Origin of the sequence: Streptomyces prunicolor, assembly GCF_045162825.1 — a bacterium.
Classification (GTDB): domain Bacteria; phylum Actinomycetota; class Actinomycetes; order Streptomycetales; family Streptomycetaceae; genus Streptomyces; species Streptomyces prunicolor.
Genome location: NZ_CP108676.1, coordinates 1895851 through 2126536 on the forward strand (window position 1 = coordinate 1895851; position 230686 = coordinate 2126536).

At 69.8% G+C, this 230686-nt stretch carries 208 protein-coding genes, 7 tRNA genes and 2 pseudogenes (2 of these 217 running past the window's edge); 72 read left to right on the forward strand and 145 right to left on the reverse strand.

Annotation, left to right across the window (positions count from 1 at the left end):
- Positions 1-85, reverse strand: partial view of a ribulose-phosphate 3-epimerase gene (gene rpe / locus OG588_RS08450; protein WP_393049284.1) — the 5' portion only. It extends 602 nt beyond the left edge of the window; the window shows 85 of its 687 coding nt (coding positions 1-85); its start codon is at positions 83-85; its stop codon lies off the left edge, out of view.
- A gap of 313 nt (positions 86-398) precedes the next feature.
- On the opposite strand from rpe, the gene OG588_RS08455 reads away from it, so the two are divergent.
- The 6 genes from OG588_RS08455 to OG588_RS08480 all read left to right on the forward strand — a co-directional run bounded on the left by OG588_RS08455 (position 399) and on the right by OG588_RS08480 (position 7270).
- Entirely contained in the window at positions 399-1565 is a 1167-nt protein-coding gene (locus tag OG588_RS08455; protein WP_405946746.1) for an aspartate aminotransferase family protein, read from the forward strand.
- Between the two features lie 59 nt (positions 1566-1624).
- On the forward strand, positions 1625-2758 hold the full coding sequence (locus OG588_RS08460; RefSeq protein ID WP_405946747.1) for an SDR family oxidoreductase: 1134 nt from the start codon (positions 1625-1627) through the stop codon (positions 2756-2758).
- A 96-nt stretch (positions 2759-2854) separates the two neighbouring features.
- Positions 2855-4027 (forward strand): acyl-CoA dehydrogenase, encoded by a 1173-nt coding sequence (locus OG588_RS08465; RefSeq protein ID WP_405946748.1) that lies wholly within the window; start codon positions 2855-2857, stop codon positions 4025-4027.
- Positions 4028-4091: 64 nt separating this feature from the next.
- The gene (locus OG588_RS08470; protein ID WP_405946749.1) at positions 4092-4607 is read left to right on the forward strand and encodes a type II toxin-antitoxin system RatA family toxin; all 516 of its coding nucleotides are present in this window, start codon (positions 4092-4094) and stop codon (positions 4605-4607) included.
- A gap of 97 nt (positions 4608-4704) precedes the next feature.
- Positions 4705-5946, forward strand: a complete 1242-nt coding sequence (locus OG588_RS08475) for a cytochrome P450 (RefSeq protein ID WP_405946750.1) — start codon at positions 4705-4707, stop codon at positions 5944-5946.
- A 151-nt stretch (positions 5947-6097) separates the two neighbouring features.
- Positions 6098-7270 (forward strand): lactate 2-monooxygenase, encoded by a 1173-nt coding sequence (locus tag OG588_RS08480; protein ID WP_405946751.1) that lies wholly within the window; start codon positions 6098-6100, stop codon positions 7268-7270.
- An 8-nt stretch (positions 7271-7278) separates the two neighbouring features.
- On the opposite strand, the gene OG588_RS08485 is transcribed toward OG588_RS08480, so the two are convergent.
- Both OG588_RS08485 and fmt read right to left on the reverse strand, forming a co-directional pair.
- Positions 7279-8697, reverse strand: a complete 1419-nt coding sequence (locus OG588_RS08485) for a transcription antitermination factor NusB (RefSeq protein WP_366097406.1) — start codon at positions 8695-8697, stop codon at positions 7279-7281.
- Positions 8698-8772: 75 nt separating this feature from the next.
- A complete protein-coding gene (gene fmt / locus OG588_RS08490; protein WP_405946752.1) occupies positions 8773-9714 on the reverse strand; it encodes a methionyl-tRNA formyltransferase in 942 nt (313 codons plus the stop codon).
- A 285-nt stretch (positions 9715-9999) separates the two neighbouring features.
- Between fmt and OG588_RS08495 the strand changes: the two genes are divergently transcribed.
- Positions 10000-10569 carry a hypothetical protein gene (locus tag OG588_RS08495; protein ID WP_405946753.1) on the forward strand — a complete coding sequence of 190 codons (570 nt, stop codon included), beginning with the start codon at positions 10000-10002 and terminating at the stop codon, positions 10567-10569.
- Positions 10570-11026: 457 nt separating this feature from the next.
- Here the strand turns inward: OG588_RS08495 and OG588_RS08500 are convergent, their stop codons facing one another.
- Both OG588_RS08500 and OG588_RS08505 read right to left on the reverse strand, forming a co-directional pair.
- The gene (locus OG588_RS08500; protein WP_405946754.1) at positions 11027-13180 is read right to left on the reverse strand and encodes a primosomal protein N'; all 2154 of its coding nucleotides are present in this window, start codon (positions 13178-13180) and stop codon (positions 11027-11029) included.
- A 61-nt stretch (positions 13181-13241) separates the two neighbouring features.
- The gene (locus OG588_RS08505; protein WP_405946755.1) at positions 13242-13772 is read right to left on the reverse strand and encodes a TetR/AcrR family transcriptional regulator; all 531 of its coding nucleotides are present in this window, start codon (positions 13770-13772) and stop codon (positions 13242-13244) included.
- An 80-nt stretch (positions 13773-13852) separates the two neighbouring features.
- On the opposite strand from OG588_RS08505, the gene OG588_RS08510 reads away from it, so the two are divergent.
- Both OG588_RS08510 and OG588_RS08515 read left to right on the forward strand, forming a co-directional pair.
- The gene (locus OG588_RS08510) at positions 13853-14767 is read left to right on the forward strand and encodes an ABC transporter ATP-binding protein (RefSeq protein ID WP_405946756.1); all 915 of its coding nucleotides are present in this window, start codon (positions 13853-13855) and stop codon (positions 14765-14767) included.
- The gene (locus OG588_RS08515) at positions 14757-15509 is read left to right on the forward strand and encodes an ABC transporter permease (protein ID WP_405946757.1); all 753 of its coding nucleotides are present in this window, start codon (positions 14757-14759) and stop codon (positions 15507-15509) included. Before OG588_RS08510 ends, OG588_RS08515 begins: the two co-directional genes overlap by 11 nt.
- Positions 15510-15597: 88 nt before the next feature.
- Here OG588_RS08515 and metK read toward each other — a convergent pair whose 3' ends face one another.
- The 13 genes from metK to pyrR form a co-directional block, all read right to left on the reverse strand.
- A complete protein-coding gene (gene metK, locus OG588_RS08520; protein WP_266870119.1) occupies positions 15598-16806 on the reverse strand; it encodes a methionine adenosyltransferase in 1209 nt (402 codons plus the stop codon).
- A gap of 250 nt (positions 16807-17056) precedes the next feature.
- Positions 17057-18259, reverse strand: a complete 1203-nt coding sequence (gene coaBC / locus OG588_RS08525) for a bifunctional phosphopantothenoylcysteine decarboxylase/phosphopantothenate--cysteine ligase CoaBC (RefSeq protein WP_405946758.1) — start codon at positions 18257-18259, stop codon at positions 17057-17059.
- Positions 18260-18371: 112 nt separating this feature from the next.
- Positions 18372-18644 (reverse strand): DNA-directed RNA polymerase subunit omega, encoded by a 273-nt coding sequence (rpoZ, locus tag OG588_RS08530; protein ID WP_019059732.1) that lies wholly within the window; start codon positions 18642-18644, stop codon positions 18372-18374.
- Between the two features lie 40 nt (positions 18645-18684).
- Complete coding sequence (gmk, locus tag OG588_RS08535) at positions 18685-19278, reverse strand: guanylate kinase (RefSeq protein WP_366097417.1); 594 nt, start codon at positions 19276-19278, stop codon at positions 18685-18687.
- Positions 19279-19337: 59 nt separating this feature from the next.
- Positions 19338-19661 carry an integration host factor gene (locus OG588_RS08540; protein ID WP_019059734.1) on the reverse strand — a complete coding sequence of 108 codons (324 nt, stop codon included), beginning with the start codon at positions 19659-19661 and terminating at the stop codon, positions 19338-19340.
- Between the two features lie 321 nt (positions 19662-19982).
- Positions 19983-20828 (reverse strand): orotidine-5'-phosphate decarboxylase, encoded by an 846-nt coding sequence (gene pyrF / locus OG588_RS08545; RefSeq protein ID WP_405946759.1) that lies wholly within the window; start codon positions 20826-20828, stop codon positions 19983-19985.
- Positions 20825-21934: a quinone-dependent dihydroorotate dehydrogenase gene (locus OG588_RS08550; RefSeq protein WP_405946760.1), complete on the reverse strand. Its 1110-nt coding sequence runs from the start codon at positions 21932-21934 to the stop codon at positions 20825-20827. The genes pyrF and OG588_RS08550 overlap by 4 nt, the downstream gene beginning before the upstream one ends.
- 54 nt (positions 21935-21988) lie before the next feature.
- On the reverse strand, positions 21989-25297 hold the full coding sequence (gene carB, locus OG588_RS08555) for a carbamoyl-phosphate synthase large subunit (RefSeq protein WP_405946761.1): 3309 nt from the start codon (positions 25295-25297) through the stop codon (positions 21989-21991).
- Positions 25290-26432: a glutamine-hydrolyzing carbamoyl-phosphate synthase small subunit gene (gene carA, locus OG588_RS08560; RefSeq protein ID WP_405946762.1), complete on the reverse strand. Its 1143-nt coding sequence runs from the start codon at positions 26430-26432 to the stop codon at positions 25290-25292. The genes carB and carA overlap by 8 nt, the downstream gene beginning before the upstream one ends.
- Positions 26429-27022 carry a hypothetical protein gene (locus OG588_RS08565; protein ID WP_405946763.1) on the reverse strand — a complete coding sequence of 198 codons (594 nt, stop codon included), beginning with the start codon at positions 27020-27022 and terminating at the stop codon, positions 26429-26431. The genes carA and OG588_RS08565 overlap by 4 nt, the downstream gene beginning before the upstream one ends.
- Positions 27019-28305, reverse strand: coding sequence for a dihydroorotase (locus tag OG588_RS08570; RefSeq protein WP_405946764.1), 1287 nt, complete (start codon positions 28303-28305; stop codon positions 27019-27021). Before OG588_RS08570 ends, OG588_RS08565 begins: the two co-directional genes overlap by 4 nt.
- Positions 28306-28310: 5 nt before the next feature.
- A complete protein-coding gene (locus tag OG588_RS08575) occupies positions 28311-29288 on the reverse strand; it encodes an aspartate carbamoyltransferase catalytic subunit (RefSeq protein ID WP_405946765.1) in 978 nt (325 codons plus the stop codon).
- A gap of 85 nt (positions 29289-29373) precedes the next feature.
- Positions 29374-29937 (reverse strand): bifunctional pyr operon transcriptional regulator/uracil phosphoribosyltransferase PyrR, encoded by a 564-nt coding sequence (gene pyrR, locus OG588_RS08580; protein ID WP_352180427.1) that lies wholly within the window; start codon positions 29935-29937, stop codon positions 29374-29376.
- 252 nt (positions 29938-30189) lie between these two features.
- Here pyrR and bldD point away from each other — a divergent pair, with 252 nt between their 5' ends.
- Positions 30190-30690 (forward strand): transcriptional regulator BldD, encoded by a 501-nt coding sequence (bldD, locus tag OG588_RS08585; RefSeq protein WP_019059743.1) that lies wholly within the window; start codon positions 30190-30192, stop codon positions 30688-30690.
- Between the two features lie 201 nt (positions 30691-30891).
- Here the strand turns inward: bldD and nusB are convergent, their stop codons facing one another.
- The 7 genes from nusB to aroC form a co-directional block, all read right to left on the reverse strand.
- Positions 30892-31326: a transcription antitermination factor NusB gene (gene nusB, locus OG588_RS08590; RefSeq protein WP_405946766.1), complete on the reverse strand. Its 435-nt coding sequence runs from the start codon at positions 31324-31326 to the stop codon at positions 30892-30894.
- Between the two features lie 2 nt (positions 31327-31328).
- On the reverse strand, positions 31329-31895 hold the full coding sequence (efp, locus tag OG588_RS08595; protein WP_317882246.1) for an elongation factor P: 567 nt from the start codon (positions 31893-31895) through the stop codon (positions 31329-31331).
- 61 nt (positions 31896-31956) lie between these two features.
- Positions 31957-33063, reverse strand: a complete 1107-nt coding sequence (locus tag OG588_RS08600) for an aminopeptidase P family protein (RefSeq protein WP_405946767.1) — start codon at positions 33061-33063, stop codon at positions 31957-31959.
- Positions 33064-33230: 167 nt separating this feature from the next.
- Positions 33231-34067 (reverse strand): Pro-rich N-terminal domain-containing protein, encoded by an 837-nt coding sequence (locus OG588_RS08605; RefSeq protein ID WP_026150843.1) that lies wholly within the window; start codon positions 34065-34067, stop codon positions 33231-33233.
- 165 nt (positions 34068-34232) lie between these two features.
- Positions 34233-35324, reverse strand: a complete 1092-nt coding sequence (aroB, locus tag OG588_RS08610) for a 3-dehydroquinate synthase (RefSeq protein ID WP_266766953.1) — start codon at positions 35322-35324, stop codon at positions 34233-34235.
- Positions 35321-35839, reverse strand: coding sequence for a shikimate kinase (locus tag OG588_RS08615; protein WP_019059750.1), 519 nt, complete (start codon positions 35837-35839; stop codon positions 35321-35323). The genes aroB and OG588_RS08615 overlap by 4 nt, the downstream gene beginning before the upstream one ends.
- Positions 35836-37020: a chorismate synthase gene (aroC, locus tag OG588_RS08620; RefSeq protein WP_405946768.1), complete on the reverse strand. Its 1185-nt coding sequence runs from the start codon at positions 37018-37020 to the stop codon at positions 35836-35838. Before aroC ends, OG588_RS08615 begins: the two co-directional genes overlap by 4 nt.
- 307 nt (positions 37021-37327) lie before the next feature.
- Here aroC and OG588_RS08625 point away from each other — a divergent pair, with 307 nt between their 5' ends.
- Positions 37328-37780, forward strand: a complete 453-nt coding sequence (locus OG588_RS08625) for a hypothetical protein (protein WP_405946769.1) — start codon at positions 37328-37330, stop codon at positions 37778-37780.
- Between the two features lie 54 nt (positions 37781-37834).
- Here OG588_RS08625 and OG588_RS08630 read toward each other — a convergent pair whose 3' ends face one another.
- From OG588_RS08630 to OG588_RS08655, 6 genes are all read right to left on the reverse strand, one after another.
- Positions 37835-38677 carry a shikimate dehydrogenase gene (locus OG588_RS08630; protein ID WP_405946770.1) on the reverse strand — a complete coding sequence of 281 codons (843 nt, stop codon included), beginning with the start codon at positions 38675-38677 and terminating at the stop codon, positions 37835-37837.
- Positions 38658-40415: an endolytic transglycosylase MltG gene (gene mltG, locus OG588_RS08635; RefSeq protein ID WP_405953074.1), complete on the reverse strand. Its 1758-nt coding sequence runs from the start codon at positions 40413-40415 to the stop codon at positions 38658-38660. Before mltG ends, OG588_RS08630 begins: the two co-directional genes overlap by 20 nt.
- A gap of 122 nt (positions 40416-40537) precedes the next feature.
- Positions 40538-41002 (reverse strand): Holliday junction resolvase RuvX, encoded by a 465-nt coding sequence (gene ruvX / locus OG588_RS08640; RefSeq protein ID WP_019059754.1) that lies wholly within the window; start codon positions 41000-41002, stop codon positions 40538-40540.
- Between the two features lie 15 nt (positions 41003-41017).
- A complete protein-coding gene (gene alaS, locus OG588_RS08645) occupies positions 41018-43690 on the reverse strand; it encodes an alanine--tRNA ligase (RefSeq protein ID WP_405946771.1) in 2673 nt (890 codons plus the stop codon).
- Positions 43690-44049, reverse strand: coding sequence for a hypothetical protein (locus tag OG588_RS08650; RefSeq protein ID WP_405946772.1), 360 nt, complete (start codon positions 44047-44049; stop codon positions 43690-43692). Before OG588_RS08650 ends, alaS begins: the two co-directional genes overlap by 1 nt.
- Positions 44050-44056: 7 nt before the next feature.
- On the reverse strand, positions 44057-44503 hold the full coding sequence (locus OG588_RS08655) for a DUF948 domain-containing protein (protein WP_063744453.1): 447 nt from the start codon (positions 44501-44503) through the stop codon (positions 44057-44059).
- A 218-nt stretch (positions 44504-44721) separates the two neighbouring features.
- Between OG588_RS08655 and OG588_RS08660 the strand changes: the two genes are divergently transcribed.
- Positions 44722-46893: an ATP-binding protein gene (locus OG588_RS08660; RefSeq protein WP_405946773.1), complete on the forward strand. Its 2172-nt coding sequence runs from the start codon at positions 44722-44724 to the stop codon at positions 46891-46893.
- 31 nt (positions 46894-46924) lie between these two features.
- Here OG588_RS08660 and rpsD read toward each other — a convergent pair whose 3' ends face one another.
- The 3 genes from rpsD to OG588_RS08675 all read right to left on the reverse strand — a co-directional run bounded on the left by rpsD (position 46925) and on the right by OG588_RS08675 (position 49895).
- Complete coding sequence (gene rpsD, locus OG588_RS08665; RefSeq protein ID WP_365308108.1) at positions 46925-47539, reverse strand: 30S ribosomal protein S4; 615 nt, start codon at positions 47537-47539, stop codon at positions 46925-46927.
- Positions 47540-47835: 296 nt separating this feature from the next.
- Positions 47836-49191 (reverse strand): replication-associated recombination protein A, encoded by a 1356-nt coding sequence (locus OG588_RS08670; protein ID WP_405946774.1) that lies wholly within the window; start codon positions 49189-49191, stop codon positions 47836-47838.
- 47 nt (positions 49192-49238) lie between these two features.
- A complete protein-coding gene (locus OG588_RS08675; protein ID WP_405946775.1) occupies positions 49239-49895 on the reverse strand; it encodes a vitamin K epoxide reductase family protein in 657 nt (218 codons plus the stop codon).
- A gap of 142 nt (positions 49896-50037) precedes the next feature.
- On the opposite strand from OG588_RS08675, the gene OG588_RS08680 reads away from it, so the two are divergent.
- From OG588_RS08680 to OG588_RS08695, 4 genes are read left to right on the forward strand one after another with little or no spacing between them, the layout of a single operon-like run.
- A complete protein-coding gene (locus OG588_RS08680) occupies positions 50038-50904 on the forward strand; it encodes an ABC transporter ATP-binding protein (protein WP_405946776.1) in 867 nt (288 codons plus the stop codon).
- Positions 50901-51752, forward strand: a complete 852-nt coding sequence (locus OG588_RS08685; RefSeq protein WP_365308104.1) for an ABC transporter permease — start codon at positions 50901-50903, stop codon at positions 51750-51752. Before OG588_RS08680 ends, OG588_RS08685 begins: the two co-directional genes overlap by 4 nt.
- Positions 51749-52963 (forward strand): sensor histidine kinase, encoded by a 1215-nt coding sequence (locus OG588_RS08690; RefSeq protein WP_405946777.1) that lies wholly within the window; start codon positions 51749-51751, stop codon positions 52961-52963. The genes OG588_RS08685 and OG588_RS08690 overlap by 4 nt, the downstream gene beginning before the upstream one ends.
- Complete coding sequence (locus tag OG588_RS08695) at positions 52960-53583, forward strand: response regulator transcription factor (RefSeq protein WP_317773010.1); 624 nt, start codon at positions 52960-52962, stop codon at positions 53581-53583. The genes OG588_RS08690 and OG588_RS08695 overlap by 4 nt, the downstream gene beginning before the upstream one ends.
- A 223-nt stretch (positions 53584-53806) precedes the next feature.
- Here OG588_RS08695 and hisS read toward each other — a convergent pair whose 3' ends face one another.
- Both hisS and OG588_RS08705 read right to left on the reverse strand, forming a co-directional pair.
- Positions 53807-55069, reverse strand: a complete 1263-nt coding sequence (gene hisS, locus OG588_RS08700) for a histidine--tRNA ligase (protein WP_405946778.1) — start codon at positions 55067-55069, stop codon at positions 53807-53809.
- A gap of 12 nt (positions 55070-55081) precedes the next feature.
- Complete coding sequence (locus OG588_RS08705) at positions 55082-55789, reverse strand: MBL fold metallo-hydrolase (RefSeq protein WP_405946779.1); 708 nt, start codon at positions 55787-55789, stop codon at positions 55082-55084.
- A gap of 179 nt (positions 55790-55968) precedes the next feature.
- Between OG588_RS08705 and OG588_RS08710 the strand changes: the two genes are divergently transcribed.
- On the forward strand, positions 55969-56817 hold the full coding sequence (locus OG588_RS08710; protein WP_405946780.1) for a peptidylprolyl isomerase: 849 nt from the start codon (positions 55969-55971) through the stop codon (positions 56815-56817).
- A gap of 135 nt (positions 56818-56952) precedes the next feature.
- On the forward strand, positions 56953-58182 hold the full coding sequence (locus OG588_RS08715) for a DUF349 domain-containing protein (protein WP_365987586.1): 1230 nt from the start codon (positions 56953-56955) through the stop codon (positions 58180-58182).
- Between the two features lie 75 nt (positions 58183-58257).
- Here OG588_RS08715 and OG588_RS08720 read toward each other — a convergent pair whose 3' ends face one another.
- The 15 genes from OG588_RS08720 to pgsA all read right to left on the reverse strand — a co-directional run bounded on the left by OG588_RS08720 (position 58258) and on the right by pgsA (position 73875).
- Positions 58258-60816: a RelA/SpoT family protein gene (locus tag OG588_RS08720; RefSeq protein ID WP_405946781.1), complete on the reverse strand. Its 2559-nt coding sequence runs from the start codon at positions 60814-60816 to the stop codon at positions 58258-58260.
- A 299-nt stretch (positions 60817-61115) separates the two neighbouring features.
- On the reverse strand, positions 61116-61664 hold the full coding sequence (locus OG588_RS08725) for an adenine phosphoribosyltransferase (RefSeq protein WP_405946782.1): 549 nt from the start codon (positions 61662-61664) through the stop codon (positions 61116-61118).
- Positions 61661-62785: a protein translocase subunit SecF gene (gene secF, locus OG588_RS08730; RefSeq protein WP_405946783.1), complete on the reverse strand. Its 1125-nt coding sequence runs from the start codon at positions 62783-62785 to the stop codon at positions 61661-61663. The genes OG588_RS08725 and secF overlap by 4 nt, the downstream gene beginning before the upstream one ends.
- A gap of 1 nt (position 62786) precedes the next feature.
- A complete protein-coding gene (secD, locus tag OG588_RS08735) occupies positions 62787-64568 on the reverse strand; it encodes a protein translocase subunit SecD (RefSeq protein WP_405946784.1) in 1782 nt (593 codons plus the stop codon).
- A gap of 141 nt (positions 64569-64709) precedes the next feature.
- Positions 64710-65216, reverse strand: coding sequence for a preprotein translocase subunit YajC (gene yajC / locus OG588_RS08740; protein ID WP_405946785.1), 507 nt, complete (start codon positions 65214-65216; stop codon positions 64710-64712).
- 165 nt (positions 65217-65381) lie between these two features.
- Positions 65382-66452 carry a Holliday junction branch migration DNA helicase RuvB gene (ruvB, locus tag OG588_RS08745; RefSeq protein ID WP_366097445.1) on the reverse strand — a complete coding sequence of 357 codons (1071 nt, stop codon included), beginning with the start codon at positions 66450-66452 and terminating at the stop codon, positions 65382-65384.
- 9 nt (positions 66453-66461) lie between these two features.
- Positions 66462-67070 carry a Holliday junction branch migration protein RuvA gene (gene ruvA / locus OG588_RS08750; RefSeq protein WP_019059777.1) on the reverse strand — a complete coding sequence of 203 codons (609 nt, stop codon included), beginning with the start codon at positions 67068-67070 and terminating at the stop codon, positions 66462-66464.
- Positions 67067-67678: a crossover junction endodeoxyribonuclease RuvC gene (ruvC, locus tag OG588_RS08755; protein ID WP_366495512.1), complete on the reverse strand. Its 612-nt coding sequence runs from the start codon at positions 67676-67678 to the stop codon at positions 67067-67069. The genes ruvA and ruvC overlap by 4 nt, the downstream gene beginning before the upstream one ends.
- 203 nt (positions 67679-67881) lie before the next feature.
- Entirely contained in the window at positions 67882-68634 is a 753-nt protein-coding gene (locus OG588_RS08760; RefSeq protein WP_405946786.1) for a YebC/PmpR family DNA-binding transcriptional regulator, read from the reverse strand.
- A gap of 51 nt (positions 68635-68685) precedes the next feature.
- Positions 68686-69291: a pyridoxal 5'-phosphate synthase glutaminase subunit PdxT gene (pdxT, locus tag OG588_RS08765; RefSeq protein WP_405946787.1), complete on the reverse strand. Its 606-nt coding sequence runs from the start codon at positions 69289-69291 to the stop codon at positions 68686-68688.
- A gap of 6 nt (positions 69292-69297) precedes the next feature.
- The gene (gene pdxS / locus OG588_RS08770; protein ID WP_366434271.1) at positions 69298-70209 is read right to left on the reverse strand and encodes a pyridoxal 5'-phosphate synthase lyase subunit PdxS; all 912 of its coding nucleotides are present in this window, start codon (positions 70207-70209) and stop codon (positions 69298-69300) included.
- A 126-nt stretch (positions 70210-70335) separates the two neighbouring features.
- Positions 70336-70878, reverse strand: a complete 543-nt coding sequence (locus OG588_RS08775) for a hypothetical protein (RefSeq protein WP_405946788.1) — start codon at positions 70876-70878, stop codon at positions 70336-70338.
- Positions 70879-71072: 194 nt separating this feature from the next.
- Positions 71073-72233, reverse strand: a complete 1161-nt coding sequence (locus tag OG588_RS08780) for a glycosyltransferase family 4 protein (RefSeq protein WP_405946789.1) — start codon at positions 72231-72233, stop codon at positions 71073-71075.
- Positions 72230-73141 carry a phosphatidylinositol mannoside acyltransferase gene (locus OG588_RS08785; RefSeq protein WP_405946790.1) on the reverse strand — a complete coding sequence of 304 codons (912 nt, stop codon included), beginning with the start codon at positions 73139-73141 and terminating at the stop codon, positions 72230-72232. The genes OG588_RS08780 and OG588_RS08785 overlap by 4 nt, the downstream gene beginning before the upstream one ends.
- Positions 73138-73875: a phosphatidylinositol phosphate synthase gene (gene pgsA / locus OG588_RS08790; protein ID WP_078622984.1), complete on the reverse strand. Its 738-nt coding sequence runs from the start codon at positions 73873-73875 to the stop codon at positions 73138-73140. Before pgsA ends, OG588_RS08785 begins: the two co-directional genes overlap by 4 nt.
- A 234-nt stretch (positions 73876-74109) precedes the next feature.
- On the opposite strand from pgsA, the gene OG588_RS08795 reads away from it, so the two are divergent.
- Both OG588_RS08795 and OG588_RS08800 read left to right on the forward strand, forming a co-directional pair.
- Positions 74110-76305: an elongation factor G-like protein EF-G2 gene (locus tag OG588_RS08795; RefSeq protein ID WP_398852833.1), complete on the forward strand. Its 2196-nt coding sequence runs from the start codon at positions 74110-74112 to the stop codon at positions 76303-76305.
- Between the two features lie 208 nt (positions 76306-76513).
- On the forward strand, positions 76514-78178 hold the full coding sequence (locus tag OG588_RS08800; protein WP_405946791.1) for a hypothetical protein: 1665 nt from the start codon (positions 76514-76516) through the stop codon (positions 78176-78178).
- A 134-nt stretch (positions 78179-78312) separates the two neighbouring features.
- On the opposite strand, the gene OG588_RS08805 is transcribed toward OG588_RS08800, so the two are convergent.
- Complete coding sequence (locus OG588_RS08805; RefSeq protein ID WP_033282250.1) at positions 78313-78873, reverse strand: HIT domain-containing protein; 561 nt, start codon at positions 78871-78873, stop codon at positions 78313-78315.
- A 67-nt stretch (positions 78874-78940) separates the two neighbouring features.
- Here OG588_RS08805 and OG588_RS08810 point away from each other — a divergent pair, with 67 nt between their 5' ends.
- Positions 78941-79597, forward strand: coding sequence for a potassium channel family protein (locus OG588_RS08810; RefSeq protein WP_405946792.1), 657 nt, complete (start codon positions 78941-78943; stop codon positions 79595-79597).
- Between the two features lie 72 nt (positions 79598-79669).
- Here OG588_RS08810 and thrS read toward each other — a convergent pair whose 3' ends face one another.
- From thrS to OG588_RS08825, 3 genes are all read right to left on the reverse strand, one after another.
- On the reverse strand, positions 79670-81646 hold the full coding sequence (gene thrS, locus OG588_RS08815; RefSeq protein ID WP_405946793.1) for a threonine--tRNA ligase: 1977 nt from the start codon (positions 81644-81646) through the stop codon (positions 79670-79672).
- A 143-nt stretch (positions 81647-81789) separates the two neighbouring features.
- The gene (locus OG588_RS08820; protein WP_405946794.1) at positions 81790-83013 is read right to left on the reverse strand and encodes a hypothetical protein; all 1224 of its coding nucleotides are present in this window, start codon (positions 83011-83013) and stop codon (positions 81790-81792) included.
- Positions 83010-83576, reverse strand: a complete 567-nt coding sequence (locus tag OG588_RS08825; protein WP_405946795.1) for a DUF4365 domain-containing protein — start codon at positions 83574-83576, stop codon at positions 83010-83012. Before OG588_RS08825 ends, OG588_RS08820 begins: the two co-directional genes overlap by 4 nt.
- A 181-nt stretch (positions 83577-83757) precedes the next feature.
- Here OG588_RS08825 and OG588_RS08830 point away from each other — a divergent pair, with 181 nt between their 5' ends.
- The gene (locus OG588_RS08830; RefSeq protein WP_405946796.1) at positions 83758-84483 is read left to right on the forward strand and encodes a 3'-5' exonuclease; all 726 of its coding nucleotides are present in this window, start codon (positions 83758-83760) and stop codon (positions 84481-84483) included.
- A 33-nt stretch (positions 84484-84516) separates the two neighbouring features.
- Here the strand turns inward: OG588_RS08830 and OG588_RS08835 are convergent, their stop codons facing one another.
- The 3 genes from OG588_RS08835 to OG588_RS08845 form a co-directional block, all read right to left on the reverse strand.
- Positions 84517-86250: a DUF2207 domain-containing protein gene (locus OG588_RS08835; protein WP_405946797.1), complete on the reverse strand. Its 1734-nt coding sequence runs from the start codon at positions 86248-86250 to the stop codon at positions 84517-84519.
- A 165-nt stretch (positions 86251-86415) separates the two neighbouring features.
- Positions 86416-86487: transfer RNA gene (locus tag OG588_RS08840), tRNA-Val, on the reverse strand.
- A 53-nt stretch (positions 86488-86540) separates the two neighbouring features.
- The gene (locus OG588_RS08845) at positions 86541-86987 is read right to left on the reverse strand and encodes an SRPBCC family protein (RefSeq protein ID WP_405946798.1); all 447 of its coding nucleotides are present in this window, start codon (positions 86985-86987) and stop codon (positions 86541-86543) included.
- A gap of 66 nt (positions 86988-87053) precedes the next feature.
- On the opposite strand from OG588_RS08845, the gene OG588_RS08850 reads away from it, so the two are divergent.
- Entirely contained in the window at positions 87054-89465 is a 2412-nt protein-coding gene (locus tag OG588_RS08850; protein ID WP_405946799.1) for an SCO7613 C-terminal domain-containing membrane protein, read from the forward strand.
- A gap of 7 nt (positions 89466-89472) precedes the next feature.
- On the opposite strand, the gene OG588_RS08855 is transcribed toward OG588_RS08850, so the two are convergent.
- From OG588_RS08855 to OG588_RS08885, 7 genes are all read right to left on the reverse strand, one after another.
- Entirely contained in the window at positions 89473-92208 is a 2736-nt protein-coding gene (locus OG588_RS08855) for a Tat pathway signal sequence domain protein (protein WP_405946800.1), read from the reverse strand.
- Positions 92209-92317: 109 nt separating this feature from the next.
- Positions 92318-92908, reverse strand: a complete 591-nt coding sequence (locus tag OG588_RS08860; protein WP_405946801.1) for a hypothetical protein — start codon at positions 92906-92908, stop codon at positions 92318-92320.
- A 4-nt stretch (positions 92909-92912) separates the two neighbouring features.
- Positions 92913-93788: a carbohydrate ABC transporter permease gene (locus tag OG588_RS08865; RefSeq protein ID WP_405946802.1), complete on the reverse strand. Its 876-nt coding sequence runs from the start codon at positions 93786-93788 to the stop codon at positions 92913-92915.
- A complete protein-coding gene (locus OG588_RS08870) occupies positions 93785-94753 on the reverse strand; it encodes a carbohydrate ABC transporter permease (protein WP_405946803.1) in 969 nt (322 codons plus the stop codon). Before OG588_RS08870 ends, OG588_RS08865 begins: the two co-directional genes overlap by 4 nt.
- Positions 94753-96039 (reverse strand): ABC transporter substrate-binding protein, encoded by a 1287-nt coding sequence (locus tag OG588_RS08875; RefSeq protein WP_405946804.1) that lies wholly within the window; start codon positions 96037-96039, stop codon positions 94753-94755. Before OG588_RS08875 ends, OG588_RS08870 begins: the two co-directional genes overlap by 1 nt.
- 344 nt (positions 96040-96383) lie before the next feature.
- Positions 96384-96455: transfer RNA gene (locus tag OG588_RS08880), tRNA-Val, on the reverse strand.
- Between the two features lie 77 nt (positions 96456-96532).
- Entirely contained in the window at positions 96533-97009 is a 477-nt protein-coding gene (locus OG588_RS08885; RefSeq protein ID WP_405946805.1) for a TIGR02611 family protein, read from the reverse strand.
- A gap of 191 nt (positions 97010-97200) precedes the next feature.
- On the opposite strand from OG588_RS08885, the gene OG588_RS08890 reads away from it, so the two are divergent.
- Together OG588_RS08890 and OG588_RS08895 are read left to right on the forward strand one after the other, a co-directional pair.
- Entirely contained in the window at positions 97201-97614 is a 414-nt protein-coding gene (locus OG588_RS08890) for an SsgA family sporulation/cell division regulator (RefSeq protein ID WP_004002642.1), read from the forward strand.
- Positions 97615-97936: 322 nt separating this feature from the next.
- The gene (locus OG588_RS08895) at positions 97937-98497 is read left to right on the forward strand and encodes a CGNR zinc finger domain-containing protein (RefSeq protein ID WP_365308071.1); all 561 of its coding nucleotides are present in this window, start codon (positions 97937-97939) and stop codon (positions 98495-98497) included.
- A gap of 83 nt (positions 98498-98580) precedes the next feature.
- Here the strand turns inward: OG588_RS08895 and OG588_RS08900 are convergent, their stop codons facing one another.
- Positions 98581-98733 (reverse strand): hypothetical protein, encoded by a 153-nt coding sequence (locus tag OG588_RS08900; protein WP_019059824.1) that lies wholly within the window; start codon positions 98731-98733, stop codon positions 98581-98583.
- Positions 98734-98970: 237 nt separating this feature from the next.
- Positions 98971-99420, reverse strand: a complete 450-nt coding sequence (locus OG588_RS08905) for a hypothetical protein (RefSeq protein ID WP_405946806.1) — start codon at positions 99418-99420, stop codon at positions 98971-98973.
- 223 nt (positions 99421-99643) lie between these two features.
- Here OG588_RS08905 and OG588_RS08910 point away from each other — a divergent pair, with 223 nt between their 5' ends.
- Complete coding sequence (locus tag OG588_RS08910; RefSeq protein WP_405946807.1) at positions 99644-100159, forward strand: DsbA family protein; 516 nt, start codon at positions 99644-99646, stop codon at positions 100157-100159.
- Positions 100160-100187: 28 nt separating this feature from the next.
- Here the strand turns inward: OG588_RS08910 and OG588_RS08915 are convergent, their stop codons facing one another.
- The 3 genes from OG588_RS08915 to OG588_RS08925 all read right to left on the reverse strand — a co-directional run bounded on the left by OG588_RS08915 (position 100188) and on the right by OG588_RS08925 (position 102940).
- Positions 100188-101012, reverse strand: a complete 825-nt coding sequence (locus tag OG588_RS08915; RefSeq protein WP_405946808.1) for a GNAT family N-acetyltransferase — start codon at positions 101010-101012, stop codon at positions 100188-100190.
- A gap of 66 nt (positions 101013-101078) precedes the next feature.
- On the reverse strand, positions 101079-101900 hold the full coding sequence (locus OG588_RS08920; protein WP_405946809.1) for an aminotransferase class IV: 822 nt from the start codon (positions 101898-101900) through the stop codon (positions 101079-101081).
- Entirely contained in the window at positions 101897-102940 is a 1044-nt protein-coding gene (locus tag OG588_RS08925; protein WP_405946810.1) for a chorismate-binding protein, read from the reverse strand. Before OG588_RS08925 ends, OG588_RS08920 begins: the two co-directional genes overlap by 4 nt.
- Positions 102941-103119: 179 nt before the next feature.
- Between OG588_RS08925 and OG588_RS08930 the strand changes: the two genes are divergently transcribed.
- The 5 genes from OG588_RS08930 (at position 103120) to OG588_RS08950 (ending at position 103579) form a co-directional block, all read left to right on the forward strand.
- Positions 103120-103192: transfer RNA gene (locus tag OG588_RS08930), tRNA-Gly, on the forward strand.
- Between the two features lie 40 nt (positions 103193-103232).
- A tRNA-Cys gene (locus OG588_RS08935) sits at positions 103233-103306 on the forward strand.
- Position 103307: 1 nt separating this feature from the next.
- Positions 103308-103379: transfer RNA gene (locus tag OG588_RS08940), tRNA-Val, on the forward strand.
- Between the two features lie 19 nt (positions 103380-103398).
- Positions 103399-103470 (forward strand) — tRNA-Val (locus tag OG588_RS08945).
- 37 nt (positions 103471-103507) lie between these two features.
- A tRNA-Val gene (locus OG588_RS08950) sits at positions 103508-103579 on the forward strand.
- 62 nt (positions 103580-103641) lie between these two features.
- On the opposite strand, the gene OG588_RS08955 is transcribed toward OG588_RS08950, so the two are convergent.
- The 4 genes from OG588_RS08955 to OG588_RS08970 all read right to left on the reverse strand — a co-directional run bounded on the left by OG588_RS08955 (position 103642) and on the right by OG588_RS08970 (position 106087).
- On the reverse strand, positions 103642-103959 hold the full coding sequence (locus tag OG588_RS08955) for a zf-TFIIB domain-containing protein (protein WP_405946811.1): 318 nt from the start codon (positions 103957-103959) through the stop codon (positions 103642-103644).
- An 80-nt stretch (positions 103960-104039) separates the two neighbouring features.
- Entirely contained in the window at positions 104040-104978 is a 939-nt protein-coding gene (locus tag OG588_RS08960; RefSeq protein WP_405946812.1) for a phosphotransferase family protein, read from the reverse strand.
- A 411-nt stretch (positions 104979-105389) separates the two neighbouring features.
- Positions 105390-105599, reverse strand: coding sequence for a hypothetical protein (locus OG588_RS08965; RefSeq protein ID WP_026178166.1), 210 nt, complete (start codon positions 105597-105599; stop codon positions 105390-105392).
- 212 nt (positions 105600-105811) lie between these two features.
- Positions 105812-106087 (reverse strand): hypothetical protein, encoded by a 276-nt coding sequence (locus tag OG588_RS08970; RefSeq protein ID WP_033282228.1) that lies wholly within the window; start codon positions 106085-106087, stop codon positions 105812-105814.
- Between the two features lie 196 nt (positions 106088-106283).
- Between OG588_RS08970 and OG588_RS08975 the strand changes: the two genes are divergently transcribed.
- Positions 106284-107693: a serine/threonine-protein kinase gene (locus OG588_RS08975; protein ID WP_405946813.1), complete on the forward strand. Its 1410-nt coding sequence runs from the start codon at positions 106284-106286 to the stop codon at positions 107691-107693.
- A 238-nt stretch (positions 107694-107931) separates the two neighbouring features.
- Here the strand turns inward: OG588_RS08975 and OG588_RS08980 are convergent, their stop codons facing one another.
- From OG588_RS08980 to OG588_RS09030, 11 genes are all read right to left on the reverse strand, one after another.
- Positions 107932-108327, reverse strand: coding sequence for an NUDIX domain-containing protein (locus OG588_RS08980; RefSeq protein WP_405946814.1), 396 nt, complete (start codon positions 108325-108327; stop codon positions 107932-107934).
- A gap of 8 nt (positions 108328-108335) precedes the next feature.
- A complete protein-coding gene (locus OG588_RS08985) occupies positions 108336-109154 on the reverse strand; it encodes an RNA methyltransferase (protein ID WP_019059837.1) in 819 nt (272 codons plus the stop codon).
- Positions 109155-109236: 82 nt separating this feature from the next.
- Positions 109237-110469, reverse strand: a complete 1233-nt coding sequence (gene cobA, locus OG588_RS08990) for a uroporphyrinogen-III C-methyltransferase (RefSeq protein WP_405946815.1) — start codon at positions 110467-110469, stop codon at positions 109237-109239.
- A 149-nt stretch (positions 110470-110618) separates the two neighbouring features.
- Positions 110619-114584 (reverse strand): nicotinate-nucleotide--dimethylbenzimidazole phosphoribosyltransferase, encoded by a 3966-nt coding sequence (gene cobT, locus OG588_RS08995; protein ID WP_405946816.1) that lies wholly within the window; start codon positions 114582-114584, stop codon positions 110619-110621.
- A gap of 384 nt (positions 114585-114968) precedes the next feature.
- A complete protein-coding gene (gene cbiE, locus OG588_RS09000) occupies positions 114969-116192 on the reverse strand; it encodes a precorrin-6y C5,15-methyltransferase (decarboxylating) subunit CbiE (RefSeq protein ID WP_405946817.1) in 1224 nt (407 codons plus the stop codon).
- A gap of 114 nt (positions 116193-116306) precedes the next feature.
- The gene (locus OG588_RS09005) at positions 116307-116945 is read right to left on the reverse strand and encodes a GNAT family N-acetyltransferase (protein ID WP_405946818.1); all 639 of its coding nucleotides are present in this window, start codon (positions 116943-116945) and stop codon (positions 116307-116309) included.
- A gap of 144 nt (positions 116946-117089) precedes the next feature.
- Complete coding sequence (locus tag OG588_RS09010) at positions 117090-117932, reverse strand: MetQ/NlpA family ABC transporter substrate-binding protein (RefSeq protein WP_405946819.1); 843 nt, start codon at positions 117930-117932, stop codon at positions 117090-117092.
- A 20-nt stretch (positions 117933-117952) separates the two neighbouring features.
- The gene (locus tag OG588_RS09015; RefSeq protein WP_405946820.1) at positions 117953-118792 is read right to left on the reverse strand and encodes a MetQ/NlpA family ABC transporter substrate-binding protein; all 840 of its coding nucleotides are present in this window, start codon (positions 118790-118792) and stop codon (positions 117953-117955) included.
- A gap of 91 nt (positions 118793-118883) precedes the next feature.
- Positions 118884-119609 carry a methionine ABC transporter permease gene (locus OG588_RS09020; protein ID WP_019059846.1) on the reverse strand — a complete coding sequence of 242 codons (726 nt, stop codon included), beginning with the start codon at positions 119607-119609 and terminating at the stop codon, positions 118884-118886.
- Positions 119606-120640 (reverse strand): methionine ABC transporter ATP-binding protein, encoded by a 1035-nt coding sequence (locus tag OG588_RS09025; RefSeq protein WP_405946821.1) that lies wholly within the window; start codon positions 120638-120640, stop codon positions 119606-119608. Before OG588_RS09025 ends, OG588_RS09020 begins: the two co-directional genes overlap by 4 nt.
- Positions 120641-120973: 333 nt before the next feature.
- Positions 120974-121624: an HAD family hydrolase gene (locus OG588_RS09030; protein WP_405946822.1), complete on the reverse strand. Its 651-nt coding sequence runs from the start codon at positions 121622-121624 to the stop codon at positions 120974-120976.
- 50 nt (positions 121625-121674) lie between these two features.
- On the opposite strand from OG588_RS09030, the gene OG588_RS09035 reads away from it, so the two are divergent.
- Positions 121675-122034 carry a hypothetical protein gene (locus tag OG588_RS09035; protein WP_405946823.1) on the forward strand — a complete coding sequence of 120 codons (360 nt, stop codon included), beginning with the start codon at positions 121675-121677 and terminating at the stop codon, positions 122032-122034.
- A 1-nt stretch (position 122035) separates the two neighbouring features.
- Positions 122036-122494 (forward strand): hypothetical protein, encoded by a 459-nt coding sequence (locus OG588_RS09040; RefSeq protein ID WP_405946824.1) that lies wholly within the window; start codon positions 122036-122038, stop codon positions 122492-122494.
- On the opposite strand, the gene OG588_RS09045 is transcribed toward OG588_RS09040, so the two are convergent.
- The 3 genes from OG588_RS09045 to OG588_RS09055 all read right to left on the reverse strand — a co-directional run bounded on the left by OG588_RS09045 (position 122484) and on the right by OG588_RS09055 (position 124792).
- Entirely contained in the window at positions 122484-122981 is a 498-nt protein-coding gene (locus OG588_RS09045) for a GNAT family N-acetyltransferase (protein ID WP_393043069.1), read from the reverse strand. The two genes, OG588_RS09040 and OG588_RS09045, sit on opposite strands and share 11 nt — an antisense overlap.
- A gap of 46 nt (positions 122982-123027) precedes the next feature.
- Complete coding sequence (locus OG588_RS09050; RefSeq protein ID WP_405946825.1) at positions 123028-123534, reverse strand: RNA polymerase sigma factor; 507 nt, start codon at positions 123532-123534, stop codon at positions 123028-123030.
- 73 nt (positions 123535-123607) lie between these two features.
- A complete protein-coding gene (locus OG588_RS09055; RefSeq protein WP_405946826.1) occupies positions 123608-124792 on the reverse strand; it encodes a glycerophosphodiester phosphodiesterase in 1185 nt (394 codons plus the stop codon).
- 320 nt (positions 124793-125112) lie between these two features.
- Here OG588_RS09055 and OG588_RS09060 point away from each other — a divergent pair, with 320 nt between their 5' ends.
- On the forward strand, positions 125113-125784 hold the full coding sequence (locus OG588_RS09060; RefSeq protein ID WP_405946827.1) for a lysophospholipid acyltransferase family protein: 672 nt from the start codon (positions 125113-125115) through the stop codon (positions 125782-125784).
- A gap of 80 nt (positions 125785-125864) precedes the next feature.
- Here the strand turns inward: OG588_RS09060 and OG588_RS09065 are convergent, their stop codons facing one another.
- From OG588_RS09065 to argH, 4 genes are all read right to left on the reverse strand, one after another.
- On the reverse strand, positions 125865-127388 hold the full coding sequence (locus OG588_RS09065) for an MFS transporter (RefSeq protein ID WP_405946828.1): 1524 nt from the start codon (positions 127386-127388) through the stop codon (positions 125865-125867).
- Entirely contained in the window at positions 127385-127951 is a 567-nt protein-coding gene (locus tag OG588_RS09070; RefSeq protein ID WP_405946829.1) for a TetR/AcrR family transcriptional regulator, read from the reverse strand. The genes OG588_RS09065 and OG588_RS09070 overlap by 4 nt, the downstream gene beginning before the upstream one ends.
- Positions 127952-128036: 85 nt before the next feature.
- Entirely contained in the window at positions 128037-129008 is a 972-nt protein-coding gene (locus OG588_RS09075; RefSeq protein ID WP_405946830.1) for an aldo/keto reductase, read from the reverse strand.
- 168 nt (positions 129009-129176) lie between these two features.
- Complete coding sequence (gene argH, locus OG588_RS09080; protein WP_405946831.1) at positions 129177-130607, reverse strand: argininosuccinate lyase; 1431 nt, start codon at positions 130605-130607, stop codon at positions 129177-129179.
- A gap of 240 nt (positions 130608-130847) precedes the next feature.
- Here argH and OG588_RS09085 point away from each other — a divergent pair, with 240 nt between their 5' ends.
- Entirely contained in the window at positions 130848-131723 is an 876-nt protein-coding gene (locus OG588_RS09085; protein ID WP_405946832.1) for a hypothetical protein, read from the forward strand.
- Between the two features lie 144 nt (positions 131724-131867).
- Complete coding sequence (locus OG588_RS09090) at positions 131868-132569, forward strand: L,D-transpeptidase (RefSeq protein WP_405946833.1); 702 nt, start codon at positions 131868-131870, stop codon at positions 132567-132569.
- A 90-nt stretch (positions 132570-132659) separates the two neighbouring features.
- On the opposite strand, the gene OG588_RS09095 is transcribed toward OG588_RS09090, so the two are convergent.
- Both OG588_RS09095 and OG588_RS09100 read right to left on the reverse strand, forming a co-directional pair.
- Positions 132660-134171, reverse strand: a complete 1512-nt coding sequence (locus tag OG588_RS09095) for a sensor histidine kinase (RefSeq protein ID WP_405953075.1) — start codon at positions 134169-134171, stop codon at positions 132660-132662.
- 29 nt (positions 134172-134200) lie between these two features.
- Positions 134201-134941: a response regulator transcription factor gene (locus OG588_RS09100; protein WP_405953076.1), complete on the reverse strand. Its 741-nt coding sequence runs from the start codon at positions 134939-134941 to the stop codon at positions 134201-134203.
- Positions 134942-135092: 151 nt separating this feature from the next.
- Between OG588_RS09100 and OG588_RS09105 the strand changes: the two genes are divergently transcribed.
- From OG588_RS09105 to OG588_RS09125, 5 genes are all read left to right on the forward strand, one after another.
- Positions 135093-136445: a ferric reductase-like transmembrane domain-containing protein gene (locus OG588_RS09105; RefSeq protein WP_405946834.1), complete on the forward strand. Its 1353-nt coding sequence runs from the start codon at positions 135093-135095 to the stop codon at positions 136443-136445.
- A gap of 7 nt (positions 136446-136452) precedes the next feature.
- On the forward strand, positions 136453-136923 hold the full coding sequence (locus tag OG588_RS09110; protein WP_405946835.1) for an FMN-binding protein: 471 nt from the start codon (positions 136453-136455) through the stop codon (positions 136921-136923).
- A 75-nt stretch (positions 136924-136998) separates the two neighbouring features.
- The gene (locus tag OG588_RS09115; RefSeq protein ID WP_019059865.1) at positions 136999-138381 is read left to right on the forward strand and encodes a ferric reductase-like transmembrane domain-containing protein; all 1383 of its coding nucleotides are present in this window, start codon (positions 136999-137001) and stop codon (positions 138379-138381) included.
- Between the two features lie 19 nt (positions 138382-138400).
- Positions 138401-139186, forward strand: a complete 786-nt coding sequence (locus tag OG588_RS09120; protein ID WP_405946836.1) for an FMN-binding protein — start codon at positions 138401-138403, stop codon at positions 139184-139186.
- Positions 139179-139982, forward strand: a complete 804-nt coding sequence (locus OG588_RS09125; RefSeq protein ID WP_405946837.1) for an FAD:protein FMN transferase — start codon at positions 139179-139181, stop codon at positions 139980-139982. The genes OG588_RS09120 and OG588_RS09125 overlap by 8 nt, the downstream gene beginning before the upstream one ends.
- Positions 139983-140075: 93 nt before the next feature.
- On the opposite strand, the gene OG588_RS09130 is transcribed toward OG588_RS09125, so the two are convergent.
- From OG588_RS09130 to OG588_RS09165, 8 genes are all read right to left on the reverse strand, one after another.
- Positions 140076-140615 carry an arginine repressor gene (locus OG588_RS09130; protein WP_405946838.1) on the reverse strand — a complete coding sequence of 180 codons (540 nt, stop codon included), beginning with the start codon at positions 140613-140615 and terminating at the stop codon, positions 140076-140078.
- Positions 140616-140634: 19 nt separating this feature from the next.
- A complete protein-coding gene (locus OG588_RS09135; RefSeq protein ID WP_405946839.1) occupies positions 140635-141831 on the reverse strand; it encodes an acetylornithine transaminase in 1197 nt (398 codons plus the stop codon).
- Positions 141828-142787 (reverse strand): acetylglutamate kinase, encoded by a 960-nt coding sequence (argB, locus tag OG588_RS09140; protein ID WP_398852908.1) that lies wholly within the window; start codon positions 142785-142787, stop codon positions 141828-141830. The genes OG588_RS09135 and argB overlap by 4 nt, the downstream gene beginning before the upstream one ends.
- Complete coding sequence (argJ, locus tag OG588_RS09145) at positions 142784-143938, reverse strand: bifunctional glutamate N-acetyltransferase/amino-acid acetyltransferase ArgJ (protein ID WP_405946840.1); 1155 nt, start codon at positions 143936-143938, stop codon at positions 142784-142786. Before argJ ends, argB begins: the two co-directional genes overlap by 4 nt.
- Positions 143935-144963, reverse strand: a complete 1029-nt coding sequence (argC, locus tag OG588_RS09150) for an N-acetyl-gamma-glutamyl-phosphate reductase (protein WP_405946841.1) — start codon at positions 144961-144963, stop codon at positions 143935-143937. Before argC ends, argJ begins: the two co-directional genes overlap by 4 nt.
- Before the next feature lie 1251 nt (positions 144964-146214).
- Positions 146215-147003 carry an enoyl-CoA hydratase/isomerase family protein gene (locus tag OG588_RS09155; protein WP_405946842.1) on the reverse strand — a complete coding sequence of 263 codons (789 nt, stop codon included), beginning with the start codon at positions 147001-147003 and terminating at the stop codon, positions 146215-146217.
- Positions 147004-147029: 26 nt separating this feature from the next.
- On the reverse strand, positions 147030-148022 hold the full coding sequence (locus OG588_RS09160) for a cytochrome P450 (RefSeq protein ID WP_405946843.1): 993 nt from the start codon (positions 148020-148022) through the stop codon (positions 147030-147032).
- A gap of 1439 nt (positions 148023-149461) precedes the next feature.
- Positions 149462-150292, reverse strand: coding sequence for a hypothetical protein (locus OG588_RS09165; protein ID WP_405953077.1), 831 nt, complete (start codon positions 150290-150292; stop codon positions 149462-149464).
- A gap of 73 nt (positions 150293-150365) precedes the next feature.
- Between OG588_RS09165 and OG588_RS09170 the strand changes: the two genes are divergently transcribed.
- The 4 genes from OG588_RS09170 (at position 150366) to OG588_RS09185 (ending at position 153863) form a co-directional block, all read left to right on the forward strand.
- Entirely contained in the window at positions 150366-151004 is a 639-nt protein-coding gene (locus tag OG588_RS09170; RefSeq protein ID WP_405946844.1) for a TMEM175 family protein, read from the forward strand.
- Between the two features lie 60 nt (positions 151005-151064).
- Positions 151065-152867 carry an SMI1/KNR4 family protein gene (locus OG588_RS09175; RefSeq protein WP_405946845.1) on the forward strand — a complete coding sequence of 601 codons (1803 nt, stop codon included), beginning with the start codon at positions 151065-151067 and terminating at the stop codon, positions 152865-152867.
- A 67-nt stretch (positions 152868-152934) separates the two neighbouring features.
- Entirely contained in the window at positions 152935-153417 is a 483-nt protein-coding gene (locus OG588_RS09180; RefSeq protein ID WP_405946846.1) for a MerR family transcriptional regulator, read from the forward strand.
- Positions 153414-153863, forward strand: coding sequence for a carboxymuconolactone decarboxylase family protein (locus OG588_RS09185; protein ID WP_405946847.1), 450 nt, complete (start codon positions 153414-153416; stop codon positions 153861-153863). Before OG588_RS09180 ends, OG588_RS09185 begins: the two co-directional genes overlap by 4 nt.
- On the opposite strand, the gene OG588_RS09190 is transcribed toward OG588_RS09185, so the two are convergent.
- Complete coding sequence (locus OG588_RS09190; RefSeq protein WP_405946848.1) at positions 153850-156345, reverse strand: alpha-L-arabinofuranosidase C-terminal domain-containing protein; 2496 nt, start codon at positions 156343-156345, stop codon at positions 153850-153852. The genes OG588_RS09185 and OG588_RS09190 overlap by 14 nt on opposite strands.
- 240 nt (positions 156346-156585) lie before the next feature.
- On the opposite strand from OG588_RS09190, the gene OG588_RS09195 reads away from it, so the two are divergent.
- The 3 genes from OG588_RS09195 (at position 156586) to OG588_RS09205 (ending at position 158122) form a co-directional block, all read left to right on the forward strand.
- The gene (locus tag OG588_RS09195; protein ID WP_405946849.1) at positions 156586-156840 is read left to right on the forward strand and encodes a hypothetical protein; all 255 of its coding nucleotides are present in this window, start codon (positions 156586-156588) and stop codon (positions 156838-156840) included.
- 2 nt (positions 156841-156842) lie between these two features.
- Positions 156843-157286 carry a DUF6314 family protein gene (locus tag OG588_RS09200; protein ID WP_405946850.1) on the forward strand — a complete coding sequence of 148 codons (444 nt, stop codon included), beginning with the start codon at positions 156843-156845 and terminating at the stop codon, positions 157284-157286.
- A gap of 455 nt (positions 157287-157741) precedes the next feature.
- Complete coding sequence (locus tag OG588_RS09205) at positions 157742-158122, forward strand: VOC family protein (protein ID WP_405946851.1); 381 nt, start codon at positions 157742-157744, stop codon at positions 158120-158122.
- A 222-nt stretch (positions 158123-158344) separates the two neighbouring features.
- Here OG588_RS09205 and OG588_RS09210 read toward each other — a convergent pair whose 3' ends face one another.
- The 3 genes from OG588_RS09210 to OG588_RS09220 all read right to left on the reverse strand — a co-directional run bounded on the left by OG588_RS09210 (position 158345) and on the right by OG588_RS09220 (position 162242).
- The gene (locus OG588_RS09210; protein ID WP_405946852.1) at positions 158345-159580 is read right to left on the reverse strand and encodes an IS701 family transposase; all 1236 of its coding nucleotides are present in this window, start codon (positions 159578-159580) and stop codon (positions 158345-158347) included.
- Between the two features lie 579 nt (positions 159581-160159).
- Positions 160160-160975, reverse strand: a complete 816-nt coding sequence (locus OG588_RS09215) for a class I SAM-dependent methyltransferase (protein ID WP_405953078.1) — start codon at positions 160973-160975, stop codon at positions 160160-160162.
- A 625-nt stretch (positions 160976-161600) separates the two neighbouring features.
- The gene (locus tag OG588_RS09220) at positions 161601-162242 is read right to left on the reverse strand and encodes an HAD family hydrolase (protein WP_405946853.1); all 642 of its coding nucleotides are present in this window, start codon (positions 162240-162242) and stop codon (positions 161601-161603) included.
- Positions 162243-162471: 229 nt separating this feature from the next.
- On the opposite strand from OG588_RS09220, the pseudogene OG588_RS09225 reads away from it, so the two are divergent.
- The 4 genes and pseudogenes from OG588_RS09225 to OG588_RS09240 all read left to right on the forward strand — a co-directional run.
- A pseudogene (locus tag OG588_RS09225) lies at positions 162472-162734 on the forward strand (IS5/IS1182 family transposase); the annotation flags it as partial.
- A gap of 144 nt (positions 162735-162878) precedes the next feature.
- Entirely contained in the window at positions 162879-163088 is a 210-nt protein-coding gene (locus tag OG588_RS09230) for an ArsR/SmtB family transcription factor (protein ID WP_405946854.1), read from the forward strand.
- Positions 163089-163175: 87 nt separating this feature from the next.
- Positions 163176-163442 carry a hypothetical protein gene (locus OG588_RS09235; RefSeq protein WP_405946855.1) on the forward strand — a complete coding sequence of 89 codons (267 nt, stop codon included), beginning with the start codon at positions 163176-163178 and terminating at the stop codon, positions 163440-163442.
- A gap of 9 nt (positions 163443-163451) precedes the next feature.
- The gene (locus OG588_RS09240) at positions 163452-163835 is read left to right on the forward strand and encodes a DUF1707 domain-containing protein (protein ID WP_405946856.1); all 384 of its coding nucleotides are present in this window, start codon (positions 163452-163454) and stop codon (positions 163833-163835) included.
- A gap of 124 nt (positions 163836-163959) precedes the next feature.
- Here OG588_RS09240 and OG588_RS09245 read toward each other — a convergent pair whose 3' ends face one another.
- Together OG588_RS09245 and OG588_RS09250 are read right to left on the reverse strand one after the other, a co-directional pair.
- The gene (locus OG588_RS09245; protein WP_019059884.1) at positions 163960-164553 is read right to left on the reverse strand and encodes a histidine phosphatase family protein; all 594 of its coding nucleotides are present in this window, start codon (positions 164551-164553) and stop codon (positions 163960-163962) included.
- A gap of 104 nt (positions 164554-164657) precedes the next feature.
- Positions 164658-165095: a GNAT family N-acetyltransferase gene (locus tag OG588_RS09250; RefSeq protein ID WP_405946857.1), complete on the reverse strand. Its 438-nt coding sequence runs from the start codon at positions 165093-165095 to the stop codon at positions 164658-164660.
- A 91-nt stretch (positions 165096-165186) separates the two neighbouring features.
- Between OG588_RS09250 and OG588_RS09255 the strand changes: the two genes are divergently transcribed.
- Entirely contained in the window at positions 165187-165807 is a 621-nt protein-coding gene (locus OG588_RS09255; RefSeq protein WP_405946858.1) for a DUF6461 domain-containing protein, read from the forward strand.
- 12 nt (positions 165808-165819) lie between these two features.
- Here OG588_RS09255 and OG588_RS09260 read toward each other — a convergent pair whose 3' ends face one another.
- The gene (locus OG588_RS09260) at positions 165820-167286 is read right to left on the reverse strand and encodes a PLP-dependent aminotransferase family protein (protein ID WP_405946859.1); all 1467 of its coding nucleotides are present in this window, start codon (positions 167284-167286) and stop codon (positions 165820-165822) included.
- Between OG588_RS09260 and OG588_RS09265 the strand changes: the two genes are divergently transcribed.
- Positions 167285-168211, forward strand: a complete 927-nt coding sequence (locus OG588_RS09265) for a DMT family transporter (protein ID WP_405946860.1) — start codon at positions 167285-167287, stop codon at positions 168209-168211. The genes OG588_RS09260 and OG588_RS09265 overlap by 2 nt on opposite strands.
- A gap of 88 nt (positions 168212-168299) precedes the next feature.
- Here the strand turns inward: OG588_RS09265 and OG588_RS09270 are convergent, their stop codons facing one another.
- Positions 168300-169697 (reverse strand): FAD-dependent oxidoreductase, encoded by a 1398-nt coding sequence (locus tag OG588_RS09270; protein ID WP_405946861.1) that lies wholly within the window; start codon positions 169695-169697, stop codon positions 168300-168302.
- A 113-nt stretch (positions 169698-169810) separates the two neighbouring features.
- The gene (locus OG588_RS09275; RefSeq protein WP_405946862.1) at positions 169811-171055 is read right to left on the reverse strand and encodes a glycoside hydrolase family 10 protein; all 1245 of its coding nucleotides are present in this window, start codon (positions 171053-171055) and stop codon (positions 169811-169813) included.
- Between the two features lie 169 nt (positions 171056-171224).
- On the opposite strand from OG588_RS09275, the gene OG588_RS09280 reads away from it, so the two are divergent.
- A complete protein-coding gene (locus OG588_RS09280) occupies positions 171225-172085 on the forward strand; it encodes a 3-hydroxybutyryl-CoA dehydrogenase (RefSeq protein ID WP_405946863.1) in 861 nt (286 codons plus the stop codon).
- 204 nt (positions 172086-172289) lie between these two features.
- Complete coding sequence (locus OG588_RS09285) at positions 172290-172547, forward strand: hypothetical protein (protein WP_327405333.1); 258 nt, start codon at positions 172290-172292, stop codon at positions 172545-172547.
- On the opposite strand, the gene OG588_RS09290 is transcribed toward OG588_RS09285, so the two are convergent.
- From OG588_RS09290 to infC, 10 genes and pseudogenes are all read right to left on the reverse strand, one after another.
- Entirely contained in the window at positions 172544-173158 is a 615-nt protein-coding gene (locus tag OG588_RS09290) for an NUDIX hydrolase (RefSeq protein WP_405946864.1), read from the reverse strand. The two genes, OG588_RS09285 and OG588_RS09290, sit on opposite strands and share 4 nt — an antisense overlap.
- An 82-nt stretch (positions 173159-173240) precedes the next feature.
- The gene (locus OG588_RS09295; protein WP_019059893.1) at positions 173241-174581 is read right to left on the reverse strand and encodes a hypothetical protein; all 1341 of its coding nucleotides are present in this window, start codon (positions 174579-174581) and stop codon (positions 173241-173243) included.
- A 203-nt stretch (positions 174582-174784) separates the two neighbouring features.
- Positions 174785-175915 carry a PP2C family protein-serine/threonine phosphatase gene (locus OG588_RS09300; protein ID WP_405946865.1) on the reverse strand — a complete coding sequence of 377 codons (1131 nt, stop codon included), beginning with the start codon at positions 175913-175915 and terminating at the stop codon, positions 174785-174787.
- A 265-nt stretch (positions 175916-176180) separates the two neighbouring features.
- Positions 176181-178685 carry a phenylalanine--tRNA ligase subunit beta gene (gene pheT / locus OG588_RS09305; protein WP_405946866.1) on the reverse strand — a complete coding sequence of 835 codons (2505 nt, stop codon included), beginning with the start codon at positions 178683-178685 and terminating at the stop codon, positions 176181-176183.
- Entirely contained in the window at positions 178685-179836 is a 1152-nt protein-coding gene (gene pheS, locus OG588_RS09310; RefSeq protein WP_405946867.1) for a phenylalanine--tRNA ligase subunit alpha, read from the reverse strand. The genes pheT and pheS overlap by 1 nt, the downstream gene beginning before the upstream one ends.
- 166 nt (positions 179837-180002) lie before the next feature.
- Positions 180003-181130 carry an ATP-binding protein gene (locus tag OG588_RS09315; protein ID WP_405946868.1) on the reverse strand — a complete coding sequence of 376 codons (1128 nt, stop codon included), beginning with the start codon at positions 181128-181130 and terminating at the stop codon, positions 180003-180005.
- Positions 181131-181186: 56 nt separating this feature from the next.
- Positions 181187-182026, reverse strand: a complete 840-nt coding sequence (locus OG588_RS09320; RefSeq protein ID WP_405946869.1) for a TrmH family RNA methyltransferase — start codon at positions 182024-182026, stop codon at positions 181187-181189.
- A 177-nt stretch (positions 182027-182203) separates the two neighbouring features.
- A complete protein-coding gene (rplT, locus tag OG588_RS09325) occupies positions 182204-182587 on the reverse strand; it encodes a 50S ribosomal protein L20 (protein ID WP_019065472.1) in 384 nt (127 codons plus the stop codon).
- Positions 182588-182689: 102 nt separating this feature from the next.
- Entirely contained in the window at positions 182690-182884 is a 195-nt protein-coding gene (gene rpmI, locus OG588_RS09330; RefSeq protein ID WP_019065473.1) for a 50S ribosomal protein L35, read from the reverse strand.
- 107 nt (positions 182885-182991) lie between these two features.
- A pseudogene (gene infC / locus OG588_RS09335) lies at positions 182992-183742 on the reverse strand (translation initiation factor IF-3).
- Between the two features lie 339 nt (positions 183743-184081).
- Here infC and OG588_RS09340 point away from each other — a divergent pair.
- Positions 184082-184453 carry a DUF1844 domain-containing protein gene (locus OG588_RS09340; protein WP_019065475.1) on the forward strand — a complete coding sequence of 124 codons (372 nt, stop codon included), beginning with the start codon at positions 184082-184084 and terminating at the stop codon, positions 184451-184453.
- A 4-nt stretch (positions 184454-184457) separates the two neighbouring features.
- On the opposite strand, the gene OG588_RS09345 is transcribed toward OG588_RS09340, so the two are convergent.
- Positions 184458-185192, reverse strand: a complete 735-nt coding sequence (locus tag OG588_RS09345; RefSeq protein ID WP_405946870.1) for an SseB family protein — start codon at positions 185190-185192, stop codon at positions 184458-184460.
- A gap of 150 nt (positions 185193-185342) precedes the next feature.
- On the opposite strand from OG588_RS09345, the gene OG588_RS09350 reads away from it, so the two are divergent.
- Positions 185343-186356: a serine hydrolase gene (locus OG588_RS09350; RefSeq protein WP_405946871.1), complete on the forward strand. Its 1014-nt coding sequence runs from the start codon at positions 185343-185345 to the stop codon at positions 186354-186356.
- A gap of 35 nt (positions 186357-186391) precedes the next feature.
- Here OG588_RS09350 and mycP read toward each other — a convergent pair whose 3' ends face one another.
- From mycP to OG588_RS09365, 3 genes are all read right to left on the reverse strand, one after another.
- Complete coding sequence (gene mycP / locus OG588_RS09355) at positions 186392-187579, reverse strand: type VII secretion-associated serine protease mycosin (RefSeq protein WP_405946872.1); 1188 nt, start codon at positions 187577-187579, stop codon at positions 186392-186394.
- A complete protein-coding gene (locus tag OG588_RS09360) occupies positions 187576-188409 on the reverse strand; it encodes a hypothetical protein (RefSeq protein ID WP_405946873.1) in 834 nt (277 codons plus the stop codon). The genes mycP and OG588_RS09360 overlap by 4 nt, the downstream gene beginning before the upstream one ends.
- A 2848-nt stretch (positions 188410-191257) precedes the next feature.
- Positions 191258-191413 (reverse strand): hypothetical protein, encoded by a 156-nt coding sequence (locus OG588_RS09365; protein ID WP_405946874.1) that lies wholly within the window; start codon positions 191411-191413, stop codon positions 191258-191260.
- 335 nt (positions 191414-191748) lie between these two features.
- Here OG588_RS09365 and OG588_RS09370 point away from each other — a divergent pair, with 335 nt between their 5' ends.
- On the forward strand, positions 191749-192951 hold the full coding sequence (locus OG588_RS09370) for an amino acid deaminase/aldolase (RefSeq protein ID WP_360073096.1): 1203 nt from the start codon (positions 191749-191751) through the stop codon (positions 192949-192951).
- Positions 192952-193033: 82 nt separating this feature from the next.
- Here the strand turns inward: OG588_RS09370 and OG588_RS09375 are convergent, their stop codons facing one another.
- The 3 genes from OG588_RS09375 to OG588_RS09385 are packed head-to-tail and all read right to left on the reverse strand — an operon-like array spanning position 193034 to position 196604.
- On the reverse strand, positions 193034-193816 hold the full coding sequence (locus OG588_RS09375; RefSeq protein ID WP_019064934.1) for a 3-oxoacyl-ACP reductase: 783 nt from the start codon (positions 193814-193816) through the stop codon (positions 193034-193036).
- Entirely contained in the window at positions 193813-195222 is a 1410-nt protein-coding gene (locus OG588_RS09380) for an aldehyde dehydrogenase family protein (protein ID WP_405946875.1), read from the reverse strand. Before OG588_RS09380 ends, OG588_RS09375 begins: the two co-directional genes overlap by 4 nt.
- Before the next feature lie 11 nt (positions 195223-195233).
- Complete coding sequence (locus OG588_RS09385) at positions 195234-196604, reverse strand: glutamine synthetase family protein (protein WP_405946876.1); 1371 nt, start codon at positions 196602-196604, stop codon at positions 195234-195236.
- A gap of 85 nt (positions 196605-196689) precedes the next feature.
- On the opposite strand from OG588_RS09385, the gene OG588_RS09390 reads away from it, so the two are divergent.
- Complete coding sequence (locus OG588_RS09390; RefSeq protein WP_405946877.1) at positions 196690-197424, forward strand: FadR/GntR family transcriptional regulator; 735 nt, start codon at positions 196690-196692, stop codon at positions 197422-197424.
- Between the two features lie 71 nt (positions 197425-197495).
- Complete coding sequence (locus OG588_RS09395; protein WP_405946878.1) at positions 197496-198188, forward strand: gamma-glutamyl-gamma-aminobutyrate hydrolase family protein; 693 nt, start codon at positions 197496-197498, stop codon at positions 198186-198188.
- A gap of 14 nt (positions 198189-198202) precedes the next feature.
- On the opposite strand, the gene OG588_RS09400 is transcribed toward OG588_RS09395, so the two are convergent.
- The gene (locus OG588_RS09400; protein WP_405946879.1) at positions 198203-199126 is read right to left on the reverse strand and encodes a LysR family transcriptional regulator; all 924 of its coding nucleotides are present in this window, start codon (positions 199124-199126) and stop codon (positions 198203-198205) included.
- Positions 199127-199196: 70 nt separating this feature from the next.
- Here OG588_RS09400 and OG588_RS09405 point away from each other — a divergent pair, with 70 nt between their 5' ends.
- Positions 199197-200306, forward strand: coding sequence for a TDT family transporter (locus OG588_RS09405; protein WP_405946880.1), 1110 nt, complete (start codon positions 199197-199199; stop codon positions 200304-200306).
- On the opposite strand, the gene OG588_RS09410 is transcribed toward OG588_RS09405, so the two are convergent.
- The 4 genes from OG588_RS09410 to OG588_RS09425 all read right to left on the reverse strand — a co-directional run bounded on the left by OG588_RS09410 (position 200233) and on the right by OG588_RS09425 (position 204822).
- Complete coding sequence (locus OG588_RS09410) at positions 200233-200952, reverse strand: helical backbone metal receptor (RefSeq protein ID WP_405946881.1); 720 nt, start codon at positions 200950-200952, stop codon at positions 200233-200235. The two genes, OG588_RS09405 and OG588_RS09410, sit on opposite strands and share 74 nt — an antisense overlap.
- Entirely contained in the window at positions 200952-201518 is a 567-nt protein-coding gene (locus tag OG588_RS09415) for a helix-turn-helix domain-containing protein (protein ID WP_393043011.1), read from the reverse strand. Before OG588_RS09415 ends, OG588_RS09410 begins: the two co-directional genes overlap by 1 nt.
- Positions 201519-201929: 411 nt before the next feature.
- Complete coding sequence (locus OG588_RS09420) at positions 201930-203744, reverse strand: ABC transporter permease/substrate binding protein (RefSeq protein ID WP_405946882.1); 1815 nt, start codon at positions 203742-203744, stop codon at positions 201930-201932.
- Positions 203737-204822, reverse strand: a complete 1086-nt coding sequence (locus OG588_RS09425) for a glycine betaine/L-proline ABC transporter ATP-binding protein (protein ID WP_405946883.1) — start codon at positions 204820-204822, stop codon at positions 203737-203739. The genes OG588_RS09420 and OG588_RS09425 overlap by 8 nt, the downstream gene beginning before the upstream one ends.
- Before the next feature lie 210 nt (positions 204823-205032).
- Here OG588_RS09425 and OG588_RS09430 point away from each other — a divergent pair, with 210 nt between their 5' ends.
- Both OG588_RS09430 and OG588_RS09435 read left to right on the forward strand, forming a co-directional pair.
- The gene (locus OG588_RS09430) at positions 205033-205962 is read left to right on the forward strand and encodes a 5'-3' exonuclease H3TH domain-containing protein (protein WP_405953079.1); all 930 of its coding nucleotides are present in this window, start codon (positions 205033-205035) and stop codon (positions 205960-205962) included.
- Positions 205963-206051: 89 nt separating this feature from the next.
- Positions 206052-206891 (forward strand): siderophore-interacting protein, encoded by an 840-nt coding sequence (locus tag OG588_RS09435; protein ID WP_405946884.1) that lies wholly within the window; start codon positions 206052-206054, stop codon positions 206889-206891.
- A gap of 155 nt (positions 206892-207046) precedes the next feature.
- Here OG588_RS09435 and OG588_RS09440 read toward each other — a convergent pair whose 3' ends face one another.
- The 3 genes from OG588_RS09440 to OG588_RS09450 form a co-directional block, all read right to left on the reverse strand.
- Positions 207047-207823 carry an ABC transporter permease gene (locus OG588_RS09440; protein WP_405946885.1) on the reverse strand — a complete coding sequence of 259 codons (777 nt, stop codon included), beginning with the start codon at positions 207821-207823 and terminating at the stop codon, positions 207047-207049.
- Positions 207820-208836 (reverse strand): ATP-binding cassette domain-containing protein, encoded by a 1017-nt coding sequence (locus tag OG588_RS09445; protein ID WP_405946886.1) that lies wholly within the window; start codon positions 208834-208836, stop codon positions 207820-207822. The genes OG588_RS09440 and OG588_RS09445 overlap by 4 nt, the downstream gene beginning before the upstream one ends.
- A gap of 183 nt (positions 208837-209019) precedes the next feature.
- Positions 209020-209640, reverse strand: coding sequence for a PadR family transcriptional regulator (locus tag OG588_RS09450; protein WP_366097038.1), 621 nt, complete (start codon positions 209638-209640; stop codon positions 209020-209022).
- 253 nt (positions 209641-209893) lie between these two features.
- Between OG588_RS09450 and OG588_RS09455 the strand changes: the two genes are divergently transcribed.
- The 3 genes from OG588_RS09455 to OG588_RS09465 all read left to right on the forward strand — a co-directional run bounded on the left by OG588_RS09455 (position 209894) and on the right by OG588_RS09465 (position 214158).
- A complete protein-coding gene (locus OG588_RS09455) occupies positions 209894-211471 on the forward strand; it encodes an amino acid permease (RefSeq protein WP_405946887.1) in 1578 nt (525 codons plus the stop codon).
- A gap of 709 nt (positions 211472-212180) precedes the next feature.
- Positions 212181-213185 (forward strand): hypothetical protein, encoded by a 1005-nt coding sequence (locus OG588_RS09460; RefSeq protein ID WP_405946888.1) that lies wholly within the window; start codon positions 212181-212183, stop codon positions 213183-213185.
- 31 nt (positions 213186-213216) lie between these two features.
- Positions 213217-214158, forward strand: a complete 942-nt coding sequence (locus OG588_RS09465; protein ID WP_405946889.1) for an RluA family pseudouridine synthase — start codon at positions 213217-213219, stop codon at positions 214156-214158.
- 18 nt (positions 214159-214176) lie between these two features.
- On the opposite strand, the gene OG588_RS09470 is transcribed toward OG588_RS09465, so the two are convergent.
- From OG588_RS09470 to OG588_RS09495, 6 genes are all read right to left on the reverse strand, one after another.
- Positions 214177-215667: a cytochrome P450 gene (locus OG588_RS09470; protein ID WP_405946890.1), complete on the reverse strand. Its 1491-nt coding sequence runs from the start codon at positions 215665-215667 to the stop codon at positions 214177-214179.
- 52 nt (positions 215668-215719) lie between these two features.
- On the reverse strand, positions 215720-216340 hold the full coding sequence (locus OG588_RS09475; protein ID WP_405946891.1) for a GTP-binding protein: 621 nt from the start codon (positions 216338-216340) through the stop codon (positions 215720-215722).
- Complete coding sequence (locus tag OG588_RS09480) at positions 216321-216725, reverse strand: DUF742 domain-containing protein (RefSeq protein WP_366097032.1); 405 nt, start codon at positions 216723-216725, stop codon at positions 216321-216323. Before OG588_RS09480 ends, OG588_RS09475 begins: the two co-directional genes overlap by 20 nt.
- Positions 216722-217129: a roadblock/LC7 domain-containing protein gene (locus OG588_RS09485; RefSeq protein ID WP_019066134.1), complete on the reverse strand. Its 408-nt coding sequence runs from the start codon at positions 217127-217129 to the stop codon at positions 216722-216724. The genes OG588_RS09480 and OG588_RS09485 overlap by 4 nt, the downstream gene beginning before the upstream one ends.
- The gene (locus OG588_RS09490) at positions 217126-218712 is read right to left on the reverse strand and encodes a sensor histidine kinase KdpD (protein WP_078623271.1); all 1587 of its coding nucleotides are present in this window, start codon (positions 218710-218712) and stop codon (positions 217126-217128) included. The genes OG588_RS09485 and OG588_RS09490 overlap by 4 nt, the downstream gene beginning before the upstream one ends.
- Positions 218713-219006: 294 nt before the next feature.
- A complete protein-coding gene (locus OG588_RS09495) occupies positions 219007-219642 on the reverse strand; it encodes a TetR/AcrR family transcriptional regulator (RefSeq protein ID WP_405946892.1) in 636 nt (211 codons plus the stop codon).
- A 208-nt stretch (positions 219643-219850) separates the two neighbouring features.
- On the opposite strand from OG588_RS09495, the gene OG588_RS09500 reads away from it, so the two are divergent.
- The 4 genes from OG588_RS09500 to atzF are packed head-to-tail and all read left to right on the forward strand — an operon-like array spanning position 219851 to position 226510.
- Positions 219851-220675, forward strand: a complete 825-nt coding sequence (locus tag OG588_RS09500) for an urea amidolyase associated protein UAAP1 (RefSeq protein WP_405946893.1) — start codon at positions 219851-219853, stop codon at positions 220673-220675.
- The gene (locus OG588_RS09505) at positions 220672-221304 is read left to right on the forward strand and encodes an urea amidolyase associated protein UAAP2 (RefSeq protein ID WP_405946894.1); all 633 of its coding nucleotides are present in this window, start codon (positions 220672-220674) and stop codon (positions 221302-221304) included. The genes OG588_RS09500 and OG588_RS09505 overlap by 4 nt, the downstream gene beginning before the upstream one ends.
- A complete protein-coding gene (locus tag OG588_RS09510; RefSeq protein ID WP_405946895.1) occupies positions 221301-224810 on the forward strand; it encodes a 5-oxoprolinase/urea amidolyase family protein in 3510 nt (1169 codons plus the stop codon). Before OG588_RS09505 ends, OG588_RS09510 begins: the two co-directional genes overlap by 4 nt.
- A gap of 2 nt (positions 224811-224812) precedes the next feature.
- Positions 224813-226510, forward strand: a complete 1698-nt coding sequence (gene atzF / locus OG588_RS09515; RefSeq protein WP_405953080.1) for an allophanate hydrolase — start codon at positions 224813-224815, stop codon at positions 226508-226510.
- A gap of 55 nt (positions 226511-226565) precedes the next feature.
- Here the strand turns inward: atzF and OG588_RS09520 are convergent, their stop codons facing one another.
- The 3 genes from OG588_RS09520 to tatA all read right to left on the reverse strand — a co-directional run.
- The gene (locus tag OG588_RS09520) at positions 226566-229430 is read right to left on the reverse strand and encodes a DEAD/DEAH box helicase (protein WP_405946896.1); all 2865 of its coding nucleotides are present in this window, start codon (positions 229428-229430) and stop codon (positions 226566-226568) included.
- A gap of 85 nt (positions 229431-229515) precedes the next feature.
- Positions 229516-230478: a twin-arginine translocase subunit TatC gene (gene tatC / locus OG588_RS09525; protein ID WP_405946897.1), complete on the reverse strand. Its 963-nt coding sequence runs from the start codon at positions 230476-230478 to the stop codon at positions 229516-229518.
- A 48-nt stretch (positions 230479-230526) separates the two neighbouring features.
- Positions 230527-230686, reverse strand: partial view of a Sec-independent protein translocase subunit TatA gene (tatA, locus tag OG588_RS09530; protein WP_019059097.1) — the 3' portion only. Its footprint extends 122 nt past the window's final position; 160 of the gene's 282 nt are visible here — the last part of the coding sequence; its start codon lies beyond the right edge, outside the window; the stop codon is at positions 230527-230529.

A 230686-nucleotide genomic window follows, 5' to 3' on the forward strand; every position in this document is an offset into this window, starting at 1 on the left:
AATCGGCTCCCTCCACCGCCTTCGCCTCCTCGGCGAGGCGGGCGAAGTCTGCGGACAGGATGCTGGGGTTGATCTGGACGGCCATGCCCCAAGCCTGCCATGCCCTCCGGGGGTTGGCCGCATCGGTCCGGTTGGGATGCGGTTCGTTTTTGGGTGCCGGTTCGCTGTGGCTGGGCGCGCAGTTCCCCGCGCCCCTTTCAGGGGCGCTGTTCTGGACCGGGTGGAAACAGTGCCGTTCCGGTCAGTGGACCAGGGCGTGACTCGGTGTCTTGGCGGAGCCCATGCTCGGCGGCACGTCACACGTGACCACGGGGGAATGCGCAGTGAGTCGGACAGAGACAGAGTTGGTTGCGCTGCACGCACGGCATCTCAGCTCCGGGCGCGGGCGGCTGGCTGCGATGTTCGGGAACATTGTGGAGGAGTCCGCACGCGGCGCCGAGATCACCTCCACCGACGGCACGAACTACCTCAACTGCGGTGGCTACGGCGTGTTCTTCGTCGGGGCCGGGCATCCGCGGGTCGTCGCTGCGGTGCGGCGGCAGGCGGAGCGGCTGGCGTTGTCCACGCGGCTGTTCCTGGACCCGGTCTCGGGGCTCGCCGCCGAAGCCCTCACCGGGATCGCTCCGGCCGGCCTGGACCGGGTGCACTTCTCCGGCTCGGGGACCGAGGCCGTCGAAGCCGCCGTGAAGCTCGCCCGCGCGCACGGCAGGCGGCGGTTGATCTCGATGCGGGACGGCTATCACGGCAAGACCCTCGGCGCGCTGTCCCTGACCGCCAAGGCGCTTTACCAGGATCCGTTCCGGCCCCTGCTGCCGGACGTCCAGCACGTGCCGTTCGGCGACACCGACGCGCTGGCTGCCGTGCTGGGCGACGGCGGCGCGGACGCCTGTGTGGTCGTGGAGCCGGTGCAGAGCGAGGCCGGTGTGATCGTGCCGCCGTCCGGATATCTGGGGGCGGTCGCCGCGCTGTGCCGGGAACACCGTGCCTTCCTGGTGGTCGACGAGGTGATGACCGGGCTGGGTCGGCTCGGCTCCTGGTGGGGCTGTGTCTCCGAGGGCGTACGGCCTGACGTGCTCGTGACGGGCAAGGCGCTCTCGGGTGGGGTGATGCCGGTGGCGGCCACGCTCGCGACCCAGGAGGCCTTCGAGCCGTTCGACAGCGACCCCTTCCTGCACACCTCCACCTACTCCGGCGCGCCGATCGCCATGGCCGCCGTCAGCGCGACCGTCGGGGTCATCCGGGACGAGGGGCTGGTCGAACGCGCCGCGGCCATCGGCGCCCGGCTCCTTCCCGCGCTCCGGGCCGTCGCCGCCGACCGCGCGCCCGGCCTGGTCCGTGAGGTCCGCGGCGCCGGGCTGTTGATCGGGATCGAGCTGGTGGACGCGGGGGCGGCGGGCGAGTTCCTGCTGGAGATGGTCGACCGCGGGGTGGTGGTCAACCACTCCCTCAACGCCCATCCGGTCGTCCGGCTGACCCCGCCCTCCGTGCTCTCGCCGGCGCAGGAGGCCCGGCTGCTGGAGGCCGTCGAGGGTGCCCTGACCGCGATGGCCAAGTCCCTCACCTGACCCGGCGAACCGACCCTGCGGCCCGCACACGACCACGAGGCTCCCGAAAGGCTGACCACATGCCTACACATCCCGAGAACCCCAAAAACCTTGAGATTACGGCGAGTTCGCGCAACCCGACCGAACCACCGCACCCGGCACGCCCGGCACGCCCCCAGACCGTGTTACTCACCGGCGCCAGCGGCGTCCTCGGCACCGCCCTGCTGCCGTATCTGCGTCAGCGCCACCACCACGTGATCGCGTTGACGCACCGCAGGCCCCTCTCCTCCGGCGCCGAGATCCTGGCCGGCGACGTCACCCGGCCCCGACTGGGCCTGGACGCCGCCTCCTACCGGCGACTGTGCGCACGTACGGACGCGGTGGTGCACGCCGCCGGCATGGTCGCCTTCGGTTCCGGCCGTGCCTCGATGCACGAGGTGAACGTCGAAGGGGCCGGGCGGGTCGCCCGGTTCGCGGCCGACGCCGGTGTCCCGATGATCCACGTCAGCACCGCGTACGTGGCCCGCTACCGGGAGATCCTGGCCGCCGGCGGCAACCGCGCCGAGCGGGCCGGGAACAGCCCCGCGGACTACGTGGCCTCCAAGACGGCCGGCGAGGAGGCGGTCGCGGCAGCCGGCGGCAAGGTGACCGTCGTACGCCCGTCGATCATCATCGGCGACTCCGTCACCGGGGAGATCGCCGAACCGCAGGGGCTGCACATCTTCGCCCAGCAGGTGCTCCGCAACCGCCTGCCCTTCGTGCCGAGCGCCCCCGCGAGCTACGTCGACTTCGTACCGCAGGACGTGGTGGCCCGCGCGATCGTGTCCCTGCTGGACGACGGCGCACACCCCGCCGAGCACTGGCTCAGCGGCGGAGCCCACGCGCTGACCTGCGAGCGGTTGGTCCAGGTGATCGTCGAGGAGGCGGCCGACGCGGGCATCGCGGTCCGACCACTCCGGGTACTGGCGCCCGATGTCGTCGAACGGCTGGTCCGCCCGGCGTTCTTCGACGTGGTGCCCGAGTGGGCGCAGACCCGGTTGGACCGGCTGCTGGACATGTCGTCCGTCCTCTTCAACGAGAAGCCGCTGCCCAGTTCGCTCGCGGGCGTACCCGGTATCGGGGCCGCGGCCGGAGTGCAGGCCAACGAGGACGCCTGGCGGGCGTCGGTGCGACGCCTGATCACCGACCGGCTCGGCGCCCGGGCGTCGGCGTGAGCACCCGGCCGAGTACACCCACGGTCGGTATGGGAGCCCGGCCGAGTACACCCACGGTCGGCACGGGCGCCCGGCCGAAGACACCAGCGGTCCCCCGTGGCTCCCGTAGCAATCCCGCAGATCGAGGAGGAGACGGCGATGTACTTTCTTGAACCCGAACGCGCGGTGCTGGACCGGTTCCTGCCCGGGCTGGACGAGCGGCTCGCCGAACTGCCGCAACGCGAACGGGAGCGCCCGGGGGGACCCGCGCTCCCCCTGTTCAAGGCCGCGGGCGGCCCCGCGCTGCTCGTGCCGACGGAGCACCGCGGTCTCGGGATCGGCGCCGAGGACGCCGTGTCGTTGCAGCGTGCGATCGGGGCGCGCAGCCCCTCGCTGGCGGTGGCGACCACCATGCACCACCTGTCGGTGGCCGGGCTGGTCCAGGCGTACGAGGTCGCCCACGGCATGGAGTGGATGTTGCTGGAGGCCGTCGCCGACCAACGGCTGCTGGTCGCCTCGGGGTTCGCCGAGGGCCGGTCGGGACAGTCGATCCTCGACTCCTCCATCAAGGCGCACCAGGACGGCGACGACGTGGTCCTCAACGGCGCCAAGAAACCGTGCAGTCTGTCGGCCTCGATGGACCTGCTGAGCGTATCGGTGACACTCGACGACGGGCAGGGCCCGGAACTCGCCGTGGCGGTGGTCCCGGCGGCCACACCCGGCGTCTCCGTGCACCCGTTCTGGGGCAGCTTCGTCCTGGCCGGCGCGGAGAGCGACGAGGTCCGGCTGCACGACGTCCACGTCCCGCCGGATCTCGTGGTCCGCACCGGGCTCGGCGAGGACCGCACGCTGGACCCGGTCCAGACCGTGGGCTTCGTGTGGTTCGAGCTGCTGATGGCCGCGTCGTACCTGGGGATGGCCAGCACGCTGGCCGAGCGGGTGCTGCTGGCGAAGCGGGCGAGCGCCGCCGAACGGGCCGCGATCCTGGTCGAGTTGGAGTCGGCGATGGGCGGCATCCGGGGTGCGGCGGCCGTGATGGACACGGGCAGGCCGCTCGGCCAGGACGACCTGCTCCGCGCACTGGTCTGCCGCTTCTCGACGCAGGACACCATCGACCGGGTCGTGCCCCGGTGCCTGGAGGCGCTGGGCGGCATGGCATACGTCTCCACCGACGACACCGCGTATCTCGCGGCGTGCACGGCGGCCCTGAAGTTCCATCCGCCGTCGCGCAGATGGGCCGCGGAGGGCATGTGCGCGGCCTTCGCGGGCGGTCCGCTGGTGCTCGGCTGAGCACGCCCTCCGCTACCCGATCCTCGCCTCCCGGACAGTCCAACACCCTTACGGAGAAGCCCAGATGACCTGCCACGTACGGATCGAAGCGATCGTCCCGGACGGAGACGCCACCCATGTCTTCGACCGGGTCCAGGACTACGAGCGGTACACCGACTACACGGACACGGTCCGGTCCGTCACCGTGACGCCCGACGGAACCGACCGGACCGAGGGGACCGACGGGACCAACCGGACCGACACCGTGGAGTCCGCCTGGGAGGTGCACTTCCGCAGCGGTCTACTCCGGTGGACCGAACGGGACGTCATGGATCCCGTCGCCCGGCGCATCACCTTCGACCAGCTCACCGGCGACTTCGCGAGTTTCGCGGGCACGTGGGACATCACCCAGGCCGGCACGGAGGTGAGCGTCCTGTTCACGTGCGAGTTCGACCTGGGCATCCCCAGCCTGGAACCGATCATCAACCCGGTCGCGATGCGGGCCCTGGACGAGAGCATGGGCCTCATCCTGCGCGGCCTGCTGGGCGACGACATACGGCTCACCGGCAGCCGACGCGACACGGCCGCCGCAATGCGGTGAGCGTCGGCGAGGTCCGGCAGCCGTACGCCCACTCCGCCTCCAACTGCCATATCGGCACGCCTACTTGCCTATCCCCGCCAACCTCAAGGAGAGCTCCGTGGACAAGCGCCGAACCGTCGTGCTCGACCCCTTCGGCAGGGCCGTCCCCGAAGAAGCCGCCCGGCTGCGCGCACTCGGCACCCTCGTCCCCGTGGAACTCCCCGGCGGTGTCCCCGCCTGGGCCGTCACCCGGTACGACCTCCTGAAGTCGCTGATGCTCGACCCCCGCGTCAGCCGGGACGCCCGCCGCCACTGGGCCCTGTACGACAAGGTCGCCGGCGAACCGGGCTGGGCCTGGCTCTACAGCTGGACCAGCATCGTCAACATGCTCAGTTCCTACGGCGAGGACCACACCCGCCTGCGGAAGCTGGTGGCCCCGAGTTTCACCCGGCACCGCACCGAGGCCATGCTGCCGCGGGTGCGGGAGATCACCGCGGGTCTGCTGGACGCGATGGCGGAGATCCCGGCGGGCCAAGTCGTCGATCTGCGGGCGGAGTTCGCGCATCCGCTGCCGATGCGGATGATCTGCGACCTGTTCGGTGTGCCGGAGCGGATGCGGGACGCGGTCGCGCGGCTCATCGAGGGGATCATGGACACCACCGGTACCCCGGAGCAGGCCGCGGACGTCCTCGAACAGATCGTGACCGTGCTCCCGGCGCTGATAGCGGAGAAGAGCGAGCACCCCGGCGACGACCTGACCACCGAGCTGATCACGGTCCGCGACCAGGGTGACCGGCTCTCCGAGGAGGAGCTGATCCACACCCTTCTCCTCGTCATCGGCGCCGGTTTCGAGACGACCGTCAACCTGATCGGCAACGCCGTCCACGCCCTGCTCCGCCACCCCGACCAGCTGAAGCGGGTGCTGGCCGGGCAGTTGACCTGGGACCAGGTGATCCAGGAGACGCTGCGCTGGGCCCCGTCGATCGCCAACGTGCCGTTGCGTTACGCGGTTTCCGACATCACGACCCCCGACGGCACGACGATCCGCGCCGGGGAGGCCATCCTCACGACCATCGCCGCGGCGGGCCACGACCCGGAGCGCTTCGGCCCCGACGCCCACCTGTTCGACGTGACCAGGAACGCGGACGGGCATCTCGCCCTGGGCATCGGGGTGCACCGCTGCGTCGGCGCCCCGCTGGCCCGCATGGAGACGCTCGCCGCGCTGCCCGCGCTCTTCGCTCGCTTCCCGGGCATCTCCCTGGCCGTGGAGGACGACGACCTGGAACAGGTCCCCTCGTTCATCGCCCAGGGCTGGCGGGCACTGCCCGTCCGGCTCGCGCCCACAACTCCCCCCGCCTGACCCGGAGTCGTCGGAGTCGTCGGAGTCGGCACAACGGCGCCCACCTCCCTCAGACCGCCCGGCTCGGCGATGCCCGACCCGAGGTGCGAGAATCCTGCACTTCACCGGCCTTCAGCAGCGGGCAGGGCACCTCAGCGCAGAGGGAGATGGCATGGGCTTGGGACAGCCGTTCGGCTCCTACCAGAACGAGATCTATCTGAACGGGCTCGGCGGCATCGTGCCGTCCTACCCCATGGCCTTCGCGGAGTTGGAGGACCGGGCGAGCTCCGCGCTGCCGCCCTCCGTGTGGTCGTACGTCGCGGGCGGCGCGGGCGACGAACGCACCCAGCGGGCCAACGTCACCGCCTTCGACCACTGGGGCCTGGTCCCCCGCATGTTCGTCGGCGCGGCCGAACGCGACCTGTCCGTAGACCTGTTCGGGATGAAACTGCCCTCTCCCGTCTTCATGGCACCGATCGGCGTCATCGGCCTGTGCGCGCAGGACGGCCACGGCGACCTGGGGACCGCAAGAGCCGCCGCGCGCACCGGAGTTCCGATGGTCGCCTCCACGCTCACGGTCGACCCGCTGGAGGAGGTCGCGGGCGAGTTCGGGGACACCCCGGGCCTCTTCCAGCTCTACACGCCCACCGACCGCGACCTCGCCGCGAGCCTCGTCCACCGCGCCGAACAGGCCGGCTACAAGGGCATCGTGGTCACCCTGGACACCTGGGTCACCGGCTGGCGCCCCCGCGACCTGTCGACCGCCAACTTCCCCCAGCTGCGCGGCCATTGCCTCGCCAACTACACCAGCGACCCGGTCTTCCGCGCCCGCCTCGCCCGCACCCCGGAGGAGGACCCGCAGTCCGCGGTCCTGCTCTGGACCCAGCTCTTCGGCAACCCTCTCACCTGGGACGACCTCCCCTGGCTACGGTCCCTCACCGACCTCCCGCTGATCGTGAAGGGCATCTGCCACCCCGAGGACGTACGCCGCGCGAAGGACGGAGGCGTGGACGGCGTCTACTGCTCCAACCACGGCGGCCGCCAGGCCAACGGCGGCCTCCCCGCCCTGGACGCGCTGCCCGCCGTGGTCGAGGCGGCGGACGGCCTCCCGGTCCTGTTCGACTCCGGCATCCGCAGCGGCGCCGACATCGTCAAGGCCGTCGCCCTGGGCGCCACGGCCGTAGGGATCGGCCGCCCGTACGCCTACGGCCTCGCCCTCGGCGGCACGGACGGCATCGTCCACGTCCTCCGCTCACTCCTCGCGGAAGCCGACCTGATCATGGCGGTGGACGGCTACCCGACGCTGCCCGACCTCACGCGGGAGGCCCTCCAGCGCGTCGTATGACAGACCCCTCAGCCGGTCCGGCGGATGAGCGCCAGGTACATCGCGTCGGTCCCGTGCAGATGCGGCCACAGCTGTACGTCGGGACCCGCGCCGAGTTCCGGGACGTCCGGGAGGAGCGGGCGGGCGTCGATCAGTTCGGTCTGCGGGTACTGCTTGAGGATGTCGTCCACGACGGCCCGGGTCTCGGCGAGGTGCGGTGAGCAGGTCGCGTAGCCGACGACACCGCCGACCCGCACGGATTCGAGCGCGGTGCTCAGCAGGTCGCGCTGGAGGGGCGCGAATCCTTCGAGGTCCTCGGGTCGGCGCCGCCAACGGGCCTCGGGCCGCCGACGCAGGGCGCCGAGCCCCGTGCACGGCACGTCCATCAGGACGCGGTCGAAGCTGCCGGGACGCCACGGCGGCCGGGTCCCGTCGGCGGTGATGACCTGGTACGGCCCGGGGTTCCCGGCGAGCGCCTTCGCCACCAGGCCCGCACGTTTCGGCTGCTTCTCGGAGGCGAGGAGCATCGCCCCGCGCTCGGCGGCCACGGCGGCGAGGAGGGCGGCCTTGCCGCCGGGGCCCGCGCACCCGTCGAGCCACTTCTCGTCCGGCCCGTCGAGGGGCGCGTTGGCGAGCGCGAGCGCGACCAGCTGACTGCCCTCGTCCTGCACCCCCGCCCGGCCCTCCTTCACGGCTTCTACGGCCCCGGGCTCGCCGCCCTCACTGAGCCGCACGGCGTACGGCGACCAGCGCCCCGGCAGCGCGGCCTCCTCGCGGAGCAGTTCCTCGGTGGTGGACCGGCCGGGCCGGGCGACCAGGGTCACCTCGGGCCGTTCGTTGTCGGCCGCCAACAGGCTCTCGATACCGGCGCGTCCGCCGCCGAGCGAGTCCCACAGCGCGGAGACGACCCAGCGCGGGTGCGAGTGCACGATCGCGAGGTTGTCCTCGGGGTCGTCGTCGTAGGGCGGCGCGACCCGCTCGATCCAGGTGTCGAGGTCGTCGCGCGCGACCTTGCGCAGCACGGCGTTGACGAACTTGGCCCGTCCGTCGCCGAGCACGACCCGGGCGAGTTCGACGGAGGCGGACACGGCCGCGTGGCTCGGGATCCGCGTCCCGAGCAGCTGGTGCACCCCGAGGCTGAGCACGTCCAGCACCGGCGGGTCGACCTCGCGCAGCGGCCGGTCGACGCAGGAGGCGATGATCGCGTCGTACGTCCCCTGCCGGCGCAGTGTGCCGTAGACCAGCTCGGTGGCGAGGGCCGCGTCCCGGGAGTCGAAATCGCCCTTCTCACGGGCCTTCCTCAGCAGCGGCGGCAGCACGAGGTTGGCATACGCGTCCCGCTCGTCCACGGCCCGCAGCGCCTCGAAGGCGAGGAAACGGACGGGGTCCTTCTGCGGCCGACGGTAGGGCTTGCCGGGCTTACGGGGTCGCGGGGACTGCTCGCTCACGAAAAAGGTGCTCCGGATTTCTGGCTGAGATGTAGACCCAGCCTACGTCGCACCGCCCCGACCGCGCGCGGTCCGTCAGGCCCCGACGGTCCCGAGGCCCTCCCCCGCGCCGATCCGCGCCCCGCGCGCCCAGTCCGCCGCCCGCATCGGCTTCTTGCCCTGCGCCTGCACCCACAGCAGCTCGACGGCGTACGAACCGGTGCCCACGTAGACGTTGTTCTTGCCGACGGCCAGCGCACCGGGCGCGAGGTCGGTCCGCTCCGGCACGGGCACCGCCTGAATCAGCTTGAGCCGCTCACCGCGGAACACGGTCCAGGCCCCGGGCGCGGGCGTGCATCCGCGCACCACCCGGTCCACGCGCAGCGCGGGAGCCGCCCACGTCACCTCCGCGTCCTCGACATTGATCTTCGGGGCGAGGGTGATGCCCTCGTTCGGCTGCGGTACGGCCTTCAGGGTGCCGTCCTCGATGCCGTCCATGGTCGCGGCGAGCAGGCCCGAGCCGGCGAACGCGAGCCGGGTGAGCAGATCGCCGCTGGTGTCGGTGGGGCGGATCTCCTCGGTGACGGTGCCGTAGACGGGCCCGGAGTCCAGGCCCTCCTCGATCAGGAAGGTGGAGGCGCCGGTGATCTCGTCGCCGGACATGATCGAGTGCTGCACGGGGGCGGCGCCGCGCCAGGCGGGGAGCAGCGAGAAGTGCAGGTTGACCCAGCCGTGGGCGGGGATGTCGAGGGCGACGCGGGGCAGCAGGGCGCCGTAGGCGACGACGGGACAGCAGTCGGGCGCGATCTCCCGCAGCCGCTCCAGGAACTCCGGGTCGCGCGGCTTGACGGGCTTCAGCACCTCGATGCCCGCCTCCTCGGCCCGCTCGGCGACGGGACTCGCCACCAGCCTGCGCCCACGCCCGGCCGGCGCGTCGGGCCGCGTGACGACGGCGGCCACCTCGTGCCGCCCGGAGGCGATCAGGGCGTCCAGGGCGGGAACGGCGACCTCGGGGGTACCGGCGAAGACGAGCTTCATGGGAGGGTTCGGGCCTCTCGGGCGGAGGTGGGCGGGCAGCACACCAGTCTATGGCGCGTCCCGGCACGCGCGCCCGGCGGCTCACACCCGTCAACTCACCGACAACTCCCCCAACTCCCCGGCGCCCGCAGCGCACACCGGTTCTGCGGGGGCGTACGCATATGCCCCTACGCCCCCTTCGCGTGACCAGCGGAGCGCACAGGCGTTGGTCAAGAAAGAGTTGACCTCCTTGGGCCGCATTCGCGTGGCCCGATCCTTTTCAACGCCGGTTCGAGAGGCTTGTTCATGGCCGACCACGCAACCCACGACGCCCAGGCTCGGGCCAGCCTGCACTTGCTGGTGCGGGACATCGAGCGGGTCCGCCGGCAGGTGGACGCACTGCGCACGCTCACCGCCCAGCTGGGCAACGTCTACCGCCCGCGCCGCTCCGGCCCGTCCACGGGCTTCGTCGTCTACGGACGCGCTCCCGCCCCGACGGTCCGTCTCGCGCAGGAGCTGCGGGACAGTGTCGAGACCCTGGTCACGGCCGCCGTGGACTTCGACCGCTCACTCGGCTTCTCGTGGGACGCGGTGGGCTCGGCCCTGGGCGTCACCAAGCAGGCGGTCCACCGCCGCTACGGCGCCCGCCGCGCCGCCACCCAGGCCGCGGCCGACGCCGAGCGCACGACGGAGGCGGCGACGACCCGCCCGGTAGGCGTGAACACCGGCCTCCCCACGATGCCCACACTCCCCACGCTCCCCGCGCTCCCGACGGTCCCCGCCGCCCGCTCCATGCCGACCCAGCCCACAGCAGGCAGCCCCACCCTCCGCGAAGAGCCCAGGCCCACGGCTTTCCCGGGCCCCCGAAACGGCTGACCCCCACCCGAACCTTGCCTGCCTCCCGGCGAAAACCCGGGAGGCAGCTGCATGTTCAAACCCAGTTCGCCCGCAGCCCCAGCCCGGACCCACGCACGGCCGCCCGCAAACGCAGACCAAGCGGGCGCACAGCCACCCGCTGGCCGCTGGCCGCTGGCCGCTGGCCGCCGACGAGAACCCCCACGGCAAGGGTCCACTCCTCAACCGACGGTGGACGCCGGGCACGGGGCACACGCCCACCCGACAACCGTCGGCCGCCGACGGCGAGAACTCCACACCAAAGGCCCACTCCTCAACCGACGGTGAACTCCAGGCACGCGGACACACACCCACCCGCCAGCCGCCAGCCTCTGGCCGCCGACGGCGAGAACCCCCACGGGAAACGTCCACCTCTCAACGGACGGTGAACGGGCGGTGCGCGGGTGGGAGACAAACCGAGGCCGAAGGCCGAGGTGGCTCACCCAATATCCGGCGGATCAACACGCACCCGCACCACATCCCCCCCACCCCGAGCCATCCGAGCAGCCTGCGCAGCCTTCAACGCGGCAGCCAACGCCCCCCCACTCCCCGGCCGCACCCGAATCAACGCCCGCACCCACTCCTCCCCGACAGGCGGATCCCCCACCCGCCGAGCCCGCCCCGCCGAAGCAACCGGCACCACCATCGCAACCGGCCCCAACACCTCAGCATCCGGCGGCAGTTCAACAGCGGCAAGAAACTCCGCAACAGCCCCCGCAACCCCCGCCACCGCAGCCATCCGAGAAACCGGCGGAAACCCCAACTCCCCCCGCTCCGCAAGCTCCCGCACCGCATGACCGACGGGATCCCACCGCACCAACGCCTGCACAGGCCGCAAGGTAGGTTCCGCAACCACAACCACAGTCCCCCCACCCCCCTGCGCCCGCACCAACGAACTCGCCGCGATCCACCGCCGCAACGCATCCTCCCCGGCCCGCAGATCAGGCCGCCCGAGCATCGCCCACCCGTCCAGCAGCAACGCCGCCGCATATCCCCCGTCGGCAACCGGCTCGGCCCCCGGCGTACTCACGACCAACGCAGGCGTCCCCGGCACAGTGTCGAGCACCTGCTCCCGCCCGGACGTCCGCACCGGCACCGCAGGAAACGCCCGCCCCAACTCCTCCGCGGTCCGCCGCGCCCCCACGATCTGGGCCCGCAACCGGAACCCCCCGCACTCGGGACAGTGCCAGGAGTTCTCCTCGACCCCGCACCACCCGCACCGCAGCACACCCGCGTCCTGCCCCTCCAACGGCCCCGCACAGTGCCGACACCGCGCGGCGGCCCGACACTGAGCACACGCCATCCGCGGCACATACCCCCGCCGAGGCACCTGCACCAGGACAGGCCCGTGCTTCAGCCCCTCCCGCACCGCCTGCCACGCCAGCGTCGGCAACCGCGCGGCCCGAGCCGCCTCGTCCCGCGCCAAGTCCCCGTCCCCCACGGTCCGTACGAGCGGAGCGGCCCCCCGCACCTGCTCGCGCGACGCGACCAACGGCCGCGCCCACCCGCTCTCCACCAGCTGCGCGGCCTCCACCGTGCAACTCCAACTCCCCAACAGAAACCCGCACTTGTCCAACGCGGCCCGCAGCAGCAACACATCCCGCGCATGCGGCTGCGGCGCGTGCGGCTCGCTGTGACTCCCGTCCCCGTCGTCCCAGATCGCGACAAGCCCCAGATCCTGTACGGGCGCGAACATCGCGGCCCGCGTCCCGACGACCGCGCGCACGGACCCCCGCCGCACGGCCAGCCACTGCCGATACCGCTTCTCGGGCCCCGCATCGGCGGTGAGCAGCGCATGCCGCCCTTCCCCCAGCAGCGCGGTCAGCGCGGCATCGACCCGCCCGGCGGCCCGCCCGTCCGGTACGACGACGAGCGCCCCGCGCCCCGAGGCGAGCGTCGCGGCGACGGCCCGCGCGATCTCCTCGCTCCACCCGGGCCCCGGCAACGCGTTCCACACGGCCCGGGGCGCACCCCCCGACGCGAGCGCCTCCAGGAACCCGGCCCCCCGCTCGTACCGCCCCCAGGACCCCGCCTCGGGCACCGCAGGCGGCGGCAACGGCGCGGGCGACGGCTTCTGCTCGGCCCGAGCACTACGCGGCGGCACGGCGAGCTGCAGCACATCGGCAAGGCTCCCGGCGTACCGATCGGCAACGGCCCGAGCAAGCCCCAGCAACTCTTCACTCAGCACAGGCTCGGGCGACACGACCTGCGCCAGCGCGGCAAGCGGCCCGGAGTAATCCGACTCGGCCAGCCGCTCGACAAGAAACCCGTCGATCAGCCCCCCGCCCTCACGCCGCCCGTCCCGCACCCGATGCCGCCCGGCCCCGAACCGCACCCGCACCCGCACCCCGGGCTGCGCATCGGCGTCAAGTTCCTCGGGCACGGCATAGTCGAAGTACCGGTCAAGATGCAGCACCCCTTTGTCGACGAGCACCCGCGCAACCGGCAACCGCCCGGCCAACGCGGCCCCCCGCCATGTCCGCGGCTTCGCCTTCGGCCCCTTCGCCTGCCGCACACTCTCCCGAATCAACGCAAGCTGCTCAGGCGGCGCACCCTCCGCACCGCCACCCCGTTCCCCGTTCTCGCTGCTCACCCTTGCATTCTTACCAAACGCCACTGACAACGGCTGCCGCCCGCCATACGCACTCGCCCCTCTAGCCCTCGGCGAGGACCCGAACAATGAGATCTTCCGCGAAGGCCATGTCCTCATCCGGGTCACTGTCGCGGAACCGCCCCCCGGCCTCCGAGGCGGCGAACCCGAGCATGAACGTGGACAGTAGCCGCTCGGCCCGCGGAATCCGCTCCTCCTGAAGACCGGCGGCGCGCAGCGCACCGTAGACCGCGTTCCGAGGCCCGACGGCCTCCGGGGTGACCGCAGGACGCTGGAAGAGCAGCAGGAACAGATCGGGGTGGCGTCGAGCCGTGGCCCGCATACTGCGGCCGAGCAGACGCAGTTGTTCCCGCCAGCCCAGCCCGGGCCCGGGCACCTCGATCTCCAGCAACAGCCGCTCCACGAGGCCGTCGAGAAGTCCCTGCTTGTCGCCGACGTGCCGGTAGAGCGTCATCGGGTTCACGTCGAGTTCCTGCGCGACGGCCCGCATCGTGACCGCCGACAGCCCCTTCCGGGTCGCCAACTCCCACGTCACGTCCAGCACTTGATCACGACTGATACGCCGTGCGGTCACTTGACATCCTCCTCCGAAGCTACGTATACACAGTATACGTATACGTTGTATATATCGAAGGAATCGAGGGAGCAGCAACCATGCTGACCGTCACCGGCCTGCGCAAACGATGGGGCCCCGTCCAGGCCCTCGACGGCTTCGACCTCCACGTCGACCCCGGCGAGATCTGCGGCCTGATAGGCCACAACGGCGCGGGCAAAACCACCTTCGCCCGCACGGTCGCCGGCCTGGAGCACCCCGACGCGGGCACGGTCCTCGTAGCCGGAGTGAACCTCCCCACGGCCCCACGCTCCGCCCGCACCCTGATCGGCCTGGCCCCCCAGGAACTGGCCCTCTACCCCACCGCCACACTCCGCCAGAACCTGCGCCTCTACGGCGGCCTCGCCGGCCTGCGCCGATCCGAACTGCGCACCGAACTGGCCGCCGTAGCAGAAGAGTTGCTCCTCACCGACGTACTCGACCGCCCCATCACAACACTCTCCGGCGGCCAACAGCGCCGCGCCCAGGCGGCCACGGTCCTCCTCCCCCGCCCTCGCGTCCTGCTGCTCGACGAACCGACCGTCGGCGCCGACCCCACCACCCGCGAGGCGCTCCTACGACTCGTCAGGACCCGCGCCGACGAAGGCGCCGCCATCTGCTACACCACGCACTACCTACCGGAGTTGGAGCACCTGGACGCCACGCTCGCGGTCGCCGCGTCCGGCCGCGTGATCGCCCGCGGAAACCGCGCCGCCCTCCTGAACGGCCTGCCCGGCGAGGTCACCGTGACATTCGACGGCCCTGTACCCGGGCACCTGACGCAGTCCTCGACCGCCCTCGACGAACTGCGCTTCAGCACCACGGCTCCGGCACAGGCACTGGCCCGTTTCCTCCACGACCTGGGCCCCGACACCACCCGGGTCCGTTCGGCCACGATCCGCGAACCCTCACTGGACGACCTCTACCGCAGCCTGGCCACGCGCCAACTCCCCACGGAGACCCACGATGCGGCCTGAACTCACGTCACCCACGGCCCACCGCACCTGGGTCATGACCCGCCACACCCTGGTCCTACTGGTCCGGGGCCCGGGAACCCCACTCGCCTACACCGTCATGTCCCTGGTGCTGCTGAGCGTGCTCCACCCGGTGTACGACCGCCTGGCCACCCCCGGCACACCGGGCATCGTGCAGGCCGCTCCGGGCATCGCGGTGATGTTCACCCTGCTCGCCCTGGACGTGGCCGGCCAACTCCTGCTCTCCGAACGCACCTGGCACACCTGGGACCGCCTGCGCTCCGGCCCGGCATCCCCGTCGACGATCCTGGCCGGCAAGGCCCTCCCGTTGGTCACGCTGTTCCTGGCCCAGCAGACCGTACTGTTCCTCTTCGCCGCCACGGCCTTCGGTTTCCCCCTCACCGCCGGCACCTGGCGAGTCCCCCTACTGGCCCTCCTCTGGGCGGCCTGCGTCACCTCCTGCGGCCTCGCCCTCGGCGTCCACGCCCGCACCCAGGGCCAGTTGGCCGCCGCCTCCGACATAGGCGCCCTCACGATCACCTGCCTCAGCGGCTGCCTGGTCCCCCTCACCGTCCTCCCCCACTGGGTCTCCACGGTGGCCCCCGCGACCCCGGGCTACTGGGCCCTGCACGGCTTCCAGGCAGCGGTCACCGGCGACACCCGCGCCTACGCGCACTCGGCGGCGGTCATCGCAGCCATCACCGCGGCGGCACTCGTGGTCTCGGTCCGGGGTATCCGCCGCTGATCTAGACGGGAAAACACCGAGGCCCGGCTCCCCCAAGGGAAACCGGGCCTCGCAGAGCCTGAAGGCAGCGCAGGAGCTAGCGCAGGAACTACAGTCCCGCGGCCTTCCGCAGCGCGTCCACGCGGTCGGTGCGCTCCCACGTGAAGTCGGGGATCTCACGGCCGAAGTGGCCGTACGCCGCGGTCTGGGCGTAGATCGGGCGCAGCAGGTCGAGGTCGCGGATGATGGCGGCCGGGCGGAGGTCGAAGACCTCGTCGATCGCCTTCTCGATCCGGTCCGTGTCGACCTTGGCCGTGCCGAACGTCTCGACGAACAGGCCCACCGGCTCGGCCTTGCCGATCGCGTACGCGACCTGGACCTCGCAGCGCGAGGCGAGGCCCGCGGCGACGACGTTCTTCGCTACCCAGCGCATCGCGTACGCCGCCGAACGGTCCACCTTCGACGGGTCCTTGCCCGAGAAGGCGCCGCCGCCGTGACGGGCCATGCCGCCGTACGTGTCGATGATGATCTTGCGGCCGGTCAGGCCGGCGTCGCCCATCGGGCCGCCGATCTCGAAGCGGCCGGTCGGGTTGACCAGGAGGCGGTAGTTCTCCGTGTCGAGCTTGATGCCGTCTTCCAGGAGCGCCTTCAGCTCGGCCTCGACCACGAACTCGCGGATGTCGGGGGCGAGCAGCGACTCCAGGTCGATGTCCGACGCGTGCTGCGAGGAGACGACGACCGTGTCGAGACGGACGGCCTTGTCGCCGTCGTACTCGATGGTGACCTGGGTCTTGCCGTCGGGGCGCAGGTACGGGATCGTCCCGTTCTTGCGGACCTCCGAGAGGCGCTTCGCGAGGCGGTGCGCCAGGAAGATCGGGAGCGGCATCAGCGTCGGCGTCTCGTCCGTCGCGTAGCCGAACATCAGGCCCTGGTCGCCCGCGCCCTGCTTGTCGAGCTCGTCGTCATCGCCCTCGACACGGTTCTCGTACGCCGTGTCGACGCCCTGCGCGATGTCCGGGGACTGCGCGCCGATCGACACCGACACACCGCAGGAGGCGCCGTCGAAGCCCTTCTTCGAGGAGTCGTAGCCGATCTCCAGGATCTTGTCGCGGACGAGCTGCGCGATGGGCGCGTAGGTCTTGGTGGTGACCTCGCCGGCCACGTGCACCAGGCCGGTCGTGATCAGCGTCTCGACGGCGACCCGGGAGGTCGGGTCCTCCGCCAGAAGCGCGTCGAGAATGGTGTCGCTGATCTGGTCAGCGATCTTGTCGGGGTGACCTTCGGTCACGGACTCCGAGGTGAACAGACGACGGGACACAACGCTCCCTGAGGTTGCAGCGGCTGCTGGCTGATCATTGGCGGACGGGACGGGAGCTGCGCCCGACGTCGTCCGAGAACAGTTTATCGGTCGCGGTCGACAGACGGTCCCCCTGTCTCGTCTCTCGGGAAACGCTGTGACCTGCGGCACGCGCATTTTGCCGAATGCCGAGTGCCGTTGGCCAGAGCCGCCACGCACCAATGTCAGGTTTCGGCGAACTGACAGACGGCTGACAGATGGCTGAAACACATCAGGCGAGACGCTGTGCCACCAGGTCCCACACGGTCTCGGCCAGCGCTTCCTTCGGGCCGTACGGAACGGCGGTCTCGCTGCCGTCGGCACCCAGCACAACCGCCTCGTTCTCCTCGGAACCGAACGTCTTGCGCTCCCCCACCTCGTTCACCACCAGCAGATCGCACCCCTTGCGTGCCAGTTTGGTACGGCCGTTGGCGAGGACGTCGTCCGTCTCGGCGGCGAACCCGACGACCACCTGTCCGGGACGGGCCCGCTCGGCGGAGATCTCCGCGAGGATGTCCGGATTCCGCACCAGGACGATCGGGTCGGGTTCCTTGCCGTCCTTCTTTTTGATCTTCCCGGACGCGTACTCCGCCGGTCGGAAGTCCGCGACCGCCGCCGCCATGACGACGGCGTCCGCGTCCGCGGCGGCCTTCAGCACCGCTTCCCGCAGCTGTACAGCGGTCCCGACAGCGACGACGTCCACGCCCGCCGGGTCCGGCAGTCCCGTGTTCGCGGCGATCAGCGTGACCCGGGCACCCCGGGCGGCGGCCGTCCGCGCGAGGGCGTAACCCTGCTTGCCGGAGGAGCGGTTGCCGAGGAAGCGGACCGGGTCGAGGGGCTCACGGGTGCCGCCGCCGCTGACGACGACGTGCCGGCCCTTGAGGTCGGGCTCGGTGACGCCCCGCGCGAGCACCCGGCGGCAGACCTCGAAGATCTCGGTGGGGTCGGGCAGTCGGCCCTTGCCGGTGTCGACGCCGGTCAGTCGGCCGACGGCCGGTTCGATCACCACGGCACCCCGGCGGCGCAGCGTCGCCACGTTCTCCTGGGTGGCCGGGTGCTCCCACATCTCCGTGTGCATGGCGGGCGCGAAGACGACCGGACAGCGGGCGGTGAGAAGGGTGTTGGTGAGGAGGTCGTCGGCCAGGCCGTGGGCCGCCTTCGCCAGCATGTCCGTCGTCGCCGGTGCCACGATCACCAGGTCGGCGCTCTGTCCGATGCGCACATGCGGGACCTCGTGGACGTCGTCCCACACCTCGGTCGAGACGGGGTGCCCGGAGAGCGCGGACCAGGTGGCCGCGCCGACGAAGTGCAGGGCGGAGGCGGTGGGGACGACGCGGACGTCATGGCCCGACTCCGTCAGTCTGCGCAGCAGTTCGCATGCCTTGTATGCGGCGATGCCTCCGCTGACCCCCAGAACGACCTTGGGCTTGTCCACCGTCTCTCCCCGAACTCGGAAACGTGCGTGCGACTCGTGCGATCTGTACGACTCCATGACACACCACAGGCCCGACAGTCGCTGCCGGGCCTGTGGATAAAGCTGCTGCGGCTCAGGTCGCGGGGCCCTCGACGGCCTCGGAGGTGAGCAGACCCGCGTTGATCTCGCGCAGGGCGATGGAGAGCGGCTTCTCGTGGACGTGGGTGTCGACGAGCGGACCGACGTACTCAAGCAGGCCCTCGCCGAGCTGCGAGTAGTACGCGTTGATCTGACGGGCACGCTTGGCGGCGTAGATCACGAGGCTGTACTTCGAGTCCGTGGCCTCGAGGAGCTCGTCGATCGGAGGGTTGATGATGCCCTCGGGAGCGGTGATGGAAGAGGACACGCTCTGCCTTCCGAAAGATGGGATGAGATCGGAAAAACGATCACACAACTTCCATCAAGGCTAGCAGCTCGCGCGCTACGTCCTCGACGGAGGTGTTGACCAGGGTCGCGTCGAACTCGGGCTCCGCCGCGAGCTCGATCTTGGCCGCGTCCAAGCGGCGCTCGATCACCTCGGGCGGCTCGGTGCCCCGTCCGGTGAGCCTGCGCACCAGCTCCTCCCAGGAGGGAGGAGCCAGGAACACCGAGTGCGCCTCGGACATGGACTCGCGGACCTGTCGGGCGCCCTGGAGATCGATCTCCAGGAGGACCGGTACGCCGGACTCCAGGTGCTCGAGTACGGCGGTACGCGGCGTGCCGTAGCGGTTGCCCGCGAATTCGGCCCACTCCAGAAGCTCGCCGTTGGCGATCAGCTTGTCCATCTCCTCGTCGGAGACGAAGAAGTAGTGGACGCCGTGCTTCTCGCCGGGGCGGGGCCTGCGGGTCGTCGCCGACACCGAGAGCCACACCTCGGGGTGTTCCTTGCGCATATGGGCGACGACCGTGCTCTTGCCGACCCCAGAGGGGCCGGAGAGCACGGTCAGCCGCGGACGTACGTCCGGGGGCTCGGGGGTCGTCCCCCGGAATGTTGCAGCCATGCAGCGATTATTCCAGCAATCCCGGTGTGCCCGGGACTCCCGGTCCGGAGTATCCGGACTCAGGAACCAGTGCTGCCGAACTCACGCTCCAGGGAGGCGATCTGGTTGGAACCAAGGCCACGGACACGGCGGCTCTCGGAGATACCGAGTCGCTCCATGATCTGCTTGGCGCGGACCTTGCCCACGCCGGGCAGAGACTCAAGCAGGGCGGAGACCTTCATCTTGCCGATGACGTCGTTCTCCTGGCCCTGCTTGATGACGTCATGCAGGGAGGCGCCGGAGTGCTTGAGTCGATTCTTGACCTCGGCCCGCTCCCGGCGAGCCGCGGCGGCCTTTTCGAGCGCGGCTGCGCGCTGTTCAGGGGTAAGGGGCGGAAGAGCCACGCCTACGTCACCTCGGATGTCGAACTGTCGGATACGGACCGGTGAGGAACCTAGTCGCCCCACACCTGGGGAGCTACGAGCAACACGCTTGCCCGTTGTCCCCCACTACCTAAAGGGTGTGGGGGTACCCCCACTGCTCGGAGACTAGCGGCCAGGGACGCCAGAGTCAGCGAGAACAGAGGAAAAGTCCTGGTCAGCCTGCGCCAGGCCGGACATTCCCGACATAATGCCCCTGATTTGAGGATGTATTCAGACTCAAGTCGCTCCGGAGTCGCTCGTCGAGCCACTCATCGGAGGACTCGATCGACCCGTTCGAACACCTCAGACGGTCGCAAAGGCGACGCGGATCTCCTCCGCGAAGCCGTCCGAGGCCGTCCGCAGGGCTCCCACGTCGGGACCGTGACGTAGAACACTCCGGCTCACGTTCGGGACGACGTTGCGCAGCGCCGACCCGAAGACCCCGGAAAGATCCGCCGGAGTGGCCCCCTGCGCCCCGATGCCGGGCGCGAGGATCGGACCGTTGATGGCGAGGTCGTACGACGACAGGTCGCCCAGCGTGGCGCCGACGACGGCCCCGAAGGAGCCCAGCGGCTCCTCCCCGGCGTTCTCGGCGGCCAAGTGGGCCAGCATGGTCGCTCCGATGTTCCGGCCGTCCGCGCGGACCGCGTGCTGCACCTCGCCGCCCTCCGGGTTGGAGGTCAGCGCGAGCACGAAGAGGCCGGCGCCGCTCTCTCGGGCCAGTTCGATCGCCGGGGCGAGCGAGCCGTAGCCGAGATACGGCGAGACGGTCAGCGCGTCGGAGAAGAGCGGGGAGTCCTTCCGGAGGAAGGATTCGGCGTACGCGGCCATGGTCGAGCCGATGTCGCCGCGCTTGGCGTCCATCACGACCAGCGCGCCGGCCGCCCGCGCCTCCTCGACGGACTTCTCCAGGACGGCGATCCCGCGCGAGCCGAAGCGCTCGAAGAAGGCGCTCTGCGGCTTCAGGACGGCGACCCGGTCGGCGAGCGCCTCGACGACCGTGCGGCTGAACCGCTCCAGCCCGGCCACGTCGTCGTTCAGGCCCCACTCGGTGAGCAGCGAGGCGTGCGGGTCGATGCCGACGCAGAGCGGGCCGCGCTCGTCCATGGCCGAGCGGAGACGTGCGCCGAAAGGTTCGAGGGGGCTCATACCGGCTGCTTCCTTACATCGGCGCCGACCGCGTCGGCGAGGGTGGCGTACGGGCTCGTGCGCAGGCGTGCGGCGAGGCCCTTGTGGATCGCGCGGCCCCAGAAGGGCCCTTCGTAGATGAAGGCGCTGTAGCCCTGCACGAGCGTGGCGCCGGCGAGGATGCGCTGCCAGGCGTCCTCGGCGTTCTCGATGCCGCCGACGCCGACGAGGGTGATGCGGTCGCCCACGCGCGCGTAGAGACGGCGCAGTACCTCCAGAGAGCGGGACTTCAGGGGCGCTCCCGACAGTCCGCCGGTCTCCTTGACGAGTTCGGGTTCGGATGTCAGACCGAGTCCCTCGCGCGCGATGGTCGTGTTCGTGGCGATGATGCCGTCCAGGCCGAGTTCGACGGCAAGGTCGGCGACCGCGTCCACGTCCTCGTCGGCGAGGTCCGGGGCGATCTTCACCAGGAGCGGGACGCGGCGGTCGGTCACCGCGCGGTCGGCGGCCTCGCGGACGGCGGTCAGCAGCGGGCGCAGTGCCTCGGTCGCCTGGAGGTTGCGCAGCCCGGGCGTGTTGGGTGACGACACGTTGACGACGAGATAGTCGGCGTGCCGGGCGAGCCGCTCGGTCGACTTCACGTAGTCGCCGACGGCCTCCTCCTCGGGTACGACCTTGGTCTTGCCGATGTTGACGCCGACGACGGTCCTGAAGACCGCCTCACGAGCCTCCAGACGGGCTGCCACGGCCGCGGAGCCCTCGTTGTTGAAGCCCATGCGGTTGATCAGCGCCCGGTCCGGCACGAGGCGGAACAGCCGCTTCTTGGGGTTGCCGGGCTGCGGCTCCCCCGTGACCGTGCCGATCTCGACGTGGTCGAAGCCGAGCATCGACATGCCGTCGATCGCGACCGCGTTCTTGTCGAAGCCGGCGGCGAGCCCGAAGGGGCCGTGCATCCGCAGCCCGAAGGCCTCGGTCCGCAACTCCGCGAACCGGGGCGCGAGGGCGGCCGCGACGAACGTGCGCAGGACGGGGATGCGGACGGCCAGCCGGATCCAGCGGAAGGCGAGGTGGTGCGCCTGCTCCGGGTCCATCCGTTTGAAGACCAGACGGAAGAAAAGCTTGTACATCTCAGTGTCCTCACGAGAAGGGGGACACCGTTTCCGGTGTCCCCCTCAAGGCTGCTAGTCGCGGGCCGCGGTCAGGTGTTCGGCGTGTTCCTGGAGTGAACGCACGCCCACGTCACCGTGGTTGAGGGCGTCGATGCCCTGGACGGCGGCGGCGAGCGCCTGGACCGTCGTCAGGCACGGGACCGACCGCGCCACGGCCGCCGTACGGATCTCGTAGCCGTCGAGGCGGCCGCCGGTTCCGTAAGGCGTGTTGACGATGAGGTCGACCTCGCCGTCGTGGATGAGCTGGACGATGGTCTTCTCGCCGTTCGGGCCGACGCCCTCGGACTGCTTGCGGACGACCGTGGCGTTGAGGCCGTTGCGCTTGAGGACCTCGGCGGTGCCGGAGGTGGCGAGCAACTCGAAGCCGTGGGCGACCAGTTCACGCGCCGGGAAGATCATCGAGCGCTTGTCCCGGTTGGCGACCGAGATGAACGCGCGGCCCTTGGTGGGCAGCGGGCCGTAGGCGCCGGCCTGGGACTTGGCGTACGCCGTGCCGAAGACGGAGTCGATGCCCATGACCTCGCCGGTGGAACGCATCTCCGGGCCGAGGACCGTGTCGACGCCACGCCCGTGGATGTCGCGGAAGCGCGACCACGGCATGACGGCCTCCTTGACGGAGATCGGCGCGTCCAGCGGGAGTTCCCCACCGTCGCCGTGGGCCGGGAGCAGCCCCTCGGCGCGCAGTTCGGCGACGGTCGCGCCCAGCGAGATCCGGGCGGCGGCCTTCGCGAGCGGTACCGCGGTCGCCTTCGAGGTGAAGGGGACCGTACGGGACGCGCGCGGGTTGGCCTCCAGGACGTAGAGGATGTCACCGGCCATCGCGAACTGGATGTTGATCAGCCCGCGGACGCCTACTCCCTTGGCGATGGCCTCAGTTGAGGCTCGCAGGCGCTTGATGTCGAAGCCGCCCAGGGTGATCGGCGGCAGGGCGCAGGCCGAGTCGCCGGAGTGGATGCCGGCCTCCTCGATGTGCTCCATGACGCCGCCGAGGTACAGCTCGTGGCCGTCGTAGAGCGCGTCGACGTCGATCTCGATCGCGTCGTCCAGGAAGCGGTCGACGAGGACCGGCCGGGAAGGGCTGATCTCGGTGGACTCGGCGATGTACGACTCCAGGCGGGTCTCGTCGTAGACGATCTCCATGCCTCGGCCGCCCAGGACGTACGACGGGCGGACGAGGACCGGGTAGCCGATCTCGTCGGCGATGGCCTTGGCGCCCACGAAGGTGGTCGCGGTGCCGTGCTTGGGGGCCGGGAGGCCCGCCTCCGCGAGGACCTGGCCGAAGGCGCCCCGGTCCTCGGCGGCGTGGATCGCCTCGGGCGGGGTGCCGACGATCGGGACGCCGTTGTCCTTGAGGGCCTGGGCGAGACCGAGCGGGGTCTGGCCGCCGAGCTGCACGATCACGCCCGCGACCGGACCGGCCAGGGACTCCGCGTGGACGATCTCCAGCACGTCTTCCAGCGTGAGCGGCTCGAAGTACAGGCGGTCGGAGGTGTCGTAGTCCGTGGAGACGGTCTCGGGGTTGCAGTTGACCATCACGGTCTCGTAGCCGGCGTCGCTCAGCGCGAAGGAGGCGTGGACGCAGGAGTAGTCGAACTCGATGCCCTGGCCGATGCGGTTGGGGCCCGACCCCAGGATGATGACCGCGGGCTTCTCGCGCGGGGCGACCTCGTTCTCCTCGTCGTAGGACGAGTAGAAGTACGGGGTCTTCGCGGCGAACTCGGCGGCGCAGGTGTCGACCGTCTTGTAGACCGGGCGGATGCCGAGCGCGTGCCGGACCTCGCGGACGACGTCCTCGCGCAGGCCGCGGATCTCGCCGATCTGCTGGTCGGAGAAGCCGTGCCGCTTGGCCTCGGCGAGCAGCTCCGGGTCCAGCTTGTCGGCGGCGGCCAGCTCGTCGGCGATCTCCTTGATGAGGAAGAGCTGGTCGACGAACCAGGGGTCGATCTTCGTGTACTCGAAGATTTCTTCCTGGGTGGCGCCCGCGCGGATGGCCTGCATGACGGTGTTGATCCGGCCGTCGGTGGGCCGTACGGCCTCCTCCAGGAGCTGGATCTTCTCGCCGGGCTCGCCCACGAACGTGAACTGGCTGCCCTTCTTCTCCAGGGAGCGCAGCGCCTTCTGGAAGGCCTCGGTGAAGTTGCGGCCGATGGCCATGGCCTCGCCGACCGACTTCATGGTGGTCGTCAGGGTCGAGTCGGCGGACGGGAACTTCTCGAAGGCGAAGCGCGGGGCCTTCACGACGACGTAGTCGAGGGTCGGCTCGAAGGAGGCCGGGGTCTCGCGCGTGATGTCGTTCGGGATCTCGTCGAGGGTGTAGCCGACGGCCAGCTTGGCGGCGATCTTGGCGATCGGGAAGCCGGTCGCCTTGGAGGCGAGGGCCGAGGAACGCGACACGCGCGGGTTCATCTCGATGACGATGACGCGGCCGTCGACCGGGTCGATCGCGAACTGGATGTTGCAGCCGCCGGTGTCGACGCCGACCTCACGGATGATCGCGATGCCCACGTCGCGCAGCACCTGATACTCGCGGTCGGTCAGCGTCATCGCCGGGGCGACGGTGATCGAGTCGCCGGTGTGCACGCCCATGGGGTCGAAGTTCTCGATGGAGCAGACGACCACGACGTTGTCGTTCTTGTCGCGCATCAGCTCCAGCTCGTACTCCTTCCAGCCGAGGATGGACTCCTCCAGGAGGACCTCGGTGGTGGGAGACAGGGTGAGGCCCTGGCCTGCGATGCGGCGCAGCTCCTCCTCGTCGTGCGCGAAACCGGAGCCGGCGCCGCCCATGGTGAAGGAGGGGCGGACGACGACCGGGTAGCCGCCGAGCGTGTCGACACCGGCGATCACGTCGTCCATGGAGTGGCAGATGACCGAGCGGGCGGACTCGCCGTGCCCGATCTTCTGGCGCACGGCCTCGACGACGTCCTTGAAGAGGTTGCGGTCCTCACCCTTGTGGATGGCCTCGACATTGGCGCCGATCAGCTCGACGCCGTACTTCTCCAGAGTGCCCGCCTCGTGCAGCGAGATGGCGGTGTTGAGCGCCGTCTGACCGCCCAGGGTGGGCAGCAGGGCGTCCGGCCGCTCCTTGGCGATGATCTTCTCGACGAAGTCCGGGGTGATCGGCTCGATGTAGGTGGCGTCGGCGATCTCCGGGTCGGTCATGATCGTCGCCGGGTTGGAGTTGACCAGGATGACGCGGAGGCCCTCGGCGCGCAGGATGCGGCAGGCCTGGGTGCCGGAGTAGTCGAACTCGGCGGCCTGGCCGATGACGATCGGACCGGAGCCGATGACCAGGACGGACTGGATATCGGAGCGCTTAGGCACGCTGGTCCTCCATCAAAGACGTGAAGCGGTCGAACAGGTAGGCGGCGTCGTGCGGGCCGGCCGCCGCCTCGGGGTGGTACTGGACGCTGAACGCAGGCCGGTCGAGCAACCGCAGCCCCTCGACGACCTGGTCGTTCAGGCAGACGTGCGAGACCTCCGCGCGGCCGTACGGCGTGTCGGAGACCTTGTCGAGGGGCGCGTCGACGGCGAAGCCGTGGTTGTGCGCGGTGACCTCGACCTTGCCCGTCGTACGGTCCTGGACAGGCTGGTTGATGCCCCGGTGGCCGTACTTCAGCTTGTACGTGCCGAAGCCGAGCGCGCGGCCCAGGATCTGGTTGCCGAAGCAGATGCCGAAGAGCGGGGTGCCGCGCTCCAGGACGGCCTGCATGACGGCGACCGGGTGGTCGGCGGTGGCCGGGTCGCCCGGGCCGTTGGAGAAGAACACACCGTCGGGCTGGACGGCGTACACGTCCTCAACGGTCGCCGTGGCGGGCAGCACATGCACCTCGATGCCGCGCTCGGCCATGCGGTGCGGGGTCATGCCCTTGATGCCGAGGTCGACGGCAGCGACGGTGTACTTCTTCTCACCGATCGCGGGGACGACGTACGTCTCCTTGGTGGCGACCTCGGCGGAGAGGTTCGCGCCCGTCATCTCGGGGGCTTCGCGCACCTCGGCGAGCATGGTGTCGTCGTCGGGCAGCGAAGGGCCGGAGAAGATGCCGACGCGCATGGCGCCGCGCTCGCGCAGATGGCGGGTCAACGCGCGCGTGTCGATGCCGGAGATCCCGACGACGCCCTGGTTGCGCAGCTCCTCGTCCAGGGAGCGGCGGGAGCGCCAGTTGGACGGCACGCGCGCGGGGTCGCGCACCACGTAACCGGCGACCCAGATGCGGGCCGACTCGGGGTCCTCGTCGTTCACACCGGTGTTGCCGATGTGCGGGGCGGTCATCACGACGACCTGGCGGTGGTACGACGGGTCGGTCAGGGTCTCCTGGTAGCCGGTCATGCCGGTGGAGAACACGGCCTCGCCGAAGGTCACCCCCACGGACCCGTAGGCGCGGCCGCGGAAGATCCGGCCGTCCTCCAGGACGAGTACGGCGGGAACCTTGGCGGCTCCCCTGGTGGAGGTGGTCATCGTGCGCCTTCCGTGTCGGTCGTTTCGAGACTCTTGTTGATCATGCTGTTCAGGGTGTCGACCCACTCCGCGTGCTCGGCCGCTTGGTCCGAGCGGAACCCGGAGTCGATCAGCCGGTCGCCGTGCGCCCACGTCACGACCAGGAGACCGCCCTCGCTGAGGACCTTCCCGGCGATGCCCTTGCCGAGCAGGGCCTCGCGCAGCGCGCCGGCCGGGATGAAGAAGTCGGTGGCTCCGGGTCGTACGACATCCAGGCCGGCCTCCGTCAGGGTCAGTTCGACCCGGCTGCGGGTGCCCAGGCCGTGCGCCACGATGCGGTCGAGCCACTGCCCGGCGGTGGTGGAGCCGTGGTAGCGGCCACTCATCGACAACACAGCCAGTTTCGCCTCGCCCACCTCTTCCGGCGCGGTGGGCAGCTCGGGGACGTCGCCCTGGAGGGTGCCGCGCCACTTCCAGCCCTCGCGCATCAGCCAGTAGACGAGCGCGATGAACAGCGCGAGGCCGACGAGCCAGCCGATACGGGCGGCCCAGTCGGTCACCGGGGCGGACTTCTCCCCGGCCGCGAGGTGGGTCAGTTCCAGAGGTGTCACGTGAGCTTCCCGTCGACGAGCGTGGCCTTGCCCCGGAGCCAGGTGTGCGTCACACGGCCCGGCAGCTCACGCCCCTCGTACGGGGTGTTGCGACTGCGCGAAGCGAAGCCCGCGGGGTCCACCGACCCACGGTATTCCGTGTCGACGAGCGTGAGGTTGGCGGGCTCACCAGCCGAGACGGGACGGCCGTGCCCCACCGCCCGCCCGATCTCGGCGGGCTTGACGGACATGCGCTCGGCGACCCCGGTCCAGGTGAGGAGCCCGGTGTCCACCATGGTCTCCTGCACCACTGACAACGCGGTCTCCAGGCCGACCATCCCCATGGCGGCGGCGGCCCACTCGCAGTCCTTGTCCTCGTGCGGGTGCGGGGCGTGGTCGGTGGCGACGATGTCGATCGTGCCGTCGGCGAGCGCCTCGCGCAGGGCCAGCACATCGCGCTCGGTGCGCAGCGGCGGGTTGACCTTGTAGACGGGGTTGTAGGAGCGCGCCAGCTCATCCGTGAGGAGGAGGTGGTGCGGGGTGACCTCGGCGGTCACGTCGATGCCCCGGGACTTGGCCCAGCGGACGATCTCGACGGACCCGGCGGTCGACAGGTGGCAGATGTGGACGCGGGAACCGACGTGCTCGGCGAGCAGGACATCCCGGGCGATGATCGATTCTTCGGCCACCGCCGGCCAGCCCCCGAGCCCGAGTTCGGCGGAGACGACACCCTCGTTCATCTGGGCGCCCTCGGTCAGCCGCGGCTCCTGCGCGTGCTGCGCGACGACTCCCCCGAAGGCCTTCACGTACTCCAGCGCCCGGCGCATGATCACCGCGTCGTCGACGCACTTGCCGTCGTCGGAGAAGACGGTGACCCCGGCGGCCGACTCGTGCATGGCACCCAGCTCGGCGAGCTTCTTGCCCTCCAGGCCGACGGTGACGGCGCCGATGGGCTGCACATCGCAGTACCCGTGCTCCTGGCCGAGCCGGTAGACCTGCTCGACGACACCGGCGGTGTCGGCGACGGGGAAGGTGTTGGCCATGGCGAACACGGCCGTGTAACCGCCGCCGGCGGCCGCGCGGGTACCGGTCAGGACGGTCTCGGAGTCCTCGCGGCCGGGCTCGCGGAGGTGGGTGTGCAGGTCGACGAGACCCGGCAGCAGCACCTTGCCGTCGGCCTCGACGACCTCGGCACCCTCGGCGGACAGTCCGCTGCCGACCTCGGCGATGGTGTCCCCGTCGATCAGCACGTCCTGCGGCTCGCCGCCGAGGATCTTCGCACCACGGATCAGGATCTTGCTCATGTGACTTACTTCTCCTCGATACGGGCGTGGCTGACGGCGGGTTCGTTGCCGCCCAGAAGCAGATAGAGCACGGCCATCCGGATGGACACTCCGTTTGCGACCTGCTCGACGACGGTGCAGCGGTCCGAGTCGGCGACCTCGGCGGTGATCTCCATGCCCCGGACCATCGGCCCCGGGTGCATCACGATCGCGTGCTCGGGCATCTTCGCCATCCGCTCGCCGTCGAGGCCGTAGCGCCGCGAGTACTCGCGCTCGGTGGGGAAGAACGCCGCGTTCATGCGCTCGCGCTGCACGCGCAGCAGCATCACCGCGTCGGACTTGGAGAGCGTGCTGTCGAGGTCGTAGGAGACCTCGCAGGGCCAGGCCTCGACACCGACCGGCACCAGGGTGGGCGGGGCGACCAGGGTGACCTCGGCGCCCAGGGTGTGCAGCAGGTCGACGTTCGAGCGGGCGACGCGGCTGTGCAGGATGTCGCCGACGAGCGTGATCCGCTTGCCGGCCAGGTCCTGCCCGAGCCCGGCGTCCCGGCCGACGAGTCGGCGCCGCATGGTGAACGCGTCCAGGAGGGCCTGCGTCGGGTGCTGGTGGGTGCCGTCACCGGCGTTGATGACGGCCGCGTCGATCCACCCGGAGGTGGCGAGGCGGTACGGCGCTCCGGAGGCACCGTGCCGGATGACGACCGCGTCGACGCCCATGGCCTCCAGGGTCTGCGCGGTGTCCTTCAGGGACTCGCCCTTGGAGACGCTCGACCCCTTGGCGGTGAAGTTGATGACGTCGGCGGAGAGGCGCTTCTCGGCGGCTTCGAAGGAGATACGCGTGCGCGTGGAGTCCTCGAAGAAGAGGTTGACGACGGTACGGCCGCGCAGGGTCGGCAGTTTCTTGATCGGCCGGTCGGCGACCCTGGCCATCTCCTCGGCGGTGTCGAGGATCAGGACGGCGTCGTCGCGGGTGAGGTCGGCGGCCGAGATGAGATGACGCTGCATCTGTCAGGCTCCGTAAGGCAGTTCAGGTCAGGAGAATGCGGGCAGGCGGAGACGCCGCGTGCCACAGGGGCACGGCGTGAGTCCGCTACGGGGTCTGCTTGGTGCCGAGCAGCACGGTGTCGCGACCGTCCTCCTCGGCGAGCTGGACCTTGACCGTCTCCCGCAGCGACGTGGGGAGGTTCTTGCCGACGTAGTCGGCGCGGATGGGCAGTTCGCGGTGGCCTCTGTCGACCAGAACCGCGAGCTGCACCGCGCGGGGGCGCCCGATGTCGTTCAGGGCGTCGAGGGCGGCGCGGATGGTGCGGCCGGAGAAGAGCACGTCGTCGACGAGGACGACCAGGCGGCCGTCGATGCCGTCACCGGGGATGTCGGTGCGGGCCAGCGCGCGGGGCGGGTGCATGCGCAGGTCGTCGCGGTACATGGTGATGTCGAGGGAGCCGACCGGGATCTTGCGGTCGGTGATCTCTTCGAGCTTGACGGCGAGCCGCTGGGCGAGGAACACGCCCCGGGTCGGGATGCCGAGGAGCACCACGTCGTCGGCGCCCTTGGCGCGCTCGACGATCTCGTGGGCGATGCGGGTCAGGACCCGCGCGATGTCGGGGGCCTCGAGAACGGGCCGGGCATCGGACTCGTACTGCTGAGTGTCCATAAGAAACGGACCTCCTTCTCCGCCTCACGGGACGGACCTTAAAGGACGTCGGATTTGCGCCATCCACGGTAGCAGGCCGGGGCGACACCCCAGATCACCCCTATGGCGTAATCGGACACCGCTACCACGGAAGAGCCGGTGCGGACCATTCGGCTTGACGCGGGAGCGTAACGCTGCGTAACCTCACAGTGAGTTACCAGCCGCGCGGCGCGGAAACACTGCAGCCGCGTCGACACAGTGTCCGGGAGCTATATGTCCAGCGAATACGCCAAACAGCTCGGGGCCAAGCTCCGGGCCATCCGCACCCAGCAGGGCCTTTCCCTCCACGGTGTCGAGGAGAAGTCACAGGGACGCTGGAAGGCGGTCGTCGTCGGGTCGTACGAGCGCGGCGACCGTGCCGTCACCGTGCAGCGCCTCGCCGAATTGGCTGACTTCTACGGGGTTCCGGTGCAGGAGCTGCTGCCGGGCACCACGCCGGGCGGGGCCGCCGAGCCGCCGCCGAAGCTGGTCCTGGATCTGGAGCGGCTGGCCCACGTGCCCGCCGAGAAGGCCGGCCCGCTGCAGCGCTACGCGGCGACGATCCAGTCCCAGCGCGGCGACTACAACGGCAAGGTGCTCTCGATCCGTCAGGACGACCTGCGCACACTCGCCGTCATCTACGACCAGTCCCCCTCGGTCCTCACCGAGCAGCTGATCAGCTGGGGCGTGCTGGACGCGGACGCGCGTCGCGCGGTCTCCCACGAGGAGAACTGAGCCGCTCCCGTCGAGCCGCTTCCCGTCTCAGCAGAAACGTGCCGCCGGGGTGGCCGGAACTTAACCGTTCCGGCCACCCCGGCGGCTTTCTGCGGGCCTCAGGAGCCTCATGCGTACGGGAACGCCCTCATGCCCACGGGAACGCCGGAGGGCCCGCAGCGCTGTGCTGCGGGCCCTCCGGCGTTTCGCTCGCGTACTGCTCTACGCCTCGTCGCGGCGCAGCGTGGGCTTCAGGTCCTTGAAACGGCCCAGCAGGCCGTTCACGAACGAGGGCGACTCGTCCGTGGAGAACTCCTTCGCCAGCTGCACCATCTCGTCGAGGACGACGGCGTCCGGGGTCTCGTCGACCCAGATCAGCTCGTAGGCGCCGAGGCGCAGGATGTTGCGGTCCACCACGGGCATGCGGTCCAGCGTCCAGCCGACCGAGTACTGCGCGATCAGCTCGTCGATACGGCGCGCGTGCTGCGCGTACCCCTCGACCAGCTCCATCGTGTACTCGCTGACCGGCGGCTGCCGGGTGTCGTCCCGGGAGAGCCGGATCCAGTCCGCGAGGACCGTGGTGACGCCGACTCCGCGCTGGTCGCCCTCGAAGAGGATCTGGAAGGCGCGCTTGCGGGCCGTATTGCGGGCAGCCACGGTTAGCTGTTCACCCGGCCGAGGTAGTCGCTCGTGCGGGTGTCGACCTTGATCTTCTCACCGGTGGTGATGAAGAGAGGCACGTTGATCTGGTGGCCGGTCTCCAGGGTGGCGGGCTTGGTGCCACCGGTGGAACGGTCGCCCTGGACGCCGGGCTCGGTCTCCTGGATGACCAGCTCGACGGCGGCCGGCAGCTCGACGAAGAGCACCTCGCCCTCGTGCTGGGCGACCGAGGCGGTGAAGCCCTCGATCAGGAAGTTGGCGGCGTCGCCGACGGCCTTGCGGTCGACCATGAGCTGGTCGTAGGTCTCCATGTCCATGAAGACGAAGTACTCGCCGTCCATGTACGAGAACTGCATGTCGCGCTTGTCGACAGTGGCCGTCTCGACCTTGACGCCGGCGTTGAACGTCTTGTCGACGACCTTGCCGGAGAGCACGTTCTTGAGCTTGGTGCGCACGAAGGCAGGGCCCTTGCCGGGCTTGACGTGCTGGAACTCGACGACGGACCAGAGCTGGCCCCCGTCGAGCTTGAGCACCAGGCCGTTCTTGAGGTCGTTCGTGGAAGCCACGGTTGCGGAATCTCCTGGACTGACGTGGACGACCACGGGACACGCGCACAGCTCGGAAAAGCTAGAGCGCGAGCAGCTCCTTGGTCGTGATGGTGAGTAGCTCGGGTCCGCCGTCCGCCTCAGGGCGTACGACGAGCGTGTCATCGATCCGGACACCGCCCCGGCCCGGGAGGTGAACCCCCGGTTCGACGGTGACCGGCACGCAAGCGTCCAGTTTACCCATGGCCGCGGGGGCCAGCTGCGGCTCCTCGTCGATTTCGAGTCCGACACCGTGGCCGGTGAGGGCCGCGAGGCCTTCTGAGTACCCCGCGGAGTCCAGTACCTGGCGGGCCGCGCGGTCCACATCCCGGTAGGCGACACCGGGGGTCAGGGACTCCCGCGCAGCGCGCTGGGCGGCGAAGACGAGGTCGTACAGCTCGATCTGCCAGTCGGCGGGAGAGGTGCCGATGACGAACGTACGGCCGATCTCGCAGCGGTATCCGCGATAGGTGGCACCGAGGCAGACGGAAAGGAAATCTCCTTCCTCGACCCTGCGATCGGTCGGCCGGTGACCGCGTCTGCCCGAGTGCGGGCCGGTGGCGACGGAGGTGGCGAAGGCCGGGCCCTCCGCGCCGTGGTCGACGAGCCGCCGTTCCAGTTCGAGGGCGAGGTGGCGTTCGGTGCGGCCGACGAGGATCGACTCCAGGAGCTCTCCGAGGGCCTGGTCGGCGATCTCGGCGGCGATTCTCAGACAGGAGATCTCCTCCTCGTCCTTGACGACCCGCAGCTGCTCGACCGCGCCGCCGATGTCGGTGAGGCGGAGCGTTGGGGCGACCGAGCGGAGGGCTCGGTGGCGGGTCACGGTGAGGTGGTGTTCTTCTACGGCCATGGACTCGGCGCCGTGCGCTGCCGCGAGGTCTGCGGCCGCTACGGCGGGGTCGCCGCCGGGGCCCTTGAGTTCGTGGATGCGGAGGGCCTCGTCGGGACGGCCCTCTGGTGGGCGCTCGTCCAGCGGGTCTGTGCAGACCAGCGTGTCGTCCCGCTTGCCGAGCAGCAGGACGGCGCCCTGTGGGGCTGGACCGGCCAAGTAGCGCACGTTGGCTGGGTTGGTGACCAGCGCGGATTGGCTGCCGCCGGCTTGGGCTCGGTCCCTGAGCCTTGCTCGGCGGGCTGCGTAGACCTCTGACATGAGATGAGCGTAGGAGGGGTGGCTGGATTGTGCTGGTTGGGAGGGTGCCGTTCGGGGGACGCACCATGAGTTTCGGCTGCGGGTCCGTGGGGGCTGAGCGCGCCCACGCGGCGGAGCCGCACATTGATACAGCCCCGCGCCCCTTAAGTGGGACAGCTTCCCTGTGATTACCAGCTCGGGGGGCTTGCTATCGATCGGGCCAGGACGTCGTTGAGGACCTGGGCCGTCTGCTGGACGTCCATCTGGGAGTTGTCGATGATCGGGAGGCCCGAGCCGTACCAACCCGCCATGCGGCCGTGGATGCGGGCGACCTCCTCGTCGGTGAGGCGGCGGTTGCCGGCGCGTTTGGCGTTGCGTTCCAGGACGATCTCCAGGCCGGGCAGCAGGACCACCGGGAGGAGGCCGGGGCCCACGTGGCGTTTCCAGCCGCCGAGGCCGACCACCGGGCGGTCGGGGAAGACCGCGTCGTCGAGGATGCAGGAGATGCCGTTGGCGAGGAAGTTGCGGGCGGCGAAGCCGCAGGTGCGGCGGGCCAGGCGGTACTGGGCCTCGGAGTGGTCGTTCCAGCCCGACTGGGGGTCGGCGAAGCCCGAGCGGACCCATTCGCGGACGTCGTCGAGGCTGATGTGGGCGGTGGGGACCCGGCGGTGGTCCGCCCAGTACTTGGCGACGCTCGTCTTGCCCGCGCCGGCGGGGCCGATGAGCAGCACCGCGAGGGTCGTGGAGGTCGGGTCGGGGGCTGCCGCGGCCGGTGGGGCGCTGGGCATGGGCACGGGGCCGCCCGGCGGGAGCTGGATGTGGCCGGTGGTGTCCGGGGTGCGGCGCGGCATCGTGTGCGGCACCGGCGGGGTGGGCGCGAAGCCCGGGGCCGGTGGCGGGGGTGGCACGGGCGCCGGGCCCGGATGGTGCGGGCCCGACTGTTGTCCGGCCGGGGACCAACCGGTGGTCGGTCCCTGCCCCGGCTGGTGGGGCGGCGGCAGCGGTGACCCCACTGCGTGCTGCATCCGGTGCCACTCCGTCTCGTACAAGGCAATTGGCGCTGGCAGCGGGCCCGAACCCCGCTCCGTACCGAACGGTACCTTCCCCGGCCGCCATTTGGTGAACGGCCGGGGAGCGGCCGAAGTGCCCATCCCCGTAAGGCAAATGGGAGGGAACGGGCTTCGCCGGACTTACTCGCCCACTTCGCCGTACGCGGCGAGCAGGACGGCCGGGTCGGGGCCCTCCAGGACCGTCGGCTTGGCGAGGCCGTCGAGGACGATGAAGCGGAGCAGGTCGCCGCGGGACTTCTTGTCGACCTTCATGTTCTCCAGCAGCTTGGGCCACTGGTCGTAGCGGTAGCTGAGCGGCAGGCCGACCGATTCGAGGACCGTGCGGTGCCGGTCGGCCGTCGCGTCGTCCAACCGGCCCGCGAGACGGCCCAGTTCGGCCGCGAAGTGCATGCCTACGGCCACTGCGGCGCCGTGCCGCCACTTGTAGCGCTCGTTCTTCTCGATGGCGTGCGCGAGGGTGTGGCCGTAGTTGAGGATCTCGCGCAGGCCCGACTCCTTGAGGTCCGCGGAGACGACCTCGGCCTTGACCTTGATGGAGCGCTCGATCAGTTCGGCGGTGTGCGGTCCGGCCGGGGTGCGGGCGGACTCCGGGTCGGACTCGATGAGTTCGAGGATCACCGGGTCGGCGATGAAGCCGGCCTTGATGATCTCGGCGAGCCCGGAGACGTAGTCGTTGACCGGGAGGGAGTCCAGCGCGGCCAGGTCGCAGAGCACGCCGGCCGGCGGGTGGAAGGAGCCGACGAGGTTCTTGCCCTCGGCGGTGTTGATGCCGGTCTTGCCGCCGACGGCCGCGTCGACCATGGCGAGCACGGTCGTCGGTACGGCGATCCAGCGGACCCCGCGCAGCCAGGTCGCGGCGACGAAGCCGGCCAGGTCGGTGGTGGAGCCGCCGCCGACGCCGACGATGACGTCGGAGCGGGTGAAGCCGGACTGGCCCAGCGCCTTCCAGCAGTAGGCGGCGACCTCGGCGGTCTTGGCCTCCTCCGCGTTCGGCACCTGGATGGCGACGGCCTCGAAGCCCTGCCCGGCCAGGTCGGCGCGCAACGCCTCGCCCGTCTCGTCGAGCGCCTCGGGGTGGATGATGGCGACCCGCTTGGCCCGGTCGCCTACCAACCCGCCCAGTTCGCCCAGGAGTTGACGGCCCACCAGGACCTCGTACGGGTCGCTGCCCGCCGTGCCGCCGACCTGGATCCGCGTCACTGACTCGCTCATGCTTCCTTCAACTCCAGTGCGTCCAGGACGGCTTGGGTGACGTCCTCGGGGGTGCGGCCGTCCGTGGGTACGACGGCCTGCGCGACCTCGGCATACAAGTGGCGCCTGGCTTCCATCAGTTCGCGCCACTGCTTGCGCGGGTTGATGGCGAGCAGCGGGCGGGCCGCGTTGAGGCCGGTGCGCTTGACCGCCTCGTCCACGTCCATGGAGAGGTAGACGACCCGGTGTCCGGTGAGCAGCGTGCGCGTGTCCTCGTCGAGGATCGAGCCGCCGCCGAGCGCGAGGACGCCGTCGTGCCCGGCGAGTGCCTGGTGCACGGCGCGCTTCTCGATGGCACGGAAGACGGGCTCGCCCTCGTCGACGAAGATCTCGGCGATGGTGCGGCCCTCGGCAGCCACGATGTCGTCGTCGGTGTCCCGGTAGCCGACGCCGAGCCGGTCGGCGAGCTGCTGCCCGACGGTGGACTTGCCGACGCCCATGGGACCGACCAGGACGACGAGCGGGGCTGCGGTCACCGGATGGCCAGGTTCTCGAGGTACGAGCGGACGTTGCGACGGGTCTCGGGCACCGAGTCGCCGCCGAACTTCTCGGCGACGGCGTCCGCGAGGACGAGGGCGACCATCGCCTCGGCGACGATGCCGGCGGCCGGAACCGCGGACACGTCGGAACGCTGGTGATGAGCCTGCGTGGCCTCACCGGTGACCACGTCGACGGTCTGCAGGGCACGCGGCACGGTCGCGATGGGCTTCATCGCGGCGCGCACGCGCAGCAGTTCGCCGGTGGACAGCCCACCCTCGGTGCCACCGGAGCGCCCGGAGACCCGCCGAATGCCCTCATCGGTGTTCACGATCTCGTCGTGCGCCTGCGAACCGGGCACCCGGGCCAGCTCGAAACCGTCACCGATCTCGACACCCTTGATCGCCTGGATACCCATGAGGGCACCGGCGAGGCGGGAGTCCAGCTTGCGGTCCCAGTGCACATGCGAACCGAGGCCGACGGGAACGCCGTAGGCAAGGATCTCGACGACACCACCGAGGGTGTCACCGTCCTTGTGGGCCTGGTCGATCTCCGCGACCATCGCCTTCGAGGCGTCCGCGTCCAGGCAGCGCACGGGGTCGGCGTCCAGCTTCTCGACATCGGCGGGCGTGGGCAGCACACCCTGCGGCGCCTTGGCGGAAGCCAACTCCACGACATGCGAGACGATCTCGATCCCGGCCGTCTCCTTGATGTACGACCGGGCGACGGCACCCAGCGCGACACGCGCCGCGGTCTCCCGCGCGGAGGCACGCTCCAGGATCGGCCGGGCCTCGTCGAAGCCGTACTTCTGCATACCGGCGAGGTCGGCGTGACCGGGACGCGGCCGGGTCAGCGGAGCGTTACGGGCGAGGCCCGCCAGGATCTCCGGATCGACCGGGTCGGCCGCCATGACCTGCTCCCACTTGGGCCACTCCGTGTTGCCCACCATGATCGCGACCGGCGAACCGAGGGTCAGCCCGTGCCGGACACCGCCGAGGAAGGTGACCTCGTCACGCTCGAACTTCATCCGCGCGCCGCGTCCATAACCGAGCCGGCGCCGGGCCAGGTGGTCCGCCACCATGTCCGTGGTGATCGGCACGCCGGCGGGAAGACCCTCCAGCGTCGCCACGAGTGCGGGACCGTGGGACTCCCCCGCGGTCAGCCAGCGCAACCTGCTCAACGGTGCTCCTCATGCTCGCGCCCTGGTACTGCTGCGTACGCGCGTCCTCGCGTACGACGACGACGTGACCGGGTGCGCGGCCCTGGCCCGCCACCCCCGATCCTCCCACGCCGGAACCCGGCACCCGCCTCACGTTCCAGCAAGCGGACGGGCACATCGACCCGAACGGCACGAAGCGGGCATAAGTTTGCTAAATGCCGGTCGCCATAATCGAGTTGACATTGACTTTACCTTCCGTTCAGGATTGCATTACCCGAAGCGTCAATGACAACACAGGAAGTAATCCATGCGCAGAGTTCTCAGAGTCATGCTCGCCACCGTCGCGATCCTCGCCGGAATGATGGTTTTCACCAGCCCGGCACACGCCATCGACGAGCGCGATTGCTCGGACATGCAGCACAAGGAATTCGCCACTCCGGGCACGAACGTAGACCTGTACATCACACTCTGTGTTTGGCGCACGGGCTCAAGGTATGACGCAGAGGCGTTCGGCGAGTGGTGGGACGGCGGCGGCGTGCGCAAATTCGACGCTTTCCGCATGGAAGTACGGCTCGAAAAGAACGACGCGGCAATCACTTATAACGACTGCAACTACCTCAGTGCCGTCAACAGCACCGAGCACAGCGGTTTCACCTGCGGCACCACCTCGGCGACCGGCAGCGGGAGCGGTTGGACCGCGGACGCAACCGTCCTCTACGACTTGGATTCAGACGGTAAGGGCGAGTATTTCTGGGACTTGACTGGATCGCCCAAGATCTGATCCGCCGAGACGAGGGGCGCCCACCGGGATACCGGTGGGCGCCCCTCGTTCGTGCTATACGGCTTTGGCGTCCAAGGCGCTTTCACCCGCGGCCCGAACGACTCCCACGGAAATTCCCCGGCCCGTCATCGCCTCGACCTGCAGGACCGCCTGGTGCACGAGCAGATCGAGTCCGCTGACGACAGCGCCTCCATATGCGGACCAGCGCGCGGCCAGTGTCGTGGGCCAGGGGTCGTAGAGGACGTCGAAGAGGGTGGCAGGCCGTTCCGGTACGGCCGAGGCGAGTGCGTCCGTCGTACCGGCGGGCGTGGTCGCGAAGACCAGGGGGGCGCGCAGCCCCTCGGCCGCGTCGGCCCAGTCCGCCGTGCGGACCTCCACGTCGAGCCGCTTGCCCCACTGCCGCATCTCGGCGGCGCGGGCCTCGCTGCGGACGTAGGCGACGACCTCGCCGGTGCAGACGCGGGAGAGGGCGGCGAGCGCGGAGGACGCGGTGGCGCCGGCGCCGAGGATCGCGGCCGAGTCGACCTGTTCGATGCCGTGTTCGCGGAGGGCGGCGACCATGCCGGGGATGTCGGTGTTGTCGCCGACCCGTCGCCCGTCCTCGGTGAACACGACCGTGTTGACCGCGTCCACCGATGCCGCGGTCTCGCTGATCTCGTCGAGCAGCGGTATGACCGCCCGCTTCAGCGGCATGGTCAGCGACAGGCCCGCCCACTCCGGTCCGAGGTCCTTGAAGAACCCCGGCAGGCCCGCCTCGTCGACGTCGAAGCGGTCGTAGGACCAGTTGTCGAGCCCCAGCTCCCCGTACGCCGCGCGATGCAGCACCGGGGAGAGGGAGTGGGCGATGGGGGAACCGAGCACGGCGGCACGGCGGGCGTCAGTTGCCCGAACTGTCATTGAACTTTTCCTTGAGTGCCTGGAATTCGGCGTACGTCTTGGCGAATTCGGTCTTGTTCTCGCCATCGGTCGCCACGAAGTAGATCCAGCCGTCGTGGGTCGGGTTCAGTGCCGCTGCCAGAGCCTCGTCACCGGGGTTGTCGATGGGACCGGGCGGCAGGCCCTTCTGGGTGTAGGTGTTGTACGGGTCCTTGTTGCTGTTGATCTCGGACTCGCTGATGCGGATCTTGCTCTGGCCCTTCAGATAATTGAAGGTCGAGTCGAATTGCAGATACTGGTTGGTCTGATCGTTCGTGGTCTTGAGACGGTTGTAGACGACTTCGGCCATCTTGCGGAAGTCCTCGTGCGTCTTACCTTCGGCCTGGACGAGGCTCGCGACCGTGATGAGCTGCAGCGGGTTTTCCAGGTTGAGCGCCCTGGCCTTCGCCGAGAGGTCGATCGCGTCGTATTTCTCATTGGCCTGGGCGACCAGTTGCTTGAGGACCGTCTCGGGTTTCATGCCCTTGGCGGCGCCATAGGTTCCCGGGAAGAGGAAACCCTCCAGCGGGTCCTTGATGTTCTTGTTGTCGTTCGCCCAGCTGGGCAGTCCGAGGCTCTTGTACTCCTTGGTGGCAACAGCCTTGGTGGTGCCGTCGGAAATCTGGAGTTTCTTGTCGATCGCCGCGTAGACCTGGGCGTTTCGCCAGCCCGGGGCGACGATGAGATTGTCCTGGCTCGTGGGGTCGAGCATCAGCTTGACGGCGCTCGCGGCGGACATGTTCTTCTTCAGCAGGAAGACGCCGGCCTGGATCTTCTTCCCGTCCGGATTCTGGGACTGGGCGACCACGAAGGCGTCCACGCTCTTGACGACGCCCGCTTCCTTCAGCTTCTGCCCGATATCCGATCCGAAGGCGCCCTTGGGGATGCTGACGCTCACCGAACCGGTACCGTCGCCCGCGTAGTCCGGCGCCGAGCCGAAACGGTTCTGGTAGAAGTGCCAGCCGAGGATGCCCACGCCGGCCAGGCCGCCGCCGAACACCATGACGACCACGAGGCAGGCGCAGCCGTTGCGGCGCTTCCGCTCCTTGCCGCCTTTGTCCTTGCCTTTGCCTTTGCCGCCCTTGCCCCGCCGGTCACCGCGTCCGCGCCCGTCCGGCTCGTCGTCGGCCTCGTCGTCATCGTCGCCGCCACCCGCGAAGAACGCGTGTTCGCCCTGATCGGGTCCCGGGTCCCAGTCGGTCTTCTCCGGTTCGGGTTCGGTGCTTCGCTTGCCCGGCGGTTCCGGCGGTGGGTACGCCTCGGGCGTGCCGTAGAAATCGGGCTGCTGTTCGCCATAGGCGGCGGCCTGTTGCCCGTACGGGTCGACGGGGTCCGCGACGTACGGGACCTGCGCGGGCGTGCCGGTGCCGTCCCAGCCGCCCTGCTGATATTGCTGCTGCTGACCGGCGTACTGCTGATGGCTCTGATCGGCGTACTGCTGCTGGTCCGCCCACTGTTGCTGGTCGGGGTACTGCGGGTTGCCCTGTTCGTCGTAGACCTGGTAGTGCTGCTGCGCCTGACCGTAGTCGGCCTGCTGGCCATGGCCCCAGTCGCCGTACTGCTGTGGCTGCTGCGGCTGTTCCGGATAGTGCTGCGGCTGGCCGCCGTAGGAGGACTGCTGGCCCGGCTGGGCCTGCTGCCCTTCCCATCCGACGTCCCCGAACAACGGGTCCTCCGGATGCCACGGTTCGGAGCCTGGGCCCCGGCCATACTCAGTCATCGATCCCCTAGAGCCGCGAGGCGGCGGTCGCGGCGCTTGCGGCTCCGGCTTCCGTCCCGCCTCTTGCTGTGCCATGGCTGTTCGAACACCATCACATCGCGCGGAACGTTACCGTATCGCGATCAGATGACCACTTCGACGCCCTCGCCGGGTGCTTTACCTGACACCCGTTCGGATTCCAGGGCCTGCTGCAGAATGATGACCGCTGCCGCCTGGTCGATGACCGACCTGCCCTTCTTGGACTTCACCCCGGAGGCGCGCAGTCCCTGACTGGCCGTCACCGTGGTCATCCGTTCGTCCAACAGTCTGACCGGTACCGGGGCGATGCCCTTCGCGAGTTCCTGGGCGAAGGCCCGGACCTTCACCGCGGCCGGTCCCTCACCCCCCTTGAGGGAGCGCGGGAGACCGACGACGACTTCGATCGGTTCGTACTCCTCGGCGAGTTGCTTCAGCCGGCGGTGCGCCGCCGGGATGTCGCGGCCGGGGACCGTCTCGACGGGAGTGGCGAGGATCCCGTCGGGGTCGCACGAGGCGACCCCGATCCGGGCGTCCCCGACGTCGATCGCGAGTCGACGTCCTCTGCGCATGTTCGCGGCCGTTTCTTACTTGGCCGTGTCGGCGACGAGGCGTTCGACAGCGTCCACGGCCTCACCGACGGCGGCCGGGTTCTGGCCACCGCCCTGGGCCACGTCCGGCTTGCCGCCACCGCCGCCGCCGAGGGTCTTGGCGGCCGCGCGGACCAGGTCGCCGGCCTTGAGACCACGCTCGCGTGCGGCCTCGTTCGTGGCGATGACGGTGAGCGGCTTGCCATTGTTGACCGTGAAGAGGGCCACTACGGCGGCCCGTCCGCCCTGGATGCGGCCGCGCACGTCGAGGACCAGCTTGCGCAGGTCGTCGGCGCTCGTGCCGTCCGGCACCTGGCCGGTGACCAGCGCGACACCGTGCACGTCCTTGGCGGACTCGACGAGACCGCCCGCGGCTTGCAGCACCTTCTCGGCGCGGAACTTCTCGATCTCCTTCTCGGCGTCCTTCAACTTGCCGAGCATGGCGGAGACCTTCTCCGGCAGCTCCTCCGGGCGCCCCTTGATCAGCTCCTGGAGCTGGGCGACGACCGTGTGCTCCCGCGCGAGGAAGTTGTAGGCGTCGACACCGACGAGCGCTTCGATACGGCGCACTCCGGAGCCGATCGACGACTCGCCGAGCAGCTTGACCAGGCCGAGCTGCGAGGTGTTGTGGACGTGCGTGCCGCCGCACAGCTCCTTGGAGAAGTCGCCGATGGTGACGACGCGGACCCGCTCGCCGTACTTCTCGCCGAACTCGGCGATGGCGCCCTGCTTCTTGGCCTCGTCGAGGCTGAGGATCTCGGCGTGCACGTCCAGGTCGCGGGCGAGCACCTCGTTGATCTTCTGCTCGACGTCGGTCATCACGGCCGTGGGAACCGCGGACGGCGATCCGAAGTCGAAGCGGAAACGGCCCGGCTGGTTCTCGGAACCGGCCTGCGCGGCCGTCGGACCCAGCGCGTCACGCAGCGCCTGGTGGGTGAGGTGGGTGGCCGAGTGGGCGCGGGCGATGGCGGTACGGCGGCGGATGTCGATCGCGGCCTCGGCCTTGGCGCCGACGGTGACCTCGCCGTACTGGACGACGCCCTTGTGGACGTAGACCCCGGGCACCGGCTTCTGGCAGTCGCGGATCTCGATCAAGGCACCGGACTCGACCTTGATGCGGCCGGTGTCGCCGATCTGGCCGCCGCCCTCGGCGTAAAAGGGGGTGCGGTCGAGGACGATCTCGACCTCGTCGCCCTCGGTCGCGGCCGGGGAGGAGACGCCGTCGACGAGGATGCCGACGATGGTGGACTCGCCCTGGGTGTCCGAGTAGCCGATGAAGTCGGTCTCGCCGGCCTTGTCGGCGATCTCGCGGTAGGCACCGACGCCCGCGTGACCGGTCTTCTTCGCCTGCGCGTCGGCCTTGGCCTGGTCGCGCTGCTGCTTCATCAGGCGCCGGAAGCCGTCCTCGTCCACGGAAAGGCCCTGTTCGGCGGCCATTTCGAGGGTGAGGTCGATCGGGAAGCCCCAGGTGTCGTGGAGCAGGAACGCCTTGTCGCCGGCGAGGACCTTGCCGCCGGACTGCTTGGTGTCGGCGATGGCGGTGTCGAGGATGTTGGTGCCGGCCTTCAGCGTCTTGACGAAGGCGGCCTCCTCGGCGAGGGCCACGGTCTCGATGCGCTGCCGGTCGGTGACGAGCTCGGGGTACTGCTGGCCCATCATCGCGATGACGGTGTCGATGAGGTCCTTGACGACCAGGCCGGTGGCACCGAGCAGTCGCATGTTGCGGATGGCGCGGCGCATGATCCGGCGCAGGACGTAACCGCGGCCTTCGTTGCCGGGGGTCACACCGTCGCCGATGAGCATCACCGAGGTGCGCATGTGGTCGGTGACCACGCGCAGGGAGACGTCGGACTCGTGCGCGTCGCCGTACTGGACGCCGGTCAGCTCGGTGGCCTTCTTGATGACGGCCATGGAGGTGTCGATCTCGTACATGTTCTGCACGCCCTGCAGGATCATCGCGAGGCGCTCCAGGCCGAGGCCCGTGTCGATGTTCTTGCTGGGCAGCTCGCCGAGGATCTCGAAGTCCTCCTTGCCGATGCCCTCGCCGCGCTCGTACTGCATGAAGACGAGGTTCCAGATCTCCACGTACCGCTCGTCGTTGACGGCCGGTCCGCCCTCGACGCCGAACTCGGGGCCGCGGTCGTAGTTGATCTCGGAGCACGGGCCACACGGACCCGGGACGCCCATCGACCAGTAGTTGTCCTTCTTGCCGAGGCGCTGGATGCGCTCGGCCGGGACGCCGATCTTCTCGCGCCAGATGGTCTCGGCCTCGTCGTCGTCGAGGTAGACCGTGATCCACAGGCGCTCGGGGTCGAGGCCGTAACCACCCTTGTCCTGGGGCGAGGTGAGCAGCTCCCAGGCGTAGGTGATGGCGCCTTCCTTGAAGTAGTCGCCGAAGGAGAAGTTGCCGCACATCTGGAAGAACGTGCCGTGGCGCGTGGTCTTGCCGACCTCTTCGATGTCGGGCGTGCGCACGCACTTCTGCACGCTGGTGGCGCGCGGCCACGGCGGCTTGACCTCGCCGAGGAAGTACGGCTTGAAGGGGACCATGCCGGCGGGGACCAGGAGCAGAGTCGGGTCGTCCGCGATGAGCGACGCCGAGGGGACTACGGTGTGGCCGCGCTCCTCGTAGAAGCTCAGCCAGCGGCGGCGGATTTCAGCCGACTCCATCAGTGGTCCTCATTCCGGTTGTACGAGTACGTCGTCCTGTCGTTTCTTTCGACGGACATCGGGGTGTTGCGGTTCTCGATGGCGATGTGCGCCCGGGACGCCGGGAGTTCGGGGTCCACGGGAGCGTTGATCCCCAGCGCGTCGCCGAGTTCGGCCTCGCGCTGGGCCATGCCCGCGCGGACGTCGAGCGCGAAGTGCACCGCGCTGTCCTTGAGCCGGTGGCCCGCGTCGAGCGCCTTGTTGGCCGCGGCGACGGCGAGGTGCTCGGGGGTCAGCTGCTTCAGCTTGCGATTGACCTTGGTGGTCGCCCAGACACCGGCGGCCACGCCCGTGCCGAACCAGAACGTACGGCGGAACATCGCTCGGTCAGTCCTTCTTCCGGGTGCGCTTGCCCCGCCGTCCGGCCGGGACGGTACGGCCCACGATCACCGTACGACGGGACGCCCCGGACGGCGCGGGCACGTCCTCGCGGCGGCCGCCCAGGGCCCGGCGGACGCCGTAGCCGAAGGCCGCGACCTTGACGAGGGGCCCGCCGAAGGTGGAGGCGACGGTGGTGGACAGTGCGGAGGCGTTCGAGGTGACTTCCTGGACGTCGGTGGCGATCGCGTCGACCCGGTCGATCTGGGTCTGCGCGGAGCGCACCGCCGCGGAGGCGTCCGCCAGCAGCGGCACGGCCTGATCGGTCACGTCCGCGACCAGCTTGGTGGTCGCCTTGAGCGTCTGGGCCAGCCTCACCAGTGCGACGGCGAGGAACGAGACCAGGATCGCCCAGAAGACGGCCACCAGGATCCCGGCCACCTCTCCACCGGACACCTGACACCCGCTCTCATGAACACCTGTAGATAACCTGCTAGATAACTGGCCCGAGACTATCGGGCCCGGAGACGGCGCTCCGTCAACATATGTAGATAACTGGCCCCGAGCCTATCGCGCCGGGGGCGGCGCTCCGTACCGCATTACCGCCCCGCGTGCAGCGGAGTTGGGCGAAGCGATTGTACGGACTGAATACGGTTCAGTACGCTCCGTGTCCCATGCGAGCTTCCCATGAAGGCGATGCCACCGCGGACGGCAATCTGCCCCTCGAACCCGACCGGTTCGTGGGCCGCTCGGCCGAACTCGGCGAACTGGCGCGGGCGCTCGACGCCTCGCGTCTGGTCACGGTGACCGGGCCCGGCGGGGTCGGCAAGTCCCGGCTCGCGGCCCACGCGGCGGCCCGGTCCGCACCCCCCGACGGGGTGTGGCGGGTTGAGCTGGCGCCGGTGCGCGATCCGGAACTCGTGGACTTCGCGGTCGTGGAGGCGCTGGGGCTGACGGATCACACCGCGCGGTTGCCGCGTGAGGCGCTGCTCGCGCACCTGACGGAGCGTCAACTCCTCTTGGTGTTGGACGGGTTCGAGCACCTGGTGGAGGTGTGTGCCTCGCTGGTGGCCGAGTTGCTCGGGCGGGCGCCGGGGCTGCGGGTGCTCGCGGTGGGGCGGCGGCCGCTGGAGCTGGCGGGTGAACGGGTGGTCGCGCTGGCGCCGTTGGGCGAGGACGAGGCGGTGGAGCTGTTCGCCGACCGGGCCGCGCAGCAGGGGGTCACCCTCGATGAAGACGACCCGGACGTACGGGAGTTGTGCCGGCGGCTCGACGGGATTCCGCTCGCTGTCGAGCTGGCGGCGGGGCGGCTGCGGGCGCTGGCGCCCGGGGAGTTGCTGGCTCGGTTCGACGACCGGTTCCGGCTGCTGGCCGGCGGGCGCAGGGACGCGTTACCCCGGCACCAGACACTGCGGACGGCGATCGGCTGGAGCCATGAACTGTGCACGCCCCAGGAGCGGTTGCTGTGGGCGCGGCTCTCGGTGTTCGCCGGACGCTTCGACCTGGAGGCCGCCGAGTACGTGTGCGGCGGCGACGGATTACCTTCGGACAGCGTCCTCGACGTGCTGTCCGAGCTGCTCGCGCAGTCCGTGGTCGTCCGCGAGGAAACCGCGACGGGCGTGCGGTACCGGATGCTCGACACGATCCGGGCGTACGGCGCCGACTGGCTGGAGGCGACGGGGGACGCGGCCCGGCTGCGGCGGCGGCACCGTGACTGGTATCTGGGGCTGGCCACTTGGTGCGAGCTGGACTGGTTCTCGCCGCGCCAGGGCGAGGTCGCCGCGCGGGTCGAGGCGGAGCTGCCGAATCTGCGCGGCGCGCTGGAGTACTGCCTGACCGAGCCGGACGAGACCCACCTGGGCCAGTACCTCGCGGGCTCCCTGTGGTTCTACTGGGCGGGCTGTGGGCGCCTCGCGGAGGGCCGGCACTGGCTGGAGCAGGCCGTGCAGCTGGACGCCGAGGACACGGCCAACGACCAGTCACGGCTGAAGGCGCTGTGGGTGCTCGGCTACGTCGCGATCCTCCAGGGCGACACCGTGCCCGCGCTGGCCGCCCTCCAGGAGTGCCGCGAGGAGGCGGACCACGCGGCGAACCCCACGGCCGTCGCGTACGCCGAACACCGCACCGGCTGCCTGGCGTTGGTCACGGACGACATGCCTCGCGCGGAGTCCCTGCTGCGCTCGGCGCTCGACCGCTACCAGCAGATCGGCGAGCTCAACAGCAACGTCCTGATGGGCCAGGTCGAGCTGGCGATGACCCGCGCGTTCCAGGGCGATCTGGCGGACGCGATGAAGCTGTGCGAGGACGTGCGCCGCGTGTGCGAGGACCACGGCGAGCGCTGGACCCGGGCGTACGCGCTGTACGTCCTGGCCTACGTCGCCTGGAGCGACGGCGAACTCCCGCTCGCGCGCGACCTGTTGGCGGACTGTCTGGGCAGCGCGCACGGCTTCCGCGATCTGCTGGGCTCGGTGCTGGCGGTCGAGTTGCTGGCCCTCGTCACGGTCGCGGAGGGCGATGCCGCCGAGGCCGCGCTGCTACAGGGCGCGGCGGGCGGGATGTGGCCGTCGGTGGGGCTGCCGCTGTTCGGCTCGGCGTACTACAACGCCCCGCACGAGCTGTGCGAGGCGATGGCCCGCGAGCGCCTCGGCGACGAGCGGTACGCGGAGTGCGTACGGGAAGGGGCCCGGCTGGGCCGTGAGGAGGCCGTGGCGCGGGCGCTGGGGCCGTCCCGGTCGCTGGACGCGGTGCCGGTTCCGCGCGGGCCGGTGCGGCCCGCTGCGGTGAGCGTGGACATGCGAAAGCCCGCCGCCTCGCCCACCCGGAAGGGCGGGGAGACGGCGGGCTGACGCGAAAGGTGGTGCTACGTCCGTGAGGTGATCAGCGGGCGTAGTACTCGACGACGAGCTGCTCGTCGCAGATCACCGGGATCTCCTTGCGGTTCGGCTCGCGGTCCAGGCGGAACGCCAGGGCGCCGAGGTTCACCTGGAGGTAGCGCGGGATCTCGCCGTCGGGGGCGAAGCCACCGGCGCGGGAGACCTCGAACAGCGTCTTGCTGCGGCTGCGCTCGCGGACCATGACGACATCTTCGGGCTTGACGCGGAACGACGGCTTGTCGACCTTGCCACCGTTGACCTCGATGTGGCCGTGAACGACCATCTGGCGGGCCTGGTAGATCGTGCGGGCGATGCCCGAACGAAGGACCAGCGCGTCGAGACGACGCTCCAGCTCGATGATCAGGGCCTCACCGGTCTTGCCCTGGACCTTGGAAGCACGCTCGTAGGCGCGGACGAGCTGGCGCTCGGACACGTCGTACTGCGCGCGCAGACGCTGCTTCTCCAGCAGACGGACCTTGTAGTCCGAGTTCTGCTTGCGGCCACGACCGTGCTCACCCGGCGGGTAGGGACGGGCCTCGAAGTACTTGACGGCCTTCGGGGTCAGCGCGATGCCGAGGGCACGCGACTTCTTGACCTTGGGGCGGGACTGATTCGCCACTGCTTTTCCTTTTCGTTTCGGCTGCCTCAGGGTTAGGGGAGGTCGCATCCGCAGCCGGGGAATCCCGACGGGTCCGCGAGGGACTCATCAGGCAGCCGTTCCCTGGTCTGGGCACATGTGCAGCACACGAACGGCCCACCGACCGGTCCCGGAACCCCGGGTGGTGGTGGGCTGCCCGCGACACCTACGACGGTGCGCGACGCTCCTGGATCAGAAGATCCGGCTGATTGTCCCGCCTGAGGCGCCGACCGGAGTCGGACACGGGACGCAGCACTGCGCAGGATTCTACAGGGTGCTCAGGACCGCTTACGACCAAGGTGTTTCCTGGTCCACTCCACGGCGTCCGCGTACCGCGCCTCGGCCCCGTGTCGGGTCGGCTCGTAGTACTCGCGGTCCTTCAGCTCCTCCGGGGCGTACTGCTGCTCGGCGATCCCCTCGGGCAGGTCGTGCGGGTAGACGTACCCCTGGGCATGCCCGAGCTTGGCCGCGCCCTTGTAGTGCCCGTCCCGCAGATGCATGGGCACCGGGCCGGCGTGCCCCTTGCGTACGTCCTCCATGGCGGCGCCGATCGCGTTGGTCGCCGCGTTCGACTTGGGGGCCAGGGCGAGCGCGATGGTGGCGTGGCTGAGGGTGAGCGCGGCCTCCGGGAAGCCGATCATCGCTACGGCCTGGGCGGCGGCGACCGCGATCGGCAGGGCGTTGGGATCGGCGAGGCCGATGTCCTCACTGGCGGAGATCATCAGGCGGCGGGCGATGAAGCGGGGGTCCTCGCCGGCCTCGATCATGCGGGCGAGGTAGTGCAGGGCCGCGTCGACGTCCGAACCCCGGATGGACTTGATGAGGGCGCTGGCCACGTCGTAGTGCTGGTCGCCGTCGCGGTCGTACTTCACCGCCGCGCGGTCGACGGTCTCCTCCAGGGTCTGGAGGGTGATGTCCGGCTCGCCCTTGTCGAGGGCGGCCCCGGCGGCGGCCTCCAGGGCGGTGAGCGCGCGCCGGGCGTCGCCGCCGGCGATGCGCAGCAGGTGGTTCTCGCTGTCCTCGGGGAGGGTGACCGCGTCCTTCAGGCCGCGCTCGTCGGACAGGGCCCGGCGGAGCAGGGCGCGCAGGTCGTCGTCCGTGAGGGGTTCGAGGGTGAGGAGGAGGGAGCGGGACAGGAGCGGGGAGATCACCGAGAAGTACGGGTTCTCCGTGGTCGCCGCGATCAGGGTGATCCAGCGGTTCTCGACGGCCGGGAGGAGGGAGTCCTGCTGGGCCTTGCTGAAGCGGTGGATCTCGTCGAGGAAGAGGACGGTCTCCTTGCCGAAACCTCCGGTGGCGCGGCGGGCGCCTTCGATGACCGCGCGGACCTCCTTGACGCCGGCGGTGATCGCGGACAGCTCCACGAACCGCTTGTTGGTCGCCTTGGAGACGACGTACGCGAGGGTCGTCTTGCCGGTGCCGGGCGGGCCCCAGAGGAGCACCGAGGAGGCTCCGGCCGGGCCGCCCGATCCCTCGCCGACCAGTCTGCGCAGGGGCGAGCCCGGCTTCAGCAGATGCTGCTGGCCCACGACCTCGTCGAGGGTGCGCGGGCGCATCCGTACCGCCAGGGGACTGCTGGACGGGTCCTTCTCCTGGCGTTCTTCGGCTGCGGCGGTGAAAAGGTCGGGCTCCACGTCCAAAACCCTATGTCACGCCACTGACAATCCGGTCAGGCCCGGATCTACGCCCAGAGCTGCGCGCCCCAGCGGGTCAGGATCAGCATGGCGATGATGCCTACGTGGGTGACCGGCAGGACCCACGTGAACTCGCCCAGGAAGTTCTTGACCGGGCGGGGTGCCTTCAGGAAGTCGTTGCGGATGTTGAACGACGTGACGTACCAGAACATGGTGATCGTGGCGACCCAGGCCAGCGAGCACCACAGGCACAGCGCGTTGATCCGGTACAGCGACTGGAACTGCAGCCAGGTGCAGAAGGCCACCCCGAAGAGCGTGCCGAAGTTGAAGGTCAGCCAGTACCAGCGCGGGAACTGGACCCGGGTCAGCAGGCTGATGCCGACGCAGATGACGATGCCGTAGGCGACCAGGCCGAGCATCGGGTTCGGGAAGCCGAAGGCTGCGGCCTGCTTGCTCTCCATGACGCTGCCGCAGGAGACGATCGGGTTGATGCTGCAGCTCGGGGTGAACGTCTTGCCCGCGAGCTTGCCTTCGAGGATCTTGAACTTGTCGATCGTGATGACCCACGCGGCGAGCAGGCCGGCTGCACCGGTGATCACCAGCAGCAGGGCGAAGGCCCGGCTGCTGCCGACCGTGCGCGGCTCCGCGGCCGTGTGCTCCGGCTCGGAGTCGGTGTCGACGTCCTTCACTGTCGTCTTGCTCATCACGCCGATCCGTCACTTGAGAGTTGGACCTTCTTCGGGCAGGGCCATTGTGCCGCACGAGCACCTCTGTCCACCGTTCGATGGACATAAGGAAGTACGCACGGTCGTCCCTGAGCGCTCGATTCCGGACGATGCTCGTCGCATGACAACACAGGCGAACGAACTCGCAGTGGATGTGCGGGGGCTGCGTAAGCAGTACGGGGACGTGACCGCCGTAGCCGGAATCGACCTCCAGATCCGCACGGGAGAGGTGTTCGGCCTGCTCGGACCCAATGGGGCGGGCAAGAGCACCACGGTCGAGATCCTCCAGGGCAACCGCGGCCGGGACGCGGGTGAGGTGTCGGTGCTCGGTTCGGACCCGGCGACGGGCACGCGTGCGTGGCGTTCGCGGGTGGGGATCGTCTGGCAGGACGAATCGGCACCCGCGGAGTTGACGGTCGGCGAGACCGTACGGCACTTCGCCCGCTACTACCCCCGCCCGCGCGACCCCGAGGAGGTCATCGGCCTGGTCGGTCTTGAGGCCAAGGTGGACAGCCGCATCAAGGCCCTGTCGGGTGGACAGCGCAGGCGTCTCGACGTGGCCCTAGGGGTGATAGGTGGCCCCGATCTCCTCCTCCTGGACGAGCCGACGACCGGTTTCGACCCGGCGGCCCGGCGCCAGTTCTGGGACCTGATCCGCAAGCTCGCCGACGAGGGCACCACCATCCTCCTCACCACCCACTACCTGGAGGAGGCGGAGAACCTCGCCGACCGCCTCGCCATCGTCGCCAAGGGCCGCGTGGTCGCCGAGGGCGAACCGGCCACCTTGCGCGAGCGCCACGGCACCGGAGCGACGGTCGAGTGGACCGAGCCGGACGGCACCCCGCGCGCGGAGCACACGGACACTCCGACCAAGGTCGTAGCCGAGCTCATGCACCGCTTCGACGGCGAGATCCCCGGGCTGCTGGTCAGCCGCCCCACCCTGGAGGACGTGTACCTCCGCCTGACCGGACAGGAGGACGTGCGATGACCACGACCACGACGGTGGCACAGGCCCGGACGAAAACCTCCGGAGAGCGACTCCCCGGTGCCTGGGGACTCGGCCTCCAGCGAGGCGTGCTGGAACTCAAACAGTTCTTCCGGCAGCGCGACCAGGTGGTGTTCACCTTCGCCTTCCCGGTCGTCTTCCTCTTCCTCTTCGCGTCGATCTTCAAGGACGACGTCCGGGGCGCGGGCATCAACGCCTCGCAGCTCTACGTCCCGGCGATGATGGCCGCCGGCATCATGTCGACGAGTTTCCAGTCCCTCGGCATCTCGATCGCGATCGAGCGGGACGAGAAGGTGCTGCGCAGGCTGCGCGGCACACCGATGCCACCGGCCGCGTACTTCCTCGGGAAGATCTGGCTGGTTCTGGTCACGGGCCTGATGGAGACGGCGATCCTGCTCCTCGTCGGCACCACCCTCTATGACGTGGACCTGCCCTCGTCAGCGGTGAAGTGGCTGGACTTCGGGTGGATCTTCGTGCTCGGTCTGACGGCGTGCGCGCTGCTCGGCATCGCGGTCAGCTCGGTCCCGAAGTCCGGCAAGAGCGCGACCTCCGTGGTCGTACTGCCCTTCCTGGTCCTGCAGTTCATCTCCGGGGTGTACATCTCCATCGACACCATCCCGGACTGGATGCTCAACATCGGTGCGCTGTTCCCGCTGAAGTGGATGTGCCAGGGGCTGCGCGGGGTGTTCCTGCCCTCGTCGGCGCAGGTGCTGGAGCAGGCCGGGAGCTGGGAGTTCGGGAAGATAGCGCTGGTGCTCGGGGCGTGGTGCGTCGGAGGATTGCTGCTGTGCCTGCTGACCTTCCGGTGGAAGAACCGGCGCGACGGATGACCGCTCCGCACGGGGCGACGGGCTCCTACACCTGGGACCGCTCCTTCCGGCTCTGGGACACGTACTTCGCCCTGATCTGGCTGGCCACCCTGGTCTTCGTGCTCGGCACGAGCCATCCGGGGTGGCCGGTACGCGTCGCGGCGGCCGGTCTCCTCGTCCCGCTCATCCCGCTCTACGTCTGGGTCGGGCGCCCCGTGCTCCAGGGCGATCCGCCCGACGAACGGCGCGCCGTCGGCTACCTGGTGGCGCAGATGGCGCTGTTCCTGCCGTCGGCGGTGCTGGTCGGCGAGACCCGGCTGATGGGCTTCGCGCTCGTCCCGCCCTGCTTCATGGTGCTGCGGCTGCGCTGGGCGCTGATCGCGGTGACTGTGATCAACATCGCACCGGTGATCGGCTGGGCGCTGCTGTGGTGGCCGAGCGCGCAGGACGTGTTCTTCAACGCGGTGTTCGCCGTGGTGACCCTGGTCTTCTCGATGGCCCTCGGCACCTGGGTCATCCGCGTCATCGAACAGAGCCAGGAGCGGGCCGAGTTGATCGCCGAGCTGGACGCCAGCCGCCACGAGGTCTCCCGCCTCTCGTCGGCGCACGGCGCCCTGGCCGAACGGGAGCGCATGGCCCGCGAGATCCACGACACCCTCGCCCAGGGCTTCACCAGCCTGCTGATGCTGACCCAGGCGGTGGAGGCCGAGCTGGACGAGGATCCACCCCAGGCCCGCCGCCACTTGGCCCTGATGGACGAGACCGCCCGGCAGAACCTCGCCGAGGCCCGCGCGCTGGTCGCCGGCGGCACACCGGCCGACCTCGCGGACGCCTCCCTGCCGGACGCGCTGCGTCGGCTCGCCGCCCGCCATGACGCGACGCTCCAAGTCACCGGCCCGGTACGCGCGTTGCCCGCCGGGCCCGAGGTGGTCGCCCTGCGCTCCTGCCAGGAAGCCCTCGCCAACGCCCGTAAGCATGCGGGGAGTTCGGCGACGGTGAGCCTCGCGCTGGCGTACGCCGACGAGCAACTCACCGTGTCGGTAGGGGACGACGGGTGCGGATTCGATCCGGGGGCGGTGTCCGGCGGCTACGGTCTGGCGGGGCTGCGGGCGCGGGTCGCCGAGGTGGGCGGGACGGCGGTGGTGCGCAGCGTGCCGGGCGCGGGCACGACGGTGACCGTCCGGCTGCCGGTGTCGCCCTCGTCCGTATCGCCTCTGAGGAGTCCCCGATGATCCGGATCGTCCTGGCCGACGACCATCCTGTCGTACGGGAGGGTCTGCGCGCGATGCTCAGCGCCGAGCCGGACCTCGATGTCGTCGCCGACGCGTCGAGCGGGCCGCAAGCGGAGGCACTGGCCGCCGAGTTGAGGCCGGACATCGTGTTGATGGACCTGCGGATGCCGGGCGGCGGGGGTGTCGACTCCATCGTGCGGATGAGTGCGGCCGGGTTGCCGTGCCGGGTGATCGTTCTCACGACGTACGAGACGGACCGGGACATCCTGCGGGCGGTCGAGGCAGGGGCGGCGGGCTACCTGCTGAAGGATCTGCCGCGGGGCGAACTGGCCGACGCCGTCAGGGCCGCTGCGCGGGGCGAGACGGTGCTTGCGCCGTCTGTGGCGGCGCGGTTGGTGGACCAGTTGCGGACGAGGCCGGAGCGGCCTCGGTTGTCCGAGCGGGAGACGGCGGTGTTGCGGTTGGTGGCGGAGGGGTGCACCAACGCGGAGATCGGGCGGCGGTTGTACATCGGGGAGTCGACGGTGAAGACCCATCTGCTGCGGGTCTTCGGGAAGTTGGGGGTTGATGACCGGACGGCAGCGGTGACGAGTGCGATGCGGTACGGGTTGCTGGACTGAGGATTCTCGTCCCCGCCGCCCCTACCCGTCCCATCACTGGGGGCTGCCGCCCCCAGACCCCCGCTTCGGCCTGAACGGCCTCGTCCTCAAACGCCGGACGGGCTAAAAGATCAAGCCCCGGTCGGCGACAATTCAGCCCCTCCGGCGTTTGAGGAGCGGGGTCTGGGGCGGAGCCCCAGAAGGATGGGACGGGTAGGGGCGGCGGGGGCGAGAAAACCAGGCCTCAGCCCAGCTTCGACTCCAGTTCCGCCACGATCTCGTTCACCCCGACCGCCCGCTGCTCCCCGGACTCCATGTCCTTGAGCTGCACGACGCCCTCGGCGAGATCGCGCTCGCCGGCGACGATCGTGTAGCGGGCGCCACTGCGGTTGGCGTTCTTCATCGCACCCTTGAGGCCCTTGGAGCCGTAGGAGAAGTCGGCCGCGATGCCGAGCTTGCGGAGTTCGGTGACCTTGGTGAAGAGGACGCGGCGGGCCTCGTCGCCGAGCGGGACGGCGAACACGCTGGTGGACGCGGGGAGTTCGAGTTCGACACCCTCCGCCTCCAGGGCGAGGACCGTACGGTCGACGCCCAACGCCCAGCCCACGGAGGGCAGCGCGGGACCGCCGATCATCTCGGACAGGCCGTCGTAGCGACCGCCGCCGCCCACCGCGGACTGGGAGCCCAGACCGTCGTGGACGAACTCGAAGGTCGTACGGGTGTAGTAGTCCAGGCCGCGGACCAGCTTCGGGTCGTCCTCGAAGGAGACGCCCGCCGCCGTGATCAGCTCGCGGACCTCCTCGTGGTACGCCTTGCACGCGTCGCACAGGTAGTCGCGGAGCAACGGCGCGTCCGTCAACTGCTTCTGGACGTCCGGGCGTTTGTCGTCGAGGACCCGGAGCGGGTTGATGTCCGCGCGGCGCAGGGTCTCCTCGTCGAGGTCCAGGCCCCGGAGGAAGTTCTGGAGCGCCTCCCGGTAGACCGGACGGCACTCCTTGTCGCCCAGGCTGTTGAGGAGGATGCGGAAGTTGCGCAGGCCCAGGGAGCGGTACGCCTGGTCCGCGAGGATGATCAACTCGGCGTCCAGGGCCGGGTCTTCGGCACCGATCGCCTCGGCGCCGACCTGGGAGAAGTGGCGGTAACGGCCCTTCTGGGGGCGCTCGTAGCGGTAGTAGGAGCCCGAGTACCAGAGCTTCACCGGCAGGTTGCCGAGCTTGTGCAGGTTGGCCTCAAGTGCCGCGCGCAGTACGGAGGCCGTGCCCTCGGGGCGCAGGGCGAGCTTGGAGCCGCCCTTGGTCTCGAAGGCGTACATCTCCTTGGTCACGATGTCGGTGGACTCACCGACACCGCGCGCGAAGAGCTCGACGTTCTCGAAGCCGGGCGTCTCGATGTAGCCGTAGCCGGAGTTGCGCAGCGGTGCGGCGATGGCCTCGCGCACGGCGAGGTACTTGGCCGACTCCGGCGGAATCAGGTCGTACGTGCCCTTGGGGGCCTGAAAGGTGCTCACGAAAATCTCTCGTCACATTCCTCGTCGGGGAGCGTCCGAGCTCCCGAGGCCGGAGGCGACCTCCCGCAGATACGGGTTGGTGGCGCGCTCCTGGCCGATGGTCGTCTGGGGGCCGTGGCCGGACAGCACCACGGTCGAGTCGTCGAGCGGCAGGCACACACGGGCCAGCGAGTCGAGGATCTCGGCGTGGGAGCCGCCGGGCAGGTCGGTGCGTCCGATGGAGCCGGCGAAGAGCAGATCACCGGAGAAGAACACGGAGGGGATCTCCGTGGTCTCGGGCATCCGGAAGGTCACCGACCCCTTCGTATGGCCCGGCGCGTGCGCGACCGAGAACTCCAGTCCCGCGAGCGCGAGCCGCGCGCCGTCGGTCAGCTCCTTGACGTCGTCCGGCTCCCCCACGGTCAGCTCGCCCATCAGCGGCATCCCGATCGAGCGGCCGAGCGCCTTCTCGGGGTCGCTCATCATGAACCGGTCCTCGGGGTGGATCCAGGCCGGCACGTCGTGCGCGCCGCAGACCGGGACGACCGAGGCCACATGGTCGATGTGACCATGGGTGAGGACGACCGCGACGGGCTTGAGCCGATGCTTCCTGAGCGCTTCCTCGACTCCCTGGGCGGCCTGATGGCCCGGGTCGATGATCACGCACTCCTCACCGGCGGCGGGGGCGACGAGATAACAGTTCGTCCCCCAGGCCCCGGCGGGGAACCCGGCAATGAGCACGATCGTCCTTCGTTGTGTCGATACGAGTGGGGATAAGGATCCCTGCGTCAGTGGTCAGAGCCTACCGGCGCTGCCGAATCCTCAGCGAACCCATATACGGTACGGGGCACACGCAGGCGGTCGGCTCACAAGACGCACGCGTCCCAGTCGACGTACGAGACGCATGAGGAGAGAATCCGGTGGTCACCCAGGAACAGCGGAAGCGGCAGCTCGCGCGGGAGAAGTTCTTGCGGCAGCAGCAGCGGCGTACGTCCGCTCGACGCAAGGCGCGTATGCGCAACTCGGTGATCGCGTCGGTGCTCGGCGTGATCGTGATCGGAAGTGTCGCGCTCTACACGACCGGCGTCCTGAAGAACGACGACGACAAGTCCAACGCGAGCGCGGACGTGACGCCCAGCGCTTCGGCGACGAGCAAGGCACCGGACCCGTGCGCGAAGCCGGCGGCCGGCAAGATCAAGACGGCGACCTGGAAGAAGGAGCCGACGGTCACGATCGACAAGTCGGCGAAGTACACGATGAAGTTGGCGACGACCTGCGGTGACATCGACATCGCGCTGAAGGCGTCGGCCGCGCCGCACACCGTGAACTCGTTCAACTTCCTCGCGGGCAAGGGCTTCTTCGACCACACGAAGTGCCACCGGCTCGTCAACAGCGGCATCTACGTGCTGCAGTGCGGCGACCCGACCGGCACCGGCAGCGGCGGTCCCGGCTACACGATCCCGGACGAGAACCTGAAGGACGCGAGCCTCAAGGGCGGGACCTACCCGGCGGGCACGGTGGCGATGGCGAACACCTACGACGCCTCCACGGGCAAGGGCCGCAACACCGGCGGCAGCCAGTTCTTCCTCGTCTACCAGGACAGCCAGCTCCCGGCCAACTACACCCCGTTCGGTACCATCTCGGCCTCCGGACTGAAGGTCCTGAAGAAGATCGCCGCAGCTGGGGCGGAGGCCGCCGACCCCACGACGGGCAACACCGCTCCGAACGCGACGGTCGTGATCAACAAGGCGACCGTGACGAAATCCTGACCGTCAACAGCGAATTTTCGGTCGCGCGGGATGCGGACAGGCAACCCGCCGGTCGCCTATGTTGGCCGTGACGAAACTGTGGACGATGCCCGGGGGCACAGAGGCCCTGTGCAGGCATCATGTGGAGGAGGCGCTGTGAGCAGCGACCCGTGGGGACGCGTCGACGAGACGGGGACCGTGTACGTGCGTACGGCCGACGGCGAGCAGGTCGTCGGTTCCTGGCAGGCCGGCTCCCCTGACGAGGCGCTGGCCTACTTCGAGCGCAAGTACGAGGGCCTGGTTGTCGAGATCGGCCTCCTCGAGAAGCGCGTGAAGACCACCGACCTGTCGGCGAAGGACGCCCAGGCCGCCGTGGACCATCTCCGTGAGCAGGTCGACGCCCACCACGCGGTGGGCGATCTGGCGGCGCTCACGGTGCGGCTGGACAAGCTCGTGGAGACCGTCGAGGCGCGTCGCGAGGAGCGCAAGCAGCAGCGCGCCAAGCAGTCGGACGAGGCCCGGCACTCCAAGGAGGCGCTGGTCGTCGAGGCGGAGGAGCTGGCGGCGTCCGACCAGTGGCGGGCAGCCGGTGAGCGGCTGCGCGCGCTGGTGGACACCTGGAAGGGTCTGCCGCGCCTGGACCGCAAGTCGGACGACGAGCTGTGGCACCGCTTCTCGCACGCCCGGTCGGCCTTCTCCAAGCGCCGCAAGGCGCACTTCGCGTCCCTGGACGCGCAGCGCGAGGACGCCCGCAAGACCAAGGAGCGGCTGGTCGCCGAGGCCGAGGGTCTGTCGGCCTCGACGGACTGGGGGCCTACGGCCGCGCGCTACCGCGAGCTGATGGCGGACTGGAAGGCGGCGGGCCGCGCCCAGCGCGAGCACGAGGACGATCTGTGGAACCGGTTCCGTGGTGCCCAGGACGTCTTCTTCGCCGCCCGCAGCTCGGTCTTCGCCGAGCGGGACGCGGAGCAGACGGAGAACCTGAAGCTCAAGGAGGAGCTGGCCGAGGAGGCCGAGAAGCTCCTGCCGGTCACCGACCTGAAGGCCGCCCGCGCGGCCTTCCGCTCGATCAACGAGCGCTGGGAGGCCATCGGCCATGTGCCGCGTGACTCCCGCCCGAAGGTCGAGGGCCGGATGCACACGATCGAGCGGGCCCTGCAGGAGTCCGAGGAGACCGAGTGGCGCCGGACGAACCCGGAGGCACGCGCGCGTGCCGAGGGTCTGACCGGCCAGCTCCAGGCGGCCGTGGACAAGCTCACGGGCCAGATCGAGCAGGCCCGCGCCCAGGGCAACAACTCCCGCGCCGACAAACTCCAGCGCGAGCTGGAGGGCCGCCAGGCCCTGCTGGAGCAGGCTCTGAAGGGCCTCCAGGAGTTCGGCGGTTGACACCCCCGCCAGGCACGAGGAAGGGGCTCCCGTACGCACCGTACGGGAGCCCCTTCCTCGTATGCGAGGTGTCTGCTACGTCTTGTTGCGCGCCGACGTCACGCGGTACACGTCGTAGACGCCCTCCACTCCCCTGACGGCCTTCAGGACGTGGCCCAGGTGCTTGGGGTCGCCCATCTCGAAGGTGAAGCGGGAGGTGGCGACGCGGTCGCGGGAGGTCTGGACGGCCGCCGAGAGGATGTTGACGTGCTGGTCGGACAGGACGCGGGTGACGTCCGAGAGGAGCCGGGAGCGGTCCAGGGCCTCCACCTGGATGGCGACCAGGAAGACCGAGGACTGGGTGGGCGCCCACTCGACTTCCAGGATGCGCTCGGGTTCGCGGGACAGTGACTCCACGTTGACGCAGTCACTGCGGTGAACCGATACACCGCTACCGCGCGTGACGAAACCGATGATGGGGTCGCCGGGGACGGGCGTACAGCAGCGGGCCAGTTTGACCCACACGTCCTCGACGCCCTTGACGACGACACCGGGGTCGGCGTTCGTCCGGCGCTTGCGGCCCCGGCCGGTCGACGGCGGCACACTCTCGTCGATCTCCTCGGTGGCCGCCTCCTCGCCGCCGAGTGCCTGCACCAGCTTCTGTACGACGTTCTGCGCGGCGACATGGCCCTCGCCGATCGCCGCGTACAGCGAGGAGATGTCCGGGTAGCGCATCTCATGCGCGAGCGTGACGAGGGAGTCGCCGGTGAGGATGCGCTGGATCGGCAGGTTCTGTTTGCGCATCGCGCGGGCGATGGCGTCCTTGCCCTGCTCGATCGCCTCGTCGCGGCGCTCCTTGGAGAACCAGGCTCTGATCTTGTTGCGGGCGCGCGGCGACTTGACGAAGCCGAGCCAGTCGCGGGAGGGGCCCGCGCCGGGTGCCTTGGAGGTGAAGACCTCGACCAAGTCGCCGTTGTCCAGGGTGGATTCGAGCGGTACGAGCCGCCCGTTGACCCGTGCTCCTATGGTCCGATGGCCGACCTCCGTGTGCACCGCGTACGAGAAGTCCACCGGGGTGGCGCCCGCCGGCAGCGCTATCACGTCGCCCTTCGGCGTGAAGACGAAGACCTCGTTGCGGGACAGGTCGAAGCGCAGGGACTCCAGGAACTCGCCCGGGTCCTCGGTCTCCTTCTGCCAGTCGAGCAACTGGCGCAGCCACGCCATGTCGTTGAGGTGGTCGTCCTTGCCCGTGGTCCGGGGCGTCTCCGCGCGCACCTTGGAGGTACCGGCGACGGCCTCCTGCTTGTACTTCCAGTGCGCGGCGATGCCGTACTCCGCGCGGCGGTGCATGTCGAACGTGCGGATCTGGAGCTCAACAGGCTTGCCGTTGGGGCCGATTACCGTCGTGTGCAGCGACTGGTACATGTTGAACTTGGGCATCGCGATGTAGTCCTTGAACCGGCCGGGAACCGGGTTCCATCGCGCGTGCACCGTGCCGAGGGCCGCGTAGCAGTCGCGGACGGTGTCCACGAGGACGCGGATGCCCACCAGGTCGTAGATCTCCGCGAAGTCGCGACCGCGGACGATCATCTTCTGGTAGACGCTGTAGTAGTGCTTCGGGCGGCCGGTGACGGTCGCCTTGATGCGGGCCGCGCGCAGGTCGGTCTGGACCTCGTCGGTCACTATGGCCAGGTATTCGTCACGCTTCGGTGCCCGCTCGGCCACCAGCCGGACGATCTCGTCGTACATCTTGGGGTAGAGGATCGCGAAGGCGAGGTCCTCCAGTTCCCACTTGATGGTGTTCATGCCCAGGCGGTGGGCGAGCGGCGCGTAGATCTCCAGGGTCTCGCGCGCCTTCTTCTCCTGCTTCTCGCGCTTGAGGTAGCGCATGGTGCGCATGTTGTGCAGGCGGTCGGCGAGCTTGATGACCAGGACGCGCGGGTCCTTGGCCATGGCGACGACCATCTTGCGCACGGTCTCGGCCTGCGCGGCCTCGCCGAACTTGACCTTGTCCAGCTTGGTGACGCCGTCGACGAGGAGGGCCACGGAGTCGCCGAAGTCGCGGCGGAGCTGGTCGAGGCCGTACTCGGTGTCCTCGACGGTGTCGTGCAGCAGGCCCGCCATGAGGGTCGCCGGGTCCATGCCCAACTCGGCGAGGATCGTCGTCACGGCGAGCGGGTGCGTGATGTACGGGTCGCCGCTCTTGCGCTTCTGGCCGCGGTGCCAGCGCTCGGCGACCTGGTAGGCACTCTCCACCTGGCGGAGCGTGGCCGTCTCGATCTTCGGGTCGTTGCTGCGCACTATCCGCAGCAGGGGCTCCAGGACCGGGTTGTACGGGTTGGAGCGCTGGACGCCGAGGCGGGCGAGGCGGGCGCGGACGCGGTTGGAGGAGCCGCCGCCGGTGCGTGCGGGCTGCCCTGCCGTGGGACGGGGCGCGGGAGGAGTGGCCGCCGGGCGCTCGGCCGGAGCCGGCTTGGGGCGCGCGGGCTCGGCCGCCTTGTCGGCGGGCGCCGACCGGTCGTGCTCCGCCGCCGGGCGCGGTTCGGCCGGTGCGGTGCTCGCGGGTGCGGTGCTCGCGCTCGTGGCGGGCTCCGCCGCGGGGCCCGGGGTGGGCTCGGGCTTGGCGGCGGTCAGGGGCTGGGCCTCGTCTGCCAAGAGGACTCCTCGTGCGCGATCCGGGTCCCCCGGTCAGGCTCCGGAGTGCCCATGGTAGCGATCCCGGGCTCCGGGCTCGCCTTCAGGCCGATGTGAGGGCCGTCTACGGGTGAAACGCGAGGGGCTGCCGCCGGCATTCCGGGAGGCAGCTCCGCGGTGTCCTGGGGTTGTCCTGGGGTTGCTCTGGGGGCGTGCGTGAGGTTGCGCGGACGGGCCGTGAGGTCCCCTCAGGGCGCCCGTGACATGCGCGACGGCCGTCCCCCGTGGTGGAGGGACGGCCGTTGCGGCACGCGTTCACGTCAGACTACGAGCAGTGCCTCCAGGGGGGCGCCGTCCAGTGCCGGTTCCAGGCGGGCGCGGCCCGCGAGGAAGCCCAGCTCCATGAGGACGGCGACGCCCGCGATCTCGGCGCCCGCCCTGCGGATCAGCTGGAGGGAAGCCTCGGCGGTGCCGCCGGTGGCCAGGACGTCGTCGACGACCAGGACGCGGTCACCGGCGCTCAGGTCCTCGGCGTGCACCTCGATCTCGGCGGAGCCGTACTCCAGGTCGTACGTCTGGCTGAGGGTCGCTCCGGGGAGCTTGCCCGCCTTGCGCACGGGGATGAAGCCGACGCCCGCGCGGACGGCCACCGGGGCGCCGAGGATGAAGCCGCGGGCCTCCAGACCCACGACCTTCGTCGCACCGGTGCGCACGACGATCTCGGCGAGCGCGTCCGTGAGCGCCGTGAACGCGGCCGGGTCTGCCAGGAGCGGGGTGATGTCCTTGAACATCACACCCGGCTCCGGGTAGTCGGCCACATCGCGGATACGGCTGAGCAGCAACTCCGTGATGTCTGCGAGCTCCGTCATCGGCGCTTCCCGGACGGACGCCCGCGACCGCGGTTGCGGGACGCCGGCTGGGTGCGCGGGCCCACGACGGCTGCCGCGTCCTCGGGCTCGTCGTCGTAGTCGTCGTCCGCGACGTTGGCTGCCGGGGACTCCGCGGGCTCGCCCTGTGCGGCGGCCTGGGCGCGCTTGGCGAGGACGCGCTTCTTGAGCGCCTTGATCTGCGGCTCGGCCTCCTTGAGGTCGGCGACGAGCGGCGTGGCGATGAAGATCGACGAGTACGCACCGGCCGCGAGGCCGACGAACAGCGACAGCGAGATGTCGTTGAGCACGCCCGCGCCGAGGAAGCCGCCACCGATGAACAGCAGGGCCGCGACCGGCAGCAGCGCGACGACCGTGGTGTTGATGGACCGCACCAGGGTGCCGTTGATCGACCGGTTGGCGATGTCGCTGTAGGTCCAACGGGTCTGCTTGGTGATGTCCTTGGTCTGCTCCTTGAGGCTGTCGAAGACGACGACCGTGTCGTAGAGCGAGTAACCGAGGATGGTCAGCAGACCGATCACCGTACCGGGCGTGACCTCGAAGCCGACGAGGGCGTAGATGCCGATGGTGATGGTGATGTCGTGAATCAGGGCCACGAGCGCCGCCAGGGCCATGCGCCACTCGAAGGCGATCGCCAGATAGATCACGACCAGCACCATGAAGATCGCCAGGCCCTCCCAGGCCTTGTTGGCGACCTGGTCACCCCAGCTGGGGCCGACCAGGTCCGCGGCGATGCTCTCGGAGTCGACGTTCAGGTCCTTCGACAGCTGCTTCTTGATGCTGTCGGACTGGTCCGTGTCGATGCCGGCGATCTGGATGCGCAGGCTGCCGTCGCCGAGCTTCTGGACGACCGCGTCGTGACCTGAGGCGTCCTCGGCGTACTTCTCCGCCTGGCTCACCGAGGCGCTCATGCCCTTCGGCGTGGTGAAGGCGGCGCCGCCCTGGAACTCGATGCCCATGTTCAGGCCGCGCACCGTCAGGCCGAGGATGGCCGTGATGGTGATCAGGATCGAGATGCCGTACCAGATCTTGCGATTGCCGACGAAGTCGTACCCGACCTCGCCACGGTGCAGTCGGGCGCCGAGGTTGCCGAGTTTCGACATCTCACGCCTCCTTCGGGTCGACAGGGCCCGCGGCAGAACCGGCGGGACGGCGGGTGCGACGCAGCGGCGGCTTGGCACCCAGCGCCTTCGGGTCGATGCCGGACCACTTGTGGCCGTCCGAGAAGAACTTCCGGCGGGCGAGGATGGTCATCAGCGGCTTGGTGAAGAGGAAGACGACGACCACGTCGAGCACGGTGGTCAGACCGAGCGTGAACGCGAAGCCCTGGACCTTGCCGACGGTGACGATGAACAGCACCGCGGCGGCGAGGAACGACACGAAGTCGGAGACCAGGATGGTGCGCCGGGCTCGGGGCCAGGCCCGCTCGACGGAGGGACGCAGCGAGCGGCCCTCCCGGATCTCGTCCCGGATGCGTTCGAAGAACACGATGAACGAGTCCGCGGTGATACCGATCGCGACGATCGCACCGCAGACCGCCGGCAGGTTCAGCGCGAAGCCGATGCCCGGGCCGAGCAGCGCCATGATCACGTACGTGAGGATCGCGGAGACCAGCAGCGAGGGGATCGCGATGACCGACAGACCGCGGTAGAAGATCAGCAGGTAGAGGACGACCAGCGCGAGGCCGATCGCGCCCGCGATCAGACCGGCGTGCAGCTGCTCACCGCCGAGGGCCGCGGTCACCGTGGTGACGCTGTCCGTCTTGAAGGTCAGCGGCAGGGCGCCGTACGACAGCATGTTGGCGAGGCTCTGGGCCTCTTCCTGGGTGAAGCTGCCGGAGATCTCGGCGCTGCCGCCGGTGATCGACGAGCTGACGGAGGGGCTGGAGACGACCTGGCCGTCGAGGACGATGCCGAACTCGTTCTGCGGGGCGGTGTTCTTCGCCAGTTCACCGGTGATCGTGGCGAACTTGGAGCCGCCCTTGCCGGTGAAGTCCATGGTGACCTGCCAGCCGGCGGCGGTCGTCGTGTTCAGGACGGCCGCGGCCTTCTTGACGTCGGTGCCGTCCACGGCGGCGGGGCCGAGCACGTACTTGTACCAGACACCCGAGACCTGACCGCAGGCCACGGTCGCGTCCTCGGCCTTGGCGTTCTTGCCGACGTTCTGGGACGCCTTCTTGGAGCAGTCGAGGGCGGTGTACTGGGCCTCCAGCTTGGCGGCCGCCGCGCTGGCGGCGGCGCTGCTGCTCGCCGACGGGGTGGCACTGGCCGAGGCCGAGGCGCTGGGGCTCGCGGACGAGGTGGTGTCGGCCTTCAGGGCGTCACTGGCGGCACGGCCCTGCGAAGTGGCGGTGGCCGTCGGGGTCGCGGAGCCGGTCTTCGACGAGGAAGCGCTCGCCTTGGAACTGGGCGAGCTCGACGGGCTGCTGGAGGCGCTGCCGGACGCGCTCGGCGACGGGCTCGTCGTCGCGGCGCCCGTGGAGGCCTCCGTGGCCAGGACCGGGCGGAAGTACAGCTTGGCCGTCGTACCGACCTGCTGCCGTGCCTCGTCCGAGTTCGTGCCCTTGGGGATGTTGACGATGATGTTCCTGGAGCCCTGGGTCTGGACCTCGGCCTCCGAGACACCAAGACCATTGACACGGCGGTTCATGATGTCGACCGCGGTGTCCATGTTGGTCTTGTTGATCGACGATTCCTCGCCGGGCTGGGCCACCGCCCGCAGCGTGATGCTCGTGCCGCCGGCCAGGTCGATGCCGAGACGCGGAGTGGTGTGCCCGGATGCGAACATGCCACCGGTGAGCGCCACGATGGCGATCAGGATGAGGGCCAGCGAGCGCCACGGCTTGCTCTGGGCGCTCGCACTGCGGCCCCTCTTAGGTGCTGCCACCTTCTCGTACTCCCTCTCGGGCCGCTCCACGCCGGGTCAGCGCGGCTACGGCCATGACATGGTGTCGGATCCCGTGCGAGCGACGCACGTACCCGGGGTGCGCGGGGCGCGAGCGGGTCGCGCCGCGCTCCCGGGACGTGACTACTTCGCGTCGGACTCGCCGTCGGACTTCTTCGGCTCTTCTTCCGTCTTCGCCTCGGCCGCGTCGGCCGGCTCCTCGGTGGCGTCGGCCGGCTCGTCGGCCGCGTCCTTCTTGCCGAGGTCGATGGGCTTGTCGTCGGAAGAGTCGGCGGCGGGCTCGTCGGTCTCGGTGAGGGAGGAGGCGTCGTCCGGGACGATGTCGGCGTCGTCCTTCAGGTCGTGCTCGACGCCGTGCACGATGCGGTTGTACTCGTCGTCGGTGAGGACGGCGCCGATCGCGTTCTTCGCGAAGAGAAGCTCGACGCCCGGGCCCGCGTCGAGAAGGACCGTCTCCTCGTTGACCTCCTTGACCGTCGCGTACACGCCCCCGATCGTGCGGACGCCGGTGCCGGGCTGCATGTCATTACGCATCGACGCGGCCGCCTGCTGCTTGCGCTTGGCAGAGCGGGTCATCAGGAACATGGCCCCGATGAGCACGATGAACGGGAGGATGGTCACGATATTCACGGGACGGAATTTCCTTCGCACGACCGCGGCGGTGAGCGGCCTGGTGGATGGGGGTGGTCGGCGCCGCCCACAAAGGCGGCATCGGCGGAGTCTAAGCGAGTCCACGCTGATGGAACAACGCTCAGCATGGCACCGGGGTTCCTGACCCGGCCAGCGCCCCCGCCGTCACGCCCCGAACAGGTCCCCTTGTCCGTTTCCCCCGGTTGACGAGCGGGGCGGGGTGAGGCCCAGATGCGCCCACGCGGCCGGGGTGGCGACGCGTCCGCGCGGGGTGCGGGCCAGCAGTCCCTCCCGTACGAGGAAGGGTTCGGCGACCTCCTCGACGGTCTCGCGCTCCTCCCCCACGGCGACCGCGAGCGTGGACAGGCCGACCGGTCCGCCGCCGAACAGCTTGAGCAGCGCTTCGAGGACACCGCGGTCGAGCCGGTCGAGGCCGCGCCCGTCGACCTCGTAGACCTTGAGGGCGGCCCCGGCGATGTCCTGGGTGATGAAGCCGTCGGCCTTGACCTGCGCGTAATCCCGTACCCGGCGCAGCAGGCGGTTGGCGATGCGGGGGGTGCCGCGCGAACGTCCGGCGATCTCGGCGGCGCCGGCGGGGTCGATCTCCACGTCGAGGAGGTTCGCCGAGCGGTGGATGACGCGCTCCAGCTCGGTGGGTTCGTAGAACTCCATGTGCGCGGTGAAGCCGAAGCGGTCGCGCAGCGGGGGTGGCAGCAGTCCCGCGCGCGTGGTGGCGCCGACCAGGGTGAACGGCGGGAGTTCGAGCGGGATCGCGGTGGCGCCGGGGCCCTTGCCGACGATGACGTCGACGCGGAAGTCCTCCATCGCCATGTAGAGCATCTCTTCGGCGGGCCGGGACATGCGGTGGATCTCGTCGAGGAAGAGGACCTCGCCCTCCTGGAGGGAGGAGAGGATCGCGGCGAGGTCGCCGGCGTGCTGGATGGCGGGACCGCTGGTGATGCGGATCGGGGCTTCCATCTCGGCCGCGATGATCATCGAGAGGGTGGTCTTGCCGAGCCCGGGGGCTCCGGAGAGCAGCACGTGGTCAGCGGTGGCGCCGCGCGCGCGTGCGGCGCGCAGCACCAGGTCGAGCTGCTCGCGGACCTTCTCCTGGCCGATGAACTCGCCCAGGTCCTTGGGGCGCAGGGCGGCCTCGACGGCCTGGTCCTCGCGGTCGGCGACCGAGCCCACCAGCCGCTCGTCGGCGGTCTCGTCGGTCGTGTCGTCCCAGTTCACTGACGTCTCCTAGCGGGCGCGGTTCAGGGTCTGCAGGGCGGCCTTGAGCAACTGGCCCACCTGCGGCGCCCCTTCGGCGGCCTCGGCCTGCGGTGCTACGGCGGCCACGGCCTCGTCGGCCTCGCGGGTGGCGTACCCGAGGCCGATGAGCGCGGCGTGCAGCTGGTCGCGCCAGCCGCTGGTGACCGGGGCGCCGATCGCCGGGGCGGATCCCACCGGGGCGCCGAGCCGGTCCTTGAACTCCAGCAGCAGCTTCTGGGCGCCCTTCTTGCCGATGCCCGGGACCGCCATCAGCGCCTTCTCGTCCCCGGCGGCCACGGCTCGGCGCAACGCGTCCGGGGTGTGCACGGCGAGCATGGCCTGCGCGAGCCGGGGGCCGACGCCGGTCGCGGTCTGGAGCAGCTCGAAGATCTGGCGTTCGTCATCGTCCACGAAGCCGTACAGGGTGAGCGAGTCCTCGCGGACGACGAGGGAGGTGGCGAGCTTGGCCGGCTTGCCGAGGCGGAGCGTGGACAGCGTGTTCGGCGTGCACTGGATGGCCATGCCGACACCGCCGACCTCGACCACCGCGGCGTCGGGGGCGAGTGCGGCGACCGTGCCACTGACGAAGGCGATCATGCGGTACGGCCTTTCGATGCGTGCGGGGTCTTCGGTGCTTGTGGGGCTTGCGGTGCTTTGCGTGCGCCGGCGGCGTGTTGGGCGACCGCCTGTTGCAACCGGTTCTGGGCGACGGCCTGTTGGAGGCGGTTGGTCGCGGGGCCGCGCCAGATGTGGCAGATGGCGAGGGCGAGGGCGTCTGCCGCGTCGGCGGGCTTGGGGGGTGCGTCGAGCCGCAGCAGCCGGGTGACCATGGCGCCGACCTGGGCCTTGTCGGCGCGTCCGCTGCCGGTGACGGCGGCCTTGACCTCGCTGGGGGTGTGCAGGGCGACGGGGATGCCGCGGCGGGCGGCACAGAGCATCGCCACGGCGCTGGCCTGGGCGGTGCCCATCACCGTGCGGACGTTGTGCTGGCTGAACACCCGCTCCACGGCGACGAATTCGGGCCGGTGTTCGTCAAGCCACGCCTCGATGCCCTGCTCGATGGCGACGAGGCGCAGGCCCAACTCGGCGTCCGCCGGGGTCCGTACGACACCGACGCCGACCATGGTGAGCGGCCGGCCCGCGACGCCCTCGACCACTCCGACACCGCATCGGGTGAGTCCAGGGTCGACACCCAGTACCCGCACTCCAACCCCCCTTTTTTGCGGCTAAACCGCCGCCGCTCTCGCGGACCTGGCTGAGCACCGTCGGAGTTCCTCAATTGATGATTGCGGTCCGCGGTCGGTGATCTTTGACTTCCGCCAGGCTATCCGCTGCCACCGACAACGGCGGCGGGCCGACGGGACGTGTCCCGTCGGCCCGCCGAAATCCCGCTCAGCTCGCGGCAGCGCTACGCGTCGACCTTCTCCATGACCTCGTCGCTGACGTCGAAGTTGGCGAAGACGTTCTGCACGTCGTCGCTGTCCTCCAGGGCGTCGATCAGCTTGAAGATCTTGCGGGCGCCGTCCTCGTCGAGCTCGACCTGCATGGTCGGGACGAAGTTGGCGTCGGCGGAGTCGTAGTCGATGCCGGCGTCCTGGAGCGCGGTGCGGACCGCGACCAGGTCGGTGGCCTCGGAGATGACCTCGAAGGACTCACCGAGGTCGTTGACCTCCTCGGCGCCCGCGTCGAGCACGGCACCCAGGACGTCGTCCTCGGACAGCTCGCCCTTGGGGACGATCACGACACCCTTGCGGTTGAAGAGGTACGACACGGAACCGGGGTCGGCCATGTTCCCGCCGTTACGGGTCATGGCGACACGCACGTCCGAGGCGGCGCGGTTGCGGTTGTCGGTGAGGCACTCGATGAGCACGGCGACACCGTTAGGGCCATAACCCTCGTACATGATCGTCTCGTAGTCGGCGCCACCGGCTTCGAGACCGGCGCCGCGCTTGACCGCGGAGTCGATGTTCTTGTTCGGGACCGAGCTCTTCTTGGCCTTCTGGATGGCGTCGAACAGCGTCGGGTTGCCGGACACATCGGCACCACCGGTACGGGCCGCAACCTCGATGTTCTTGATCATCTTCGCGAAGAGCTTGCCGCGCTTGGCGTCGATCACGGCCTTCTTGTGCTTCGTCGTAGCCCATTTAGAGTGGCCGGACATCTGCCTGTCTCCTTCGCGTAACCCAACTCTTTACGAACCCCAGAGATCCTACTAGGACCCCGGAGCCAGGTTCGCGCGCACCATGTCGACGAACAGGGAGTGCACGCGGTGGTCGCCGGTCAGTTCCGGGTGGAACGACGTGGCGAGCGCGTTGCCCTGGCGGACCGCCACGATGTGGCCCTCGTGTTCGGCGAGGACCTCGGTCTCGGCACCGACGGACTCGACCCAGGGGGCGCGGATGAAGACGCCCTCCACAGGATCGCCCTCGATGCCCCGGACGTCGACAGCTGCTTCGAAGGATTCGTTCTGCCGACCGAAGGCGTTGCGGCGCACGATCATGTCGATGCCGCCGATCGTCTCCTGGCCCGAGCGCGGGTCGAGGATCTTGTCGGCGAGCATGATCAGGCCGGCGCAGGTGCCGTAGACGGGCATACCGGCACGCACGCGTGCGCGCAGCGGGTCCATCACTCCGAAGAGGACGGCCAGCTTGGAGATGGTGGTCGACTCACCCCCCGGGATGACGAGACCGTCCACCTCGGCGAGTTCCTCGGGGCGCCTGACCTGCCTGGCCACGGCGTCGGCCGCGGCCAGGGCGATCAGGTGTTCCCGTACGTCGCCCTGGAGGGCCAGGACTCCGATGACAGGTGTTTCGGTCATGGGTGGTTACCAGCCGCGGTTGGCGTAGCGCTCGGTCTCGGGGAGGGTGTCGCAGTTGATGCCGACCATGGCCTCGCCGAGGTTGCGGGACGCGTCCGCGATGATCTTCGGGTCGTCGAAGAAGGTGGTCGCCTTCACGATGGCCGCGGCGCGCTTGGCCGGGTCGCCGGACTTGAAGATGCCGGAGCCGACGAAGACGCCCTCGGCGCCGAGCTGGCGCATCAGCGCGGCGTCGGCGGGGGTGGCGACGCCACCGGCGGAGAACAGCACGACCGGGAGCTTGCCGAGTTCGGCGACCTCGCGGACGATCTCGTACGGGGCGCGCAGTTCCTTGGCGGCGGCGTACAGCTCGTTGTTGTCGAAGCCGCGCAGCTTGGCGATCTCGTTCTTGATCTGGCGCAGGTGGCGGACCGCCTCGACGACGTTGCCGGTGCCGGCCTCGCCCTTGGAGCGGATCATCGCGGCGCCCTCGGCGATACGGCGCAGGGCCTCGCCCAGGTTGGTGGCACCGCAGACGAAGGGGGTCGTGAAGGCCCACTTGTCGGAGTGGTTGACCTCGTCGGCCGGGGTGAGGACCTCGGACTCGTCGATGTAGTCGACGCCGAGGGACTGCAGGACCTGGGCCTCGACGAAGTGGCCGATGCGGGACTTGGCCATGACCGGGATGGAGACCGCCTCGATGATCTCCTCGATCATCGTCGGGTCGGACATACGGGCCACGCCGCCGTCCTTGCGGATGTCGGCGGGGACCCGCTCCAGGGCCATGACGGCCACGGCGCCGGCGTCCTCGGCGATCTTCGCCTGCTCGGCGTTGACCACGTCCATGATCACACCGCCCTTGAGCTGCTCGGCCATGCCACGCTTCACGCGCGCGGTGCCGGTCTCGGGAGTCTGGGCGGAGCTGGGGGTGCTGGACACGGGGTGACCTCACTCGGTGAAAGAGGGTTGCTGCAGTACCGAGGAAACGCCAGAGATGCAGGCCACAGCAAGGGCCAATGGGTAGGCGGTGGATCGTTTTCGAACCGGTGTGCCCCGGGGCAACCGCTACGCGGCCCGGTCCACCAGTGCCGCCGGTGGCTCGTCGTCCATCTCGAAGGCCATCGGGAAGGGCGCGTGTCCCGCCAGTCGGAACCAGCGGACCTTGCGGTGTCGGCGCAGGGCGCGGGCGGCGCGTACGGAGTCGTTGTGGAAGCGCCGGGCCATGGGCACCCGCCGTACCGCCTCGGTGAGTTCGCGGGCCGCCGCCTCTCCCCCGGGTGCCTCGCGGACGCCCTCGACCTGCGGGGCCTCGGCGAAGACGGCGCGCAGGGCCTGGCTCAACTCGCTCTCGGCGACCTCCCGTTGCTCCTCCTCGGCCTGCCGGGCGGCGTGCGCGGCCTCGTAGAGGACGATCGAGGCGGCCGGGTCGAGGACGCCGGAGGTGGCCAGTTCCTGGGTCACCGAGGCGCGGCGCAGCAGTTGGGCGTCGAGGGCCGCGCGGGCCGCGTCGATCCGGGCGTGCAGCCGGTCGAGCCGTCCCGCGGTCCAGCTCAGGTACAGGCCGATCGCCACCAGGGCGACGAGGATCCAGATCAGGGTTGGCGTCACGGGCGGCAAGCCTACGGGGCCGTTCCACTCGGGTTGACCGGGATTCGTGCGGGGCGTTCCACTGAGGCTGACCGGAGTTGGTGTGGGCGTTGTGGTGGCTGCCGCCCCCACTCCCCCGCTTCGGCCTGGACGGCCTCGTCCTCAAACGCCGGACGGGCTGGATATAGCGGCCCGCATCAAGAAGTTGCCGCCTCTCAGTCCCGCGCCAGCCCGAACCTCGCCCGCAACCCCGTCCGTTCGTCCGTCGCCACCGCTGCCGCGCCCGCCGTCACGGTCTCGTAGACCGACAGGATGTCCGCGCCGACCGTCGACCAGTCGAAGCGACGCACATGGGCGCTCCCGCTCCGCCGCAGCTCCGCCAGCCGCTCGGGATCGCCCAGGAGTCGTACGGCCGCCTCGGCGAGGGCGTCCGCGTCCTCGTTGGCGAACAGTTCGCCGGCCGCGCCCTGGTCGAGGACCTGGGCGAAGGCGGGGAGGTCGGAGGCGAGCACCGGGGCGCCTGCCGACATGGCCTCTACGAGGATGATGCCGAAGCTCTCGCCGCCGGTGTTGGGCGCTACGTAGAGGTCGATGCTGCGCAGGAAGCGGGCCTTGTCCTCGTCGCTGACCATGCCGAGGAACTCGACGCGTGAACGCAGTTCCTTGGGGAGTGATTCGACGGCCTCCTCCTCGTCGCCGCGACCGGCTACCAGGAGTCGGGCGTTCGGGCGCTCGGCGAGGATCTTCGGGAGGGCGTTCATCAGCACCGGGAGGCCCTTGCGGGGCTCGTCGATGCGCCCTATGAAACCGATGGTCTCGCCCTGCCACTCCGGCTTGGGTTCGGCGCGGGCGAAGAAGTCGACGTCGACGCCGTTCGGGATGACGACCGCGTCGCCGCCGAGGTGTTCGACGAGCGTGCGGCGGGCGTACTCGCTCACGGCGATCCGCGCGCTGATCTTCTCCAGCGCGGCCTGGAGGATCGCGTACGCGGCGATCATCGCCCGGGAGCGCGGGTTCGAGGTGTGGAAGGTGGCGACGATCGGGCCCTGCGCGGCCCAGCAGGCGAGCAGGCCGAGGGACGGCGAGGTCGGTTCGTGGATGTGGATGACGTCGAACTCGCCGTCGTGCAGCCAGCGTCGGACCCGGGCGGCGGACAGGAAGCCGAAGTTCAGCCGGGCCACCGAGCCGTTGTACGGCACCGGGACCGCGCGGCCGGCCGAGACGACGTACGGCGGCAGCGGGGTGTCGTCGTCGGCCGGAGCCAGCACGGACACCTCGTGACCGAGCCGGATGAAGTACTCGGCGAGGTCTCTGATGTGGAACTGGACGCCGCCCGGCACGTCCCAGGAGTAGGGGCAGACGATGCCGATCCTCACGAGGGCCCCTTGCTGGGATCGAGATCCGCGAGCCACAAGCGCTGGAGCATGTGCCAGTCCTCCGGGTGGTCGGCGATGCCGGTGGCGAAAGCGTCTGCCAGCGCCTGTGTGATGACAGACGTCTTCTCGGCCCGGTCACCTGACTCGGGTAGCTCGACCGGCGGGTGGACCCGGCCCTTCATGACCGGTGAGTCGTCGTACCAGAGGGTCACGGGGAGGAGTAGTGCGCCGGTCTGTTGGGCGAGGAGGGCCGGTCCGGCGGGCATGCGGGTGGGCTCGCCGAAGAACTTCACCTCGACCCCGGAGGCGGACAGGTCGCGTTCGGCGACCAGGCAGACCAGGCCGCCGTCGCGGAGCCGCCGGGCGAGCGTGCCGAAGGCGGTGCCGCCGCTGTGCGGGAGGACCTCCATGCCGAGGCCCTCGCGGTAGGCGACGAAACGGTCGTAGAGCGTCTCCGGCTTGAGGCGTTCGGCCACCGTGGTGAACGGGGTCTCCAGCTTGGTGGTGACCCAGGCGCCGGCGAGGTCCCAGTTGGCCATGTGGGGCAGCGCGAGGATGACACCGCGGTCGGAGGCGATGGCGTCGGTGAGGTGGTGGACGTCCTTGGGGTCGAAGCCCGTGCGGATCCGTTCGGCGCTCCAGGCGGGGAGCCTGAACGACTCCATCCAGTAGCGGAGATACGACCGCATGCCCGCGCGCGAGAGCTCGGCGAGCCGCTCGGGGCTCGCGTCGGGCACCACGCGCGCGTAGTTGCTCTCCAGCCGCTGCACGCCCTTGCCGCGCCGCTTCCAGGCTAGGTCGGCGACGGTGCGGCCGAGCCGGACCGCGACCGGCTCGGGGAGCTTCTTGACGGCGCTCCAGCCCAGGCCGTAGAGCGCGTCCGTCAGCCGCTCCTGGGCACTGCTCACGGAGTCGCCCCGCTGCTGTGCTGCTCCGGGGCCTCCTGGGCCGCCGTTGCGTCGGCCTCGGCGGCCTCCCGGCGGACCGTGACGACGCGCTGGATCAGCGTGACCAGGCTGCCGACGGCGACGATCCACAGGGCGACGGGCAGCAGCCACTGGATGCCCGGGACGCCGAACTTGTGCAGACCGGCGAGACCGCACGCCACGAGCGAGATCACGAGCCGCTCGGCCCGCTCGACCAGGCCGTTGACGGCGACCGGCAGGCCGATCGACTCGCCGCGCGCCTTGGTGTACGACACCACCTGGCCGCTGGCCAGGCAGAAGATCGAGACGGCGCACAGGGCGATGTTGTCGCCGCCGCCCGCGTACCAGAGGGCCAGGCCGCCGAAGACCGCGCTGTCGGCGACCCGGTCGAGCGTGGAGTCCAGGAAGGCGCCCCAGCGGCTGGAGCGGCCCAGCTGGCGGGCCATGTTGCCGTCGACGAGGTCCGAGAACACGAACAGCGTGATCACGACCGTGCCCCAGAAGAACTCGCCCATGGGATAGAAGACCAGCGCGCCCGCGACCACTCCGGCGGTGCCGAGGAGGGTGACCGTGTCGGGGCTGACGCCCCGGCGGATCAGAAACGCGGCGAACGGCGTGAGGACACGCGTGAAGAATGCACGCGCGTACTTGTTCAGCATGGCCTTCCCGAGGGTCGGTGTCGCCGCGCGGCCCCTGCTGGCCACCGGCTGGCCCATCGTAGCCACGCGCGCGCGTGGGCGACGGCCGGGCACCCGTGCCGCCCGTGTTTTGAATGGCTGCAGCACGACTCGGTGCCATCGGTGCCGACGGCCGGATCGCGTCCGGTGTATGGACGCACCGTGACCGGAGTGGAAAGCTCGAAGCACCGCGGGCGTCATCGGAGCCGCCACCGCACGCGGCTGCGTGTGTCCGCGCCCACAGTGACCTCACCGTGTACGGGAGGCAAGGCCATGGGCGACAAGGCGAACGCACACCCCGGAGCCGCCGGCAGGGCTACAGCGGCCGACCACCCCGCGTCCGTACGGAATGTGGTGCTGGTCGGCCACTCCGGATCGGGCAAGACGACTCTGGTCGAGGCCCTCGCGCTGACCGCGGGGGCGGTGAACAGGGCGGGCCGCGTGGAGGACGGCGGCACCGTCTCCGACTACGACGAGATCGAGCACCGGCAGCAGCGCTCGGTGCAGCTCTCCCTGGTGCCCGTCGACTGGGACGGGTACAAGGTCAATCTTCTCGACACCCCCGGATACGCCGATTTCGTCGGCGAGTTGAGGGCCGGTCTGCGTGCGGCGGACGCGGCCCTCTTCGTCGTCTCGGCCTCCGACGGCGTGGACGGCTCGACCCGCATGGTGTGGGAGGAGTGCGCGGCGGTCGGCATGCCGCGCGCCATCGTCATCACGCATCTGGAGTCCGCGCGCGCGGACTTCGAGTCGATGACCCGGACCTGCGCGGAGGCCTTCGGCGCGGACGACCCCGACGCCGTACTCCCGCTGTACCTGCCGTTGCACGGCGTGCCGGGGCCGGACGGGCACGCGCCCGTGAGCGGTCTTGTCGGGCTGCTGTCGCAGAAAGTGTTCGACTACGCGTCCGGGGAGCGCAAGGAGTCCGAGCCCGGACCCGACCAGCTGCCGCGGATCGAGGAGGCCCGCAACCGGCTCATCGAGGGGATCATCGCGGAGAGCGAGGACGAGACCCTCATGGACCGCTATCTCGGCGGCGAGGAGATCGACGTCAAGACACTGATCGGCGACCTGGAACGGGCCGTCGCGCGCGGGGTGTTCTTCCCCGTGCTGGCCGCCGCCCCGGCCGCGGAGGGCTCCCGGCAGGGCCTCGGCACGGTCGAGCTCCTGGAGCTGATCACCGGCGGTTTCCCGACCCCGCTGGAGCGCGCGGCGCCCGGGGTCACCACGGTCGACGGCAGGGCGCGGGAGCTCAAGGCGTGCGACCCGAACGGTCCGCTGGTCGCCGAGGTCGTGAAGACCGCCTCCGACCCGTACGTCGGCCGGGTCTCCCTGGTGCGCGTCTTCTCTGGGACGCTACGGCCGGACGCGACCGTCCATGTCTCCGGGCACGGACTCGCCGACCGCGGGCACGAGGACCACGACGTCGACGAGCGCGTCGGCGCCCTCTCCGCGCCCTTCGGCAAACACCAGCGGGCGCTCACACACTGCATCGCGGGCGACCTCGCGTGCGTGGCGAAGCTGGGCCGCGCGGAGACCGGGGACACGCTTTCGGCCAAGGACGACCCGCTGCTCATGGAACCCTGGGAGATGCCCGACCCGCTGCTGCCGCTCGCGATCCAGGCGCACAGCAAGGCGGACGAGGACAAGCTCTCGCAGGGCCTGAGCAGGCTCGTCGCCGAGGACCCCACCATGCGCCTGGAACAGAACCAGGACACCCACCAGGTCGTCCTGTGGTGCCTCGGCGAGGCCCACGCGGACGTCGCCCTGGAACGGCTGCGCAACCGGTACGGCGTCCAGGTCGACCTCGTGCCGCACAAGGTCTCCCTACGGGAGACGTTCGCCGCCAAGGCGCAGGGGCGCGGCCGGCACGTCAAACAGTCGGGCGGGCACGGGCAGTTCGCGATCTGCGAGATCGAGGTCGAGCCGTTGCCGGGCGGCACGGGCATCGAGTTCGTGGACAAGGTCATCGGTGGCGCGGTGCCGCGGCAGTTCATCCCGTCGGTGGAGAAGGGCGTAAGGGCCCAGGCGGCAAGGGGAGTTGCGGCCGGCCATCCCCTTCTGGACGTACGGATCACGCTCCTGGACGGCAAGGCGCACTCCGTGGACTCCTCGGACGCCGCGTTCCAGACGGCCGGCGCGCTGGCCCTGCGGGAGGCCGCGGTCGACGCGAAGATCCATCTCCTGGAACCGGTGGCCGAGGTGACCGTGCTGGTCGGCGACGACTACGTGGGCGCGGTGATGAGCGACCTGTCCGGGCGACGCGGCCGGGTGCTCGGCACCGAGCAGACGACCGGCGGACGCACACTGATCCGCGCGGAGGTGCCGGAGATAGAGATCGGCCGCTATGCCGTGGACCTCCGCTCCCTCTCGCACGGCACTGCCCGCTTCAACCGCGCCTACGCCCGCCACGAACCGATGCCTCCGCAGATCGCCGAACGGATCCGCGAAGAGGCGGGCGACGCCTAGCAGTTGATGCCGTGGGGCTCACTTGTGGCGTGCGGCGACCCACAAGTGACCTAAAAGGAACGATCACTTCCGGGTTGGCGGGCAGCTTCGGCTGTCCGCCGACGGATGTCAGTGATGGCCGATACGCTGATGACCTGATCAACAGGTGTGCGGAGCACGGAAGTCGGGAAAGCCGCAGAAGCGGGAACAGCGGCGATCGGGGGCGGGAATGACCGTTGACAGCGGTTACGCGGACATCTTTGGACCACAGGTGCCGCGTACCGGCGACGAGGGGCAGACGGCGACCTTCGCGCTGGCCTCGGCGGCCTACCGGGACAACCCGGTCGCCGACATCAAGAAGGCCGACAACGAGTGGCACCAGACGGGCGTCAACGAGGGCAAGTGGGCGTCGCTGTTCCGCCCCAACCTCGGTGAGGCGTTCTCCGGAGCCGTGATCGCCCGCATGCTCGGCCCCGGCCGCAAGCCGCTCATCCAGTCGTTCGGCACCGAACCGCAGGCCGTCGTCGAGCACGCCCTGGCGGCCAACAACATCCGCCGGGCCCGGGACAACAGGCTGTCCACGATCATGGTCCTGTGCGGCGTGCTGTTCCTGCCCGGACTCATCGTCTGGCTGCTGGTCTTCCAGCTGCGCAGCCTGGTCGACAAGCGCACCCAGACCAACAAGCGGGCCGGCGCGATCGCCACGACCCTGCTCGTCGCGGTGGGCGCCGTCGCCGTGATCTTCCTGATCAAGATGCCGTTCCACGGCTTCTGGTCCTGGTACGCACGCGCGTGCGTCGTCCTGCCCGTCGTCGGCTGGCTCTGGGCCAAGCAGGTCTGCGAGAACACCGCGAAGGATCTGCGCGGGCGCTGGGACAGCCTGCTGTCGGGCAGCAGCGTCGGCGCCAAGGTCCCCGAGGCGGTGCCGACCAGCCCCGGCGAGACCCAGGCCGAGCAGCTCCGCCAGTCCCTGGCCAAGCTCAGCGCCGAGCAGCAGTCCAACTCGGTCTTCTACGCGGGGCCCAAGGGCATCCTCGGCATGGGCACCCGCTGGGGCAGCTGGCAGCTCGCCGAGGACCTGATCGCGCGCGACGAGAACCGGGAGATCCACCCCTTCCGCAGCTGGGACGTCATCCGCAACATCCACGACGACCTGCGCATGCTGGAGCGGAACACGATCAACACCGGCGGCTTCCCGAAGGCGACGGTTCGGCACTGGATCGTCACGCCGATCGGCGAGGGCGCCAAGGCCGTGTCCCGGCCCGACGGCACGGACGTCGAGGCGTACCAGGTCAAGTCGCACGCGATACAGGACATCTGCAACAAGCAGCAGTTCGGCGCCGGCGACCGACACTACCTGGGCGTCCAATGGACGCTCTGGGAAGGGCAGTTGGTCATCACCATGATGATCACGGTCACCGTGCTGCACAAGACGCTGCGCATCGAGATCACCGGGCACGCCCTGGGCCCCGTGAACTCCCTGTTCACCGGCAAGTCCGAGGCCCCGACGAAGAGCGTCCAGAAGACCTTCAAGCCGTGGGAGAACCGCAGCGTCAAGCTCCCCCTCGTCCCCGCCGACGAGGTCGTACGCCTCGCGGTCCGCGCCCCGATCACCTGGTACCCGCCGCTGCTGAACTGGCTCGGCGGTTCCATATCCCTGCCCGAGCCGTTCGGCCTGCGGCACGCCTGGGCCGACCAGCCCTGGCGCCACCGCTTCATGGCGGACGACGCGCTGCGCGCCGCGACACCGGTCCTGCGCGTGGTCCACACCGCGGCGATCCGCGTCCTCGACGAGAACGGCGTCAACACGGAGAAGTTCAGCAACCGCTCGTCGGTCCTCAGCGGGGGCGTACAGGACGTGTCACCGAGGAAGGCCGACGTGTACGACGCGTAGGCCTCCGGCGGTTGAGCGGGTCACGTGCGGGGATCGGGGCCGGCCTCTGGGGGCCGCGCCCCCGGACCCCCGCTGTCGGCCTGAACGGCCTCGTCCTCAAACTCCGGACGGGCTGGTCGACGACGGCCCGAGATTCACGCCGTGGGCCACGCGTCCGCCAGCATCTTCCGCGTATCCGCGAGCAGTTGCGGCAGCACCTTCGTATGGCCGACGACCGGCATGAAGTTCGTGTCGCCGCCCCAGCGCGGGACGATGTGCTGGTGCAGGTGGGCGGCGATGCCCGCGCCCGCCACGCTCCCCTGGTTCATGCCGATGTTGAAGCCGTGCGCGCCGGACGCGGTACGCAGGGCTGTCATCGCCTGCTTGGTGAGGGCCGCGAGTTCCACGGTCTCCGCGTCGGTCAGGTCGGTGTAGTCCGCGACGTGGCGGTAGGGCACGACCATCAGATGGCCGCCGTTGTACGGGTACAGATTGAGCACCCCGTACACCAGCTCACCGCGCCTGACGATCAGCCCGTCCTCGTCCGATTTCGCCGGGATCGAGCAGAAGGGGCAACCGTCGTCGGCACCGGGGCCGGTCGGCTTGTTCTCACCCTGGATGTAGGCCATCCGGTGGGGCGTCCAGAGGCGCTGGAACGCGTCCGGCGTGCCCACTCCGATCTGCTGCTCCGGCTCACTCGTCATGCAAGGAAGCATATGGCTTCGCCCGTTCGCGGCGTGTCGCCGGGGTTGCGCGAAACCCCTCCCGCGCCAAGCTGGGCCGATGGGCGACGACAGCCGCAAGGCCCGCTGGGAGCAGCGCACGGAGGTCCCCCTCGCCGTGGCGTCCCTGGTCTTCCTCGCCGCGTACGCCGTGCGCATCCTGGCCCACGGCCTGCCGGACACCTGGCAGGACCTCTGCCTCGCCGTACTGTTCGCCGCGTGGGCCCTCTTCGCCGTCGACTACGCGGTGCGCTGGCGGCTGAGCGGGCAGCGGTTGCGCTTCGTCCGGACCCACTGGCTGGACACGCTGGTCCTGCTCCTGCCCCTGCTGCGACCGCTCCGCGTCGTCAGGGTCTACGAGGCCGTGCAGCGACGGCACGGACAGCCCCGACTCGCCCTCCACGCGCGCGTGATCGTCTACGCCGGACTGTCCACCGTCCTGCTGGGCTTCGCCGGCGCCCTCTCCGTCTACCACGAGGAACACGCGGCTCCGGGCGCGACGATAAGGACGTTCGGCGACGCCGTGTGGTGGACCTGCGCGACCTTCGCGACCGTCGGCTACGGCGACGTAGCGCCCGTCACCCCGCTCGGCCGCCTGATCGCCGTAGGAATGATGGCCATCGGCCTGGCCCTGCTCGGCGCGGTCACCGGGACCTTCGCCTCCTGGCTGCTCCAGGTCTTCACGCGGGAGGACGACGAGAGGCCCCCGGGGATCTGAACTCCCCGAGGGCCTCCCGAACAACAGCGGACTCAGACCTGCAACAGCAGACTCAGACCCGCGACAGCGGACTCAGACCTGGACCCGGTCAGCCACGACCTGCTCGATCTTCGCGATGGCGTCGTCGAAGGCGATGCCGTTCTCCTGCGAACCGTCGCGGTAACGGAAGGACACCGTCCCGCCGTTCATGTCCTCGTCGCCGACGATGACCATGAACGGGACCTTCTGCTTCTGCGCGTTGCGGATCTTCTTCTGCATCCGGTCCGAGGACGAGTCGACCTCGACGCGCAGCCCCTTCTTCTTCGCCGCCACGGCGAACTTCTCCAGGTACTCGACGTGCGCGTCTCCGATCGGAATCCCGACCGCCTGCACCGGCGCCAGCCACGCCGGGAACGCACCCGCGTAGTGCTCGAGCAGGACCGCGAAGAACCGCTCGATGGACCCGAACAGCGCCCGGTGGATCATGACCGGCCGCTGCTTGGAACCGTCGGGCCCGGTGTACTCCAGGTCGAACCGCTCCGGCAGGTTGAAGTCGAGCTGGACGGTGGACATCTGCCAGGTCCGACCGATCGCGTCCTTCGTCTGGACGGAGATCTTCGGGCCGTAGAACGCGGCGCCACCCGGGTCCGGAACGAGCGGCAGCCCCTGCTTCTCGGCGACCTGGCGCAGCGTCTCCGTGGCCTCTTCCCAGACCTCGTCCGAGCCGACGAACTTCTCCGGGTCCTTGGTCGACAGCTCCAGGTAGAAGTCGTTCAGGCCGTAGTCCCGCAGCAGGTTGAGGACGAACGTGAGCGTCTTGTCCAGCTCGTCGGCCATCTGCTCGCGCGTGCAGTAGATGTGCGCGTCGTCCTGCGTGAAGCCGCGCGCCCGGGTCAGACCGTGCACGACGCCCGACTTCTCGTACCGGTACACGGTCCCGAACTCGAAGAGCCGCAGCGGCAGTTCACGGTACGAGCGGCCGCGCGCGTCGAAGATCAGGTTGTGCATCGGGCAGTTCATGGGCTTGAGGTAGTAGTCCACGCCCTCGTCGAGCTGCATGGGCGGGTACATGCCGTCGGCGTACCAGTCCAGGTGCCCGGACGTCTCGAAGAGCTTCCCCTTCGTCGCGTGCGGGGTGTAGACGAACTCGTAGCCCTCCTCCTCGTGCCGGCGCCGCGAGTAGTCCTCCATGACCCGGCGGACGACACCGCCCTTGGGGTGGAAGACGGCCAGGCCGGAACCGATCTGCTCCGGGATGGAGAACAGGTCGAGCTCGCTGCCCAGCTTGCGGTGGTCGCGCTTCTCGGCCTCGATGAGGAAGTCGAGGTGCGCCTTCAGCTCCTCCTTGGAAGGCCAGGCGGTGCCGTAGATGCGCTGGAGCATCGGGTTCTTCTCGCTGCCGCGCCAGTAGGCGGCCGCGTTGCGCATCAGCTTGAACGCCGGGATGTTGCGGGTGGTGGGCAGGTGCGGGCCTCGGCAGAGGTCCTTCCAGCACAGGTCGCCGGTCTTGGCGTCGAGGTTGTCGTAGATCGTCAGCTCGCCGGCGCCGACCTCGACGTCCGCGCCGTCGTCGGTCGACGCGGAGCCCTTGATGCCGATCAGTTCGAGCTTGTACGGCTCCGAAGCCAGCTCCTCGCGAGCCGCCTCGTCGGTCACCACGCGGCGCGAGAACCGCTGCCCGCGCTTCTGGATCTCCTGCATCTTCTTCTCGATGGCCTTGAGATCCTCGGGCGTGAACGGCCGCTCGACGTCGAAGTCGTAGTAGAAGCCGTCCTTGACCGGCGGGCCGATGCCCAGCTTGGCCTCGGGGAACAGCTCCTGCACGGCCTGCGCCATGACGTGCGCGGTGGAGTGGCGCAGGATGTTCAGGCCGTCGGTGGAGGAGATCTCGACGCCCTCGACCTCGTCCCCCTCGGAGACGACGTAGGCCAGGTCCTTGAGCTCTCCGGCCACGCGCGCGGCGATGATCGAGCGCTCGCCGGCGAAGAGCTCGGCGGCCGTCGTGCCCGTCGTCACCGTGCGCTCTTCCCGCTCGGAATCGCGTTGGATGATCACACGGACGTCTGACACGGGTCTCTCCTGACTACAGGGTGGATGCGGCGCCATACCGTGAGCGCGCGCAATAGGGGATCGTACCGACCCTACGGGCCCCACCGCGAAACGGTCGCCCCCGGGCCCGGGCCCAGGACCGGCCCCCGCTCCCCTCCGCTCCCTCAGTCCTCCTCGCCGCTGCACGCCTCCTCAAAGAAGTCGAGGTTCTCCTGGAGGGACTTCATCAGCCGGTCCCGCTCCGCCTCGTCCACCTGCACGGGTACGACCCCGGAGGCGCCCGTGAGCCGACGGAAGCCGCCCCGGCTCTCCAGCCGCCCGTGCACCCGGACTGGCAGCCCTACGAGGTGGGCGTGCCCGGCTATCCGGTACGACTCCTCGTCCAGGGTCATCCGGACGTGCCCGACCTCGGCGCCGGCGATCACCTGCATCCGTACCGTGCCCTCGCCGCGCGGCCCCGACCTGCGCATCCGCACCACCGAGCCGGTGATGCGCACGGGCATGGCCGGTTCCTCGCGCAGATAGCGGGCCCCGGCCGCGCGCAGCACGGGCAGGTCACCCGGCGAGAACTCGACGGCCTCGGCCTGCGCGGCACAGCCCTCGGGGACCCCCGCGCCGGGCGCCCACTCGACGGCGATCCGCGCACCCTCGGTGCCGCGCACGAGCGCGACGACGGCTTCGGTCAACTCCCGGCTGACGCCCGCCTCCACGGCGCCGTCGAAGGCGTCCATGCCGCCGGTGGCCCGCTCGTAGTCGATGGCCTCGCGGGTTGCGTACAGGGCCTGATGGAGGCGTACAGCGAGGGCGCGACCGGTGTCGACGGGGACGAACGCGGTGAGTTGACGGCCGCCGGGTGCGGAGCCGACGAGGACGTGGTCCAGGGACGCGGCGGCGGGGCGGCGGTGGCGGGCACCGTAGTAGCCGGCACGCGCGCGGGTGGCGAGTGCGGCGGCGAGCAGCATCTGGCGGGCGGCGGCGCGGAGTTGCTCCTCCACGGTCCAGGCCGCGGCGCCGGCCGGTCCGGTCGGGGTGTCGCGCCACCAGCGGATCTCGTCGCTCGGTACGGCGAGGCCGACGAGGACCTCGCGGGCGGAGGGGGTGTTGCTGCGGGCGAGCGCGATGAGCGCCTCGCCGAGGAGGTCGTCGCTGTCGGGGAAGGCCCGGCTCTCGGGGACCAGCAGGCTGATGCCCGAGCCGCCGGACCCGGGTGGGGTCCAGCGGCCGTACCGTCCGGCGGCCCCGCCGCGGCGCTGCCAGCCGTGCCGGCGCAGCAGGGCGCCGAGGACGGCGGGGTCGACCTGGTCGGGCGCGGGGGGACCTTCCCAGGACACGTCCTCGGGATGCGGCCGTACCGACCGCAGGTGTTCCTCGACCGAGCGGTGCCTCATGGCCTGCCTCCCGTCCCGACCCGCGTCATGATCTCGCACAGCGCCCGGTCGTCGAAGATGCGCGAGGTCGGTATCCGCACGGTGGTCCGGGTCCGGCCGGTGATCGCGTGACCGGCGAGGTTGACCCAGTAGCAGCAGTGCCGCAGGTCGAGCCGGTCGTGGCTGGCGCGCAGCCAGTCGTCCTGGGAACGCGGGACGAGCATCACGACCAGGATCTTGTGCACCGAGACCGGTGTGCGGGCGAGCTTGCGCAGATGGTCGTTGTCGAGCGTGAACGAGAAGGAACGTCCGGGCGGGTTCGGCGGGATCTGGTAAGTGCACTTGAGCTGCACTTTTATCGTGACCTCGTCGTCCACCTCGTGCCCGGGCGAGCCGTGACTGACGTGCCAGTCGATGCCGTTGTCCGGAAAGGGTTGGGACAGCGAGCAGCCGGCCGCCGCTGCGACGGCGTGCAGATAGCCCACCTGCAGTGTCTCCATACAGGCGGTGGTGGCGAGCGATCCGCGCTGGGGTGCCGTCCGTTCGGGCAGCAGCCCGCCCCGCTCGGGCTGCGCTATCACCATGGCCAACAGCCTTCCAAGTTCAGGTGAATTGCTGTGCTGAATGCCTGATCGGGTCGCTGAACTGCAAAGACCCGCACTCCTGTTGTGTCCTTCCGGCGTACGGCGCAAACAGCCCGGGTATCACCAAACAGGCAGAAGACGGAACGTCAGCTGCCGTGGGTGAACGAGGAGTTGTGTACGTATGACGTGCTGGTACGAGGGCCCGTTGGCCGCGTTCGACACGGAGACCACGGGCGTGGATGTGGAGACCGACCGGATCGTGTCGGCCGCGATCGTCGTCCAGGACGCCCCCGGCACCCGTCCCCGGGTGGCCCGGTGGCTGGTGAATCCGGGGGTGCCGGTGCCCGCCGGGGCGACGGCGATCCATGGACTGACGGATGAGCATCTTCAGCGCAACGGCCGCTGGCCCGCGCCGGTGATGCACGAGATAGCCGACGAGCTGGCCGAACAGGCCGCGATGGGACGCCCGTTGGTGGTCATGAACGCACCGTTCGACCTGACCCTGCTGGACCGCGAGCTGCGCCGCCACCGCGCGTGCACGCTGGACCACTGGTTCGAGTCGACGACGCTACAGGTGCTGGACCCCCGGGTCCTGGACAAACACCTGGACCGCTACCGCAAGGGCCGCCGCACCCTCACCGACCTGTGCGCGCACTACGGCGTCACGCTGGACGGCGCCCACGACGCGGGCGCGGACGCGCTGGCGTCCCTGGAGGTGGTCCGCGCCCTGGGCCGCCGCTTCGCGACCCGCCTGGAGCGCCTGTCCCCAGCCGAACTGCACACCCTGCAGTCGACGTGGCACGCGGCCCAAGCACGCGGTCTCCAGGCGTGGTTCGCCCGCAGCGGCACCCCGGAGTCGGTGGACCAATCATGGCCGCTGCGCCCGGAGTTGGACGCGGCGGCCTGACCGAACGGGGCGCCGGCACCGGCGCCCCGCACCTCACCAGGAGCCGCCGCCTCCACCACCGGCGCCGCCCCCGACCCCGCCGCTGGAGGAACCGCCACCGCCGGAGCCACCTCCACCGGAACTGGAGCCCGGGCTGGCCGCGGAGACGACGACAGCGGCGAGCAGTACGTTGCTGAGGTCGGGCGAGAAACGCCGCCCCGCTCTCGGCGCCGAGGTCGAAGCACCGACGGCCTGTTCCCAGGCGGATTCGACCCCCAGGGCAACCGCCCATGCCGCGTAGCGATCCGCCTCCGGTCCGACGGGCAGCTCGTCGGGACAGGTGCTGGGGTCGGCCAAGTAGCGCCGGAACGCCTCGACTTGGAGCCAGAGGGTGGTGCCGCGCGGAGTGCGCCTGTTCAGTTCCCAGCCGCGGGCGACCACAGCGAGACCGAGACCGGCAACAGCGGCACCCACCAGCAGGACGAGAAGCCCGGCCGCGATGCGATGGCCGTTGAGGATGCCGCCGGTGATCACCAGGACGAAGCCGAGGAACAGCAGGCCCGGTCGGGTCCATTCCCACCTGTGGAGCCACCTCGTGAGAGCCCTGTCCCACAGGTCGGTGTCCCCGCGCCAGAGCTCCAGCTCCGAGGAGAGGTGCTCCCAGCCCCCCTTGAACCAGTAGTCGCGCGAACCGAGGGTCAGACTGTCGCGGTCGACGAACATTTCGTCCAGTATGTCCACCTCGCGGTTCACCGGCTGCACGGTGGTGTCGCATCGCCTCAGCACGGGCTGTTGATCGCTCCCCTCGATGGCGAGATGCCCGTCGGCCGCGGCGGTGAGCAGCCAGGCCACCTTGTGCTGGTCCTTCACCGCCTCGACGCGCAGGATGCCGCCCTGGGCCGGCGTCAGATCCTCGGGAGGCGTGGCGGACGGAGTGACCGACCGGGCGAGCCGCTCGATCTCGACGCGCCGCACCCGCCCGCCGTCCTCCAGCACCCGGTCCCGCCCGAGGAACCGCAGCGTGCCCAGCGTCAGCGCGACGCAGACGAGCCCGACGGCGAGGAACAGCCCGCTGTTGTAAAGCGGTTGGGGGAGGGAGGTGCCAACGGCCTTGCCGGTGGGCGCCGTTGGCAGCGCCGCCGCGCTCACGGCCTTGGTCTTGGCGGCGGTGGCGTACAGCGTGAGGCCTTCATGGCCGCTGAGCTTGTCGAGCTTGACGACGAGATGCCCCGGCTCGCCCTGCTGGGCCGTACAGGGCTTGCCGTGGTCCCAACTCCCGCGCACGCAGCGGAGACCGGTGAGCCCGTGCGCGTCCACCACGTGGATCTCCACGTCGGCCCGGTCGACCTTCCAGCCGGTGCCGACGGCGTCCCAGGCGAGTTTGCCGTCCTTCACCACGTCGGGGACCGTGTACTGGAGTCGATAACGGTGCACTCCCCCCACCGTGCGGTTGCGGTCGCCCACCTTGAGCCGGTCGGCGACGAACTCCCTGCCGTTCACGTCCCGGTACAAGTCGCCGAAGGTGCTCACGTAGGGGACCTTGTGTCCGTCCATGGTGGCCCGGACGTCATCGGCGAAGAAGTCCGCGTCCGGTACGTCGCGGTAGATGCCGTGCGTTGAGCCCGAGTGCCCGAAGTCATAGTCGATGACCTCCGTGATCCGGGCGCTCCCGTCGGCGCGGATCTCGGCACCGACCCACATCGAGGTGACCCGCTCCGTGTTCGAGAGGGCCTGCGCGACGGCGGCGACCCCGCCGAACACGACCAGGACGACAACTACGACGATCAAAGACCGAACTCGGCGCCGCCGCAGGGAAGTCACCCTCCCCCGTCTGCTTCTCCGTCTCCTGCCTTCCCCACCACTCATGACGCCCCCCTCAAGACGCACAGCGGACACAAAGACGTGCCCGGACACGAAAAAACCGGCCCGCTGATGCGGACCGGTCTTTCCCGGTGGGCGATACTGGGTTCGAACCAGTGACCTCTTCGGTGTGAACGAAGCGCTCTCCCACTGAGCTAATCGCCCGGGAACGCACCGAACGATACAGGCCCCCGCCGGTTTCCTTCAAACCGCTTCCGTCAATCCGCGCCCAAGTGTGCGAGGAGCCCACGCCGTCCGGCCCGCATCATCAGCGCGTGGTTGAGACGGAACACCGGCCGCCCGGGTACGGCGAACCACCTGAGCAGCGCCCGGTTCAGGTCGACCTCCTGGTCGTAGCGGGCCAGCGTGCCGGGGCCGTCGGCCGTGAGCGTCCAGCGCGCCCAGCCCTCCAGGTCACCGGTCATCGCGATCTCCAGCACCCCGGCGCCCGGATCGCGCCGCACTTCGCGCGCGGTAAAGGTCAGGGCGTAAGGCAGGCTCGCGCGGATACGGATGACACCGGTCGTGTCGTCGATCCGGTCGACCTCGCGCACCTGCGGCCACCAGCGCGGGTATTCCTCGGCCCGCTCCAGGACCGGGTACACGACGGCGGGCGGCACGGGCAGGGACCATCGGGCGCGGAAGCGGTAATGGGTCCAGTCCATGGCGGGAGTCTGCCCGTTCGAAGGTCCGTCTCCCGGTACCTGAGTACGTTTTGAGTACGTGCGCTCATGCCGTACGGCGGTCACGCGACCACACTCCGAGACATGACGCACATCCCGCCCCCGGCCGTCGAGTTGCGGATCCTCGACGCCGAGCTGCACCAACTCGACGCCCGCCGCGCGCAGTTGCTGCACCGGCGCGCCTGGCTGCTGACCGTGCTCCAGCCGGCCCGGCCCGCGCCCGTGACGCCGTCGCCCACCGCACCGCCCCGGCCGGAGGCCTCCGCACCGAGCGTCCAGAACGTACTGCTCCTGCTCGGCGCCATCCTCCTCACCCTCGCCGCGATCGCGTTCACGCTGGTCAGTTGGGGGAGCATGGGGATCGCGGGCCGGGCACTGGTGCTCGGCGCGGTGACCCTGGCGACGCTCGGCGCACCCGTCGCGCTGCTGCGCCGGGGCCTGCGCTCCACGGCCGAGTCGCTCGCGGGCCTCGGTCTCGTCCTGACGGTGCTGGACGCCTACGCACTGCACGAGGTCGCGTTCCCGGACGGGGACGGCACGACGTTCGCGGCAGCGGCGACGACACTGCTGGCCGCGTTGTGGGCGGCGTACGGCATCGGCACGGCGGCGCTCCCGAGTCCGGCCTCCGCGCAGGACTCGCCAGCCCTCCGTCTCCCGCTCCCCGCCGCCCTCGTACTCGCCCAACTCCCCCTGATTCTCTGGGTGATCGCGGCCGGTGGCGGTCTCCACACGATCACGGCGGCGGTGCTGGTGACCGCCGTGATCGACATGCTGGTCGCGCTCCGGGTCTCCCTGAAGGCCGTTCGTTTCGTCGCCGTCGGCGGCGCGTTCGGCATGGGCGGCTGGGGCGTGCCGGCGGCTGGACTGATCTCCCTGTCGGCGGCCGGTCCGGGCGCGGCCGCCCAGGCGACGGCGCTCCTGATGCTCGCCGCCGCGGGCGCGTTCGGCGCCGCGTGGCTCGTCCCGGGCCCGGGGCTGCGGACGGGTACGGCCACGACGGGCGGCCTGCTCGTGGTCGCCGCGCTCGGTGGCGTGCTGCGTGTTCCGCTGCCCTCCGAGTGGGCGGTTCTGGGGTATCTGGCGTGCGGGATCGGCCTGTTGGCGCTCGTCCGGGGCTCACTGCCCGAGCCGGTGCGCCACGGTCTCGGCCGGGCCTCCGCCGCCGTACAGGGGATCGCGCTGCTGTGGACGCTACCGGTCGTGGTGACCACCCTGTTCGGTCCGGCCGCGTGGGTCTCCCACATCTGGTCCGGCGCGCCGGACGACGCGCGAGCCGCGGCGACGATGGACATCCCGTGGCCCACACACGAGACCACCGCTCCCCTGGTACTCGTCGCGGTCGCCGCGGTGTTGACCCTCGCGGTCCGCAGCACCGCGTGGCGGCCACGGGCCCTGGCCGCAGCGCTGACCCTGGCGTGGATGACGGCGATGATCACCCCGACCGGACTGCAACTTCCTTACACCATCGGCCTGTTGGTGGACGGTCTCATCGTCGTGGCCCTGCTCTCGCTCACGCACCGCATCGCCACAGCCCTCGCCCTGGGCACCTCCCTCGTCCTCGCCGCCCTCTCCCTCGCCTCCGAACCGGCCACGCTCGCCGTACTCGCCTCACTGACCGCCCTGTTGGCGGGTGCGGCCTGGCGCGGGCGCCTCGCGCCGGTCTCCGCCGGCTTCTCCCTGGGGTACGCAACTGCCCTGGCCTGCGCGGTGGGTTCGGCCCTCGACTGGCAGCCGCAGCACATCGCGCTGCTGGTGCTCGCCGTACCGGCAACGGCCGCGCTGCTCGCCGCGCGCCTCACCGATCCGGCGACGACGCTGGTGGTCGAGATCTCGGGCGCCGTCGCGGGCCTGCTGGCGATCGGCCTCGCTGGTGCTGAACTGCCCATCCTGGCCCTGGTGTTGGCCCTGTGCGGAGTGATCGCGGCGGGCACGGCGCTACGGCCCGAGCGCAGGACCGTCGGCTACGCGGCCGCTGTCCTCTTCGTCCTCGCCACCTGGGTACGGCTGTCCGCGTGGGACTTCGGCAGCCCCGAAGCGTACACGCTGGCGGTGACCGTCCCGGCGCTGCTGGTGGGCGCGTTGCGCAGGCGCCGCGATCCGAGCGCCTCGTCCTGGACGGCGTACGGCCCCGGGCTCGCCGCCACCCTCGCGCCGAGCCTCCTTGCGGCCTGGGCCGATTCTCACTGGACCCGCCCGCTGCTGCTGGGCACGGCCGCGCTGGCCGTCACACTGATCGGCGCGAGGCACCGCCTCCAGGCACCGCTCCTCCTCGGCGGCGCCACCCTCGTACTGGACACGCTGCACGAACTCGCCCCGTACCTCGCCCAGGCCATCGGCGCCCTCCCCCGCTGGGCGCCGCCCGCCCTCGCCGGAGCCCTGCTGCTCGCACTCGGCGCGACGTACGAGCAGCGGATCCGGGACGCCCGACGGGTGCGGGAGGTCCTGGGGAGGATGAACTAGCCCTGCGCTAGGGCATCTTGTCGCCGAGCAGCGCCAGGTTCTCGATGGCGGCGAGGCCGTACAGCGCGGTGTCGTTCGAGGACACCCACGCGGCCTCGCTGCCCGGGACGAGCGTCACCGGTCCGGTCAGCGGCTCGGTCTTCCACGGCGAGGACTCCATATACCCGTCCGAGCTGTAGAACTTCGTCCACGCCCGCTTGGCGAGCGTCGCGTCGCCGAGTTGTACGGCGGCGTAGGCGTCGAGGCGTGAGTGGCCCTGGAAGAGCAGCAGGGTGCCGAAGTTGGAGCCGTAGCGGGCCGCCTGTTCCGTCTTGGAGGCGTTGAAGTAGCGGCAGTAATCCATGTACACCTCCTTGAACTTGGGCATGTCGACCAGGTGAATCAGCTCCGCGCAGAGCTCGTTGAGGCCGAAGACCGCCGAGAGGTGCGAGACGGAGACGACGGGCGCGGTGGCGACGGCGAACTTGCCGGTGTCGAGGTCGTACAGCCCGCTCCCCTGCACAAATCCGTTGGGCTGGGCGGCGATTGTTTCCATCGTCGACAGAACGCGTGCCTTGGCCTTCTCCCACTTCGGGCCCCTGCGTTCCCACTCGGTGAGCCATGCGGACACCAACCCGCTCCAGTCCGTACCGAATCCGATCGACAGGGCGTGCCGGTCGGGCGTGTACGGCTCGGTGCGGATCTTGCGGATCGGGTCGAGGACGAGGAAGGTCTCGTCGGAGTCGACGTTCGCCGCCATGAGGTCGCCGACGCGTTCGTCGGCGGTGAGGAAGTAGTAGTAGCGCCGGTAGGTGGTGTTGGCGATGCGCTGCTGCTTGGCGCTGTCGGCGTAGTGCTGGACGCCGTGCCGGGTGCCCAGGCCGGCCCATTCGCCGAGGTGGTAGACGTCGACCTCGCCGGTGTGCCGGGTGAGCGCCTCGGCGAACCGGAAGATGTCCGAGCGCCCCGAGCGGATGTACGCGAACCAGAGCCAGATGTCCGGCGACAGCTCGGAGTTGTCCCAGGCGTAGCCGCCGATGTCGTACCGCCACTGGTGGCGCACGGTGTCGTACGAGTGCATGAAGTCGCCGTAGTCCCAGAAGCCGTACCAACGGCGTTGCGCCACCTGGTCCTTGTAGTAGGTGAAGAGGAAGTCGAGGTGGTCCTCGATCTTCGCCTTGGCGGTGGTGGAGCGGTCGGGCTCGGAGTAGAGGCCTGGGCCGAACACCTTGGACTTGACCAACTGCTGCGGCGGGGCGGCGAGTTGGGGCAACACCCGTACGGCGTCGACCTGTTGGGCGAGAGTCTCGGGCGTCGGCGTCGACTCGTTGGCCCAGAAGAGGAGTTCGGAGGTGCGGGCGATGCCGTACGGGGTGCCGAACTCGGGTTCGTAGTCCTCGTAGGTGATTTCGAGGCCCTGGAGCTGTTCGGCGTACGTGTCCTGGCCCATGCCGTCGTGGTAGAAGCGCAGGTCCATCGGCTGGGCCTCGGGTGACCAGAGCCAGAGGGTGACCTCGGCCTCGTCGGTGTGGGCGTCGCGGATGTCGAGCTGCGCGGGGAACTTCTCCCAGAAGTCCCGTAGCCCGAAGGAGAATCCGCCGCTCGCCCCGCCGACGTACCCGAATCCGGAGGCGTGTCCGCCACCGCCGGCGGGGATCCAGCCGTAGCCCTTCGTGGTGCGCTTGCGGAGGGTGAATCCGTCGGCGGAGAGCTGGGCGAGGGTGTAGTCGCCCCACTTGGGGATGTACTGGAGGCGGCTCGTGACGCGCTGGTCCCAGGTCGACGGGTCGGCCAGCTTCTGGCCCGCGTACTGCGCCGCCTGGACGGTCGCGCCCGGGTCGCGGCGCAGGCCGGTGATGCCCTGAACTGCCTCGCGGAGCAAGCCAGTTCCTTCGCCGCCGATGCGGATGTGGCGGTCGTAGGCCGCGTCCCGCATCGGTACGGTGAAGCGAACCCCCAGCCCGCGGATGAAGTCACCGCTCGCCTTGCCCGGTTCCACCGTGCCGTCGAAGGTGATCGTGTGCACCATGCGGAAGGAGTCGGCGCCCGCGTAGAAGTAGAGGCGGATCGAGAACGGCAGCCAACTCCGGCCGCCCTTACGGTGTTTGCCGTCGATACGGACGACGGCACGGACCGGCCCGTCCTGCTCGACGGTGACCTCGCCGATCACCCCGTCGAAGCGCTCGGTCTTCACCGCGCCCTGGTCCTCGTCCTCGATCTCGGGCTGGCGGATGAGGACGAGACGGCCGTTCTTCGCGATCTCCGTGCCGCCCCGGGTGACCGACTTGATGAGGGTGGAGCCGTTCTTGCCGATCTTCGCGGTGATGACGCCGGTCGACACGTCGATGGTGCCGCCGCTCTTGTCGACGGTGACCTTCTTGGCGGGGGCGGCGGTGTCCCCGGCGATGAGGGTGAGCCGGCCTGAACCCGAACTCACCGCGTGCGCCGTCCACTTGAGCGATCCGTCGGGCCAGTAGGCGATCGGCCAGGACTGTACCGGCACGGCCGCGCCCTCGGCGTCCGTCAGCGCGAAGGCCTGGTCCTCCTGATAGGTGCCCATCGGCCACGGCACCCCGACCGTCGAACCGGGGGCGGCGCCGAGACCGCCGTCCTCCAGCCAGTCGAGGGTCACCGGATCGGCGTCGGCCGTCGCGGCTCTCGGCGCGGCCTGGGCATCCTTCGCGCCGAGCACCCAGCTGAACTGCGCGGCGGCTCCGGCGACGGCCGCCGCCTTGAGCAGGGACCTACGGGGAATGGGAGACATGACGTTTCCACCTTTCCTTTCCGTGCGGGAAGCTTTCTTCAAGTCCGTCTGGTCAGGGGCATGACAGATAGAGGCGCGGCACTCCGGACAGCACCGCCGACTTCGCCCGTCAGCGGTGCCGGTACCGCTCCTCCACGGCGACGGCCGCCGCGGCCACGGCCCCCAGCACGGGGACCGCCAACGGTGCGATGAGCAGGGCGGAACAGCCGACGAGGACCAGTCCGCCGACGAGCAGGAAGGAACCGGCGGGGTCGAGCACCGTACGGCGACCGGCGGCGGCGAGCAGCGCCCGCCAGGTGTCCCCCGGCACCCAGACGGCCGCCGCGCGCATCCCGGCGACCACGATCCCGAGCAACGCGAACACCCCGACGGCACCTACGAGTTGTCCTCCCGGCAGACCGGCGCGCACGGCCTGGACGTCCACCCATACGGCGGCGGCCGCACCCCACCCGGCAACCCCGACGACCCACCCACCGCGCACCGCCACCCGAAAGTCCGCGACGAACTCCCGCCAGCCACCGCCCACATGACCCGTACGGCGCCTCAAGTGCCGTGCCCCGGCGGCGAATGCGGCGGGGTACGTGACAACTCCCGCCGACGCGACCGCGATCCACACTCCGGTGAGCAGACATTCGGCGAAGACCCCGAACCGCTCGGCGAAGACCGACTCCCTGCGTGCCTTCACTTGTGCTTCGGCCACCGTCTCAGCCCTTCAGTCCGGAGGTCGCCATACCGTCGATCAGGTACCGCTGGAAGGCGAGGAAGAACAGCAGCACCGGCAGCAGCGCGACGAGGGACATGGCGATCATGCCGCCGTAGTTCGCGGCCACGCCGTCGGAGTCGCGGAACATCATCAGGCCCAGTGAAACGGTGTATTTGCCGGGCTCGTTGAGGTAGATCAGCGGGCCCATGAAGTCGTTCCAGGCGTTGATGAAAGTGAAGATCGCGCTGGTGATGAGCGCGGGCCGGCACAGCGGCAGCACGATCGACCAGTAGATGCGCAGATGCCCGCAGCCGTCGAGCCGGGCGGCCTCGTCCAGTTCCTTCGGCAGGTTGCGCATGAACTGCACCATGAGGAAGACGAAGAAGGCCTCGGTCGCCAGGTACTTGCCGATCAGCAACGGGACGTAGGTGTTGACCAGTTGGAGCTTCTGGAACATCACGTACTGCGGGATCAGCAGCACATGGTACGGCAGCAGGAGCGTGCCGATCATGAGGGAGAAGAGCAGGTTGCGGCCCGCGAACCGGATACGGGCGAAGGCGTAGGCCGTCAGGGAGCAGGAGATGAGGATGCCGACGACCGAACCGAGCGCGTAGAAAAGGGAGTTCTGGAAGAAGGTCCAGATCGAGATGTCGGCGATGCCCTTGGCCAGGCCCTTGAAGTTGGCGAGGATCGGGTGCCCGGGGAAGAGTTGCAGGCTGTTGATGACGTCCTTGCTCGGCTTGAACGAGGCGCCGATCACCCAGACGACCGGGTACAGGACGACGCCGAGCACGGCCAGCGCCCCGACGTGCCAGACGAGCGAGCCGGTGCGCTTGCGCCCCAGACCCGGGGATTTCGAGACGGTGCCGACACTCATCGCGCGCCCTCCTCGTAGTGCACCCACTTCTTCTGCGACCAGAAGAGGACGGCCGTCACGAGCGCCACGGCGAGCAGCAGCATCCAGGCCATCGCGGACGCGAAGCCCATCTGGGCGTTCTTGAAGCCCTGTTGGTAGAGGTAACAGGTGTAGACGAGGGTGGCGTCGGCCGGTCCGCACTGGGAGTTGGAGACGACGTACGCGGAGCCGAAGATCTGGAAGGAGTGGATGGTCTCCAGCAGCACGTTGAAGAACAGCACCGGAGAGATCATCGGCAGCGTGATGTTCCAGAACCGGCGGAAGGGCCCGGCCCCGTCCATCGCGGCGGCCTCGTACAGCTCCCTCGGCACCTGCTTGAGCCCGGCGAGGAAGATGACCATCGGTGCGCCGAACTGCCAGACGGTGAGCGCGACGAGGGAGTAGAGGATCCAGTCGGGGTCGCCGACCCAGCCGCCGACATGGGAGCCGAACAACGACTGGGTACGGTCCACCACGGCGCCGTCGGAGAACAGCGTCCGCCAGACGAAGCCGATCGAGACGCTCGCGCCGATGAGCGAGGGGGCGTAGAAGGCTGCCCGGTACAGGGCCTGGCCGCGGCGGCTCTGGGCGAGCAGCATGGCGACGCCGAGGGCGAGCAGCAGTTTCAGCGGGGTGCCGATGACGACGTATTTCGCCGTCACCTCGACCGACTTCTGCCACCGGGGGTCGTCGAACATCCGGGTGAAGTTGTCGAAGCCGATCCACTTCGGGCTGTCGAAGAGGTTGTAGTCGGTGAACGCGAAGTAGAGGGAGGCGACCATCGGGCCCGCGGTCAGCAGCAGGAAGCCGGCGATCCACGGGGACATGAAGAGGTAGCCGGCGAGGTTCTCCCGGCGCCCCCGCCGCTTCTTGGCGGCGGGGGTGGCGGAGCGGAGCTGCCGGGTGTCGGGCGGAGCGTCGTCGACGAGCGTCACGGCGGTTCCCATCAGGCGGAGAAGGCGGCCTGCGCCTCGGAGAAGAACTGCTTCACCGCGTCGGCGACCTTGGTCTTGCCCAGCGCCATGTCCCCGCCGATGCGGAGGAAGGCGGACTCGGCGGTGTCGGCGCCGGACGGGTGCGGGGTGATCGTCCCGAGGACACCCGCCTTGGCGGTGTCCACCTCGTACTGGGCGATCTCCTTCTGGACGACGTCGGTCGGCTTGAACGCGTCGTACTGGTCGGTGGTCGCGAGGATGCCCCGGTCGTAGCCCATGATCTTGCCGACCGCGGGGTCGTGGACCATGAAGTCGATGAACTGGGCGACTTCCTTCGGGTGCTTGGTGCGCGCGGAGCCGCTGAGCATCAGGGAGGCGAGGTACTGGCCGGTGTCCTTGCCGTCGGTGGTGGGGATCGGCGCGAGGCCGTAGTCGCTGGTGCCCTCCGCCGTGTAGCGGACGGTGAAGTTGTCCCAGGTGAATTCCGAGGCGCCGTGACCGGCCGAGAGCGAGGACTTGGGGGTGTCCTGGGCGACGACCTTCGGGGAGGTGACGATCCCGGCCTTGACCCGGCCGTAGCCGTCCGTCCACCACTCCGTCAGATCCGACTGCTCGAAACCGAGACCGTCCTTGGTGAAGAACGCCTTGCCGTTCTGCCGGAGGTAGAGGTCGTACAGGTACATGATGCTGAAGTAGCCGGTGTCCCCGGGGACTTCGGTCTTGTCGTGGATCGTCTTGAGGGCCTTGAAGTACTCGTCCCAGGTCCAGCCCGCGGTGGGGTCGACGCCCGCCTTCGCGTAGACCTTCTTGTCGATGACCAGCGCCATGGTGTTCGAACCGACCGGAACACCGAGTTGCTTTCCGTCGACCTGGCCCACCTTCACGACGCCCGCGCGGAAGTGATCGAGGCTCAGATTTCCCGCGTCGATCTGTGATCCGAGATCGAGCAGGACGCCTCTCTTGTCGTACTTCCGAAGAAATCCGACGGCGTTCTGGAATACGTCCGGTGGATTTCCGCCCGCGGCCTGTGTCTGGAACTTCTCCCAGAAAGAGGGATAGTCCTGAAAGTCCGTCTTCACCTTGATCTTCGGATACTTCTTCTCGAAGAGCGCGATGGACTGATTGATCTTTTTCGCCCGCTCCTCGGCACCCCACCACGAGTAACGGATCGTCACATTCCCGTCCGCGGACGTGCCGTCGTTGCCACCGCATCCCGTCGCGGCCAGCCCCAGCGTCGCCGCCGAGACCCCGGCGGCCTTCAGGACCGTACGCCTCTCCACATTCGTGCGGGTTCCCATGATGGGCCCTCCCCGTAGCGTCGTTGCCACCTGCATGAATCGTTTCAAGTAAGCGCTTGCTGGCACAAGGTACGGAGGCCCTCGGGGTGCGTCAATGATTCGGACAGGATTTTCTTGTGAACCGGCTGAGCGCTACGACGGCGGCGCCGGGCAAGTTGCCGGAGCAACGGGACGGACACCGCAGGTGAGGCGCGCGCGACCGGCCGGCCGAACAGGAAGCGGCCTGTCGCGCCTGGACGCCGAGCGGCCGAAAATCGCCTGGACGGTGGGGAGTCGACCACGCCGCGTTCGGTGCGCGAACGCCGACGGCCCGCCTGTGATCACAGGCGGGCCGTCGGTCCGGGTGGGCGATACTGGGTTCGAACCAGTGACCTCTTCGGTGTGAACGAAGCGCTCTCCCACTGAGCTAATCGCCCGGGCGCACGGAGAACATTACCCCATGTCAGCGGGTGCCCCGACCAGCACGGGAAGGCACCCGGACGCCGTCAGCGGGTCACTGGTCCTTGATCTTCCAGGGCATCACGACGCCGAACTTCCAGAGGTAGACGGCGACCAGGGCGATCACGATCACCAGGCCGATCGAGGTCAGGACGATGTTGCGGCGGCGTACGGCGGGGTCGAGCGCGCGCTGTGCCGCCTCGGTCACCTTGCGCTTCGTCCAGCGGAGCACCAACTGGGCCCAGATGAACTCGGTCGCCCAGATCGCCATACCGCCGAAGATCACGAACCAGCCGGGTCCCGGCAGCGGCAGCATGATGATGCCGGCGACGACCACCGCGAGGCCGATGACGAAGACGCCGACCTGCCAGCTCAGATGCAGCGCACGGCGCGCCTTGATGAATTCCGGCGCCTTGGAACCGAGTCCTTGCCCGTCCCGCGCCCCGTCCGATCTCGTCTCGTCCGGCGTCTCGCCGGCCGCCCCGTCCGATGCCACGGCGACCTCGCCCGGTTCGTCACTCCCCGTATTCATACGGACAAACCCTACCCGAGGGAAACCAGTCACCGGAATGGCCCCACAGGGCGATCGAGCTCTCGGCCGGAAGAGTTACGTAAAGGCACGCAAAACACTCAGAGGGGTTTACAACGGCACCGTAGGTGGCATGTCGATTTCGCCGACGTGCGAATCCCCGAGCGCACACTGAGCGAAAGGCCCTGGCGCTTATGAACACCACGGTCAGCTGCGAGCTGCACCTGCGCCTCGTTGTGTCGAGCGAGTCATCCCTGCCTGTCCCCGCAGGCCTGAGGTACGACACGGCCGACCCCTACGCCGTGCACGCCACCTTCCACACCGGAGCCGAGGAGACCGTCGAGTGGGTGTTCGCCCGCGACCTTCTCGCGGAGGGCCTCCACCGGCCCACCGGTACCGGCGACGTCCGTGTCTGGCCATCCCGTAGTCACGGTCAGGGCGTCGTCTGCATCGCACTGAGTTCTCCCGAGGGCGAAGCCCTGCTGGAGGCTCCCGCGCGGGCCCTGGAGTCCTTCCTGAAGCGGACGGACGCCGCCGTGCCACCTGGCACGGAGCATCGGCACTTCGACCTGGATCAGGAGCTGTCGCACATCCTGGCGGAGAGCTAACGCGAGGTCCCACCAAGCCGCCCGGCGCCGTCCGAACTCGGGGAGACGGCTCGGGCACAGACAACCGCATAGGGCATACACCGGCGCCGTCGCCGCGATTCGTCGCGGGGGCGGCGCCGGTGCGCGTGGCACCCGGTCGCGCGACCTTCCGTGCTCCCGACCGCGCGACGCTCCGTGGTGCCGTACGGGAGCGGTCTCCTCGCTCCGGGGAACCGTGCGGGGCGCGATGCCGTTCATAGAGGCATGGGGCCCCTCCGGGAAGCCACTACCATCGGCCAGCATCGGCGGGCGCCCGCCCGACCCCCAGGCCAGGGAGCGAAACGTGCTGATCACCCACGACACCCGGTGCGCCCTCGACACCGTGGTCGATCTGGTGAACACCGCACCGGAGGACGCCACGGCGCCGGACGGACTGCAGGATGTCGCGCTGCTCGCGGATTTCGTACGAAACCACGAGATCAGCGATGTCGGGGTGCTGTCGGAGTTCGACCTCTCCGCCGTGCGCAAGATCCGCGGCCGGTTCACCGCGGTCTTCTCGGCCCCGGACCCCCGGACCGCCGCCGGGCTGATCAACGACCTGGTCGCCGCCGCGGGCACCACACCCCGGCTCACGGACCACGACGGCTACGACTGGCATGTGCACTACTTCGCGCCCGGCGCCTCGGTCGCCGACCATCTCGCCGCCGACTGCGGGATGGCGCTCGCGTTCTTCGTGGTGGCCGGCGAGGAGGAGCGGCTGCGCCGCTGCGAGGCCCCCGACTGCCGACGCGCCTTCGTCGACCTCTCCCGGAACCGCTCCCGCAGGTACTGCGACAGCCGGACCTGCGGGAACCGGCTGCACGTGGCCGCGTACCGGGCGCGGCGCAAGGAAGCGGCGGGCTGACGCGCAGCACGGTCCGGCACGGCACGAAGGGATCGATGAGTTCGTGGCCCCCGGCGGGTGACGTCGGGGACCACGAGTACAGCTCACAGCATCAGCAGGTCGTGCAGCGAGGCCATGAGCAGCAGACACCCGATCACCGCAAGGAAGATCATCAGCGGTGGCTGGGAAAGGGCGAAAAGGCACCCGCGCGGCTCGTCCTTCGGCGGCGCGGCGTCGCTCTGTGTCGTGTCCAGCATCTCGCGGCGATGATGACGTAGGCGGGACCCTCGGCGCGATCAACACGCCCGGTATGAGCGGGAGTTCGCCGAATTCCGTGATGTCCGTTTCGGGTCGCGTCGAGTCCTGAACGCTTACCGGCCGACCTGGCTCACTCTGTGTCGTTTCAGTCGCGGTCCGGTCCGGCCGTCATATGCCGTGCTTCTTCAGACGCCGAGCATCTTCATCCGCCACGCGCCTTCATCCGCCGCACGTCTTCATATGCCGCGCTTCTTCAGGATGGCCTCGATGTCGCTGAAGTCGTCCTCGCTCTGCGCGCGGGGCGCTGCCGCCGGCCGGGTCGCCGGGCGCTTGGCCGGTCCCAGGGAGGGGGCAGAGGCGGCCGGAGCCACCGCGTCGGTCTGCGTGGAGCCACGGGCCGCCTTGCGTTCCTTGCGGGTGCCGCCACCGCCACGACGGCGCTCCACGGCACGCGTGCCCGTGAAGAGCAGCCAGGCGCCGCCCAGCACCACGAAGCCCGCCCAGGCCGTAGGACTGAACGCGGTGTCGGCCGCCCAGCCGACGACCCCGGTCATCACCAGGCCGACCGGCACCAGCGAGTACGCGGCGATCCGGGCGGCGGAGAGAAAACGCTTGCGGTACGCCGTGACCGCCGCGATGCCCAGGCCGGCCGCGGAAACGGCGGAACAGACGGTCTCGGCAATCATCCGGTCCTCCAGGCGTCGTTCGGGTCGGGCAGCGTGCGGTCGATCGGGCAGCGCGCACTTCGTCCCTTCCATCCTGCACCGTCCGGTACCCGGGATGCCATGCCCCGGTCGGACATCAGGGACATCTCCGGGTCGCGTCCTCCGCAGGTGCCGGTCGGCGTCGTACGCAGACGGCCTCCGGTCCCGGTTGGGGCGGCGCGGCGGGGGCTGGGAGACTGGTCCCATGAGCGACCTCCCCTCCGTGCGCACCCCCGTCCTCGACGTCTGGTGCGAGCTCCAGTGCCCGGACTGCGCCACCGCCCTGGACGATGTACGCGCCCTGCGGGCCCGCTACGGAGACCGGCTGGAGGTGCGGCTGCGGCACTTCCCGCTGGAGAAGCACAAGCACGCCTTCGCCGCCGCGCAGGCCGCCGAGGAGGCCGTGGAACAGGGGCGGGGCTGGGACTACATCGAGGCCGTGCTCGGCCGGGTCGCCGAGCTGGACCGTAAGGGAGAACCCTTCCTGGTCGAGGTGGCCGCCGAACTCGGTCTGGACGCCGAGGAGTTCGACACCGCGCTGATCGACGGCAGGCACATCCTGATCGTCGACGCCGACCAGGCCGAGGGCAAGGCCATCGGCGTCACCGGCACCCCGACGTACGTCATCGGCGGCGAACTGCTCGACGGCGGCAAGAGCCAGGACGGACTCCGTGCCCGCATCGAGGAGATCGCCGACCGGTTGCTCGCCGGGGGCGAGTGAGCCTCGGGGCAAGCGTCAGAGCAAGGCGTCAGAGCAGGCTTTTGTACAGGTGGTAGGTGACCGTCTCGTAACCGAGTGACTCGTAGAGCCGCTCGGCCGGGGTGTTGCCCGCGAAGACGTTCAGCTTGATGGCCGGCAGGCCGGCGGCGACGGCCTGCGCCTCGGCCAGGAGCATCAGGGAGCGGCCGTGGCCCCTGCCCCGATAGCGCGCGTCGGACTCGACCTTGTAGACGAAGCCCTTGCCCTCACGGAGGCCGGTCCAGAGCGTGCCCACCGCCGTGCCCTCGTGCTCCAGGACGCTGAAGAGCATGTCCGCGGTGGCGAGTCCGTCGGGCAGGAAATCGGCGTTGCTCTGGAGAGCCCTGGTCCGGGCCTCGGCCTCGGGCACCCCGTGCTCGGTCCAGCTCAGGATGAAGTCCTCCGTCCCGAGGTCCTCCCACGGGCCGTACTCCTCCTGGGACATGGGCCGCCCCCGGCTCCCTGCGGGCAGTTCGGGCGCGATGTCGCCGAGGGGCTTCTCCATGTGACGGTTGCGGATGACGTATCCGAGGTTGGTCGCCATCTTGAGCGCCGCCTCCGCCTCCGCGGGCACGGACACCTCGATCCGGTCGCAGCCCCAACCCCGCACCACCTCCTCGGCGGCGAGCGCGGCCACCGTGCCCCGGCCGCGCCGACCGTCCTGCTCTTCAATGCGCAGGTCCAGGATCTGGGCCACCGAGTCGCCGAAGAACGGACTCGTGCCGAGGTGGATCGCACCGACGGGGCGGCTGTTCACACACACCTGGTAGCGGCGTGAACGCGTCCCGTCGGGCTCGTGCTGAAGCGGCTCGGTCGGCCGCAGGGTCGTGGTCATCTCCTGTGTTCTACCCGACCTGGAGCCCCAGGTCAGCCCAATAAACAGGGCTGCTCACCACGGCTGCTACGGATCGAGGTCGTCGCCCGACCGCTCGTCGAACACGCGCATGGCCTTGGCCGTCACCGGGCCTGCCGCGCCCGGGAGTTGGCGCTCGTCGACCAGGTGCACGGCCTGTACGTCCCGCAGCGACGACGTGAGGAAGACCTCGTCGGCGCGTTCCAGGACGTCCAGCGGCAGGTCGGTCTCCTTGGCGCCGGTCCATTCGACGGTCAGGGCGCGGGTGATGCCGGCGAGACAGCCGGAGGCGACGGGCGGGGTGTGGATCTCGCCGTCCAGGACGACGAAGACGTTCGACCCGGTGCCCTCGCAGAGTTGGCCGACCGTGTTGGCGAACAGGGCCTCGGAGGCGCCGTGTTGGCGGGCGCGGGCGAGAGCGACGACGTTCTCGGCGTACGAGGTCGTCTTCAGGCCCGCGAGGGCACTGCGCTCGTTGCGGGTCCAGGGGACCGTGACGGCGGCCGTGGAGTCGGGGCGGCGCTTCGACTCGCCGAGGGCAACCACGAGGGTCGGGCCGTGTTCGCCGCGGTCGGAACCGAGGGGCCCGTGGCCGCCCGTGTACGTGATGCGGAGTCGGCCGAGCGGCATCGGGTTGGCGGCGAGGACGGCCGCACAGCCGCGACGGACCTCGTCCAGGTCGGGGTCGGGCAGCCCGAGTCCGCGTGCGGAGCGGGTCAGCCGGTCGAGATGGCGGGTCAGCGCGAACGTCTTGCCGTCCGTCGCCTTCACCGTCTCGAAAACGCCGTCGCCCACGGTCAGTCCGTGGTCGAAGACGGAGACGCGGGCGGTCTCGATGTCCTGGAGCCCGCCGTCGAGCCAGATCTTCATGAAAGAGCCTCTCCGCTCACCTCGTACGCGCCCGACGCTATCGCGAGCAGCCGTGCCGCCTTCAGCTCGGTCTCCCGCCACTCCCCCTCGGGGTCCGAGCCCCAGGTGATGCCCGCGCCGGTGCCGAAACGGAGCATGCCGTCGGCCCGGTCCATCCAGAACGTGCGGATACCGACGGCCAGTTCACCGGTCCCCCGGTCCGCGTCGACCCAGCCGATACCCCCGCAGTAGGGGCCCCGGGGCGCAGTCTCCAAGGCGTCGATGATGCGCAGGGCACTGGACTTGGGGGCTCCGGTGACACTCCCGGGCGGAAAGGCGGCGGCCAGCAGCTCCGGCCAGCCGGCGTCGGCGGGCAGCTCGCCTCGTACCGTCGACACGAGGTGAACCAGCCCCGGATGCTTCTCCACCACGCACAGGTCCGGCACGCTCACGGTCCCCGTGGCGCACACGCGGCCGAGGTCGTTGCGGACCAGGTCCACGATCATCACGTTCTCGGCGAAGTCCTTCTCCAGCAGATCCGACTCCGTCCGCCCGGTGCCCTTGATCGGCCCCGACTCGACGACCTTGCCGGTGCGTCGCAGGAAGAGTTCGGGAGAGGCGGTGGCTATCTCCACGCCGTGATCGGGCAAGCGGATCGTTCCTGCGTACGGCGCCGGATTGCCGCGTGCGAGCAGGGCGGTGAGGGCGTCCACGTCGGCGTCGGGGGTGACCGGTGCGGACAGGACGCGGCACAGGTTGGCCTGGTAGACCTCGCCGGCCGCGATGTGCTCCCGGATGCGGCGGACGCCGGCGGTGTAGGCGGCCCGGTCGAGGGAGGAGGTCCAGGTGTCTGCCGCGGGGGCGTGCCAGGCGCCGGGGACGGGTGCCGGGACCGGTTCGTGTCGTACGTCGCGGAAGCGCGCGCAGGTCAGACGGCCCTCGAAGTCGGCGGCGACCGCCCAGAAGCCGGTGGAGTCCAGGGCCGCGGGATCGCTGGTGACGTCGAGGAGACCGGTGGCGACACGGCCGCCGAAACGGGCGAGAGGGGTGAGGCGGGACACGCCGTCGAGTCTATGGCGGGTGTCTCACACGTTGCCCGGCCATGTCACCGCGGGTGCCCTGACCATGTGTTCCCGTAGTCGCAGGCCAGCACGCTGCACAAACGCGTTTTTGTGCTGGCCCCGGAATCCGCTAGAGTTCAACTCGTCGCCGTGACGCGCAAGCCGAACGGAAACGACAAGCGGACGTAGCTCAGTTGGTAGAGCGCAACCTTGCCAAGGTTGAGGTCGCCAGTTCGAACCTGGTCGTCCGCTCGCAGGAAAGTGGGGGATCTTCCCGAATCCCTACGCTCCTGGTGGAGTGGCCGAGAGGCGAGGCAACGGCCTGCAAAGCCGTCTACACGGGTTCAAATCCCGTCTCCACCTCCAAGGACGATTAGCTCAGCGGGAGAGCGCTTCCCTGACACGGAAGAGGTCACTGGTTCAATCCCAGTATCGTCCACTGATCCGCAAGGATCCCCGCGCGATTAGCTCAGCGGGAGAGCGCTTCCCTGACACGGAAGAGGTCACTGGTTCAATCCCAGTATCGCGCACGCAGCAGCACCCATGATCTTCGGATCGTGGTCCCGAGGACGATTAGCTCAGCGGGAGAGCGCTTCCCTGACACGGAAGAGGTCACTGGTTCAATCCCAGTATCGTCCACATACCGAAGCCCCCGGCGCTCACGGCGTCCGGGGGCTTCTTCGTGTACCGGTGCGTACCGGTCAGCTGGAGAACAGCATGTGGCCGAAGCTCTTGTGGCGCTGGTGGCCGCCGTGGCCGCCGTAGTGGCCACCGCCGTGACCGCCGCCGTGCGGGGCGCCCCAGGCGGGCGCGGGCGGGGCGGGGTAGGCCTGCGTGGCGGGGTAGGCCTGCGGGCCCGGGGGCGGCGGGGCGGGCTGCTGCCACTGGGACTCCACGCGGGTCAGCGCCTCGAGCTCGCCGTAGTCGAGAAAGATCCCGCGGCAGTTGCTGCACTGCTCGATCTGAACACCGTTGCGGTTGTACGTCTGCATCTGCGCGTGACACTTCGGACACTGCATGCTCGGCTCAACTCCTCGCCCGTTGGTACTTCTTCGTGTTTCCCCAGGACAGACTCCGTCCGACCCCGGTCGGTTGCAGCCTACTTGGCGAATCCGGGCGCCAACTCGGGCGGGACGGAACCCATTCGGTCACACGCGTCCACGACGGCCTGCTCCACCTCGTCGAGCGGACGGCCGGCTGTGACTGCCTTGACGATCGCCAGGGCGGCGGTCTGCACGGTGAGGGCGCGAGCCGGGACGTCCAAGGCGGGCCAGGGGTCGCCGGCCGCGGGGACGGCCGGGCCGCCGGCCGCGCGGTACGCGGTCAGGAAGCGGGTCCACTCGTCGGGCGGGAGCAGTCCGCAGGCGTACCAGGCGGCGGGGCGCCCGAGGTCCCAACCCGGGACTCCTACGCCAAGGTCGTCGACGTCGATCAGCCGCCAGGGGCCCTCGGTCGCCGGGTAGCGGACGAGTTGGCCGAGGTGCAGGTCGCCGTGGCAGAGGGTGGTGGTGTCGGGCTGGGGGGACTCCGCGCGGGCCCAGGCGGGGAGCGACGTCCAAGCGCGGAGGACGGGGGCGGCTGCGGGGTGCGGGCCTGCCTCGCGGAGGCGGGTGATCGCTCGGACCGCCTTGAGGGGGCCGCGCATGGGTGGGAGGGGGGTCGGAGGTGGCGTGCGGTGGAGGTGGGCGAGGAGGGTGGCCGCGGCTTCCCAGGGGGCCGCGTCCGGGTCTTCCGGGTCTACGGGGGTGCCGTAGGGCCAGCAGGTCACCAGGCGGTCGTGCAGGTGGAGGGGGGTCGGGTCGAGTGGGGGCAGGAGGATGCCCGGGAGGTGGTCGGCCGTGGTGAGGCGGGCGGTGAGGTGGGTGGGGTCCGTGTGCGGGGCGTGGGCCTTGGCGACGGTGTCCTCGTGGCGGACGACTGTGCCGTCGGGTCGGTCGGTGAGGGTGGTGGTTGCTCCGCAGGGGCAGGGCTCTGTGCGCGCGTGGGCCGTGGTCCTGGCTCGGGCGGTGAGGTCAGCGAGCAAGGGGGTTCGGGGCATCGCGCTTCCTGGGGGCGGGGGGTGAAGTTGGAGGTGGGGGTTCGTCGCGAGCGTACGTCGTGTGGTGCCGAGGGGTTTTCGCCCCCGCCGCCCCTACCCGTCCCATCCCCGGGGGCTGCCGCCCCTTCCGCCCCGCCTGGGGGCTGCGCCCCCAGACCCCCCTTCGGCCTGAACGGCCTCGTCCTCAAACGCCGGACGGGCTGGATGTAGCCGGCCTGCGTTGAAGAGGGCACCGTCTGCGCTCGAAACTCAAAGAAATCCCCTGCGCTCAAAAGCCCAGGGGCAAAGCAAAGCCGGCGCAGCTCCCCAGCTGCGCCGGCTTTTTTTGCCGTCCGCCGCACCCCCGTCCCCACGGGGTTTCATGGGTTGATGTCCCCGCCCGGACCGCTCTTCCGGGCCTGGGGTCGCCGCTCAGCGCCCCAGCATCACTCCCACGGACGACGCCTGTGTGGCCACGGTCTCCCAGCCGTCGAAGACGACCAGGAGCAGGACCGCCAGGGGAAGTGCCATCAAGGTCGCCACCAGTGGGTGGCGACGGCCCGTGCGGCGGGTGCGGAACGCCGCGTTGTACGCCTTGCGTCCCTCTTCGCGGATCAATGCCCGCGGTGCCGTATGGGCCATGGTCCCTCTCCTGACCGTGCTCCGTTGACCTAGCTCAGTTGTCGTTGGCAGCGGCGGGTGTCTGACCTCGGGGGACGAGTGCTGCACCCGCCGCTTGACCTCAAATCTAGGCGTGCGGCGGGTGCGGGTCGTCATGCCCTCGTACCGATTGGCGGGCCTCCCGGAGGATGAGCGATGACCTGCGAACTACTCCCCTGGGTGGAGACCGGCTCCTACGTCTCGGGGTCTTCCCGGAGGGGGAGTCCGGTGTGCCCCGCTTTCTCTGAGCTGTCCTCGCGCGGGACCGGCTGCTCGACCAGAGCCAGGACCCTGGTCGCCATGAAGCGGGCCGTACGGACCACGGAGCCGCTGCGGGTGACTTCGCTCACTTCCACCACCCCTCGGCGCACCGCCGTCTCCACCCGACGGCCTGCCCTGCTCGCCACCACCTCATATGTACGTGTTGTGTCGCCGGCGTCCACCACTATCTCGACGCGATCACCCTTCACGCGCTCAATCCCCCTTCTGTGATGGTTGGTTGGGGTCCGGGGCGGTGTGAAGTCCTGCTGCTCGCAACGCCTCTGACCACCTTTCAAGTTTCCCACTCGGCACTGACAATCCGTCGGGCCGAGAGGGCGCGGCCTTTGCGCGCGGGCGCCCGTGGAAACGTAAGCTGTCGCTCGTCACACGGACCGGGCAGCGGGGATGAACATGGCGATGATGCGCCTGAGGCGCGAGGACCCGCGCGTCGTCGGCTCGTTCAGGCTTCACAGACGGCTCGGCGCGGGTGGAATGGGCGTCGTCTATCTGGGCTCCGACCGCAAGGGTCAGCGGGTCGCGCTCAAGGTCATCCGGCCGGATCTGGCGGAGGACCAGGAGTTCCGTTCGCGGTTCGCGCGCGAGGTCTCGGCCGCCCGGCGGATTCGTGGCGGGTGCACGGCTCGGCTGGTCGCGGCGGATCTGGACGCCGATCGGCCGTGGTTCGCCACGCAGTACGTGCCCGGGCCGTCGTTGCACGACAAGGTCGCCGACGAGGGTGCGCTGGGGGCGGCCGAGGTCGCTGCCATCGGGGCCGCCCTGTCCGAGGGGCTCGTCGCGGTTCACGAGGCCGGGGTCGTCCACCGGGATCTCAAGCCGTCGAACATCCTCCTCTCCCCCAAGGGTCCGCGGATCATCGACTTCGGTATCGCCTGGGCCACCGGTGCGTCGACGCTCACGCATGTCGGTACGGCGGTCGGTTCGCCCGGGTTCCTCGCGCCCGAGCAGGTGCGGGGGGCCGCCGTCACTCCGGCCACCGATGTGTTCTCGCTCGGGGCCACGCTCGCGTATGCCTCCACCTCCGACTCGCCCTTCGGGCACGGTAGTTCAGAGGTGATGCTGTACCGCGTGGTGCATGAGGAGGCGCATCTCCACGGGGTGCCGGACGCGCTCGCGCCGCTGGTCCGCGCGTGCCTCGCGAAGGATCCCGAGGAGCGGCCCAGCACGCTTCAACTGTCCTTGCGGCTCAAGGAGATCGCCGCTCGTGAGGCTCAGGGGCTGGCTGATGTACGGCCGCCCGGGCCTCGTGCGGCGGAGGCTGATCGGCCTACCGGGCGGCTCACCGACAGTTATCCGGAGCAGCAGCGGACCCAGAGTCAGCGGCGTCCGCAGAGTCCTCAGGGGACTCCGGCGCCTCGTGGTGCCGCTCCTTCGTCCCGGGGTGGCGGTAGTCCGTCGCGTGGGGGTGGGGGTGCGGTGCCGTCGCGTGGGGGTGGGGTGCCGTCGCGGCCGGGTTCTCCTCGGCCCACTCCGTCGGGGCGTAACACCTCACGGTCCGGGAGCGGGAGTCGTCCTGCGCCTCGTAGTGGTGCGGGGCGGTCTGGGCCTCGGACCACGGGGACCGGGCGGCGGCCGGCGAATCCGCGGTTGTTGCGGCAGCGGTTGTTCGTGTTCGTCGTCGTGACGCTGTTGGTCGCGTTGGGTATTGCGGTGGCTCAGGGGTGTTCGGGGCCGGCTCATGGGCTTGGGCGTACGGGGGATGGTGTGCGCCAAGGACAGGGGCACGGGAGCGTCGTCGGGGCGGACGGGGCGGTTTCGGGTGGGCGGTATGGGGCTGTGGGCGGGGTTGCCGAGTAGTTTCCGCCCCCGCCGCCCCTACCCGTCCCATCCCCAGGGGCTGCCGCCCCTTCCGCCCCGCCTGGGGGCTGCGCCCCCAGACCCCCCTTCGGCCTGAACGGCCTCGTCCTCAAACGCCGGACGGGCTGATTTATGCCGGCCCGGGGTCAGAAGTCGGACGGGCTGGTTTATGCCGACCGGGGGTCAGAGGTCGGAGGGGCTGATTTATGCCGGCCCGGGGTCAGAAGTCGGACTGCGCCTACAAGCCCGGCAGCACCTGCGCGAAGAACTCCCTGTCCGCGTCGAACAGCGGAGTCATAGTCAGGAACTCCGCCGGGGTGACCCAGCGGACCTCGGAGACCTCGCCCGGGTCGGGGACGATCGTGCCGTTGCCTGTTTCGGTGGCGGTCCACCAGTGGAGGCGGAAGATGCCGTCGTCCGTCTCGGACTGCCAGACCTTGGACAGCGGGGAGACCGTGAGGCCCACCTCCTCGTGGACCTCTCTGACCAGGGCCTCTTCCTGGGTCTCCCCGGGTTCCAGTTTGCCGCTGAGCGGGGCCCAGTAGCCGGAGCGGGCCGAGTCGGGGCCGCGGCGGATGACCAGGACGCGGTCCGCTCGTCGGAGGACGGCGACGATCGCCTCACGCTGGGCCAAGCGGGCTCCTAGAGTTCGGGGCGGCCGGTGGCCACCGCGTAGAAGGCTACGGCAGCCGCGGCGCCGACGTTGAGGGAGTCGACGCCGTGGGCCATGGGGATGCGGACCCATTCGTCGGCCGCCACCAGGGCCTGGGTCGACAGGCCGTCGCCCTCGGCGCCCAGCATGAGGGCTACGCGGTCCATGCGGTGCGGGGCCGCTTCGTCGAGGCTCTTCGCCTTTTCGTCCGGAGTGAGGGCTAGGAGTGTGAAGCCTGCCTCTCGGACCGACTCCAGGCCCTTGGGCCAGCTGTCCAGGCGGGCGTAGGGGACGGAGAAGACCGCACCCATCGAGACCTTCACGCTGCGGCGGTACAAAGGGTCCGCGCAGTCGGGAGACAGCAGGACCGCGTCCATGCCCAGCGCCGCCGCCGAGCGGAAGATCGCGCCGATGTTGGTGTGGTCGTTGACCGACTCCATGACGACGACCCTGCGGGTGGTCTGGAGGAGTTCGTCCGCCGTCGGGAGCGGTTTGCGTTGCATGGAGGCGAGTGCGCCTCGATGGACGTGGTAGCCCGTGACGCGTTCGGCCAACTCCGGGCTCACCGCGTAGACCGGGGCCGGGAGTTCGTCGATGACGTCCCGCATGACGTCGACCCACTTCGCGGACAGCAGCATCGAACGCATCTCGTAGCCCGCGTCCTTGGCCCGTCTGATGACCTTCTCGCCCTCGGCGATGAACAGGCCCTCGGCCGGTTCGCGCTTGCGGCGCAGCTCTACGTCGGTCAGGCCCGTGTAATCACGCAGGCGCGGGTCGTCGGGATCCTCAACGGTGATGAGATCGGCCACAGGGTGATACTGCCTTGTCCTGGGTGTGGTGCCAACGGCTGGGAACGGGTTGTGTTACCCGGGGTTACGCAGATGCCACGGATTACCCGGAGGTCTTCGGGCCCACAGTGACCACCGCGCCGATGACGATCACCGCCGGCGGCTTCACGTCCTCGGCGCGTGCCGTCTCGCCGACCGTCGCGAGCGTTGCGTCCACGCGGCGCTGGGCGGCCGTCGTGCCCTCCTGGATGAGGGCGACGGGGGTGTCGGCCGACTTGCCGTGCGCGATCAGGGTTTCGGCGATCTTTCCGATCTTGTCCACGCCCATCAGGACCACCAGCGTGCCGGTGAGCTTCGCGAGGGACGGCCAGTCGACCAGCGAACGCTCGTCGTCAGGGGCCACATGGCCGCTGACCACCGTGAACTCGTGTGCTACGCCGCGATGGGTGACCGGGATGCCTGCCGCGCCCGGTACCGAGATCGAGCTGGAGATGCCGGGTACGACCGTGCACGGGATGCCGGCCTCCGCGAGCGCCTGGACCTCCTCCATGCCACGGCCGTAGACGAAGGGGTCGCCGCCCTTGAGGCGGACCACCGACTTGCCCTGCTTGGCGTGTTCGATCAGGGCGTTGTTGATGGCCTCCTGGGCCATGTAACGGCCGTACGGGATCTTCGCCGCGTCGATCACCTCGACGTGCGGGGGGAGTTCGGCGAGGAGGTCGCGGGGGCCGAGGCGGTCGGCGATGACCACGTCGGCCTCGGCGAGGAGGCGGCGGCCGCGGACCGTGATCAGGTCCGGGTCACCGGGGCCGCCGCCGACGAGGGCGACGCCCGGAGTGCGGGTGCGGTGGTGGGGGGCGACGAGGGTGCCGTCGCGCAGGCCCGCGACGACCGCGTCGCGGATCGCGGCGGTGTGGCGGGGGTCCCGGCCGCGCGCGTCCGTGGTGAGTACGGCGATCGTGACGCCCTCGCTGTGGCCCGTCGCCGGGGTCCATGCGGTGGCCTGGTCGGCGTCGTCGGAGCGGACGCACCAGACGCGGTTCGTCTCGGCTTCGGCGGAGGCGCGGTTGTTCGCTTCCTGGTCCGTGGTGGCGATCAGGGCGTACCAGGCGTTCGCCAGGTCGCCTTCCGCGTACGGGCGGCGCTCCCAGGTGATCTCGCCCGCGTCCGCCATCGCCTCCACGGATGGGGTCGCCTCGGGGGACACCAGGGTGATGTCCGCGCCCGCCGCGATCAGTGCCGGGAGGCGGCGCTGGGCGACCTGGCCGCCGCCGAGGACGACGACCCTGCGGCCGGTGAGGCGGAGGCCTACGGGGTAGGCGGGGTTTTCGGCCATGAGGGTGCGGCTCCTCGGACGGGCGTGCGGTGGGCGCTACGGCTCTGGAGCGGCCCTGACGTGCGGATTTTAGGGTGCGTTCAGCGTACGGCGGGGGTGGGGTGGACGCGACGGAACGCGTGCCCACCCCACCCCCGGTCCGGGTCGGTCTACTTCTCGGTGACGCCGGCCGAGTCGAACGTCGCCACCTCGTGCATCGCCCGCGCCGTGCTCTGCACCAGCGGCAGGGCCAGCAGCGCGCCCGTGCCCTCGCCGAGGCGGAGGTCCAGGTCGACCAAGGGGCGCAGGCCGAGCTTGTTCAGCGCGGCCACGTGACCCGGTTCTGCGCTGCGGTGGCCGGCGATGCACGCCGCGAGGACCTCGGGTGCGATCGCGCGGGCCACGAGAGCCGCCGCGCCGGCACTGACGCCGTCCAGGATCACCGGCGTACGCAGGGACGCGCCGCCGAGCAACAGGCCGACCATGGCCGCGTGTTCGAAGCCGCCCACCGCGGCGAGGACGCCGATGGGGTCGGCCGGGTCCGGCTGGTGGAGTTCGATCGCGCGGCGCACGACCTCCGTCTTGCGGGCGAGGGTCTCGTCGTTGATGCCGGTGCCCCTGCCCGTCACCTCCGCCGGGTCGGTGTCCGTGAAGACCGAGATCAGGGCGGCGGACGCCGTCGTGTTCGCGATGCCCATCTCACCTGTCAGCAAAGCCTTGTTGCCGGCCGCCACCAGGTCGCGGGCCGTCTCGATGCCCACCTCGATGGCCTGCTTGGCCTCCTCGCGGGACATCGCCGGGCCGGTCGTCATGTCGGACGTACCGGCACGGATCTTGCGGGGCAACAGGCCGGGCGTAGCCGGGAGTTCGGACGCGACCCCCACATCCACGACGCACACCTCGGCGCCCACCTGGCTCGCGAAGGCGTTGCAAACCGCCCCGCCGCCAAGGAAGTTGGCGACCATCTGGGCCGTGACCTCCTGCGGCCAGGGGGTGACGCCCTGCGCGTGCACACCGTGGTCGCCGGCGAAGATCGCGACGGCCGCGGGCTCCGGGATCGGCGGCGGGCACTGCCGGGACAGGCCGGACAGCTGCGCGGAGATGATCTCCAACATGCCGAGCGAACCCGGCGGCTTCGTCATCCGCTTCTGCCGCTCCCACGCCTCGCCGAGCGCCTTCGCGTCCAGCGGGCGGATACCGGCGACGGTCTCGGCGAGCAGATCGTGCGGGTCCTCGCCGGGCAGCGCGCGACGGCCGTAGGTCTCCTCGTGCACGACCCACGACAGCGGGCGGCGCTTGGACCAGCCGGCCTGCATCAGTTCGGGCTCGTCCGGGAACTCGTCGACGTAGCCGACGCAGAGGTACGCGATGACCTCCAGGTGCTCCGGCAGGCCGAGCGCGCGGACCATCTCGCGCTCGTCGAAGAAGCTGACCCAGCCGACGCCCAAGCCCTCGGCGCGGGCCGCGAGCCAGAGGTTCTCGACGGCGAGGGCGGCGGAGTACGGCGCCATCTGCGGCTGCGTGTGCCGGCCCAGCGTGTGGCGACCGCCGCGGGTCGGGTCGGCGGTGACGACGATGTTCACCGGGGTGTCGAGGATGGCCTCGATCTTCAGTTCCTTGAACTGCTTCGCCCTGCCCTTGGGCAGCGACTTCGCGTACGCCTCGCGCTGGCTCTGCGCCAGTTCGTGCATGTTCCGGCGGGTGTCCGCGGAACGGATGACCACGAAGTCCCACGGCTGCGAGTGGCCGACGGACGGCGCGGTGTGCGCCGCTTCCAGGACGCGCAGCAGCACGTCGTGCGGGATCGGGTCGCTGCGGAAGCCGTTGCGGATGTCCCGCCGCTCGCGCATCACCTTGAGCACGGCCTCGCGCTCGGCGTCGTTGTATGCGGGTGCGGCAGGGCCGGTGGACTCTCGTACCTCTTCCACTGCGGCCGTGCTCTCTTCTTCCTGGTCGGCGGCCCGGGTGTCCAGGTCGTCCGCGTGCTGTACGAGTTCCGGTTCGAGGTCCGAGCCGGGGTCCGCCTCGCGGGGCGCGGGGACTGCGGCGAAGGCGTCCTCTGCGCCGCCCGGTTGCTGCGCCGGTTGCTCCTCGGCGGGGAGGACGAGCGGGTGCGGCGGGGTCGGTGCGAGGTGCGGAGTGGTGGGCACGGAGCCTTCCACCGGGACGAAACGGCCCAGGGAGTCGTCCGGGTGGGGCTGCGGCTGCAACTCCGGCTGGGGCCGGAGCTGCAACTCCGGCTGCGGCTCCGGCTCCGATGGGGCAGCGGCCGGGAAAGAGGCGTCCTCGGGGGCTGCCGACTCCGTCACGTGGGGTTCGGCGGCTACGACGGGCTCGGGGGCCGGAGTTGCTTCGGCCTCGGGGACGGCGAGGGGTACGACCTCGGGGGCGAGAGGTGTCTCAACTCCCGCGAAAGTGGCCGGAGTTGGCCCGGCTTCCTGAATATCGTCAGCGGTCTCGTCGACCGGGGTGATCTCGGGAGCGTACGGAGCCTCAAGAACCTGGTCGGGAAGAACCTGGTCGGGGACGGGGACGTACTCGACGTCCGCTGCCTGGACCGGCTCCGGGGCGGCTACCTCTCCAGGGATCTGGTCAGGAGTGACTACGGCTTCAGGTGCGGGGGTGAAGGCGGGAGCCGGGTCGACGGCTTGCGGGAGGGCGTCTTCGGGAGCCTGGTCGACGCCGTACGCGAGTCCGGTCTCGGGACCCGCCTCGGCGCCGAAGGGCTCAGCGGCCTGAGCGAACACCGGCTCCGCAACCTGCTCGGCGCCGTGGACCTCCACGGCCTCAGCACCTTGCTCGTCAACAGCGCCCTGCTCGTCAACGGCAGCGGCAGCGAACCCGGCGTCGAACCCCTCTCCGGCTCCCGCCACGCCAACGGCCTCCGGCAGCACCGCGCCCTCGGAAGCGAACGCCCCCTCGGAACCCGGCACGACCTCGAACTCCGGCGTGACATCGGCACCCGGCGGGATCTCGATACCCGGCGCGGCGACCTCGGTACCCGGCACGGCGGCCTCGGGCTCCGGCGCAACCTCCGCACCCGGCACGGCGACCGCAGCGGCAACCTGCTCCGGCTCCTGCCCGGCGTTCACAGCAAACGCGTCCTCGGTCACCGGCGCAGCCACCGGGGCGCCCGCGTCCTCCGGCGCATACCCGGCGTCAGCACCGTGTCCGTCGCCGCCCGGCACGAACCCCGCATCGGGGCCCTGCTCATCCACCTGCGCCTGAACCTGCGCTGGTGACTGCTCCGGTACCTGCGCCTGGTCCTGCCCGGTGATCAAACCCTCGGCGCCCTCCGGCAGTTGACCCGCCTCGGGAACACCGGCGTTTCCGGAACCCTCCGTGCTCACGTGGGCGAACGCAGCCGCGGGCTCCCCCGCGAACGACTGCCCATGCCCCTGCCAGGCGCCACCGGCATCGGGAGCCTGCGCCAAACCGATACCTGCACCTGTACCTGCACTTACGCCAACGCTCTTGACCGGATCCGGCTCAGGCACGACAACCCCGGCGTCCAAGGCCATGGCGATACCACCGCCGACGGAGTCGCTCACCACCGATTCGCCAACCGGAACAACCGTTTCCGCGCCCTGCACCCCGGCGCTCACCGGAACCTGCGCACCCCAGGGAGCCGCGCCCTGCGGGGGCAGGTCGCGGAGTTGGGGTGCGTCGAAGTACTCGGGGCCGGTCGTCGGCGGGCCCTGCTGCCGTACCGGCGCGCCCGCGGGACCGCGGTCGGCGAGGGAGCGGACCGGGCTCGCGGAGGTGTCGGGGAGGGGCGGGCCGAGGTGCAGCGGACGGCGCGGCGGAACCGGCGCGGGCGGCGGCGCGGGAAGTCGTACGCCACCCAGGTCGACGGAGCCGCTGTCACGGCCGGCCGTCTCATGCGGGCCGGGCTCGTGCGCGGCGGGCTCGTGCGGAGCGGACTCCTGGACCGTCTCGACGACGGGCTCGGGGGTGGGGGGCGGGACCTCGTTGCCCCAGGCGCCCTGGGCGCCCGGCAGCAGCAACAGGTCCTCGTCCTCGGCGGGGGTCTCGGAGAGGTAGGTGTACGCGCCGTGCGCGGGAACGCCTGGCTGTTCCACCATGCCTGCGTTCTCCGGCAGCCCCTCGGCCGGGATCTGGCCGGTGTCGGTCATGCGTACCCCTCGCCCATCGGTTAGTGCTTCTACGACCCGCTCACCGGGAACGGCGCACCGACCGCCCCGCAGTGGAGAACGAGCGTGCCTGTCCAGCGGCACGAACGACCCGACGCCAAAAAGCGACAAAGCCATTTAGACGACAAAGCCATTGAATGGCATTGTCGCGGCCGTTGCGCCGTCACGACAGCTTGATCCGCGACGGCCCGCTGTGGACTGCGCCACGTTGCGCGTCCTCCGGTTCCGCCGTACCACACTCACCCCAAAACGGGCGGGTTTTCCGGACATTGACGAACGAAGTGCCGGGTCACCCGAAGCGGTACAACAGTCCGCCAGCCTACCGCGCGCAGTACGACAACAGGATCACGGGGACGGTTCGGGGGGTCACGAAACGCGCTCCGGAAGGAGGCCGCTGAGCAGGAACGCGACGCTCCGTTCCGTCTCCGTCCAGGCCCTGGTGTCGAGTTCGACGGACTGGAGGAGGGCGCACTCGACGTGATAGCCGTGCTCCGTGAGGTCGCGGCCGACGAGTTCGGCCTCGTCGCGGGTGGCGGCGTGCGCCACGATGCGCTGCGGGCGCCGGTCGGCGACCGCGGAGACGACGGCCACTCCCCCGGCGCCGACCCGTACTACGTCAGGTTCGGGGAGGTTCTCCAGGATGTGCGGGGCTTCGCCCTGGACGATCTGGAGGTGCACGCCGAAGCTGCGTGCCGCGGAGTCGGTGCGGGTGCAGGCCTGGGTGTCGCGGTCGACGGCGATGACGGCGGCTCCGGCGCGGGCCGCCTCGATGGCGAAGGCGCCGCTGCCGCAGCCGATGTCCCACACCAGGTCTCCGACGCGCGGGCCCAGACGGGCGAGTTGGGCCGCCCGGAGCAGATCTGTCTCACCTTCGCCGAGCTCACCGCCGTAGGCCTCGGCGGGGAGGGTCCAGCCGCGGGCGACCGCGGACGGGTCGCGGCCGGCGATCCAGCTCTCGCCCGTGACGCCGGTGACGTTCGGGCCGACCGGGCCGCCCATGACGATCACGACGTTGGGGTCGCGCCAGGTGCGGTCGGCGGCCTTGTCGGAGGTGAGGACGGTGACCTGCTCGTGCTCGGTGCCGAGTTCCTCGCAGATGACGAAGGTGCGGTGGACGCCCTCCATGAGGAGACCGAGTTCGGCGGGGCCGGCGCCCGGTGAGGTGAGGACGGCGACCTTTGTGTGGGCCCGGCACACGTTCACCGCGCGTCGCAGGGTGCGCCTGTGTGCGACGACCACCTGTGCGTCGTCCCAGGGCATACCGGCGCGGGCGAACGCGGCGGCCACGGAGGAGACCGCGGGGACGACCTCGACCTCCAGGCCGAACTCGGGCGCGTGCAGGGTCCGTACGACTCCGAAGAAGCCGGGGTCCCCGTCGGCGAACACGACCGCCGTGCCGCGGTGCCCGGCGATGCGGCGGGCGGCGAGGGCGACGCTGCCGAGGCGGATGCGCTCGGCGCGCTCCGGTACCTCGGGGAGCGAGAGATGGTGGGGTGCGCCGGCCACCAGGGTGGCGGCGGCGAGAGCGGAGCGTGCCGCGGCGGTCAGCGGAGAGCCGTCCCAGCCGATCACCGTGACGCGGTCGGCCATCGTCGTCAGTCTCCAGGGGTAATTCGCAGGTCATGGGGAAAGCGGCCCGTACGCGGGCACCGTGAGGGTACCTGGTGCGGCTGGGCGGTGCTCCCTGGGCTGTACCCGCCGGTTTCAGTTCCAGTCGGCGAACGACGTGAAACCGTCGACGTCTTCGAGCTGTTCGGCCGTGCCCTCCAGGTCCTCGGGGAGGAGGCTCCACACGATGAAGTCGGTGCGGACGTCGGACCAGGTGCCGTCGTCGCCGTGGACATGCACTATGCACGCGCCCCGCAGGACGCCCTCGCTGATGCACCCGATCTTCTGCGCCACCTGCTGGGAGGCCGTGTTGTCGGCGGCGGTGCGCAGTTCGATGCGCTCCAACTTCTGGTCCCCGAACAGCCATTGGGCGGTGGCGAGCGCGGCCTCGGAGGCGTAGCCCTCGCCGCGCGCCCAGGGGGCGGTGATGTACGACAGCTCGGTGGACCTGATGTGCCAGTCGGTCTTGGTGAGTTGGACGATGCCGACCAGCCGTTGGGTGAGGAACTCGGTGACGGCGAGGTCCAGGCCGCGGCCCGAAGTGCGTTCGTCGGGCGCGTACTCGGTGATCCAACGGCGGGCCCGGGCCTCGGTGTAGGGCTGGGGGACGTCGGTCCAGGACCCGACCTGTTCGTCGTTCATCATCTCCGTCAGCGCGGGGATGTCGTCCTCGTCGAGGGGCCGCAGCACCAACCGCTCCGTGCTGATGGAGATGTTGGGGAAGGTGCTCGTCATGCGCCGCTCCGTAACCTTCGGAAAATGTTCCGGGCCTACCTGAACTGCCCAGCATGCAGCATGAAAGCAGGGAACCACATCACGGGGTCCACTCATCGTGAGGACGTGGACCCCGTGCGTGGTGATACGCCGTATACGCCCCCGTCAGCCGGAAGTGACCGGCAGGACAGAGCCCTTGTACTTCTCCGCTATGAACTTCTTCACGTCGGCGGAGACGAGCAGCTTCGCGAGCTTCTCGACCCGGGGGTCGTCCTCGTTGCCGCGCTTGACGGCCAGGAGGTTGGCGTAGGGGTTGTCCTTCGCCGACTCCAGGAGGATCGCGTCCTCGGCGGGGCTGAGGCCCGCGTCCTGGGCGTAGTTGTTGTTGATGACGGCCACGTCCAAGTCGTCGAGCGAGCGCGGCAGTTGGGCCGGGTCGAGTTCCTTGAACCTCAGGTGCTTCGGGTTCGACGAGATGTCCGCGGGCGACGCGTCCGTGCCCGCGCCCTTCTTGAGCGTGATCAGCCCCTTGGCGGCGAGGAGTTTGAGGGCGCGTCCCTCGTTGGTGGTCTCGTTCGGCACGGCGACGGTGGCTCCGTCGGCGAGCTTCGCGATGTCCTTGACCTTCTTGGAGTACACGCCCATCGGCGGCAGATACGCCTTGACGACCGAGACCAGGTCGGTGCCCTTGGACTTGTTGAACTCGTCCAGGAAGGGCTGGTTCTGGTAGAGGTTCGCGTCCAGCGAGCCCTCCTGGAGCGCGGTGTTCGGCAGGACGTAGTCCGTGAACTCCTTGATCTCCAGCTTCAATCCGGCCTTCGCGGCCAGGTCGTCCTTGATGTACGTCAGGACCTCGCCGGCCGGCACGGCGGTGGCGCCGACGACGAGCGTGCCGTCGGCCTTGTCACCGCTCTTGCCCGAGCCGGCGTCGGAACCCGAACCGCAGGCCGTGAGGCCGAAGACGGTCACGGCGAGTCCCGCCGCCGTGACGGCGATGCTCTTGCGCATGGTGATTCCCCCGATTCGGATCAGAAGGACGGGATGACGGAACCCGCGTACTTGTCCTCGATGAACTTCTTCACCTCGGGCGAGGTCAGCAGCTTCGCGAGCTTCTTGACGCGCGGGTCCTTCTCGTTGCCCTTCTTCACGGCGAGGAAGTTGCCGTAGGGGCTGTTCTTCGCGGACTCCAGGACGAGGGAGTCCGTGGCGGGCTTGAGACCGGCGGAGATCGCGTAGTTGCCGTTGACGACCGCCGCGTCCACGTCGTCCAGGGAGCGCGCGGTCTGGGCCGCCTCGACCTCCTTGAACTTGAGGCCCTTGGGGTTCTTGTCGATGTCCTGCGGGGTGGCCTCGGTGCCGGCGCCGGCCTTGAGGGTGATGAGCCCGTTGGCGGCGAGCAGCTTGAGGGCGCGGGCCTCGTTCACGGCGTCGTTCGGGACGGCGACCGTCGCGCCGCTCTTCAGGGCATCGGCGCTCTTGACCTTGTGGGAGTAGAGGCCGAGCGGCTCCAGGTGCACGGTGACGACGGGCACGATGTGGGTGCCGCGCTTCTTGTTGAAGTCGTCGAGGTAGGGCTGGTTCTGGAAGTAGTTGGCGTCCACCGAGCCGTCCTCGGTCGCCGTGTTGGGGACGATGTAGTCCTGGAACTCCTTTACCTCCAGGTCGAGTCCGGCCTTCTTCGCCAGGTTCTTCTTGACGAAGTTCAGGATCTCGGCGTGCGGGGTCGGGCTCGCGGCGACGACCAGCGGTCCGCTGTAGTCGGAGGAGGCGGCCGAGGAGGAACCCTTGTCCGAGCCGCAGGCGGAGAGCGCGAAGGTGAGCGCTCCGGCGGCGAGGACGGCGGTGGTGAGCTTTGCGGTGTTACGCACGAAAAGTGCCTTTCCTGAAGGGTGTTGCGTGGTACGACCCCGCGATGGGTGGTGCGGGGAGCTATGGGAGGGGTGGGACAGGCGCCCCGGCTCAGACGGTCTCGCTCGTCGCGGTGGACGCCTTCAGCAGCCGGAGCCTCGGCCCGGCACCGGACTGTCCGCCGCGCCGGTGCAGCGAGCGGGCCGCGTAGTCGCCGGCGAACTGGATGAGGGAGATGACGACCGCGAGGATCGCCACGGTGATCCACATCAGCTGGGTCTCGAAGCGCTGGTAGCCGTAGCGGATGGCGATGTCGCCGAGGCCGCCGGCGCCGACCGTGCCGGCCATCGCGGAGTAGCCGATGAGCGCGACGATCGTGGTGGTGGTGCTGGAGATCAGCGAGGGCAGGGACTCCGGTACGAGGACCTTGCGTACGACGGTCCAGGTGTTGCCGCCCATCGACTGCACGGCCTCGACGAGCCCGCCGTCCACTTCCCGGACAGCCGTCTCAACAAGGCGCGCGAAGAAGGGAATTGCCCCGATCGCGAGCGGCACGATGGCGGCCTCGCGGCCGATGGTCGTGCCGGTGATGGTCCGGGTGAAGTTCATCAGCGCGACCATGAGGATGATGAACGGCAGCGAGCGGGCAACGTTCACGATCTGCCCGATGACCTTGTTGGCGGCGACGTTCTGGAGCAGTCCGCCGCGGTCGGTCAGGACCAGCAGGATGCCGAGCGGGAGTCCGCCGACGACGGCGATGACCGTGGACCAGCCGACCATGTACAGCGTGTCCCAACACGCCTGGGACAGCAGGGGCTGCATCTCCGACCAGGTCACTTGGCACCTTCCTTCAGCAGTACGGGCTCCTGGCCCAACACGTCGATCTGCAGGCCCTGTTCGCGCAGGAAGCCGATGGGCACGACGTTGTCGTCGTAGCAGCCGGGCAGTTCGATGCGCATACGGCCGACCTGGAGTCCGCCGACGGTGTCGATGGCGGCGCCGAGGATCGAGATGTCGATGTTGTAGGTGCGCGAGAGCTGGGAGATGACGGGCTGGGTGGCGGCCTCGCCGTGGAAGGTGACGTCGACTACCGTGCGGTCCGCGCCGTGCGCGTCGCCGCTGACCGGGAAGAGCGCGGAGGCCAGCTCGGAGCCCGGGGTCGCGAGCAGTTCGCTCACCGTGCCGGACTCGACGATGCGGCCGTTCCGCATCAGGGCGGCCGAGTCGCACACGTTCTTGACGACGTCCATCTCATGGGTGATGAGCAGGACGGTCAGGCCCAGCTGCCGGTTCAGGTCGCGCAGCAGCTGGAGGATCGAGCGGGTGGTCTCCGGGTCGAGCGCGCTGGTGGCCTCGTCGGAGAGCAGCACCTTGGGGTCGCCGGCCAGCGCGCGGGCGATGCCGACGCGCTGCTTCTGGCCGCCGGAGAGCTGCGCCGGGTAGGACTTCGCCTTGTCGGCGAGCCCTACGAGGTCGAGGAGTTCGAGGGCCTTGGCGGACCGTTCCTTCCCGGACTTGCCAAGGATTTCGAGGGGCAGCTCGATGTTGTCCTGCACGGTCCGCGAGGAGAGCAGGTTGAAGTGCTGGAAGACCATGCCGATACGGCTGCGCGCCTGCCGGAGTTCCCGTCCGGCACGCGGTCCGCGCCCGGCGAGGGCGGTGAGGTCCTGCCCGGCGACGGTGACCGTGCCGGCGGTGGGCTTCTCCAGCAGGTTGACGCAGCGGATGAGCGAGGACTTGCCGGCGCCGGACTGGCCGATGACGCCGTAGACCTCGCCTTCGCGGACGTGGAGATCGACGCCGTCGAGGGCGGTGACCTCACGGCCGCGTGAGCGGTAGACCTTGGTCAGGCCCGATGTGGTGATCACTGGGGTTCCATGACTGTCGGGTACGCGGGCGTGGGTGTGCCCTGGTACGAGGGGGGAAATGTGCGCGGGGCGGCGTCAGTCACGTACGAGATACGAGGTACGGACATGCCACAGCGGCTCGCTTCGGGGCGCGAGGCTCGGGGCGCAAAGCCCGGGGGGTGGTGCGGGGGCCCTCTAGAAGGCGCACATTCGACACATACAACGAGCACCGGGCGTCAGGGTCGCCTCGGTCGCAAGGGTGCGGTAGCTCGTCGTGGTCATGGAATCAGTAAAGCAGACGTACGGTCCTGACAAAGGGCCGCTGTCCGCATGCCGGACAGCGGCGGACGCCCGTCAGCCGCGTGCGGAGATCTCCACTCCCCCGTCGCTGACCAGCGCGGACAGGGCTGACAGGTCACTCACAACAAGGTCGGCGTCGAGCTCGTGGGCCTGGTGGGTTGTGGCCAATGCCACGGTGATCATTCCGGCCGCGCGGCCCGCCTGGAGTCCCGCCGGTGCGTCCTCGAAGACGACACAGCGGGCCGGGTCGACGCCCAGTTGGCGGGCCGCGAGCAGGTAGGGCTCGGGGTCCGGCTTCCCGCGGGTGACGTCCTCGGCAACCACGAGGGTCTTGGGGAGGATGCCGGCGTGCGCGAGCCGGGCCTCGGCGAGGCGCCGGGTGGCGGAGGTGACGACGGCCCAGCGGTCGGCGGGCAGCGAGTCGAGGAAGTCCCGGGTGCCGGGCAGCGGAACGGCACCCCCGTTGGGCACGTCCTCGACCTCAAGCGCCTCGATCCGCGCGACCGCGGCCGGGACGACGTCGGCGGGCAGCAGGTCGGCGGCTATCGCCACGGCGGTCCGCCCGTGCAGTTCGACCCGGGCGAAGTCCTCGGCGGTGATCCCGAACTCCGCCGCCCACCGGGTCCAGCACCGGCGCACGGATTCGAGGGAGGAGACGAGCGTGCCGTCGTTGTCGAACAGGAGGGCTTCAGCGTGGATCTTCATGCACTCGACCCTACGGTCAGCGGCCTTATGGCCCGTAATAGGGTCACTGCATGCTTGATGCCCTGACGCCGGCGACCGGTGTCGCCGCGCTGCTGCTCGCCGCCTGGTGCGGGTGGGCGGCCTACCGTGATCAGCCGACCAAGGACTGGCACTTCATCGGCATGGCCGTCGTCACCCTGCTGACCCTGGTCCAACTGGTGGTCGGCATCGTGCAGTTGGCGCGCGGCGAGAAGGCCGAGCAGGGCACGGTGATCTTCGTGGCGTATCTGCTGGGCGCGTTCGCGACCGTCCCTGCGGCGGGTCTCATGTCGCTGACGGAGCGCACGCGTTGGGGTTCGATCACGGTCGCGGCCGGCGGTGTGGTCCTCGCCGTGCTCGAAGTGCGGCTCTACGACATCTGGGGAAGCTGAGATGACCACCGTGGAAGAGAACACCGTGGAAGAGAAGCCGAAGCGGCTCATCAGCGGGCCCGGCATGCTGCTCGTCTGGTTCTACGGCGTGATGGTCGTCGGCGCGGTCTCCCGCTCCGTCTACCAGATCGCCACCGAGTTCGACCGGGCCCCGCTCGCCTACTCCCTGTCCGCCGTCGCGGGCGTGGTGTACGGATTCATCACGTACTCCCTGATCCGCGGCGGCGAAAGGGCCCGCAGGGCGGCACAGGCATGCTGCGCCGCCGAACTCGCGGGTGTCCTCATCGTCGGTACGTTGACCGTGATCGACAGCTCGGCCTTCCCGGACGCGACGGTCTGGTCGTACTACGGCGCGGGGTACATCTTCATCCCCGTGCTGCTGCCGCTGTCGGCGCTGTACTGGCTGCGGAAGAACCGCACGGCCGACTCCGGCGACACGGCTGACACCGTCACGCCGTAGCGACGTACGCCTCGACCGGCTTCTCCAGGACGATCATCGGTACGCCGTCGTCGCCCTGGGAGGTGCCTACGGTCTCGTAGCCGACGCGGCGGTACAGGCGGAGGTTGCCCTCGCTGCGGTGGCCGGTGTGCAGGCGGAACTTCTTGGCGCCGCGCTCTCCGGCGAGGGCCGATTCGGCCGCGCGGAGGAGGCGGGCACCGATGCCGTGGCCCTGGAGGCGCGGGTGGACGCAGAGTTTGCCGATGGCCGCAGCGCCGTCCTCGGTCACCGTGCCGCGGACCGATCCGACCACCTCCTCGCCCAGCCGGGCGACGTACACGCAGTCGGAACCGACCTCGTCCCGGACCGAGTCGAGGCTCTGGACGAGCGGGTCGATGCGGTAGTTGCCGTACAGCGCCGCCTCGCTCTGGAAGCACAGGTACTGCAGCCTGAAGATCTGCTCTGAGTCCTGCTCGGTCGCCACCGAGATGGTCACGCTCATGCCCATGTGCGCACGCCTCCCGCTCACCTGATCGCCATGTGGTTCCTCACTCCTATCCCCGTGCTTCGTGGGCCGCAACCTCCGGCGTCAGCAATCGCCGAAGACATCCCAGACATCTGGAACGTTCCGGGCCGAGACTGCCCTGTGAGATACCCAACTCCCCCGCGATCTCGCGGTAGGTGAGGTCCTTGGGCGACAGGAGCGCCTCCATCAGCCGCGGGCAACGGCCCGGCAATCGGCTCACCGCGTCATGCAGCGCGCGATGCCTGGCCGCCGCGAGCGCGGCCTGCTCGGGGCCGCGGTCACTGTCGTCGACAGGGTCATCGTCGTACGACTGTTCGAGGCGGGCGGTACGGCGAGTGCGCTGGGCCTCCGAGCGGACCGCGCGGCGGAGCCAGCGCTGGGGGTCGACCGGGGGGCCGGAGGTGTCGAGGCGTTCCAGGAGGCGGAGCCAGACGGCCTGTTCGAGGTCGCCGGGCTCGGTTCCGGCGGCATATGCCTCGGCCGAGGCCTCGGCGGCGAGCAAGGGGCGCAAGGTGGCGACAAGTTGGTGCGTCATATGCGGCACGACGCGGCCGCCCCGGCGCGAGGTTGCCGGGGCGGCCGTCTGTCACTCCAACGGGGCGGCGGGCTCAGCCGTTGACGAAGTCCGCGCGGGCCAGCAGGCCGGTATCGGCGTTGTCGGTGAAGACACCGTCGATGCCGGTGGCGAAGTACCGCTTGAAGGCGCCGAACGCGTCGCCGTAGGCGTCCGCGGCGCTGCCCTTGCGGTACTCCAGCGGCAGGAAGGGGTTCTCGTTGCGCATGGTGTAGGGGTGCAGGATCAGGCCCGCCTTGTGCGCGTCGGCGACCAGGGTGGTCTCCTTGTTCAGGCTGCCGTCGGCGTTCTTTGTGATGATCAGGTCGAGCGTCGGGCCCAGGCCGTCCGCGTACTTCGCGATCTCGGCGAGACCCTTGGGCGTGACCAGGTCGTCGACCGTGCGGGGGTCGCCCTGGTCGATGAAGTCGAAGGGCTGGGTGCCCGTGCCGGAGAGCAGCACGACCAGCGGGTTGCCGACGAGTTTGTTGATCTTCGCGATGCTGGTCGGCTCGAAGGACTGGATGAGGACCGGCGAGTTCTTACGGTCCTTGCCGTGCTTGCGCAGGATCGTCGAGAGCAGCTTCTCCATCTCGAATCCGCGCTTGCGGAAGTAGGTGGGGTGCTTCATCTCGGGGTAGATCCAGACCTGCTTGCCGCGCTTGCGGGTCTGCTCGTCCTGCCACTTGAGCACCTCTTCGAAGGTGGGGATCTCCCAGCGGCCGTTGTAGAGCATGTTGTGCGGGCGGTTGACCGGGATGCGCTCGATCGCGCGCAGGGTCTTCAGCTCGGCGAGCGTGAAGTCCTCGGTGAACCAGCCGGTCGTGGAGACGCCGTCGAGCAGCTTGGTGGTCTTGCGGGAGGCGAACTCGGGGTGGTCCGCGACGTTGGTGGTGCCGCCGATCTCCGGCTCGTGCCGGCAGACCAGGTGACCGTCCTTCGTGGGGACCAGGTCACCGGCCTCGACGATGTCGGCGCCCAGGTCGAGGGCCAGGTTGTACGAGCCGAAGGTGTGCTCCGGGCGGTAGCCGCTGGTGCCGCGGTGACCGACGATCGTCGGCTTGGGCAGGTCCTTCAGGCCGCCGCCTCCGTGGCGGGCCGTCGTCGCCTCGGCGGCTCTCGCCGCGCCCGCCGGTCCGAGTGCGGCCACTCCCGCGCCGAGCACGGCCGCGCCGAGCAGCGCCCGTCGTCCGGTGCCGTTCGCTCGCTCGTTCGGCCCCTGCGTTCCCTGCGTGTCCATGAAACCTCCTGGCGTCGCCCCGTCGCTGCGCGCCGATCGTAGGTGCGCGTACATGACGAACGGGAGACCTCGGCCGGAACACGGCGGTGACGCTGGATGTCGTACCGTCTGGCAGGTTTGACGCGCTGTCACCGAGGAACGCGAGATGCGTCACAACATGGCGGCCCGGTTACGGGACGGTCCTGGCGCGGCACCGCAGGTAAACGTGCGTCAACACTGCGTAAGACCTCGGTGAACCCGATGTGCAATACCCCCGGCGCCGCGAGTATCGTCCTCACCTGCACAGATTTATATCGAACCCCTTGACACCGGAGGGCCCGTTGTCCCGCTTCGCGCTCATCAAGGCAGTGCTCGGACCGATCATGCGCCTGATGTTCCGCCCCCGAGTGGAGGGAATCGAGCACATCCCGGGAGACGGTCCGGTGATCCTGGCCGGCAACCACCTCACGTTCATCGACTCGGTGATCCTTCCGCTGGTCTGCGACCGGCAGGTGCTGTTCATCGGCAAGGACGAGTACGTCACCGGTGAGGGGTTCAAGGGACGGCTCATGGCCTGGTTCTTCACGGGCGTCGGGATGATTCCGGTGGATCGGGACGGGGCGAACGGTGGGGTCGCGGCGCTGATGACCGGCCGTCGCATTCTGGAAGAGGGCAAGGTCTTCGGGATCTATCCCGAGGGGACGCGGTCGCCCGACGGCCGTCTCTACCGGGGGCGGACCGGGATTGCTCGGCTCACGATGATGACGGGCGCGCCTGTCGTGCCGTTCGCGATGATCGGGACGGACAAGTTGCAGCCGGGCGGGGCGGGGTTCCCCCGGCCGGGGAGGGTCACTGTTCGGTTCGGTGAGGCGATGGAGTTCTCTCGGTATGAGGGGATGGATCGGGATCGGTATGTGCTGCGTGCTGTGACTGACTCTGTGATGACTGAGGTCATGCGGCTGTCTGGGCAGGAGTATGTGGATATGTACGCGACTAAAGCCAAGGCCGCGTAAGGCTGTTTTTCGGGTGCGGGTGCGTTGTGGTTGCTCGCGCCCACGCGGCGGAGCCGCAAATCGACACAGCCCCGCGCCCCTTACGGGGCGCTTTCCAACCGTTGGCCTCGCAGCATGAACCATGCTGCAACTGCCGTTGCCAGTAGGACTGTTGCGCCTACCGCCGATGCCACGCTGAGGCCGCTGACGAAGGCTTCTCTCGCCGACGTCAGCATTTCCTGAGCCGTCTGTGTCGGCATGCTTGTCGCCGCTTCCACCGCGCCGCCCAGTGACTCGTGTGCCCCGCTCGGTGTTCCCGCCGGAGCTGCGAAGCCTCGGTACACGCCTGTCACGATCGAGCCGAGTACGGCGATTCCCAGGGCCGCGCCCAACTCGTAGGCCGTTTCCGAGACTGCCGATGCCGCGCCCGCTTGCTCCTTCGGTACGGAGGAGAGGATGACGTCGGCTGTCACCGTGAAGGAGAAGCCGGCGCCTACGCCGACCACCAGGAGCGCGGCGCCGAGGAGTGGGTAGCCGGTCGACTGGTTCAGGGTTGTCAGGACGGCCAGTGCCAGGCCTACCGCTGCCAGGCCGCCGGCGACCACCGCGCGGACCGAGAAGCGGCGCGCTGTCCTTCCGGCGATCAGGCCCGCCGCCACCGCGCCCACCGCTGCGGGGATTTCGGCCAGGCCCGCCTCGAACGGGCCTCTGCCCTGGACCAGTTGCAGGTACTGGGAGAGGAAGAACACCAGGCCGGACAGGCCGAGGATGGTCAGCAGGTCGGCCAGGACCGCCGCGCTGAAGCCGCGGTTGCGGAACAGGCGCATGTCCAACAGGGGGGCGGGGAGCGTGAGTTGGCGGCGGACGAACCAGTACAGGGCCGCCGCGCCCAGTGCGCCCACTGCGAGTGAGGGCAGCTCGAAGCCGTGGGTCGCGGCCTCCTTGACCGCGTAGACCACGCCGATCACACCGACCAGGGACAGCGTGACGCTGATCAGGTCCCAGGGGCCGGGGTTGGGGTTCTTGGATTCCGGGAGCGTCTTGATGCCCACCAGGACCAGGACCGCCATCACCGGCAGGTTGATCAGGAAGACCGAGCCCCACCAGAAGTGTTCGAGCAGGAAGCCGCCCGCTACTGGGCCGACTGCCGTACCGGCGGAGGCTGTTGCTCCCCAGATGCCGACCGCGAGGCTGCGTTCGCGCGGGTCGTGGAAGATGTTGCGGATCAGGGCGAGGGTCGCGGGCATCAGGGTCGCGCCCGCGACGCCCAGGAGCGCCCGGGCCAGGATCATCAACTCCGGCGTGGACGCGTAGGCGTTGAGGATCGAGATCGCGCCGAACGCCGTGGCTCCGATCAGCAGGATCTTCTTGCGGCCGATGCGGTCACCGAGGCTGCCCATCGACACGAGCAGGCCCGCGATGACGAAGGAGTAGACGTCGCCGATCCAGAGGAGTTGGGTGCCGGTCGGCTTCAAGTCCTCGCTGATGTAAGGCGTTGCGAGGCCCAGGACGGTCGCGTCCACGGCCACCAGCAGCACGGCGAGCACGAGGACGGAGAGCGCGAGCCAACGGCCCGGGCGCTTCTCCGTCTCCGACACGATCGCCGGCCGCAGGGTGCTGGTCATGATTCCTCTCTCTGTGTTTCGTCTCGTCGTAGTGCGCCGCCGAGCAGCAGCTCGGCGATCATGCGGGTGAAGTCCTTGGGGGCGCCCTTACCGCTCTGCACCATCCAGGCACCGGAGGCCAGCAGGCCGAACAGTGCCTCGGTGAGCCAGGCGGGCGTCAGGTCGATGCGGAACTCGCCGTTCTGCTGCCCGCGCCGGAACGCGGCGGTGATGCGGTCGTCGATCCGGGCCCAGCCCGCGTGCTGCTCCTCGCCCTCGAACAGCTGGTTCTCGGTGTAGAGGAAGGCGAGCAGGCCGGCGGCCGGTTCTACCTCGCGGACGAGCCGTCGTACGGCGTCCTCGGCGGGGTTCTCGTCCAGCCGCGCCGCCTCCAGCGCGGCCTCGCACTCCGCGATGCCGAGCGCCTCCAGCGCCCGCACGAGCGCGTCGCGGCCCGCGAACTGGCGGTGCAGCGTGGCCCGACTGATCCCGGCCGCCTTGGCGACCTCGTCCATGGTCGCGGTGGACTTACGGGTCAGCAGGGCCGCGGCAGCGCGGAGAACGTGGTCACGGTCGAGAGCCATGAGACAACTATAACCCATATGAGACACTCACGTCTCATGGCGGGCATGGCTGTCTCGCGAGGGGGCGGCAGTAGTCAGGGGCTTCTCAGTGCCAGGGCAGCCGGCCGCGCTTGTCCCAGTACGTGCGCGGCTCCTCGGCGAGCGTCGCGAGGCGGGACAGCTGGTCGTCGTTCAGGTCCACGGCCGCCGCGTGCAGGTTGGAGGCGAGCTGGGCGGCGGTCGCGGCATCGGACAGGGCCACGCCCGCCCAGGGCTCGCGCAGGATCAGGGCCAGGGCGATCGCGTCGGAGCCCGTGTTCGTTTCCTCGGCTACGGCCTTCAGCGCGGCCGGGGCGTACGGGTCCGCCAGCCTTCCGTTGGCCATGCCCTCCTTGACGATCACCGTGAGGCCGGCGTCGTGGGCCTCGGTGAGGGCCGGGCCCGCGGAGGTCTCCAGGGCGTTGAACGTCGACTGGACGGTGCGGAAGAGGGGCTCGCCGTCCACCGTCACGGTGAGGGCGGCGCGGATCGCGTCTGCCTGGGCGGGGCCGCTGGTGGAGAAGCCGATGGTCACGCCCGTTGCCGCCAACTCGGCCAGTTTCGCGTGGAGTTGCTTGTCGGTGAGGGCCGGGCTGTCGGGGGTCACCGAGTGGATCTGGTAGAGGTCGAGGTGGGCGCCGAGCAGTTCGGCGGTCTCGGCGCGCTGGCGGTCGTAGGTCTGGACGCTGTGGTCCTTGACCTCGTGCTTCTCCGCGTCGGTGGTCCAGTCGGCGGTGTAGGTGTAGCCCCATTTGCTGCCGACCACGATGTCGTCCAGGTCGGGGTGGGTCTTCAGCCAGTCGGCCAGGAACTCCTCCGAGCGGCCGTAGGAGCGGGCTGCGTCGAAGTAGCGGACGCCCTGCGCGTAGGCGGCGTCGAGGAGTTCGTGGGTGCGGGTGCGGAGGGTTTCTACGGTGCGGTGCTCTCCGAGGTCTTTTTCTCGGCCCAGGTTGATGTAGCCGGGGCGACCTACTGCGGCGAGGCCCAGACCGAGGTGGCTGGTGGGGGTTGTTGCTGTTGCCAGTCGGGCGAAGGGCATCGCGGGCTCCGTTGGTCGGCTGTGGTGCGGCTGCGGACCAACGTAACCCGGGATGACCTTCGCCCTTGAGCTCGGTCGGTGCGGTCGAGTGGTGGGTGCGGATGCGTCGTGGTTGCTCGCGCAGTTCCCCGCGCCCCCAAAGGGCCTGCGGCCCTTGGGTGCGCAGCCCTACTTCTTCTTCGCCGTGGCCCACTCGTACTGAACCGCCAAGTCGCGCTTCACCTCTGCCAGTTGGATTGCCACCGCGCTCGGGGCCGTGCCGCCGCGGGCGTTGCGGGAGGCCAGGGCGCCCGGGACGTTGAGGACCGTGCGGACCTCGGGGGTGAGGTGGGCGGAGATCTTCGCGAACTGTTCGTCCGTGAGACCGTCCAGTTCGATGCCCTCGGATTCGGCGACCTTGACGCACTCGCCGGCGACCTCGTGGGCGACCCGGAAGGGGACGCCCTGCTTGACCAGCCACTCGGCGATGTCCGTGGCGAGGGAGAAGCCGGCCGGGGCCAGTTCTTCCATGCGGTCGCGGTGGATGGTGAGGGTGGCCATCATGCCGGTGAACGCCGGGAGCAGGACCTCCAGTTGGTCGATGGAGTCGAAGACCGGCTCCTTGTCCTCCTGGAGGTCGCGGTTGTAGGCGAGCGGGAGGGCCTTGAGCGTTGCCATCAGGCCCGTGAGGTTGCCGATCAGGCGGCCCGACTTGCCGCGCGCCAGTTCCGCGATGTCCGGGTTCTTCTTCTGCGGCATGATCGACGAGCCCGTGGAGAACGCGTCGTGCAGGGTCACGAAGGAGAACTCCTTCGTGTTCCAGATGATGATCTCCTCGGCGATCCGGGAGAGGTTCACCCCGATCATCGCCGTGATGAAGGCGAACTCGGCGACGAAGTCTCGGGAGGCCGTGCCGTCGATCGAGTTCGCGACACTGCCGCGCTCGAAGCCGAGGTCCTTCGCCACCGACTCCGGGTCCAGGCCGAGGGAGGAACCCGCGAGCGCGCCCGAGCCGTACGGGGAGACGGCCGTCCGCTCGTCCCACTGGCGCAGGCGTTCCGCGTCCCGGGACAGAGGCTGTACGTGGGCCAGCACGTGGTGGGCGAACAGCACCGGCTGGGCGTGCTGGAGGTGGGTGCGGCCGGGCATCGCCACGTCCGGGTGGGCCTCCGCGAGGCCGACCAGCGCGTCCTGGAGGTCGGCGATGAGGCCGCCGACCGTGCGGGCGTGGTCGCGCAGGTACATCCGGAAGAGGGTGGCGACCTGGTCGTTGCGGGAGCGGCCCGCGCGCAGCTTGCCGCCGAGGTCGGGGCCGAGGATCTCCAACAGGCCGCGTTCCAGGGCCGTATGGACGTCCTCATCGGCGATCGTGCCGACGAGGGAGCCGTCGGCGACGTTCGCTTCGAGCTGGTCGAGGCCCGCGAGCATGCGGTTCAGCTCGTCGTCCGTGAGGAGGTTCGCCTTGTGCAGCACGCGCGCGTGGGCGCGGGAACCGGCGATGTCGTAGGGCGCGAGCCGCCAGTCGAAGTGGACGGACGCGGACAGCTTCGCCAGGGCCTCGGCGGGACCGTCGGCGAAACGACCGCCCCAGAGCCGTACGTCACCGCTGTTGCTGCTCACTTGCGCTGCTCCTCAAAGGCTGTGGGTGGGTCGCGATGTTCCGCGTTGTCCCGGTGTCGTCCCTGCAGTTTCCCTGCATTGTCCCGCATGCATGATTATGCAGCGTGCTGCATGAATCGTCAATTTTAGTCTCCCTTGAACGGCAGCAACCGCTTACCCGTACCTCTCACCGGACGCAGGCGCCGCGTTTCTCCCCACGAGTCACCCCCAGTTCACCCCTGACCCGAGTGAGGCATTCGCATGTCCAGGGCTCTCCCCAAGTACAACAAGCGTCGCGTCGTGTTCATCGGCGGTGCCGCCGCCGTGGTGCTGTCCGGCGCGGTCATCGCCGGGTCCGCTCTCGCCGGGACGCCGGACAAGAGCAGTTCCGCGCAGAGCGCCCGGACCCTGGCCGACACCGGGACGATCACCTGCCCGGACGTGAAGTCGCAGCTGCCCGCTGTTCCGGCTTCCGCGCAGGCCGAGGTCGACCGGAACCTCACCCTTCTCGACACGCAGATCGCCGAGGCCAACAAGCGGCTCGTCGACACCGTGGGGCAGGGTGGGGCGAACTTCGTCCAGAACGCGATCCTCGGCCCGCTGAAGGACAAGCGGGTGTCGACGATCGACCGGATCGCCATCGCCATCGGGCGTCAGGGCACCAAGCCCACCGGTCTCGACTCGCTGGCCACCTGCGCCCTCAACACCGGTGGGACCGACGTCGGCGGGACGGAAACGGGCGGAACCGACACCGGCGCGACCGACACCGCGACCCCGAGCGCCACGGAGTCCGCCACGGACGCTGCCGGGGGGACGGAGGACACCGGCGACGCGGCGAGCGCGGTCGGGACGATCACCTGCCCCGACGTGAAGTCGCAGCTGCCTGCCGTTCCGGCATCGGCTCAGGCCGAGGTCGACCGGAACCTCGCCCTCCTCGACACCCAGATCGCCGAGGCCAACAAGCGACTCGTCGACACCGTCGGGCAGGGTGGCGCCAACTTCGTCCAGAACGCGATCCTCGGCCCGCTGGAGGACAAGCGCACGTCCACCATCGACCGCATCGCCATCGCCATCGGGCGTCAGGGCACCAAGCCCTCCGGTCTCGACTCCCTGGCCGCCTGCACGCTCACCAAGTGACGTGACAGGCAGCCGTGGCCGCCCCGATGAACGCCGGCCGGGGCGGCCACGGTGACGCCCGCGACACACCGGACCACACGCGAACCGGCCCTGAATGGGTCATCCGGGCTGCCTGTGCCGCCGGTGACCTCTACCGTCTGTGCCATGCGCTCCGGTGTCGTCGCCCTCGCGTCCGCGTCCCTTCTGCTGCTCGCCGCGGTCCCCTCACGGGCCGCGGCGCCGCCGATTCCGTCGTTGCTCGCGGATACCGGGGGTGGGAGTCAGCTGATCCTGGCGGAGGCGCCGCGGGCGAACTCCACGGCGGGGACGGTGAGTTGGTGGGAGCGACGGGGTAGGGCGTGGGTGCGGGTCGGGTCGGTGGCGGCGCGGTTCGGGGCGAAAGGGCTCGTCGAGGGTGGGTCCCGTAAGCAGGGGTCCTATACGACTCCCACCGGGTTGTACGACCTGCCTTATGCCTTTGGGATCAAGGCGGCTCCGGGTGGGACCAAGGCCAAGTACCGGCGGGTCAGCGGGAGTTCGTGGTGGTGTGAGGACACTCGGTCTCGGGTCTACAACCGGTGGAGTGAGCCCCTGGCGCGTGACTGTCGGGGGTCCGAGTCCGAGCGGTTGATCTCCTATGCGACGCAGTACGCGTATGGGTTCGTCGTCGGGTTCAACTACGCCAAGCCGGTGAAGGGGCGGGGGGCCGGGATCTTTTTGCATGTCAACGGGCGTGGGGCTACCGCCGGTTGTGTGTCTGTGCCGGGGGATGCGATGCGGAGGATTTTGCGGTGGGCTGATCCTGGGCGTGAGCCGCATATCGCGATTGGGACGGTGAGCGGGGCTACGGCTATTACTCGGTACTGAATCGCGGGAGCGACGTTCAGGTATCGGTCGTATGGCGAGTGCGGGAGCATCGTGGCTGGTCGCGCAGTTCCCCGCGCCCCTGGGAAAGGGTCAGGCCGGCGGGAGTTGGACCGTGAACGTTGTTGAGCCCGGGCGGCTCTCCAGGGTCACGCTTCCCCCATGCGCCTCCGTCACCGCCGCCACGATCGACAAGCCCAGGCCCGCTCCTCCTCCCCCGCTATCCGCCCGGCGTCGATCCGCTCGGGTGAAGCGTTCGAAGACTCCTGGCTGGATCTCGGTCGGGACGCCGGGGCCGTCGTCGTGGACCACCAAGCAGGTTGGCCCGCCGACCGGTTCCGTCTCCACCGTCACCGTCACCTTTGTGCCAACAGGCGTATGCAGACGCGCGTTGGCCAACAAGTTGGCCAACACCTGTTGGAGGCGGTGGGCGTCACCCGTCACCGTGACCGGTTCCTCGGGGAGTTGCAGGGCCCAGCGGTGGTCGGGGCCCGCGGCACGGGCGTCGGCGACGGCGTCGAGGACCAGGCGGGTGAGGTCGACGGGGCGGCGTTCCAGGGGGCGGCCCGCGTCCAGGCGGGCGAGGAGGAGCATCTCGTCGACCATGACGCCCATGCGGGCGGACTCCGCCGTGATGCGCTCCAGGGCCCGGGTCACCTTCGGCGGTACCGGGTCCGGGTGGAGGAGGGCGAGTTCGGCGTGGCCCCGGATCGACGCCACCGGTGTGCGCAGTTCGTGGCTGGCGTCGGCCGCGAAGCTGCGTAGGCGTTCCTCGCTGGCGTGCCGGTGGGTGAGCGCGTCCTCGACATGGCCGAGCATGCGGTTGAAGGCACCGGCGACCTTGCCCACCTCGCTGCGCGGATCGGACTCGGGTGCCCGGGGCGGCAGGGTCACCTCCCCGCTGGCCAGCGGGAGTTCGCTGACCCGGGTGGCCGTGGCGGCGACCCGGCTGAGCGGCCGTAGCGACCAGCGCACCCAGAGCGCGCCCGCGAATCCGGCGGCGAGGAGGGCGGCGCCGAAGACGATCGCGGCGACCGCCTCCAGGCGGTGGACGGCGGCCTCCACCGACTCCAGCGGGAGGCCGGTGATCATCACGTCGCCGTCCCTGCCCGCGGAGGCGAGGACGCGGTACCCGCCGAGCGAGGAGAGACGGATGCTGCGGGCCTTGCCGCCGACCGGGACCGCGGCGAGTTCTCTCCTGTCCCGTGCGGTCAGGGTGACCTTCAGGTCCGTCGTGGCGTCGTCCTTGTCGGCGGGCACCACCGCCGCGTTGGTGACGGTGCCGTTGAGGAGGCGGGCGCCGAACGTGCCCGGTGCCTGTCTGCGGGTGTCGCCGCGTTCCCGGTCGTCGGCGTCGTGGTCGGTCAGCGTCTGGCCCTGGTGCTCCAGGCTGGCCGGGAACTGGGTCCCGACCTCGGTCAGTTGCTGGTCCAGGCGGCCGGTGAGGAAGCCGTCCAGCTCGATCACCGCGGCCACCCCGACGGCCGCGCAGCTGACCGCGAGCAGCACCACCAGGCCCGCCGTCAGACGCGCCCGCAGCGTGTGCGGCCACAACAGCCGTCCCGACCGCCGGCCGGTCTCCCGCAGCCACCGCAGCCGGCCCACCGCCCGGCCGGTCTCCCGCAGCCGCTTCCTCACCGGACGACCGGCTTGAGCACGTAACCGGCACCGCGCACCGTATGGATCATGGGCGCGCGGCCCGCGTCCACCTTCTTGCGCAGGTACGAGATGTACAGCTCGACGACATGGGCCTGGCCGCCGAAGTCGTAGGACCAGACGCGGTCGAGGATCTGGGCCTTGCTGAGGACGCGGCGCGGGTTGCGCATGAGGAAGCGGAGGAGTTCGAACTCGGTCGGGGAGAGCTCGACGAGGTCGCCCGCGCGGGTGACCTCGCGGGCCTCCTCGTCCATGACCAGGTCCCCGACGGTCATCCGGGGGCCCTCCTCCTGCTGGCGGGCCATGCCCGCGCGGCGCAGCAGTCCGCGCAGCCGGGCGACGACCTCCTCCAGGCTGAAGGGTTTCGTCACGTAGTCGTCGCCGCCCGCGGTGATGCCGGCGATGCGGTCCTCGACCGTGTCCCGGGCGGTGAGGAAGAGCACGCACACGTCGGGCTTCACCTCGTGCAGGGAGCGCAGCACGGCGAAGCCGTCGGTGTCCGGGAGCATCACGTCGAGGACGACGGCATCCGGCAGCAGCTCACGCGCCCCGACGAGCGCGGAGGCGCCGTCGCCGGCCGCGCGGACCTCCCAGCCCTCGTAGCGCAGGGCGCCGGAGAGCACCTCGGCGAGGTCGGGGTCGTCGTCGACGACCAGGACGCGGACGGGGGTGCCGTCGGGGCGGGTGAGGGCCGGTCGGCCGGAGCGGGTCGTGTTCATGGCGTTTACCAGCATCTCTCCTCGCGGCGTCCTCGGCTGCCGTGGGCCGCTCTGAGTTTCCTCTGAGAAAGCTGAGAAAGGCGCCCGCTCAGAGATCCCTCAGAGGTTCGGCCCCCACAGTTGTGTGCAGGACAGGTGAAAGGACACACACATGACCACCGTGTACGAACGGCGGACGGCACCGCCTGTGGCGCCGGCTCCCCGGCGTTCACCGGCGGGCGCGGTGCTCGGGCTGATCTGGGCCGGAGCGGCGGCCTCGGTCGCCCTCTGGTGGGCGGGCACCGGCTCGGTCGTCGGGGCCGCGGGCTGGCTCACCGGGGTCGGGCGGATCGCCGGGCTGCTGTGCGGGTACGCCTGCGCGGTGCTGGTGGGACTGATGGCGCGGGTGCCGCTGCTGGAGCGGCGGGTCGGCTCGGACCGGGTGGCCCGCTGGCACGCGATGGCCGGCCGCTACACGATCTGCCTGCTGGTCGTGCACGTCGTGTTCATCCTGCTCGGCTACGCGGCCCAGGATCGTGCCTCGATCGTGCACGAGACGGTCACGGTGGTCCTGGACTACCCGGACATGCTGAAGGCGACGTTCGGCGCGGTCATCCTGTTCGCGGTCGGCATCACCTCGGCCCGCGCCGCGCGCCGCAGGCTCAGCTACGAGTTCTGGTACTACGTCCATCTCCTCACGTACGTCGCCGTGTTCCTCACCTTCTTCCACCAACTCAGCCTGGGCAACGAGTTCAACGGCCACGCCGGAGCCACGGCCGCCTGGTACGGCCTGTACCTCGGGGTCGCCGCCCTCGTCCTCTGGTACCGGATCCTCGCCCCGGTGCGGCTCAACCTGCGGCACCGGCTACGGGTCGAGTCCGTGCACAGGGAGGCGCCGGGTGTGTACTCCGTCGTCGTACGCGGCCGGCATGTCGACGAACTCGGCGCGCAGGCAGGGCAGTTCTTCCGCTGGCGGTTCTTCGGCGAGGGCATGGGCTGGGCGTCGACGCCGTACTCGCTGTCGGCGCCGCCCCGCCGGGACCTGCTGCGGATCACGGTCAAGGCGCTCGGCGACCACAGTGCCGCGATAGCCCTGCTGCGGCCCGGTGCCCGAGTGTGGGCGGAGGGGCCGTACGGCTCGCTGACCGCCGAACGGCGCACCGCGCAGCGGTCGTTGCTGATCGCCGCCGGGGTCGGCATCACCCCGCTGCGGGCGTTGTTCGAGACGCTGCCGGGTGAGGTGACGTTGCTGTACCGGGCGCGGACCGCTCAAGACCTGGCGCTGGGCGCCGAGTTGGAGGCGATCGCGCAGTGGCGCGGGGCGAAGGTGCTGTACGCGCTCAACGGGCCCCAGGGGCAGCGACCGATGCTCACCGCCGCGTCCCTGCGCGAGGCCGTGCCCGATCTCGCCGGGCACGACGTGTACATCTGCGGTCCGCACGCCTTCGCCCAGGACCTGTACGGGGCACTGCGCGCCGCCGGTGTGCCGGACCGTCGTATCCACCACGAGTCGTTCGAGCTGTGAGGCCGTCGTGCATCCGTTGAAGAAGAACCGTCCGCTGCGCCGGATCGTGCTGGCGAGCGCGGTCACCGCGTCCGGTCTGGTGATGCTGCTGGCGCTGAAGCCGCACACGGCACCCGCGATAGCGGTGGCGCCCGCACCGGCCGCGTCCAGCTCCGCCGGCGCCGACTCCGGTACGGGGTCCGGCGGTTCGACCGCCACCGGCACCAAGACCGTCACCGGCGGGACCGCGCAGACCCGTTGGGGTCCCGTGCAGGTGAAGATCACCGTGAAGAACGGCAGGATCACCGACGTCACCGCGGTCCAGTCACCGTCGGACAACCCGCGCGACCAGGAGATCAACTCCTATGCCCTGCCGGAGTTGCGGCGCGAGGTGCTGTCCGCGCAGAGCGCGAGCATCGACACGGTCTCGGGAGCCACCTACACAAGTGACGGTTACCGCCAGTCACTCCAGTCCGCACTGGACTCTGCGGGACTCTGAACGCACAGGCGCAACGGCACGTACTTCAGGGCCAAGGGACCAGCCCACCCCCCTTGCCCCGTCCACGGAGGAACCGTGACCACCACGCTCGCAGGCGGACGTGCCGCCCGCCGACAGACGATGCGCCGCATCCGCCCGCGCCGCTCCCCAGCGACCCTGCTGCTGCTCGCCGTCTGGGCGGGCGCGGTCGGGGTGCTGTGGCTGTGGTGGCACAACACGCCGTCCATCGCCGACCAGAACGGCAAGATCCTCAACGCGGGCCGTATCACCGGTCTGTTGGCCGGATATCTGATGGCACTCGTCGTGCTCCAGATGGCCCGCGTGCCCGCTCTGGAGCGCCGGGTCGGCTCCGACCGGGTCGCCCGCTGGCACGCGATGAGCGGTCGCTACACGCTCTGCCTGGTCTTCGCGCACGTCTTCCTCATCATGTGGGGCTACGCCCTCCAGGCGGGCAAGACGCTGAGCGACATCGTCCAGCAGACCATCGACTCGGTGAACCAGCTGCCCGACATGGGCAAGGCCGCCATCGGCACCGGCCTGTTCCTGCTCATCGGCCTCTCGTCGATCGGCGGCATCCGCCGCAGGCTGCCGTACGACCTCTGGTACCACGTGCATCTGCTGACGTACGCGGCGGTGTTCTTCACCTTCTGGCACCAGATCACCACCGGCAACGACTTCGCGCTGACACCGATCGCCAAGACCGTCTGGTACGGGCTCTACGGCACGGTCACCGCGCTGGTGGTCTGGTACCGGATCCTCACCCCGATCCGGCTCAACATGCGGCACCGGATGCGGGTCGAGGCGGTCATCGAGGAGACGCCCGGCATCGTGTCCGTGCTCATCGGCGGGCGGAAGCTGCACCGGATGGGCGCGGAGGCCGGGCAGTTCTTCCGCTGGCGCTTCCTGGCGCCGGGCATGCGGTTCAGCTCGCACCCGTACTCGCTGTCGGCGGCCCCCCGCCCGAACATGCTGCGGATCACCGTCAAGGCGATCGGCGACCACAGCGCCCGGCTGCGCGAACTGCGGCCCGGCATGAAGGTGTGGGCCGAAGGCCCGTACGGCGCGCTGACCTCCCAACGGCGCACGCGCGGCAAGGTGTTGCTGGTCGCGGGCGGCGTCGGCATCACGCCGATGCGGGCACTGTTCGAGACGCTGCCCGGCGCGGCCGGTGACATCACGCTGCTCTACCGCGCCAACACCACCCAGGACCTGGCGCTGTGGGACGAGTTGGCGAAGATCGCCGACGAGCGCGGCGCCCGCCTGATGTACGCGGTCAACAGCCCCGACGGGGAGCGCCCCGACATCTCGGCGGACTCCCTGCGCCGCAAGCTGCCCGACATCGACAACCACGACGTCTTCATGTGCGGGCCGCCCGGCTTCGCGCAGTCGGTCTACGAAGCACTGCGCGGCGCGGGGGTCCCCGCCCGCCGTATCCATCACGAGTCGTTCGAGATGTGAGCGACGGGAGTCAGGAGCAATGAAGAAGAGCCACCCCATCCGGCGTGTTCTGCTCGCGAGCGCCGCCACCGTGTCCGGGATCGTTCTGCTGCTCTCCCTGAAGCCGGCGACCGACTCCAACTCGGCGTCCGCGCAAGGTGCGGCGGCCCAGGAGACCGCCGCCGCACAGGAATCGCCCCAGGGCGGTGCCGCGGCGGCCGGGACCTCCACGATCACGGGTGCCGCCACCCAGACCGAGTACGGCGTCGTCCAGGTACGGCTGACGGTCGCGGGCGGGAAGATCACCAAGGCCGAGGCCATCCAGGCGCCCAAGGGCGGCACCAGCGACCAGAAGACCGCGCTGTCCGTCCCGAAGCTCAACCAGGAGGCCGTCGCCACCCAGAGCGCGGACATCACGTCCGTGTCCGGGGCGACGTACACCAGCGGCGGCTACAAGAAGTCCCTGCAGTCGGCCATCGACAAGATGAAGGCCGCCGGCGCCAACACGGCCGCCCCGTCCCAGAGTTCGGCCGCCGCGGCGCCCGCCGTGCAGGCCAAGACCGTCACCGGTGACGTCGTGTCGACCGAGTACGGGCCGGTCCAGGTCCGGATCACCGTCGCGGGCGGGAAGATCACCAAGGCCGACGCGGTGCAGGCCCCGAGCGGCGGGACCAGCGACCAGAAGACGGCGCTGGCGGTCCCCAAGCTCAACCAGGAGGCCGTGGCCGCCGGGAACGCGAACATCGACTCCGTGTCGGGTGCGTCCTACACGAGCGGCGGTTACAAGAAGTCCCTGCAGTCGGCGCTGGACAAGGCCGGTGGCTGACACGGTGACCGATCCCGCGGCGGCTCCCGCCGAACTGCGGCACGCCGAGGAGGTCATGGGGACGGTGTTCTCCTTCGACATCCGCGGCGGGGAGCCCGAGGCCGTCCGGACCGCGCTGGAGCAGGCGGTCGCCCAACTGCACCGCGTCAACGAGGTGTTCAGCACCTACCGCGACGACAGCCAGGTCTCCCGGCTGGCCCGCGGCGACCTGGCCCTCGCGGAGTGCGACGCCGACGTCGCCGAGGTGCTGGAGCTGGGCGCCGAGGCGGAGCGGGTGAGCGCCGGCTGGTTCAGCACCAAGTACGAGGGACAGCTCGACCCGACCGGCATCGTGAAGGGCTGGGCAGCCGAGCGGGCGGCCGAGCTGATCGCGGCGGCGGACGGGGTGAGCGGCGTCAGCGTGAACGGCGGCGGTGACGTCCAGATGTTCGGCACCCCGGGACCGCACCGCCCCTGGCGGGTCGGCGTCTCCGATCCGCTCCGCCCGGGCGGTCTCGCGGCCGTCATCTCGGCCGCCGGCACCGACGAGTTGGCCGTGGCCACCTCCGGTACGGCGGAGCGCGGGGCGCACATCGTGGACCCGTCCACCGGCAAGTCCGCGGTGACCGACCTGGTCGCCGTCACGGTCGTGGCACCGCGTCTGACCTGGGCCGACTGCTGGGCCACGGCTGCCTTCGCGATGGGTTCGCGGGAAGGCCTGGCCTGGCTGGAGTCGCTGCCGGACGTGGAAGCCCTGCTCATCACGGCGGGCGACGAGGTGCGCTGCACCGGCGGCCTGGCGGCCAGACTCGGCTGAAGCCCCATGCGAGTCGGGGGTGCACCGGACAACTCCGGTGCGCCCCCGACTCGTTGGCCTGTATCAGTCTCTGTCAGTCTTCTTTCGCGTACGTCAGTGGTCGTTCTGCGCCAGCCGCAGCAGATGGTCCGCGAGGGCCTGCCCGCCCGACGGGTCCCGGCTGATCAGCATGAGCGTGTCGTCGCCGGCGATGGTGCCGAGGATGTCCTGGAGTTCGGCCTGGTCGATCGCCGAGGCGAGGAACTGGGCGGCGCCCGGCGGAGTGCGCAGGACCACGAGGTTGGCGGAGGCCTCCGCGGAGATCAGCAGCTCGGACGAGAGCCGCCGCATCCGCTCCTCCTTCGCCGACTCCCCCAGCGGCACACGCGGGGTGCGGAAACCGCCCTCGCTCGGTACCGCGTAGATGAGGTCGCCGTCGTTGTTGCGGATCTTCACCGCGTTCAGCTCGTCCAGATCCCGGGAGAGCGTCGCCTGGGTGACGCTCAGCCCGTCGTCGGACAGCAGCTTCGCCAACTGGCTCTGGGAACGCACCGGTTGCCGGTTGAGGATGTCCACGATCCGGCGGTGGCGGGCGGTGCGGGTCTGCGGCACGGCCGGCCCCGCGGTGTGCTCGTGCTCCTGCGCCTGACTCATCGTCGACTCATTCTCCGGATCATCCGTCCCCCTTGGCCACGTCCAGGACACCGGGCAACGCCCGGAGGAACGCGTCCGCCTCGTCGTCGCCGAGGTTCAGCGGTGGCATCAGCCGTACGACATCGGGTGCGGGCGCGTTGACCAGGAAACCGGCGTCCTGAGCCGCCTGTTGCACCTGGGGCGCGAGCGGCTCGGTGAGCACGATACCCAGGAGGAGGCCCGCACCCCGGACATAATCGATCAACGGGTCGCCCAGCGACTCGATTCCGTCACGCAACTTCTCGCTCTGCCGCTTGACGTTCTCCAGCAACCCCTCGTTCGCGATGGTGTCGAGTACGGCGAGTCCGGCGGCGCAGGCGACCGGGTTGCCGCCGAACGTCGTGCCGTGCTGGCCCGGTTGGAGCAGCTCGGCCGCGCGTCCGAAGGCGACGCTGGCACCGAGCGGCAGCCCGCCGCCGAGCCCCTTCGCGAGGGTGACGACATCCGGGAGTACGCCTTCGTGGGCCTGGTACTCGAACCAGTGCCCGGTACGGCCGACCCCGGTCTGCACCTCGTCCAGGACCAGCAGCGCACCGTGCGCGGCGGTGATCGCTCGGGCCGCCTTCAGGTATCCGGCGGGCGGTACGACCACGCCGTTCTCGCCCTGGATCGGCTCGATGATGACGAGCGCGGTGTCCTCGGTGACGGCGGCGGCCAGCGCCTGCGCGTCGCCGTAGGGCACGTGCGTGACATCGCCGGGCAGCGGGAGGAACGGCTCCTGCTTGGCGGGCTGGCCGGTGAGCGCGAGGGAGCCCATCGTCCGGCCGTGGAAACCGCCCGTGGTGGCGACCATGTGCTGACGGCCCGTCAACCGGCCGATCTTGAAGGCGCCTTCGTTGGCCTCGGCGCCGGAGTTGCAGAAGAACACCTTGCCGTCCCGGCCGAACCGCTCAAGGAGCCGCTCGGCGAGCGTGACGGGCGGTTCGGCGATGAACAGGTTGGAGACATGGCCGAGTTGAGCGATCTGCTTGCTGACGGCCTCGACGATCGCCGGGTGCGCGTGCCCGAGCGCGTTGACCGCGATCCCGCCGACGAAGTCGACGTACTCGTTGCCGTCCGCGTCCCACAACTTGGCGCCGGCGCCGCGGACGAGGGGGAGCTTCGGGGTGCCGTAGTTGTTCATGAGCGACCCCTGCCACCGCTGGGTCAGCTCTGCATTCGTCACGGTCCCGGTCATTCGGCATCCCCCTGCTTCTTGCCGGCCTTCTTGGCGGACTTCTTCTTGGCGGACTTCTGGTCGGGCAGCTCGTCGGGCACGACCATCGTGCCGATGCCCTCGTCGGTGAAGATCTCCAGCAGGATCGAGTGCTGGACCCGGCCGTCGATGACGCGGGCGGTGGTCACACCGTTGCGCACGGCGTGCAGACAGCCCTCCATCTTCGGCACCATCCCGGAGCTCAACTCCGGGAGCAGCTTCTCCAGTTGGGTGGCGGTGAGGCGGCTGATCACCTCGTCGGAGTTGGGCCAGTCCTCGTAGAGACCCTCGACGTCCGTGAGGACCATGAGGGTTTCGGCGCCCAGCGCAGCAGCGAGTGCCGCAGCAGCCGTATCAGCATTGACGTTGTAGACATGTCCGTCGTCCTCGCTCCTGGCGATCGACGAGACGACCGGGATACGGCCGTCCGCCAGCAGTGCCTCGATCGCGCCGGTGTCGATCGCGGTGATCTCACCCACCCGCCCGATGTCGACCAACTCCCCGTCGATCTCGGGCAGATGCTTGGTGGCGGTGATGGTGTGCGCGTCCTCGCCGGTCAACCCGATGGCGAGCGGCCCGTGTTGGTTGAGCAGCCCGACCAACTCGCGCTGCACCTGCCCCGCGAGGACCATCCGTACGACGTCCATGGCGTCCTCGGTGGTGACGCGCAGTCCGGCCTTGAACTCGCTGACGATGCCGTGCCGGTCGAGGGCGGCGCTGATCTGCGGGCCGCCGCCGTGCACGACGACGGGCTTGAGCCCCGCGTGGTGCAGGAACACGACGTCCTGCGCGAACGCGGCCTTCAGGTCCTCGTCGATCATGGCGTTGCCGCCGAACTTGATGACGACGGTCTTGCCGTTGTGCCGGGTCAGCCAGGGCAGCGCCTCGATGAGGATCTGCGCCTTGGGCAGCGCGGTGTGCTTGCGCGTAGTGCTCATGACGAGTACGCGCTGTTCTCGTGGACGTAGTCCGCGGTCAGGTCGTTGGTCCAGATCGTCGCGGTCTCGGACCCGGCGGCGAGGTCGGCGACGATGTGCACCTCGCGGTAGCGCATGTCGACCTTGTCGCGGTCCTCGCCGACACCGCCGTTCTTGCAGACCCACACACCATTGATGGCGACGTTGAGCTGGTCGGGCTCGAAGGCGGCCTTGGTCGTGCCGATCGCGGACAACACCCGTCCCCAGTTGGGGTCTTCGCCGTGGATGGCGCACTTGAGGAGGTTGTTGCGGGCGATGGAACGGCCCACTTCGACGGCGTCGTCCTCGCTCGCGGCGTTGACGATCTCGACCTTGATGTCCTTGCTGGCACCCTCGGCGTCACGGATGAGCTGCTGCCCGAGGTCGTCACAGACGGCGCGCACGGCCTCGGCGAACTCCTCGTATCCCGGGGTGACTTGGGAGGCGCCGGAGGCGAGCAGCAGCACGGTGTCGTTGGTCGACATGCAGCCGTCGGAGTCGACGCGGTCGAAGGTGGTGCGGGTGGCGGCCCGAAGTGCCTTGTCCAGTACGTCGGTTGCGACGTCGGCGTCAGTGGTGAGGACGACGAGCATGGTGGCGAGGCCGGGGGCGAGCATGCCGGCACCCTTGGCCATGCCGCCGACGGTCCAGCCGTCCTTGCTGGTCACGACGGCGGTCTTGTGCACGCTGTCGGTGGTCTTGATGGCGATGGCGGCCTTCTCACCACCGTGCTCGGAGAGTTGACCGGCGGCGGCATCGACTCCCGGCAGCAGCTTGTCCATCGGGAGCAGCAGCCCGATGAGCCCGGTGGAGGCGACAGCGACCTCGGCGGCATTGAGGCCGAGTGTGTCCGCGACCTTCTCGGCGGTGGCGTGCGTGTCCTGGAAGCCCTTCGGCCCCGTACAGGCGTTGGCACCACCGGAGTTGAGCACGACGGCGGAGACCTGACCGCCCTTCAGCACCTGCTCGGACCACAACACCGGCGCGGCTTTGACGCGGTTGGAGGTGAAGACGCCCGCGGCGGCGAGGCGGGGCCCGGTGTTGACCACGAGGGCCAGATCCGGGTTGCCGTTCTCCTTGATCCCGGCGGCGATGCCCGCGGCCGTGAATCCCTGTGCTGCCGTCACACTCACGGCGCGACTCCGATCGTAGAAAGCCCGGTGGTCTCGTCGAGCCCGAGGGCGAGGTTCATGCTCTGTACGGCACCGCCCGCGGTGCCCTTGGTCAGATTGTCGATGGCACTGATCGCGATGATGCGTCCCGCGGCCTCGTCGTACGCGACCTGCACCTGAACGGCGTTGGAACCGTAGACGGACGCCGTCGCGGGCCACTGCCCCTCGGGGAGCAGATACACGAAGGGCTCGTCGGCGAAGGCCTCCTCGTACGCGGCGCGCACGGACTCCCCGGTGACTCCTTCACGCGCTTTGGCGCTGCACGTGGCGAGGATGCCGCGGGCCATCGGCGCGAGGGTGGGCGTGAAGGACACGGTGACGGTCTCACCGGCCGCCGCACCCAGATTCTGGATGATCTCGGGGGTGTGCCGATGCCCGCCGCCGACGCCGTACGGCGACATGGAGCCCATGACCTCGCTGCCGAGGAGGTGCGCCTTGGGTGCCTTGCCGGCGCCGGAGGTTCCCGAGGCGGCGACGATCACGGCCTCGTTCTCGGCGAGCCCGGCGGCGTACGCGGGGAAGAGCGCGAGCGAGGCGGCCGTCGGATAGCAACCGGGCACGGCGATGCGCTTGGACCCCTCCAACGCGGCGCGGGCGCCCGGGAGTTCGGGCAGGCCGTAGGGCCAGGTACCGGCGTGCGAGGAGCCGTAGAAGCGCTCCCAGTCGGCCGCGTCCTTCAGCCGGAAGTCGGCGCCCATGTCGACGACGAGGACGTCCGGGCCGAGTTGCTCGGCGACGGCGGCGGACTGGCCGTGCGGCAGCGCGAGGAAGACGACGTCGTGTCCGGCGAGGACTTCGGGGGTAGTTTCCTGGAGGACCCGGTCGGCGAGCGGCAGCAGATGCGGTTGCAGCGCGCCGAGTTTCTGTCCGGCGTTCGAATTGCCGGTCAGAGCGCCGATCTCGACCTCGGGGTGCGCCAGGAGCAGCCGCAGGAGTTCCCCACCCGCGTATCCACTCGCTCCGGCCACTGCCGCACGTACCGCCATGGAACCCTCCTCATCGATGGCATGACTATACGTTTCGCTGCACGTTTATGCAATCTGGGTGAGTGGGTATGCACCCGGGTCGGTGAGACCAGGATTTTGGGGATGACTGGTTACGTCGGTGGAGCTCGACACGGCTGTTAGGCGATGGCAAGGTCTGCCGGCCGTTCCGGCTGGACTTCGAGCATGTGGGTGGGCCGGCCCGGCACATCCCGGGCTTCCTGGCCGTGATCGGCGGCTGGATGTGGCTGCTGGATGTCCGGCGGATGAAGCTGATCAAGGAAGAGGACGCGCTGAAGTTCGCGGCGGCCGGGGAAGTGGCGGCCACCAGGCCGCCTCGTCGACGCCTTCGCTCAGACCGGCGCCGGCGAGCCCGTGGTAGCCGATCGTGCCCCGGGGATCACCGTGAACCCGGCTGGGACGGCATGGGCTTCGAGCCGGTCCCGGGCGTGGTACCCGGCTCACTTCCGCTCCAGCGGCTCGTACACCAGCCGGTCGCCGTGGTACCTCGGATCTCTCGCGAAGCCGGACACGGCCTGCGGTTCCCACCGGCAGCCTCCGGCGGGACGGTCCCCGTCAACCGAACGACGGGCTACGGCTGAGCAGGGAGGAGGGGGAGACGCACGGTGCGGCCCTGCAGGTGGAAGCTGAACGGGCCACGATCTCCTCGCCCACGTTCATGGCCGGCCATTGTTCGTCCCCGGCTTCGCCGCACCGCACGTACGGCGTGCTGTCGACCTCCAGGAGGAGCAGGGCGCTGCAGGCGCTCGCGGACGTGATCGGCGAAGGCGAGCTTGCCCTCTTCCCAGGCGTCGCGGACCCTTCTTGTGCGCGGTGGGCAGCTTGTGCGTCACCAGCGGCCAGGCGTAGCCCGACCCGAGAAGGCCTGCGCCGCGGAAGGCCTGCCAGGTGTCGGCCCGGTTGCTGCCCGCGGGGTGTCCACACTCGGGGGCCGGGTCGGCCCGCCGGTCGGCCTTGACGTGCCGGCGGCAGCGCTCGCACGCGTAACCAGAGCCCGGACGCGATGGGCCCGGCGAAGGTGAAGCCTCCAGTGGTGCCCGGGACTTCCGCCGACAGCGTGGTCTCCCCCGTCGGGAAGGCCACGCCGCCGGTTCGGGGGACCTCTCGGCGAAGAGATCCGTCCGGCAGAAGTCGCGGAAGGTCCCGCCGGCTTCCGTCCGCCCGGCGCGGGTGACCGACCGGGCCCTGGCTCCGCCGGACCGGCCCGGGGGAGCCGTCAGCTCGGGTCGGAACTCATCTGTCCTCTCGACTCTGTCCTCTCGACGAACGCGCATTGACCGCCCGGGTTACCGCGGATGTGAGCAGCTCTCCGTCGAAGTAGCCGCCGATGGAGAGTTGGGCGGCGTTGGCGCGTGCGCTCAGCATCCGCTTCGTTATTCGGATGGCCGCAGGGTCCCGGCGTGCGATCGTCTTGGCCAGACGGCTGACGGCCGCGTCCAGGCCGTCACGTGGGACGACATTGTGGAGGACGGCGAGTTCCCGGGCCCTGTTGGCATCGAAAGGCTCCGAGGTCAGCAGTAGGTAGCGGACCCAGGACTGCCCCACCTCTGTGGGGAGACGGTCCAGGACTCCTCCCCAGGCAGGCGGGAGCCCGAGCCCGAGCTCGGGCATCCGGAAGCGGCAGGTGTCGGCACCGACGCGCAGATCGCAGTAGATGGCGAGTCCCAAGCCGGCCCCGATGACGTCTCCTTGAAGCCGGGCGATGGTGACCACCTCCAGTGTGGAGAGTGCGGCGCACACACGCTCGGCCTTGGTGGCGAGCGCGCGAAGTGAGCCGCCGGAGGGGTCTTCGGCCAGCAGGGCGGGAAACTCGCTACGGTCGCCTCCCTGGCAGAAATCGTCTCCTGCTCCGGAAAGCACCATGACGCGAATCGTGGTGTCCTCCTGAAGCATGTTCAGCACCTCCAGGAGGTCGGTGAGAACCTCTCCGGACAGGGCGTTCCCGAGCTCGGGTCGGTTGAGCTGCACCTGGAGGACGGGGCCCTCTTCGACCACGCGCAGGCTCTTGAAGTCGGTCCGCATGTCAGCTCTCTTGAAGTGGATGGAGGTCATTCGAGGACGAGTTCCAGCGAAGTCGTGCGCCGGAAGGCGATCCGCGATGCCCACTGGACAGGTGCGCTGATGCGAAGGTGCCCGGGGCGCTTGAGCAGGGATCTGAGGAGGACTGTCGCTTCCAGGCGTGCGAGCTGGTTGCCGAGGCAGTAGTGAATGCCCGCGCCGAAGCTCAGGTGCGGGGGCCCGGCCGTCCTCGCCTGACGGCGACGGACATCGAAGCGGTGGGCATCCGGCCACTGCGCCGGGTCGTGATGCGCTGCTCCCACCATGAGCTGGACCATCCCGCCTGCGGGCACGCGGATTCCGCCAAGGTCGGTGGCGGTGCCGGCGATGCGGCTGATCATGTGAATCGGTGGGTCGTAGCGCAGGACCTCTTCGACCGCGTCCGGTACGTGATGAGGGAGCCGGCGCAGCCAGTCCTCCTGCGCGCGGTGGTCGAGCACGAGACGAAGCGCTGCGGACAGCACGTGGCTCGTTGTCTCCAGGGCCGCGAGAATCATGAACAGGGCCATGGAGTGGACGGCCTCGTCGACGGTGGCCCGGTCGCTCTCTCGTTCGTCCCAGATCCTGAGCCAGTTCGAAATGGGATCGGTGCCAGGATTCTCCCGGCGGTCATTGATCAGTGCGGAAAAGTAGGACCGGAGTTGAGCGGTCGCGGCATCGGAGAGCGACAGCTCGGTCGCGGACGGAAACAACTCCTGGGTGAAGACCTGGTCGTGGGTCAGGGTTCGCAGGAGGCCGTAGTCGGATGAAGGCAGGCCCAACCACTCACCGATCGCGATTACGGGAAGTTCCTCACCGACGCTCTTCACGAAATCCGCCGGCCCTTGACTCAGCTCCTCGTAGAATTGGTCGAGGAGACGGTCGACCGCCTTTTGTATCGAAGAACTCAACTGCGGTAGTGAGCCTTTGTGAAACACGCGTCCAAGGATTTCCCTCGTCTGCGTGTGGAGCGGAGGATTCAGCATCGGCAGGGTGGAAGCCATCTGGAACGAGGCGGCTGAATTCCATCGATTCGAGCCCGTCTGGCTTGCCCGCCATTGACGATCGGGAACTCTCCACGACTTATCCCGCAGAATGCTGTGACACAGCCGATAGGAAGTCACCAAATGCCCTCCCCACGGCGCCGGCATCACTTCGCCAAGTGACCTGAGCTGATTGTAGATGGGTAGCGGATTGGACTGTCCCTCACTCCTGCGAAGACGAGCGAAAAGTGAAACCAGTGCGCGTCGGTCGACGTTGCTAGAAGCAACTATGGATTCCAAGGCAACTCTTCCTCTAGCAGCCAGGACGTAACCGCAAGCCTGCATACCCCTGTGATTGAACGTTCATGCGAGGTGGCTACTGTTGTGCGGATCACGTTTGACCGATTCAGGCTTTCATCATCGAACCTGACCTGCCAAGAACGACCTCCCTCAGTTCGTCTGCGCGTCCCCATTTCCAGGGAAGCGACTGCCGGTGACGTGCGAGAGCGCGGACGTGCACTGCAGGCAAAGCCACAGTGGGCTTTCACAGGAAGTTGCGGGAATTCAGCCCGCGCCAAATTTTCTGGCCGCAGGTGAATACACATCAGGCGGGGCGTGGTCCTGAAGACGGTCAAAGCAGGTGCCGTGCCGCTAACCCCCGACAAATCCCGTGGTCGGATGCGCCCACATCGTCCTGCGGACGGCCGGGACGAACGACGTTGGGCAACTGGGGGAGGTTTGACGGGACCTGGAGGAACTATGTCGTCTCGGTGTCATCCTCATTGCTGCGCTTTCGAGCAACGCGGTGTACGCGCGATGGGAATTTACCCAGGTCGCCGCCTGTTGCCCACCCCATGGAAGCCAGACCGGACCACGTTCCAGAGATTTGGACGGCATGATCATCCAGGATGATATGCGGCCTCAGCTCACCCTGCTCTTTCGCTTCGGTCAGTTGGTCGATGTTGAACTCGACTCAATCCGGACAGGGAATTCCGTAGTTTTCCGCGCTTTGGCGCGAAATGAGAGCGCCAGTGCCGCTACCAGGGCAGGCTCATTAGCGAGTCTGTACGCTGGCAACATCCCCGTGAAGCATGATCGCCTTCGCGACTTCAAGTTTGTTCCTGAAGTGACCGTAGAAAGCCCCTTTGGCCGTTTCCACAGCGAGGATAATGTCAGCCAAAGCACCCGCTGCTGCGGACGCCGAGGCCGAGGCCGCGTATTCTCTGCGAGATGGTCGTTCATGGGATACCACCTTTGAGGGTCCACTCGAATACTCAAGTCGAATGGTGTCTCCGCAGCGCCGCGACCGAGATCGGCTCAACGCGCCTTTCCGTCGGCGCGAACATTCGACGGTGGGGGTGGAAGTTCCGGGCGGGCATCACCGCGGGCGTCGAGATCCTGTTGCTCGCGGTGGTGGCCTGGCAGGGCGCCGCGGTCAGCGGCTCTCGATCCGTGCCGGGTCAGGCACCGGTCGTACGGGCCGAACGGGGCTGAGCGCGCAGGGCGGGCAGCCGGGCGCAGTCCTCAGCGCTCGCCAGGCCCTCACTCAGGGCCAGGAGCGAGAGGAGCTGTACCGGGCGGCCGACGGTGGCCGCGGCCTCCAGTTTGTGGTGGCCGTCGAGGAGGAAGTGCGTCAGGCCCCAGTGCTGGGACTGGTCCTCCCCGAAGCCGATGGCTGGCTCGCACACGTCCAGCGTCGAGATCGCCACGGCCGTCGGGACCGCGCCCCGGCCCATGAGCTCGACGTACTCCTCGACGCGCTCCCGCTCGTTCCACGTCGGGGGAACCATCGGCACGACGAACTCGTAAAGGTGGGCGGACGCGTCGACCGCGGTCTCGAAGGTCCGGTAGTACGGCGTGTGCGGGTACTCCGGCAGGCCCCAGAAGTGGTCGATCCCCCACGTGTCCACCTGCTCGCCGCTGAAGTAGTCGCCCTCCCGGCCCGGGATCACCAGGCGCGGCTCCACGCGCAGCAGCACCGGAAGGTACTCGCCCTCCGGCAGCAGCGCGCCGAACGCGTCGACCACGCCGCCGTCGCCCGGCTCGGCCAGCGTGCCGGTGAGCCGCTCCCGCACGCTCTCCAACGACAGCCTCTGGTTCGCGGTCTCCAGCCGGCGGAACAGCAACGGGCATGTCCCACACCAGTAGCTGAGCTCGAACGCGGGCTCTCCGTCGACCACGAGCAGCCTGCGCCCCGTCCGTCCACCGCTCCGCTGCGGCTCCGCCTCGAAGCGCAACCGCGCCTCGGGGTCCGGAACGCCGAGTCTGCGCGGCTCATCACATCTGATCATCACGAACCGACCGTAAGCGGACTCGACGGAACGGCACCACCCGTTAAGGACGCGACGCCATACCCTCGTCGGCATGACGGAGCCACCGACAGAGACGCGCACACCCGAGCACTCCCCCGGCACGCCACGCCTGATCGCTCTGTCCGACGGGATATACGCCATCGCGATGACGCTGCTCGTCATCAATGTCGCGGTCCCCGCGAATCTGCCCGCCGCCGCTTTCCACAAGGCCCTGAACGACGCGCTGCCCAGCCTCGGCGCCTTCGCGCTCAGCTTCACCCTCATCGCCGGCTTCTGGCGTGACCACCGCCGCATCCTCACCGCGCTGCCCGTCGAGACGATCGTGGTCACCCGCCTGATCCTGCTCGGCCTCGGCCTGGTCGCCCTGCTGCCCTTCCCCACCGGTCTCCTGGCCGAGTACGCTTCCCAGCCCGACGCCGTCGCCCTCTACGCGAGCGCCATGGCCGCGATCCACGCGGTGCACGCGACCCTGCTCCTGCTCACCCAACGCCAGGTGCACCCCTCGCCCGCGTCCCCCGCCGCCGCGGCCCGCCGCCGCTTCACCGCCCAACTCGCCTCCAGCGCTCTGGTGTTCGGCCTCTCCATCCCCCTGGCCTTCGTCAACACGGAAGCCGCCATGTGGTTCTGGCTCGCACTGATCCCCGCCCACTACACCCTCGGCCACTACCCCCGCCGACGCCCACAGCCCTGACACCTCACGCGCGAACACCCCCTTTCCAACGTCGATCACCCGCGCGGCAGACTTCTCGCCATGGACGAAACGGAGCACGCCGTACGGGAGTTGTGGGGCCGTATCGCGGCATGGCTGGGGGCGCATGTCCTCGCGGGGCCCGTGCGGGCAGCCGCGGACGCGGAGTGGGCCGGGGCGGCCGTGAGCGCACCGGGGGTGTCCCTGCCGGAGGACCTGGTCGCGTGGTGGCGGCTCGACGGTGTGGCCGCAACGGCGTGGATCCCCCTGGACTTCGCCCCGTTGGAGCCGGCCGAGGCGCTGGAGGTCAGGGACCTCCTGGTGCTGGTCGCCCAGGATGAGGCGGCGTACTCGGACGCCCTTGCCGCCGCCGCGGAGTGCCTCCCCGGGTTCCTTCCGATCGCCGACGACGCGGGCGGCGATCACCTGTTGGTCGACCTCCGGTCCGGGCAGCCGACGTACGGTGCCGTCTTCCTCTGGGACCACGAGACGCCCCAACTGGGCGTGCCCCTCTGGGAGTCGGTGTCCGATCTGCTCACGGACACGGCCGAGGCGCTCACCACCGGCGCACCGGCCCTGTCACGGTATGCCGAGCGCGGTGGCGTCGAGCGCCCCTGCGTCGCCGCGGTCACCGGCACCCGCGAACTGGTCTGGAACGACGCCCAGCCCGACGTCCGGTCCTTCACCGCTCCCTCCACCGAGCGCCCGCCCGCTCCCCTCCCCGCCCCCGTCGACTGGACGGCCGTGGAGGCCTGGCTCGGGCTGCGGCTCCCGGACGACTACAAGCAACTGGCCGACCGGCACGGGCCGTTGGACTTCGGTGAGTACCTCTGGATCCACGTGCCCTGCGTCCAGCAGGACCGCTTCGACTACGGCGACTGGCTGCGGGAGACCCATCGCACGGCCCGCATCGCGGCACGCCAACTGCCGGAGGACGTACGGCCGTCCGTGCATCCGGCACCCGGCGGGCTGCTGGCCTGGGGCTCCAGTCGGGGCAGTGACGTGCTGTTCTGGGACACCTCGGTCTCCGAGGACCCGAACCGCTGGACGGTCGTCGTCCGGCACTCCCACCCAATACCCGACAGCGGCCTGCGGCCGTTCCACCCCTGCGGCCTCACACTCACCGGCTATCTGCGGCAGACCGTCCGCGACACCCCGCAACTCCCGTCCCCGCCGGGCCCGTTGCTGGGCCCACTCGCCGGCAGCATGGCCCGCACCGCGTACCTGCCCACGGCCGCACCATGGACCCCGCCCGCACCCACCCCACCCCGGCTGACCGAGGCCGAGCGCCGCATCGCGCTGGAGACCGGCACCGGCCTCGACGCCCTGCGGCTACTGTCCCCGCCCCCCGAACACCCGTATCTCGGCGACGGCACCTGGGAGCGGCTCTTCGCCGAACTCGGGACGCAACTGCCCAAGGAGTACCTGGAGTTGATGGAGGTCTACGGCTCCGGCGACTGGGGCACGTGGCTGCGTTTCCTGACCCCGCTGCGCACCGGCGAGCGGCGCTTCGTCACCCACGTCGAGGAGACCCTCGACGCCTACCGGACGCTGAAGGCGGACTACCCGGAGGGATATCCGCTGGCCGTCTGGCCGGAGCCCGGCGGATTCCTGCCCTTCGCGAACTCCTACGACGCCGACCGCCTCGGCTGGCTGACCGAGGGCCCGGATCCGGACGCCTGGCCTCTGATCGTGTGGCCCCGCCACACGGACCAGGGACCGGCACTGACGGGCGGCCTGGTCGACACACTCCTCGCCTGGCAGCGCGGCACGCTGACCGACGGAGGACTGGCCGAACTCGACGAGGAGGACGATCCCGTCGAGTGCGCCGGTTTCGACCCGTGGGACGACCACGCGTACTGGTGAGACGCCGAACGTCCCGCTCAGATGTCGACTTGACCTGGAGCGCGCTCCAGGTTTTACCGTTGTGTTCATGAGCAGCGGACATCCCCTGAAGCCCCTCTCACGAGACCGGGACCAGGACCGGAACCGGGACCGGGAACCGACCCTGACCATCGCCCAGGTCGCCGAGCGCACCGGCCTCTCGCACGACACGCTGCGCTACTACGAGAAGGCCGGCCTCATCGAACGGGTCGGCCGTAGCACCGGCAACCAACGGCGTTATCAGGCAGCGGACTTGGCCTGGCTGGAGTTCCTGCTGCGGCTGCGCGAGACGGGCATGTCGATCGCCGACATGCAGCGGTTCGCGGCGCTGCGGGCGGCGGGGAACGGCACGGTCGCCGACCGGCTGGCGATGCTCCGTGAGCACCGCGCCGAACTGGCCGACCGGATCAGGGCGTTGCGCCGCAACGCGACAGTGCTGGACCACAAGATCGACCACTACGAACAGCTGCTCCTCGACGAGCACGATCACGATCACGATCACGAGCAGCAGGGATCGGACGAACAGACATGAGCACGAGCACCACCCGTGAAGAGCGTTTCGCCCACGGCCTGGAGGTCCTGAAGCGGGTCGACGGCGAGGCCGGGCAGCGGGTCGTCGACTCGCTCGCCGACATCAACCCCGAACTGGGTCACCAGGTCGTCGCCTGGGCCTTCGGCGAGATCTACGACCGTCCCGGACTCGCCCCGCGCGACCGGCAGTTGGTGACGCTGGGCATGCTCACCGCGCTCGGCGGCTGCGAGGCGCAGCTCGACGTGCACGTGAACGCGGCACTGAACGTGGGCCTCACGCCGGAGGAGATCATCGAGGCCCTGACGCACTCGGCGGTGTACTGCGGCATACCCAAGGCGCTCAACGCGACCTTCGCCGCGAAGAAGGTCTTCGCCGAGCGTGGGCTGCTGCCGCTGGGACAGCAGCCCACGCAGCCCACGCCCGGCGGGGAACCTACCTCTGCTTGATCCTCAGGAACGTGACCGAGTTGGCCGGGAAGGTGTAACTGAACTTGTCGGCAACGCCGTTGAAGGTGGAGACAGCCGGTGCTACCGCCGTGGCCGTCTCACTGTTCACCGCGTCGGGCGCGGCGGCGAGCGTGGTCACCTTCGCCTTGGACGCGACCTTGGCGCCGCCCAGGTCGATCGCCGTACGGGCCGCCGAGGACTGGTCGTTGACGACCTTGACGATCAGATCACCGGTCTTGGCGTCCTTGGTGACGACCTGGCGGAACGGCTCGGCCGGCTTGTCGTCGGCGAAGCTGCCCCACTCCTGCCCGTCGACGTAGAGGGTGACCTGACGGCCCCTCACCTTGATGTCGACGTCGTAGGCACGGCCCGTCTCGATGGTCCCCGGCTTGGCGATCAGCGTCGACTTGCCGCCGTCCACGGCCTGTTCGACGGCGGTCTGGGTGTTGTTCCAGCCGCCCAGGTTCCACCAGTAGTAGTTGCCGGTGTCCTTGACGCCGAACGCGACGAGGAAGCCCTCCTTCCCTGCCTTCTTCGTCGCCTTCACGTGCAGGTCGTAGTCGTGCCAGGCCGGGTCGCCCGCCGACACCATGGTGTTCTCGGCGGCGGTGTCGGTCTGGACGTACTGCCCGTCATCGAGGCTCCAACTCCCGCCTCCCGTATGGGTCCACCGGGAGGCGTCACCGGAGAAGTCGTCGGAGAGCAGCGCCGAACCGTCCGCCGCCGTCACCTGCACATCGTCGTACGCCGCGCTCGTCGCCCAGGTCGACAGGCCGACCGCGCCGGAGATCGGGGCGACAAGTGAGGGTGTTCCGGTGGCTGTTGACGGCACCACGCGGGTACCGACGTTGTTCATGAAGAGCTTCTGGACCTCGTAGTTGGCGGAGCTCCAGGAGGCGTGGTTGTTGAACCAGACCAGGTCGGGGCGCCACTGGACATAGTCCTCGTTGGCGAACAGAGGTGCGTAGGAGGCGAGTTTGACGACGTCCGCGTTGCGTTCCAGGCCGGTCATGTAGGCGGCCTCGGCGAGACCGTTCTTGAACGCGTTGCCGCCGGAGGCGTATTCGCCGAGGAAGACCTTCGGGCCGGTGCGGTCGTAGGAGTCGTAGCGGTTGTTGTTCTGCAGGAACCACTGCGGGCTGTTGTAGTAGTGCTCGTCGACCATGTCGACCTTGGCGTCCTTGTTGAGCTGCCAGGCCGTGTCGAAGGTCGAACCGCTGTCGTCCGGGCCCGCGTTGGAGATCACGGTCATGTACGGGTACGCGGCCTGGATCGCGGCGCGGAACTGGGTGAAGCGGGCGAAGAACTCGGCGGGGAGGTTCTCCTCGTTGCCGACCTCTATGTGGGTGAGGTGGAAGGGCTTGGGATGGCCCATCGAGGCGCGCAGCCTGCCCCACTTCGATGTCACCGGTCCGTTGGCGAACTCGACGAGATCCAGGGTGTCTTGGATGTGCCGCTTGAGCAACGCCGGGTCGTCGACGGCCTTGTTCTGGCCGCAGCCGGTCACCAGGGCGGGCACGACGGGCAGCGGCATCGCGCCGATGTCCTCGGCCAGGCGGAAGTACTCGTAGTAGCCGAGGCCGTAACTCTGGTTGTAGCCCCAGAAGTTGGAGTTCGTGGCGCGCGTCTCGACCGGGCCGATCGTGTCCTTCCACTGGTACGAGCGCTTGCGCTGATAGCCGGAGGCGGCGCTGTAGTCCTCCATCGAGCCGGTGTTGACCAGGCAGCCGCCGGGGAAGCGCACGAAGCCCGGGTGCAGGGCGGCGATCTTCTCGGCGAGGTCCTTGCGCAGGCCGTTCGGCTCGTGCTTGTAGGTGTCGCGGGGGAAGAGGGACACCATGTCGAGGGCGGTCGCGTCGGAGGAGGCGACGGTGAGGCGGCCGGTGGCGCTGGTGCGGGTCGCGGTGAACGTGACCTTGTACCGGGCCCAGCCGCTCTTCTTCACCTCCACCTGCCGTGCGGTGGCCAGTGCACCGCCCGTGTCCTGGAGGCTGACGCCGAGCATGGTGCCACTGTCGGCGCGGGCCCAGACGGAGAAGTCGTACTTCTTGCCGTCCTCGACGGCGATACCGGTGTTGTAACCGCCGTTCGTGACGGACGAACCGGCCGCCAGGGAAAGGTAGTTGCGGTTGCTCTCGTTGAGACGGCCGGAGTCGTTGACGACCTGGGCCGTACCGGCGACCGTCCAGGCGGTCAGCGGGGTGTACGACTTGTTGTCGTCGGTGGAGTACTCGAAGGACCGGTTCTGCACGAGCTCGGCGTACAGACCGCCGTCGGCCGCGCGGTTGATGTCCTCGAAGAAGACGCCGTACATCGTCTTGTCGATCGTGGCGCCCCGCGTCGACGGGTCGACGGTGATCGCGTAGTCGGTGGCATCGGTTACGTCCTCGGCGTGGGCCGGTGCGGGGACGACGGCCGTCGCCAGAAGGAAAGCGCTTGCCCCTAAGGCAAGTCTCAGGCGGGTGCGGCTGGTGCGTGACATGGATACTCCGCGGCTCTTGTCGGATCGTGCGCGACACTCGAACGCATGGTTCGACATGGTTCGAGATATCGGACGTCGGTCAGCACTTCGAACGGCAAGATAGGCAAGGGGCGTGAGCACGTCAATGGGAGGGGTGCGTGGGGAGACGTTGGTGAGGGCATAGGCGGGGGGGCGGCGCAGGCGGGAGGGGGACGTAGGCGAGGGGGACGCAGGCGTGGGGGGGGACGTAGGGTCGAGGGCGTGTATGCGCTGTTGCCCTACCTGACCCTGCTCGGTTTCCTCGCCGCGGTGCTCGGGTTCTTCACCTGGCCGGCCCGGCGGATCCGCCGCCGTGGTACCGCCGGGGGCGGCATGAGCGGCGCCCTTGCCGCATACGAGGAGGCCTTCCGGGCCACGAGTCACGCCTCGCACCACGAGATCCGGGCCCGGGGTGAACGCAAGGTGCCCACGGACTCACCGGACGGCCTGCGTCGGCGGCGGCGCGGGAAGGGGTGACGATGGGCGAGTTCTGGCCGGTGTCCGATGTCCTGGCGTATCTGTCCGGGAGTTGGCGGGTGCGGCGGACGGTACGTGACCTGGCGACCGGGGACGAGGGCGACTTCTCGGGTACGACCGTCTTCAGCACGCTGCCGGAAGGGGGCCTGCTGCACGCCGAGTTGGGCACCTTCACCTGGCAGGGTGTGTCGCGCCCCGCCGAGCGGACACTACGGTTCCTGCCGGGCGGCACACCGGGTACGGCCGACGTCCGCTTCGGCGATGGCCGGCCCTTCCACGACCTGGATCTGGCCTCCGGGCACCATGTCGCCGACCATCCGTGCTCGGCGGACCTGTACCGGGGCGAGTTCTCGGTCCTGGATGCGGACCACTGGCGGACGGTGTGGCGGGTCGGGGGGCCTGCGAAGGATTTGGTGCTGCGGACGGAGTATGTGCGTGGGGGGTGAGGGGTGGCGGGGCGGTGCCGTGCCGTGCCGTGCCGTGCCGTGCCGGGATGGTGGTGACTGCGCGGGCGGGCGCGTTGGGTTTCCCTTAATATGGCTCGTTTCAGGCTGAGTTGATGCCGGGGTGCACGGGCGCGGGTTCGCGCGGGCGTGGGTTCAGGACGGGGTGCGGCGGCGGGTGTCGGTTCGCGCGTGCATCGGGCGGTCTCGGCGGGCGCGGGGTGTGCATTGGCCAACCTGACTGGTTCCACTCGGAGTTCGCGTCAACTGCGCGGGCGCGGGGCTGAGCATCGACCAACCCGATGGGTTTCGCGCGGAGTTCGTAGCGACCACGCGGGCGTGGGGTGGGCGATCACACCGGCAGGCTGGAAAGGGAAGGCGCGACAACGGCTTGGGCTTGTCCGGGCGATCTTGGGTATCGAGGGCTGGGTCCCGCTGACGACCCCTAGGATCCGTTCGTGATCGCTGATCTTCAATGTGTAGTGCTGGACTGCTCGGATCCGGTGGAACTCGCCGAGTTCTACCGGGCGGTGCTCGGTGGGACCGTCAATCAGCAGGATCGGCGGTGGGCACTTGGCGACGGCTGGGCAACGTTGCACACGCCCTCCGGTCTCGTTTTCGCGTTCCAGCGGTCAGCGGACTATCGGCCGCCTCAGTGGCCGGACCCCGCCCGTCCCCAGCAGTTCCACATGGACTTCGGCGTTGCGGATCTGGACCGAGCCCAAGAGCAGGTGCTGGCCATGGGGGCGACCGTATTGGACGACGACGGTTCCGAGCGACGAAGCTGGCGTATCCATGCCGATCCCGCAGGGCATCCGTTCTGCCTGGTCCGTCACTGAGGGCAGGTCACAGATCCAGTCGCGCCAGCGCGAGTTCATATCCGGAGCCAGATGATGAGGGCTGCGTCACATGATCGCCCGGGCAGGTCCTAGTAGTGCTTCGTTAGGTTGTGGGCTGTCTGCGGCTGCTCCGGGGGCTGGGCAGGGGGCGTCCGCAGGTGGTGCAGGTACCGGTCCAGCACCTCAGCAGGTCCTGGAGAACGTCGAGGACCTGGTAGAGCGTCAGGCCGGTGTGCGGACTTTTGGGTCGAGCCGCCGGAGGGTGAGGAAGGCCTGAGCGGCGGTGACAAGGGTGACGTGGTGGTGCCAGCCGCGCCAGGTGCGGCCTTCGAAGTGGTCCAGCCCGAGGCCGTGCTTGAGCTCGCGGTAATCGTGCTCGATCCGCCAGCGCATCTTGGCCCACCGCACCAGGTCGGCGGCCGGTGTGGTGGCGGGCAGGTCCGATATCCAGTAATCCGTCGGAGTGTCCTGGCCGTCCGGCCATTCGACGAGGAGCGTCTGGACGGGCAGGACACCGTCCCAGCGGGTGCGGCCGCCGCCCGCCTCCTGAGCTGCGGCCAGGGACTGCTTGCCCGCGGGCCGCACTGTCAGCACCGCGAACCGTGAGGTCATCGTGCCTTTGCTGCCCTGCCTCCAGGTCACCTCGGTGAAGCGCTGCGCACCCGCCTGCGCTGCGAGGACGCAGACGGCTCGCGGTGGGGTGCGGTAGCGGGGAAGGGTGGGCGGCCCGAGCCCGCCGTAAGCGGGCTGGTGCGGCTCCACATCCTCCGGGTGGGCGACTTCCTTCCCGTTCAGGGCCAGGACATAGGACAGCCCTCGCTCCTGGAGACCGAGCCGGAACGGGGTGCTGACGCCGTAGCCGGCATCAGCGACCACGACCGGCGCCTTCAACTGCCAGTCCGCGAGTGTGTCCAGGAGGCCGAGCGCGAGACGCCACTTCTCCCGGTGCACCACGTCGTCGGGGACTCCTGCCCTGCGGCACCGGTCGGGCTCGTCCGTCCACTCACGCGGCAAGTACAACTGCCACTCCAACGGGCACGAGGCGGTGTCGGTGGCGGCATGGACACTGACCGCGACCTGGCAGTTCGCCCGTTTGCCGACCGCTCCGCAGTACTGGCGGGCCACCCCGGCCGACGCTGTGCCGCACTTGGGGAACGACACGTCGTCGATCACCCACACCTCGGGCCTGACAACTGCGGACAGCCGCTCGGCGATCCGCTGCCTGACCGGCAGCGGATCCCACGGCGACTGGTTCACGAACTGCTGCAGGGCCTGCATGTTCCCGTCCGGCAGACGCCCGGCCATCGGCTGGATCGACTTGCGCCGACCGTCCAGCATCAGCCCCCGCAGATAACACTCGCCCCACCGCCGCTGATCCCGCCGCGGCAACGACCCGAACACCTCGCCAACGAACTCCGCCAACTCACCCCGGAGCCGCTCCACTTCCCCCAACCTCACTCCGGGAAGCTGCCCACGATCAGCCAAGATCACCCAACGTAACGAAGCACTACTAGGAGGGTGCGGGTTGGGCGTCAGCGAAGCCGGCCCGATCCACACGGAGTTCGCACGCAGGCTCGCGCACGTGGGCTGCGCGTCGATCAACCCGATCCGTTGCAAGCGACGCCCGCATCAATCACCCACAACTGCCCGTGCGCTGGGCGTACTTGTCTACGCGGGGTAACACGGTGGCGGGGTCCGGAAGCGAGGCGATCAGTCTCAACAAGGTGTTCCGGCTGACCGGAGCCTTGAAGGCGCCCGTCACCCGGGCACCGGACCTGCCCGGCCCGCGAGCGAAAGACCGACCGACCGACACCAGCGTCGACCGCAGCCGCCCGGTCCGTCCCCTGAACCTGCGGGTGAGACCGGGGACTTGCTCGGCGAAGGCCTGTCGACCGCACCACCGCCCACCCAGGCGGTTTTCGGGCGGCCTTCAGTGGTCGTAAACGGTCAGTGCGCGCATGACTGGCCGGCCGCGCATGAACCCGGCTCCCCTCATCAGCCCCCTTGGATCGATCATCCAGGGAACCGGGAGGCGCTCTACCGCCGGACCGCCGAGATCAGTCCGCCGGGCCGCTCCTCGCGCTGCGGCGGGGAGCTGATCGGGCGGCCGTAGGCGACAGCGCGCTCGCGCAGGGTGTGGCTCTCGGCCTCCCAGCCGTGCCCGGCCAGCCAGCCCACCGGGTCGTCGGGCATCTCCGAGATCCACATGGATGCCGCCGATCCCGGCGCGGCGTCCGCGCCGAAGCGCTCGATCACGCCGCGCGAGCCCAATGTCAGCCCCATCCGACTGCCTGCCGCCGACTGAGCGCCGATCCGGGCCAGCAGCAGTTCCACCGCGTCCTCGGGCAGATAGATCAGCAGTCCTTCGGCGATCCACGCGGTCGGCACGGCCGGGTCGTGCCCTGCGGCGGCCAGCGCGCCTGGCCAGTCCTCACGTAGATCCACCGCCACAGTGATCCGCTCGCAACGCGCGACGGCCCGCTCCTGGCGCAGCACCGAAGCCTTGAAGTCCAGTGGCGCGGCGGTGTCGACCTCGAACAGCCGGGTGCCTTCGGGCCAGTCCATCCGGAAGGCCCGGCTGTCCATGCCGGCGCCGAGCAGCACGACCTGCCGGACCCCCGCCGCGGCGGCCTGCTGCAACAGGTCGTCGAGGAACTTCGTCCTGACGACGATGGAGAACGCCACGGCCAGCCGGCGGCGTCGCGCGGCCTCGTCATCGGGCAGCGGCGGCGAGGCGGGCCACATGCCTCCGGCGGTGGCGAAAGCCTGTGCCAGTGGGTCGCGGAACAGCGCGTTCTCCCGCTCGGTCTCCAGCGCCCGCACCCTGGCCACCCCCACCGCCGTGGCCCACACTCCCGACGGCTGCACCCGCTCCTGCTCATAAGTCACCGCACCAGCCTAGAAGACCGAGTCCCAGGGGCCTGATGAGGGGAGCCAGCTTCATGCGCGGCCGGCCGGTCATGCGCGCACTGTCCGCCTACGACCACTGAACCCACCAGTGGGCGAGCGAAGATCAACAGTCACCCTGCGTACGCGACCAAATGAAGTGGACCAGAGCCCCACCCAGTGCGGGAATCGTTTCGAGGCGACTCCGGTCAAGGCAACTCCGGGAGTCACCGACACATCGAGTTTCAGAGCGAGTTTGCAATGGCGGTTCGTTTCGGGCTCTGTCACACATCTTGGGAAGGGCTCGCGGAGGTCACCACAGTGCTCGATCGCGAAGTCCCGGGTTCCGGGTTCCGGGTTCCGGTGAGACCGCACATGCCCCGCCGACCGACGGACAGGCATGACGCTCCGTCAGGTCTGGCCCGTCTACGATTGCGGCGAGATCCTCAGCTGCCGCCTCCGCCGTCCGCCCCCTACCTACTGCACCGAAGCTCCGCCGGTACCGAAGGCGCCGTGAACCGCATCAAGAAGATCAAAAGGCGACCCACGTGCGATCTGGCGACGGTCAGATCGTGGATGCGGCCCGGGCGCGTCAGTTCACCGCGAGGAGGATGTCCTTCAATTCGCTCAGGCTGTCGATCCGGTAGCTCGCCTGGGAAAAGTCGTTCGTCTTCGTGAACTCGTTATGGACAACGGCACACTCGATACCGGCCGCCACAGCCGAGGTCAGTCCTCTGGTCGAATCCTCCACGACCAGGGTCTCCTCCCTGGTGGCGCTAAAGCGTTTCAGCCCGGCCAGGTAAGGTTCCGGGTGCGGCTTGGCGAGTTCGTAGTCCTCGCGGACAATGACGAAATCCACGAACTGCCTGATCTGGCGCTTTTCATGGATGATGTCGAAGTCGGCCCGTTTCGCGGTCGTCACGATGGCCATGCGGACGTACGTCGACAGCTCGGCGAGAGTGTCGACGACGCCGTCGATCTCGATGGCCTCGGTCCGCAGGTACTCCTGGTAGTAGCCGTTGCGGGCCTCGCGAACCCGGCTGAGGGTCCGGTCGTCGATGCCGGCCGTCCTGGCTTGCGCCCAGGAACCTGATCCCCGGGCCATGTCCCGAAGGTACTGATCCTTGTCCAGCGCGAAACCGGCCTCCGCCAGGGCGCGTTCCGCGGATCTGAAATACCAGAACTCGGTGTCGACCAGGACGCCGTCATGATCGAAGAGTATGTATTTCTTCACGGCCTCATTCCTTTCCGGCAGCCGCGCCGGCCAGGCGCGGCACCGCGGATCGTAACGTCGTCACCCATGAGTGAGCGTTCTCAGTGTGGCCGCTGATCGAGCGACGACGGGCAGGAGGGGGCGCCGCAACGAACGCGGCTGCCGTGCCGTTGAGGGAGGTGACCGATATCTCAACTCGGCAACGCAGGAGCCCTGTTGGTTCCATGACCTGCCGTACTCGACCCTCCCCCACGCCTACGTCACCACCGTCACCGACCTGCCCACCGAGCGGGCACCGGGCCTGCTCAAGACCCTGCGGTAGCACGACCCCGGCTCGTTCTCCTCGACGGCAAGCTCGCCGAATGCGACCGCGTCGGCGACAGCCACGCCGACAGCTCCGCCAAGCACCACCTGTACAGCGGGACCATCCAGGTCGTCACCGATCCCACCGATGAAGTGCTGTGGATCTCGGTGGCCTACTACGACCAACTCTTCCAACGGCCTGGCCGCACGCCCACCCGCCCAAGCATCCCACCGGCCCGTCCGGGTTGGAGACCTCCTGTCATGGCTCCTTCTCCACAGCTTCAACTGACCGCACTCCCCTATTAGTTGTACAGTTTTCCAACGAGTGGAGATCGATACAATGAAGGGGGACCCATGAGCACACAGGACGCCGGTGTATCGCCCCCGCGATGGCGCGGGGTGCACAAAGCGCTCGCTGATCCCCTGCGCATCCGGCTCCTGGAGGCGTTGTGGGAGATGCCTCGGTCCGCACGTGAACTCGCCGATCACGTCGACCTGCCGGCTGACCGGCTCTACTACCACCTCAATCAGCTTGAACGGGCCGGGCTGATCGAGATCGCCTAATACCGGCCGCTGGCTCGCGGCAAGGTCGAGCGGGTCTATACCCCCGCGGTCGCAGAACCCCCCGGCGATGCTGCGAACCCGGAAGAGATGGCGGAGTTCCTCGGCGCGATGCTGGACGCCACCCGGGCCGACATCAACGCCGCCTACCGGTCCAAGCACACCGGAGGCCGCCGGGAGATCGAGCTGCATCGTGGTGCGCTGCGGCTGACCGACGAGGCCCTGGCCGAGCTGCGCGGGCACATCGAACAGCTCGCCACCCGCTTCGGGGACCGCGACGCCCCAGGGGTCTGGACGCGGGTGGTTGTCGCAGTCGTCGACCTGCAAGACCGCCCGCCCCGGGACGCCCCCGCCTGAGAGGCCGCCATGAGCGACAGCGAGGAACACCCCGCCAGCCCTGCGTTACGAGCCTCGGACGCCGAACGCGACCAGGTCGAAGCGCAACTGCAACTCCACTACACAGTTGGCCGACTGACGCTTCCCGAACTCGAGGACCGTGCGGTCGCGGCCTACGAGGCGCGCACCCGCGAGCAACTCCAGCACCTCTTGGCGGACTTGCCGGGGGAAACAGACCAGTCTGCGCCACCCACTCGTGTGATCGACTCCCGCCTGCTGATCGTCCTGCTGTGCGTCTCGCCGCCTGCGGCGCTCATCTACTGGCTCATCAGCCAACGCGCACCACATCGAAGAGGCTCACCGCCCCAGGCTGGGGAAGGCGCAGGGGACGGCACCCAAACCGCGTCGAAATGACACCCACGGGAAGCGACACAATCAGCGGCCAACCCGGCCCGTCCAAAGCGGAGTTCACACCGGCCACGCGCACACGTACCGGGCGACAAGAACCCCGGCCCACCCAAGGAAGCCCCACCCCGCCCTACACCCGCCTCGACTGACCCCCCGCCCCGTCGAACCGCAGATTCCACCGCCCCGCATGCCCCGTGACCGTGGTGGTCGAGAGGGGGCGTACGTCGATGTTCCAGTAGGTCGACGGGGGTGCCTTGAGGGCGTAGACCAACGCGGCCCGGATGACGGAGGGTTCGGCCACGGCGACGATGCGGTCGCCGTCCTCGATGGGGCGGGTGTCCAGCCAGCCGCCGACGCGGGAGATGAAGGACAGCAGGGACTCGCCGCCGTGCGGGGTGGAGCGCGGGTCGGCGAGCCAGGTGTCCACCAGTGCCGGTTCGCGGGCCATCGCCTCGCCGAGGGTCAGGCCGCGCCAGCGGCCCATGTCGCAGTCCCGCAGGGCGAGTTGCACCAGCGGGGTGTAGCCGAGGCCGTCGCCGGTGGTCCGGCTGCGCGGGGTCGGTGAGCAGTAGCGCAGCTCCGCCGCCGCCAGCGGGAGCAGAACCGGGGCGGCGCGCTGCACCTCGTCCCAGCCCGCCTGGTCCAGCGGGCGGTCGTCCTCGAAGCGCTCCGCGAGCAGCGGAGAGCTGCGTGCGGCGGCGACGAACGTGACCCGAAGTTGCATGCGGCGATCGTGATCCCGCTGAAGTGCGCAGGTCAAGGGGGGCCGGATGAGAGTTACTCAGGGTTTGCGAAGCCTTACTTCGCGGTCGGGACCAGGCGGACAAGTCACTCGAAATGCAAGGCCATCCACCGGTCGGGCCGGTCCAACGGCTTGAACCCGACCTTCTCGTACACCCCGTGCGCATCGTGCGTCGCGAGCAGCACCCGGCGCACTCCGAACGGCCGCAGCTCCTCCCGTACGGCGCCCACGAACGCCGTACCGACGCCCTTGCCGCGCACCGACGGGTCCACGTACACATCGCACAGCCACGCGAACAACGCCCCGTCGGTCACCACGCGCGCGTACGCCACCTGCTCCCCCGAAGCCGTGTCGTACACCCCGAAGTTCATTGAGGCCGCGACCGCGCGGTCGTGCTGTTCACGGGGGCGGCCCTTCGCCCAGTAGGCGTCGGTGGACAGCCAGTGGTAGGTGCGGTCGATGTCGACGCGGGCGGAGTCGGCGGAGAACTCATAGCCTTCGGGGAGGCTCGGGATGTCGTTCATGGCCGGAGAATCGCAGGCCAGGGGCGTCGGCGTCGAGCGGATTTCCCCGGCGGCGCCGGCGTTGTCAGTGGCGGGTGGCAGGCTTTGGAACATGACACGGATGACCACCGCCGACGACTACACCTGGCTCCAGACAGAGCATGCCCCGCTGATGCACGCCTACTGCGTCACACTGGTCCGGGCGATCACACCGGACCGGCTGCTCCATGAGCTGGGGGCGCAGCCGGAGATACGGGTCAAGGGTGTCGAGGCCCTGCACGAGCCGTCGTACGACACCTGGAACAAGCACTACGGGGACCCGCTGTTCGTCGGTGTCGCCGCGGTCGGCGACTGGTCGCTGATGGTCGAGCACAACGGCTACCTGGGCGTCACGAGCGCGGCCATGGTCCCGGTCTCGCGCGGGCGCACGGTGGTCTCCCACTTCCGCAACGTGAACGCGGTGGACCACTTCTACTGGTTCGAGGACGGGGACATACGGCTGCACTTCGAGCCGCTCTTCGCCTATGCCCGGGACGGCAGCCACGCGGACGAACTCCTCGCCGAGATGCGGGAGTCGGGCTTCGACCTGAGCGAGGACGCCGACCGGAGCTACGAGCTGCACACCGAGGCCGCCTTCGCGCTCGCCCATCGCCTCACAGGCGTCCACCTCACGCCCGAGTTGTTCGCGTCCCTGGAGTTCACCGGCGCCCTGGTGCCGGTACCTGTCCGCTAGGGCACTTCCGCATCAGAGCACCTCCTCGCAGGCCGCCCGAAGCCGCCGTACTCCCTCCACGATCTCCCCCGTCCCCGCGACCGCCGCGAAGCTCAACCGGACGTGGGCGGCCGGGGGTTCGGCACTGAAGTAGGGGCGGCCGGGGGTGATGGAGACGCCCGCGCGGAGGGCCGCCGTGGTCAGGGACTGCTCTCCCCCAGAGCCGAAAGCCTGGGAGGTGCCCCCAATGCCGTCGGGGAGGCGGAGCCAGAGGTGGTAGCCGCCGGAGGGGATGTGGGGGAGGGCGAGGGAGGGGAGTTCGAGGCGCAGGGCCGTCGTCATCGTGTCCCGGCGGGTCTTCAACTCAGTTGAGATCGCGCGGAGATGGCGGGGCCAGGCCGGGGAGCCGACGAGTTCGAGGGCCGCTTCCTGGAGCGGGCGGGGGACGAAGAAGGTGTCGACGACCTGGATGGCGCGCAGGCGTTCCAGTACCGGGCCGTGCGCGGCGAGTGCGCTGACCCGGAAGCTGGGCGAGGTCGCCTTGGTGAGCGAGCCGACGTGGACGACGACTCCGTCGGGGTCGTCGGCGGCGAGCGGGCGCGGCAGCGGGCCCGCGTCCTCGTGCACCAGCCGTCGTACGAAGTCGTCCTCGACGACGAAGGCGCCCGCGTCGCGGGCGATGCGCAGGATCTCCGGGCGGCGGGCGGGGGCGAGGACCGCACCGGTCGGGTTCTGGAACAGGGGCTGGCAGACGAAGACGCGGGCGCCGGTCGCGCGGAACGCGTCGGCCAGCAGGGGCGGTTTCACGCCGTCCGCGTCCACCGGCACCGGGACCGGACGCAGGCCCGCCGCCCGCGCGATCGCCAACATGCCTGGATACGTGGGGGATTCGACGAGGACGGGTGCGCCGGGCGGTGCGAGGGCGCGCAGTGCGGTGGTGAGCGCGGTCTGGCCGCCCGCGCTCACCAGGACGTCCGCGGCCGTCACCGCTCCGCCGATTCCGCGCGCGAACCACTCGCGCAGTTCCGGCAGACCCTCCGTCGGCGGACGGCCCCAGGCGCCGGGGCGACGGCCGGCCCGGGACAGGGCCGCGGCCAGCGCGCGCTCGGGCTGGAGCGACGGGTGCAGATAGCCGCCGTTGAACTCGATCACGCCCGGCGGCGGGACGGCCAGGGTGGCCAGGACCGCGGACGCGTCCACCGTGCGCGGCACGGAGTCGGCGGTGCCGTCCGCGCTGAGCGCGACCTCCTGCCAGGAGGTGTCCCCGGCGACGGTGGCGGTCACGGGGCGGGGCGTCGCCCGGAACGCGCCGGCGCCGGGCCGGGTGACCACCAGCCCCTCCGCGGCCAGCTGCGCGAGGGCGCGCGAAACGGTCACCGGGCTCACCCGGAACCGCTCGACGAGCGTCCGGCTCGACGGCAGCTTTCCACCGGGAGAGTAGCGATTGAGTTCCTGTCGCAGGTGATTTGCCAGTTCGCCGACACTGCTACGCTCTTGCATGAGAGCACACGATAGCGCTACTGCCCCTAGCCCGATAGCGGTCAGCGCCTCCCCCGCTACGACACCCAGGGTCCGCTCCGGTACCGTCCAGGCCGCGCTCGGTGTGATCGCCTTCTCCCTCACCTTCCCCGCCACCGCCTGGGGACTGGAAGGCTTCGGCGCCTGGTCGTTGGTGGCCGTGCGCAGTGTCCTCGCCGCGGTCATCGCGGGCGGGTGTCTGCTGGCGCTGCGGGTTTCCGTGCCCAGCCGTCGGCACTGGGCCGGGCTCGCCGTCGTAGCCGCCGGAGTGGTGGTCGGTTTCCCGTTGCTCACCACGCTCGCGCTGGAGACGTCAACGACCGCGCACGCGGCGGTGGTTGTCGGTCTGCTGCCGCTGACGACCGCCGCGCTGTCCGCGCTGCGCACCGGCATCCGCCCCTCGCGCACCTTCTGGACGGCCGCACTCGCGGGCGCCGGCGCGGTGCTCGCCTTCACGGTGCAGCAGAGCGGCGGCGCCGTGACCACCGCCGACCTGTATCTCCTCGCCGCGCTGCTGGTCTGCGCGGCCGGCTACACCGAGGGCGGCCGGCTGGCCCGGGTCATGCCCGGCTGGCAGGTCATCGCCTGGGCACTGGTCCTGTGCCTGCCGCTGAGCGTGCCCGCCGCCGCGATCGCGCTGTCGTACGACACCCCGCACCTCACCGCGCACAGCGTGGCCGGGCTGCTGTGGGTCGCCGCCGGTTCACAGTTCCTCGGCCTTGTCGTCTGGTACCGGGGCATGGCCGCCATCGGCGTCCCGAAGGCGAGCCAGTTGCAGTTGGCCCAGCCGCTGCTCACGCTGGTGTGGTCGGTGCTGCTGCTCGGCGAGCACCTGCCCCTGGCCGCCCCGCTGACCGCGGCAGCCGTGCTGGTGTGCATCGCCGTCACACAGCGGGCCCGGAGTTGAGCGGCGCGCGCGTCCCGGCCCCGACTGCGAGATCAGACACCAGGCACCAGGCACCAGGACCTCAAGTCCCCCGGAACAGAACGGTAGTTCAGCCCACAGCCGCGAGGAGTTCGCCGCGGTCCGGGCCCTCGGCGTAGCGTGGTGCGCCGGTCGCCAGTTCGGCGAAACGGGCGGTCAGGCCGGGCTTCGACATGGCGGTCGCCGGGTCGACGAGCAGGAAACCGATCTCGCCCATCGCGCGCATGACGGCGGCGTCCCGAAGGCCGCCCGCCCTTCCGACGACATGCTGGATCCAGCCCTCGTCGTCGCAGTGATGGACCTCGCCCCGGATGTCGGCGTCGATCTCGGCCCAGCGGTATGTGTCCCAGCGGGCCAACCCCGCGCGCAGCGGCTCCAGTTGCCGTTCGGTGCCGGCCGCGAAGCGCAGGGCGAGTTCGACGGGGTCGCGTACGTCCGTCTCGCGCAGTACGTCGCGGAGCAGGCCCGCGTGCAGGATGCCGGCGGTCATGCCGAGGCCGAACTGCGGGTTGGTGGTGGCCCACGCGTCGCCCAGCGCGACCAGTCCGGTCACCAACGGCCGCCCGGCGTACACGAGTTGACGGCGCGCGCTGCGGACACCGCCCATGGCTACGGCCGCCCCGACCTGTTCGCCCTTCGCCCACGGCGCCGGCCCCGGGTACAGCGCGATCGCGCGATGCCAGGCCTCCTCCCGGGCGAGGCCTCTGAGTTCCTGGTCCCGGTCCGAGGTGACCAGGGAGACGGACCAGGTGTCGCTGTCGCCCGGCACGACGACGATCGACACGCTGTTGTGGTGGTGCAGGGGCCAGGGCATGTGCGGGGCACCGCCGCCGTCGGAGGACCGGAAATGCCGGGTGTAGTAGCGCCACCCCCGCTCGATGTGCCGCGGCTGTCTGCCGAGTTCGGGGAACAGCGCGGCGATGTCGGACCGGCCCGAGGCCGCAACGACGAGGTCGGCCGACAGGTACTCGCCCTCGTCCAGGACGAGTCCCGTGACCTGCGGGACGCCCGCGCCGGACGGCCCTTCGGTGAGGAGTCCTCGGGCGCGGGTGCCGCGCCGTACCGTGACCCCTTCGGTGTACTCCGCCGCGGCGAGCAACGCCGCCTCCAGCACGGGCCGCCGCGCCGCCACCGTCGCGAACCGCGCGTCGTCCGGCTCGGCCGCACCCCGGGGCATCAGACGCAGCGCGCCGGCGATCACGTTGTGGGGCCGGCCGCCCCGCTCCAGGACATGGTCGATGGCGTCGGGAAGTTCGTGGCGCAGTCGGCCGTATCCGGCGGGCAGGAGGATGTGCGCGACGGAGAACTGCCCCACTCCTGGCCGCTTCCAGTCCGTGAAGACCCGGTCGGGACCGCCGACGGGCGGCGGTGGATCCTGGTCGACGACGGTGACCCGATGCCCCTCCTTGGCCAGCACCATCGCTGCGACGAGCCCGGTCGGGCCGGCTCCGAGTACCAGTACGTGCATGGCGTGCATCGTGATCAGCTCCTGCGGGACCGGGCCCCTTAGGGGGAAGCCATTGCTCATGCGTCGCTACGCGCATGACCGCAACGCGGTTCACGGTCCCGCGGAGCCGCCCGTCAGCGCGGGGCCTTCGCCGGCTGCTGGTAGTGGTCGGCGACCACCCGCGCCATCGCGCCGACCGGGTCCACCGCGACGTCCTTGGCCGCGAAGAAGACATGCCCGCCGAACTGCGGGTAATTGGCGGCGAGAGTCAGATGCCGGGACAGCTCGGCCGGATCCTGCCAGGCCGCGGGCTGCGCCGGGTCGCCCGCCTTGTACAGCGCCTCACCTGCGTAGAGCCGCGTCTTCGTACCGCGCGCGACCTCCGCCCACCAGGGCAGCAGCTTGGCGTAGTCGGCGGCGGCGAAGCCGATATTCCAGTACAGCTGCGGAACGATGTAGTCGATCCAGTTCTCCCGCACCCACTTGCGGGTGTCCGCGCAGAGGTCGTCGTACGTCTGCACCCCCGCGCGGGTGTCGGAGCCGCGCGGGTCGGTCGCGATGTTGCGCCACACGCCGAAGGGGCTGATCCCGAAGCGCGTGCCCGGGCGGATCTGTTCGATACGGGCCGCGGTCTCGCGGATCAACTTGTCGATGTTGTCGCGCCGCCACGCGGCCCGGTCGGCGAAGCCGCCGCCGTACTTGTCGTAGGCCGCGTCGTCGTCGAAGGTCTGGCCGGCCACCGGGTACGGGTAGAAGTAGTCGTCGAAGTGGACCCCGTCGACCGGGTACTTCTTCACTGCGTCAAGGATCGCGTCCTCGACGAAGGCGCGGACCTGAGGCAGCCCGGGGTTGTAGTAGAGCTTCCCGCCGTACGCCACCACCCAGTCGGGGTGCTTGCGCGCGGGGTGCGAGGCGACGAGCTTGGTCAGGTCGGTGTTGTTGGCGATCCGGTACGGGTTGAACCAGGCGTGGAGTTGCAGTCCCCGCGCATGCGCCTCTTCTACGGCCGTCTTCAGCGGGTCCCAGCCGGGGGCCACGCCCTGGGTGCCGGTCAGGTACTGCGACCACGGCTCGTACGGCGAGGGCCAGAACGCGTCGGCGGTGGGCCGTACTTGGAACATCACCGTGTTGAGGCGGTCGCGGACCGCCGTGTCGAGGTGGGCGATCAGTTCGGTGCGCTGCTGTGCCGGAGTCAGACCCGGGCGGGAGGGCCAGTCGCGGTTGGCGACCGTAGCCAGCCATACGCCCCGCATCTCGGTGACCCCGCGCGGACGCCCTCCCGGCCTCGACGCGTGCCCGGTGTCGGCCGCCGCGCTGCCCGTCGTGGCCAGCGTCGACAGCGCTGCCATCGCGAACGCCCGACGTGACAATCGCCCCATCTGCACACCCCCATACGCTGTGGATCCGTGCCGTCACGGATCGTCTCCGCGCCCCAGAATGCCCGACCCCGGCGATCGATCATCGATACTTGCGGGTAACGTGCACGATCGGAGCAGGCCGTCGAACAACGAGGTCCTGCGACAGTCATAGAGCAGCGAAGGGGACGATGTGACCGACATCGAGCGCGTCGGAGTGGTCGGCTGCGGCCAGATGGGCGCGGGTATCGCCGAGGTGTGCGCCCGCTCCGGCCTGGACGTGAAGGTAGCCGAGACCACCGGCGAGGCCCTGGAGATCGGCCGGACCCGGCTGTTCAACTCGCTGACCAAGGCGGCCGAGCGCGGCAAGATCTCCGCGGAGGAGCTGGCGGAGACGCAGGCGCGGCTCAGCTTCACCACCGACCTCGGCGAGTTCGCCGACCGCGACCTCGTCATCGAGGCCGTCGTCGAGAACGAACAGGTCAAGACCGAGATCTTCCAGGTGCTCGACCAGGTCGTGACCCGCCCCGACGCGATCCTGGCCTCCAACACCTCCTCGATCCCGCTGGTGAAGCTCGCGGTCGCCACCTCGCGCCCCGACCAGGTCATCGGCATCCACTTCTTCAACCCGGCCCCGGTGCAGAAGCTCGTCGAGCTGATCCCGGCGCTGACCACCTCCGAGGGCACGCTCGGCCGCGCCCAGCTGTTCGCCGAGAAGGCGCTCGGCAAGCACGCGATCCGCGCTCAGGACCGCTCCGGCTTCGTGGTCAACGCGCTGCTGATCCCCTATCTCCTGTCCGCGATCCGGATGTTCGAGTCGGGCATCGCCAGCCGCGAGGACATCGACAACGGCATGGAGCTCGGCTGCGCCCACCCGATGGGCCCGCTGAAGCTGGCCGACCTGATCGGCCTGGACACGGTCGCCTCGGTCGCCTTCTCGATGTACGACGAGTACAAGGAGCCGCTGTACGCCGCTCCGCCGCTGCTCCAGCGCATGGTCGACGCGGGACGCCTGGGCCGTAAGTCCAACTCGGGGTTCTACACCTACGGCTGAGCACTTCCCTCGCGGCAACTCACCGTAATACTTTGGCGGTTGCGGGCCCGGCACTCTTCGGAGCGCCGGGCCCGCGCCATTCACACACCGTGTGCGCGCCGGGCCCGCATATGCCGCTCGCACACTCTCCCCCGGTGTCCACCAGGCGAGTTGACTCTTCATGCGCATGCAAGGGATGTTCCGACTACGGAAAGGAGCGGACCCGTGACCGCCGACCCCGAGCATCCCGTGGTCCATGGAGAACTCGCAGAGTTACGCCGCCGCCTCGACGTCGCCTACGCGCGTGTCGAGGGCGGGCTGGCGCTGCTCAGCCATCGCACCGAGGAGACGGACAAGGAACTGGACGATCTGAGCGCGCGAATCGTTGCACTGGAGCACACCCGTTGGCCGCTTCCGGCTATCGCCGCGATGACCGCCGTGGGTGCACTTGTCGTGACTGTCTGGCAGGCCCTGGGACGCTAGAGCCGGAAGGTCGGTGGGTCGGCTGCGGGTTCGTTGTGGCTGGTCGCGCCGTTCCCCGCGCCCCTTTGGGGCGCTGCATCCTCCCCTAGCCTCAAGTGGTGCAACAGCAGTAACGCGGCCGCCATGTTGGCGGCCGGGACCTCCCCGCGGGCGACCATGTCGGGTACGAGTTTGAGCGGCACCCATTCCCGGCGGTCGGACTCGAAGTCGTCCACGGGGTGTCCGGTGTACTCGCCCTCGTCGGCCCAGTAGATGTGGTGCCGGGCGTCCGTGAGCCCGTTGGACGGTTCCACGCTCATCAGGTGGTGCAGGGGCCCCGGCCGCCAGCCGGTCTCTTCCTCCAGTTCCCTGGCGGCCGCGCGCGCGATGTCCTCGCCGTCCTCGACGACGCCGGCCGCGAGCTCCCACCCCCAGCTGTCGGTGATGAAACGGTGCCGCCAGAGCAGGAGAACCTCGTTCGCCTCGTTGACCACCGTCGCCACGGCCACCGGGCGCAGCCGTATGAGGAAGTGGTCGAGGTGCCGGCCGTCGGGTAGTTCGACATCCGCGAGATTGACGCTGAACCAGCGGTTTGAGTACACAGTTTGTTCGTTCTGTTTCGTCCACTGCACGGTTCTGCCACCTTCCGTCGAGTAAGTGGCAATATCGCAGCAGGGACTGTGTTGTGGTCTACGGCGCTTTCCAGGGCGCTCTCTACAGCGGTACGCGCAGTGCCCCGTCGATGAGTTCGGCGGCCTCGGTGGTACCCGCGCAGTCGCTGCGCACCAGGTACTCGCGGACCGCGCGGAGTCTGTCGCGCAGCCGCTGGGACTCCATTCCCCGTGCCTGCTCGGCCATCTGCACCGCCGTGGCCACCGCTTTGTCGGCGTTCCCCTGGCGCAGTTCGATCTGGCTGAGCATGGCCAGCCGGTGCACCCGGCCCCGGTCGTGCGCCGGAGTGTCCACGGCCGCGGTGGCGTGCTCTCCCGCCGCCGTCAGATCGCCCAGGCTGAGCAGCGCCTCCGCCACCTGAACGTTGACGAGGCCCGGTTGGACATAGCCGGTCTCGTCGGGTTCGTATCCGCGCCGGATGCGTTCGGCGGCCTGCTCGGCACGCCGGATGCAGGACAGGGCGCTCGTGCCGTCGCCGAGGTGGGCGTACGCCTTCGCCTGCATCGCGTACAGGTCGGAGGCGAGCGCCGGGGTGATCTGCCGCCCTGCGGCACGCAGCGCGGCCTCCGCGAAGGCGACGGCTTGGCGGAACTCCCGCATGAACAGCGACTGGTTGACGAGCAGCGCGATGACGTACGCGCCAAGTCCCCGGTCGTTGCTGGCCTTTGCGAGCCTGAGTGCCTGGTGGAAGTAGCGCTGGGCAAGTCCGTGCGCGTCGGAGTCGTAGGCGCAGATGCCCGCGATGGCCACCAACCCGCCGGTGGCGCGGTGCAGTTGGCGGCCGGTGGCGTCGGTGTAGCTGCCGCGTAGCAGGGGCGCGGTCTCGGAGTTGAGGAAGCCGACGATGCGGGTGCGGGTCGCGACGCCGCCGGCCTTGCGGTACATCTGCTCGTAGTGGGCGCGGGCCGCGCGCAGCATCTCGATGTCGGCCATGCTCACCCGGTGCCGGCCGCCGCGCGAGACGTCGACGTCGTCGGGCGGGTTCTCCCACTCCCACACGGGCATCACCGCGGGCGTGCCGGTGACCGCGGGGGCGCCGAGGATGTGCGGGCGCTGCTGTTCGTCGGAGCGCCACAGGGCGGTGGCCCGCTCGACGAAGCCGGAGAGGGAGGTGCCGTGCGGGGTGGACGGTTCGCCCGGTACGCCGAGGCCGATGTCATCGAGGGTGACGGGTCTGTGCAGGCGGGTCGCGAGCACCTCGCAGATCAGGTCGGGGACCTGGCCTCGCGGGCGTTGGCCCTTCAACCACCGTGCCACGGCGGTGTGTTCGTACCGTAGCGCGAGCCCTCGGGCCCGTCCCGCCTGGTTCACGTGGGCGGCGAGTCCCGCGTGCGAGATTCCCGCCTCGTCCAGGATCGCGTCGAGGAGTGTGTTGGGCTGCATGGGAGGCCCCCCGGTGACTCGGTGCGGACAGAGTAGTGCGGTTCGGTTCACACCGGGTGTGAACGGAGTGCGCGAATCCGTGGTGTGTGCGCGCTGTTGCGGAGAGTTCCGAACCGGTTGACTGGATTGCCTCGCAAGAGGCCGGCCGGGCCGCCGGCTCCCCCTCGTAAGTGCGGCGGCCTGGCTTTGCGGGGTGGTGCGGACTAAACGGCGTTGTGTTGTGGGTGGTTGGTCGGGTGCGGCGCCATCGTGGCTGGTCGCGCAGTTCCCCGCGCCCCTAGGTAGGGAAGCGCCTGCTTGCGGTCATTGCTCAGGACTAGCAAGGCGACGTCATCCGTGGGTGTGCCGCCCGCATGGCGAAGCAACGCCGTGAAGACTGAGCCCAGTACCAACTGCGGCGCAGGGAGCGGGTGTTGGGCCGCCGCCTCCGCCAAGACATCCCTCAACGGGAAGAAACGGCCCCTCGCATCACGGGCGTCCTCCGCCCCGTCCGTATAGAGGAACAGCGCCTCGCCCGGGAGGAGTTGGCCGCAGCAGACGAACGGCAGCTCCGTCGGCAACGGGAACGGGCCGAGGGGTGGGAGTGGATCCGCACGGGCAAGCGGTTCCACACTCTCCCCGCTCAGCAAGTACGGCCACGGGTGACCACAGTTCAGCCCCCGCACTTCCCCGTCCCTGCCGATCTCCAGCAGCAGGACGGTGACGAACTCCTCGGCAACCGGACTGTCGGGGTCGAGAGCGCCCGTCGACGGGTGTTCAGCGCGGGCGCGTTCGCGCAGGTGGCGGGCGAGGGCGCGCTCCAGGCGGCGCAGGACGCCCTCCAGGTCGGGCTCGTCATGGGCGGCCTCGCGGAAGCTGCCGAGGACGGCGGCGACCGTGCTGATCGCGGAGATGCCGTGGCCGCGTACATCGCCCATCACGACCCGGACGCCGTGCTCGGTGGCGATCACCTCGTACAGGTCACCGCCGACCACCGCACCGCGCTCCGCGGACAGTTGGGCGGCGGCGATGTTCAGCCCGTCGAGGCGGGGCGGCAACGGGCGCAACAGGGCGTTCTGCGCGGCACCGGCGATCTGGCGGATCTGCCGCAGTTCGCGCAGCAAGGAGCGGCGGACCTGGACGATGAGACCGGTGCCGACCGCGAAGAACACCGCACTGGTGACGATGCGTGCGCCCAGGCTGTTCTGCTGGGCGAGCGGACAGGCGAGTTTGTAGGTGATCGCTATGGCGCCCCAGACCGTGGGCAGCCCCAGGGCGAGCGCCCGGCGCAGCGGACGGCGGGCACGCTTCCTCGGGCGCGTCCTGCGGGGCACCCCAGCCTTGATGCGGATCATGCCTGTGGCCCCCCAAATAGGCCCCGACAGCGCAATCGGACCGACCCCGAAAGGCCGGTCCGATTCTGTCGACCACATGCCCCGATCGGGCCACATCACCCGAACTTCTCACCCGAACGAGTGAGCCGACATGAGACACCCGCATTTATGCAGGTGGGACCTTAAACAGGGCCAGGGGAAGCGCCCCGTCTTTCAGGGGCGCGGGGAGCTGCGCGACCAGCCACGAACGACCCGCACCCGGCAGACAACAGCAGCTCCCCACCCCTTAGCCGCGAAGCACGGCCCCGACCCGCTCTCCAGCCAACGCGACCGCCGCATCCCGAGCCGCAGACGCCTCATCAACGGTCAGCGTCCGGTCAGCCGCGCGGAAGCGCAACGCATACGCCAGCGACTTCTTGCCCTCGCCCAGCTGCGCAGCATTCTCGTACACGTCGAACAGCCGGATCGACTCCAGCAGTTCACCCGCCCCCTCACGCAACGCGGCCTCAACACCCGCATGCGGCACAGCCACATCGACAACGAGCGCGACATCCTGCGTAGCAACAGGGAACGTGGAGATCTTCGGCCCCTTGGGAACCCCCGAAGACGCCAACTCAAGGACATCCAGGTCGAGTTCCATCGCACTGGTACGTGCGGGCAGACCCAGCGTCTTCAGCACACCCGGGTGCAACTCCCCCGCGTACCCGATGACTTGCTCAACACCCTCGACGACAACCGCGAGTTCCGCGCAGCGCCCAGGGTGCCAGGGCCCGTACTGCCCACCCCGCACAACGAGTTCGGTCCCGGCCTCCCGCGCCAGCACCCGAGCCGCCTCGACCGCGTCGGCCCAGTCGGACGGACGCCCCTTGCCCCACCAACCGGCCTGCTCACGCGCGCCCGCGAGGACGACCGCGGCATGCCGGGGCTGGACGGGAAGCGCCTCCGTAAGAGAAGCGATCTCCTCGTCGGTGGGACGCCGGTCGACAGGCAGCCGTACCGCGATCTTCAGCTCTTCACGCGGGTGGAAGACCAGCCCGGTCTCGAACAGCGCGAGATCATGCGAGCCCCGGCCGTCGTTCCGACGCAGCGCACCGAGCAGCCCCGGCAGCAGCGTCGTACGAAGCGCCGGCTCCTCGTCCGAGAGCGGGTTGACCAGCTTGACGACCTTGCGGTTCGGGTCGTCGGTGGCCAGGCCGAACTGGTCGAAGACGTGCTCGCCGATGAAGGGGTAGTTCGGTGCCTCGACGTAACCGGCACCGGCCAGCGCGCGGCCGATGCGGCGGTGCAGGCGCTGGCGATCGGTGAGGCCCCGGCCCGCGGGGGGCTTGGGGAGCGTGGAGGGCAGGTTCTCGTAGCCCTCCAGGCGGATGACCTCTTCGGCCAGGTCGTTCGGGTCCGTGAGGTCGGGGCGCCAGGACGGGACGGTGACGATCAGCTCGTCCTGCCCGTACACGTCGCAGCCGACCTCCTGGAGACGCCGTACGACGGTCTCGCGGCCGTAGGCGACACCCGCGACCTTGTCCGGGTGGTCCGCCGGGATGGTGATGGTGTGCGGGGCCGACGGGGCGATGACCTCGGTGACGCCCGCGTCCGCCGTGCCGCCGGCGAGGAGGACCAGGAGGTCGACCGTGCGCTGCGCGGCAGCCGAAGCGGCCTGCGGGTCGACGCCGCGCTCGAAGCGCTTGGACGCCTCGGAGGCCAGCTTGTGGCGGCGGGCCGTACGCGAGATGGAGAGCGCGTTGAAGTGCGCGGCCTCGACGACGACCTCGGTCGTGGTGCCCTCGGTGTCGTCGATCTCCGTGTTGGCGCCGCCCATGACGCCCGCGAGGCCGATGGGTCCGCGGTCGTCGGTGATCACCAGGTCCTCGGCGTCCAGCGTGCGCTTGGCGCCGTCGAGGGTGGTGAGCTTCTCGCCCTGGGTGGCCCGGCGCACGCCGATCGGTCCCTGGACGCGGGAGCGGTCGTAGGCGTGCAGGGGCTGGCCCAGTTCCAGCATCACGTAGTTGGTGATGTCGACGGCGAGCGAGATCGGGCGCATGCCCGCCTTCTGGAGGCGGCGCGTGAGCCAGAGCGGGGAGCGGGCCTCGGGGTCGAGGCCGGTCACCGTGCGGGCCGTGAAGCGGTCGCAGCCCATCGGGTCGGAGACCCGGACCGGGTAGCCGAAGGCGTTCGGCTGCGGGACGTCCAGGAGGGCCGGGTCGCGCAGCGGGAGGCCGTAGGCGGTGGCGGTCTCGCGGGCGACGCCGCGGATCGACAGGGCGTAGCCGCGGTCGGGCGTGACGGCGATGTCGAGGACCTCGTCGACGAGTTGGAGCAGCTCGATCGCGTCGGTGCCGACCTCGTGCTCGGGCGGCAGCACGATGATGCCGTGGGAGCCGTCGTCGCCCATGCCGAGCTCGTCGCCGGAGCAGATCATGCCGTGCGAGGTCTTGCCGTACGTCTTGCGCGCGGCGATCGCGAAGTCGCCCGGCAGGACCGCGCCGGGGAGGACCACGACGACCTTGTCGCCGACGGCGAAGTTGCGGGCGCCGCAGACGATCTCCTGGGGCTCACCGGTGCCGTTGGCCTGGCCGACGTCGACCGTGCAGAAGCGGATGGGCTTCTTGAAGCCCTCCAGCTCCTCGATGGTGAGGACCTTGCCGACGACGAGCGGGCCCTTGAGGCCGTCGCCGAGCTGCTCGACGGTCTCCACCTCGAGGCCGACGGAAATGAGCTTGGCCTGGACGTCGCGGCCGGTCTCCGTCGCCGGCAGGTCGACGTACTCCCGCAGCCAAGAAAGCGGGACGCGCATCAGATCTCCATCCCGAACGGCCGGGTGAACCGGACGTCGCCCTCGACGATGTCTCGCATGTCTTCGACGTTGTGGCGGAACATCAGCATCCGCTCGATGCCGAACCCGAAGGCGAATCCGCTGTACTTCTCCGGGTCCACACCACAGGCGACGAGCACGCGCGGGTTGACCATGCCGCAGCCGCCCAGCTCGATCCAGCCCTCGGAGGAGCAGGTACGGCAGGGGCGGTCGGGGTTGCCGACGGACTCGCCCTTGCAGACGTAGCAGAGCATGTCCATCTCGGCGGACGGCTCGGTGAAGGGGAAGTAGTTGGGCCGCAGCCGGGTCTTCATCTCCGCGCCGAAGAGCGACTGGACCATGTGGTCGAGGGTGCCCTTGAGGTCGGCCATGGTCAGGCCCTCGTCGATGGCGAGGAGCTCGATCTGATGGAAGACCGGGGTGTGCGTGGCGTCCAGCTCGTCGGTGCGGTACACGCGGCCGGGGCACACGATGTAGACGGGCGGCTCGCGGTCCAGCATGGCGCGGGCCTGCACCGGGGACGTGTGCGTCCGCAGTACGACACCGGACTCATCGCCCGAGCCCGCGGCGGAGCCGCTATCAGATGCAGCCTTGGGGCCCTGGACGAAGAAGGTGTCCTGCATCTGCCGGGCCGGGTGGTCCGGGGTGAAGTTGAGCGCGTCGAAGTTGAACCACTCCGCCTCGGCCTCGGGGCCCTCGGCGATCTCGTAGCCCATGGACACGAAGACGTCGGAGACGCGCTCCATGAACGTGGTCAGCGGGTGCCGGGCGCCGGCCGGGACGCGGTCGTACGGCAGCGTGACGTCCACCGCCTCCTCGACCAGGACGCGGGCGTCGCGGTCGGCCTCCAGCTCGGTCTGGCGGGCGGCGAGGGCCTTGTTCACCGCGCCCCGGGCCTGACCGACGAGCTTGCCGGCCGCTGCCTTGGCCTGCGGGGGCAGCGCGCCGATCTCGCGGTTGGCGAGGGCGAGGGGGGAGGTGCCGCCGGTGTGGGCGACCTTGGCCTCCTGGAGCGCGTCGAGGTCACCGGCGGCGGCGAAGGCGGCGAGCGCCTCGTCCCGCATGCGCTCGATCTCTTCCGGTTTCAAGGCCTCGACCTCTACAGGGTCGTACGACTTATTCGGTGCCGACATCTCTTCCCGTGCTTCCGGTTGGCTGGCGGATGGTCCCCGTCCCGACTCGACTCGGGGGACGCGTCGTCGTCCCTGAAACGGGGACGCAAAGGTGCCAAAGGCCGAGTCTAACGGGGGTGAGGCAGGTGACATCGCCCGTGGGGCCTCGTCGGCGGCTGCGGCAGGGCTACTGCAGATACGCCGGGGTGCCCACGGGCAACATAAATCGGAACTCGGCGCCGCCACCGGGGGCGCGGCCGACCGTGATGGTGCCGCCGTGGGCCTCGACGATGCCCTTGACGATGTACAGCCCAAGTCCGGTGCCGCCGCGCTTGCTGCCCCGCCAGAAGCGGGTGAAGACGCGGTTCATGGACTCCTCCGGGATGCCTGGGCCCTCGTCGCTCACCGTCACCGAGGTGCCGGTCTCCTCCCCTTCTCGGGGGGAGGCCGAGGCCGTGACGTCGATAGTGACGGTTCCCTCGCCGTGCCGCACCGCATTTTCCAGCAGGTTGCTGAGCACCTGGTCGACCTTGTCGGGGTCGGCCCACAGATCGGGCAGCGGCTGTTCGACGCGGAGCAGGAACCGGTCGGCGGTCTGGCCCGCGGCGACGTACGCCTGGATGTGACGGCCGACGGCCGCGCCCATGTCGACGGGCTGGCGGCGCAGCTCCAGCCGCCCGGAGTCGATGCGGGAGATGTCGAGCAGCTCGGCGATGAGCCGGGTGACGCGGTTGGCGTCGGCGTCGACGGTCTCCAGCATCAGCCGCTTCTGGTCGTCGGTGAAACGTTCCCACTTGGCGAGCAGGGTCGCGGTGAACCCCTTCACGGAGGTGAGCGGCGAACGCAGTTCATGGGCGACGGTGGCGATCAGCTCGGCGTGACTGCGCTCGGTACGACGCCGCGCCTCGGTGTCGCGAAGGGAGACGACGACCCGATGAACAGGACCGAGGGGTTCCGTACGGACGTAGCGCGCGGTGACAAGAACCTCATGACCACCCGGCAACAACAAATTCCGCTCGGGCTGCCGCACCCGAATGGCCAACCCACCATAGGGATCGGTCAGTTGCCACCACCGTCGCCCCTCCAGGTCCTCTAACGGGAGGGCCTTCTCCAACCTCTGCCCGAGAGCATCGGAGGCGGCGACGGACGTGATGCGCTCGGCGGCGGCGTTGAAGCAGACGACATGCCCGTGCTCGTCGGCGATGACCAGACCGTCGGCCAGTTCGTCGGGGTCGATGCCGAGGTCGTCGTGCCGGGCCTCGGACGGCCGAGGCACACCCCGTGCTCCCGGCGCGCTGCTCGTGCCGACAGTCATCCCCGTACCCCACCTCTTCTCATACGGCGCAGGTGGCCCCCGAGCTGGTCACCCTACTAGCTGCCGGTGACAGAGCGGCACCCTCCGGAGGCGCGCTGTGCACGCGCCGACGCATACAGACATACGGCGGCGGCGGTGGCCAGGTTCAGGCTCTCGGCCTTCCCGTGGATCGGAACCCGCACAACGGCGTCCGCAAGCGCCCGAGTCTCCTCCGGAAGCCCCCACGCCTCGTTCCCGAACACCCAGGCGGTAGGCCCCCCCATGGTCCCCTGATCCAGCTCGTCGTCGAGGTCATCGTTCCCGGCCCCATCAGCGGCAAGAATCCGCACCCCGATCCCCTTGAGCCCGGCCACGGCCTGCTCGACGGGCACCCCGACGGCAACGGGCAGATGAAACAGAGACCCCACGGAGGCCCGAACGGCCTTCGGGTTGTAAAGATCCACAGAAGCATCGGTCAGTACGACGGCCTCGGCCCCGGCGGCATCAGCACACCTCAGAACGGTGCCGGCATTCCCGGGATCCCGCACATTGGCAAGCACGGCAACAAGTTTGGGCCGGCTACGGAGGATCTCCTCGAACGGAGTGTCGAGAAACCGACAAACCCCGACCAGCCCCTGCGGCGTCACGGTCGTGGAGATGTCGGCGATGACCTGCTCGTCCGCGAGATGCACCCGAGCCCCGGCATCACGGGCTTCGCCGACGATGTCGGCGTACCGCTCGGCGGCTTCAACGGTGGCGAACAGTTCGACGAGCGTGTCCTTGTACCCCGCTGCCTCCCGCACGGCTTGCGGCCCCTCGGCCAGAAACAACCGCTCCTTGCTCCGAAAATTCCGCCGCTCAAGCCGCCGAGCAGCGGCGACGCGGGGGGAGCGAGGGGAGATGAGGTCGGGGGACATGCTCTGCTTCACCTTCAAATCTCAGGCCAACCGCAACCCCCCTAGGGGCGCGGGGAACTGCGCGACCAGCCACAAACGACCCGCACCCGAACAACAAACCGGGGCCAGGCCAGCGACAAAGGGCCCGCAGGCAAAAACCTGCGGGCCCTTCAAGTCACCGCTCAAGCCAGCGCAGCGTCACGCAGCCTTGGGCGCGTTCACGTCGCTCGGCAGAGCCTTCTGCGCAACCTCGACCAGCGCAGCGAACGCACCGGCGTCGTTGACAGCCAGCTCCGCGAGGATCTTGCGGTCGACCTCGATGTTCGCCGCGTTCAGACCCTGGATGAAGCGGTTGTACGTGATGCCGTTGGCGCGAGCCGCAGCGTTGATGCGCTGGATCCACAGCCGACGGAAGTCGCCCTTGCGCTTCTTGCGGTCGTTGTAGTTGTAGACCAGCGAGTGGGTGACCTGCTCCTTGGCCTTGCGGTACAGGCGCGAACGCTGACCGCGGTAGCCCTTGGCGGCCTCGAGGATCGCCCGGCGCTTCTTGTGGGCGTTGACTGCCCGCTTGACGCGTGCCACTTGTTTAACTCCTTGTAGCGGGGCCGTGGTTGGACTCACACGGCCCGGAATCGATGGGGTCCCGGTCCAGACGTACGGCGCTCAACGCGAGCGCCGCGTACGTCACTTGCCGAGAAGCTTCTTGATCTTCTTGGCGTCGCCCGGGGCCATCTCGGCGTTGCCGGTGAGGCGACGCGTCACACGGGACGACTTGTGCTCGAGCAGGTGGCGCTTGCCGGCACGCTCGCGGAGCACCTTGCCGGAGCCGGTGATCTTGAAGCGCTTGCTGGCACCGCTGTGCGACTTGTTCTTCGGCATAGCGCCGTATCTCCTCGTCGGTGGCGCTCCGGTGCCCGGTCGTGAAACCGGGCACGGGTGGAGCGTCGCTCTTGTTTCGGTTACATCCCCGGACTGGCGTCCTGGGATCAGGCGTCGGCGCGAGCCTCGGCCGGGGCCTCGACGGTCTCGACCTCGGTGACGTCGCCCTCGGTGACGTCGCCCTCGTCAACGATCTCCTCGTTGACGCTGTCCTCGTCGTCGAACTCGGACTCCGCGGCGTTCTGCGACTTGCCCGGGTTGGCCTTCGCTTCCGCCTTGCGGACCGCCTGGGCCTCACGGGCCTCGGCCATCGCCTCGGTCTTCTTCTTGTGCGGGCCGAGAACCATGATCATGTTTCGGCCGTCCTGCTTCGGGTTCGACTCGACGAACCCGAGGTCCTCGACGTCCGTGGCGAGACGCTGCAGCAGTCGGTAGCCGAGTTCCGGCCGGGACTGCTCGCGACCACGGAACATGATCGTGATCTTGACCTTGTCGCCCTGCTTGAGGAACCGGACGACGTGACCCTTCTTGGTGTCATAGTCGTGCGGGTCGATCTTCGGCCGGAGCTTCATTTCCTTGATGACCGTGTGCGCCTGGTTCTTGCGCGCCTCACGGGCCTTCATGGCCGACTCGTACTTGAACTTCCCGTAGTCCATGAGCTTGCAGACCGGCGGACGTGCACTCGCCGCAACCTCGACCAGGTCCAGGTCGTACTCCTGCGCAAGCTCAAGGGCCTTGGCAAGCGGAACAATTCCGACCTGCTCGCCGCTCGGACCGACAAGTCGCACTTCGGGAACGCGAATCCGGTCGTTGATACGGGGCTCGGTGCTGATGGATCCTCCTCGGTTAGCACCACACGGCCATCTGGCGGACGGCCGCGTTTGTCTTTGGTAGACAGACCTAACCGCGCCGGAACACAAAAAATGCCCCGGACGATCACAAGACGGGGCTCCAAAACACTGCCGGAGCACCGCCGCGATGGTCGCGGGGCGCAATATCGGGCGACTCCATCGTCCGTACGGAACGATGGTGACCGCCTGACCGGGGTGACCCGCCGTCCGTGAGGACAGTCAGGTGGGAGATCGGAGCCTCCACTTGTTGGCCGGGCACAGCAGTGCCTGGCCGGTCATCACACAAGGTTAGCAGCTCCCCGGGGGTGGTGCGAACCGCCGTACACCGGGCCCTATCGTGTGGGGCATGAGTGACACGCCTCCCGAGTCCACCAATGTTGACGCCCCCGACTTCGACGCCATGGCCCGCGACATCGCGGAGGTCCCGGCGGTCGAGGTGATCGTGACGGTCGCCGTCAATCTGATGAGCGCCGCCGCCGTGAAGCTGGGTCTGACCGAGGAGGGCGACAAGTACAAGGACCTGGACGAGGCCCGCAAGCTGGTCACCGCCCTGGCCGGCCTCCTGGACGCGAGCGCGACCGAGATCAGCTCGTTCCACGCGGCCCCGCTGCGCGACGGCCTGAAGTCCCTCCAGCTGGCCTTCCGCGAGGCGTCCCTCGTCCGCGACGAGCCGGGCCAGGGCCCGGGCGAGAAGTACACGGGCCCGATCTACGGCTAGCAGCTCACCCCATACGTACGAACAAGGGCTCGCCCGGAGGCGTCGTCCCGGCCGGCAGAACCGCCAGGTCGAGGCCGCGCACCAGGCGGGCCCTCAGCGTCTCGTCGGCGGCGAGGCGGCGCGCGACCGCGTGGATGCCGGCGTCGTGCGGTACGGCGGGCTCGAAGACCAGCGCGAGGGTGCCGTCGGCCCGGCCGGGGCCGAGGTAGGCACGCAGCACCGCGCCCACGTCGGCGACCACGGCACGCACCGCCGCCACGACCACCGGGTCGGCGAGCGGGTCCACGCTGGTGCGCCCCTCGGCGAGGGCCAGCAGCACGGGCCCCGACAGTTCGAAGGGCACCGGCCCCGCCATGTCCAGCACCACCGTGTCCGCCTTCTCGTGCGCGGCGGCCTGGAGTGCCTGGTGCAGCGGTACGGCCACGGGCCGGGCCGCCGGGTCCCAGCGGGCCAGCGAGTCGGTGGACGTGAAGGCGGGCAGCGCGGTGCGGCCGCCGGCCTTCAGCGTGGGCACGGCCATGTCGCTGGTCTTCTCGTGGCGCAGCCCGTTCTCGTCCTCCTCGACCTCACCGAGCACGGCCACCACGGGCACGAGCAGCCGGGCGCCCTTGAGGGCCTCCAGGACGGGCCCTACGGCACTGCGGTCCTCGGCCCAGGCGGCGAGCGCCGCGCTCAGTGCGGGGTCGGCCGTGCCGTCGTCGTCGGAGTAGCCGGAGTCGGGAATGTTCTTGTTCGCCACGGTGACCGACCCTATCGGGGGGATGCTGCAGGGCTTGTGCGGGTCCTGAAACGCGGGGGACACAGCTTTCACACGTTTCTCAGACACCGTTGACAGACATCTAACTTTCGTCTCACGTACCGCACAGTCGCCGCGCCCACCATCGCGGGCATGGAGTCTTCCAGAGCCGCCCGCCGAAACCACCGCGCGCGTTCCTCCCGGCGCCGTCCGCTCCCCTATATCGCCCTCGCCGCCGTGGCCGTCGTGGGCGTCACGGCGGGGGGAACCGTGTATGTGAAGGCGCACGCGCACTCCGGCGTCGTATCGTCGGCGGCGGCGCCGTCGGCCTCCGCGTCGGCGTCGGGCAGCCGGGAGGCGACGGTGGAACCTGTGACGCAGCCGACGGTCGACTACGACGCGCTGCTGGCGAAGGCGATGAAGTCGGTGACTCCGACCGGCGACCAGAAGGTGTCGGTGGCGGTGCTCGATCTGACCTCCGGCGAGAGCGCCACGTACGGCGGCACCGCCTTCGACACGGCGAGCATCGTCAAGGTCGACATCCTGGCGACGCTGCTGCTCCAGGCGCAGGACGCGGGCCGGCAGCTGACGGCGACCGAGAAGTCGTACGCCACGACGATGATCGAGAACAGCGACAACGACTCCGCGTCGACGCTGTGGCGGATCATCGGCAAGGCGGGCGGGCTCGACGCGGCGAACAAGACGCTCGGGCTGACGGGCACGACCGGCGGCGACGACATGCTGTGGGGCCTGACCCAGACCACGGCCGCCGACCAACTCACCCTGCTCCAGCAGGTGTTCGGCGACGACTCGAAGCTCAGCTCGGCGTCGCAGTCGTACATCCAGGGTCTGATGAAGCAGATAGAGGCCGACCAGCAGTGGGGGGTGTCGGCCGCCGCCGACGGCTCCAAGTGGGCGCTGAAGAACGGCTGGTTGGCGCGCAGCACGACCGGCCTGTGGGACGTCAACAGCATCGGCCGGGTGACCGGCGAGGACGGCGACACGTACCTGGTCGCCGTCCTGTCGAAGGGCAGCACGACGCAGACCAAGGGCATCTCGCTGATCGAGGCGGCGGCGAAGGCGGGAGTGGCCGCGTTCGGCAAGAACGGCGGTTCGTCTACGACGGCTTCGGCATCGGCGTCAGCGACGGCTTCGGCGACGGACTGAGCGGCTGTCTGACGGCCGCGGCCAACTCCCCCTGCTCACACCTGCGTTGAGAATGCCTCGGGGTGTCGGCGTCGGCCGCGCCACAGGACCACCGCGGCCACGAGGAGGACTCCGCCGACGCTGCCCGCGAGGGGGCCCGCCCAGTCGGAGGTGTGGCTGTCCGTCTTGGCGGCGTCCGGGCCGGAGCCGAAGTACTTCTTGCCGTAGGCGGTGGACGTCAGGCCGGTGGGCTTGAGGCCGGCGGCGGCCTTGATGGCGGCGGCGGGGTCGATGAAGCCGTAGCCGCGGGAGTCGTCGCGGCCGCCGGCCGGGGGGTTGCGCGCGGTGTCTTCGAGGAGCTTCTTGATCTGGGCCGGGGTCAGCCCCGGGTGGGCCGCTTTGATGAGCGCCACCGCGCCCGAGACGAAGGCGGAGGCGGCGCTTGTCCCCCACCCCTCGTAGTACTTGTGGTCGGGGTCGGCGATGACGACGTTGACGCCGGGGGCGCTGACCGTGGCGTACCAGCGGCGGGTGGAGAAGGAGGCGCGGGTGCCGAAGCGGTCCACGGCGGTCGCGGCGATCACGCCCGGGTAGGCGGCCGGGTAGGAGACGTGGTCGCCCTTCTCGCCGCCGTTGCCGGCCGAGGCGACGACGGCGACGCCCTTCTTCAGGGCGTACTGCACGGCCTCGTCCTCGGCGGGCTCCGGGTGCGCGGAGGCGGAGTCGTCCCCGAGGGAGAGATTGATGACGTCGGCGCCGTGGTCGGCGGCCCAACGGATGCCGTCCGCAAGGGCGTTGCCGCGGGTGGTGCGGGCCTTGGCGCGGGCGGAGTCGCCGTCTTCGAGGATCACGCGGACGGGGAGGATCTTGGCCTCGGGGGCGATGCCGATGACGCCGTCGGTGTCGCCGGGACCGTGTCCGTGGCCGGCGATGATGCCGGCCATGGCGGTGCCGTGGCGGGCCCAGGCGCGGTCGCCCGGCTTCGCCCCGAAGCCGACCATGTCCTTGCCGGCCAGGACGTTGCCGGTGAGGTCGGGGTGGTCGGCCTCGACGCCGGTGTCGAGGACGGCGACGGTGATGCCCTTGCCCTTGGTGGTCTGCCAGACCTCCTGGGTGTGCATGGCGTCCAGGGCCCATTCCTGGGCGCGTATGCCGTCGGCGTGCGCGACGGTGGACGGGACCAGGGCGAGGGAGGCGGCCAGGAGGGCGCTCAGCAGACCGGCCCGGCGGACGGTGACGCTCATGAGGTCTTCTTCTCCGAGGTCGTTGAGGCCCCCGAGGGCGAGTCGACGGTCTTGCGCAGGCTCCGCTCGACGCGGTCGGCGAGGCCCTGCGCCTCGTTGCCGAGACCGGCCTGGGCGGGAGCGTCGGTGCTACCGGACGTGACGGCTTTGTCGGCGGGTTCGGGTGCGTCGACCTTACGGCCGTCCGCCCAGCCGGAGACGGCGTAGACGACGACGGGGGCGTCGGTGAGGACGGAGACGGTCCACGAGGCGCGCTGTTTGTCGCCGAAGGCGGCGGCGAGGGTGCCCTTGGCGGCGTACGGGCGGGGCATGAGGTCGGTGCGGTTGGCGAGGTTCTCGTTCTTGAAGCGGGTGGAGAGGGCGGTCATCGTGGCGCTGTCGGCCTTGGCGAAGAGGATGCCGACGGTGGTGACGTAGCTCTGGGTGGCGTCGGTGTAGGTGGCGCGCAGCAGCCGCTGGCAGCCGACCGGGGCGAGCACGTCGCGCAGCAGCGGATCGAAGGCGTTCGCACAGCCGGTGTCCGGGGCGACGGCGATCCGCGTCCAGGTGCGGTCGGCGCCGCCTGGGCCGGCCCCCTGTCCCTGCACGGTGGGCGGGAAGAGCTGATCGACGGGCACGCTGTGCCACAACTGCCCGGCGGCGGCGAAGGAGGTGGCGCCGCTGTCCACCCCGTCATCGCCGGTGAGCCAACTCCCGGTCACCGCACCGCCGATGAGCCCGAGACCGAGCACGACACAGACGGCGACAGCGGCGGTACGGGACCGCAACCGCGCCCCCAACGGCCGCGCCCGCACCCGCTCGTCGTACCCCTCGGGCTCCCCGAACGACACAACCGGCCGCCCCTCACCGGGGTTGATGGGCGCGCTCCAGGAAAAGGCGGGGTCGGGGCCGGGATCGACACCGGGGCGCGGCATTTCGGATGCGGGGCGGGTGGGGGTGCCGGGGGGTGAGGGGGTCCAGGCGGGGGTGTGGGGGGTGGTGCTGTTGGAGGTGGGTCCAACTGGGGTGCTGGGGGCGGTGGTTGACCGGGGGTGGGTCTTGGTGTCGTCGGCCGTGGGCCCGACTGGGGTGCTGGGAGCGACGGTTGACCAGGAGCGGGTCTTGGTGTCTTCGGTGGGCTCGGCTGGGGTGCTGGGGGCAGCTGGCGACCAGGCACGGGTGTCGGCGCTGTCGGCGGCAGGCCCAACTGGCTTGCTGGGGGCGGCCGGTGACCAAGCACGGTTGTCGGTGTCGTCGACGGCGGGGCTCTGCGCGGCGGACGCGGAGGCGCCGGGGCCGGATGCGGTGGTTCCGGCAGAGTGGGCGTCGGCCGGGCGGGTGCCGGAGGGATAGGGCGCGTTGGCACCGGAGGGCGACCACGCACCACGACTGGGCGCGCCGCCTGTGGGGTCCGTGAACGACTCGCCTCGCCAAGGGGTGCCCGACCGGAGTTGGTCGGTGGGTTCCGAGGAGGGCTCCGGGGCGGGAGCGGACGGGGGTGTGGCTGGGCGAGGGGGGTTCTGGCGGAGCCGGTCGGACGGTTGGTGCGGGGGCTCGGCCGGCGGGCCGGGCGGGGTGGTGGGGGCGGCGGCAGAGGTTCCCGGTCGGGTGGGGACGTAGCGCTGCGAGTCGGGTGCCTGGTGCGCGGGCTCGGTTGCCGGGCGGGGCGGGGTGGCGGAGCCGGCAGAGGTTCCCGGGCGCGTAGGGATATAGCGCCGCGAGTCGGATGACTCACGCGAGGCCTCACCCTCGGGACGCTGCGAGGTGCCCGGGCGAGGAGGCGTTGCCTTGCCGGCAGAGTCCTGATGCGACCAGTCGGACGACTCACGCAGGGGCTCGGCTGCCGGATCAGGCGGAGTGGCGGAGCCAGCAGAAGTCCCCGGGCGCCTAGGGATATAACGCTGCGGCTCGGACGACTCACGCGAGGTCTCGCCCTCAGGGCCCGGCCGAGTGACCGGGCCGGGAGGAGGCGTTGCCTGGCGGGGTGAGTCCTGGCGCAACCCGTCGGACGCCTCACGCGGAGTTTCGCTCGCAGAGCGCGGTGGACTGGAGGGGCTCGGAGGAGTTCCCGGGCGGCCGGGGGCATGGCGAAGCCGGTCGGACGGCTGACCGGAGGCCTCGCCCGCAGGGCGCGGCGGAACACCCGGGGCAGGAGGCACCTCCGAACGAACCGAATCCTGCCTCGACCAGTCGGACGCCTCGCCCGGAGCCTCTCCCGCAGAGCGGGGCGGGACAGCGGAGCCAGGAGGTGTCGCCGAGCGGGTCGAATCCTGACGGTGCCGGTCGGACGACGACTGACGCGGGGTCTCGCCCGCAGAGCGCGGCGGCGTGCCAGAACCAGCCGGTGTGGACGGGCGGAACGGGGCCGCCGTCTCCGAACTGGGTTCCCGTAGCGCCTCGTTGGCATACGTCGCCGCCGTGGGGCGGTGAGGCGGTCGGGGCGGGACCGGTCCCGGTGTGGCTTCGTCGTGGCTCGCGCGGCGCGTGTCGCCGGCGGGCGCGGGCGGGGCGTCCGGGAAGCGTGCCGAGGCGGGAGGAGGGGGTGGGCTCACGGGGTCCGTGGCACGGGGCGAGTACGGCCGAAGGCCTGGGAAGCGCGGCCGCCCGTCGGAGGAAGCCGGTGGGGCACCGGACCCGTCGCGGGTATCGGAGCCGTTGCTCTGAGACGCGGTACCGGGGTCAGGGTCGTTACCGGGAAACACCGGTCGGGCGTCGGAGCCGCTGCTCAGAGACACCGCCCGGGCATCAAAACCGTTGCCCTGAGGCGCGGTACGAGCGCCAGGAACGTCACCCGGAAACCCCGGACCGGCATCAGACCCACCACTCGAAGACACCGCCCCGGCGCCAAAACCGTTGCCCGGAGACGCGATGCGCTCGTCGCGACCGTTCCCCCGGGACACCGTACGGGCGTCGGACCCACCGTCCTGCGGTGCCGTACGCCGCCCGTTGCCGCGGTCCCACCACCCCGTGCCGAACCCGTCGCCCCCGGTCCCCGCCGACGCCGTACCGGAACCCGCCCCAGATGCCGACGCACCGGGACCTGCCCCTTGCGACGGCACGTCAGAACCCGGCGCGAACGGCTCTCTCCCGTTTCGCGAAGCTCCAACAGCCCCCGCAGCTCCGGCCCCGGAAGTCCCCGAGTCGCTCGACCCCGACACACCCGTACCGTCGCTCGGTCGCGCATCCCCCGCCGCTCGCCGCCCTCTCGCATGGACGCCCGAAGCGGGCCGACGTTCAGACGAACCGCCATTCGTCAGCGCACCCGGCATCCCCGGCGCACTCCACGCATCCCACGCACCCGAAGTCCCCGACGCACCAGGCCTGTTCGACGCACCCGACCGGTTCCCCGCACCTTGTGCACCCGACCCGCCCTGCACGTCCGACCTGCCCCCCGCACCCGGCATCCCCGGCCCATCCGAAACCGGCCCAACCCTCAAACCGGAACCCGAACCCGAAACAGGACCCGAAGTACCCCCCGAAGCCGGACCCCAGGCAAAACCCGAAGCGGGACCCGAAGTTCCCCCAGACACAGGCCCCGAAGCGGAACCCGAGGCGGCCCCTGCCGCGCCCCACGCCGCCCTCGGAGTCCCCGGCATCGCGCCAGAACCAGAATGCGGTCGGTCCACATCCTCGCCTGTTGCGTCAGCGGCATCGGTGGAACCAGTCGCATCAGCCGCACCCGTCGCACCGGCCGCGTCATCAGACGCCGGCCACCCCGCCGAGTTCGCCATGTTCGCCGAATTCGTCACGTTCCCCGGGTCCAAAGGATTCCCCGCGCTCGTCGACCCCGGCGGGCGGCGCGGTGGCGGCGAGCCCGGTGATCCGGGGGCGCGTCGCGCTTCCGTGCTCATGCACCCCCCGTTTCCTCGTACCGGGCCGGTGTCCGTCCGTATGCGGGCACCGTCTGTCCTGTGCGGGGCCGGTCCAGTCCCGCTCTTTGCTCGTATACGGACCGGCGTCCACCCCGCCTCACCCGGCACGTACACAAATACAAAGTCGTCCCGAGCACGCATACCCGCAGCGGCGGACCGCCATCCCGAGCGCGGTCGAACGACCGGCGGCGTTTCCTCCGTGCGTGCGCGTCACTCTACGGGTTGACCCCGCTCGAACGGGAACCAGTCCACGCCCCCGGGGCATCTGCCCGGAACGTCCCCCTACCCTGCGGTAATCCTGTCTGGCAGGCTGCGTTCATGACTGCGCGCGCCGCCGACCGGGCCCGTTACGACCGGGCCACCGCCCACCTCGACGCCCCACTCGCGATCGTCGACCTGGACGCCTTCGATGCCAACGCGGACGACCTCGTCCGCCGGGCCGGCGGCAAGCCGGTCCGCGTCGCCAGCAAGTCCGTCCGCTGTCGAACCCTCCTCGAACGCGTCCTGGCCAGGGACGGCTTCGCGGGCCTGATGTCCTTCACCCTCGCCGAGTCGCTGTGGCTCGCCCGCTCCGGGTTCGAGGACGTCCTCCTCGCCTACCCCTCCGCCGACCACGCCGCCTTCGGCGAACTGGCCAACGACCCCAAGCTCGCCTCCGCCGTCACCGTCATGATCGACGACCCCGCACAGCTCAAACTCATCGACGACTCACGCGACGGCGGCACCGAAGTCATCCGCGTCTGCCTGGAGTTGGACACCTCGCTGAAGATGCTCGGCGGTCGGGTCCGCATCGGCGCGCTCCGTTCACCGCTGCGCTCCCCCGCCCAACTCGCCGACATCGCACGGACGGTGTCCGCCCGCCCCGGCTTCAAGGTCGTCGGGATCATGGCCTACGAGGGACACATCGCCGGTGTCGGCGACTCCGTCGCGGGGCGGCCGTTCCGCTCCCGCGCGATCCGGCTGATGCAGGCCACCGCCAAGCGCGAACTCGTCGAGCGGCGCGCGGAAGTGGTGCGTGCGGTAAGGGCGGTTGTGCCCGATCTGGAGTTCGTCAACGGTGGTGGCACCGGCAGTGTGCAATACACCGCCGCCGAGGATTCCGTGACCGAGATCGCGGCCGGTTCCGGGCTGTACGTACCGCGCCTCTTCGACAACTACACGTCGTTCACCGGCCGTCCGGCCGCGCTCTTCGCCCAGCCCGTCGTACGGCGCCCGGGCGTCGGCGTCGTCACCGTCCTCGGCGGCGGCTACCCCGCCTCCGGCGCCGCCGGCCCCGACCGGCTCCCGGTGCCGTACCTCCCCGAGGGTCTGCGCTACGACCCCCAGGAAGGACCCGGCGAGGTACAGACGCCGCTGCTCGGCTCCCCCGCCGACGACCTCCTCATCGGCGACAAGGTGTGGTTCCGGCACGCCAAGGCCGGTGAACTCTGCGAGCGCTTCGACGTGTTGCACCTGATCGAGGGCGACGCCGTCACCGCCACGGTGCCCACCTATCGCGGCGAAGGCATGACGTTCCTCTGACGGAGCGACAAAAACACACGACGGCCCGGAGTTTCTTCCGGGCCGTCGCTGTGTGCTGACCGACTGAGCACTCTCGTATCTCTTACATCGGCGTGACGTACGCCCCCGAAATCCCGCCGTCCACAAGGAAGTCCGCGGCGTTGACGAACGACGAGTCGTCACTCGCCAGGAACGCGACGGCCGCGGCGATCTCGGTCGCCTCGGCGAAACGGCCGACCGGAATGTGCACCAGGCGGCGCGCGGCGCGCTCGGGGTCCTTCGCGAACAGCTCTTGCAGGAGTGGGGTGTTGACCGGGCCCGGGCAGAGCGCGTTGACGCGGATGCCCTCGCGGGCGAACTGCACGCCCAGTTCACGGGACATGGCGAGGACCCCGCCCTTGGACGCCGTGTACGAGATCTGCGACGTCGCCGCGCCCATCCGCGCCACGAACGACGCCGTGTTGATAATGGACCCCTTGCCCTGGCGGCGCATGTACGGGATCGCGGCCTTGCAACACAGGTACACGGACGTGAGGTTGACGTCCTGGACCCGCTTCCACGCCTCAAGTCCCGTGTCGAGGATGGAGTCGTCGTCGGGCGGCGAGATGCCCGCGTTGTTGAAGGCGATGTCGACGCTGCCGTAGGTGTCGAAGGCCGCCTTGAAGAGCGCCTCGACCTGCTCGGGGTCGGTGACGTCGACCTTTACGAACAGCCCGCCGACCTCGTCGGCCGCCGCCTTGCCGTGGGTCTCGTCGATGTCGCCGCAGACGACGTTGGCGCCCTCGGAGGCGAGCCGGCGCGCGGTGGCGAGACCGATGCCGCTGCCGGCTCCGGTGATGACGGCGGTACGGCCGACGAGACGTCGGCAAACAATCTCTGAGGTCACTGTGCGGGGCCCTCCGTGCTGGTCGAGACGTTGGTGGGGGTGACGTCGCTGATGAAGACGTTCTTGGTTTCGGTGAAGGCGGTGAGCGCGTCCGGGCCCAGTTCGCGGCCGATCCCCGACTGCTTGAAGCCGCCGAAGGGGGTCCAATAGCGGACGCTGGAATGGGAGTTGACGGACAGGTTGCCCGCCCGGACGGCCTTCGAGACGCGCAGCGCCCGGCCGACGTCGCGGGTCCAGATGGAGCCGGAGAGGCCGTAGTCGGTGGCGTTGGCCAAGGCGATCGCCTCCGCCTCGTCCTCGAAGGGGAGCACCACGGCGACGGGGCCGAAGACCTCCTCGACGGCCACGCGCGCGTGCGGGTCGACGCCGGTCACCACCGTCGGCGGGAACCAGAAGCCGGGGCCCTCGGGTGCCTTGCCACGGATGCCGACGAGGTCGTCCGTGACATACGAGCGCACGCGCTCCAGCTGGACCTTGGAGATCAGCGGACCCATGTCCGTCGTCTCGTCGGCCGGGTCGCCGACGCGGACGGACTCGACAGCCGGAGCCAACAGCTCCAAGAACCGGTCGTAGACGCTGCGTTGGACGAGGATGCGGGTGCGGGCGCAGCAGTCCTGGCCGGAGTTGTCGAGGAAGGACATGGGGGTGGCGGCCGCCGCGGCCTCGATGTCCGCGTCGGCGAAGACGATGTTGGGGCTCTTGCCGCCGAGTTCGAGGGTGACGCGCTTGAGGAGGTCCGAGCCCTTCGCCAACACCTGTTTGCCCACAGCCGTTGATCCCGTGAACACGATCTTCGCGACGCCCGGGTGCTCGACGAGCGCGGAGCCCGCGACCGGGCCGCGGCCGGGGAGCACCTGGAAGAGGCCCTCGGGAAGGCCTGCCTCCAGGGCGAGTTCGGCCAGCCGGAGCGCGGTCAGCGGGGTCGTCTCGGCCGGCTTGAGGATGACCGCGTTGCCCGCCGCGAGCGCCGGTGCGGTGCCCCATGCGGCGATCGGCATCGGGAAGTTCCAGGGCGCGATCACGCCCACCACGCCCAGCGGTTCGAGAATCGTGATGTCGAGGCCGCCCGCGACCGGGATCTGCCGGCCGGTCAGCCGCTCCACTCCCCCGGCCGCGTAGTCCAGCAGGTCACGGACGTTGCCGGCCTCCCAGCGGGCGTTGCCGACCGTGTGCCCGGCCTCGCGCACCTCCAACTGGGCCAGTTCTTCGAGGTGTTCGTCGACGGCGGTCGCGAAGCGGCGCAGCAGCCGGGCCCGGTCGGCGGGCGGGAGCGCCGCCCACTTCGCCTGGGCCCGCGCGGCGCGTACGACAGCGGCGTCCACGTCGGCCGCGGTGGCGGCGGGGACGGTGGCGACGACCTCCTCGGTGGCCGGGTTGAGCACCTGGAGTTCAAGCTCGTAGGACAACGAAGGACCTCTCACAGACGTTCGAAGGAGCGACGCAGCTCCCAGTCGGTGACGGCGGCGTCGAAGGCTTCCAGTTCGACGCGTGCCATGTTGCGGTAGTGCGCGACGACCTCGTCGCCGAAGGCGGCCTTGGCGATCGGGCTGTTCTCCCACAGCTCGGCGGCCTCGCGGAGATTGGTGGGGACGTGCGCGTAGTCGCCGCTGTAGGCGTTGCCCGCGCAGGTCTCCGGCAGCTCCAGCTTGTGCTCGATGCCGTAGAGCCCGGCCGCGACGAGGCCCGCCACCGCGAGATACGGGTTGACGTCCCCGCCGGGCAGCCGGTTCTCGAAGCGCATCGAGCGGCCGTGGCCGACGACCCGTAGCGCGCAGGTGCGGTTGTCGTACCCCCAGGCGACGGCGGTCGGCGCGAACGAACCGGGCTGGAACCGCTTGTACGAGTTGATGTTCGGGGCGTAGAGCAGCGAGAAGTCGCGCAGCGCGGCGAGCTGTCCGGCGAGGAAGTACCGCATGACCTCCGACATGCCACCGGGGTCGGAAGCGGAACCCGCCATGGCGTTGCCGCCCTCGCCGTCGCCGAGCGAGAGGTGGATGTGGCAGGAATTGCCCTCGCGCTCGTTGTACTTCGCCATGAAGGTCAGCGAGACGCCCTCCTGCGAGGCGATCTCCTTGGCGCCGGTCTTGTAGACGGCGTGCTGGTCGCAGGTGACGAGGGCGTCGTCGTAGCGGAAGGCGATCTCGTGCTGCCCGGGATTGCACTCCCCCTTGGCGGACTCGACGGTCAGACCCGCGACGGCCATCTCATTCCGAATCCGGCGCAGCAGCGGCTCGATGCGCCCGGTGCCCAGCACCGAATAGTCGATGTTGTACTGGTTGGCCGGGGTGAGCCCTCGGTAGTTGGCGTCCCAGGCCTGTTCGTACGTGTCCTTGAACACGATGAACTCCAGCTCCGTACCGACCTGCGCGGTGAAACCGTGCTCGGCGAGGCGCTCCAGCTGGCGGCGCAGGATCTGGCGGGGTGCGGCGACCACCGGCGATCCGTCGTTCCAGGCGAGGTCGGCCATCAACAGGGCGGTGCCGGCGTTCCAGGGCACCCGGCGGAGGGTGGACAGGTCCGGGTGCATGGCGAAGTCGCCGTAACCGCGCTCCCAGGAGGACATGGCGTAGCCGTCGACCGTGTTCATCTCGGTGTCGACGGCGAGGAGGTAGTTGCAGCCCTCGGTACCGTGCCGGAGCACGTCGTCCAGGAAGAAAGGGGCGGCGAACCGCTTGCCCTGGAGCCGCCCTTGCATGTCGGGGAAGGCCAGGACAACAGTGTCGATCTCACCACTGGCGACGAGGCGTTGAAGTTCCTCGACGCTCAGTGGGGGTGTGCGGTCTGCCACGGGAAAGCCTCCTTCGGCTTCTACGGTCAGCCGGAAGCCATAAGGTATTGCGGAGAACCATTGCTTGGGAAGGGGGTACCGCCATATGTCGCTGGATGCGGAGAACGGGCTTGAGGACCGGTTGACCCCGGTACTGCGGCCGGTGCGGGCGGGCAACGGCTTCGAAGAGGCGCTGGAACAGATACTGCAGGTCGTACGGCTGGGTCTGGTGCCGGGGGGCGAACGGTTGCCGGCCGAGCGGGAACTGGCCGAGCGGCTCGGGATCAGTCGGGTGACGCTGCGCGAGGTTCTGAAGGTACTCCAGGACCAGGGCCTCGTGGAGTCGCGGCGCGGACGCTACGGCGGGACGTTCGTCCTGCCGAAGTCGGACGCGGGCGGCGAGGACGAGCTGCGGCGGCGGATCAGCGCGGTCGACATCGAGGACGTGCTGCGGTTCCGTGAGGTGCTGGAGGTCGGCGCGACGGGCCTGTGCGCGACCCACGGCCTGACCCCCGACCAGGCGGACCGCCTCCGGGACGCCCTCGCCCGCACCCACGACGCCCCGCTCGCCGACTACCGCCGCCTGGACACCCTGCTCCACCTGACCCTGGCCGAGCTGTGCGGTTCCCCGACCCTGACCGCGCAGTACGCGGCGGTACGGGCCACGGTGAACGACCTCCTCGACTGCATCCCGCTCCTGGTCCGCAACCTGGAGCACTCGCAGCGCCAGCACATCGCACTGGTCGAGGCGGTCCTCGACGGGGACGCGGACGGGGCGCGGGAGATGATGCGGGAGCACTGCGCGGGGACGGCGGCACTGCTGCGCGGATTCCTGGCGTGACGGCCTGACCAGCGGGGTAGTTCAATGGTCCGCACGGAGTCCATTCAATTCGCTTCACGTCGGAGGGGTGCATGGCGGGCAGGCCGCTGATCGGTATCAGCACGTATCTGGAGGCCGGAGCACGTTGGGGCACCTGGGAGTTGGAGGCGGCCCTGCTGCCGGCCGGCTACCCACGGCTCGTCCAACGCGCGGGCGGTCTCGCCGCGATGCTGCCGCCCGACGCCCCCGAACACGCCACGGCGACGGTCGCGCGCCTGGACGCCCTGGTCATCGCGGGCGGCCCGGACGTGGAACCGGTCCGCTACGGCGCCGACCGCGACCCCCGCACCGGCCCACCGGCCCCCGCCCGAGACGCCTGGGAACTCGCCCTGATCGAGGGCGCGTTGACGGCGGGGATCCCCCTGCTGGGCATCTGCCGGGGAATGCAGCTCCTGAACGTCGCCGTCGGCGGCACCCTCGTCCAGCACATCGACGGCCACGCGGAGACACCGGGAGTCTTCGGCCGGCACCCGGTCAAGCCGGTACCGGGAACCCTGTACGCGTCGGCGGTACCGGAGGAGACCTCGGTCCCGACCTTCCACCACCAGTGCGTGGACCGCCTGGGCGCTGGCCTGACGGTGTCGGCCTGGGCGGAGGACGGCACCCCGGAGGCGATCGAACTCCCTTCCGCCGACTGGGTGTTGGGGGTGCAATGGCACCCCGAGATGGGCGAGGACCTGCGGGTGATGCGGGCGTTGGTGGAAGCGGCTACGAAGGCCCGCTAGCCCTGGGAAGCCCGCTAGCCCCGCGTCAGCGAGAGCAGCTCCCGCGCCGGTCCCGTCGGCCGGTGACCCGTGGGCCACACCGCTCTCAAGTCCCGGGCGAGAGTGACCCCTTCGACCGGGATACGCACCAGCCTCCGCATCGACAGCTCCTCCCCCACGGCGAGTTCGCTCAGCACCGCGGGCCCCGCTCCGCTCACCGCCGACGCCTTGACCGCCGTGGTGGACGACAACTCGATCAACGGGCGCGCCAGTCCACCCAAGGCCGCGTCCAGCACCTGCCTCGTGCCCGAGCCCTCCTCCCGCAGGATCAGCGGCGTCGACGCCAACTCCGCCGCCGGGACCGGGCGTTGACGACGAGCCCACGGATGGGTCGGGGCGGTCACGACGATCAAGTGGTCATGGGCGATCACCGTGGAATCCAGTCCAGCGGGCACGGACAGGCCCTCCACGAACCCCAGGTCGGCCTCGTCGGCGAGGAGCCGTTCCGCGACCGTGGTCGAGTTGCCGGCCAGCAACGAGACTGCTGTGTCGGGGCGTTGGGAGCGCAGGGCGAGGAGCCAGCCGGGGAGCAGGTACTCGGCGATGGTCATGCTGGCGGCGACCCGGAGCCGGGAGTCGCGCCGGTGCCGTAGCGCCTGGGCGCCCGCGTCGAAGGCCGCCGCCGCTTCCACGACCCGGCGGGCCCAGTCCGTGACCAGGGCCCCGGCGTCGGTCAGGGTCGATCCGCGCGGTGAGCGGTCCACCAGGGCGACGCCGAGCTGCCGTTCCATGGAGCGGATCCGGCTGCTGGCCGCGGGCTGGGTGATCCCCAGTTCGCGGGCCGCCCCGCCGAGACTCCCGAGCCGGGCCACCGCCAGCAACAGCTCCAGCGCGCCCAGATCCGGTACCCGGTGCGCGATCGACCCCTCCCGCTGCTCACCCATCTCACCGTTGCTCATAAATCCAGTTTATGTCCCCATAGACAGATACTCCCTGGTCGCCCGTCTCGGTCGGCGAGACGGTGGAGGCATGGTCACCGCCGTTCGTCATCTCGGACCCAACTGGTACGCCTCCGTCATGGGCACCGCCATCGTCGCCACGGCCGGTGCCGGGCTCCCGCTCCACCTCCCGGGACTGCGCACGGCCTGCACCGCCGTCTGGGCCCTCTCCCTCGCGATGCTGCTGACCCTGCTCGCCGCCCGCACCCTGCACTGGACCCACCACCGCGACCAGGCCCGCGCCCACCTCCTCGACCCGGCGATGGCCCCCTTCTACGGCTGCCTCGCGATGGCCTTGCTGGCGGTGGGCGGCGGCGCCCTGGTCGTCGGGCGGGACTGGATCGGGCTCCGGGCGGCGGTCGCGCTCGACACCGTGCTGTTCGGCGCCGGAACGCTCATCGGGCTCACGGCGGCCGTCGCCGTCCCGTACCTGATGGCCGTACGGCACAAGGTGCACCCTTCCCAGGCGACCCCCGTGTGGCTGCTGCCCGTGGTCGCGCCCATGGTGTCCGCGGCCCTCGGACCGCTCCTCGTGCCCCACCTGCCGCCCGGCCAGCCCCGGGAGACGCTGCTCCTCGCGTGCTTCGCGATGTTCGGACTGAGCCTGCTGGCAACCCTGTTGATGCTGCCGCTGGTCTTCGCCCGCCTCGTCACCGGCGGCCCGCTGCCCCTCGCGCTCACCCCGACGCTGTTCCTGGTCCTGGGCCCGCTGGGCCAATCCACCACGGCCGTAGGCAAGTTCGCGGACTTCGCCCCGGGTGCCCTATCGGCCCCCTACGCCCAAGGGTTCAGCCTCCTCGCCGTCCTCTACGGCGTCCCCGTCATGGGCTTCGCCCTGCTCTGGCTCGGCCTCGCCACCGCGCACGTCGTCCACGCCCGCCGCCGCGGCATGCGCTTCACGATGACCTGGTGGGCGTTCACCTTCCCGGTCGGCACCTGCGTCACCGGCGCCGAGTCCCTGGCCCACCACACCGGCCTCGCCGTCTACGACGGGCTCGCGATGGTCCTCTACGGCGTCCTGGTCGCCGCTTGGGCCACCGCCGCCGTGCACACGGCCCGCGGGCTGGTCAGCGGTGCGCTGCTCGCAGGGCCGCGCCCAGCACCCGTGGCGCTTCGCCCAGTGACGGCCCGTACCACGTGAGGTGCCGGCCACTGACGCGCGCGCAGGGCAGACCGGGAAAGGCCTCCGGTCCGTCATCGGCCGTGAAGCGGTACGGCTCGTCCGGGAGGACCACCAAGTCCGGTGTCGCGGAACGTAGTTCGTCGACCGTGGCACGCGGATAGCGCTCGGCGTGCGTCGCGTACGCGTGGTCGACTCCCAGGCGGGACAGCACATCGCCCGCGAAGGTGTCCCGGCCCAGCACCATCCAGGGACGGCGCCAGACGGGGACGACGGCTGTCAATCGGCGTGCGGGAGCCGGGAGTTCAGCCCATGCCCGCTCCGCCTCGTCCAGCCAGCGCGGGCGGGACGGCGCTCCGCACGCGTCGAGGACCCGGGCGAGTTCGCGGAAGGCCTGCGGGACGTCACGCACCTCGGTGACCAGGACCTCAACTCCCGCCTCGCGCAAGGCAGTCAGGTCCGGCTCGCGGTTCTCCTCCTCGTTGGCGATCACCAAGTCGGGGGCGAGGGCGAGGATCGGGTCGAGCTTGGGGTTCTTGGTGCCGCCGACGCGCGTCACGTCGAGGTCGGGCGGATGGCTGCACCAGTCCGTCGCGCCGACCAGAACTCCCGGAAGCGATACGGCGATCGCCTCCGTGAGGGACGGCACGAGGGACACGACGCGCATCAGCGCTGGCGGTCCTGGACCGCCTCGATGTGCTCGGCCACGGCGACCACGACCACCCGGGTGTCCGGCACGGTCGCGCGCCAGCGGTGGCGGACGCCTCCGGTGAGGTACATGGTGTCGCCGCGCACGAGGCGGTACGCGCGCCCCTCCGCCTCGATCTCGACGGCGCCCTCCGCGACGTACATCAACTCGTCGTTGCGGTGCTGGAATTCGCGACCGGCGTCATGGTCACCGGTGAACTCCGAGGCGTGCAGCTGGTGATGCCCGCGCACGAGGGAACGCATCCGGGGTGCGCCGCCCGACTCGGGTTCCTCCGCGCGTACGACGTCGACGCTGCACGCGGGGTCGGCGGCGGCGAGGAGTTCGACGGCCGTGGTGCGCAGGGCGTCGGCCACCTTCTCCAGGGAGCTGCGGCTGGGGCGGGCCCGGTCGTTCTCGACCTGGCTCAGGAAGGGCACCGACAGGCCGCTGCGTTCGGCCACGACGGCGAGGGTCAGCGAGAGTGCGCGGCGCCGCCGCCGTACGGCCGCACCCACCCGAAGGGGCTGTTCTTTGTGGTCGCCCATCGCTCCGGCTCCCTCCTTCGCTCGTCGGTTTTCAGTTGCCTCTGATGAGTTCTCTGCACCCTACGCATGTTCGGCAAACCGTTTCATGCGCCTGTCACATCCACGTCACACAGCGTGCGATCGGACGTCACAGTTCTGGCCAACCTGCAAGGGCTCACCGGCCCTCGATCAGCGCCGGACCTCGTCTCTACTCTTCAATGCATACGCAGCCGCCTGTGTTCCCGCTCACATCACGGGCCTGATTGCGGGGTTTCGTAGCGCTATGTGGTTGGCCGGATCCTTTTCGTGCCGGATCGGGGCACGGACAAAGGCGGGCCCCGCCGCACGAAGGGGGGAACGTGCGGTGGGGCCCACCTCTGGGACGGCGGCTGCGGGACTGTCAGGTCACCCGGCCGCCTGGCTTTTCTGGTCCTACTGGCTCTGCTGGTTCTTCGTGACCGGGGCCAACTGGTCGACGAGGCCCGGGTGTTGCTTCAGCCAGGTGCGGACGGCGTCCTGCTCCTCGCCCTTGCCGGACTTCTGGATCTGCGCCTCCAGACCGGTGAGCTGGGACTCGGTCATCTTGAAGTCCTTCAGCCACTTGCCGACGTCGGGGTTGTCGGCGGCGAAGCCCTTGCGCGCCACGGTGTGCACGCCGTCGCCCTTGCCCCAGGCGTTCTTGGGGTCCTTGAGCTTCTTCAGCTTGTAGTCGCTGTACGCCCAGTGCGGCGACCAGAGCGTGACGACGATCGGCTGCTTCTTGGCGTACGCCCGCTTCAGCTCGGCCAGCATCGCCGGGGTGGAGCCGTCGACGACGTCGTAGGAGCCCTGGAGGCCGTACTCCTTGAGGACCTTGGTCTTCAGGAGGCCCATCATTCCGGCGCTCGGTTCGATGCCGGTGATCTTGCCGCCGAACTCGGAGGCGTGGGTCTTGAGGTCCGCCAGGGTGTTGACGTCCTTCATGTACGCCGGGACGGTCAGCTCCAGGGAGGTGGAGCCGTACCAGCTGCCGAGGTCGTCGAGCTGCTTGCCGTACTTCTTCCAGTACTCGGCGTGCGTGGTGGGCAGCCAGGAGTCGGTCTGGAAGTCGACCTGGCCGGTGGAGAGGCCGGTGTAGAGCGGGCCCGCCGCGTACTGGGTGGTGGTCACCTTGTAGCCGCGTTCCTCCAGGATCTCCTTCCAGAGGAAGGTGGAGGCGATGCCCTCGTCCCAGGGGATGTAGCCGATGGTGATCTCCTTGCCCTTGCCGACGTCCGTGGCGGAGGTCGCCTTGGTACCGGAGGAGGAGCCCAAGACGCCCATGCCGCCGGCCACCAGGGCGAGGACGACCACGCCGATCACAGCGAAGGCCGGGCGGGGGCGGTAGTTCCAGGGCTTCTCGTTGCCTGCGGCGCGGGCCTTGGCGGCGGCGCGGCGGCCGAGTGGGGAGATCTGGGTGCCGAGCGCGCTGGTCATGCGGTCGAGGTAGATCGCGAGGACGACGATGCCGACGCCCGCCTCGAAGCCGAAGCCGATGTCGAGCTGGCCGATGGCCTCGTTGACGGCGCCGCCGAGGCCGCCGGTGCCGACCATGCCGGCGATGACGACCATCGACAGGCCCAGCATGATGACCTGGTTGATGCCGGCCATGATCGTCGGGAGGGCGAGGGGCAGCTGGACGCGGAGCAGAGTGTCGCGTGGTGAGGTGCCGAACGCCTCGGCTGCTTCCACGAGTTCGGCGTCGACCTGGCGGATGCCCAGCTCGGTCATGCGGACGCCGGGGGCGAGCGCGAAGATCAGGGTGGCGATGACGCCGGCGGAGGTGCCGAGGCCGAAGAAGAGGATCGCCGGGATCAGCAGCACCATCGACGGCATCGTCTGAAGCAGGTCGAGAGCGGGTCGTACAACCGCGCTGACCGTCTTGGAACGGGCCGCCCAGATGCCCAGCGGGATCGAGATCACCAGGGCGATGACGGTCGCCACGAGCACCAGGGCGAGCGTCGACATGGCCCGGTCCCACAGGTCGAGCGAGTCGATGAGCAGGAATCCGGCGAAGGCCAGGACACCCGCGACCAAGCCGCGCAACCACCAGGCGATCACGGCGAAGATGCCCGCGAGGAGCAGGGGTTCGGGGGCGGTGAGGACCGCGTTGATGCCGTCGTACATGCCCTCGACGACCGTCTTGATCGCGTCGAAGAGCCAGGACATGTGGGCGAGGAGCCAGTCGACACCGGAGTCGACCCAGTCGCCGAGCGGGAGCCTAGGCATGGGCGGTCACCTTCTCGCCGCCGTCACGCGGACTGACACAGGGGGTGGGTTCGTGCTGCTCGTCGCCGAGGAAGGCGACCAGGCGCTGCCTGGGGACGACACCGACCAGCTCGTGGTCCTTGTCGAGCACCGCGACGGCGTGCGTGAGGCGGGCGCTGATCGCGCAGAGCTCGTTGAACGGCGTGTCCGGCGTCGCGGTCTCGCAGGCGCAGTCGGCCTCGTCGCCGCGCAGGTCGGTGTCCATGACGGAGCTCGCCGTGAGGACCCGGGAGCGGTCGACGTCCTGGATGAAGGAGGAGACGTAGTCGTCGGCGGGGCGGACGAGGATGTCCTCCGCTGTGCCGGTCTGGACGATGCGGCCGTCGCGCATGACGGCGATGCGGTCGCCGAGGCGCATGGCCTCGTTGAGGTCGTGCGTGATGAAGACGATCGTCTTCTTCAACGACTGCTGCAGTTCCAGGAGTTGGTCCTGCATGTCCCGGCGGATCAGCGGGTCCAGCGCGCTGAACGACTCGTCCATCAGGAGCAGGTCGGCGTCGGTGGCGAGCGCGCGGGCCAGGCCGACGCGCTGCTGCATACCGCCGGACAGCTCGTCGGGCCAGGAGTCCTCCCAGCCGGCCAGGCCGCACAGGGCGAGCGCCTCGCCGGCGCGCTTCAGGCGCTCGGCGCGGGGCACGCCCTGCACTTCAAGACCGTAGGCGGCGTTCTCGCGGACGCTGCGGTGCGGGAAGAGCGCGAAGTGCTGGAAGACCATGCTGATCTTGTGGGCGCGGACCTCGCGGAGTTCGCGGTCGCCGAGCGCGGTCAGGTCCTGGCCGTCGAAGAGGACGCGGCCCGCGGTGGGCTCCAGGAGTCCGTTGAGCATCCGCAGGAGGGTCGACTTGCCGGAGCCGGACAGGCCCATGACGACGAAGATCTGGCCCGGTGCGACGGAGAAGGAGGCGTCGATGACGGCGGCGGTGGTGCCGTCGGCGCGCAGCTCCTCCCGGTCGGCTCCTTCGCGGAGCCGTTCGACTGCCTGGTCGGGTCGTCTGCCGAACACCTTGTACAGATGCTCGGCTTCTAGCCTGGCTGACACGCGTACCTCTCGATCGGGGGCAGGACGGGAGGCGACGGCGACGGACCTGGAAGGCCCCTCGACGGTTGAATGTGCAACCGGCATCGCTCCGAGGCCGCGCCTGCCCATGCTTATCGCGGGCAAACACCGGAGTGGCCCAGCTCACCCACCAGCGGTATTGGTCCCTCCGGGTGACACGAAGGGGTGATCGCCGCCCTGCCGTGCGGCATGATGCGAGGCGTGACCGGACGACTGATGCTCCTCGACACCGCCTCGCTCTACTTCCGCGCCTACTTCGGCGTCCCGGAGTCCGTGAAGGCACCGGACGGGACGCCGGTGAACGCCGTACGCGGGCTGCTCGAGTTCATCGACCGCCTGGTCAAGGACCACCGCCCCGACCAGCTGGTGGCGTGCATGGACGCGGACTGGCGACCGCAGTGGCGGGTCGACCTGATCCCCACCTACAAGGCCCACCGCGTCGCCGAGGTACGCGAGAGCGGCCCGGACGCGGAGGAGGTGCCGGACACGCTCTCCCCGCAGGTGCCGATCATCGAGGCCGTCCTCGACGCGGTCGGCATCGCGCGCGTGGGCGTCGAGCCGTACGAGGCGGACGACGTCATCGGCACGTTCACGGCACATGCCAAGGGCCCGGTCGACATCGTCACCGGCGACCGCGACCTGTACCAGCTCGTCGACGACGCCCGCGGCATCCGCGTCCTGTATCCGATCAAGGGCGTCGGCATGCTCCAAGTCACCGACGAAGCGTTCCTGCGCGAGAAGTACGGCGTCGACGGCCGCGGTTACGTGGATCTGGCGCTGCTGCGCGGCGACCCGAGCGACGGTCTGCCGGGCGTCCCCGGGATCGGTGAGAAGACGGCGGCGAAGCTGCTCGCCGAGTTCGGTGACGTGCCCGGGATCATGGCGGCGATCGACGACCCCAAGTCCAAGCTGACGCCCTCGCAGCGCAAGCGCCTCGACGAGGCACGGCCGTATGTCGCGGTCGCGCCCAAGGTCGTACGGGTCGCCGACGACGTACCGCTGCCCGACGTCGACCCGACGCTCCCGCACGCCCCACGTGACCCGGAGCTGGTGAGCGCGCTGGCGGACCGCTGGGGGCTGGGCGGATCATTGCAACGACTGCTCACCACGCTGGGCGCGTAAGCATTGTTTTTGCTCTCACTTTCTTGCCTGTCACAAAGAATCCAGTGCTAACTTAGGTAAGCCTAAGCATGAGAATCTGGGAGGCCGTCATGGCAGAACGTCCGGCACGGAAGCCGCGTAAGCCCCACTCCGCGCAGGTCGTCCGGACTGAGCGCCTGACCCCCCACATGCAGCGCGTGGTGCTCGGTGGCGAGGGTCTGGCCGAGTTCTCGGCGGACACCTGCACCGATCATTACGTGAAACTGCTGTTCCCGGCCGGGGGTGCGACCTACCCCGAACCCTTCGACATGGAGCGCATCCGCGCCGAGTTCCCGCGCGAGCAGTGGCCGGTGACCCGCACCTACACCGTGCGCGCCTGGGACCCCGAGCACCGCGAGATGACCCTGGACTTCGTGATCCACGGCGACGAGGGCCTCGCCGGCCCGTGGGCGACCCGGGTCCAGCCGGGCGAGACCGTCCACTTCATGGGCCCCGGTGGCGCCTACGCCCCCGACGCGGACGCCGACTGGCATCTGCTCGCCGGGGACGAGAGCGCGCTGCCCGCGATCGCCCGCGCGCTGGAGTCGCTGCCCGAGGGCGCCACTGCGCACGCCTTCGTGGAGGTCTCCGGACCCGAGGAGGAGCAGAAGTTCGACTCCGGCATCGAGGTCGTCTGGCTGCACCGTGGTGACCGTCCGGTCGGCGAGGCGCTTGCCGAGGCCGTACGGGCGCTGGAGTTCCCGGAGGGCCGGATGCACGCGTTCGTGCACGGTGAGGCGGCCTTCGTGAAGGACCTCCGCGCCCTGCTGCGGGTCGAGTTGGCGATCCCGCGCGAGGATCTTTCGATCTCCGGGTACTGGCGGCTGGGCCACAACGAGGACGGGTGGCAGGCGTCCAAGCGGGAGTGGAACGCGAAGATCGAGGCGGAGCAGGAGGGCGTTGCCGCGTAGGTGCGCCGCAGGGGGTGCCACAACGGAGCATTGGTGTCTGCCCGCGCCGTCGTGGCTGGTCGCGCCCACGCGGCGGAGCCGGAAATCGACACAGCCCCGCGCCCCTTTCGGGGCGCTGACCCGGGGCGGCGCCTTTGGAGTGCCGCCCCTGTCGCTTACACCGACCGCTGATACGACCTGAACGTGCGGATCGACAGCCATACCGCCGCTATCGCGAGCGCCAGCAGCGCGCCGCCGCGGCTGAGTACGTCGCCCCAGTCGGGGTGGTCGCTCATCGCCGAACGGCCTGCCACCATCGCCCAGTTGAGTGGGTTGAAGTCGGCGATGTGTCGCATCCACGAGGGCATCTGGGACGGTGCCATGAAGGCGCTGGACAGGAATGTCAGCGGCAGCAGCAGGAAGGTGTTGATGCCGATGATCGACTCCCGCTGCTGCACCAGCATGCCGAGCGCGTTCGACAGCGCCCCGAAGACGGTGCCCAGGAGCACGGAGGCGACGATCAGGATCGCGATGCCGCCGATGCCGCCCGGGTAGTCGGCGCCGCCGAGCAGTCCCAGCAGCACGATGATCGCCGACTGGAGCGCGGTGACGAGGCCGTTGTTGACGACGTTGCCGTTCATCAGCGCGGCCCGGCTGACCGGAGTGGTCAGGAAGCGGTTGAGGGTGCCGCGCTGGATCTCCTCCAACGTGCCCATGCCCGCCCACATGTTGGAGCTGAGGGCACTCATCACGACCACACCCGGGACGAGGTAGTCCAGGTACGAGGTGGTGCCGAAGCCGCCGAGTTCGACGACCTTCTTGAAGAGGTTGCCGAACAGGAACAGCCAGATGACCGGCTGGATGAGGGTGATGACCGCGAAGGCGGGCTGCCGTGCGAACACCATGAGTTGACGCTGCGTCATGTACCAGGTCTGGGAGACGGCGGTGCTCATCGCGCACCTCCGGCGACGGCGAGCCGCTCGGTGCTGTTCGCGTCGGCCTCGGCGTAACGGCGGCCCGCGTAGCGGAGATAGACGTCGTCCAGCGAGGGACGGGCGACGGTCGCGCTGGCGACGCCGACGCCGGCCCGCTCGAACGCGGCCAGCAGGGCGGGCATCGCGGCCGCTCCGTCGTCGGCGCGGGCACTGACCCGGTGCCCGTCGACCAGCACCTCGTGCACGCCCGGCAGTCCGACGAGGGTGCCCCGCAGCAGCGTACGACCGGCGTCGCCGACCGCTTCCCGCAGCTCCAAGTGGACGGCGTCGCCGCGGAGTTCACCCTTGAGGGAGTCGGGGGCGCCTTCCACGACGACCCGGCCGCGGTCGACGATCGCGATGCGTTCGGCGAGCCGGTCGGCCTCTTCGAGGTAGTGCGTGGTGAGCAGGATGGTCAGCCCCTCCTCCCCCGCCAGCCGGCCGATCTCGTCCCACATCGCGGTGCGGGCCTCCGGGTCCAGGCCGGTGGTGGGTTCGTCGAGGAAGAGCACCTCGGGCCGGTGCACCAGGCCGAGCGCCACGTCCAGGCGGCGGCGCATACCGCCGGAGTAGCCCTTCACCGGGCGCTTCGCGGCGTCGGTGAGGGTGAAGCGGTCGAGGAGCTCGTCCACCCGCCGCGTGAGGGCGGCGCCCCTCAAGCCGTAGAGCCTGCCCTGGAGTTGGAGGTTCTCGCGGCCGGTCGCCGTCGGGTCGGCGCCGGAGTTCTGGGCGACCACGCCGATCGCGCGGCGGACCCGGTCGGGGTGGCGCAGCACGTCGTGGCCGGCGACGGTGGCCGTGCCGGAGTCGGGCCTGGCGAGGGTGGTGAGGATCTTGACGGTGGTGGACTTGCCGGCGCCGTTCGGCCCGAGGAGGCCGAAGACGGTTCCGGGTTCGACGGTGATGTCCATGCCGTTGAGGGCGGTGACATCGCCGGGATAGGTCTTGATCAGTTGACGCGCCTCGACCGCGGGCGCACGGGTAGTGCCCATGACAGCTCTCCAAGGAATGAGCGGATGTGCGAGGTGAAAGGTCACGACTGATCCGCGTGAAGAGCGCCCGGCTATCCTGGGTGTGCCGCACCTCGATCGCCTGGCTTTGCCGCACGGCGGGTCAGTTCGGGGTTCGTGACCCCGGCGGGGCTGCTCCAACAGCCCGGTCGGGGTTCTTCGTGTCTAGGTGAACTCCGGTGGCAGCTCCCCCGTTTCGTGGAACTGGCGCCATCCGTCGACGCCGAGCATCGAGCCCTTCCTGATCTCCTCCAGGAAACCGCGCACCCATTCGGCCTGCGCCTCGATCATGTGCAGTTGGTACTCGACCTCGATCAGGAACAGCCGGGGCACCGACTCGTACAGCTTCTCCAGGGCCCCGCGCTCACTCGCCGCCTGCACGTCCAGGTTCTTCACCCGCTCCTCCAGAAGCGTCATCACCTCGTCGGGGTGCAGGGCGCCCAGCAGCGAGAGGGCCGTCTCGAAGATCGGGTACTCCTTGACCGGGCGGGCCAGCAGCTCGGACAGCCACTCGGTCGTCTCCTCGCGGCCGGCCTCGGTCACTCCGTAGACCGTGCGCTCGGGGCGGTTGCCCTTGCGCTCCGTGTCGGCGACCTCGACGAAGCCGTGCTTCTCCAGGTTCTGCACGACCGTGTAGAGCGAGCCGTAGTTGATCTTCGTGCTGGTGTCCTTGCCCTGGCGGCGAAGGGTCTGGGCGATCTCGTACGGATGCATGGGCCCCTGCCAGAGGGTCACCAGCACGGCGAGCGCGAGCGGATTGCCGAGCTTGCGACGCTTCGCAGCCATCGGGATCACCGCCTCCATCCGTACCTCGCGTCCGAATATCCGCGACCGAACATATCGCGAGTTGGGCGAGAGCGTCAATACACACGATGTATCGCGATTCCGCCGCCACGGCAAGAGCGTGAGGACTTAGGCCCCCCGCAGATACGACGGCGTGACGCGGCCGAAACAGCCCCTCCCTAATTTCTGTCACCCGACAGGAATTCAGCTGTCGCCGTCAGGATTCCGCTCTCCTGCGCCGAAGGCAGGTGCCGCCGTGACCACAACAGCCCCCTCCGACCTACGCCCCGATCCGCCGCACTCCCCCAGCTCCGACGACGGCTCCCTCGCGGAGTTCGGCTACCGCCAGGAGCTGCACCGCAGCCTGGGCCGGTACGCGTCGTTCGCGGCCGGGTTCTCCTTCATCTCCGTACTGACGACCGTCTTCCAGTTCTTCGCCTTCGGGTACGCGTTCGGCGGCCCGGTCTTCTTCTGGGCCTGGCCGATCGTGCTGGCCGGCCAGCTCCTGGTGGCGGCCTGCTTCGCGGAACTGGCCGCGCGCTACCCGATCTCGGGCGCGATCTACCAGTGGTCGTCACGCCTCTCCAACGCGACCTTCGGCTGGTTCGCGGGCTGGATCATGGTGATCGGCCAGATCGTTGTGGTGGCGGCAGCCGCCCTGGCCCTCCAGATGGTGCTGCCTGCGATCTGGTCGGGCTTCCAGCTGGTGGGCACGGACCCGGCCCCCACCTCCCCCGACGGCGCGGCCAACGCGGCGGTCCTGGGCGTGATCCTGCTGGTCCTGACGACGGTGGTGAACATCCTCGACAACCGCGTGATGTCGATCATCAACCGGGTCGGGGTGACGGCCGAGATCATCGGCGCGATCCTGATCGTCGTCCTCCTCCTGACCCACTCGAAGCGCACCCCGACCATCACCTTCCACACGACCGGCAGCCTGGAGGGCGGACTCCTCGGCGCCCTGCTGGTCGGCTCGTTCACGGCGGCGTACGTGATGATCGGCTTCGACAGCGCGGGCGAGATGAGCGAGGAGACCCACAACCCGCGCCGCACCGCACCCCGCACGATCCTCACCGCGCTCACCGCCGCGGGCCTGCTCGGCGGCCTGATCATCCTCGGCGGCCTGCTCGCCGCCCCCAGCCTGACCGACGGCCACCTGGGCGTCGACGGCCTCAGCTACGTCCTCACGAGCAGCCTCGGCGACGGCGTCGGCAAGGCCCTGCTGGCGGACGTGGTGGTGGCGATCGCGGTAGCGACGCTGGCCATCCAGACGGCGGCCTGCCGCATGCTCTTCTCGATGGCCCGGGACGGCCAACTCCCCTTCTCGGCCCGCCTGTCCAAGGTCAACGCCCGCACGGGCATGCCCAGCGCCCCGGCCATCGTCGTAGGCACCCTGGCGGCGGCCCTGCTCCTCCTCAACTTCGCCTCCCCGGACGCGTTCCTCGCCATCGGCACCACCTGCATCGTGATGCTGTACCTGGCGTACGCGATGGTGACGGGCCCGCTGCTACTGCGCCGCGTGCGGGGCGAGTTCGAGGTGGAGGGCACGGACGAGACGGGCGCGCGTCTCTTCTCCCTGGGGCGGTGGGGGGTGCCGGTCAACGCGCTGGCGCTTGTCTACGGCCTGGTCATGACGGTCAACCTGGCGTGGCCGCGGGCTGCTGTGTACGACCCGGCGGGTGGGCACTGGTACTTCCAGTGGTTCACCGTGCTGTTCCTGGTGGTGACGGTTACGTTCGGAGCCTTGTACCGGCTCATGCGCGCGCGGCGTGTGCGCTCCGCGACCGAGCCTGCTCGATCTCTTGCGGATTCTACTCAACTGCCGCCTGAATAAGCCTTGTTGTGGTCGGTTGGCGGCGCATGGACGGCGCACTGGACGGAGCGTGAAGCCGCGCATCCGGCAAGCGGAGAACCGCTCCATGCGCCGGGGTAGCACCATGCGCCGGGGCAGCACGCCCTTTTGAGGAGACGTGGGCCGTCGCATGGTCCGGAGCAAGGGCCTTTCAGGGCGAATTGACGACATGACTCGATGTCGCACCCGGGCCGGTTGGAGGTGGTGCCCGGATGCCCGCGACGGCCGGCGGCTCAACACCTCGCGACGGCGCCTTCGTTGAGCTCGGACCGGCCTCGAACAGTTGACTGGACCCGCAGGCACATCGGAAGGTGGAGACGCCCCGCGACCGCACCGTCCGGCGGTCGCCGCCAAAGCCATGGCCGGCGGCACCACCCGGCACGCGGTCGATGAGGCCCGCTCGACCGGGTCGGCCCGCAGGCCTTGTTCGTGTACGAATCAGCCACGCCGCAGTCACGGCGCAGGGAGTACAGCGCGCAGTTCGTGGACTTGGTCGACTCCGTCACCCGGAGGGCACCGTCAAGGAGTCCGCCCCCATTCAGCTGCCAGGGGTCGTAGCCCTGGCCGTCGGCTGCGTGCGGCGGCCCGAGGTCACCCTCCGCGAGTCTCCGATTCCGTGCTCCGCCCAAGCCGAAAGGCCTGACAACCACTGCTGATGCCAGGTCTTGCGTCCCGACAGGAGATCAGCACGATGAGCACATCCGCGCTCCGAGCGCATTACACATGGCAGGGGAACCCGAACGTCGACCTGCTGAATCGCAGCGGCGACGACTGGACGTACGACATGGGGCTCCTGCCCGTCGCGGCCGAACCGGAGGAGTGGGCGGCCATCGGACTCGCCGACTGCACCGCGTGGTGTTACCCCTTCGCGGACAAGGACGAGTTGTTCCTGGCGTACCACCTCTACGCGTGGATGTTCGCCCTCGACCTGCTGTTCCCGCGGACGTTCAAGGCCGAGCGCGACCTGCAAGGAGCGCGGGCCCTGGTCGACCGGCTGTCTCTGTTCATGCCGTTGCACGGCACCTCCCCTGCGCTGCCGAAGCACCCCATAGAGCGGTCCCTTGCCGATTTATGGATACGGATGACGCCGACCAGGTCGACGGACTGGAAGCGCAACATGCGCAACGCCGTGCTGGAATACGCCGACGGGCAGTGCTGGGAGCTGGAATGCATGCGCTCCGGGCGTATCCCTGATCCGGCCGAGTACCTTGTCCGCCGCCGCGGCTCGTTCGGCGGCCAGGTCGGGATCTGCCTCGCCGAGCACGTGGCCGCCGCGGAAGTGCCGGCCCGAGTGCGCCGCTCCCGTCCCTTCCGTGCGCTGACGGACGCCTGGATAGACCTTCAGACTCTCTACAACGACGTCCGCTCCTACCGTCGAGAGGTCGAGAAGGAGGACGAGATATGCAACTTCGTCCTCGTGTTCGCGAGGTTCCTGGACATCTCCATCGACGAGGCCGCGGCCGTGACAACCCGGCTGCGCACGGCCAGGCAGTCGGAGTACGAACACCTTGAGGAGGCTCAACTCCCGGACATCTGCGAACAGTTGCGGCTGAACGGCAACGATCGTGAGCAGTTGTCGGCCGTCGTCGAAGTGATGGGTTACCACCTCGCCGCCGTCGACGCCTGGACGACCACCGCCCCGCGGTATCAGGCGCCTGCCCCGGGAGACATGCCCTCCACGGTTCTCGGATCCTGAGGAACCGAACCGCCGCGTACGCTTGATCGTGATGAGACGCCGTACCCCTCCCCCGCCCTCTCCGCTGCCCCAGCGCGACGGAGTGGATCCGGTGCGGGTGCGGCTGCCGGCCGGGAACACGTGGGCGACCGTGCGGGATCATCTCGTGGCGCGGCTCGCGGCCGGGGCCGAGGTGATCGACACCATGCTCGCCGAGGAACGGATCGTGGACGTCACCGGACGCCCGGTGTCGCGGGAGACGGCGTACGCGCCCGGGATGTTCGTGTGGTTCCACCGGGAGCTGCCGGACGAGGAGCGCGTGCCGTTCCCGATCGACGTCGTGTACCGGGACGAGCACGTGGTGGTGGCCGACAAGCCGCACTTCCTGGCCACCACCCCGCGCGGCAGCCACGTCGCCGAGACGGCCCTGGCGCGGCTGCGGCGGCAGCTGGGAATCCCGGCACTGGGCGCGGCCCACCGCCTCGACCGGCTGACGGCCGGGCTGGTGCTGTTCATCGTGCGACCGGAGGAGCGCGGCGCGTACCAGTCGCTGTTCCGCGACCGGCGGGTGGCGAAGGAGTACGAGGCGGTGGCCCCGTACGACCCGACGCTGGTCCTGCCGCGCACCGTGCGCAGCCGGATCGTCAAGGAGCGCGGGATCCTGGCGGCCCAGGAGGTCGAGGGCGAGACCAACGCCATCAGCCGGGTCGAGTTGCTGGAGCACCGCCACGGGCGGGCCCGGTACCGGCTCACTCCGCGTACCGGGCAGACGCACCAACTGCGGGTGCACATGAGCGCGTTGGGCGTGCCCATCCTCGGCGATCCGCTCTATCCGGTGGTGACCGACCCCGTGCCGGCCGGTGATTTCCGGCGTCCGCTCCAACTGCTGGCGCGGGGCCTGGAGTTCACCGATCCGGTCACGGGGTGCGAGCACCGGTTCGTCAGCCCGCGGGTGCTGCGGGCCTGGTCGTCGTACGAGGAGTGGGCGGAGTGACCGCGGTGGCCGGTCGCCTCATTCGCCGTGCCACCAGCGCAGGAAGCGGCGGAACAGGCCCGGTCGGTGGGCCGGTTCGGGCACCGGCGCCGCGGCGGGCACCGCGGTGGGCTCGTCGACCGGGGCGGCGGGCGCCGGAACCGTGGGCGGGGTCGGCACGAAGCTGACCTGCCAGTCGTTCGGGCGCTGCCGCAGCGACGGGTTGATGGCGGGTTGCTCGGCGACGTCCTGCTGGGCCTTCGGCGTGAACCGCACCGGCAGTTCCACCAGGTGCCGGTTCCCGATGGACGACCGCCAGCGCAGTTCGTCCTCCTCGCAGGCGAGCTGGATGTCCGGAACCCGGGTCAGCAGCGCGTCGACGCCCACGTCGGCGATGGCACGGCCGATGTCCTGGCCCGGGCACTCATGAGGGCCACCGCTGAAGGCGAGGTGCGAGCGGTTGCCCATCATGTTGGCCTTGAGGTCGGGCCGCACCCGGGGGTCCACGTTGCCCGGCGCGGGCGCGAACAGCAGTCCGTCGCCCTTGCGGATGCGCTGGCCGCCCAACTCCGTCTCCTGCTTGGCGAAGTAGGCGAAGACGGTGCTGAACGGCGGCTCGTCCCACAGGGACTGCTCGACCGCCTCGGGCACGGTCATCTGGCCGCCGTTCAGCTGGGCCCGGAAGCCCGGTTCCGTGAGCACCATGCGCAGCACGTTGGCGAGGAGGTTGGCCGTGGTCTCGTAGGAGGCGAGGAGCACCACGCGCAGGTGTTCCCTGACCTCGTCGTCGGTGAGCCCCGCCGGGTGGGTGACGAGGTGGCTGGTGAAGTCGTCCTGCGGCTGGGCCCGGCGCCGTACGGCGAGCCGGCTGAGGACCTCCATGAGGTAGGCGTGGCTGGCGAGCGCGGTCTCGGTGCCCTTGAGACAGTCGCGGGCGGCCTGTACCAGCCGGTCGCCGTACTCCTCGGGCATGCCGAGGATCTCGCACATGACCGCCATCGGCAGATGCTCGGCGAACTCGGCGACCAGGTCGGCGTTGCCGTCCTCGCAGAACTGGTTGACGAGGTGTTGGGTCGCACGGTTGATGTGGCGGCGGATGCCCCGGTGGTCGATGGTCGACATGGCGCCGGTGACCGCGCCGCGCAGCCGCAGGTGCTCGTCGCCCTCGGCGTGCGCGCAGATGGGCTGCCAGGCGAAGTGCGGCATCAGCGGGTGGTCGGGCTTGACCGTGCCGTCCAGCATGGCGGTCCACAGCCGGCTGTCCTTGCAGTACTGCGAGGGGCTGCTCACCATGTGCAGGTTCTCGCCGTGACCGAGCACCACCCAGATCGGCACGTCCTGGTGCAGCAGCGCGGGGGCCACCGCACCGTGTTCGGCGCGGAGTTTCTCGTACACGGCTCCCAGGTCCTCGGCCTCGGGACCGTACAGCCGGCGCAGCCCGCCGGGGCCCGTGCCGTGTGCGGGGCAGCCGGGCGGGGGGCCGAGCCTGGTGTCGTCCGTATCGGTCGGGGAGTGCGGTTCAGGCGTCACAGTGATCGCTCCGAGAACTGAAGTGGATCCGGTGTCGGGGGAGTTGGGCGGGTCAGGTGAGTGAGCCCGTCATCGCCAGGGAGTGCAGGAAGCGCATCAGGGTCATCAGGACGTCCCGGCTGGAGGCGCGGCGGCGCGCGTCGCACTCGATGATGGGGACGTCCGGCGACAGGTCGAGCGCCGTACGCAGGTCCTCGATGGGGTAATGCGGGCCGTCCGGGAAGGAGTTGACGGCGATCACGAACGGCACCCCGCGCTCCTCGAGCCGTCCTATGACGTCGAAGCTGACTTCGAGGCGCCGGGTGTCGATCAGCACCACCGCGCCGAGCGCGCCCTCGAACAGCCCGTTCCACAGGAACCAGAAGCGTTCCTGGCCGGGGGTGCCGAACAGGTACAGCACCAGTTGGTCGGTGATGCTGATGCGGCCGAAGTCCATCGCGACGGTGGTGGCCGTCTTGGTGTCCGAGCCGTAGTTGTCGTCGACGCCGACGCCGGCCTGCGTCATGGTCTCCTCGGTGGTCAGCGGCCTGATCTCGCTGACCGAACCGACCATGGTCGTCTTGCCGACCCCGAAGCCGCCGACGATCACGATCTTCACCGCGGCCTGGGCCGTGTGCGGGAGATGGTCCTCGGTGCGAGGGCCCGTGATGGTGTCAGAGCTTTTGAAGTCCATGCATCACCGCTTCGAGGAGGGAACGGTCGGGGAGCGCCTGGCGGACGATCGGGGCGCGCGCCTGCACCAGTTCGGCCGTCAGCAGCTCGGTGAGCAGGACGGTCACCACGCTGTACGGCAGGTTGAGATAGGCCGACAGCTCGGCCACGGACAGGGGGGCGATACAGAGCCCGAGCAGGGCCGCCTGCTCGGGAGTGGCCGACTGCGGCGCGTCGGAACGCGCCACGATCAGCGTGACCAGGTCGAGTTCGGCCCGGTCTCCGTCCTCGGTCGAGCCGGTGAGCACGTACAGCCGCTCGGGGATCTTTCCTTCGCCCGGTTTCTTGCCGGGTTCGGGCGGCGCCTTCTCCGCGGGTTGTCGCCGCTGGCGTTGCGGAGGAGTCATACGGTCTGCCCGTTGCGCCTCGGCGGGCTGGTGAGGTGGGCGCCGATTCTGACGACGAGGTCACGCATCCGGTTGCTCATCAGACCGGGCTCGGCGACCACGTCGGACAGGACGGCCAGGTAGGCGTTGGCGCCCGCGGCCATCAGGTAGAAGTAGCCGCCGTTGATCTCGATGATGACCATCTTCATCCGGCCGTCGCTGCCCGGGATCTCGGAGGCGACGGCACCCGCCAGACTCTGCAGTCCGGCACAGGCCGCGGCGACACGGTCCGCCGCGTCCGGGTCGCCGCCGTAGCGGGCGATGCGCAGCCCGTCGGCGGAGAGCACGACGATCTGCTGGATGCCGGGCACGCCGTCGGCGAGATCCTTGAGCATCCAGTCGAAGTTGGCGCGCTGCTGGATCACTTGAGGTCCCCCTCGTCGTCGGCCTCGACTCGGGCCGGCTCGGTCTTCTGGATGAAAGCGGTCGGGTCCGGGTCACCCTTGAGGCCTTCCATGAACGCCTCGACCCACAGGCCCGGTTCGGGTTCGTCCTTCTTCTCCGGCTCCGGCTCGGGCGTGCCCCAGGCGGAGCGGGCCTCCCGTGCGGCGGCCTCGGCGCGCTCGGCGGCGGCCTGTTCGGCGTACCGCTGGGCGAGCGGGACCTTGACCCGGCTACGGCGCTGCGGCAGGCCGCCCGCCGTCCACTCGGTGACCTCGGGAACCTCGTCCTCCATGCTCACCGAGGCCGGGATGCGCGGGCTCGTGGGACGGCGCCGCTTGATCGTGCGCTTGGGGCCGTCGACGGCGCCGAGTTCGGCCTTGGGCATGGCGGTGGCGCCGATGCCGTGGGCGAGTCCGGGTGCGGTGCCGGGGGTGAGCATCTCGCTGGGCACGATCAGGACGGCACGGACGCCGCCGTAGGCCGAGGCGCGCAGCGAGATCTGCATGTTGTACGTCGCGCAGAGCCGGCCGACGACCTGGAGGCCCAGGCGCGGGCTCTCACCGAGGTCCTGGAGGTCGGTACCGGCCTTGGCGCGCTCCAGCATGCCCTCGGCGCGGGCCCGCGACTCCTCGCTGAGGCTGACGCCGCCGTCCTCGATCTCGATGGCGACACCGGTCTGCACCTCTACGGCGGTGACGTGCACCTTGGTCTGCGGGGGCGAGTAGCGGGTGGCGTTGTCGAGGAGTTCGGCCGCCGCGTGGATGACCGGCTCGACGGAGATGCCGCGGATGTTGACCTTGGCGATGGAGTGCAGCTCGATGCGGCGGTACTCCAGGATGCGGGACATGGCGCCGCGCAACACGCTGTACAGCGGCACCGGTTCGGGCCACTGGCGACCGGGGCGGCCACCGCCGAGCACCGAGATGGAGTCGGCGAGCCGACCGATCAGCGCGGTGCCGTGGTCGATGCGCAGGAGGTCGTCGAAGACCTCCGGGTTACGGCCGTGGTCCTCCTCCATCTCCCGGAGTTCCTTGGCCTGTTGGTGGACGATGGCCTGCACACGGCGGGCGATGCTGACGAAGGAACGCTGCGCGGAGTCACGCATGTTCTCCTCGCGCTCCACGATCCTGAGCACGGTCCTCAGCAAGTCGCGCTGCGGATCGGGAAGTTGCCGCCACTCCGGATCGGCGTCGACGACTTGGCGAATCACCTCTCCGGGGGATTCTCCACTGCTGAGCCGGTGCAGCGTGGCGGGCAGGATCTCCTGACCGAGGCGGACCATCTCCTGGTTCTGGTCGGCGAGCCGCCGTTCCAGATACGCGGTGTGACGGTCGTGCTCGGCGCGGGCGTCCCGCAGGTTGCGTCCGCGGCGTACCGCTTCGGCCGCCGTCATGATCACCAGCAGGGTGGCGACGGCTCCGCACCAGCCGACGGCGATCCGGGCAGGCCCCGCCACCAGGGCGACGGCGGCCCCGGTCGCCGCGGCCATCACTATGGCAGGCGGCAACAGCACGCGCGCGTAGGGAAGTTCACGGCCGGCGGGAGGCGATTGAACACTCACCATGTATGCCCTCTAAGACAGGTCGGCTGGGGGGATCGGGGGAATCTGGGGGGAGCTTCTGTATCTTTTGCATGTTTGGGAACAAGCGCACGAATACAGCCCAACTCGGTGCGCTGCGGGCGAGCTTAGTCCGACCGGATCACCGCTGTGTCATATTCAGCAAGCCCCTGAAAACGGACATGAAAGAGGAGTACCCTCAGCCCATTTACACGCAGCGGCTTCAATCGCACACAGCGAGTTACGGCGCACGAGCATACGAATATCACTCACCGTAACGAGTGAAGCATCCGTTCCGGATCAGCTTCCGGCGATGCGCAGCGCGGCGTCGGCCGTCGCCTCCGCGAAGGCGGACACCGGCCGCTCGGGGTCGGAGCGGTGCACCAGGATGACGCCCTCGATGAGCCCGAACACCAGATCCGTCCGCAGCTCCAACTCGCTCTTCGCAAGCGCCCCACCGGCGACCGTCGCGGCGAGCAACTGCCGGTAGGCGTCCTTGAGTTCGGCGCGTACGGCATGGAAGCCGGCGAACCGCTCGGCGCGCACTTCGGGCAGCAGATACAGCCCGCCGAGATTGTGCGAACCCCCGCACAGCAGCTCGACGTCGGTTCGGCACAGCTCCCACAGCCGACCCTCGGCCGGGGTCGCGTCGTCCGCGAGGAGTTCCCGGGCGTACGCCAGCGAGGGCGTGACCGTGGACTCCAGAAGGTCCGCGAGCAGCTCTTCCTTGCCGGAGACGTAGTGGTACATCGACGCCTGCCGCATGCCCGCGCGCTCGGCGACGGCCCGGGTGGTGGTGGCCGCGTAGCCGCGGGTGGTGAACAACTCGGCCGCGGCGGAGAGGAGTTCGGCGCGCGGGGACAGTCCGCTGTCCGGCCGCTGATCGGCCCGCGGCCTGCCGACCCGGCGGCCCCCCTGTGCACCTGTTGTCCCCATGCGTTCGATCCTCGCACACGGCCCCGGACGGCGGACGCCCACCGAATGCGCGCCGAGCGACCGTCGGACGCCCGGTGATCTCCGTGAGGGCTCGGTAACCGACCGGCAACACCCGGGCAACCCCGATGACCCGCCCGCCTCCTAATTTCTGTCAAGCGACAGAAATGCCGCACGACCAAGACGTCCCCGCAGCCGGAGGTCCCCCGCGATGGCGACAGCGACCACTTACGGAGCCCGCGACCACGCCCGCGCCCAGGAGGGCAAGCGGGCCGAGGCGATGCCCGTCGTCCCGGCCGGCGACTGGCCGGCCCCGCCCTGCGAGGCGGGCCACCTGGTGTGGGCCGAGACGGTCGCGGGCGGCAACTACACGCACCGCGTCCTGGCCCGCGGCACCGAACTCCGCCTGACCGACCTGCGCGGCGACGCCTGCGCCCACCTGCTCCTGTACGCGGCGGACCGCCCGTGGGAGCGCCTGAACGTCGCCGACACGGTCAAGGTCCAGTGGAACGCCTACCTCGGCGAGGGCCAGCTCCTCCTCTCCGACCAGGGCCGCGTCCTCGCCTCCCTCGTCGCCGACACCTCCGGCCGGCACGACGCGCTCTGCGGCACCTCCACCCTCGCCCGCAACACCGAGCGCTACGGCGACGGCACCCCGCAGTCCGGCTCCCCTGCCGGACGGGAGCTGTTCAAGCTCGCCGCCGCCAAGAACGGCCTGGAACCAAGGGACTTGCCGCCCTCGCTCTCCTTCTTCCAGGGCGTCGAGGTCCGCGACGACGGCTCCCTCGACTTCACCGGCTCGACCGGCCCCGGCGGCAGCGTGACCCTGCGCGCCGAACAGGACGTGACGGTACTGATCGCGAACGTGCCGCATCCGGCCGACCCGCGCGACGACTACGTCAACTCCCCGCTGGAGGTGCTCGCTTGGCGCGCCGAGGCGACCAAGCCGGGCGACCCGCTGTGGGAGGCCACGCCCGAAGGCCACCGCGCGTTCCTCAACACCACGGAATTCCTTGCCGCAAGGGGGCTCGCATGAGCACGACCGTCGTTCCCGCCCGCGCCGCGTGGTCCGCCGTCATCCGCACGGGCGAGACCCTCACCATCACCGACCTGCACGGCAACCAGGCCGTCGACTTCCTCGTCTACGACGTCTACGACACGTCGGTCCGCTACAGCGCCCCCGACACCATCCAGGCCCAGGGCAACCTCTTCCTGACCACCGGCAGCGTGCTGATGTCCAACGAGCACACCCCGCTGATGACCGTCACGGACGACGAGGTCGGCCGGCACGACACGGTCGGCGGCGCCTGCTCCAAGGAGTCCAACACCCTGCGCTACGGCCACCACACGTGGTCGCAACACGCCTGCGTCGACAACTTCCTTGCGGAGGGCGCCCGTTACGGCCTCGGCAAACGCGACCTGGTCTCCAACATCAACTGGTACATGAACGTGCCGGTCGAGAAGGACGGCACCCTCGGCATCGTCGACGGCCTCTCCGCACCGGGCCTGAAACTGACCCTGCGCGCCGAACGCGACGTCCTGGTCCTGGTCTCCAACTGCCCCCAGATCAACAACCCTTGCAACGGCTTCGAGCCGACGGCGGTGGAGATGACGATCACCGAGGCGGCCGTTGAAGAGGACGCCGCTCAGAGGGATGCCGCATGACCTTCGACACGCTGCTGATTGCCAACCGGGGCGAGATCGCCGTCCGCATCATCCGCACGGCCCGCGAACTCGGCCTGCGCACGGTCGCCGTGTACTCCGACGCCGACCGCTCGGCACCCCACGTCCGGCTCGCCGACGAGGCGGTACGACTCGGCCCGGCACCCGCCAAAGAGTCGTACCTGGACGCCGACTTGGTCCTCAAGGCGGCCAAGGACACGGGCGCGGGCGCGATCCACCCCGGCTACGGCTTCCTCTCCGAGGACGCGGCCTTCGCCCGCCGCTGCGAGGACGCGGGAATCGTGTTCGTGGGCCCGACTCCCGGACAGCTGGAGCTGTTCGGCGCCAAACACACGGCACGGGCGGCAGCCGAGGCAGCAGGCGTCCAACTGGCTCCGGGCACAGGCCTGTTGGCGAACCTGGACGAGGCTCTCACCCAAGCAGCCCTGATCGACTACCCCGTCATGCTCAAGGCGACCGGCGGAGGCGGCGGCATCGGCATGTCGGCCTGCCACTCCCCCGCTGAACTGACCGAGTCCTGGGAGCGGGTGCAGCGCGTGGCCGCCGCCTCCTTCTCCTCGGCCGGCGTCTTCCTGGAACGCCTGGTCGAGCACGCCCGCCATGTCGAGGTGCAGGTCTTCGGCGACGGCGAGGGCAGGATCGTCACCTTCGGCGACCGCGACTGCTCCCTCCAACGCCGCAACCAGAAGGTGGTGGAGGAAGCCCCCGCACCGGGCCTCCCCGACCACATCCGCACCCAACTGGCAACCTCCGCCCGCGACTTGTGCGCCTCGGTCGGCTACCGCTCAGCCGGGACGGTCGAGTTCGTCTACGACGCCGCCCGCGAGGAGGCCTACTTCCTGGAGGTCAACACCCGTCTCCAGGTGGAACATCCGGTCACCGAGGAGGTCTACGGCGTCGACCTGGTCGCCTGGATGCTGCGGCTGGCCCAGGGCGAGCCCGACGTCGTCCGCGAACCCGGCGCCCCACGCGGCCACGCCGTCGAGGCCCGCGTCTACGCAGAGGACCCGTCCCGTGAACACCGGCCCAGCGCGGGCCTGTTGACCCGGGTCGAGTTCCCGCACGGGGTGCGCGTCGACGGCTGGGTGGAGACCGGCACCGAGGTGACGACGTCGTACGACCCGATGCTCGCGAAGGTCATCGCGTACGGCCCCGACCGCGCCCACGCGCTCCAACGGCTCGACGAGGCGCTGGCCCGCACCCGCGTGGACGGCATCGAGACGAACCTCGGCCTGGTCCAAGCGGCGCTGGCCGAACCGGACTTCGGAGCAGCCACCCACTCCACGGCAACCCTCGCCACCGTCACCGACCCCACCCCCCGCATCGAGATCGTCTCCGGCGGCACCCTCACCACGGTCCAGGACTGGCCCGGCCGCACCGGCTACTGGCAGGTCGGCGTCCCCCCGTGCGGCCCGATGGACGACCTCTCCTTCCGCCTCGGCAACCGCGCGCTCGGCAACGACGAGGGCTCCCCCGGCCTCGAATGCACCCTCCAGGGACCGACGTTGAGGTTCACCCACACCACCACGGTGTGCGTGACGGGCGCCCCGGCACCGGTGACGGTCGACAGCGCCCCGGTCCCGCAGTGGGAACCGGTGACGGTACCCGCGGGCGCGACCCTGGAGATCGGCACCCCGGCCGAACACGGCCTGCGGACCTACGTGTTGTTCGCGGGCGGCCTGGACGTACCCGCCTTCCTCGGCAGCGCGAGCACCTTCACTCTGGGCCGATTCGGCGGACACGGCGGCCGGGCGCTGCGCACCGGCGACGTCCTGCACGGCGGCACGGTCACCGAGGGCACACCCGTACCCACCGCCGACCGCCCCACCTTCGGCGCCGTGTGGGACGTAGCAGCGGTCGAAGGCCCGCACGCCGCACCGGAGTTCTTCACCGAGGACGACATCCGCGACTTCTACGCGGCCGACTGGAAAGTCCACTTCAACTCGGCGCGCACGGGCGTCCGCCTGGTCGGCCCGAAACCCCGCTGGGCCCGCACCGACGGCGGCGAGGCGGGCCTGCACCCGTCCAACATCCACGACACCCCGTACTCGGTCGGCGCCGTCGACTACACGGGCGACATGCCGGTGTTGCTGGGCCCCGACGGCCCCTCCCTCGGCGGCTTCGTCTGCCCCGCGACGGTCATCAGCCAAGAGCGCTGGAAACTGGGCCAGTTCAGGCCCGGCGACACGGTCCGCTTCGCCCCGGTGAACGTCGACGGCTCGCCCCGCCCCGACATAGTGGATGGCGGAATCCTGGCCAGGGACGGAGACGTCACCTTCCGCCGCAGCGGCGACGACAACCTCCTCGTCGAATTCGGCCCCATGCAACTGGACTTGGCGCAACGTATGCGGGTCCACGCCCTGATGGAGGCGGTGGCGGAGGCCGACTTCGAGGGCGTCACGGACCTCACCCCGGGCATCCGCTCCCTCCAGATCCAGACGGACCCGACCCGCCTCCCCCAGTCCCAACTCCTGACCTCCGTAAGGGAGATAGCGGCAGCACTCCCACCCACGGACCAACTGATCGTCCCCTCCCGCACGGTCCACCTCCCCCTCTCCTGGGACGACCCGGCGACCCGCGAGGCCATCGCCCGCTACATGGCCGGCGTCCGTGACGACGCCCCTTGGTGCCCCTGGAACATCGAGTTCATCCGCCGCGTCAACGGCCTGGACTCGGTCGAGGACGTCTACGCCACGGTCTTCGACGCGGAGTACCTCGTACTCGGCCTGGGTGACGTCTACTTGGGCGCACCCGTGGCCACCCCCCTGGACCCCCGCCACCGCCTGGTGACGACGAAGTACAACCCGGCCCGCACCTGGACCGCCGAGAACTCGGTCGGCATCGGCGGGGCGTACCTCTGCATCTACGGCATGGAGGGCCCCGGCGGCTACCAGTTCGTGGGCCGTACGACCCAGGTGTGGTCGGGCTGGCAGCAGCGCGGCGCGTTCGAGCAGGGCTCCCCGTGGCTGCTCCGCTTCTTCGACCGCATCAAGTGGTACCCGGTGGAAGCGGACGAACTCCTCGATCTCCGGGCCGACATCATCTCCGGCCGCTTCGTCCCGCGCATCGAGGAGGGCACGTTCTCGCTCGCCGAGTACGAGGCGTTCCTCACCGAGAACGCCGAGTCCATCGCGGAGTTCAGGTCCCGCCAGCAGACCGCGTTCGGCGCGGAACGCGACGCCTGGGAGGCAGCGGGCGAGTTCACCCGGGCGGAGGCGGCAGCCGCCCCGGCGCCACCGCAGGCCGAGGTGACGGTCCCGGCCGGGGGACGCCTGGTGGAGGCCGAATTCGCCGCGTCCGTCTGGCAGTTGAACGTGGAGCAGGGCGACGAGGTGACCCTCGGCCAACCCCTCCTGGCCCTGGAGGCGATGAAGATGGAGTCCAGGGTGCACGCCCCCATGGCCGGCACAGTCACGGAAATCCTGGCCAGGCCCGGCGACCAGGTGGAAGCGGGCACGGCGCTGCTGGTCCTCGCTCCCGGACCCTGAACCTGAAGCCCACGAGCCGAACCGCAAGGAGCACAAGAGAGATGTCGACCACCGTGTCCCGAATCCGCGCCGCCTACGCCCGCATAGAGGCGGTGGACCGCCCAGAGATCTGGATCGACCTACGCCCGCAGCCGGAGGTCGAGTCCGAAGCGAGGGCGATCGACGAGCGCGTATCGGCAGGCGATCAACTCCCCCTCGCGGGCCGCCTGTTCGCGGCCAAGGGCAACATAGACGTCCACGGCCTCCCGACAACGGCGGGCTGCCCTGCCTACGCCTACGAGCCGTCGGCCGACGCCCCGGTGGTGGCCCGCCTCCGCGCGGCAGGCGCGATCGTGCTCGGCACCACGAACCTCGACCAGTTCGCCACGGGCCTGGTCGGCACCCGCTCCCCGTACGGCGCGGTCCGCAACGCCCACGATCCCGAGCGGATCAGCGGCGGCTCCAGCGCCGGTTCGGCGGTCGCCGTAGCCCTCGGAATCGTCGACTTCGCCCTCGGCACCGACACGGCGGGCTCGGGCCGGGTCCCGGCCGCGTTCAACGGCATCGTCGGCCTGAAGCCCACCCGGGGCCTGGTCCCCACCGCGGGCGTGGTCCCGGCCTGCGCCTCGATCGACTGCGTGACGGTCTTCGCCCGCACCCTCCCCGAGGCCGAACAGGCCCTGTCCTTCATGACCTCCCCACCGACCCGCACCCTCCCGCCCCTCCCCCAACGCACCCCGGGCCCCTGGCGCATAGCGGTCCCCCCACGAGACCAGCTGGGCGAACTGGACGAGGGCTGGGCGGAAGCCTACGAGGAGGCAGTCACCCGCCTCCGCTCAGCGGGCTGCGAGATCCGCACCCTGGACCTCATCCCGTTCACGGAAGCGGCGGCGATGCTGTACCAGGGGGCGTTCGTGGCCGAGCGCTACACAGCGGTAGGGGCATTTGTCGACAAGGCGATCGCCTCCGGCACCGAGGGCCTGGACCCCACAGTCACCGGAATCATCACCCGAGCCCGAGACATCCCGGCCCACCAGCTGTACGCCGACGAGGAACGCCTGGCCGCCCTCCGCACCCGCGCCCTCTCCGAACTGGCCGACGCGGACGCCCTGTTGCTCCCGACGACTCCGGGCCACCCGACCCTGGCCGAGGTAGCCGAAGACCCCCTGGGCGCAAACGCCCGCCTGGGCCGCTTCACCAACTCCACCAACCTCTTCGACCTGGCGGCGGTAGCAGTCCCGTCGGGCAAGGTGAACGACCTCCCCTTCGGCGTGATGCTGATCGGCCCGACGTTCACGGACGACCGCCTGGCGCAGATAGCGCGCGACCTGGCTCCGGAGACCTACATCGCCGTAGTGGGCGCCCACCTGACAGGCCAGCCCCTCAACCCCCAACTTCTGTCCCTGGGCGCCCGCTTGGACCGCACGACGACAACGGCCCCGGTCTATCGCCTGCACGCCCTGACAACAACTCCGCCCAAGCCGGGCTTGGTTCACGTCGGCGAGGGCGGAGCGGCGATAGAGACAGAGGTATGGCGCCTACCCGCAGAGGGCCTGGGCCGCCTGCTGGCAAGCCTGCCCCGCCCGATGACTCTGGGCAGCGTAGAACTGGCAGACGGAACAAGGGTCCCGGGTTTCCTGTGCGAGCCGAGCGCGCTGTCCAACGCAGAGGACATCACAAGCTACGGCGGCTGGAAAACGTACCTGGGCCGGACTTTTTAGGGGCGCGGGGAACTGCGCGACCAGCCACAGCGAACCCGCACCCGCCAACGAACCCTCACCCCACCGACGAGTAGGCCACAACCCCCCGCAGCAACAACTCAACAGCCTTCCGCGCATTCTTCGCCACAGTGGAAGACGCCTCGCCCCCAGTAACCGGCGCCGCAGCAGAAATCTGCCCCAGAACATCGATCACCTGCTTACACCACCGAACGAAGTCCCCGGCAGGCATCTCCACCTCCCGAAGCACCTCGTCCAACCCCTTCCCACTGGCCCACATATACGCGGCCCAGGCAAACCCAAGATCAGGCTCCCGCTGCCCGACCCCCTCGGTCTGAGTGATCCGGAAATCCTCCTCAAGGGCGTCAAGCCGCCCCCAGATCCGCACCATCTCCCCCAGCGCGGCCTTGGCCGCACCCGACGGCACCTTGGGAACCGTCGCGTCGTCACTGACCCGAGCCTCGAACACCAACGCAGAGACGCACGCGGCGAGTTCGGCAGGAGCAAGCCCCTCCCAAACCCCCTCCCGCAGACACTCACTGGCCAGCAGATCAAGCTCGCCGTACAGCCGCGCCAGCCGCTTCCCGTGCTCGGTGACCTCGTTGCCCCGTAGATAATCAAGGTCGGTCAGCAACGCGACGATCCGGTCGAAGGTCCGGGCGATCGTGTTCGTCCGTCCCTCGATCCGCCGCTCCAACTGCGTGGTGTCCCGCTGCAACCGGTGATACCGCTCGGCCCAACGCGCGTGATCCTCACGGTCGTTGCACCCATGACACGGATGCGCCCGGATCGCCGTACGCAACTGCGCGATCTCCCGGTCGTCCGCGGCCTGCGAGCGCTGCTTGCGGGCCCGCTCCGGCGGAATGTGCCCGGCCTTGGTGCGCAGCGCGGAGGCGAGGTCCCGACGGGACTGCGGGGAACGGGCGTTGAAGGACTTCGGGATGCGCATCCGGTCCAACGCCTCGACGGGGACGGGGAAGTCCATCGACGCGAGCCGCTTGACCTGCCGCTCGACGGTCAGGACCAGCGGACGCGGTCCGTCGTGCTGCTCGAATCCGCGATGCCCGTTCGACCGCCCGGCGGGCAGTCCCGGGTCCAACACCAGTGCCAGACCCGCGTACTTGCCGGTCGGGACATGGATGACGTCACCCGGCTTGAGCTTCTCCAGCGCCACGGCGGCCTCGGCGCGGCGCTGTGCCACGCCCTGCCGGGCCAGCTCGGTCTCGCGGTCCTTGAGCTCGCGGCGCAGCCGCATGTAGTCGTCGAAGTCGCCCAGGTGGCAGGTCATGGAGTCCTTGTAGCCCTCCAGACCCTCCTCGTTCCTCTGCACCTGCCGCGAGATCCCGACGACCGACCTGTCGGCCTGGAACTGCGCGAAGGACGTCTCCAGCAGCTCCCGCGACCGGTGCCGCCCGAACTGCTCGACGAGGTTGACCGCCATGTTGTATGACGGCTTGAAGCTGGAGCGCAGCGGGTACGTGCGCGTGCCGGCCAGTCCCGCGAGGTGCTCGGGGCTGATCCCGCGCTGCCACAGCACGACGGCGTGACCCTCGACGTCGATGCCGCGGCGGCCGGCCCGACCGGTCAGCTGGGTGTACTCGCCGGGGGTGATGTCGGCGTGCTGCTCGCCGTTCCACTTGACGAGCTTCTCCAACACCACCGAGCGCGCGGGCATGTTGATGCCGAGCGCCAGGGTCTCCGTGGCGAACACGGCCTTCACGAGCCCGCGCAGGAACAGCTCCTCCACGACCTCCTTGAACGTCGGCAGCATGCCCGCGTGGTGGGCCGCGATGCCACGCTCAAGACCTTCCAACCACTCGTAGTACCCGAGGACATGCAGGTCCTCGTCGGGAATGGACGCCGTGCGCTCCTCGACGAGGGCGCGCACCTTCTCCCGCGCCTCGTCGTCGTTGAGCCGCAGCCCGGCGTACAGACACTGCTGTACGGCGGCCTCGCAGGCGGCGCGGCTGAAGATGAACGTGATGGCGGGCAGCAGGTCCTCGTTGTCCAGCCGCTCGATGACCTCGGGGCGGCCCGGTGTCCACACCCGCGAACGCGATCTGCGCTCCCGCTCCCGGTCGGCCTCGCGCATGGCACGGCCGCGCTTGCGGTCCTGGTACGAGGGGCGCTGCGCCTCCATGCGGGCCAGGCGGGTGAGGTCGGGGTTGACGGCCTTCTTGCTGCCCTCGCCCTCCTCGAAGAGGTCGTACATCCGCCGCCCGGCGAGCACGTGCTGGAACAGCGGCACGGGCCGGTGCTCGGAGACGATCACCTCGGTGTGACCGCGGACGGTGTCGAGCCAGTCGCCGAACTCCTCGGCGTTCGACACGGTCGCCGACAGGGAGACCAGGGTCACCGACTCGGGGAGGTGGATGATCACCTCCTCCCATACGGCGCCGCGGAAGCGGTCGGAGAGGTAGTGCACCTCGTCCATGACCACATAGCCGAGGCCGAGGAGGGTCTGCGAACCGGCGTACAGCATGTTGCGCAGCACCTCGGTGGTCATGACGACCACCGGGGCTTCGGAGTTGACGCTGTTGTCGCCGGTGAGCAGGCCGACCTTGTCCGCGCCGTAGCGGCGGCACAGGTCGGCGTACTTCTGGTTGGACAGTGCCTTGATCGGGGTCGTGTAGAAGCACTTCTTGCCCTGCTGGAGGGCGAGGTGGACGGCGAACTCGCCGACGATCGTCTTGCCGGAGCCGGTGGGCGCCGCGACCAGCACGCCCTTCCCCGCTTCGAGCGCCTGGCAGGCCTCGATCTGGAAGGGGTCGAGACCGAAGTCGTACATCTCGCGGAAGTCCGCGAGCGCGGTGGCCTGCTCGGCTGCCCGCAGGCGGGCTGCCGCGTACCGCTCGGCCGGGGAGAGGTCCTCTGTCATCGTGCTTTCGAGCGTACCGGGCGCCACTGACAACAGGACGATCATTATCCGTTCCCATGAGTCCTCCACACACGGAGACCGGCCGCTCCCGCTGGGGGAACGGCCGGTCTCGGCGGAGTCAGGAAGGTGATCAGGTCACGTCGTCATAGCCGTTGACCCGGTCGGAACCCGTGCCGCTCGCCTGCTCGGGCAGGGCTGCCCGGCCGGCCGAGACGGTCTCGACGTCGCCGATGTCCTCGGGGGTGAGATCCAGGTCCGAGGCCTCGTCGTCGTCCGGTCCCTCCGCCTCGCGACGGCGCTTGCGCCGGTCGTTGAGCAGGGAGAAGACGACGGCGCCGAAGTACAGCACCCAGATCGGCCCGGCCAGGGCCAGCATGGTCAGCGGGTCGGTGCTGGGGGTGGCGACAGCGGCGAAGACCGTGATGCCGAGGATCATGGCGCGCCACCAGCCGAGCATCCGCTTGCCGGTCAGCGCGCCCGTGAGGTTGAGCATGATCAGCAGCAGCGGCAGCTCGAAGGAGAGGCCGAAGACCAGCACCATGCGCGTGACCAGGTCGAGCAGGTCGTCCAGCGGCAGCAGGTTGTCGACACCGCTCGGTGTGAAGCCGATCAGGACCTTCGCCGTGGTGGGCAGCACCTTGTAGGCGAAGTAGGCGCCGCCGAGGAACAGCGGAACGCCGGTGCCGACGAAGGAGAGCGCGTACTTCTTCTCGTTCTTGTGCAGGCCCGGCGCGACAAAGCCCCAGAGCTGGTACAGCCAGACCGGGGAGGCCAGGACGACACCGGCCATCAGGGACACCTTCAACGCCAGCGTGAACGGCGTCAGCAGACCGTTGATCGTGATCTGCGCGCACTGCTGGGTCTTCGCCGAGGACCTCGACAGCTGCTCGAAGTTCTGGGAGCAGCCGACCGAGTGCAACACCGGCTTGGTGATGATGTTCACGATGTCGTTGTAGAAGAAGGCGGCCACGCAGGTCACCACGATGATGGCGAGCATCGCCTTCGCGAGCCGGTTGCGCAGCTCGCGCAGATGGTCCGCGAGGGGCATCCGCCCCTCGGGGTCCTTCTCCTTCGTGCGGGCAGACTTAGGCAACCCACGTCCTCATCTCGTGCGGCAGGCCGAGGGGGTCCCGGCCCTGCGTCAGCGCTTGGTCGTGTCCGACGGCTCGGTGACGGGACGCGCACTGGTCACGTCGCCGGGGGCCGCCTGGATGGTGCGCTGCACGGACTCGTCGGTGTTCGGCGGGCCGGCGGGGGTGGGCGTGGTGCTGCCCTCTTCCTTCATCGCCTTGGCTTCGCTC

Bases quoted from the DNA above. Each gene is read 5' to 3' on its own strand.
- OG588_RS08455 (WP_405946746.1), top strand. From the start codon at position 399: ATGTTCGGGAACATTGTGGAGGAGTCCGCACGCGGCGCCGAGATCACC.
- OG588_RS08460 (WP_405946747.1), top strand. From the start codon at position 1,625: ATGCCTACACATCCCGAGAACCCCAAAAACCTTGAGATTACGGCGAGT.
- OG588_RS08470 (WP_405946749.1), top strand. From the start codon at position 4,092: ATGACCTGCCACGTACGGATCGAAGCGATCGTCCCGGACGGAGACGCC.
- OG588_RS08480 (WP_405946751.1), top strand. From the start codon at position 6,098: ATGGGCTTGGGACAGCCGTTCGGCTCCTACCAGAACGAGATCTATCTG.
- fmt (WP_405946752.1), bottom strand. From the start codon at position 9,714: ATGAAGCTCGTCTTCGCCGGTACCCCCGAGGTCGCCGTTCCCGCCCTG.
- OG588_RS08495 (WP_405946753.1), top strand. From the start codon at position 10,000: ATGGCCGACCACGCAACCCACGACGCCCAGGCTCGGGCCAGCCTGCAC.
- OG588_RS08510 (WP_405946756.1), top strand. From the start codon at position 13,853: ATGCTGACCGTCACCGGCCTGCGCAAACGATGGGGCCCCGTCCAGGCC.
- OG588_RS08515 (WP_405946757.1), top strand. From the start codon at position 14,757: ATGCGGCCTGAACTCACGTCACCCACGGCCCACCGCACCTGGGTCATG.
- gmk (WP_366097417.1), bottom strand. From the start codon at position 19,278: ATGGCTGCAACATTCCGGGGGACGACCCCCGAGCCCCCGGACGTACGT.
- pyrF (WP_405946759.1), bottom strand. From the start codon at position 20,828: ATGAGCCCCCTCGAACCTTTCGGCGCACGTCTCCGCTCGGCCATGGAC.
- OG588_RS08550 (WP_405946760.1), bottom strand. From the start codon at position 21,934: ATGTACAAGCTTTTCTTCCGTCTGGTCTTCAAACGGATGGACCCGGAG.
- carA (WP_405946762.1), bottom strand. From the start codon at position 26,432: ATGACCACCTCCACCAGGGGAGCCGCCAAGGTTCCCGCCGTACTCGTC.
- OG588_RS08570 (WP_405946764.1), bottom strand. From the start codon at position 28,305: ATGAGCAAGATCCTGATCCGTGGTGCGAAGATCCTCGGCGGCGAGCCG.
- OG588_RS08575 (WP_405946765.1), bottom strand. From the start codon at position 29,288: ATGCAGCGTCATCTCATCTCGGCCGCCGACCTCACCCGCGACGACGCC.
- pyrR (WP_352180427.1), bottom strand. From the start codon at position 29,937: ATGGACACTCAGCAGTACGAGTCCGATGCCCGGCCCGTTCTCGAGGCC.
- bldD (WP_019059743.1), top strand. From the start codon at position 30,190: ATGTCCAGCGAATACGCCAAACAGCTCGGGGCCAAGCTCCGGGCCATC.
- OG588_RS08600 (WP_405946767.1), bottom strand. From the start codon at position 33,063: ATGTCAGAGGTCTACGCAGCCCGCCGAGCAAGGCTCAGGGACCGAGCC.
- OG588_RS08605 (WP_026150843.1), bottom strand. From the start codon at position 34,067: ATGCAGCACGCAGTGGGGTCACCGCTGCCGCCGCCCCACCAGCCGGGG.
- aroB (WP_266766953.1), bottom strand. From the start codon at position 35,324: ATGAGCGAGTCAGTGACGCGGATCCAGGTCGGCGGCACGGCGGGCAGC.
- OG588_RS08625 (WP_405946769.1), top strand. From the start codon at position 37,328: ATGCTCGCCACCGTCGCGATCCTCGCCGGAATGATGGTTTTCACCAGC.
- OG588_RS08630 (WP_405946770.1), bottom strand. From the start codon at position 38,677: ATGACAGTTCGGGCAACTGACGCCCGCCGTGCCGCCGTGCTCGGTTCC.
- mltG (WP_405953074.1), bottom strand. From the start codon at position 40,415: ATGACTGAGTATGGCCGGGGCCCAGGCTCCGAACCGTGGCATCCGGAG.
- ruvX (WP_019059754.1), bottom strand. From the start codon at position 41,002: ATGCGCAGAGGACGTCGACTCGCGATCGACGTCGGGGACGCCCGGATC.
- alaS (WP_405946771.1), bottom strand. From the start codon at position 43,690: ATGGAGTCGGCTGAAATCCGCCGCCGCTGGCTGAGCTTCTACGAGGAG.
- OG588_RS08650 (WP_405946772.1), bottom strand. From the start codon at position 44,049: ATGTTCCGCCGTACGTTCTGGTTCGGCACGGGCGTGGCCGCCGGTGTC.
- OG588_RS08660 (WP_405946773.1), top strand. From the start codon at position 44,722: ATGCGAGCTTCCCATGAAGGCGATGCCACCGCGGACGGCAATCTGCCC.
- OG588_RS08675 (WP_405946775.1), bottom strand. From the start codon at position 49,895: ATGAGCAAGACGACAGTGAAGGACGTCGACACCGACTCCGAGCCGGAG.
- OG588_RS08680 (WP_405946776.1), top strand. From the start codon at position 50,038: ATGACAACACAGGCGAACGAACTCGCAGTGGATGTGCGGGGGCTGCGT.
- OG588_RS08685 (WP_365308104.1), top strand. From the start codon at position 50,901: ATGACCACGACCACGACGGTGGCACAGGCCCGGACGAAAACCTCCGGA.
- OG588_RS08690 (WP_405946777.1), top strand. From the start codon at position 51,749: ATGACCGCTCCGCACGGGGCGACGGGCTCCTACACCTGGGACCGCTCC.
- OG588_RS08695 (WP_317773010.1), top strand. From the start codon at position 52,960: ATGATCCGGATCGTCCTGGCCGACGACCATCCTGTCGTACGGGAGGGT.
- OG588_RS08725 (WP_405946782.1), bottom strand. From the start codon at position 61,664: ATGACGGAGCTCGCAGACATCACGGAGTTGCTGCTCAGCCGTATCCGC.
- secF (WP_405946783.1), bottom strand. From the start codon at position 62,785: ATGTCGAAACTCGGCAACCTCGGCGCCCGACTGCACCGTGGCGAGGTC.
- ruvA (WP_019059777.1), bottom strand. From the start codon at position 67,070: ATGATCGCCTTCGTCAGTGGCACGGTCGCCGCACTCGCCCCCGACGCC.
- OG588_RS08760 (WP_405946786.1), bottom strand. From the start codon at position 68,634: ATGTCCGGCCACTCTAAATGGGCTACGACGAAGCACAAGAAGGCCGTG.
- pdxT (WP_405946787.1), bottom strand. From the start codon at position 69,291: ATGACCGAAACACCTGTCATCGGAGTCCTGGCCCTCCAGGGCGACGTA.
- pgsA (WP_078622984.1), bottom strand. From the start codon at position 73,875: ATGGGCCAGCCGGTGGCCAGCAGGGGCCGCGCGGCGACACCGACCCTC.
- OG588_RS08795 (WP_398852833.1), top strand. From the start codon at position 74,110: ATGGGCGACAAGGCGAACGCACACCCCGGAGCCGCCGGCAGGGCTACA.
- OG588_RS08800 (WP_405946791.1), top strand. From the start codon at position 76,514: ATGACCGTTGACAGCGGTTACGCGGACATCTTTGGACCACAGGTGCCG.
- OG588_RS08805 (WP_033282250.1), bottom strand. From the start codon at position 78,873: ATGCTTCCTTGCATGACGAGTGAGCCGGAGCAGCAGATCGGAGTGGGC.
- OG588_RS08810 (WP_405946792.1), top strand. From the start codon at position 78,941: ATGGGCGACGACAGCCGCAAGGCCCGCTGGGAGCAGCGCACGGAGGTC.
- OG588_RS08820 (WP_405946794.1), bottom strand. From the start codon at position 83,013: ATGAGGCACCGCTCGGTCGAGGAACACCTGCGGTCGGTACGGCCGCAT.
- OG588_RS08825 (WP_405946795.1), bottom strand. From the start codon at position 83,576: ATGGTGATAGCGCAGCCCGAGCGGGGCGGGCTGCTGCCCGAACGGACG.
- OG588_RS08830 (WP_405946796.1), top strand. From the start codon at position 83,758: ATGACGTGCTGGTACGAGGGCCCGTTGGCCGCGTTCGACACGGAGACC.
- OG588_RS08845 (WP_405946798.1), bottom strand. From the start codon at position 86,987: ATGGACTGGACCCATTACCGCTTCCGCGCCCGATGGTCCCTGCCCGTG.
- OG588_RS08850 (WP_405946799.1), top strand. From the start codon at position 87,054: ATGCCGTACGGCGGTCACGCGACCACACTCCGAGACATGACGCACATC.
- OG588_RS08855 (WP_405946800.1), bottom strand. From the start codon at position 92,208: ATGTCTCCCATTCCCCGTAGGTCCCTGCTCAAGGCGGCGGCCGTCGCC.
- OG588_RS08865 (WP_405946802.1), bottom strand. From the start codon at position 93,788: ATGAGTGTCGGCACCGTCTCGAAATCCCCGGGTCTGGGGCGCAAGCGC.
- OG588_RS08870 (WP_405946803.1), bottom strand. From the start codon at position 94,753: ATGGGAACCGCCGTGACGCTCGTCGACGACGCTCCGCCCGACACCCGG.
- OG588_RS08875 (WP_405946804.1), bottom strand. From the start codon at position 96,039: ATGGGAACCCGCACGAATGTGGAGAGGCGTACGGTCCTGAAGGCCGCC.
- OG588_RS08885 (WP_405946805.1), bottom strand. From the start codon at position 97,009: ATGAATACGGGGAGTGACGAACCGGGCGAGGTCGCCGTGGCATCGGAC.
- OG588_RS08890 (WP_004002642.1), top strand. From the start codon at position 97,201: ATGAACACCACGGTCAGCTGCGAGCTGCACCTGCGCCTCGTTGTGTCG.
- OG588_RS08900 (WP_019059824.1), bottom strand. From the start codon at position 98,733: ATGCTGGACACGACACAGAGCGACGCCGCGCCGCCGAAGGACGAGCCG.
- OG588_RS08905 (WP_405946806.1), bottom strand. From the start codon at position 99,420: ATGATTGCCGAGACCGTCTGTTCCGCCGTTTCCGCGGCCGGCCTGGGC.
- OG588_RS08910 (WP_405946807.1), top strand. From the start codon at position 99,644: ATGAGCGACCTCCCCTCCGTGCGCACCCCCGTCCTCGACGTCTGGTGC.
- OG588_RS08915 (WP_405946808.1), bottom strand. From the start codon at position 101,012: ATGACCACGACCCTGCGGCCGACCGAGCCGCTTCAGCACGAGCCCGAC.
- OG588_RS08920 (WP_405946809.1), bottom strand. From the start codon at position 101,900: ATGAAGATCTGGCTCGACGGCGGGCTCCAGGACATCGAGACCGCCCGC.
- OG588_RS08955 (WP_405946811.1), bottom strand. From the start codon at position 103,959: ATGCAGTGTCCGAAGTGTCACGCGCAGATGCAGACGTACAACCGCAAC.
- OG588_RS08960 (WP_405946812.1), bottom strand. From the start codon at position 104,978: ATGCCCCGAACCCCCTTGCTCGCTGACCTCACCGCCCGAGCCAGGACC.
- OG588_RS08965 (WP_026178166.1), bottom strand. From the start codon at position 105,599: ATGGCCCATACGGCACCGCGGGCATTGATCCGCGAAGAGGGACGCAAG.
- OG588_RS08975 (WP_405946813.1), top strand. From the start codon at position 106,284: ATGAACATGGCGATGATGCGCCTGAGGCGCGAGGACCCGCGCGTCGTC.
- cobA (WP_405946815.1), bottom strand. From the start codon at position 110,469: ATGGCCGAAAACCCCGCCTACCCCGTAGGCCTCCGCCTCACCGGCCGC.
- cobT (WP_405946816.1), bottom strand. From the start codon at position 114,584: ATGACCGACACCGGCCAGATCCCGGCCGAGGGGCTGCCGGAGAACGCA.
- cbiE (WP_405946817.1), bottom strand. From the start codon at position 116,192: ATGGCCGACCGCGTCACGGTGATCGGCTGGGACGGCTCTCCGCTGACC.
- OG588_RS09005 (WP_405946818.1), bottom strand. From the start codon at position 116,945: ATGACGAGCACCTTCCCCAACATCTCCATCAGCACGGAGCGGTTGGTG.
- OG588_RS09010 (WP_405946819.1), bottom strand. From the start codon at position 117,932: ATGCGCAAGAGCATCGCCGTCACGGCGGCGGGACTCGCCGTGACCGTC.
- OG588_RS09030 (WP_405946822.1), bottom strand. From the start codon at position 121,624: ATGAAGATCCACGCTGAAGCCCTCCTGTTCGACAACGACGGCACGCTC.
- OG588_RS09035 (WP_405946823.1), top strand. From the start codon at position 121,675: ATGCTTGATGCCCTGACGCCGGCGACCGGTGTCGCCGCGCTGCTGCTC.
- OG588_RS09040 (WP_405946824.1), top strand. From the start codon at position 122,036: ATGACCACCGTGGAAGAGAACACCGTGGAAGAGAAGCCGAAGCGGCTC.
- OG588_RS09045 (WP_393043069.1), bottom strand. From the start codon at position 122,981: ATGGGCATGAGCGTGACCATCTCGGTGGCGACCGAGCAGGACTCAGAG.
- OG588_RS09050 (WP_405946825.1), bottom strand. From the start codon at position 123,534: ATGACGCACCAACTTGTCGCCACCTTGCGCCCCTTGCTCGCCGCCGAG.
- OG588_RS09055 (WP_405946826.1), bottom strand. From the start codon at position 124,792: ATGGACACGCAGGGAACGCAGGGGCCGAACGAGCGAGCGAACGGCACC.
- OG588_RS09065 (WP_405946828.1), bottom strand. From the start codon at position 127,388: ATGACCAGCACCCTGCGGCCGGCGATCGTGTCGGAGACGGAGAAGCGC.
- OG588_RS09070 (WP_405946829.1), bottom strand. From the start codon at position 127,951: ATGGCTCTCGACCGTGACCACGTTCTCCGCGCTGCCGCGGCCCTGCTG.
- OG588_RS09075 (WP_405946830.1), bottom strand. From the start codon at position 129,008: ATGCCCTTCGCCCGACTGGCAACAGCAACAACCCCCACCAGCCACCTC.
- OG588_RS09085 (WP_405946832.1), top strand. From the start codon at position 130,848: ATGTCCAGGGCTCTCCCCAAGTACAACAAGCGTCGCGTCGTGTTCATC.
- OG588_RS09090 (WP_405946833.1), top strand. From the start codon at position 131,868: ATGCGCTCCGGTGTCGTCGCCCTCGCGTCCGCGTCCCTTCTGCTGCTC.
- OG588_RS09100 (WP_405953076.1), bottom strand. From the start codon at position 134,941: ATGAACACGACCCGCTCCGGCCGACCGGCCCTCACCCGCCCCGACGGC.
- OG588_RS09105 (WP_405946834.1), top strand. From the start codon at position 135,093: ATGACCACCGTGTACGAACGGCGGACGGCACCGCCTGTGGCGCCGGCT.
- OG588_RS09120 (WP_405946836.1), top strand. From the start codon at position 138,401: ATGAAGAAGAGCCACCCCATCCGGCGTGTTCTGCTCGCGAGCGCCGCC.
- OG588_RS09130 (WP_405946838.1), bottom strand. From the start codon at position 140,615: ATGAGTCAGGCGCAGGAGCACGAGCACACCGCGGGGCCGGCCGTGCCG.
- OG588_RS09135 (WP_405946839.1), bottom strand. From the start codon at position 141,831: ATGACCGGGACCGTGACGAATGCAGAGCTGACCCAGCGGTGGCAGGGG.
- argB (WP_398852908.1), bottom strand. From the start codon at position 142,787: ATGAGCACTACGCGCAAGCACACCGCGCTGCCCAAGGCGCAGATCCTC.
- argC (WP_405946841.1), bottom strand. From the start codon at position 144,963: ATGGCGGTACGTGCGGCAGTGGCCGGAGCGAGTGGATACGCGGGTGGG.
- OG588_RS09155 (WP_405946842.1), bottom strand. From the start codon at position 147,003: ATGCGGACCGACTTCAAGAGCCTGCGCGTGGTCGAAGAGGGCCCCGTC.
- OG588_RS09160 (WP_405946843.1), bottom strand. From the start codon at position 148,022: ATGGCTTCCACCCTGCCGATGCTGAATCCTCCGCTCCACACGCAGACG.
- OG588_RS09165 (WP_405953077.1), bottom strand. From the start codon at position 150,292: ATGATCAGATGTGATGAGCCGCGCAGACTCGGCGTTCCGGACCCCGAG.
- OG588_RS09170 (WP_405946844.1), top strand. From the start codon at position 150,366: ATGACGGAGCCACCGACAGAGACGCGCACACCCGAGCACTCCCCCGGC.
- OG588_RS09175 (WP_405946845.1), top strand. From the start codon at position 151,065: ATGGACGAAACGGAGCACGCCGTACGGGAGTTGTGGGGCCGTATCGCG.
- OG588_RS09180 (WP_405946846.1), top strand. From the start codon at position 152,935: ATGAGCAGCGGACATCCCCTGAAGCCCCTCTCACGAGACCGGGACCAG.
- OG588_RS09185 (WP_405946847.1), top strand. From the start codon at position 153,414: ATGAGCACGAGCACCACCCGTGAAGAGCGTTTCGCCCACGGCCTGGAG.
- OG588_RS09190 (WP_405946848.1), bottom strand. From the start codon at position 156,345: ATGTCACGCACCAGCCGCACCCGCCTGAGACTTGCCTTAGGGGCAAGC.
- OG588_RS09200 (WP_405946850.1), top strand. From the start codon at position 156,843: ATGGGCGAGTTCTGGCCGGTGTCCGATGTCCTGGCGTATCTGTCCGGG.
- OG588_RS09230 (WP_405946854.1), top strand. From the start codon at position 162,879: ATGAGCACACAGGACGCCGGTGTATCGCCCCCGCGATGGCGCGGGGTG.
- OG588_RS09235 (WP_405946855.1), top strand. From the start codon at position 163,176: ATGGCGGAGTTCCTCGGCGCGATGCTGGACGCCACCCGGGCCGACATC.
- OG588_RS09240 (WP_405946856.1), top strand. From the start codon at position 163,452: ATGAGCGACAGCGAGGAACACCCCGCCAGCCCTGCGTTACGAGCCTCG.
- OG588_RS09245 (WP_019059884.1), bottom strand. From the start codon at position 164,553: ATGCAACTTCGGGTCACGTTCGTCGCCGCCGCACGCAGCTCTCCGCTG.
- OG588_RS09250 (WP_405946857.1), bottom strand. From the start codon at position 165,095: ATGAACGACATCCCGAGCCTCCCCGAAGGCTATGAGTTCTCCGCCGAC.
- OG588_RS09255 (WP_405946858.1), top strand. From the start codon at position 165,187: ATGACACGGATGACCACCGCCGACGACTACACCTGGCTCCAGACAGAG.
- OG588_RS09265 (WP_405946860.1), top strand. From the start codon at position 167,285: ATGAGAGCACACGATAGCGCTACTGCCCCTAGCCCGATAGCGGTCAGC.
- OG588_RS09260 (WP_405946859.1), bottom strand. From the start codon at position 167,286: ATGCAAGAGCGTAGCAGTGTCGGCGAACTGGCAAATCACCTGCGACAG.
- OG588_RS09270 (WP_405946861.1), bottom strand. From the start codon at position 169,697: ATGCACGTACTGGTACTCGGAGCCGGCCCGACCGGGCTCGTCGCAGCG.
- OG588_RS09275 (WP_405946862.1), bottom strand. From the start codon at position 171,055: ATGGGGCGATTGTCACGTCGGGCGTTCGCGATGGCAGCGCTGTCGACG.
- OG588_RS09295 (WP_019059893.1), bottom strand. From the start codon at position 174,581: ATGCAGCCCAACACACTCCTCGACGCGATCCTGGACGAGGCGGGAATC.
- OG588_RS09300 (WP_405946865.1), bottom strand. From the start codon at position 175,915: ATGATCCGCATCAAGGCTGGGGTGCCCCGCAGGACGCGCCCGAGGAAG.
- pheT (WP_405946866.1), bottom strand. From the start codon at position 178,685: ATGCGCGTCCCGCTTTCTTGGCTGCGGGAGTACGTCGACCTGCCGGCG.
- pheS (WP_405946867.1), bottom strand. From the start codon at position 179,836: ATGTCGGCACCGAATAAGTCGTACGACCCTGTAGAGGTCGAGGCCTTG.
- OG588_RS09315 (WP_405946868.1), bottom strand. From the start codon at position 181,130: ATGACTGTCGGCACGAGCAGCGCGCCGGGAGCACGGGGTGTGCCTCGG.
- OG588_RS09320 (WP_405946869.1), bottom strand. From the start codon at position 182,026: ATGTCCCCCGACCTCATCTCCCCTCGCTCCCCCCGCGTCGCCGCTGCT.
- rpmI (WP_019065473.1), bottom strand. From the start codon at position 182,884: ATGCCGAAGAACAAGTCGCACAGCGGTGCCAGCAAGCGCTTCAAGATC.
- OG588_RS09340 (WP_019065475.1), top strand. From the start codon at position 184,082: ATGAGTGACACGCCTCCCGAGTCCACCAATGTTGACGCCCCCGACTTC.
- OG588_RS09350 (WP_405946871.1), top strand. From the start codon at position 185,343: ATGGAGTCTTCCAGAGCCGCCCGCCGAAACCACCGCGCGCGTTCCTCC.
- mycP (WP_405946872.1), bottom strand. From the start codon at position 187,579: ATGAGCGTCACCGTCCGCCGGGCCGGTCTGCTGAGCGCCCTCCTGGCC.
- OG588_RS09370 (WP_360073096.1), top strand. From the start codon at position 191,749: ATGACTGCGCGCGCCGCCGACCGGGCCCGTTACGACCGGGCCACCGCC.
- OG588_RS09390 (WP_405946877.1), top strand. From the start codon at position 196,690: ATGTCGCTGGATGCGGAGAACGGGCTTGAGGACCGGTTGACCCCGGTA.
- OG588_RS09395 (WP_405946878.1), top strand. From the start codon at position 197,496: ATGGCGGGCAGGCCGCTGATCGGTATCAGCACGTATCTGGAGGCCGGA.
- OG588_RS09400 (WP_405946879.1), bottom strand. From the start codon at position 199,126: ATGAGCAACGGTGAGATGGGTGAGCAGCGGGAGGGGTCGATCGCGCAC.
- OG588_RS09405 (WP_405946880.1), top strand. From the start codon at position 199,197: ATGGTCACCGCCGTTCGTCATCTCGGACCCAACTGGTACGCCTCCGTC.
- OG588_RS09410 (WP_405946881.1), bottom strand. From the start codon at position 200,952: ATGCGCGTCGTGTCCCTCGTGCCGTCCCTCACGGAGGCGATCGCCGTA.
- OG588_RS09415 (WP_393043011.1), bottom strand. From the start codon at position 201,518: ATGGGCGACCACAAAGAACAGCCCCTTCGGGTGGGTGCGGCCGTACGG.
- OG588_RS09420 (WP_405946882.1), bottom strand. From the start codon at position 203,744: ATGCCTAGGCTCCCGCTCGGCGACTGGGTCGACTCCGGTGTCGACTGG.
- OG588_RS09430 (WP_405953079.1), top strand. From the start codon at position 205,033: ATGCGAGGCGTGACCGGACGACTGATGCTCCTCGACACCGCCTCGCTC.
- OG588_RS09435 (WP_405946884.1), top strand. From the start codon at position 206,052: ATGGCAGAACGTCCGGCACGGAAGCCGCGTAAGCCCCACTCCGCGCAG.
- OG588_RS09440 (WP_405946885.1), bottom strand. From the start codon at position 207,823: ATGAGCACCGCCGTCTCCCAGACCTGGTACATGACGCAGCGTCAACTC.
- OG588_RS09445 (WP_405946886.1), bottom strand. From the start codon at position 208,836: ATGGGCACTACCCGTGCGCCCGCGGTCGAGGCGCGTCAACTGATCAAG.
- OG588_RS09450 (WP_366097038.1), bottom strand. From the start codon at position 209,640: ATGGCTGCGAAGCGTCGCAAGCTCGGCAATCCGCTCGCGCTCGCCGTG.
- OG588_RS09460 (WP_405946888.1), top strand. From the start codon at position 212,181: ATGAGCACATCCGCGCTCCGAGCGCATTACACATGGCAGGGGAACCCG.
- OG588_RS09465 (WP_405946889.1), top strand. From the start codon at position 213,217: ATGAGACGCCGTACCCCTCCCCCGCCCTCTCCGCTGCCCCAGCGCGAC.
- OG588_RS09475 (WP_405946891.1), bottom strand. From the start codon at position 216,340: ATGGACTTCAAAAGCTCTGACACCATCACGGGCCCTCGCACCGAGGAC.
- OG588_RS09480 (WP_366097032.1), bottom strand. From the start codon at position 216,725: ATGACTCCTCCGCAACGCCAGCGGCGACAACCCGCGGAGAAGGCGCCG.
- OG588_RS09490 (WP_078623271.1), bottom strand. From the start codon at position 218,712: ATGGTGAGTGTTCAATCGCCTCCCGCCGGCCGTGAACTTCCCTACGCG.
- OG588_RS09495 (WP_405946892.1), bottom strand. From the start codon at position 219,642: ATGGGGACAACAGGTGCACAGGGGGGCCGCCGGGTCGGCAGGCCGCGG.
- OG588_RS09500 (WP_405946893.1), top strand. From the start codon at position 219,851: ATGGCGACAGCGACCACTTACGGAGCCCGCGACCACGCCCGCGCCCAG.
- OG588_RS09505 (WP_405946894.1), top strand. From the start codon at position 220,672: ATGAGCACGACCGTCGTTCCCGCCCGCGCCGCGTGGTCCGCCGTCATC.
- OG588_RS09510 (WP_405946895.1), top strand. From the start codon at position 221,301: ATGACCTTCGACACGCTGCTGATTGCCAACCGGGGCGAGATCGCCGTC.
- OG588_RS09520 (WP_405946896.1), bottom strand. From the start codon at position 229,430: ATGATCGTCCTGTTGTCAGTGGCGCCCGGTACGCTCGAAAGCACGATG.